At 62.4% G+C, this 218,935-nt stretch carries 225 protein-coding genes, 5 tRNA genes, 1 other RNA gene and 2 pseudogenes (1 of these 233 cut by a window edge); 126 read left to right on the top strand and 107 right to left on the bottom strand.

Annotated elements, in window-relative coordinates; genetic code table 11:
• The 12 genes and pseudogenes from ACGYLA_RS02760 to ACGYLA_RS02705 form a co-directional block, all read left to right on the top strand.
• A pseudogene (locus ACGYLA_RS02760) lies at positions 1–199 on the top strand (phage tail length tape measure family protein) (its annotated part extends 509 nt beyond the left edge of the window); the annotation flags it as partial.
• A 1,422-nt stretch (positions 200–1,621) separates the two neighbouring features.
• Positions 1,622–1,816 (top strand): annotated as a pseudogene (locus ACGYLA_RS02755) (phage tail tape measure protein); the annotation flags it as partial.
• 167 nt (positions 1,817–1,983) lie between these two features.
• Positions 1,984–2,646 carry a hypothetical protein gene (locus ACGYLA_RS02750; RefSeq protein ID WP_394430096.1) on the top strand — a complete coding sequence of 221 codons (663 nt, stop codon included), beginning with the start codon at positions 1,984–1,986 and terminating at the stop codon, positions 2,644–2,646.
• Positions 2,647–3,231, top strand: a complete 585-nt coding sequence (locus ACGYLA_RS02745; RefSeq protein ID WP_394430094.1) for a hypothetical protein — start codon at positions 2,647–2,649, stop codon at positions 3,229–3,231.
• A gap of 110 nt (positions 3,232–3,341) precedes the next feature.
• The gene (locus tag ACGYLA_RS02740) at positions 3,342–3,632 is read left to right on the top strand and encodes a hypothetical protein (RefSeq protein WP_394430092.1); all 291 of its coding nucleotides are present in this window, start codon (positions 3,342–3,344) and stop codon (positions 3,630–3,632) included.
• Positions 3,632–5,707 (top strand): hypothetical protein, encoded by a 2,076-nt coding sequence (locus tag ACGYLA_RS02735; RefSeq protein ID WP_394430090.1) that lies wholly within the window; start codon positions 3,632–3,634, stop codon positions 5,705–5,707. Before ACGYLA_RS02740 ends, ACGYLA_RS02735 begins: the two co-directional genes overlap by 1 nt.
• Before the next feature lie 61 nt (positions 5,708–5,768).
• Positions 5,769–8,183, top strand: a complete 2,415-nt coding sequence (locus ACGYLA_RS02730; protein ID WP_394430088.1) for a hypothetical protein — start codon at positions 5,769–5,771, stop codon at positions 8,181–8,183.
• A gap of 13 nt (positions 8,184–8,196) precedes the next feature.
• On the top strand, positions 8,197–8,337 hold the full coding sequence (locus ACGYLA_RS02725) for a hypothetical protein (RefSeq protein WP_394430086.1): 141 nt from the start codon (positions 8,197–8,199) through the stop codon (positions 8,335–8,337).
• A gap of 216 nt (positions 8,338–8,553) precedes the next feature.
• Positions 8,554–9,009: a hypothetical protein gene (locus ACGYLA_RS02720; RefSeq protein WP_394430084.1), complete on the top strand. Its 456-nt coding sequence runs from the start codon at positions 8,554–8,556 to the stop codon at positions 9,007–9,009.
• The gene (locus ACGYLA_RS02715) at positions 8,969–9,292 is read left to right on the top strand and encodes a hypothetical protein (RefSeq protein WP_394430081.1); all 324 of its coding nucleotides are present in this window, start codon (positions 8,969–8,971) and stop codon (positions 9,290–9,292) included. The genes ACGYLA_RS02720 and ACGYLA_RS02715 overlap by 41 nt, the downstream gene beginning before the upstream one ends.
• Positions 9,293–9,354: 62 nt before the next feature.
• Positions 9,355–10,203, top strand: a complete 849-nt coding sequence (locus tag ACGYLA_RS02710; RefSeq protein ID WP_394430078.1) for a lysozyme — start codon at positions 9,355–9,357, stop codon at positions 10,201–10,203.
• A complete protein-coding gene (locus ACGYLA_RS02705; RefSeq protein ID WP_394430076.1) occupies positions 10,191–10,508 on the top strand; it encodes a hypothetical protein in 318 nt (105 codons plus the stop codon). The genes ACGYLA_RS02710 and ACGYLA_RS02705 overlap by 13 nt, the downstream gene beginning before the upstream one ends.
• A 135-nt stretch (positions 10,509–10,643) precedes the next feature.
• On the opposite strand, the gene ACGYLA_RS02700 is transcribed toward ACGYLA_RS02705, so the two are convergent.
• A complete protein-coding gene (locus tag ACGYLA_RS02700; RefSeq protein ID WP_394430073.1) occupies positions 10,644–10,829 on the bottom strand; it encodes a hypothetical protein in 186 nt (61 codons plus the stop codon).
• A gap of 379 nt (positions 10,830–11,208) precedes the next feature.
• Between ACGYLA_RS02700 and ACGYLA_RS02695 the strand changes: the two genes are divergently transcribed.
• From ACGYLA_RS02695 to ACGYLA_RS02675, 5 genes are all read left to right on the top strand, one after another.
• Positions 11,209–11,724, top strand: a complete 516-nt coding sequence (locus ACGYLA_RS02695; protein WP_394430071.1) for a hypothetical protein — start codon at positions 11,209–11,211, stop codon at positions 11,722–11,724.
• Positions 11,725–11,814: 90 nt separating this feature from the next.
• The gene (locus ACGYLA_RS02690) at positions 11,815–11,958 is read left to right on the top strand and encodes a hypothetical protein (RefSeq protein ID WP_394430069.1); all 144 of its coding nucleotides are present in this window, start codon (positions 11,815–11,817) and stop codon (positions 11,956–11,958) included.
• Between the two features lie 237 nt (positions 11,959–12,195).
• Positions 12,196–12,274, top strand: a tRNA-Ser gene (locus tag ACGYLA_RS02685).
• A gap of 195 nt (positions 12,275–12,469) precedes the next feature.
• Positions 12,470–13,465 carry a zinc-binding alcohol dehydrogenase family protein gene (locus ACGYLA_RS02680; RefSeq protein ID WP_394430067.1) on the top strand — a complete coding sequence of 332 codons (996 nt, stop codon included), beginning with the start codon at positions 12,470–12,472 and terminating at the stop codon, positions 13,463–13,465.
• Between the two features lie 52 nt (positions 13,466–13,517).
• Positions 13,518–14,312 (top strand): SDR family NAD(P)-dependent oxidoreductase, encoded by a 795-nt coding sequence (locus ACGYLA_RS02675; RefSeq protein ID WP_394430065.1) that lies wholly within the window; start codon positions 13,518–13,520, stop codon positions 14,310–14,312.
• A 99-nt stretch (positions 14,313–14,411) separates the two neighbouring features.
• Here the strand turns inward: ACGYLA_RS02675 and ACGYLA_RS02670 are convergent, their stop codons facing one another.
• From ACGYLA_RS02670 to ACGYLA_RS02660, 3 genes are read right to left on the bottom strand one after another with little or no spacing between them, the layout of a single operon-like run.
• Positions 14,412–15,491: a methyltetrahydrofolate cobalamin methyltransferase gene (locus tag ACGYLA_RS02670; protein WP_271693733.1), complete on the bottom strand. Its 1,080-nt coding sequence runs from the start codon at positions 15,489–15,491 to the stop codon at positions 14,412–14,414.
• A 10-nt stretch (positions 15,492–15,501) separates the two neighbouring features.
• Positions 15,502–16,431: a methylenetetrahydrofolate reductase gene (locus tag ACGYLA_RS02665; protein ID WP_394430063.1), complete on the bottom strand. Its 930-nt coding sequence runs from the start codon at positions 16,429–16,431 to the stop codon at positions 15,502–15,504.
• Between the two features lie 30 nt (positions 16,432–16,461).
• Complete coding sequence (locus ACGYLA_RS02660) at positions 16,462–16,758, bottom strand: virulence factor (RefSeq protein WP_394430061.1); 297 nt, start codon at positions 16,756–16,758, stop codon at positions 16,462–16,464.
• A 292-nt stretch (positions 16,759–17,050) separates the two neighbouring features.
• Between ACGYLA_RS02660 and ACGYLA_RS02655 the strand changes: the two genes are divergently transcribed.
• From ACGYLA_RS02655 to ACGYLA_RS02640, 4 genes are all read left to right on the top strand, one after another.
• A complete protein-coding gene (locus tag ACGYLA_RS02655) occupies positions 17,051–18,169 on the top strand; it encodes a Ppx/GppA phosphatase family protein (RefSeq protein WP_067266266.1) in 1,119 nt (372 codons plus the stop codon).
• A complete protein-coding gene (locus ACGYLA_RS02650) occupies positions 18,169–18,894 on the top strand; it encodes an RlmE family RNA methyltransferase (RefSeq protein WP_168613015.1) in 726 nt (241 codons plus the stop codon). Before ACGYLA_RS02655 ends, ACGYLA_RS02650 begins: the two co-directional genes overlap by 1 nt.
• Positions 18,895–18,987: 93 nt before the next feature.
• A complete protein-coding gene (locus ACGYLA_RS02645; RefSeq protein ID WP_394430059.1) occupies positions 18,988–19,545 on the top strand; it encodes a hypothetical protein in 558 nt (185 codons plus the stop codon).
• A 163-nt stretch (positions 19,546–19,708) separates the two neighbouring features.
• Positions 19,709–20,530 carry a bifunctional allantoicase/(S)-ureidoglycine aminohydrolase gene (locus tag ACGYLA_RS02640; protein WP_394430057.1) on the top strand — a complete coding sequence of 274 codons (822 nt, stop codon included), beginning with the start codon at positions 19,709–19,711 and terminating at the stop codon, positions 20,528–20,530.
• 273 nt (positions 20,531–20,803) lie between these two features.
• Here the strand turns inward: ACGYLA_RS02640 and ACGYLA_RS02635 are convergent, their stop codons facing one another.
• From ACGYLA_RS02635 to puuE, 3 genes are read right to left on the bottom strand one after another with little or no spacing between them, the layout of a single operon-like run.
• Complete coding sequence (locus tag ACGYLA_RS02635; protein WP_394430056.1) at positions 20,804–22,240, bottom strand: nucleobase:cation symporter-2 family protein; 1,437 nt, start codon at positions 22,238–22,240, stop codon at positions 20,804–20,806.
• A 54-nt stretch (positions 22,241–22,294) separates the two neighbouring features.
• A complete protein-coding gene (locus ACGYLA_RS02630; RefSeq protein WP_394430054.1) occupies positions 22,295–22,789 on the bottom strand; it encodes an ureidoglycolate lyase in 495 nt (164 codons plus the stop codon).
• A complete protein-coding gene (gene puuE / locus ACGYLA_RS02625; protein WP_394430052.1) occupies positions 22,786–24,195 on the bottom strand; it encodes an allantoinase PuuE in 1,410 nt (469 codons plus the stop codon). Before puuE ends, ACGYLA_RS02630 begins: the two co-directional genes overlap by 4 nt.
• A gap of 139 nt (positions 24,196–24,334) precedes the next feature.
• Between puuE and uraH the strand changes: the two genes are divergently transcribed.
• Positions 24,335–24,688 carry a hydroxyisourate hydrolase gene (uraH, locus tag ACGYLA_RS02620; protein WP_394430050.1) on the top strand — a complete coding sequence of 118 codons (354 nt, stop codon included), beginning with the start codon at positions 24,335–24,337 and terminating at the stop codon, positions 24,686–24,688.
• Here uraH and ACGYLA_RS02615 read toward each other — a convergent pair.
• Complete coding sequence (locus ACGYLA_RS02615; protein WP_394417501.1) at positions 24,685–25,590, bottom strand: LysR family transcriptional regulator; 906 nt, start codon at positions 25,588–25,590, stop codon at positions 24,685–24,687. The genes uraH and ACGYLA_RS02615 overlap by 4 nt on opposite strands.
• A 96-nt stretch (positions 25,591–25,686) precedes the next feature.
• Here ACGYLA_RS02615 and ACGYLA_RS02610 point away from each other — a divergent pair, with 96 nt between their 5' ends.
• A complete protein-coding gene (locus ACGYLA_RS02610) occupies positions 25,687–26,946 on the top strand; it encodes a urate hydroxylase PuuD (RefSeq protein WP_394430048.1) in 1,260 nt (419 codons plus the stop codon).
• 8 nt (positions 26,947–26,954) lie between these two features.
• Here the strand turns inward: ACGYLA_RS02610 and ACGYLA_RS02605 are convergent, their stop codons facing one another.
• Positions 26,955–27,902 (bottom strand): MBL fold metallo-hydrolase, encoded by a 948-nt coding sequence (locus ACGYLA_RS02605; RefSeq protein WP_394430046.1) that lies wholly within the window; start codon positions 27,900–27,902, stop codon positions 26,955–26,957.
• Positions 27,899–28,816 carry an MBL fold metallo-hydrolase gene (locus ACGYLA_RS02600; RefSeq protein ID WP_394430044.1) on the bottom strand — a complete coding sequence of 306 codons (918 nt, stop codon included), beginning with the start codon at positions 28,814–28,816 and terminating at the stop codon, positions 27,899–27,901. Before ACGYLA_RS02600 ends, ACGYLA_RS02605 begins: the two co-directional genes overlap by 4 nt.
• 193 nt (positions 28,817–29,009) lie before the next feature.
• Here ACGYLA_RS02600 and ACGYLA_RS02595 point away from each other — a divergent pair, with 193 nt between their 5' ends.
• The 17 genes from ACGYLA_RS02595 to ccoS all read left to right on the top strand — a co-directional run bounded on the left by ACGYLA_RS02595 (position 29,010) and on the right by ccoS (position 48,934).
• On the top strand, positions 29,010–30,071 hold the full coding sequence (locus ACGYLA_RS02595; protein WP_394430042.1) for a methionine ABC transporter ATP-binding protein: 1,062 nt from the start codon (positions 29,010–29,012) through the stop codon (positions 30,069–30,071).
• Positions 30,061–30,735 carry a methionine ABC transporter permease gene (locus ACGYLA_RS02590; protein ID WP_394430040.1) on the top strand — a complete coding sequence of 225 codons (675 nt, stop codon included), beginning with the start codon at positions 30,061–30,063 and terminating at the stop codon, positions 30,733–30,735. The genes ACGYLA_RS02595 and ACGYLA_RS02590 overlap by 11 nt, the downstream gene beginning before the upstream one ends.
• Positions 30,736–30,775: 40 nt before the next feature.
• On the top strand, positions 30,776–31,552 hold the full coding sequence (locus tag ACGYLA_RS02585; protein ID WP_394430038.1) for a MetQ/NlpA family ABC transporter substrate-binding protein: 777 nt from the start codon (positions 30,776–30,778) through the stop codon (positions 31,550–31,552).
• 412 nt (positions 31,553–31,964) lie between these two features.
• Complete coding sequence (locus tag ACGYLA_RS02580; protein ID WP_394430036.1) at positions 31,965–32,957, top strand: ABC transporter substrate-binding protein; 993 nt, start codon at positions 31,965–31,967, stop codon at positions 32,955–32,957.
• 102 nt (positions 32,958–33,059) lie between these two features.
• On the top strand, positions 33,060–33,863 hold the full coding sequence (locus ACGYLA_RS02575; RefSeq protein ID WP_067266249.1) for a taurine ABC transporter ATP-binding protein: 804 nt from the start codon (positions 33,060–33,062) through the stop codon (positions 33,861–33,863).
• Positions 33,863–35,128 (top strand): ABC transporter permease, encoded by a 1,266-nt coding sequence (locus ACGYLA_RS02570; RefSeq protein WP_394430251.1) that lies wholly within the window; start codon positions 33,863–33,865, stop codon positions 35,126–35,128. Before ACGYLA_RS02575 ends, ACGYLA_RS02570 begins: the two co-directional genes overlap by 1 nt.
• Before the next feature lie 90 nt (positions 35,129–35,218).
• Positions 35,219–35,806 (top strand): helix-turn-helix domain-containing protein, encoded by a 588-nt coding sequence (locus ACGYLA_RS02565; RefSeq protein WP_394430034.1) that lies wholly within the window; start codon positions 35,219–35,221, stop codon positions 35,804–35,806.
• 89 nt (positions 35,807–35,895) lie between these two features.
• Entirely contained in the window at positions 35,896–38,358 is a 2,463-nt protein-coding gene (locus ACGYLA_RS02560; protein ID WP_394430032.1) for an FAD-dependent oxidoreductase, read from the top strand.
• Position 38,359: 1 nt separating this feature from the next.
• On the top strand, positions 38,360–40,807 hold the full coding sequence (locus ACGYLA_RS02555; RefSeq protein WP_394430030.1) for an FAD-dependent oxidoreductase: 2,448 nt from the start codon (positions 38,360–38,362) through the stop codon (positions 40,805–40,807).
• Between the two features lie 118 nt (positions 40,808–40,925).
• A complete protein-coding gene (gene ccoN / locus ACGYLA_RS02550; RefSeq protein ID WP_394430028.1) occupies positions 40,926–42,536 on the top strand; it encodes a cytochrome-c oxidase, cbb3-type subunit I in 1,611 nt (536 codons plus the stop codon).
• Between the two features lie 5 nt (positions 42,537–42,541).
• Positions 42,542–43,378: a cytochrome-c oxidase, cbb3-type subunit II gene (gene ccoO / locus ACGYLA_RS02545; RefSeq protein ID WP_394430026.1), complete on the top strand. Its 837-nt coding sequence runs from the start codon at positions 42,542–42,544 to the stop codon at positions 43,376–43,378.
• Positions 43,379–43,388: 10 nt separating this feature from the next.
• Positions 43,389–43,577 (top strand): cbb3-type cytochrome c oxidase subunit 3, encoded by a 189-nt coding sequence (locus ACGYLA_RS02540; protein ID WP_136720504.1) that lies wholly within the window; start codon positions 43,389–43,391, stop codon positions 43,575–43,577.
• Positions 43,574–44,476 (top strand): cytochrome-c oxidase, cbb3-type subunit III, encoded by a 903-nt coding sequence (gene ccoP / locus ACGYLA_RS02535; protein WP_394430024.1) that lies wholly within the window; start codon positions 43,574–43,576, stop codon positions 44,474–44,476. The genes ACGYLA_RS02540 and ccoP overlap by 4 nt, the downstream gene beginning before the upstream one ends.
• A gap of 96 nt (positions 44,477–44,572) precedes the next feature.
• On the top strand, positions 44,573–46,162 hold the full coding sequence (gene ccoG, locus ACGYLA_RS02530; protein ID WP_394430022.1) for a cytochrome c oxidase accessory protein CcoG: 1,590 nt from the start codon (positions 44,573–44,575) through the stop codon (positions 46,160–46,162).
• On the top strand, positions 46,159–46,632 hold the full coding sequence (locus tag ACGYLA_RS02525; protein WP_394430021.1) for a FixH family protein: 474 nt from the start codon (positions 46,159–46,161) through the stop codon (positions 46,630–46,632). Before ccoG ends, ACGYLA_RS02525 begins: the two co-directional genes overlap by 4 nt.
• Complete coding sequence (locus tag ACGYLA_RS02520; protein ID WP_394430019.1) at positions 46,629–48,749, top strand: heavy metal translocating P-type ATPase; 2,121 nt, start codon at positions 46,629–46,631, stop codon at positions 48,747–48,749. Before ACGYLA_RS02525 ends, ACGYLA_RS02520 begins: the two co-directional genes overlap by 4 nt.
• Positions 48,746–48,934: a cbb3-type cytochrome oxidase assembly protein CcoS gene (ccoS, locus tag ACGYLA_RS02515; RefSeq protein WP_394430017.1), complete on the top strand. Its 189-nt coding sequence runs from the start codon at positions 48,746–48,748 to the stop codon at positions 48,932–48,934. Before ACGYLA_RS02520 ends, ccoS begins: the two co-directional genes overlap by 4 nt.
• A gap of 54 nt (positions 48,935–48,988) precedes the next feature.
• On the opposite strand, the gene ACGYLA_RS02510 is transcribed toward ccoS, so the two are convergent.
• On the bottom strand, positions 48,989–49,672 hold the full coding sequence (locus ACGYLA_RS02510) for a helix-turn-helix domain-containing protein (RefSeq protein WP_394430015.1): 684 nt from the start codon (positions 49,670–49,672) through the stop codon (positions 48,989–48,991).
• 155 nt (positions 49,673–49,827) lie between these two features.
• On the opposite strand from ACGYLA_RS02510, the gene ACGYLA_RS02505 reads away from it, so the two are divergent.
• Positions 49,828–50,562, top strand: coding sequence for a response regulator (locus tag ACGYLA_RS02505; protein WP_394430249.1), 735 nt, complete (start codon positions 49,828–49,830; stop codon positions 50,560–50,562).
• Here the strand turns inward: ACGYLA_RS02505 and ACGYLA_RS02500 are convergent.
• The 5 genes from ACGYLA_RS02500 to ACGYLA_RS02480 form a co-directional block, all read right to left on the bottom strand.
• Complete coding sequence (locus ACGYLA_RS02500) at positions 50,559–52,088, bottom strand: PAS domain S-box protein (protein ID WP_394430013.1); 1,530 nt, start codon at positions 52,086–52,088, stop codon at positions 50,559–50,561. The two genes, ACGYLA_RS02505 and ACGYLA_RS02500, sit on opposite strands and share 4 nt — an antisense overlap.
• Positions 52,089–52,211: 123 nt before the next feature.
• A complete protein-coding gene (locus ACGYLA_RS02495) occupies positions 52,212–52,625 on the bottom strand; it encodes a cytochrome c (protein WP_271687293.1) in 414 nt (137 codons plus the stop codon).
• Between the two features lie 21 nt (positions 52,626–52,646).
• Positions 52,647–53,501 carry a universal stress protein gene (locus ACGYLA_RS02490; protein ID WP_394430011.1) on the bottom strand — a complete coding sequence of 285 codons (855 nt, stop codon included), beginning with the start codon at positions 53,499–53,501 and terminating at the stop codon, positions 52,647–52,649.
• 157 nt (positions 53,502–53,658) lie between these two features.
• A complete protein-coding gene (locus ACGYLA_RS02485; protein WP_394430009.1) occupies positions 53,659–55,599 on the bottom strand; it encodes a TonB-dependent receptor domain-containing protein in 1,941 nt (646 codons plus the stop codon).
• A 265-nt stretch (positions 55,600–55,864) separates the two neighbouring features.
• Positions 55,865–55,954: transfer RNA gene (locus tag ACGYLA_RS02480), tRNA-Ser, on the bottom strand.
• A 145-nt stretch (positions 55,955–56,099) separates the two neighbouring features.
• On the opposite strand from ACGYLA_RS02480, the gene ACGYLA_RS02475 reads away from it, so the two are divergent.
• The 9 genes from ACGYLA_RS02475 to ACGYLA_RS02435 all read left to right on the top strand — a co-directional run bounded on the left by ACGYLA_RS02475 (position 56,100) and on the right by ACGYLA_RS02435 (position 63,213).
• Positions 56,100–56,942 (top strand): DUF2059 domain-containing protein, encoded by an 843-nt coding sequence (locus tag ACGYLA_RS02475; RefSeq protein WP_394430007.1) that lies wholly within the window; start codon positions 56,100–56,102, stop codon positions 56,940–56,942.
• Positions 56,942–57,751 (top strand): DUF2059 domain-containing protein, encoded by an 810-nt coding sequence (locus ACGYLA_RS02470; protein ID WP_394430005.1) that lies wholly within the window; start codon positions 56,942–56,944, stop codon positions 57,749–57,751. The genes ACGYLA_RS02475 and ACGYLA_RS02470 overlap by 1 nt, the downstream gene beginning before the upstream one ends.
• Before the next feature lie 207 nt (positions 57,752–57,958).
• Positions 57,959–58,645, top strand: coding sequence for a 50S ribosomal protein L21 (locus ACGYLA_RS02465; RefSeq protein ID WP_067262097.1), 687 nt, complete (start codon positions 57,959–57,961; stop codon positions 58,643–58,645).
• Positions 58,646–58,657: 12 nt separating this feature from the next.
• On the top strand, positions 58,658–58,927 hold the full coding sequence (gene rpmA, locus ACGYLA_RS02460) for a 50S ribosomal protein L27 (protein ID WP_067262095.1): 270 nt from the start codon (positions 58,658–58,660) through the stop codon (positions 58,925–58,927).
• A 78-nt stretch (positions 58,928–59,005) separates the two neighbouring features.
• Positions 59,006–59,221 (top strand): hypothetical protein, encoded by a 216-nt coding sequence (locus tag ACGYLA_RS02455; RefSeq protein WP_394430003.1) that lies wholly within the window; start codon positions 59,006–59,008, stop codon positions 59,219–59,221.
• A gap of 2 nt (positions 59,222–59,223) precedes the next feature.
• Positions 59,224–59,760 (top strand): GNAT family N-acetyltransferase, encoded by a 537-nt coding sequence (locus ACGYLA_RS02450; protein ID WP_394430247.1) that lies wholly within the window; start codon positions 59,224–59,226, stop codon positions 59,758–59,760.
• Between the two features lie 30 nt (positions 59,761–59,790).
• Positions 59,791–60,825 (top strand): GTPase ObgE, encoded by a 1,035-nt coding sequence (gene obgE, locus ACGYLA_RS02445; protein WP_394407730.1) that lies wholly within the window; start codon positions 59,791–59,793, stop codon positions 60,823–60,825.
• Positions 60,813–61,919: a glutamate 5-kinase gene (proB, locus tag ACGYLA_RS02440; RefSeq protein ID WP_394430001.1), complete on the top strand. Its 1,107-nt coding sequence runs from the start codon at positions 60,813–60,815 to the stop codon at positions 61,917–61,919. Before obgE ends, proB begins: the two co-directional genes overlap by 13 nt.
• Positions 61,920–61,947: 28 nt before the next feature.
• Positions 61,948–63,213: a glutamate-5-semialdehyde dehydrogenase gene (locus ACGYLA_RS02435; RefSeq protein ID WP_394429999.1), complete on the top strand. Its 1,266-nt coding sequence runs from the start codon at positions 61,948–61,950 to the stop codon at positions 63,211–63,213.
• A gap of 3 nt (positions 63,214–63,216) precedes the next feature.
• On the opposite strand, the gene ACGYLA_RS02430 is transcribed toward ACGYLA_RS02435, so the two are convergent.
• Positions 63,217–63,819, bottom strand: coding sequence for a histidine phosphotransferase family protein (locus ACGYLA_RS02430; protein ID WP_394429997.1), 603 nt, complete (start codon positions 63,817–63,819; stop codon positions 63,217–63,219).
• A 29-nt stretch (positions 63,820–63,848) separates the two neighbouring features.
• On the opposite strand from ACGYLA_RS02430, the gene ACGYLA_RS02425 reads away from it, so the two are divergent.
• The 5 genes from ACGYLA_RS02425 (at position 63,849) to tsf (ending at position 67,791) form a co-directional block, all read left to right on the top strand.
• Positions 63,849–64,034, top strand: a complete 186-nt coding sequence (locus tag ACGYLA_RS02425) for a DUF3553 domain-containing protein (RefSeq protein ID WP_067262087.1) — start codon at positions 63,849–63,851, stop codon at positions 64,032–64,034.
• Between the two features lie 148 nt (positions 64,035–64,182).
• Positions 64,183–64,941, top strand: a complete 759-nt coding sequence (locus ACGYLA_RS02420; RefSeq protein WP_394429995.1) for a GNAT family N-acetyltransferase — start codon at positions 64,183–64,185, stop codon at positions 64,939–64,941.
• Positions 64,938–65,786 (top strand): lysophospholipid acyltransferase family protein, encoded by an 849-nt coding sequence (locus ACGYLA_RS02415; RefSeq protein WP_394429993.1) that lies wholly within the window; start codon positions 64,938–64,940, stop codon positions 65,784–65,786. The genes ACGYLA_RS02420 and ACGYLA_RS02415 overlap by 4 nt, the downstream gene beginning before the upstream one ends.
• Before the next feature lie 155 nt (positions 65,787–65,941).
• The gene (gene rpsB / locus ACGYLA_RS02410; protein ID WP_067262080.1) at positions 65,942–66,817 is read left to right on the top strand and encodes a 30S ribosomal protein S2; all 876 of its coding nucleotides are present in this window, start codon (positions 65,942–65,944) and stop codon (positions 66,815–66,817) included.
• Between the two features lie 98 nt (positions 66,818–66,915).
• On the top strand, positions 66,916–67,791 hold the full coding sequence (tsf, locus tag ACGYLA_RS02405; protein ID WP_394429991.1) for a translation elongation factor Ts: 876 nt from the start codon (positions 66,916–66,918) through the stop codon (positions 67,789–67,791).
• Positions 67,792–68,099: 308 nt separating this feature from the next.
• Here the strand turns inward: tsf and ACGYLA_RS02400 are convergent, their stop codons facing one another.
• The 12 genes from ACGYLA_RS02400 to ACGYLA_RS02345 all read right to left on the bottom strand — a co-directional run bounded on the left by ACGYLA_RS02400 (position 68,100) and on the right by ACGYLA_RS02345 (position 78,906).
• Positions 68,100–68,855 carry a LuxR family transcriptional regulator gene (locus tag ACGYLA_RS02400; RefSeq protein WP_394429989.1) on the bottom strand — a complete coding sequence of 252 codons (756 nt, stop codon included), beginning with the start codon at positions 68,853–68,855 and terminating at the stop codon, positions 68,100–68,102.
• Entirely contained in the window at positions 68,855–69,292 is a 438-nt protein-coding gene (gene aroQ / locus ACGYLA_RS02395; protein ID WP_394429987.1) for a type II 3-dehydroquinate dehydratase, read from the bottom strand. The genes ACGYLA_RS02400 and aroQ overlap by 1 nt, the downstream gene beginning before the upstream one ends.
• Positions 69,293–69,475: 183 nt before the next feature.
• A complete protein-coding gene (gene phoB / locus ACGYLA_RS02390) occupies positions 69,476–70,165 on the bottom strand; it encodes a phosphate regulon transcriptional regulator PhoB (protein ID WP_067266767.1) in 690 nt (229 codons plus the stop codon).
• Between the two features lie 4 nt (positions 70,166–70,169).
• A complete protein-coding gene (phoU, locus tag ACGYLA_RS02385) occupies positions 70,170–70,877 on the bottom strand; it encodes a phosphate signaling complex protein PhoU (protein ID WP_209217798.1) in 708 nt (235 codons plus the stop codon).
• Between the two features lie 4 nt (positions 70,878–70,881).
• Entirely contained in the window at positions 70,882–71,679 is a 798-nt protein-coding gene (gene pstB / locus ACGYLA_RS02380) for a phosphate ABC transporter ATP-binding protein PstB (protein ID WP_067266771.1), read from the bottom strand.
• A gap of 15 nt (positions 71,680–71,694) precedes the next feature.
• Positions 71,695–73,050 carry a phosphate ABC transporter permease PstA gene (gene pstA, locus ACGYLA_RS02375; protein WP_394429985.1) on the bottom strand — a complete coding sequence of 452 codons (1,356 nt, stop codon included), beginning with the start codon at positions 73,048–73,050 and terminating at the stop codon, positions 71,695–71,697.
• Positions 73,047–74,543 carry a phosphate ABC transporter permease subunit PstC gene (gene pstC, locus ACGYLA_RS02370; RefSeq protein ID WP_394429983.1) on the bottom strand — a complete coding sequence of 499 codons (1,497 nt, stop codon included), beginning with the start codon at positions 74,541–74,543 and terminating at the stop codon, positions 73,047–73,049. The genes pstA and pstC overlap by 4 nt, the downstream gene beginning before the upstream one ends.
• A gap of 70 nt (positions 74,544–74,613) precedes the next feature.
• Complete coding sequence (locus ACGYLA_RS02365; protein ID WP_394429981.1) at positions 74,614–75,654, bottom strand: substrate-binding domain-containing protein; 1,041 nt, start codon at positions 75,652–75,654, stop codon at positions 74,614–74,616.
• A 138-nt stretch (positions 75,655–75,792) separates the two neighbouring features.
• On the bottom strand, positions 75,793–76,845 hold the full coding sequence (locus tag ACGYLA_RS02360) for an ATP-binding protein (RefSeq protein WP_394430243.1): 1,053 nt from the start codon (positions 76,843–76,845) through the stop codon (positions 75,793–75,795).
• A gap of 1 nt (position 76,846) precedes the next feature.
• On the bottom strand, positions 76,847–77,368 hold the full coding sequence (locus tag ACGYLA_RS02355) for a gamma carbonic anhydrase family protein (protein ID WP_209217795.1): 522 nt from the start codon (positions 77,366–77,368) through the stop codon (positions 76,847–76,849).
• Entirely contained in the window at positions 77,365–78,012 is a 648-nt protein-coding gene (gene gmk, locus ACGYLA_RS02350) for a guanylate kinase (RefSeq protein WP_394401072.1), read from the bottom strand. Before gmk ends, ACGYLA_RS02355 begins: the two co-directional genes overlap by 4 nt.
• Before the next feature lie 3 nt (positions 78,013–78,015).
• Positions 78,016–78,906, bottom strand: coding sequence for a YicC/YloC family endoribonuclease (locus tag ACGYLA_RS02345; protein ID WP_394429978.1), 891 nt, complete (start codon positions 78,904–78,906; stop codon positions 78,016–78,018).
• Between the two features lie 281 nt (positions 78,907–79,187).
• Here ACGYLA_RS02345 and ACGYLA_RS02340 point away from each other — a divergent pair, with 281 nt between their 5' ends.
• Positions 79,188–79,847 (top strand): PAS domain-containing protein, encoded by a 660-nt coding sequence (locus ACGYLA_RS02340; RefSeq protein ID WP_394429976.1) that lies wholly within the window; start codon positions 79,188–79,190, stop codon positions 79,845–79,847.
• Positions 79,848–79,935: 88 nt separating this feature from the next.
• On the opposite strand, the gene ACGYLA_RS02335 is transcribed toward ACGYLA_RS02340, so the two are convergent.
• Positions 79,936–81,306: a class II 3-deoxy-7-phosphoheptulonate synthase gene (locus tag ACGYLA_RS02335; protein WP_394429974.1), complete on the bottom strand. Its 1,371-nt coding sequence runs from the start codon at positions 81,304–81,306 to the stop codon at positions 79,936–79,938.
• Between the two features lie 191 nt (positions 81,307–81,497).
• Between ACGYLA_RS02335 and ACGYLA_RS02330 the strand changes: the two genes are divergently transcribed.
• Positions 81,498–82,502, top strand: a complete 1,005-nt coding sequence (locus ACGYLA_RS02330; RefSeq protein WP_394403467.1) for a GlxA family transcriptional regulator — start codon at positions 81,498–81,500, stop codon at positions 82,500–82,502.
• 3 nt (positions 82,503–82,505) lie between these two features.
• Here the strand turns inward: ACGYLA_RS02330 and ACGYLA_RS02325 are convergent, their stop codons facing one another.
• A complete protein-coding gene (locus tag ACGYLA_RS02325; RefSeq protein WP_394429972.1) occupies positions 82,506–83,603 on the bottom strand; it encodes a PQQ-dependent sugar dehydrogenase in 1,098 nt (365 codons plus the stop codon).
• Between the two features lie 186 nt (positions 83,604–83,789).
• Between ACGYLA_RS02325 and ACGYLA_RS02320 the strand changes: the two genes are divergently transcribed.
• From ACGYLA_RS02320 to ACGYLA_RS02295, 6 genes are all read left to right on the top strand, one after another.
• Positions 83,790–84,974: an ABC transporter substrate-binding protein gene (locus ACGYLA_RS02320; protein ID WP_067266789.1), complete on the top strand. Its 1,185-nt coding sequence runs from the start codon at positions 83,790–83,792 to the stop codon at positions 84,972–84,974.
• A 147-nt stretch (positions 84,975–85,121) separates the two neighbouring features.
• Entirely contained in the window at positions 85,122–85,283 is a 162-nt protein-coding gene (locus ACGYLA_RS02315) for a hypothetical protein (RefSeq protein WP_156505744.1), read from the top strand.
• 88 nt (positions 85,284–85,371) lie between these two features.
• Positions 85,372–86,154, top strand: a complete 783-nt coding sequence (locus tag ACGYLA_RS02310) for an ABC transporter ATP-binding protein (RefSeq protein WP_394429970.1) — start codon at positions 85,372–85,374, stop codon at positions 86,152–86,154.
• Positions 86,151–86,972, top strand: coding sequence for an ABC transporter ATP-binding protein (locus ACGYLA_RS02305; RefSeq protein WP_271687269.1), 822 nt, complete (start codon positions 86,151–86,153; stop codon positions 86,970–86,972). Before ACGYLA_RS02310 ends, ACGYLA_RS02305 begins: the two co-directional genes overlap by 4 nt.
• Before the next feature lie 2 nt (positions 86,973–86,974).
• Positions 86,975–87,985, top strand: coding sequence for a branched-chain amino acid ABC transporter permease (locus ACGYLA_RS02300; protein ID WP_067261483.1), 1,011 nt, complete (start codon positions 86,975–86,977; stop codon positions 87,983–87,985).
• Positions 87,982–89,286, top strand: coding sequence for a branched-chain amino acid ABC transporter permease (locus tag ACGYLA_RS02295; RefSeq protein ID WP_394429968.1), 1,305 nt, complete (start codon positions 87,982–87,984; stop codon positions 89,284–89,286). The genes ACGYLA_RS02300 and ACGYLA_RS02295 overlap by 4 nt, the downstream gene beginning before the upstream one ends.
• 74 nt (positions 89,287–89,360) lie before the next feature.
• Here the strand turns inward: ACGYLA_RS02295 and ACGYLA_RS02290 are convergent, their stop codons facing one another.
• Positions 89,361–90,899 carry a helicase HerA-like domain-containing protein gene (locus tag ACGYLA_RS02290; protein ID WP_394429966.1) on the bottom strand — a complete coding sequence of 513 codons (1,539 nt, stop codon included), beginning with the start codon at positions 90,897–90,899 and terminating at the stop codon, positions 89,361–89,363.
• Between the two features lie 467 nt (positions 90,900–91,366).
• Between ACGYLA_RS02290 and ACGYLA_RS02285 the strand changes: the two genes are divergently transcribed.
• Positions 91,367–92,017, top strand: a complete 651-nt coding sequence (locus tag ACGYLA_RS02285) for an invasion associated locus B family protein (RefSeq protein WP_394429964.1) — start codon at positions 91,367–91,369, stop codon at positions 92,015–92,017.
• 69 nt (positions 92,018–92,086) lie between these two features.
• Here the strand turns inward: ACGYLA_RS02285 and ACGYLA_RS02280 are convergent, their stop codons facing one another.
• From ACGYLA_RS02280 to ACGYLA_RS02265, 4 genes are read right to left on the bottom strand one after another with little or no spacing between them, the layout of a single operon-like run.
• Positions 92,087–93,295, bottom strand: a complete 1,209-nt coding sequence (locus tag ACGYLA_RS02280) for a beta-ketoacyl-[acyl-carrier-protein] synthase family protein (protein WP_394429962.1) — start codon at positions 93,293–93,295, stop codon at positions 92,087–92,089.
• Positions 93,296–93,298: 3 nt separating this feature from the next.
• The gene (locus ACGYLA_RS02275) at positions 93,299–93,556 is read right to left on the bottom strand and encodes an acyl carrier protein (protein ID WP_209217782.1); all 258 of its coding nucleotides are present in this window, start codon (positions 93,554–93,556) and stop codon (positions 93,299–93,301) included.
• Between the two features lie 31 nt (positions 93,557–93,587).
• The gene (gene lpxD / locus ACGYLA_RS02270; RefSeq protein WP_394429960.1) at positions 93,588–94,679 is read right to left on the bottom strand and encodes a UDP-3-O-(3-hydroxymyristoyl)glucosamine N-acyltransferase; all 1,092 of its coding nucleotides are present in this window, start codon (positions 94,677–94,679) and stop codon (positions 93,588–93,590) included.
• 34 nt (positions 94,680–94,713) lie between these two features.
• Positions 94,714–96,330, bottom strand: a complete 1,617-nt coding sequence (locus ACGYLA_RS02265) for a murein L,D-transpeptidase (RefSeq protein ID WP_394429958.1) — start codon at positions 96,328–96,330, stop codon at positions 94,714–94,716.
• 331 nt (positions 96,331–96,661) lie between these two features.
• Here ACGYLA_RS02265 and ACGYLA_RS02260 point away from each other — a divergent pair, with 331 nt between their 5' ends.
• The 4 genes from ACGYLA_RS02260 (at position 96,662) to ACGYLA_RS02245 (ending at position 100,441) form a co-directional block, all read left to right on the top strand.
• Positions 96,662–97,231 carry a DUF882 domain-containing protein gene (locus ACGYLA_RS02260; RefSeq protein WP_067267369.1) on the top strand — a complete coding sequence of 190 codons (570 nt, stop codon included), beginning with the start codon at positions 96,662–96,664 and terminating at the stop codon, positions 97,229–97,231.
• A gap of 47 nt (positions 97,232–97,278) precedes the next feature.
• Positions 97,279–99,006, top strand: a complete 1,728-nt coding sequence (locus ACGYLA_RS02255) for an FAD/NAD(P)-binding protein (protein WP_394429956.1) — start codon at positions 97,279–97,281, stop codon at positions 99,004–99,006.
• A 111-nt stretch (positions 99,007–99,117) separates the two neighbouring features.
• Entirely contained in the window at positions 99,118–99,714 is a 597-nt protein-coding gene (locus ACGYLA_RS02250) for a L,D-transpeptidase (protein ID WP_394407775.1), read from the top strand.
• A 436-nt stretch (positions 99,715–100,150) separates the two neighbouring features.
• Positions 100,151–100,441 carry a hypothetical protein gene (locus ACGYLA_RS02245; RefSeq protein WP_394429954.1) on the top strand — a complete coding sequence of 97 codons (291 nt, stop codon included), beginning with the start codon at positions 100,151–100,153 and terminating at the stop codon, positions 100,439–100,441.
• 110 nt (positions 100,442–100,551) lie between these two features.
• Here ACGYLA_RS02245 and ACGYLA_RS02240 read toward each other — a convergent pair.
• From ACGYLA_RS02240 to ACGYLA_RS02165, 16 genes are all read right to left on the bottom strand, one after another.
• Positions 100,552–100,641: transfer RNA gene (locus ACGYLA_RS02240), tRNA-Ser, on the bottom strand.
• Positions 100,642–100,713: 72 nt separating this feature from the next.
• Positions 100,714–101,436: an alanyl-tRNA editing protein gene (locus ACGYLA_RS02235; RefSeq protein WP_394429952.1), complete on the bottom strand. Its 723-nt coding sequence runs from the start codon at positions 101,434–101,436 to the stop codon at positions 100,714–100,716.
• Entirely contained in the window at positions 101,433–103,796 is a 2,364-nt protein-coding gene (locus ACGYLA_RS02230) for a DUF3772 domain-containing protein (protein WP_394429950.1), read from the bottom strand. The genes ACGYLA_RS02235 and ACGYLA_RS02230 overlap by 4 nt, the downstream gene beginning before the upstream one ends.
• Complete coding sequence (locus tag ACGYLA_RS02225; RefSeq protein WP_394429948.1) at positions 103,793–104,827, bottom strand: cysteine synthase A; 1,035 nt, start codon at positions 104,825–104,827, stop codon at positions 103,793–103,795. Before ACGYLA_RS02225 ends, ACGYLA_RS02230 begins: the two co-directional genes overlap by 4 nt.
• Before the next feature lie 13 nt (positions 104,828–104,840).
• On the bottom strand, positions 104,841–105,974 hold the full coding sequence (locus ACGYLA_RS02220) for an NUDIX domain-containing protein (protein WP_394429946.1): 1,134 nt from the start codon (positions 105,972–105,974) through the stop codon (positions 104,841–104,843).
• A 5-nt stretch (positions 105,975–105,979) separates the two neighbouring features.
• Complete coding sequence (locus tag ACGYLA_RS02215; protein ID WP_271687254.1) at positions 105,980–106,420, bottom strand: TrgA family protein; 441 nt, start codon at positions 106,418–106,420, stop codon at positions 105,980–105,982.
• Between the two features lie 36 nt (positions 106,421–106,456).
• The gene (locus tag ACGYLA_RS02210) at positions 106,457–107,668 is read right to left on the bottom strand and encodes a cyclopropane-fatty-acyl-phospholipid synthase family protein (protein ID WP_271687253.1); all 1,212 of its coding nucleotides are present in this window, start codon (positions 107,666–107,668) and stop codon (positions 106,457–106,459) included.
• Positions 107,669–107,727: 59 nt separating this feature from the next.
• Positions 107,728–109,149, bottom strand: coding sequence for a cryptochrome/photolyase family protein (locus ACGYLA_RS02205; RefSeq protein WP_394429944.1), 1,422 nt, complete (start codon positions 109,147–109,149; stop codon positions 107,728–107,730).
• Positions 109,150–109,210: 61 nt separating this feature from the next.
• A complete protein-coding gene (locus ACGYLA_RS02200; protein WP_394429942.1) occupies positions 109,211–110,434 on the bottom strand; it encodes an aminotransferase class V-fold PLP-dependent enzyme in 1,224 nt (407 codons plus the stop codon).
• 98 nt (positions 110,435–110,532) lie between these two features.
• Complete coding sequence (locus ACGYLA_RS02195; protein WP_394429941.1) at positions 110,533–112,170, bottom strand: BCCT family transporter; 1,638 nt, start codon at positions 112,168–112,170, stop codon at positions 110,533–110,535.
• Positions 112,171–112,347: 177 nt separating this feature from the next.
• Positions 112,348–112,773 carry an HIT family protein gene (locus tag ACGYLA_RS02190; protein WP_394429940.1) on the bottom strand — a complete coding sequence of 142 codons (426 nt, stop codon included), beginning with the start codon at positions 112,771–112,773 and terminating at the stop codon, positions 112,348–112,350.
• A 67-nt stretch (positions 112,774–112,840) separates the two neighbouring features.
• The gene (gene acuI / locus ACGYLA_RS02185; RefSeq protein WP_394429938.1) at positions 112,841–113,827 is read right to left on the bottom strand and encodes an acryloyl-CoA reductase; all 987 of its coding nucleotides are present in this window, start codon (positions 113,825–113,827) and stop codon (positions 112,841–112,843) included.
• Positions 113,828–113,863: 36 nt separating this feature from the next.
• The gene (locus tag ACGYLA_RS02180; protein WP_394429936.1) at positions 113,864–114,967 is read right to left on the bottom strand and encodes a dimethylsulfoniopropionate demethylase; all 1,104 of its coding nucleotides are present in this window, start codon (positions 114,965–114,967) and stop codon (positions 113,864–113,866) included.
• Complete coding sequence (locus ACGYLA_RS02175; RefSeq protein ID WP_394429934.1) at positions 114,967–115,467, bottom strand: DinB family protein; 501 nt, start codon at positions 115,465–115,467, stop codon at positions 114,967–114,969. The genes ACGYLA_RS02180 and ACGYLA_RS02175 overlap by 1 nt, the downstream gene beginning before the upstream one ends.
• Entirely contained in the window at positions 115,464–116,096 is a 633-nt protein-coding gene (locus ACGYLA_RS02170) for a DUF1326 domain-containing protein (RefSeq protein WP_394429932.1), read from the bottom strand. Before ACGYLA_RS02170 ends, ACGYLA_RS02175 begins: the two co-directional genes overlap by 4 nt.
• Before the next feature lies 1 nt (position 116,097).
• Positions 116,098–116,886: a DUF2182 domain-containing protein gene (locus ACGYLA_RS02165; RefSeq protein ID WP_394429930.1), complete on the bottom strand. Its 789-nt coding sequence runs from the start codon at positions 116,884–116,886 to the stop codon at positions 116,098–116,100.
• Positions 116,887–116,963: 77 nt separating this feature from the next.
• Here ACGYLA_RS02165 and ACGYLA_RS02160 point away from each other — a divergent pair, with 77 nt between their 5' ends.
• The 8 genes from ACGYLA_RS02160 to ACGYLA_RS02125 all read left to right on the top strand — a co-directional run bounded on the left by ACGYLA_RS02160 (position 116,964) and on the right by ACGYLA_RS02125 (position 122,172).
• The gene (locus tag ACGYLA_RS02160; protein WP_394429928.1) at positions 116,964–117,716 is read left to right on the top strand and encodes a FadR/GntR family transcriptional regulator; all 753 of its coding nucleotides are present in this window, start codon (positions 116,964–116,966) and stop codon (positions 117,714–117,716) included.
• Between the two features lie 62 nt (positions 117,717–117,778).
• Positions 117,779–118,127: a transfer-messenger RNA gene (gene ssrA, locus ACGYLA_RS02155) on the top strand.
• Between the two features lie 120 nt (positions 118,128–118,247).
• Positions 118,248–119,492 carry a chromate efflux transporter gene (gene chrA, locus ACGYLA_RS02150; RefSeq protein ID WP_394429926.1) on the top strand — a complete coding sequence of 415 codons (1,245 nt, stop codon included), beginning with the start codon at positions 118,248–118,250 and terminating at the stop codon, positions 119,490–119,492.
• Positions 119,493–119,565: 73 nt separating this feature from the next.
• Positions 119,566–120,045: an SspB family protein gene (locus ACGYLA_RS02145; protein ID WP_394407803.1), complete on the top strand. Its 480-nt coding sequence runs from the start codon at positions 119,566–119,568 to the stop codon at positions 120,043–120,045.
• A 95-nt stretch (positions 120,046–120,140) separates the two neighbouring features.
• Positions 120,141–121,532, top strand: coding sequence for a class II fumarate hydratase (gene fumC / locus ACGYLA_RS02140; protein ID WP_394429924.1), 1,392 nt, complete (start codon positions 120,141–120,143; stop codon positions 121,530–121,532).
• On the top strand, positions 121,529–121,705 hold the full coding sequence (locus ACGYLA_RS02135) for a DUF4169 family protein (protein ID WP_067266677.1): 177 nt from the start codon (positions 121,529–121,531) through the stop codon (positions 121,703–121,705). Before fumC ends, ACGYLA_RS02135 begins: the two co-directional genes overlap by 4 nt.
• Positions 121,702–121,935 (top strand): ribbon-helix-helix domain-containing protein, encoded by a 234-nt coding sequence (locus ACGYLA_RS02130; RefSeq protein ID WP_394429922.1) that lies wholly within the window; start codon positions 121,702–121,704, stop codon positions 121,933–121,935. Before ACGYLA_RS02135 ends, ACGYLA_RS02130 begins: the two co-directional genes overlap by 4 nt.
• Positions 121,936–121,944: 9 nt before the next feature.
• On the top strand, positions 121,945–122,172 hold the full coding sequence (locus ACGYLA_RS02125; protein WP_394429920.1) for an N-(5'-phosphoribosyl)anthranilate isomerase: 228 nt from the start codon (positions 121,945–121,947) through the stop codon (positions 122,170–122,172).
• 48 nt (positions 122,173–122,220) lie between these two features.
• On the opposite strand, the gene ACGYLA_RS02120 is transcribed toward ACGYLA_RS02125, so the two are convergent.
• The 4 genes from ACGYLA_RS02120 to ACGYLA_RS02105 all read right to left on the bottom strand — a co-directional run bounded on the left by ACGYLA_RS02120 (position 122,221) and on the right by ACGYLA_RS02105 (position 126,567).
• The gene (locus ACGYLA_RS02120) at positions 122,221–123,114 is read right to left on the bottom strand and encodes a fructose bisphosphate aldolase (protein ID WP_394429918.1); all 894 of its coding nucleotides are present in this window, start codon (positions 123,112–123,114) and stop codon (positions 122,221–122,223) included.
• A gap of 68 nt (positions 123,115–123,182) precedes the next feature.
• Entirely contained in the window at positions 123,183–124,535 is a 1,353-nt protein-coding gene (locus tag ACGYLA_RS02115) for a cytochrome P450 (RefSeq protein ID WP_394429915.1), read from the bottom strand.
• Entirely contained in the window at positions 124,532–125,761 is a 1,230-nt protein-coding gene (locus tag ACGYLA_RS02110; protein WP_394429913.1) for a hypothetical protein, read from the bottom strand. The genes ACGYLA_RS02115 and ACGYLA_RS02110 overlap by 4 nt, the downstream gene beginning before the upstream one ends.
• Positions 125,762–125,814: 53 nt before the next feature.
• Positions 125,815–126,567, bottom strand: a complete 753-nt coding sequence (locus tag ACGYLA_RS02105) for a cytochrome c biogenesis CcdA family protein (protein WP_271687236.1) — start codon at positions 126,565–126,567, stop codon at positions 125,815–125,817.
• A 91-nt stretch (positions 126,568–126,658) separates the two neighbouring features.
• Between ACGYLA_RS02105 and ACGYLA_RS02100 the strand changes: the two genes are divergently transcribed.
• Positions 126,659–126,886 (top strand): sulfurtransferase TusA family protein, encoded by a 228-nt coding sequence (locus ACGYLA_RS02100; RefSeq protein ID WP_394429910.1) that lies wholly within the window; start codon positions 126,659–126,661, stop codon positions 126,884–126,886.
• 93 nt (positions 126,887–126,979) lie between these two features.
• Here the strand turns inward: ACGYLA_RS02100 and ACGYLA_RS02095 are convergent, their stop codons facing one another.
• Positions 126,980–129,883 carry an Rne/Rng family ribonuclease gene (locus ACGYLA_RS02095; RefSeq protein ID WP_394429908.1) on the bottom strand — a complete coding sequence of 968 codons (2,904 nt, stop codon included), beginning with the start codon at positions 129,881–129,883 and terminating at the stop codon, positions 126,980–126,982.
• A 548-nt stretch (positions 129,884–130,431) separates the two neighbouring features.
• On the opposite strand from ACGYLA_RS02095, the gene ACGYLA_RS02090 reads away from it, so the two are divergent.
• A complete protein-coding gene (locus tag ACGYLA_RS02090; RefSeq protein ID WP_394429906.1) occupies positions 130,432–130,722 on the top strand; it encodes a hypothetical protein in 291 nt (96 codons plus the stop codon).
• A 23-nt stretch (positions 130,723–130,745) separates the two neighbouring features.
• Here the strand turns inward: ACGYLA_RS02090 and ACGYLA_RS02085 are convergent, their stop codons facing one another.
• From ACGYLA_RS02085 to purC, 5 genes are read right to left on the bottom strand one after another with little or no spacing between them, the layout of a single operon-like run.
• Entirely contained in the window at positions 130,746–132,080 is a 1,335-nt protein-coding gene (locus tag ACGYLA_RS02085) for a sigma-54 dependent transcriptional regulator (RefSeq protein WP_067266663.1), read from the bottom strand.
• A 4-nt stretch (positions 132,081–132,084) separates the two neighbouring features.
• Positions 132,085–133,845 carry an ATP-binding protein gene (locus ACGYLA_RS02080; protein ID WP_067266661.1) on the bottom strand — a complete coding sequence of 587 codons (1,761 nt, stop codon included), beginning with the start codon at positions 133,843–133,845 and terminating at the stop codon, positions 132,085–132,087.
• A gap of 36 nt (positions 133,846–133,881) precedes the next feature.
• Positions 133,882–134,550, bottom strand: coding sequence for a phosphoribosylformylglycinamidine synthase subunit PurQ (gene purQ / locus ACGYLA_RS02075; RefSeq protein WP_394429904.1), 669 nt, complete (start codon positions 134,548–134,550; stop codon positions 133,882–133,884).
• Complete coding sequence (gene purS, locus ACGYLA_RS02070) at positions 134,550–134,780, bottom strand: phosphoribosylformylglycinamidine synthase subunit PurS (protein WP_067266658.1); 231 nt, start codon at positions 134,778–134,780, stop codon at positions 134,550–134,552. The genes purQ and purS overlap by 1 nt, the downstream gene beginning before the upstream one ends.
• Before the next feature lie 48 nt (positions 134,781–134,828).
• Complete coding sequence (gene purC, locus ACGYLA_RS02065; protein WP_067266657.1) at positions 134,829–135,590, bottom strand: phosphoribosylaminoimidazolesuccinocarboxamide synthase; 762 nt, start codon at positions 135,588–135,590, stop codon at positions 134,829–134,831.
• 167 nt (positions 135,591–135,757) lie between these two features.
• Here purC and ACGYLA_RS02060 point away from each other — a divergent pair, with 167 nt between their 5' ends.
• Positions 135,758–136,075 carry a DUF1476 domain-containing protein gene (locus tag ACGYLA_RS02060; protein ID WP_394429902.1) on the top strand — a complete coding sequence of 106 codons (318 nt, stop codon included), beginning with the start codon at positions 135,758–135,760 and terminating at the stop codon, positions 136,073–136,075.
• Between the two features lie 134 nt (positions 136,076–136,209).
• Positions 136,210–137,223: a betaine--homocysteine S-methyltransferase gene (bmt, locus tag ACGYLA_RS02055; RefSeq protein WP_067266654.1), complete on the top strand. Its 1,014-nt coding sequence runs from the start codon at positions 136,210–136,212 to the stop codon at positions 137,221–137,223.
• 3 nt (positions 137,224–137,226) lie between these two features.
• Here the strand turns inward: bmt and ACGYLA_RS02050 are convergent, their stop codons facing one another.
• Entirely contained in the window at positions 137,227–138,303 is a 1,077-nt protein-coding gene (locus ACGYLA_RS02050) for a PA0069 family radical SAM protein (protein WP_394429899.1), read from the bottom strand.
• A 201-nt stretch (positions 138,304–138,504) separates the two neighbouring features.
• On the opposite strand from ACGYLA_RS02050, the gene ACGYLA_RS02045 reads away from it, so the two are divergent.
• Positions 138,505–139,203 (top strand): corrinoid protein, encoded by a 699-nt coding sequence (locus ACGYLA_RS02045; RefSeq protein WP_394429897.1) that lies wholly within the window; start codon positions 138,505–138,507, stop codon positions 139,201–139,203.
• Positions 139,204–139,256: 53 nt separating this feature from the next.
• A complete protein-coding gene (locus tag ACGYLA_RS02040) occupies positions 139,257–139,901 on the top strand; it encodes a DUF1638 domain-containing protein (RefSeq protein WP_394429895.1) in 645 nt (214 codons plus the stop codon).
• Positions 139,902–139,904: 3 nt separating this feature from the next.
• Here the strand turns inward: ACGYLA_RS02040 and ACGYLA_RS02035 are convergent, their stop codons facing one another.
• Positions 139,905–140,315, bottom strand: coding sequence for a SufE family protein (locus ACGYLA_RS02035; RefSeq protein ID WP_067266648.1), 411 nt, complete (start codon positions 140,313–140,315; stop codon positions 139,905–139,907).
• 126 nt (positions 140,316–140,441) lie between these two features.
• Between ACGYLA_RS02035 and ACGYLA_RS02030 the strand changes: the two genes are divergently transcribed.
• The gene (locus ACGYLA_RS02030; RefSeq protein ID WP_394429893.1) at positions 140,442–140,960 is read left to right on the top strand and encodes a hypothetical protein; all 519 of its coding nucleotides are present in this window, start codon (positions 140,442–140,444) and stop codon (positions 140,958–140,960) included.
• 58 nt (positions 140,961–141,018) lie between these two features.
• Here ACGYLA_RS02030 and rnd read toward each other — a convergent pair whose 3' ends face one another.
• From rnd to purM, 3 genes are all read right to left on the bottom strand, one after another.
• Entirely contained in the window at positions 141,019–142,176 is a 1,158-nt protein-coding gene (gene rnd, locus ACGYLA_RS02025; RefSeq protein ID WP_394429891.1) for a ribonuclease D, read from the bottom strand.
• A gap of 79 nt (positions 142,177–142,255) precedes the next feature.
• Positions 142,256–142,852 (bottom strand): phosphoribosylglycinamide formyltransferase, encoded by a 597-nt coding sequence (gene purN, locus ACGYLA_RS02020; protein ID WP_394429889.1) that lies wholly within the window; start codon positions 142,850–142,852, stop codon positions 142,256–142,258.
• The gene (purM, locus tag ACGYLA_RS02015; protein ID WP_394429887.1) at positions 142,849–143,895 is read right to left on the bottom strand and encodes a phosphoribosylformylglycinamidine cyclo-ligase; all 1,047 of its coding nucleotides are present in this window, start codon (positions 143,893–143,895) and stop codon (positions 142,849–142,851) included. Before purM ends, purN begins: the two co-directional genes overlap by 4 nt.
• 128 nt (positions 143,896–144,023) lie before the next feature.
• On the opposite strand from purM, the gene ACGYLA_RS02010 reads away from it, so the two are divergent.
• A tRNA-Ile gene (locus ACGYLA_RS02010) sits at positions 144,024–144,100 on the top strand.
• 28 nt (positions 144,101–144,128) lie between these two features.
• Here the strand turns inward: ACGYLA_RS02010 and ACGYLA_RS02005 are convergent.
• Complete coding sequence (locus ACGYLA_RS02005; protein WP_394429885.1) at positions 144,129–144,578, bottom strand: DUF4442 domain-containing protein; 450 nt, start codon at positions 144,576–144,578, stop codon at positions 144,129–144,131.
• A 69-nt stretch (positions 144,579–144,647) separates the two neighbouring features.
• Positions 144,648–145,970 (bottom strand): ATP-binding protein, encoded by a 1,323-nt coding sequence (locus ACGYLA_RS02000; RefSeq protein WP_394407838.1) that lies wholly within the window; start codon positions 145,968–145,970, stop codon positions 144,648–144,650.
• A gap of 44 nt (positions 145,971–146,014) precedes the next feature.
• Between ACGYLA_RS02000 and ACGYLA_RS01995 the strand changes: the two genes are divergently transcribed.
• The 3 genes from ACGYLA_RS01995 to ACGYLA_RS01985 all read left to right on the top strand — a co-directional run bounded on the left by ACGYLA_RS01995 (position 146,015) and on the right by ACGYLA_RS01985 (position 147,716).
• Positions 146,015–146,929, top strand: coding sequence for an MBL fold metallo-hydrolase (locus ACGYLA_RS01995; protein WP_394429883.1), 915 nt, complete (start codon positions 146,015–146,017; stop codon positions 146,927–146,929).
• A gap of 145 nt (positions 146,930–147,074) precedes the next feature.
• Positions 147,075–147,197 (top strand): hypothetical protein, encoded by a 123-nt coding sequence (locus ACGYLA_RS01990; protein ID WP_269451603.1) that lies wholly within the window; start codon positions 147,075–147,077, stop codon positions 147,195–147,197.
• Between the two features lie 96 nt (positions 147,198–147,293).
• Positions 147,294–147,716, top strand: coding sequence for a DUF4112 domain-containing protein (locus ACGYLA_RS01985; protein WP_271687216.1), 423 nt, complete (start codon positions 147,294–147,296; stop codon positions 147,714–147,716).
• Between the two features lie 60 nt (positions 147,717–147,776).
• Here the strand turns inward: ACGYLA_RS01985 and ndk are convergent, their stop codons facing one another.
• The gene (gene ndk, locus ACGYLA_RS01980; protein ID WP_067266630.1) at positions 147,777–148,199 is read right to left on the bottom strand and encodes a nucleoside-diphosphate kinase; all 423 of its coding nucleotides are present in this window, start codon (positions 148,197–148,199) and stop codon (positions 147,777–147,779) included.
• 106 nt (positions 148,200–148,305) lie between these two features.
• Between ndk and ACGYLA_RS01975 the strand changes: the two genes are divergently transcribed.
• The 4 genes from ACGYLA_RS01975 to ACGYLA_RS01960 all read left to right on the top strand — a co-directional run bounded on the left by ACGYLA_RS01975 (position 148,306) and on the right by ACGYLA_RS01960 (position 152,164).
• Positions 148,306–150,168, top strand: a complete 1,863-nt coding sequence (locus ACGYLA_RS01975) for an ABC-F family ATP-binding cassette domain-containing protein (protein ID WP_394429881.1) — start codon at positions 148,306–148,308, stop codon at positions 150,166–150,168.
• Positions 150,169–150,259: 91 nt separating this feature from the next.
• Positions 150,260–150,898: a MarC family protein gene (locus tag ACGYLA_RS01970; RefSeq protein WP_067266625.1), complete on the top strand. Its 639-nt coding sequence runs from the start codon at positions 150,260–150,262 to the stop codon at positions 150,896–150,898.
• Between the two features lie 45 nt (positions 150,899–150,943).
• Complete coding sequence (locus ACGYLA_RS01965) at positions 150,944–151,525, top strand: TIGR02281 family clan AA aspartic protease (protein ID WP_394429879.1); 582 nt, start codon at positions 150,944–150,946, stop codon at positions 151,523–151,525.
• 153 nt (positions 151,526–151,678) lie between these two features.
• Complete coding sequence (locus ACGYLA_RS01960) at positions 151,679–152,164, top strand: hypothetical protein (RefSeq protein WP_394429877.1); 486 nt, start codon at positions 151,679–151,681, stop codon at positions 152,162–152,164.
• 52 nt (positions 152,165–152,216) lie between these two features.
• On the opposite strand, the gene ACGYLA_RS01955 is transcribed toward ACGYLA_RS01960, so the two are convergent.
• Positions 152,217–152,675, bottom strand: a complete 459-nt coding sequence (locus ACGYLA_RS01955) for a DNA polymerase III subunit chi (protein WP_394429875.1) — start codon at positions 152,673–152,675, stop codon at positions 152,217–152,219.
• Positions 152,676–152,682: 7 nt separating this feature from the next.
• Positions 152,683–154,155: a leucyl aminopeptidase gene (locus ACGYLA_RS01950; RefSeq protein WP_394429873.1), complete on the bottom strand. Its 1,473-nt coding sequence runs from the start codon at positions 154,153–154,155 to the stop codon at positions 152,683–152,685.
• A gap of 131 nt (positions 154,156–154,286) precedes the next feature.
• Between ACGYLA_RS01950 and lptF the strand changes: the two genes are divergently transcribed.
• Genes lptF through ACGYLA_RS01915 form a run of 7 tightly spaced genes read left to right on the top strand, consistent with a single transcriptional unit; the run spans position 154,287 to position 162,283 of the window.
• Positions 154,287–155,420, top strand: a complete 1,134-nt coding sequence (gene lptF / locus ACGYLA_RS01945; RefSeq protein ID WP_067265972.1) for an LPS export ABC transporter permease LptF — start codon at positions 154,287–154,289, stop codon at positions 155,418–155,420.
• On the top strand, positions 155,417–156,514 hold the full coding sequence (gene lptG / locus ACGYLA_RS01940) for an LPS export ABC transporter permease LptG (RefSeq protein ID WP_394429871.1): 1,098 nt from the start codon (positions 155,417–155,419) through the stop codon (positions 156,512–156,514). The genes lptF and lptG overlap by 4 nt, the downstream gene beginning before the upstream one ends.
• A gap of 1 nt (position 156,515) precedes the next feature.
• Positions 156,516–158,666 (top strand): LPS-assembly protein LptD, encoded by a 2,151-nt coding sequence (locus ACGYLA_RS01935; protein WP_394429869.1) that lies wholly within the window; start codon positions 156,516–156,518, stop codon positions 158,664–158,666.
• Positions 158,654–159,892, top strand: coding sequence for a peptidylprolyl isomerase (locus ACGYLA_RS01930; protein ID WP_394429867.1), 1,239 nt, complete (start codon positions 158,654–158,656; stop codon positions 159,890–159,892). The genes ACGYLA_RS01935 and ACGYLA_RS01930 overlap by 13 nt, the downstream gene beginning before the upstream one ends.
• Positions 159,889–160,863 carry a 4-hydroxythreonine-4-phosphate dehydrogenase PdxA gene (gene pdxA / locus ACGYLA_RS01925; RefSeq protein WP_394429865.1) on the top strand — a complete coding sequence of 325 codons (975 nt, stop codon included), beginning with the start codon at positions 159,889–159,891 and terminating at the stop codon, positions 160,861–160,863. The genes ACGYLA_RS01930 and pdxA overlap by 4 nt, the downstream gene beginning before the upstream one ends.
• Positions 160,860–161,702 (top strand): 16S rRNA (adenine(1518)-N(6)/adenine(1519)-N(6))-dimethyltransferase RsmA, encoded by an 843-nt coding sequence (gene rsmA, locus ACGYLA_RS01920; RefSeq protein WP_209217732.1) that lies wholly within the window; start codon positions 160,860–160,862, stop codon positions 161,700–161,702. The genes pdxA and rsmA overlap by 4 nt, the downstream gene beginning before the upstream one ends.
• 2 nt (positions 161,703–161,704) lie before the next feature.
• On the top strand, positions 161,705–162,283 hold the full coding sequence (locus ACGYLA_RS01915; protein WP_394429863.1) for a hypothetical protein: 579 nt from the start codon (positions 161,705–161,707) through the stop codon (positions 162,281–162,283).
• Positions 162,284–162,346: 63 nt separating this feature from the next.
• On the opposite strand, the gene ACGYLA_RS01910 is transcribed toward ACGYLA_RS01915, so the two are convergent.
• The 3 genes from ACGYLA_RS01910 to prfA all read right to left on the bottom strand — a co-directional run bounded on the left by ACGYLA_RS01910 (position 162,347) and on the right by prfA (position 165,046).
• On the bottom strand, positions 162,347–162,943 hold the full coding sequence (locus ACGYLA_RS01910) for a DUF4167 domain-containing protein (RefSeq protein ID WP_394429861.1): 597 nt from the start codon (positions 162,941–162,943) through the stop codon (positions 162,347–162,349).
• 208 nt (positions 162,944–163,151) lie between these two features.
• Positions 163,152–163,994: a peptide chain release factor N(5)-glutamine methyltransferase gene (gene prmC, locus ACGYLA_RS01905; RefSeq protein ID WP_394429859.1), complete on the bottom strand. Its 843-nt coding sequence runs from the start codon at positions 163,992–163,994 to the stop codon at positions 163,152–163,154.
• Positions 163,991–165,046 carry a peptide chain release factor 1 gene (gene prfA / locus ACGYLA_RS01900; RefSeq protein ID WP_394429857.1) on the bottom strand — a complete coding sequence of 352 codons (1,056 nt, stop codon included), beginning with the start codon at positions 165,044–165,046 and terminating at the stop codon, positions 163,991–163,993. Before prfA ends, prmC begins: the two co-directional genes overlap by 4 nt.
• 60 nt (positions 165,047–165,106) lie before the next feature.
• On the opposite strand from prfA, the gene ACGYLA_RS01895 reads away from it, so the two are divergent.
• Positions 165,107–165,406: a hypothetical protein gene (locus ACGYLA_RS01895; protein ID WP_271687199.1), complete on the top strand. Its 300-nt coding sequence runs from the start codon at positions 165,107–165,109 to the stop codon at positions 165,404–165,406.
• Here the strand turns inward: ACGYLA_RS01895 and ACGYLA_RS01890 are convergent.
• The 3 genes from ACGYLA_RS01890 to ACGYLA_RS01880 form a co-directional block, all read right to left on the bottom strand.
• A complete protein-coding gene (locus tag ACGYLA_RS01890; RefSeq protein WP_394429855.1) occupies positions 165,344–165,769 on the bottom strand; it encodes a DUF1499 domain-containing protein in 426 nt (141 codons plus the stop codon). The two genes, ACGYLA_RS01895 and ACGYLA_RS01890, sit on opposite strands and share 63 nt — an antisense overlap.
• Before the next feature lie 102 nt (positions 165,770–165,871).
• Positions 165,872–166,837: an agmatinase gene (gene speB / locus ACGYLA_RS01885; RefSeq protein WP_394429853.1), complete on the bottom strand. Its 966-nt coding sequence runs from the start codon at positions 166,835–166,837 to the stop codon at positions 165,872–165,874.
• The gene (locus tag ACGYLA_RS01880) at positions 166,837–168,006 is read right to left on the bottom strand and encodes a M20 aminoacylase family protein (RefSeq protein ID WP_394429851.1); all 1,170 of its coding nucleotides are present in this window, start codon (positions 168,004–168,006) and stop codon (positions 166,837–166,839) included. The genes speB and ACGYLA_RS01880 overlap by 1 nt, the downstream gene beginning before the upstream one ends.
• A gap of 64 nt (positions 168,007–168,070) precedes the next feature.
• Here ACGYLA_RS01880 and mazG point away from each other — a divergent pair, with 64 nt between their 5' ends.
• The 4 genes from mazG to ACGYLA_RS01860 all read left to right on the top strand — a co-directional run bounded on the left by mazG (position 168,071) and on the right by ACGYLA_RS01860 (position 171,769).
• Entirely contained in the window at positions 168,071–168,895 is an 825-nt protein-coding gene (gene mazG / locus ACGYLA_RS01875) for a nucleoside triphosphate pyrophosphohydrolase (RefSeq protein WP_394429849.1), read from the top strand.
• 77 nt (positions 168,896–168,972) lie between these two features.
• A complete protein-coding gene (locus ACGYLA_RS01870) occupies positions 168,973–169,914 on the top strand; it encodes a nucleoside hydrolase (RefSeq protein ID WP_394429847.1) in 942 nt (313 codons plus the stop codon).
• Positions 169,911–170,360, top strand: coding sequence for an N-acetyltransferase (locus ACGYLA_RS01865; protein ID WP_067265911.1), 450 nt, complete (start codon positions 169,911–169,913; stop codon positions 170,358–170,360). Before ACGYLA_RS01870 ends, ACGYLA_RS01865 begins: the two co-directional genes overlap by 4 nt.
• Positions 170,360–171,769 (top strand): YdiU family protein, encoded by a 1,410-nt coding sequence (locus tag ACGYLA_RS01860; RefSeq protein ID WP_394429845.1) that lies wholly within the window; start codon positions 170,360–170,362, stop codon positions 171,767–171,769. The genes ACGYLA_RS01865 and ACGYLA_RS01860 overlap by 1 nt, the downstream gene beginning before the upstream one ends.
• Positions 171,770–171,771: 2 nt before the next feature.
• Here the strand turns inward: ACGYLA_RS01860 and ACGYLA_RS01855 are convergent, their stop codons facing one another.
• Entirely contained in the window at positions 171,772–172,659 is an 888-nt protein-coding gene (locus ACGYLA_RS01855; RefSeq protein WP_394429843.1) for a DMT family transporter, read from the bottom strand.
• A gap of 92 nt (positions 172,660–172,751) precedes the next feature.
• A complete protein-coding gene (locus ACGYLA_RS01850) occupies positions 172,752–174,062 on the bottom strand; it encodes a DEAD/DEAH box helicase (RefSeq protein WP_394429841.1) in 1,311 nt (436 codons plus the stop codon).
• A gap of 348 nt (positions 174,063–174,410) precedes the next feature.
• On the opposite strand from ACGYLA_RS01850, the gene ACGYLA_RS01845 reads away from it, so the two are divergent.
• Together ACGYLA_RS01845 and ACGYLA_RS01840 are read left to right on the top strand one after the other, a co-directional pair.
• On the top strand, positions 174,411–174,830 hold the full coding sequence (locus ACGYLA_RS01845; RefSeq protein ID WP_067265902.1) for a Fur family transcriptional regulator: 420 nt from the start codon (positions 174,411–174,413) through the stop codon (positions 174,828–174,830).
• Positions 174,827–175,525 (top strand): NYN domain-containing protein, encoded by a 699-nt coding sequence (locus tag ACGYLA_RS01840; RefSeq protein WP_209217720.1) that lies wholly within the window; start codon positions 174,827–174,829, stop codon positions 175,523–175,525. The genes ACGYLA_RS01845 and ACGYLA_RS01840 overlap by 4 nt, the downstream gene beginning before the upstream one ends.
• Before the next feature lie 7 nt (positions 175,526–175,532).
• Here ACGYLA_RS01840 and ACGYLA_RS01835 read toward each other — a convergent pair whose 3' ends face one another.
• Entirely contained in the window at positions 175,533–176,594 is a 1,062-nt protein-coding gene (locus ACGYLA_RS01835; RefSeq protein WP_394429839.1) for an AbrB family transcriptional regulator, read from the bottom strand.
• Positions 176,595–176,724: 130 nt separating this feature from the next.
• Here ACGYLA_RS01835 and ACGYLA_RS01830 point away from each other — a divergent pair, with 130 nt between their 5' ends.
• The 3 genes from ACGYLA_RS01830 to ACGYLA_RS01820 are packed head-to-tail and all read left to right on the top strand — an operon-like array spanning position 176,725 to position 179,474.
• Entirely contained in the window at positions 176,725–177,627 is a 903-nt protein-coding gene (locus ACGYLA_RS01830) for a DMT family transporter (protein WP_394429837.1), read from the top strand.
• A gap of 33 nt (positions 177,628–177,660) precedes the next feature.
• On the top strand, positions 177,661–178,938 hold the full coding sequence (eno, locus tag ACGYLA_RS01825) for a phosphopyruvate hydratase (protein WP_209217717.1): 1,278 nt from the start codon (positions 177,661–177,663) through the stop codon (positions 178,936–178,938).
• Positions 178,938–179,474 (top strand): GNAT family N-acetyltransferase, encoded by a 537-nt coding sequence (locus tag ACGYLA_RS01820; protein ID WP_394429835.1) that lies wholly within the window; start codon positions 178,938–178,940, stop codon positions 179,472–179,474. The genes eno and ACGYLA_RS01820 overlap by 1 nt, the downstream gene beginning before the upstream one ends.
• A 49-nt stretch (positions 179,475–179,523) precedes the next feature.
• Here ACGYLA_RS01820 and ACGYLA_RS01815 read toward each other — a convergent pair whose 3' ends face one another.
• Both ACGYLA_RS01815 and ACGYLA_RS01810 read right to left on the bottom strand, forming a co-directional pair.
• Positions 179,524–180,153 carry a hypothetical protein gene (locus ACGYLA_RS01815; protein WP_394429833.1) on the bottom strand — a complete coding sequence of 210 codons (630 nt, stop codon included), beginning with the start codon at positions 180,151–180,153 and terminating at the stop codon, positions 179,524–179,526.
• A 233-nt stretch (positions 180,154–180,386) separates the two neighbouring features.
• Complete coding sequence (locus ACGYLA_RS01810; RefSeq protein WP_394429831.1) at positions 180,387–181,514, bottom strand: anhydro-N-acetylmuramic acid kinase; 1,128 nt, start codon at positions 181,512–181,514, stop codon at positions 180,387–180,389.
• 66 nt (positions 181,515–181,580) lie between these two features.
• Here ACGYLA_RS01810 and tyrS point away from each other — a divergent pair, with 66 nt between their 5' ends.
• From tyrS to ACGYLA_RS01795, 3 genes are all read left to right on the top strand, one after another.
• On the top strand, positions 181,581–182,831 hold the full coding sequence (tyrS, locus tag ACGYLA_RS01805) for a tyrosine--tRNA ligase (RefSeq protein WP_394429829.1): 1,251 nt from the start codon (positions 181,581–181,583) through the stop codon (positions 182,829–182,831).
• A gap of 134 nt (positions 182,832–182,965) precedes the next feature.
• The gene (locus tag ACGYLA_RS01800) at positions 182,966–183,721 is read left to right on the top strand and encodes a 3-hydroxyacyl-CoA dehydrogenase (protein ID WP_394429827.1); all 756 of its coding nucleotides are present in this window, start codon (positions 182,966–182,968) and stop codon (positions 183,719–183,721) included.
• The gene (locus tag ACGYLA_RS01795; RefSeq protein ID WP_394429825.1) at positions 183,721–184,332 is read left to right on the top strand and encodes a hypothetical protein; all 612 of its coding nucleotides are present in this window, start codon (positions 183,721–183,723) and stop codon (positions 184,330–184,332) included. The genes ACGYLA_RS01800 and ACGYLA_RS01795 overlap by 1 nt, the downstream gene beginning before the upstream one ends.
• Here the strand turns inward: ACGYLA_RS01795 and ACGYLA_RS01790 are convergent.
• The 3 genes from ACGYLA_RS01790 to ACGYLA_RS01780 all read right to left on the bottom strand — a co-directional run bounded on the left by ACGYLA_RS01790 (position 184,329) and on the right by ACGYLA_RS01780 (position 187,442).
• Entirely contained in the window at positions 184,329–186,140 is a 1,812-nt protein-coding gene (locus ACGYLA_RS01790) for an ABC-F family ATP-binding cassette domain-containing protein (RefSeq protein WP_394429823.1), read from the bottom strand. The two genes, ACGYLA_RS01795 and ACGYLA_RS01790, sit on opposite strands and share 4 nt — an antisense overlap.
• 55 nt (positions 186,141–186,195) lie before the next feature.
• On the bottom strand, positions 186,196–186,915 hold the full coding sequence (locus ACGYLA_RS01785; RefSeq protein ID WP_394429821.1) for a GNAT family N-acetyltransferase: 720 nt from the start codon (positions 186,913–186,915) through the stop codon (positions 186,196–186,198).
• Positions 186,916–186,977: 62 nt separating this feature from the next.
• A complete protein-coding gene (locus ACGYLA_RS01780) occupies positions 186,978–187,442 on the bottom strand; it encodes an outer membrane protein assembly factor BamE (RefSeq protein ID WP_394429819.1) in 465 nt (154 codons plus the stop codon).
• A gap of 90 nt (positions 187,443–187,532) precedes the next feature.
• Here ACGYLA_RS01780 and ACGYLA_RS01775 point away from each other — a divergent pair, with 90 nt between their 5' ends.
• The 8 genes from ACGYLA_RS01775 to ACGYLA_RS01740 all read left to right on the top strand — a co-directional run bounded on the left by ACGYLA_RS01775 (position 187,533) and on the right by ACGYLA_RS01740 (position 193,219).
• Positions 187,533–188,084 (top strand): YceD family protein, encoded by a 552-nt coding sequence (locus ACGYLA_RS01775; protein WP_394430241.1) that lies wholly within the window; start codon positions 187,533–187,535, stop codon positions 188,082–188,084.
• Between the two features lie 200 nt (positions 188,085–188,284).
• Positions 188,285–188,491, top strand: coding sequence for a 50S ribosomal protein L32 (rpmF, locus tag ACGYLA_RS01770; protein WP_067265873.1), 207 nt, complete (start codon positions 188,285–188,287; stop codon positions 188,489–188,491).
• Positions 188,492–188,541: 50 nt separating this feature from the next.
• Positions 188,542–189,618 carry a phosphate acyltransferase PlsX gene (plsX, locus tag ACGYLA_RS01765; protein ID WP_394429817.1) on the top strand — a complete coding sequence of 359 codons (1,077 nt, stop codon included), beginning with the start codon at positions 188,542–188,544 and terminating at the stop codon, positions 189,616–189,618.
• Positions 189,615–190,586, top strand: coding sequence for a beta-ketoacyl-ACP synthase III (locus ACGYLA_RS01760; RefSeq protein ID WP_394429815.1), 972 nt, complete (start codon positions 189,615–189,617; stop codon positions 190,584–190,586). The genes plsX and ACGYLA_RS01760 overlap by 4 nt, the downstream gene beginning before the upstream one ends.
• Positions 190,587–190,695: 109 nt before the next feature.
• Positions 190,696–190,998: an integration host factor subunit alpha gene (gene ihfA / locus ACGYLA_RS01755; RefSeq protein WP_067265868.1), complete on the top strand. Its 303-nt coding sequence runs from the start codon at positions 190,696–190,698 to the stop codon at positions 190,996–190,998.
• Between the two features lie 3 nt (positions 190,999–191,001).
• Complete coding sequence (locus ACGYLA_RS01750; RefSeq protein WP_394429813.1) at positions 191,002–191,919, top strand: MerR family transcriptional regulator; 918 nt, start codon at positions 191,002–191,004, stop codon at positions 191,917–191,919.
• A gap of 67 nt (positions 191,920–191,986) precedes the next feature.
• Positions 191,987–192,063 (top strand) — tRNA-Pro (locus ACGYLA_RS01745).
• Between the two features lie 79 nt (positions 192,064–192,142).
• On the top strand, positions 192,143–193,219 hold the full coding sequence (locus ACGYLA_RS01740; RefSeq protein ID WP_394430239.1) for a 2'-deoxycytidine 5'-triphosphate deaminase: 1,077 nt from the start codon (positions 192,143–192,145) through the stop codon (positions 193,217–193,219).
• A 14-nt stretch (positions 193,220–193,233) separates the two neighbouring features.
• On the opposite strand, the gene scpB is transcribed toward ACGYLA_RS01740, so the two are convergent.
• From scpB to ACGYLA_RS01705, 7 genes are all read right to left on the bottom strand, one after another.
• Positions 193,234–193,890 carry an SMC-Scp complex subunit ScpB gene (gene scpB, locus ACGYLA_RS01735; protein ID WP_394429811.1) on the bottom strand — a complete coding sequence of 219 codons (657 nt, stop codon included), beginning with the start codon at positions 193,888–193,890 and terminating at the stop codon, positions 193,234–193,236.
• A gap of 3 nt (positions 193,891–193,893) precedes the next feature.
• Positions 193,894–194,688 (bottom strand): segregation and condensation protein A, encoded by a 795-nt coding sequence (locus ACGYLA_RS01730; protein WP_394429809.1) that lies wholly within the window; start codon positions 194,686–194,688, stop codon positions 193,894–193,896.
• A complete protein-coding gene (locus tag ACGYLA_RS01725; protein ID WP_394429807.1) occupies positions 194,681–195,688 on the bottom strand; it encodes a glycoside hydrolase family 3 N-terminal domain-containing protein in 1,008 nt (335 codons plus the stop codon). The genes ACGYLA_RS01730 and ACGYLA_RS01725 overlap by 8 nt, the downstream gene beginning before the upstream one ends.
• Positions 195,688–196,698, bottom strand: a complete 1,011-nt coding sequence (locus ACGYLA_RS01720) for an SPOR domain-containing protein (RefSeq protein ID WP_394429805.1) — start codon at positions 196,696–196,698, stop codon at positions 195,688–195,690. The genes ACGYLA_RS01725 and ACGYLA_RS01720 overlap by 1 nt, the downstream gene beginning before the upstream one ends.
• Positions 196,699–196,777: 79 nt before the next feature.
• Positions 196,778–198,523 (bottom strand): arginine--tRNA ligase, encoded by a 1,746-nt coding sequence (gene argS / locus ACGYLA_RS01715; protein WP_394429803.1) that lies wholly within the window; start codon positions 198,521–198,523, stop codon positions 196,778–196,780.
• A gap of 106 nt (positions 198,524–198,629) precedes the next feature.
• Complete coding sequence (locus tag ACGYLA_RS01710) at positions 198,630–199,250, bottom strand: hypothetical protein (protein ID WP_394429801.1); 621 nt, start codon at positions 199,248–199,250, stop codon at positions 198,630–198,632.
• 48 nt (positions 199,251–199,298) lie between these two features.
• A complete protein-coding gene (locus ACGYLA_RS01705) occupies positions 199,299–200,456 on the bottom strand; it encodes a deoxyguanosinetriphosphate triphosphohydrolase (RefSeq protein WP_394429799.1) in 1,158 nt (385 codons plus the stop codon).
• A 96-nt stretch (positions 200,457–200,552) separates the two neighbouring features.
• Between ACGYLA_RS01705 and ACGYLA_RS01700 the strand changes: the two genes are divergently transcribed.
• Positions 200,553–200,876 (top strand): iron-sulfur cluster assembly accessory protein, encoded by a 324-nt coding sequence (locus tag ACGYLA_RS01700; protein ID WP_209217699.1) that lies wholly within the window; start codon positions 200,553–200,555, stop codon positions 200,874–200,876.
• 15 nt (positions 200,877–200,891) lie between these two features.
• Here the strand turns inward: ACGYLA_RS01700 and ACGYLA_RS01695 are convergent, their stop codons facing one another.
• Positions 200,892–201,950, bottom strand: coding sequence for a DUF6902 family protein (locus ACGYLA_RS01695; RefSeq protein WP_394429797.1), 1,059 nt, complete (start codon positions 201,948–201,950; stop codon positions 200,892–200,894).
• Between the two features lie 57 nt (positions 201,951–202,007).
• On the bottom strand, positions 202,008–202,265 hold the full coding sequence (locus ACGYLA_RS01690) for a DUF6749 family protein (protein WP_271687162.1): 258 nt from the start codon (positions 202,263–202,265) through the stop codon (positions 202,008–202,010).
• 347 nt (positions 202,266–202,612) lie between these two features.
• Here ACGYLA_RS01690 and xth point away from each other — a divergent pair, with 347 nt between their 5' ends.
• Positions 202,613–203,395, top strand: coding sequence for an exodeoxyribonuclease III (gene xth / locus ACGYLA_RS01685; protein ID WP_394429795.1), 783 nt, complete (start codon positions 202,613–202,615; stop codon positions 203,393–203,395).
• 2 nt (positions 203,396–203,397) lie between these two features.
• On the opposite strand, the gene ACGYLA_RS01680 is transcribed toward xth, so the two are convergent.
• The gene (locus ACGYLA_RS01680; protein WP_067265843.1) at positions 203,398–203,982 is read right to left on the bottom strand and encodes an HNH endonuclease; all 585 of its coding nucleotides are present in this window, start codon (positions 203,980–203,982) and stop codon (positions 203,398–203,400) included.
• Between the two features lie 160 nt (positions 203,983–204,142).
• Between ACGYLA_RS01680 and ACGYLA_RS01675 the strand changes: the two genes are divergently transcribed.
• A complete protein-coding gene (locus tag ACGYLA_RS01675) occupies positions 204,143–204,571 on the top strand; it encodes a VOC family protein (RefSeq protein ID WP_394430237.1) in 429 nt (142 codons plus the stop codon).
• Here ACGYLA_RS01675 and ACGYLA_RS01670 read toward each other — a convergent pair.
• From ACGYLA_RS01670 to ACGYLA_RS01660, 3 genes are read right to left on the bottom strand one after another with little or no spacing between them, the layout of a single operon-like run.
• Positions 204,568–205,233 (bottom strand): alpha/beta hydrolase, encoded by a 666-nt coding sequence (locus tag ACGYLA_RS01670; protein WP_067267442.1) that lies wholly within the window; start codon positions 205,231–205,233, stop codon positions 204,568–204,570. The genes ACGYLA_RS01675 and ACGYLA_RS01670 overlap by 4 nt on opposite strands.
• Entirely contained in the window at positions 205,230–205,862 is a 633-nt protein-coding gene (locus tag ACGYLA_RS01665; protein WP_394429793.1) for a DNA-3-methyladenine glycosylase family protein, read from the bottom strand. The genes ACGYLA_RS01670 and ACGYLA_RS01665 overlap by 4 nt, the downstream gene beginning before the upstream one ends.
• Positions 205,859–206,605 (bottom strand): precorrin-6A/cobalt-precorrin-6A reductase, encoded by a 747-nt coding sequence (locus tag ACGYLA_RS01660; protein ID WP_394429791.1) that lies wholly within the window; start codon positions 206,603–206,605, stop codon positions 205,859–205,861. The genes ACGYLA_RS01665 and ACGYLA_RS01660 overlap by 4 nt, the downstream gene beginning before the upstream one ends.
• A 123-nt stretch (positions 206,606–206,728) precedes the next feature.
• On the opposite strand from ACGYLA_RS01660, the gene ACGYLA_RS01655 reads away from it, so the two are divergent.
• Positions 206,729–207,940 (top strand): MFS transporter, encoded by a 1,212-nt coding sequence (locus ACGYLA_RS01655; RefSeq protein ID WP_394409470.1) that lies wholly within the window; start codon positions 206,729–206,731, stop codon positions 207,938–207,940.
• A gap of 4 nt (positions 207,941–207,944) precedes the next feature.
• Here ACGYLA_RS01655 and ACGYLA_RS01650 read toward each other — a convergent pair whose 3' ends face one another.
• The 4 genes from ACGYLA_RS01650 to cysS form a co-directional block, all read right to left on the bottom strand.
• On the bottom strand, positions 207,945–208,709 hold the full coding sequence (locus ACGYLA_RS01650) for a squalene/phytoene synthase family protein (RefSeq protein WP_394429789.1): 765 nt from the start codon (positions 208,707–208,709) through the stop codon (positions 207,945–207,947).
• Positions 208,706–209,425 carry a class I SAM-dependent methyltransferase gene (locus ACGYLA_RS01645; RefSeq protein WP_394429787.1) on the bottom strand — a complete coding sequence of 240 codons (720 nt, stop codon included), beginning with the start codon at positions 209,423–209,425 and terminating at the stop codon, positions 208,706–208,708. Before ACGYLA_RS01645 ends, ACGYLA_RS01650 begins: the two co-directional genes overlap by 4 nt.
• On the bottom strand, positions 209,422–211,038 hold the full coding sequence (gene cimA / locus ACGYLA_RS01640; RefSeq protein WP_394429785.1) for a citramalate synthase: 1,617 nt from the start codon (positions 211,036–211,038) through the stop codon (positions 209,422–209,424). The genes ACGYLA_RS01645 and cimA overlap by 4 nt, the downstream gene beginning before the upstream one ends.
• A 196-nt stretch (positions 211,039–211,234) precedes the next feature.
• Positions 211,235–212,605: a cysteine--tRNA ligase gene (cysS, locus tag ACGYLA_RS01635; protein ID WP_394429783.1), complete on the bottom strand. Its 1,371-nt coding sequence runs from the start codon at positions 212,603–212,605 to the stop codon at positions 211,235–211,237.
• A gap of 272 nt (positions 212,606–212,877) precedes the next feature.
• On the opposite strand from cysS, the gene ACGYLA_RS01630 reads away from it, so the two are divergent.
• Positions 212,878–214,059 carry a pyridoxal phosphate-dependent aminotransferase gene (locus ACGYLA_RS01630; RefSeq protein ID WP_394429781.1) on the top strand — a complete coding sequence of 394 codons (1,182 nt, stop codon included), beginning with the start codon at positions 212,878–212,880 and terminating at the stop codon, positions 214,057–214,059.
• 67 nt (positions 214,060–214,126) lie between these two features.
• Here ACGYLA_RS01630 and ACGYLA_RS01625 read toward each other — a convergent pair whose 3' ends face one another.
• Positions 214,127–214,726: an outer membrane protein gene (locus ACGYLA_RS01625; protein WP_271687147.1), complete on the bottom strand. Its 600-nt coding sequence runs from the start codon at positions 214,724–214,726 to the stop codon at positions 214,127–214,129.
• 450 nt (positions 214,727–215,176) lie between these two features.
• On the opposite strand from ACGYLA_RS01625, the gene ACGYLA_RS01620 reads away from it, so the two are divergent.
• Positions 215,177–216,547 (top strand): phospholipase D-like domain-containing protein, encoded by a 1,371-nt coding sequence (locus tag ACGYLA_RS01620; RefSeq protein WP_394429779.1) that lies wholly within the window; start codon positions 215,177–215,179, stop codon positions 216,545–216,547.
• The gene (locus ACGYLA_RS01615) at positions 216,544–217,254 is read left to right on the top strand and encodes an endonuclease/exonuclease/phosphatase family protein (protein ID WP_271687145.1); all 711 of its coding nucleotides are present in this window, start codon (positions 216,544–216,546) and stop codon (positions 217,252–217,254) included. Before ACGYLA_RS01620 ends, ACGYLA_RS01615 begins: the two co-directional genes overlap by 4 nt.
• Positions 217,255–217,260: 6 nt before the next feature.
• Here ACGYLA_RS01615 and ACGYLA_RS01610 read toward each other — a convergent pair whose 3' ends face one another.
• From ACGYLA_RS01610 to ACGYLA_RS01600, 3 genes are all read right to left on the bottom strand, one after another.
• Complete coding sequence (locus ACGYLA_RS01610; protein WP_067261600.1) at positions 217,261–217,599, bottom strand: hypothetical protein; 339 nt, start codon at positions 217,597–217,599, stop codon at positions 217,261–217,263.
• 117 nt (positions 217,600–217,716) lie between these two features.
• Positions 217,717–218,136, bottom strand: coding sequence for a hypothetical protein (locus ACGYLA_RS01605; RefSeq protein ID WP_394429777.1), 420 nt, complete (start codon positions 218,134–218,136; stop codon positions 217,717–217,719).
• Between the two features lie 200 nt (positions 218,137–218,336).
• Positions 218,337–218,935 (bottom strand): hypothetical protein (locus ACGYLA_RS01600; RefSeq protein ID WP_394429775.1); only part of this gene is annotated, 599 nt, incomplete at its 5' end.

The raw sequence follows: 218,935 nt of genomic DNA, 5'->3' as shown, positions 1-218,935 counted from the left end.
CATCACGGTGGGCTCCATCGCAGCCGGTGCGGCCATGTTCAACTGGCTCACGTCCAGCACTGATGGCGCTGAGGATCTTGATGACGCGCTTGCCAACGCTGGCGACCAACTTTCGGAATACATCGACCTGCTTTCACAAGCAGACGCACTGGGCGGTGAGCGTTTTGAGCAGACCCGCGAGCAAATCCGCATGACATCGCAGGCATATGCGGACCTGATAGCCATTGCGAAAATCGAGGCGTTTCAAAGTATTGACGCGCTCAACGATTCCTTGGTCGCGGCGGCAATGAGTGCAAGCTGGCTCAAGACAGCAACGGCAGATGTTGGTCGTCTGCTGGATATTGAGACAACGCTGCAAGGCAACATCACAGTATGGAAGGAGAACCGCGCTCAGGTCGAAGCATTTAAGGATGATCTTGAAGGCCTTCGGGACGCGGCGACCCTAGATGAGCAATACGAGGCGGCGCTTCGGCTTCGGGATGCGTTCAAATCCACCGTCGATGTGAACGGGGAGATGACCGCCGAGCAGCTGGCGTTCTTCAAGACGCTATCTCAGTCAATTCAGCAAATGGAGATCATGGGCGCGGCCATCAAGGCTCAGGCATCGGCTATGACCGAGGTCGAGCAGGCGGCAGCCAATGCTGCGCAGAGCTACGCGCAATCTCGGATTGAGGGCGAAAAGGCTCTCATGTCTGCCAATAGCTTGCTGACGACTTTGCAGCAAGAGGCGCAAATTCAGGCGCTGATCGCCCAATATGGCGCGGATAGCGTGCAGGTAGCTGAGGCAAGGCTTGTCGCTGAGCGCGATATCTTCGTGGAGCAGACCAATTCGCGCGATGTTGCGGACAGCTTGAAGGCTGAGTTGATCGCCGCATGGGACGCGGCCAACGGCATCGCTGCGGCGGGCATGGCTGGTAATATCGGTGCCGCTACTGCTGAGGCAGTTGCGCTTTCTCAGCAATTAGGGATCAGCCTTGGCATTGCGCAGCGGTTGGCTGCCATGGGTCCGCAGGGGCAGGCTGACACAAGCACCCTTGACGAAAATGGTCTGCAATATGGTGGCCGGGGCGGTGATCCGCGCTCGCAAGGCGGTCGCGCGATTGATATCCAAACCGCAGACGCTCAAGACTTCCTTGCGAACTGGAAGCCCCCTAAGGCCTCCAGAAGCGGTAGGTCGGGAAGGAGTGCGGCGAGTAGAGCGGCGGATGCCGCAGCCAAAGAAATCGACCGCACAAAAGACGCCTACGACAACCTCATGGCCTCACTGGACCCTGTGGTCGCAGCCACGCAGAATTTCCAAGACGCGCAGGAGAAGATAAACGCCGCACTCAAGATCGGCCATGCCACATCAACGGAGGCCGCAGAGGCCTACAGGCTCGCCCGTGAGCGCTTCGATGAGGCAATCAAGTCGGCGGACAAGGGCGCGAGCGTTTGGGATAACTTCAAGGAAACCGGGGCCAGCGCGATCGACAAGCTGATCGAAGGCACCATGAGCCTGAAGGATGCGGTGACTAGCCTGATTAAAGAGATGGTCATCGCGATTGCGAAGAAAGCCTTGCTAGGCAATGGGGCTGGAGGTTCGGCAACCGACAGCCTCGGCAGCATCATCATGAGCAGCTTTGGCTTTGCGGACGGTGCTGCGTTTTCCGGCGGGCGCGTGACTGCCTTTGCGACTGGCGGCGTGGTCAACGGGCCAACGATATTTCCCATGCGCGGCGGCACTGGCCTCATGGGCGAGGCGGGCCCGGAGGCTATCATGCCCCTCACGCGCACCAGCAGCGGTAAGCTGGGGGTGCAGGCGTCGGGCTCAGGCGGCAACAGCGGCGGGCAAGTGGACGTGCGGGTCTATGTGGATCAAGACGGCAACTGGCAGTCCAAGGTTGAGCAGATCAGCGGGAACGTGTCGGCAAAAGTGGTCGATGCAAAGACGGGCGCCAACCGCCGTGCGCAGGCCGATAAGAAATACTTGAGCGGGGGCCGCTGATGCAGGTTTCTTTCCCATACCCGGTCTGCGTTCAGACATCCTCTATGGATCTCGACGGGCTGCGGTTCTCGCCGTTCACCAACATCGACAATGAGAGCTTCGGCAAGCCTGCACTCAACGGGTTTTGGCGGGTTGATATGTCCCTCATTGGGTTGAGCCAGCAGGCGCAGTTGGCGCTTTCTGCGTTCCACACCCAGATGAAGGCCGCGAACGCCCGCTGTGTCATTCCGGTGATCTCACAGTGGCGACCCAACGACGACAGCGGGCGGATGTTGACGCATAACTACCCCGCGCCGGAGTGGACCTTCGATCATGTGGGCTTCGCCGCTGAACCTTTCGACGGATTCACGCTGCGGTCAGCAGCATCGCACCGGGATAGCTACATCGACGTGAACAAGCCCACGCTGTCTCAGCTTTGGCCGGGGCATTACATCACTTTGGGCAATCGCTTGCATCAAGTGGTGAACGTGAGCGCAATCGGTGAAAGCGACACGGCAATCCGGGTTTCTGTCATGCCAAATATTCGCGGCAACCACAACGCGGGCGAGATCGTCGTTGTGGATCAACTGGCACTAGAGGTCACTTGCGTTGAGTCTGACCCAATCACCAACGAAGGGGCGCGAATGAACCCCGTTGGCTTTTCTTTTGTCGAGGCGTTCTAAATGAGCATCCACGACATTCCCGACGAAGACCTGCGGCGCGGCGATGTGGCCTGCACGATCCTCTGCCAGATGGACTTCGCGACGAACCCGCAGAACTGGTGGCTGGGCTATGGGCCGCTCACGGCAGGCGGGGTCGAGTATCAAGGCACGGGCGACGTGATCAAGATCGGGGCCATGTCTATCACCTACGGCATGAGCGCGGGCATGGTGCGCTTTGAAATCCCCGCCGCATCGCCTGAGATGGTGGCGCGGTGTGACAATCAGGCGACTGAGGTGAACAATCGGCGCTGCCAGTTGTTCTACCAGCTTTTCAGCACGGTTGAGCGGGACGGGGAGCATCAAGGTCGGCTCATTGGCGATCCTATCAGCATGTTTCAGGGCAAGATGCGGGATATGCGCAGCACGTCCTCCGCAGATAGCCGGGTGATCGAACTGGAAGCCTACGGACGGCTATCCCGGCAGGGCAAGCCACCGTACGGGCGCTGGACGGATGCGGACCAGCGGGCGCGGTTCCCCGATGATACGGGCATGGCGTTCATTGCAAGCCTCAAGGACAAAGCTGTGGCGTGGGTGCCGGGCAGTTGATCCGGCAGGCGACCGAGGCGGACATCCCCCGGCTTATAGATATGACGGAGGCGCTAGCAGCGTCTGTGCGCGGCCCTCAGCAGGTTTGCAGGCTGCGGACGGGCGAGACGTTGGCAAGCCTTCTGCGCAACCCGCAGGGCGTTGTTTTCGTATCCGGTGGCGGGTTCATCGCCGGGCAGATTATGCAGACGGTTATCAGCCCTGAGCCAGTGGCGTTTGAGCTCGGATGGCTGGCGACCGACCGCAGCGGATTACGGCTCTTGCGGGCTTTCGAGGCGTGGGCGACAGAGCAGGGCGCGACCCTCATTAAGATGAGCGCTAACGGCGGCGCGGCACAGCGCATCCTTGAACGGCGCGGCTACGCGGTGGCCGAAGTGCAGATGGTTAAAAAGGTAGGCTGATGGCGGTTTTCTCACTAATCGGGGCGGCTATCTCCAGCATTGCCTACGCGGGCGGATACCTTGCGGCAGCGGCTGGCTTTTCCGTTGCGACAGCCACGTCCATCGGGGTCGCAGTGGCCAATGCGGCGGTGTCTCTGGCACTCAGCGCCATTTCCCGCGCGCTGGCCCCAAGCGTCAGCGTGCCCGTCAATGAAATTCAGGCGGTTATCAGCCAAGCATCGGCCCCGCGCCGCATCTATGTCGGCGAAAACCTAGCTGGCGGGGTTCGTGCGTTCTTCGACGTGAAAGACGGTGTGCTGTACCAGCTTGTCATGGTGGCACATGGCGAGATTACCAGCTTCGAGGAATGCTGGGTTGATAGCGTTGCGGTCACGCTAGACGCAAACGGCGATGTGACCGAAGGCAAGATGCTGGATTACGTCAACGTCCAGACCCGCGACGGCTCAGAACTTGGCGGGGATTATGCGGACCTGATCGCGGATTTCGTTTCGTGGGATACCGACCGCAGGCTTGAAGGGCAAGCCACGTTCCTCGCGCAGATGAAAGCGCCGAGCGGCAACGACTTCTCCAAGGTTTTCCCCAAGTCCTACAACACGACGCTGCAATGGGTGATCCACGGTCAGGCGGTCTATGACCCGCGCACGGATAGCACTACCTACAGCGATAACGCGGCTTTGGTCATTGCGCACTTTCTCACGCATGAAGACGGGTTCAAGATCGACCCGGCCGATATCAACTGGGATAGCGTCTCGGCAATGGCTGACGTGGCTGATGAGGCCGTGCCACAGCTTGAGGGCGGCACCGCGCCCCGCCTGCGCCTGTGGGGCTACTGGACGCTTGATGAACCGCCGTCTGACGTGCTGGACCGGATGCATGCAAGCAGCGGCATCCGCGCCTATGAAATGCAGGACGGGCGCATCGGGTTGATCGGAGGCAGCTTCGGCACCCCAGCCTGCACGATCACGGCGAAGGACATCAGGGAAATCCAGACCAGCGAGGCGATCAGCGAACGTGAGGGCTACAACCTCCTGCGGGTGCTGCACATGGATGCTTCGCAGAAATACACAGTCACGGAAGTTGACTCATGGAGGGATGCAGAGCGGCTGGCTGTCGAAGGCGAAATTCCCAAGGAGTATGAACTCGGCATGTGTCCGAACCGGGCGCAGGCGCGGCGATTGGCGAAAGAGCAGTTTCACGACGACAACCGCGCCAAGGTATCCATCATCACCAACCTTGTCGGGCTAAAGGCACGTTTCCCGCGCGAACATGCGCAGCGCCACACGATCCTGCTGGACTATCAACCGGAGGACGGTTCGGGCCGCGTGATCCAAGGTGAATACGAGGTGCTAGACCACGAGTTTGACCCGATTGAGTTGCAGTGCCGGATTGATCTTGCGGCGGTGGATCGGGCATCGGGTGAGTGGACGCCAGCAGAGGCCGGAGACGCCCCCACGCCATTGCCAGATGATCCGCAGAACCTAGCGCCGGATATCTCAGCGGTATTCACGCAGCGCATTGTGCAAGCCTCCGCAAGCAGCCGCATTGCTACCCTTGAGGTGGACGCGGTGCCAATCGTGGGGCGCAACGATATCGCCGTGCAAGCGCAGTACCGCAAGACCGGCGCAAGCGCATGGCTGGACATGGCTGCAACTGATTACACGGCGCAGTCTGGCCCGGTTGAGGATGGTGAGACATACGAAGGGCAAGCCCGCTTCGATGGCGTTTTCTATGAGCCGGATGAATGGGAATATCTCGGAACGATCACGGTGCAGATCGACGCGACGGCACCGGGCGAACCTTCTGAACTGTTCGCCTCCAACGGGACCGGGCGCGTAAATCTCAACTGGCGCAACCCGGCAGGCGAGTTCTACGAAATCCGTATCTATCGCAGCACAACCGCTGTATTCGGTGACGCCTCTCTAGTCGGCACAACAGGCGGCGTATCGGGGCAAATCTCCGAGTTCTCCGACGATACGATCACGGCAGGGACTGAATACAACTACTGGGTCGCAGCGGCCAACGTGTCTGGCGTCGAAGGCTCTCCGGCTGGGCCTGCTAACATCACCACAGCCTAACATTCCGAACCCTTGAAATCACAATACCCGCCCCGGCGGGCCTCTTGCGCTGGAGAATTACATGCCTGAGACACAAACCGAAAGAATGAACCGCATTCTGCGCGACCATGTCGGCTATACTGGCGACGGGCAGGGCGGCGATGGCGCGCTTCCGATTGGCGATAGGTCAACGGCTCGTAAGCCAATTGATAAGCGCGATCTTAGGGAAGCTTTTATTCCGCTCGCAGAGTCGGCTGACGGCCTTAAATCTGCGGTTGGGGATGCGGATGAAAGCGCAGCTATTGCTATTGCAAAGGCCGCTGACGCTACGCTTGCCGCGAAGGCTGCGGGCGCACCGCTTTTCGCCACGCTCGCGGATGGTGAGGCCGCAACCACTGATGGCGACGTTTTTATGGTTCAGGCTGAACCCGGAACGGCGGTTTATGAGCGGCAGGCCGGTAGCGGGGTGTTGCTTGGCTGGCTGGGTGAAATCCTGTTTGAAGACTTCGACGCGCTTGATAGCTTTGACGGCGATCTCGGCGCAGGCACCACGATGCGGACACGTAAAGAGGGGTATTCGGTCACAGTTACGGCGGGGGCTAATTATCAGCAGTTGACCTCGGGCGGTCTAAAGGTGAACCCAAACCGCGCGGCTAGTGTGACCCCCGCGCCGATCAAGGCTGCTACGTTTGAGGCTTTCACCTCTAGCGCGGCTTCGCCTGTGCCGGTTTCATCATTCGATGGTTCCCTATGGGGTTATTCCGGCGGGCGTATTTACCGTCAGGATGCCAAAGGCGGAGCTTGGACTGATATAGGCGCAACACCGGGCGGCGCATCTGTCATTAGGCTGCATAAGACCGATGACGGGGAGGTGGTTCTCGTAACACCTCAATCAATCTACAAGTCGAGCGGTTGGCCGAATGCTCCGACTTGGGCCTTAAAGGTCACCAACACTGGCGGCACTGCTGCGTTCTACAACTTTAGCGGCGGCGGTAATGGACGCAAATTCATCTTTGGCGAATATGCCACGGGCGCGGCTGATGCCGGGTGGCAGAATAGCCAGAAGGCGTGGGCTAGTGTCGATTCCGGCGACACATGGAGCGTGATCTATGACGCCACGACATTGCACCCAACTGATGACTATACCGACAGCCACATTCACGGCTGCGCCTACGATGAAGTGCATGACATTTTCCTTGTGATTGAGGGGCATAAGTCAGAAGGCATCTATTGGTCTACAGACGGCACCACATGGACGAAGGTGAATAAAGGCCACGTTCCTAACGGCGCGTATCCAACCGTCATCGTGCCAACAACGCATGGCATCGTCTTGGGGTCTGACAGCAGCGAAAACGGCATGTTTGTTCTTGATCGCGGGGAAACTCCTGCTGACATGAGCCTGCGTTGGGTCTGGGAAATGTCCGTCGATGTGCCGCAGATTGCGGGCTTCGGCAGATCGTACTGGCGCGACGACCAGACAGGGATCGTCTATATCGGCTGGTGGTGTGATGGTTCCGCTACTGTGGGCGCTCCGGTCCCGCTGCTTATCACGGCATCGGATGGCGTTGGTGCTTGGGCTGTTTGGACGGGTGATGATTCCACCGGGGCTACAACGATCAGCGAAATTCCGAACGTAGTTGTCGCGCCTTGGCGGGAACTATTGGCAGTCACCTCTGGCGGGGCGGGTTCCAACATCATTAAAGGGGATGTGCCTGCACCGGGTGGCGTAGATAAACACGCGCTTGATCCGGGCGGCGTTCTTGGGGCGAAGCGGACAGACGTTAGGCGTTCCCTTGCCGCAGGGCGCGGGGCGCGGGCAGGTTTCCGGGCAACGGCTCTTGGCGCGGGCGCAAGTGCGCCAAATGAGGCGGGCACCGCGATTGGCAGTGCGGCGAAGGCAGGGAATAACGGTGTTTCGATTGGCGCGGGTGTCGGAGACACGTCCAAGCCGCAGAGTGTTATTATCGGGTCGGGGGCTACTTCCGACAGCCTATCTGTGGCCGTTGGTCAAATTGCGAGTGCTGGCCTTAACTCTGTCGCGGTCGGGCAGGCTGCAACTGCGTTTAGTGACGCTGTCGCGGTCGGCAAGTCGGCCAATGCGGGGAACCTCACGTCAACTGCTGTTGGTCGCTCTGCATCCGCCACCGGAACAGGCGGCACAGCCATCGGTCGGCAAGCGTCTGCGGTCGGATCAAGTTCAGTCGCCGTGGGTTATCTTGCGAGTGCGGGCGGCGATATCTCAACGGCGGTGGGTAAGAGCGCGAGCGCTTCTGCATTCGGTTCGTCTGCATTCGGGAATGGCGCGACTGCTACGCACAGTTACAGCATGGCGCTAGGTCAGGGGGTATCCACTACCGGCTTCAATCAGGTCGCAATCGGCAACCGCGATCTTGAGGTTCAAGACAGTACGAGGGGTGTCATTCTTCAGTCGCCAAACGGAACGCGGCATCGGGTGACGGTGGCGGACAATGCGTCACTCACAGTTACTGCCCTGTAAGGAGGAAACCCCCATGAAGCCAGAACCCGAAGACTTCTATGCGGTCCTTGTGGATCAACGCAATGCGGCGCTGGATCAACTCGCCAATGCGCTTGCTGAAAATGCGGCGCTTAGGCGTGAGATTGATCGGCTTGTCGCAGCAGAGGGTGAGTAATGCTCCCCCTCTGCGAAGCCGTTAGCCGCCGTCTCTGCCGCGGGCTGACGGGCTGGGACATGACGCTGTGTGCGTTTGCGTGGTGGCGTCGTGACAAGCACCGCAGGCTTTACCGCGTCATTGATCGGGCGACGTCGTGGATAGAGCCATTTCACACGATGCGTAGCTATGAGCGGCGCTTTCCAATGGATAACCGTATGAACCAAGGGGGATGCCGTGCTGACATTTAAGGCGAATGTTCTGGAAGAGGGTAGGGCCGCCGAGTGGCAGTCTGCCGCCCTTCTTTTGACGTTTGCACTCATCTTAGCGGTGCCGGGGGAAACCACGACATCAACCGCAGGCTTCCGTACCTTCGTTCGGCTGGGGCTCGACGATGCAGCGCTATCCGCGCCTGTGGCGTTGGTGGCGCTGTCAAGAATGACGGCTCTCTATGTCAACGGCGCGTGGCGAAGATCCCCGATTGTGCGCATGGTCGGGTCCATCGTCGGAGCGAGCATCTTTGCCATGATTGGCATGGCGTTTGTCTGGCCTGCTCTCGAAAACGGCCTCAGTGTTTCTGCCCTATCAACGGGAGGAATCTATTTCACACTGGCGTTCTTCGACGCTTTGTCAGCCTATAGGAGCGGTGCCGATGTACGAATGGTTCAGCAGCTTTCTTGCCGAACTCGATAAGGAATCGGCGACCATTCTCGGCACAGGGGTGGCTGCAGTGGTTGTGGGTATCGCAACCGGATTGCGAGGGTTCAAAAAGGGAAAGCCAATTCCTCACGAAACAGCGCAAGCCATCGCGAAGATTAGCTGCGGTGCGCCGGAGTTGAAAACAGAGATTGTGACAATGCGGCACAAGCACCATGAGCTTATGTTCAGTATTTCCAATCTGCAGAGAGACATCGATCGAATGTCCGAACTGCTGACGCGGGTCGAGGACCGGACAAGACGGACCTCGGCTGAATAACCACCCCCCCCATCATCAACCACATGCCCCGCCAGCGGGGTTTCCAGCATTGGAGAATGCCCATGAACCGATACCTCATTGAAAACTGGCGAGTGGTCTTGCGCTCGTATTCATTCGTCAGCATGGTGCTCGGCCTGCTGGCACTTGTCGCGCCGAATGCGATATATGGCCTCTTCGCGATCGAGGCCGACCCATACCCACTCGGGACGGCGGCGCTGGTGTTCTTCGCATTTGGCATCCTCGGCCGGTTTGTCCGACAGGTGCCTGAGACGCGGATCGGCCGCCGGCTGATTTTCTGGACGGCTTTCCTCTTCGGCGTGTTCATGCTGGTGAAGTCCATCGGCGGTGCGTTGGTCGAGGATGCTGTTCTGCCGGAGCCGGAAATACAGGCGAGCATCGAGGCGCAGATCGTTCCGGCTATGGCATCGAAGCCGCGGCCTCCGTTGATCCCGCCGCCGCCGGTGGCCGAAGATCCTTTCGATGAGATCGCCTTCCAGCTTATTGCTAAGTGGGAGGGCAAGCGAAACCAGAGCTATCGGGACATCGTGGGCGTATGGACGATCTGCTACGGCCACACGCGCACCGCTGCGCCCGGGCAGTACAAGACTGACGCCCAGTGCAAGGCGCTGCTGATTGCAGAGATCGCAGAGTACCGCGACAAATGGCTGGCCTATGTCAATGAGAAGGCGCAGACCTACTGGCTGCCGCCAACCCGCAAGGCCGCATACACGAGCCTCGCGTTCAATGTGGGCTGGCATGGGGCAGGCACCAGCACCGCGACCCGGCGCCTCAACGTTGGCGACATCAAGGGTGGCTGTGAGGCGATCAGCTGGTGGAATAAGGCGGGAGGCAAGGTCGTCCGCGGTCTGGTGCGTCGCCGCACCGAAGAGGTCGCGCTATGTTTGGTCTGAGCCATCTTCATGCGCAGCTGATCGCCAGCGGGGTAGGCGTGGCGGTCCTGATCGGCGTGGTGGTCTGGTTGAGAGCAGATGCCGCCGACGATCGTGAGCGCGAACTGCGCGCCAACCAAAATACCAACCGCCTCCAGCAAATTGAGAACTCGAAGGGAACGCAGAATGAAGTTGAAAGCCTTACTGACGACGATCTGGATTCCGCTCTCTGCCGGGTCTTGTCTACCCCCGAGCAATGTGAGCAGCGACGCGCTGTTCAAGGACGTGAGCCAGCGGCCACCCAAGGCGCAACCCGCGACGATTGAGGCGATTGCGCGGGATCGGCCTGTCGCTGAGTGGGTCGTCTATCAGGCGCGGCAGTGTGATGTGCACGGCTGCTTGTGAAATAAGGCCCGTCTCTATTGATGCAGGGGCGGGCTTTTTACGTTTTAGGAGAGAGATCATTCGCGAACCGTGATAAGCGCCCTCGGATCGATGCAGACCATGTAGCGATCGGCGCTGACCACAAACATACCCCCATCAACGCGGCAATTGTCTCGACGTTCTGTCGTGACGATGGCAACTATGGATCTGTATGCGAAGTTCATAGCGAGAGCCACGACGGCGGCGATTAGGGCGGTTTTCATGGGCAGTCCTTTCAGCGGCGCTGCAAGTGCAGCTATAGAAGTATTTGGGGTAGGACGCAGATCGTGGGCGATCAACTGTTTCGAGCAGGGACAACACACATCGAGGTGACATGCTGGGCTTGCGGTCACAGCGTCACGCTCATGCCGGATGGTGTGCCGGTGGGTATCACGGACCATGAGTTTGAGAAGCGGGCCACCTGTCGCTGCGGGACAGGCTGGCCCTATGTCGTCAAGTTCCCGAAGAAGAAGCCCATGACTATGTGATCTTGTCATAACTGATGGGACCGAAGACCGGCGACTAGGTGGAAGTGTTGGGCTTGCGCGTAGCTGCTACCAAGGGTTAGGTGTAGCTCTTATTTCAGGTCATTGGGAGGAAGTAGTGAGTTCAATCAGAGTATCTTATCAGAACCAAGAATGGCACCGCTTGGTTCGCGAGTGGTCAGCCGAATGTGATGAATTTGAAGAGAATTTCGGGGAGTATGCGACTGCATCTTTACCTGTTCTAGACGAACTGGCGAGTTCGGCCCAAACCCCGGCAGCTGGTGTTTTCGGGTACGAGGAAGAAGGTTCGTTCAAAGCGGTCTACCAAGCCAACTCCTCCTTTCTTCCGGGGTATGTAGGTAAGGTTTTGCGTATCCGTCACATAGTTCTTGCTCCAAAGTTTGATTTTTCAGATGAGTTCGACATTGACGATTACATCAACGTGATGATCGGAGTGTTTGCTGGCGCGATTTTGTTGGCAGATGGAGAGCTCATGGCGCAGCATGTTAAATTTCACCTTAAAAGCCCCGCAGAGCGCGAGTTCGGACAAAAGTTCATACAGGCGGCAGGTAAGCAGCCAGTTTTTGCCAAAGCTGAGATGCGCGGTTCTTGGATTTACCTTTCAAAAGCCTAGATCTGTTGTAATGATGCGAATCAGTGGAAAAGCAACAGAACCACTTAAATTAGAAAAGAAGCTCAGTAGAGAGATTTCGGGAGACTGATCATGTTTTCGCGTGAAGAGCAGTTTTTGGCTGTTTCTAAGTCAGTGAGGGCCGCCATGTTGGAACTTGGGCTTAGCGGGATACGCAGCGGCGAGTTCTTTGGTATGAAACAACAAAGCCAAGTGCAGCTAAAAGAAGCTGCCTGAGATATAAGCCAATACAAGCGACACCAGTTAAATGAAGAGAGCCTCCATTGTGAGGCTCTTTTTTTGTTACAGCGCCCACAACCTACGAACCTAAAGTGGCTCTGCGGTCCGAACGGGGCGCGCTCCATTGGGGCTGTCATCGCCTAGGGTGTTTTTGAACCCATTCGTTTTTGTTCAGCTTAACCGTTTCAACCGTTTCAGCCTGCCTCGAACGTGAACGAAACCGGGTATAAATAGGGGTTTAAGCGTGAACAAAGCGCCCGTGCCTGCCCTCCGAAGGCAGAGGCCAGAGGTTCGAATCCTCTAGGGTCCGCCATTATTTTCCATATCAATGTCGTTTGTCGCGTTGGGGGCTGTGCCTTCGCCTGCGGGGGGCGTTGCCGTAGGCTCGCCAATCGTTTAGATTATACTCTGTATCTGAAAACTCTATCCGCACTTGTCTCGGTTTATATAGCCCAGCAAGCTGATACCTTCTGCGCAACACTGAAATTTCTGCAGAAGGACAGACGAAATGAAAGCCATCGGCTATAACACCACCGGCCCGGCAGAGGTTTTGGAGATGCTCGAAATTGAGCGTCCCACACCCGGACCACATGATCTTTTGGTGAAGGTGAAGGGCATCTCGGTCAATCCGGTGGATGTGAAGCTGCGCGCGCTTTCGGGGCCTGAGGATGGTCCGGAGGTCTTGGGCTTTGACGCCGCGGGCGTGGTCGTGGAACTGGGCGCAGGGGTTACCGATTTTGCGGTGGGGGATGAGGTGTTCTATGCCGGGGACGTGACCCGCGCGGGGACCAATGCCGCCTTCCACAAAGTCGATTCCCGCATCGTCGGGCGAAAGCCGGAAACCCTTGATTTTGTTGGGGCCGCCGGTCTGCCGCTGACCGCGATCACGGCTTGGGAGATGCTGTTCGATTCCTTCCGGCTGGCCGAGAGCGCTGGCGAAGGGGAGGCGATATTGGTCATCGGCGGGGCCGGGGGCGTGGGGTCGATCCTTATTCAACTGGCGAAGGCCCTGACCGGTCTGACCGTGATCGCGACCGCCTCGCGGTCAGAGACCCAAGATTGGGTGCGCAAGATGGGGGCGGATCATGTGGTGGACCACCGGGGCGATCTGGTGGCGCAGCTTGCCGCGCTCGATCTCAAGCCCAGCTATGTCGCCGCGCTGACGGCCACCGATACGCATTGGCCCGCCATCATCGAAGCCATCGCGCCGCGCGGGCAGATCGCGCTGATCGACGATCCTGAGACGCTGGATATGAAAGCGGCGAAACCGAAAGCCCTAAGCGTGCATTGGGAGTTCATGTTCACACGCTCGATGTTCCAGACCGCGGACATGACTGCGCAGCGCGACCTGTTGAACCGGGTGTCGCAGATGATCGACGCAGGCATTTTGCGCTCTACCGTGACGGAACATGCGGGCGTGATAAATGTGGAAAACCTTCGCGCGGCCCACGAGCGTCAGGAAAGCGGGCGGGTGATCGGCAAGCAGGTTCTGGGCGGGTGGTGATCGCGCAGAGCCGCCTCCCATCCCCGCGCAGAGACCCAGTAAGGAGAGACAGATGACCAAGACGATCCTCATCACCGGCGCGACCGACGGTATCGGTCTGTTGACCGCCAAAAAGCTCAGCGCGCAGGGGCATAGCGTTTTGCTGCACGGGCGCAGTGCGGAGAAACTCAGCGCTGCTGCGACGGAGGTGGGGGGCAATTCCCAGACCTACCGCGCGGACCTGTCGCGGCTGGAAGAGGTCGTGACGCTGGCAGAGGCGCTGCGCATTGATCACAGCCAGATCGACGTGGTGATCAACAATGCCGGTGTCCTGAAACTGCCCGAGCCGCGCACCGAGGCAGGGTTGGACGCGCGTTTCGTGGTCAACACGCTGGCGCCCTATCTGCTGGTTCAACTGTTGCTGCCGGTGCTTCCCAAAGCGGGCAGGGTGGTGAACCTCTCCTCCGCCGCGCAGGCGCCGGTGGAGGTAGCCGCGCTTAGGGGCGAGGTGACGCTTGACGATATGGCAGCCTATGCGCAGAGCAAATTGGCGATCACGATCTGGACCCAAGAGATGGCCCGCGCCCATCAGGACGGGCCGCTCTTCATCGCGGTGAACCCCGGCTCTCTCTTGGCGTCGAAGATGGTGAAGGAAGGCTTTGGCGTCGCCGGGAACGACCTGAGCATCGGGGCCGACATCCTTGCCCGAGCAGCCCTTTCGGATGAGTTTGCAGGGGCCTCCGGTGCCTATTTCGACAATGACATGGGCGGGTTCAATGAGCCGCATAGCGCGGCAAAAGACCCCGATCATGTGGCCGCCGTCATGGCCGCGATCCAAGAATTGGTGAGCGGGAACCGGGCGGAGTAGCGCCGGAAAGCGTCATCTCGGACTTCCGCCCGCCCGCATGGAAAAGAAAAAGCCCCGCCGAGCGATGCTGGCGGGGCTTTTAGATCTTATCAGGCAGCATCAGCGGCGGCGGCGCCCACCTGAGCGGCCCGCGCGACCGCGGCCTTCTTGACCCGCTTTGGGCGCGCTTTTGTTGAACTCGATCCAAGCGCTGCCGTGAGGGTCACGGTCAAAGAGGAAGTTGGCGGCGCGGATGGCCTCCATCTCCTTGCCCGGGCGGGGTTTGGTCGAGCCGAGGTTAAAGAGCGTCGCAAAAGTCTCGTCATCCATGTCTTCGGGCAGGATGATCCCCGCGGCAGCAATCTCGGCCCGCTTTTCGGCGATTTTGGTGGCGTTCAGTGGCACGGCCACCGGGTTCATGATCGCACTCGTCATGCCCGCACCCATCGCCATAGGGAGAAAGGCATTGTTGATGCCGTGGCGGTTGGGCAGCCCGAAGGAGATGTTGGAGGCGCCGCAGGTGGTGTTCACGCCCAATTCCTCGCGCAAACGGCGGACAAGGGTAAAGACCTGATGGCCCGCCGTCGCCATGGCACCAATCGGCATGACCAGCGGGTCGACGACGATGTCATGGGCGGGAATGCCGAAATCGGCGGCGCGTTCGACGATCTTTTTCGCCACGGCAAAGCGCACATCCGGGTCCTCGGAGATCCCTGTGTCGTCATTGGAGATCGCCACGACAGGCACGTTGTATTTCTTGACCAGTGGCAGCACGACCTCCAGCCGCTCTTCCTCTCCGGTGACGGAGTTCAGCAGCGGGCGGCCTTCGCAGGCCTCAAGCCCCGCCTCAAGCGCGCCGGGGACCGAACTGTCGATGCAGATCGGCACATCGACGGCGTTTTGCACGACCTTGATCAGCTCCGGCATCAGCATCGGCTCAACAAAGTTGTTGTCGGCATAGCGCGGGTCTTCGGCCATTTTGTTGGAGAAGACCGCGCCCGAGTTCACGTCGAGCACCGTGGCACCGGCGGCGACCTGCGCGATGGCATCCGCCTCGACCCGCGAAAAATCGCCTTGCTCCAGCTCTTGGCTGAGGATCTTGCGGCCCGTGGGGTTAATCCGCTCTCCGATCACGCAAAACGGCTCGTCAAAGCCGATGACGGCGGTCTTGGTCTTGGATTCGATGACGGTTCTGGTCATGTAACTTCCTTTAGGCTGCGTCGGCGGGCACCCCAGAGGCGCCGCCATTCTCTTGGACCCATGTGGCGCTGGTCTTGATCCCGCCCAGCGGGAAAAGATGCACATGGGTGATGTTGAAATCCGGGTGGGCCGCTTTGTGGGCGGCTAGTTCGCTGATCACATCTGTCGGCTCATAGGGCAACAGCAGCTTGGTGACATCCATCGCGCGCTTTTGCAGCACCTTGAGCGAGGGGCCGACACCGCAGGCGATGGCGAATTTGATCAGCGTTTGCAGTTTGGCGGGGCCCGCGATGCCGATGTGGATCGGCAGGGTGATACCAGCGGCCTTGAGACTGTCGGCCCATTCGATGATCGGCTGCGCGTCAAAGGCGAATTGCGTGGCGATGGCCATTTCGGCATCGGTGCGGGTTTGGAAATCATTCTTCCATTTCAGCGCCGCATCGACGTTGAGGCGGCCCCCGTCAGCGTCGATATCGCGGTTGCCCTCGGGGTGGCCGGCGACATGCAGGCGGGTAAAGCCTGCCTTGTCGAACAGCCCCGTTTCCATCAACTGCATCGAGTCGCTGAAATCCCCCGCCGTGGTGGTGACACCGCCCGCCAGCAGCAGCGCTTGGCGGGCATCGGCCTCGCCCTGATAACGGGCGATCCAGTCGGCCAGTGTGGCGCGGTCCTTGATGATGCGGGCCGGGAAATGCGGCATGACCTTAAAGCCGTCCGCATTCAACCGTGCGGCGGTGGCGACCATATCTTCGATCGGGGTGCCGTCGATATGGGCGATATAGACACGGGTGCCCTCTGGCAGCAGGGCGCGGAAATCCTCGACCTTTTCGGCGGTGCGGGGCATCACCTCGATAGAATAATCTTTCAACAGCGCCTCGACTTCGGCCACCGGCGCCTGTGGGGCCGGTGTTTCCTTTTTGCGGAAGTTCAAAAGTGCCATGAGCGTGTCCTTGATCATAGGGCTGGCAGGCTATGCCCAGCCGTCGTTGTCAATCAGTTGCTTAATCCGGTCGCGGTCGTATTCCGCGTCGATGCGGGCGGCTTCGGCATCGGCGATGCTGTCGGGATCACCCTCAACCTCAAAAGGCGCTGCCTTGCGCCATTCCGCGAGATAGGCGTCGGTATCGGCGGCCCCCACCTTCATCGCCGCGCGGTCGATCGCCTGTTCAAAGCGTTCGGGCAGGGGGCGTTTTGACCCGCGACGGCCCTTGCCGACGATCACCTGAGCAGGGATATCGCGCCAGTAAACGATGGTGACTGCGGGCATGGGACGATTCCTCCGGTTTAAACCTGTCTAACGAGCGTCGCGGTCAGGACAGGGCCGTTTTTCGACAAAACACGACCCATCCGCGACTTGGGTGAGGTGATAGCGCATTGGCCCTGCCATCACGAGGGGGCGGCGCCCCCATTATTCTCAAGATGATTGTGAGGCGGCCCGGATGGCGGAGCGCGCACGCCCCGCGGACGCCGCGGAAATTGGCCCAAGGCACCGCGACCACTTGCACCGGCTGGGCGCAGGGAATACCTTGGGGGCAACTCGATATGAAAGGCGCGTAACCATGGCGCCACAGCGTCCCAAAGGTGCGGGTGCGCTCGACAAAGACATTCCGGCTCTGAGCCCCGCGCCAGTTCCGCCCAGATCTAATGAGCTATATGCGGCCCTAGATCTGGGTACAAATAGCTGCCGCATGTTGATCGCCCAGCCTCGGGGCAGCGGTTTCCATGTGGTGGACAGTTTTTCAAAATCGGTGCAATTGGGTGCCGGTTTGGAAAAGACCGGGCGGTTGTCGCGCGGATCGATGGCGCGCACCATTCAGGCATTGCGCATCTGTCAGCAAAAGTTGCGGCGCAACAAGGTGCAGAACATGCGGCTTGTCGCGACCGAAGCCTGCCGCCGTGCGCAGAACGGGGCGGAGTTCATGCGCCGTATCCAGCGCGAGACCGGTCTCAAGCTCGACATTATTCGCCCTGAGGAAGAAGCCCAGCTTGCCGTGATCTCCTGCGCGCCGCTGGTCAGCCGCAAGACGGAAAACCTGCTGGTCGTGGACATCGGCGGCGGCTCGACCGAACTGGTCTGGATCGACATTTCCAAAGTGCCGCGCGCCGACCGCGCACGCTCGATCATGCGGCTTCAGGGCGGGTTCTATCAGGCGAAATCCGATGTCCCCGCCGCCCGGGTGGTGGATTGGATCAGCGTGCCTTTGGGGGTGGCCACCCTGCGCGATCAATTTTCTGACGTTGAAGACGATGCCGCGCGCTTTGCGCTGATGAGTTGGTTTTTCGAAGAGAACCTCACCGATTTCACGCCCTATCAGACGATCCAGTCGCAAAAGCGGTTCCAGATCGTCGGCACCTCGGGCACCGTGACCACCGTCGCGGCGAGCCACCTGAACCTGAAACGCTATGACCGGACAAAGGTCGATGGCCTCAGCATGACCAGCGCCCAGATCGACAAGGTGATCCACTCCTATATCGCCATGGGGCCGGGTGGGCGACGCGCGGATCCGCGCATTGGCCAAGACCGCGCCGCACTGATCATGTCGGGCGCTGCGATCCTGCAAGCCCTGATGCGCTGCTGGCCGACCGACAGGCTGTCAGTTGCGGATCGCGGTCTGCGCGAAGGCCTGCTATATGCACAGATGAGCGCCGATGGCGTATTAGAAGAAGGGGTCTTTTGATGGCCAAGACACCGGACGGAAAGAACACCTCGGGGCGCGGTCAGCGTGACCTCAAGGTCAAGGTGAAATCCGCACGCGGGCGCAAGCTCAGTTCCACCCGTTGGTTGCAGCGGCAGTTGAACGATCCTTATGTCAAACGCGCGCAGGCCGAAGGCTATCGCGGGCGGGCGGCTTATAAGATCATGGAGTTGGACGATAAATATCGGTTCCTCGTCCCCGGCGCGCGGGTGGTGGACCTTGGCGCCGCGCCGGGCGGTTGGTGTCAGGTCGCCGTCAAACGCTGCAACGTGCTGGGCGAAAAGAAGGGCAAGGCGCAGGGCACCATTCTGGGCGTTGACCTACAAGAGATGGAGCCGATTGCGGGCTGCGAGTTGCACCAGCTCGACTTCATGGAGGATGACGCCGACCTCAAGGTCAAGGAATGGCTCGGCGGGAAGGCGGATGTGGTGATGTCGGACATGGCCGCGGCCTCATCCGGGCATAAACAGACCGACCACCTGCGCATCATCGCGCTTTGCGAGGCGGCGGCCTATTTCGCTTTCGATGTGCTGGAAGAGGGCGGCACATTCGTGGCCAAGGTGCTGGCAGGCGGCGCGGAAGGTGAGTTGCAAAAGCTGCTCAAGCGCCGTTTTGCCAAGGTCGCCAATATCAAACCACCTGCCAGCCGCCCCGATTCATCGGAGAAATTCGTGGTGGCGACAGGGTTTAAGGGCGAAGAGGGTTAAGCCGCCATCGCCGTTCATGGGGCGTAAACCAGTCAAGGATTAGGGTGTAGCTCTCCCGCGGTATTGTGCCGCCTACCTCATGAGGGCTCCCCGATGCTACGACACCTGCCACTTGTATCGCTCATCTTCATCCTGTGTTCCGGGCTCAAGGTTTCCGCCTCCGAAGTGCCTTGGGCGGTGACCGATTACATCGACCGCGAATTGCTGTCTTGGGTCAATGATGCCCGCATCGTCGATGCGATCGCACAGCAGAACGCGCGGCACCGCGAAATGAATGCGCTGGCGGTCACGCCGGCGGCAGTCACCGGGCCGGGCGCCGGGGTGCCCCAGCTGAAAGCCCCGATTGCCGCGGCCTTTCTCCAAACGCAGATCGCCCGCGCCGAGGGTCAGATCGCTGGGGTGACTTTGCTGGATGCCTATGGGCTGACCGTGGTCTCCAGCGGCAGCGACTCGGTCTATTTCACGGGCGGCAAGCCCAAGAACAGCATTCGTTTTTCGCCGCCGTCGGGGATTTTCGTGATTGATCAGGTGGCCGTTGACGAAAGGTCGAAGGCCCATCAAAGCCGCGTCTCGATGCCGATCACGGAGCCGTCGAACGGCGCAATCATCGGGGTGATCACAGTTGAGTTGGAAGCGGCGGCTTTCTTCTGAGGCTGCCCTCGCAGACTGGCGCCGGCAGCCGGGGCCGGTTTGTTTCTCAGCCCTAAGCGGGGTCGGGACTATCAAATATCCCCGAACAATCCTTCAGCGATAAAACCCTTGGCCTCGGCCTGGGAAGCGGCAATTCTGCAGTCCATCCCGACGGAGAGAGTTGATGACCCCCCCAAGCTATTTCGCACCCACCGGCGGCCACCCGGATCAAAAAACGCTTTTGTCAGATCGCGCCGTATTTACTGAGGCCTATGCCGTTCTCCCGCGCGGTACGATGCGCGATATCGTGACCTCATTCCTGCCGTTCTGGGAAGGCACGCGGCTTTGGGTCATCGCCCGCCCGATGACCGGCTTTGCGGAGACATTCTCCCAATATATCATGGAAGTGCAGCCCGGTGGCGGCTCGGACCGGCCTGAGCTTGATGCGCAGGCGCAGGGAGTGCTTTTCGTGGTCGAGGGTGGCTTCACCCTGACCGTTGAGGGCCAGCAGCACGCGATGCGCGAGGGCAGCTATGCCTATATCCCCGCGGGGGCCGATTGGACGCTGAAAAACGACAGCGGCGCCGTGACGCGCTTTCACTGGATCCGCAAAGCCTATGAAGCGGTGGAGGGGTTGGACCGCCCCGACCCGCTCGTGCTGAACGAGCAGGACATCGAGCCGAATGTGATGCCCGATACCGATGGGGTCTGGGCGACGACGCGGTTCGTGGATCCCAACGATCTGCGCCATGACATGCATGTGACCATCGTCACGCTACAGCCCGGTGGGGTGATCCCCTTTTGCGAGACCCATGTGATGGAACACGGGCTCTATGTGTTGGAGGGCAAGGCGGTCTACCGGCTCAATCAGGATTGGGTCGAGGTCGAAGCGGGTGATTTCATGTGGCTGCGCGCTTTCTGCCCGCAGGCCTGCTACGCAGGTGGTCCGGGGCCGTTCCGGTATCTGCTTTATAAGGACGTGAACCGGCATATGAAGCTCCGGTGAAGCGTTGAGGGCCAGCGCCTGCCCGCGGGTGGGCGAACATACCTTGGTTCGTGCCACTTTATGGTTCAGTCATGATGTGTGCTCGCTAGGTTACGCCCAGCCTCACCAAATCGCCTACCCGTCCGGGCGGGCAGGCGATGGCCCGGCGCCCGCGGCTTGATTCCGGGCCAAGGTGGTGGTCTTAAGCTACATGCGCTAGCCGGTTGGTTGTCGCATTGTATCTAGCCGAGTTGGTCACAACAAAGGGGCGCCGCATGGGGCGCCCCTGCTTTATCAAACCCGCTTCTCCAACGACCCCGAACCATGCCCCGAAAGCCCGCCGGAGACCTCCTCGGTCGCCTCATCCGACAATTGCTCGGGCAACACCAAGTTCAGCACAATCGCGATCAGCGCGGCAGGCAGCAGCCCGCTGGTCATCAGCACCCGCAGCGTGTCGGGCAGGTATTGCACTGCCTTGGGGTCGAGTTGCAGCCCCAGCCCGATCGAAAGCGAGATCGCGAAGATCACCATGTTGCGGCGGTTCCAGTTCACGTCCGACAGCATCGAGATGCCCGCCGCGACCACCATGCCGAACATCACGATCACCCCGCCGCCCAGCACTTCGATGGGAATTGTGCGGATCACCGCGCCGACCTTGGGCACCAGTCCGCAAAGGATCAGGAACAGCGCGCCCACGGTCACCACGTGGCGGCTCATCACGCCGGTCATGGCGATGAGGCCGACGTTCTGGCTGAAAGAGGTGTTGGGAAAACCTCCAAAGATCCCGGCCACCGCGCTGCCCAAACCGTCGGCATAGGTGGCACCCGTGATCTCGGCATCCGTCGCCTCACGCCCCGCGCCGCCTTTGGTGATGCCCGAGACATCGCCGACGGTCTCAACCGCCGAGACGAAGGCCATCAGGCAGAAACCGACGATGGCGGCGAAGCTGAACTCGAACCCGTAAGCAAAGGGCACAGGCAGCGCCACGGCGGCGGCGCGGTTCCAACTGGTGGCGATGCCCTCGAAGGTGACCATCCCCATCGCCAGCGCATAGAGATAGCCCACGCCAATGCCGATCACCACGGCGGAGACCGATAGCATGCCCCGGGCGAAGAACTTCAGCCCCAGCGTTGCCACGATCACCACCAGCGCTGCCGACCAGTTCAACAGGCTGCCGTATTCGGGGCTATTGATCGCGGGCACACCCCCGGCGGCATATTGGATGCCCACCTTGACCAGCGCGAGGCCGATCATCGTCACCACCAGCCCGGTCACCAGTGGCGGCAGGGCAAAGCGGATGCGTCCGATGAAAGTCCCCAACAGCACATGAAACAGCCCGCCGACCAGCACGCCGCCAAAGAGCGCGGGCAGCGCCTCGACCCCTTTGCCCGCGACCAGCGGGATCATGATGGGCAGGAAGGCGAAACTCGTACCCTGCACAATAGGCAGCCGCGCCCCCACCGGACCCATGCCAATGGTCTGAAACAGCGTGGCGATGCCCGCAAAGAGCATCGACATCTGGATCAGATAGGTCATGTCCGGAAACCCCTGCGCCCCGGCGTCCGAGCCAAAGCCAAAGCCCGCAGCCCCTGCCACGATGATCGCGGGGGTCACGTTGGAGACGAACATCGCCAAGACATGCTGAATGCCCAAGGGCGCGGCCTTGGATAGCGCGGGGGTATAATTCGGGTCGCGCAGTTGCGCCGGCGTGCCCAGTGAAGCGTCAGTCATGTCATTCTCCCTATTGACCGATCCCGTCTGCCGCTTCTGATGAGGACATGACGGTTATTCCTTAGCTGCGACCACCTCCCACGGCTGATCGAACCAATGTTCTTCCAAATTGTCGCCTTCGCCGATCCGGTCGACCACGGCGAAAAGACCGGGGGCGCTCAGCGGGCAGCAAACCGCGTGCCATGTATTGCGGCGGTAGTTCACGCCTTGACCGGGGCCTGCGAGAAACGCCTGCAGGGGGCCGGGCCGGCCCGCGTCATCGGGGGCGACGACCACGAGATAGGGGTTTTGATGCATCGGCAGAAAGGCCTGCGCGCCAAGCGGATGCCGCTCGACCATCTCAAGGCTGAAGGGCAGGGCGCGCGGCTCTGCGTTAAAGACGCTGATGCCCGCACGACCCCCGCCAAAGTCGAGATCGGCCAGATCGTGATGCCGCCCGCAAAGCCCTTGGTTGATGATTTTGTCAGGCGCCCCGCGCACTTCCAGCACCTCGCCGAAGGGGGCGAAAGCCTCGGCGGTGAGGGGCTGAAGCAGGATCTGCCTGCTCATGGCAGCAAGTCTTTCAGGCGCAGCTGCGCGATCCGTTCGACTTGGCGGCAGGCCTCGGCAAACTCGGTGTCGCGGTCATTGTCGATGCGGCGTTTGAAAGCGGCGAGGATGCCCGCCTTGTCGTGGTCGCGCACGGCGATGATGAAGGGGAAGCCGTGTTTCTCGACATAGCGGTCGTTTAACTGGGTAAAGGTTTCCCGCTCCTCATCCGTCAGCGCATCCAGCCCCGCAGCGGCCTGTTCCGAGGTGCTCTCAGCCGTCAGCCGCTTGGCCTGCGCCAGTTTGCCCGCCAGATCGGGGTGGGCTTGCAGCACGCCGAGGCGCTGCGCATCTGAGGCGGAGCGGAAGACCCGTGCCAGAGCATTGTGCAGGCCGACGGCGGTGTCATGACCCGCGCCCAGTTCCAGCGCATGGGCGCCTTCGGCGATCCATGGGGAGTGCTCAAAGATGCTGCCGTATTTCGCAACGAAAGTCTCGCGGTCCATCTGGCTGGGACGCGCGCGGCGCTGGTGCGGATGGGTGGCGGCCCAGTGATCCGCAATCTGCTCACGGGTGGCGAACCAAACGCCCTCATGGCTTTGGGCGTATTCGATGAACTGGCGCAGCGCCTCGACCCGACCGGGGCGGCCAATCAGGCGGCAATGCAACCCGACCGAGAGCATTTTCGGCGCGCCCTCGACCCCTTCGCGGTAAAGCGCGTCGAAACTGGCTTTGAGGTAGTCAAAGAACTGCGCGCCCGCATTGAACCCCTGCGGCGTGGCGAAACGCATGTCGTTGGCGTCGAGCGTATAGGGCACGATCAACTGGTCGCGATCACCGACCTCCATCCAATAGGGCAGATCATCGGCATAGGCGTCGGCCACATAGGCGAACTGCCCGGTCTCTGCCGCAAGGCGCAGCGTGTTCTCGGACGAGCGCCCACAGTAAAAGCCGCGCGGCGCTTGGCCGGTCACTTCGGTATGCAGGCGGATCGCCTCGGCGATGGCTGCGCGCTCTGCGTCTTCTGCCATGTCCTTGTGTTCGATCCATTTCAGACCGTGGGTCGCCATTTCCCAGCCTGCGTCGACCATCGCGGCGACTTGTACGGGCGAGCGGGCCAGCGCCGTGGCGACACCGTAAACCGTGACGGGCAGGTCTTTCATCAAGCGATGAAGCCGCCAGAATCCGGCGCGGGCGCCGTATTCGTAGATCGATTCCATATTGGCATGACGCTGCCCCGGCCATTGGGCGGCGCCCACGATCTCGGACAGAAACGCTTCTGATGCCGCATCCCCGTGCAGGATGTTGTTCTCACCGCCTTCTTCGTAGTTCAGCACCAGCTGCACGGCGATCTTCGCGCCACCGGGCCATTGTGCATCTGGGGGGGTGGGGCCGTAACCCTGCATGTCGCGGGGGTAGCGAGTCATGTCGTTCTCCTTCTGTCGTTCTCTGTCTAGACCGGAAGGTCTTGGATTGCTTTCAATTAATTCCTGAAAGACTATCGTGAAAAGGGCACTTTCGCTCGGGCGCGGCGCGGGCGATCAAGGGTTAGGCACGGAGGGTATGATGACAGGCTATCTGACAACACATGTATTGGACACAGCGCGCGGCTGCCCGGCGGCGGGGCTGAAGATCGACCTCTACCGTCTGGAAGGTGAGACGCGCACCCATTTGCGCAGCCTCACCACCAATGCCGATGGCCGCACCGATGAGCAGATCCTGCCCGCGGCGGAGTTCGAAACCGGCACCTATGAGCTGCTGTTCCACTGCGGCGATTACCTCGGCGCGCAGGGCGTCCCGGCAGAGGAACCGCCCTTTCTGGATGTCGTCCCGCTGCGTTTCGGCATGTCTGAGGCCGCGCATTACCACGTGCCGCTGCTGCTCTCGCCCTTCGGCTATTCCACCTACCGGGGCAGCTAGACCTTTAGCGCGTCCTCCATCCGCGCGATCATGAAGTCCATGAAGAGCCGTGTTTTCGGGTCTTGATGGCGGCGATGGGTGTAGAGGCAGGCCATTTGAACGGGCAGGGGCGGCGTGTCTTCCACGACCCGCACCAAAGCGCCGCTTTGCAAATGTTCGGCGATCTCAAAGATCGGCTTCATGGCGATGCCCGCGCCGGCCAGCGCCCAATCGGTCAGCACGTCGCCATCGTCACTCTCAAACCGCCCGCGCACATCGTATTTCACCGCGCCTTCAGGGCCTTGTAGCTGCCATTGAAACTCGGTCGCGCCGGGAAAACGCAGGTTGAGGCAATTGTGCTGGCCGCGGTCGATCTCGGCCCCCGAGCGGGGATGCCCATGCGCCGCGACATAGGCCGGGCTGGCGCAGAGCACGCGCTCGCAATCGGCCACCTTGCGGATCCGTAGTGTGGAATCCTGCGGACGGCCCAGAAAAAAGGCCACGTCCAGCCCTTCGGCGGTGAGGTCGAGCTTACGGTCGCTGAGGCGCAGCCGCAGATCGACGAGCGGATAGGCTTCTGCAAAGGCAGGCACATGCGGCGCGATCAGCCGCCGCCCGACCCCCAAGGGGGCCGCCACATGCAGCGTGCCGCGCGGATTGTCAGTGACGTCTTCGATACCCGCCTCGGCCTCGGCCACGGAGGCGAGGATCTTGCAGGCCCCATCGTAGAATATCCGCCCCTGTTCGGTGGCCGACAGGCTGCGCGTGGTGCGCTGGAACAATCGCACGCCCAGATGCCCCTCAAGCTGCGTGATCCGCGCCGAGGCCACGGCAGGCGAAACCCGCTGGTCGCGCGCCGCCGCCGACATGCTGCCAAGCTCGTAGACGCGCACGAAGGTGCGAATGTTGTCGAAATAGGACATTTATCGGGAACTTTTGATAGAGTTTAGGGAATGCCAAATCTAGCGGTAAAATCCGCGATTGAATAGTCTGCCCGGTGAATCATCCGGAGAGACCTCATGCACGACTTAGCCATCATCTGGGATTGGATCGGCTTTGCCATCCGCTGGGTGCATGTCATCACCGCCATGGCATGGATCGGCGCGTCCTTTTACTTCATCGCGCTCGACCTCGGCCTGCGCAAGGTGCCGCATCTGCCCGCGGGCGCATTTGGCGAGGAATGGCAGGTCCATGGCGGCGGGTTTTACCACATTCAGAAGTACCTCGTGGCACCCGAAAACATGCCCGAGCACCTGATCTGGCACAAATGGCAGAGCTATTCGACGTGGCTGTCGGGGGCGGCACTCTTGATGGTCGTCTATTGGGCGGGGGCGGAGCTTTACCTCATAGACCCGGCCAAGGCGGACCTCTCGGTTTTTCAAGGCATCCTAATCTCGGCGGGGTCGCTGACGCTGGGTTGGCTGATCTACGACTTCCTGTGCAAATCGCAGCTCGGCAACCGGCCCACGGTGCTGATGCTGCTTCTCTTCGTGCTGCTGGTGGCGATGGCTTGGGGCTACAACCAGGTCTTCACGGGCCGCGCGGCACTGCTGCATCTGGGGGCATTTACAGCGACGATCATGACGGCGAACGTGTTTTTCATCATTATGCCGAACCAGCGTATCGTGGTGAAGGACCTCCAAGAAGGGCGCACGCCGGACGCGAAATACGGCAAGATCGCCAAGCTGCGCTCGACCCACAACAACTACCTGACGCTGCCGGTCATCTTCCTGATGCTTAGCAACCACTACCCGCTGGCTTTCGCGACCGAGTACAACTGGCTAATCGCCGCGCTGGTCTTCTTGATGGGGGTAACGATCCGGCATTACTTCAACACGATGCACGCGACCGGAAAGGGCCCGCATTGGACATGGGTCGTGACCGCGCTTTTGTTCGTGGCGATCATGTGGCTCTCGACCGCGCCCCTGATGCAAGACGATATTGAAGCGGCAGAGACCCGCGCGCTGACTGAGACAGAACAGCTTTTCGCCAGTGCCGAGGGGTTTGATGAGGTGGCCAATATCGTGCCGGGGCGTTGCGCCATGTGCCATGCGCGCGAGCCGTTCTACGACGGTATCCACCGCGCGCCTAAGGGGTTGCTCCTTGAAACGCCCGCCGACATTGCCCGGGCCGCGCGGCAGATCTATCTGCAAGCGGGGGTGACCAATGCCATGCCCCCCGCCAATGTGTCCTTCATGGAGGAAGAAGAGCGCCGCAAGATCATGCGTTGGTATCGTGACGGGGCCGCATCACAGCCCTTCAGCCTCGCGGGGAAGTAGCGGGGGCGCTACTCGAACTCCATTTGCTCGAACACGCGGCCCGCGTTTTTCGTCGCCAATTCCTCGAAAGTATCAAGCCCGGCATAGGGCGATTGATCTACATAGTAAGCCTCGGCCAGACCGCCGCCCGCCTCCAGATGGGCGGCGATCTGCGCGCGGAGGTAGAGCAGATAATCCCGCGTGAAGCGACGGACCTGCGCCATATTGGTCGGATGCCCGTGACCGGGGATCACATAACGGGCCTTCAGCGGCTCAAACGCGGTTTCCCAAGTCTCGATCCATTCGGCGGTCATCGTGTCGGGAAAAATCGGCAGCATGCGCTCGTGAAAGGCCATGTCGCCCGAGATCACGAGGCTCTGCTTCGGCAGCCAGATCACGATATCGCCGGGGCTATGGGCCGGGCCGAGGTGGCGGGCCTCGATGCGGAAATCGCCCATCTCGACGATATATTCATCCTCGAAGGTCTCGGTTGGCAGCTGCACCTCCGTCCCCTCGGCCCGGTCGCGGTTGTAGCGCTGCATGGCCTCCAGAATGCTGCCGCCAAAGCGCTCCACTTCATGCGCGGCGTCTGCATGCGCGACGATCGGCACGCCTTGCTCAGCCCAGTAACCGTTGCCCAGAACCGCGTGGCCCTGACCGTTCTCGTTAAAGACCAGTTTGACCGGCTCATCGGTCACGGCCTTAATCTCTTCATGCAGTGCCGCGGCCAGCCCGTAGGCCGCGCCGCCGTTAATTACGACAACGCCTTGGCCGGTCACGATGAAGCTTAGGTTATTGTTATGGCCCGCGTTTTCGTAAGTGGGCGGGGCCGTCGCTCCGATGGCCGAAAAGACGCCGGGAATGACTTCATAGGGTTTGTCGTAGAGCAGGGAGCCGGGGTATTTATCGGCGATATCCTCGCTGGCCATGGCGTTTGAGCCGAGCAGAAGGGCGGCGGCGTAAATCAGGTGCTTCATTGCGCGGCCCCCAGAAAACGATACCCTTCGCCACTCCGTTCGACGCGGCCCAATCCGCCCTGCGGCAAGTGGAAGCCCATCAGCCAGATTTTCTCCTGCACCAGCCGATCGAGCAAACGCTGCCGGGTGCTCGCGCCTTGCTCGGGGTCTTGGTCCGATCCGCTGGCCCAGCCCGGGCGGGCAAAGGCAAGGTGGTGGTTGCCAATGGCATCGCCGCCGATCAGCAGCGCATCACCGCCCGTGCCCAGAAGGAAGGACATATGCCCGGGCGTATGGCCGAAACTCGCCTGCGCCGTGATGCCGGGCAGCACTTCGCCCCCGTCGGCAAAATGGCGCACCCGATCCTCAATCGCTTCCAGCCGCCGCGCGGCCCCCACGGCAAAGGCGGCGCGGGCCGGGCCAATCCGGTCCACCGTCGCCGGATCGCGCCAATAGTCCCATTCAACTTGGCCCATATGGTAGCGCGCATTGGGAAAGACCAGATCGTCGAAATCGTCCAGCACGCCCCAAAGGTGGTCGGGATGGCCATGGGTAAAGACCACATCGGTCACCGCCTCCGGCGCGACGCCTGCGGCATCAAGGCTGTCGAGCAGCGCCCCAGCGGAGGGCATGAAGGCAGGGCCCGCGCCCGCGTCAAAGAGGATCACACGCTCGTCATTGCGCAAAAGCGTCAGGTTGCAAGGCGGCTCCAACTGGTCTTGGGGCAGGTCGAAGGGCGCCAAAGCCTCCGCCAGTGCGTCTTGCGGCAAACCTTCGAAGAAAAAGCTGCGCGGCAGCACCAGATTGCCGTCGCTCACGCTGATGAACTCATATCCGCCGATCTGGGCCGAGGTCATCGCGAAAGCGCGCAGCGGCGTTTGGGCGAGGGCGGCCGCCCCCATTCCGGCCAGCACCATCCGTCTGTTAATCTTCATCTGATCCCCTCCCATCATTCATTCCGATTCGTGAATATAATCATCCCCATCGGTTTGCGGCACAAGGGGCGAATGCGGCTGCGAGAGATAGGCCCGAGAAACAATGCAGCTATGCATGATCATGCCTTGCATCGCCTGCAGGGGTTCTATCTACGGGGGCACCACTCGAAACCCACCCCGATCCGGACGGAAAATGACTGATATCACTACAGAAGGCGCCTCGATCGCCTTTGACAAGGTCGGCAAGGCCTTTACCAAAGCGGGCGGTGCGACCGTGAATGCGCTCGAAGGGATTTCCCTCGACGTGGCACCCGGCTCCATCACGGGGATCATCGGGCGGTCGGGGGCGGGCAAGTCGACCCTGCTGCGTATGGTCAACGGGTTGGAGCGTCCGACGACCGGCAAAGTGCTGGTCGGGGGTGAGGATGTCGGCAGCGCCAAGGGCGGCAAGCTGCGCGCGATCCGCCGTGACGTTGGCATGATTTTTCAACACTTTAACCTGCTGTCTTCACGCACCGTGTCGGGCAATATCGCGCTGCCGCTCGAAGTGGCGGGAATGCCGAGCGCGCAGATCAAGCCGCGCGTGGCGGACCTGATCGACCGTGTCGGTCTGAGCGCGCAGGCGGGGCGCTATCCGGCTGAGCTTTCCGGCGGGCAGAAACAGCGTATCGGCATCGCGCGGGCCTTGGCCACCGGGCCGAAGGTGCTGCTTTCGGATGAGGCGACATCGGCGCTCGACCCCGAAACCACGCAAACGGTTCTGGCGCTTTTGAAGGACATTAACCGCGATCTGGGGCTGACGATCCTGCTGATCACCCATGAGATGGCCGTGGTGCGCGACATCGCGAGCCATGTGGCGGTGATCGACGCGGGCCGCATCGTGGAGCATGGGGAGACCTATGACATCTTCACCGCGCCGCAACATGCGACGACGCGGTCTTTCCTGTCGGGCGTGACGGGCGTCACCCTGCCTGCCTTCGTCAAAGACCGCCTGACCCAAACCCCGCCCGCGGCAGGGGGCGAAGAGGTCATCCGCGTCACCTTTGCGGGCACCCATGCCACCGATCCGATGCTGGCGCGATTGACGCAAGAGATGGGCATTCCGGTCAATATCCTTGCCGGTGCGGTGGAAGAAATCGGCACGCGGCCCTTCGGCAACCTGCTGGTGTCGATGCCCGTGGCGCAGGCCGCCCAAGCGCGCGCCTTTCTGGAACAACACGGACTGCTGACGGAGGTGCTGGGCTATGTCGGCTAACCTGATTAACCTATTGGTCGAGGCCACGGGGCAAACGCTCTACATGGTCGCAATCTCGGCCATCCTCGGCACCGTTTTCGGCCTGCCGCTTGGGCTGTTTCTGGCCACCTCGCAGCGCGGCGAACTGCTGTCCGCCCCATGGGTGAACAAGGTGCTGGGACTGGTGGTGAACGCCACGCGTTCCGTGCCGTTCATCATTCTGGTCGTGGCCATCATTCCCTTCACCCGCATGATCGCAGGCACTTCCATCGGCACCACGGCGGCGATCGTGCCGCTGACGATTGCGACCGTGCCTTTCATCGCCCGTCTGGTGGAAAACGCGATCCGCGAAGTCGATTCCGGCTTAATCGAAGCCGCCCGCGCCATGGGGGCGACGCCGCTGCAAATCATCCGCAAGGTGCTGCTGCCCGAGGCGCTGCCGAGCATCACACTGGGCCTCACCCTCGCCATCGTCAGCCTGATCGGCTATTCTGCCATGGTCGGCGCCGTGGGCGGCGAGGGGCTGGGTGATCTGGGTATCCGTTATGGATATCAACGGTTTATGCCCGACGTCATGGCGATTGTCGTGATCATTCTTATCGTCTTGGTGCAGCTTGTGCAGTCCATTGGTGAGCGTATTGCCAGCGCCGTGGACAAACGGGCCACCAAAAGCGGCGGTCAATAGGCCGCGCCTTACTTCCGTTCTCTCAATCTAAGGAGATACTATGCTTCGTCTTACAACACTCACCTCCGTTCTGGCGTTGATGGCCACAGGCCTTGCCGCTGAAGAAATTAAGGTCGGTGTGTCCCCTGGCGAACACGCCGAGATTATGGAAGAGGTGGCCCGCATCGCGGAGCCTATGGGCCTCGAAATCGACGTGGTCGAATTCTCTGACTATGTGGTGCCGAACCAAGCACTCGCCGATGGCGACATTCAGGCGAACTCTTTCCAGCACGTGCCCTATCTCGAAGCGCAGATGAAAGACCGCGGCTTTGAACTGAGCGTGGTCGGCAACACGATCACCACCCCGATGGGCGTCTATTCCGACAAGATCACCGATCTTGCTGATCTCGAAGAAGGCGCGACATTCGGCATTCCGAACGATCCCACGAACGGTGGCCGCGCGCTGTTGGTTCTGCAAGAACTCGGGTTGATCAAAGTCGATGAGGCCGCCGGTCTGGTGCCGACCGTGCTCGACATCACCGAAAACCCCAAAGACCTGTCCTTCAAGGAACTTGATGCCGCCCAACTGCCGCGTTCGCTGGCCGATCTGGATGCCGCTTTGATCAACACAAACTACGCGATTGCCTCGGGTCTCAGCCCCAAGGAAGATTCCATCGCGATGGAAAGCGCCGAGAACCCCTATGTGAATGTCATCGCCGTCCGCAAGGGCGACGAGGAAGCGGCATGGGTTGATACATTGCTCAAGGCCTATCACTCCGATGAGATCAAAACCTTTATCGATGAAAGCTATCAGGGCACGGTCATCACCTCCTGGTAAGCGCTTGTTATAGAAGCGTATTGATAGACTTGACCCGCGCCCGCGCGGGTCAAGAGCGCCCCGGCCCGGGCCGGGGCATTCCGACTGGTCAAGACTCTCCTAATCACTGGGTTGAGGCCGACGGTCCGCTAAAACCATTAAATTTCTGTTTAGAAATTCCGCGTAGTTCTCGCAGACAACGCGCGTTCTGGCACATTTCTACGCATACTTTTTAACATTGAAATTATGTTGCGCTGCGGCGTGAGAAAATTGTTGAAAAGTTCAATTCCGCCCGTATCGTGAAATCGTGAGGGATTTTTTCACATGACCCGGGGCTTGCCCTTCCTGATGTCTGACAGGGCCGATGGTCGCGATCCATGTGAACGGGAGTTCGACTGCAAGACGCGACCATAACAAACCAAGGGAGACTATCATGAAGACCGTGAAACTGATGGGCACCGCCGCCAGCCTGCTTGTGCTGGGGGTCAGCCAATCCGCCGCGCAGGATCTGACCGTTGGGTATTTCCTCGAATGGCCGATGCCGTTCCAATACGCCAAGGCGGAGGGGATGTATGATGAAGCGCTCGGCACGACGGTGAATTGGGTGAGCTTCGATTCCGGCACCGCCATGTCGGCGGCGATGGCCTCGGGGGATGTGCAGTTGTCGCTCAGCCAAGGCGTGCCGCCCTTCGTGGTCGCCACTTCGGCGGGGCAAGACCTGCAAATTCTCGATGTCGCGGTCAGCTATTCCGAGAATGACAATTGCGTTGTGCGCGAGGCGCTGGAGATCGACAAATCCTCTGCCGAGGAACTGACGGACAAGAAGGTCGCGGTGCCGCTTGGCACGGCTGCGCACTACGGTTTTCTTAAACAAATGAACCACTTCGGCGTCGATGTAGGATCGCTCGACGTGGTGGATATGGCGCCGCCAGATGGGGCCGCGGCCATCGCACAGGGATCGGTCGATATGGCCTGCGGCTGGGGTGGGTCGCTGCGCCGGATGATGGAACATGGCAATATCCTGTTGACCGGCGCGGAGAAGGAAGAGCTGGGCATTCTTGTCTTCGACGTGACCTCCGGCCCGGCCTCTTGGGTGGCCGAAAACTCCGACACGGTTGCCGCCTTTCTCAGCGTGACGGCTGAGGCAAACGCGATGTGGGCGGATGAGGCCAACCGCGGCAAGATGCTGCCTGTCATCGCCAAGGACGCCGGTATGGACGAAGACGCCACGATGGAAACCATCGCGACATTCTCTTTCCCGTCGGTCGATGAGCAGATGGGTGAGAAATGGCTCGGCGGGGGCGCGCAGGAGTTCATGAAAGGCGTGGCCGATGTCTTTGTCGAAGCAGGCGCGATCGACGGAGCGCTCGACAGCTATGAAGACGCGGTGAATACCGGCCCGCTGCAAGCCGCGAGCGATATGTAAGCCAAGCGGCGCAAAAATAGGCCGCCCCGTTGCAGCCCGGTGCCTGATTGCGAGGGACCGGGCAGATGGGGCGCGCCGATAAACGAAAAGCAGCGGGGCGGCATGTCGGGATTGAAAATCGAAAACCTGTCGATGCGGTTTGATCTGCCCAATGGCAGTCATGTGCAGGCGCTTGAGGATGTATCGCTTGACCTTGCCGAGGGGGAATTGATGTCGGTCCTTGGCCCCTCGGGCTGTGGCAAGACGACGTTGCTTAATATCGTGGCGGGTTTCCTTGCCCCGAGTTCGGGCGAGATCGTGATGAACGGCCATAGCGTCACCGGGCCGGATGCCGAGCGTGGCATGGTCTTTCAACAGGGCGCGCTCTTTGAGTGGATGTCAGTGCGTGAAAACGTGAGCTTTGGTCCGCGCATGAAAGGGCAGGGCGAAAAGCAGTACGGGGCCGAGGTTGACCATCTGCTTGATATCGTCGGGCTGGGCGATTTCAAGGAAAAGGCGATCTATGAGCTCTCGGGCGGGATGCAGCAGCGGGTGGCGCTGGCGCGCTGTCTGGCGAATGACCCCGATGTGATCTTGATGGACGAACCCTTGGGCGCGCTGGATGCGCTGACCCGCGAAAAGATGCAAAGCCTCGTGCTGAAACTGTGGAAAGAGACAGGCAAGACCATCATCTTGATCACCCATTCGGTCGAAGAGGCGCTGCTGCTTGGCGAGCGGCTTTTGGTCATGGCGCCGCGCCCGGGGCGCATTCACCGCGAATACCGTCTGCCCTTTGCCGATCTGGGCGTGGGGCAAGACCTGCGTGAGGTCAAGAAACACCCGGAATTCGCCGAAAGGCGCGAGGAGATCCTCGGCATGATCTGGGACATGGAGGAAGAGATCATGGGCCGGACGGAGGAGGCATGATGTTGATCCTGCTTATTTATATCGTCATCTTCGCGCTTTCCTTTTTGCTTGTCCGTCTGGTTGTCGATCAGACCGCCAGCGGTTTCGCGGCGCGTAAAACGGTAACCTTTGGCGACGAAAGCGCGGTGACGTCGAACCGCACTGCCAGCGTGATCTCGATCCTGACGATCTTCTTGCTGTGGGGCGCTTTCACCGGTTCGTCCTTGCTGCCCCGGTTCTTACATGCGCCCGGCCCGTTCGAGGGGATGGCCGAGCTGACCTATACCGCCGAGGCCGATGACGGCTCCCGCGATGATGGCACGATCACGGTGCTGGTGCACCCGGTGGGCGAAGACGCCGAGACGCCGCAGGTCGATCCCGGCGAAGGCTGGGCCAAGAATGACGCTTTCACCATCGGCGCTTGGCGCTCGGGGCTGTTGCGTGTTGATAAGAATGACGAGAAGGGCCGCGATCTCGGGCACCGGGTTGTTGCCGTGAACGGGCAGGAGATCGCGCCCGGTGGCGAGGTGCAGACCGAGTTTGGCCGTGTGGGCATGTCGCCCAAGGGCACGCTGAATTTCGAGCCCGCCAAGGGTTGGCAGATGGAGCCGATCTGGCTGCCGCCCCCCGAAGCCGTGGTCTCCCGCCTTGCTGAAATCTCAAGCCAAGGCTACCGCGACAGCACCCTGTGGGAGCATCTGGGCTATTCGCTGTTCCGCGTGGTGGTGGGGTTCGCTCTTGGGGCGCTGGTGGGCATTCCGTTGGGCTATGCCATGGGGCTGTCGGGCTGGTTTCGGGGCTGGTTCGATCCGATTGTCGAATTCATGCGCCCGGTGCCGCCGCTCGCGCTGATCCCGCTGGTGATCATCTGGGCGGGGATCGGGGAGGTGGGCAAGATCATCCTGCTGTTCCTCGCGGCGCTGTGGATCATGGCCATCGCGGCGCGTTCGGGCGTGTCGGGGGTGAATATCACCAAGGTCCATGCGGCTTATTCGCTGGGCGCCTCCAAGGCGCAGATCATGCGCCATGTCATCGTGCCAAACTCGCTGCCCGAGATTTTCACCGGTGCGCGGGTGGCGATGGGGGTCTGCTGGGGCACGGTGGTCGCCGCCGAACTGGTCGCGGCAGAGAAGGGGGCGGGGATGATGATCATGGTCGCCTCCAAATTCCAGCTGACCGACATCGTGCTTATGGGGATCATCCTGATCGGCATCATCGGTTTCGGCATCGACATGCTGATGCGCAAGGCTGAGCGGTTGCTGGTCCCTTGGAAAGGGCGGTCTTAACCCCGCCCGCAATCCCCTTCTGTATGAAAGGAGCCCCCTTGCCAGACGCCGAATTCCGCGCCACAGTGAAAAAATGGAGGAAAATTTCACATGACCCGAGCAAAAAGGCCCGGGGCGGAGGCCGTGGGGCCGCGCTCTCTGGGGGCCGACCTACGGGCGATCCGCAAGGGGCGCAAACTGACTCTCACGGACCTGGCCGAGGCTTTGGGCCGGTCGGTCGGCTGGGTCAGCCAGATCGAACGCGACATCTCGACCCCCTCCATCGCCGACCTGCGCCGCATCGCCGAGATCTTGGAAGTGCCAATCTCGCTGCTTTTTGGCGAAGCGGCGGTAAGCTCCGAAGAACGCGGCTATGTCGTGCGGGCCGGGGCGCGGCGGGCCATGGGCAGTGCCGCCAACGGGCTGACGGAAGAACTGCTTTCGCCCGATCTGACCGACAGTTTCGAAGTGATCCATTCGACCTTTGCGGCCTATTCGGGGCTGGAAGCGCCGGTGAAGCGGGAGACGCAAGAGGTCGGCTTCGTCATCTCGGGCCGGTTGAACCTCACGATTGCCGACCGCCGCTTTACCGTTGGCCCCGGCGACAGCTTTCGCATTCGCGGCGAATATTACACTTGGGACAACCCGCACGACACGCCCGCCGTGGTGGTCTGGGTGATCTCTCCGCCGGTTTACTGAACCGGGTTTTCATCAATTTAAAAGAACTGCAACTGACCGGGGGCGCCTCTGGCAGGCCCTTTGGGAGTGCATGGCGATAGGAGGTGCGTGTGGCTGATTTTCCGACAACGGCACGGGTTGTGATCATCGGGGGCGGGGTGGTTGGGGTCTCGACCCTCTATCACCTCGCCCGCGCGGGGTGGACCGATTGCGTTCTGCTGGAAAAGAACGAACTCACCGCAGGCTCTACTTGGCACGCGGCGGGCAATTGCCCGAATTTCTCGAACTCTTGGGCCGTGATGAACATGCAGCGCTACGGGCTTGAGATGTACCGCGGTTTGGGTGAGGCGGTCGGCTATCCGATCAATTACCATGTCACCGGGGCGCTGCGGCTCGCGCATAGCCGCGAGCGGATGCAGGAGTTTGAACATGTCGCCTCCATGGCCCGCGCGCAGGGGCTGGGGATGGAGATGTGCACCCCCGCCGAATTGAAGGAACACAACCCTTTCATAGAGCTGCACGATCTGGCGGGCGGGCTGTGGGACCCCTTGGATGGGGACATCGACCCGGCGCAGCTGACCCAAGCCCTTGCCAACGGCGCGCGAGAGGCGGGCGCGGCGATCCACCGTTTCACCCCCGCGACAGGGATTGACCGCGAAGGGGATGAATGGATCGTGCATACCGACAAGGGCGCGATCCGCTGCGAGAAGGTGGTCAATGCTGCTGGCTACTACGCGCAACGGGTGGGCGAATGGTTCCGCCCCCATGGGGGCCGCCGGGTGCCCGCGGTGGTGATGAGCCATCAGTATTTCTTGACCGAAGAAATCCCCGAACTTGCCGCTTGGACCGCCGAGAAGGGCCATAAGATGCCGATGGTCCGCGATGTGGACAGCTCCTATTACCTGCGGCAGGACAAGAACGGTCTGAACCTTGGCCCCTATGAGCGCAACTGCAAAGCGCATTGGATCACCCCCGAGGATCCGATGCCCGAAGATTTCAGCTTTCAGCTCTACCCCGACGATCTGGACCGGTTGGAATGGTATATCGAAGACGCCATGGCGCGGATGCCGCTGTTGGGCCAGAGCGGTGTGGGGCGGGTGATCAATGGGCCGATCCCCTATGCGCCCGATGGGCTGCCGATGCTGGGCCCGATGCCCGGCGTGCCAAACGCTTTCGAGGCGCATAGCTTTACCTTTGGCATCGCGCAGGGCGGCGGCGCGGGCAAGGTCATGGCCGAATGGATCACGCAAGGCGAAACGGAATGGGACATGTGGGATGTCGACCCGCGCCGCTACACGGCCCATGCCGATCACGACTACACTCTCGCCAAGGCGCTTGAGACCTATGGCCATGAATATGCGATGCATTTCCCGCATCACGCATGGCCGGCCGGGCGCGACAAGAAGCTGTCGCCGCTGCACGACCGGCTGTGCGACGCGGGCGGTCAGATGGGGGCCTACAACGGGTGGGAGCGGGCGAATTGGTTTGCCAAACCCGGTGATGACACCGCCGAGGCCGCGACCCAGACATGGGACCGGGATGGCCCGTGGGCGGCGCGGGTTCGTGAGGAGGTCGTGGCGGTGCGCGACGATGTGGGCGTGCTCGATCTGCCGGGGTTCTCGCGTTTCGCGCTTGCGGGGCCGGGGGCGGCGGAATGGCTGCGGGGGCGGATCGCAGGTGCGCTTCCCAAGGTCGGGCGGATGACGCTGGGCTATTTCCCCGACAGCCGGGGCCGGGTGCTGACCGAGATGTCGATCCTGCGCCATGCTGAGGATGACTTCACCCTGATCACCGCCGCTCCCGCGCAATGGCATGACTATGAATTGCTGCGCGATGCGCTGCCCCAAGACGGTTCGATCAGCCTGACGGATCGAACCGATGCAGTCTCGACCCTGATCCTATGCGGCCCGAAATCCCGCGCCCTGCTGGCATCGCTGGCGCCAGAGGCCGATCTGGCGCTGCCGTGGCTCAGCCATCAAGAGGCGTCGGTAAAGGGCAAGCCAGCGCTGCTCGCCCGGGTCTGTTTCGCGGGCGAGTTGGGCTGGGAAATCCACGCGGCCCCCGAAGACATCCCGGCGATCTATGATGCGGTCATCGCGGGCGGGGCCACGCCCTTTGGGATGTTCGCGCTCAATTCCATGCGGCTGGAAAAAGGCTACCGGACGTGGAAGGGCGATCTGTCGCAGGAGTATACGTTGCTGGAGGCTGGGTTGGACCGTTTCATGCGGCTCGACAAGTCAGAGGCGTTCCCGGGCAAGGACGCGCTGATCGCCGAACGCGAGACAGGCCCGCAGCGCCGCTTCGTGACGCTGGTGGTCGAAGGCAATCCGCAAGACGCGCCGCCGATGGTTACGCTGCGCCTGAACGGAGATGCCGTGGGCGAGGTGACCAGCGGCGGATATGGCTACCGGGTGGGTGCCTCCATCGCGCTCGGCGTCGTGCGGGCCGAGGCCGCCCAGCCGGGCACCGAGCTGATGGTGGAAATCTATGGGCAAAGCTACCGCGCTACGGTGCAGCCCGACGCCCCTCTCTGGGACAGCGAAAATGCGCGTATCCGCGCGCAGGAGGTCTGAGATGGGACACCTGCCTTCGAAGGCCCGCGCGGTGATCATCGGCGGTGGCGTGATCGGCTGTTCGGTCGCCTATCATCTGACGAAACTGGGCTGGACCGATGTGGTACTGCTGGAGCGCAAACAACTGACCTCGGGCACCACATGGCATGCGGCGGGGCTGATCGCGCAGCTGCGCGCGACGCAGAACATGACGCGGCTGGCGAAATACTCCCAAGAACTCTACGGCGCGCTGGAGGGGGAAACCGGGGTCGCCACCGGGTTCAAGCGCGTGGGCTCGATCACCGCCGCCCTGACGCCTGCGCGGCGTGAGGAGATCTTGCGGCAGGCCGCCATGGCCCGCGCCTTTGGCGTCGAGGTCGAAGAGATCACGCCTGAAGAGGTGCGCGCGAAATACCCCCATGTGGAGACCAAAGGCATGACCGGCGCGGTCTATCTGCCGAAAGACGGGCAGGGCGATCCGGCCAATATCGCGCTGGCCTTGGCCAAGGGCGCCCGGGCGCGTGGCGCGGTGGTGGCCGAGCGGGTCAAGGCGACGGGGGTCACCCGCGCGGGGCGTCGGATCACGGCGGTGGACTGGGCCGGGGAGGATGGTAGCACGGGCCGGATCGAGGCCGAACATGTCATCAATTGCGCGGGCATGTGGGGGCGCGAGCTGGGCCGGATGCTGGGCAGCAACGTGCCGCTGCAAGCCTGTGAGCATTTCTATATCGTCACCGAGGCCGTGCCGGGCTTGCACCAGTTGCCGGTGCTGCGCATCCCTGATGAATACGCCTATTACAAAGAGGATGCGGGGAAGATCCTGCTTGGCGCCTTCGAACCCGTGGCCAAACCATGGGCGCTGGACGGCATCCCCGAGAGTTTCGAGTTCGATCAACTGCCCGAGGATTTCGACCATTTCGAGCCGATCCTCGGAATGGCGGTCAAACGGCTGCCGCTGCTGGCGGAGGCGGGAATTCATACCTTTTTCAACGGCCCCGAAAGTTTCACCCCCGACGATGCCTATCACCTCGGCCAAGCGCCCGAGATGGACAATGTCTGGGTCGCCGCCGGGTTCAACTCCATCGGCATCCAATCGGCGGGCGGCGCGGGGATGGCGCTGGCGCAGTGGATGGAGGACGGGCAGAAACCCTTCGATCTGGGCGATGTGGACATTGCGCGGATGCAGCCCTTTCAGGGCAACAAGACCTATCTGGCGGAACGGTCGACCGAAACGCTGGGGCTGCTCTATGCCGATCACTTCCCCTACCGCCAAAAGGCCACCGCGCGGGGCATTAGGCGCAGCCCGCTCCATGCGCATCTGCTGGAGCATGGCGCGGTCATGGGCGAATTCGCAGGCTGGGAACGGGCCAATTGGTTCGCTGATCCCGGGCAGCCGCGCGAATATCGCTATGCTTGGGGCCGGCAGAATTGGTTCGACAATCAAGCCGCCGAACATGCCGCCATCCGCGCGGGCGTGGGGCTTTACGATGTGTCGTCTTTCGGCAAAATTCGCGTCGAGGGGCCAGAGGCCGAAGCTTTCATGAACCACGTCTGCGGCGCGCAGATGGCGGTGCCGGTGGGCAAGATCGTCTATACGCAATTCCTCAACCCCCGCGGGGGGATCGAGGCGGATGTCACCGTAACGCGGCTGAGCGAGACCGCCTATCTTGTCGTCACTCCGGCAGCGACGCGGCTGGCGGATGAGACATGGCTGCGCCGCCATGCTGGCGACCGGATGGTGGTGATCACCGATGTGACAGCGGGTGAGGCGGTGATCGCCCTCATGGGGCCGAAGGCGCGGGAGGTCTTGCAGGCGGTCTCTCCCGATGACTTCTCGAATGACAGCCATCCCTTCGGCATGGCGCGCGAGATCGAGGTCGGCATGGGCCTCGCCCGGGCGCATCGGGTGTCCTATGTGGGCGAACTGGGCTGGGAGCTTTACGTCAGCGCCGAGATGGCAGGCCATGTCTTTGAGACACTGATGGAAGCGGGCGCGGCCTTTGGCCTGAGACTTTGCGGTCTGCATGCAATGGACAGTTGCCGTATCGAAAAGGGCTTTCGCCACTTCGGCCATGATATCACCTGCGAGGATCATGTGCTGGAGGCGGGCTTGGGCTTTGCGGTGAAGACCGACAAGCCCGACTTCATCGGCCGCGACGCGGTGCTGCGCAAAAAGGAAGAGGGGTTGAAACTGCGGATGCTGCAATTCCGCCTGACGGACCCCGAGCCATTGCTCTACCACGCTGAACCGATCCTGCGAGAGGGGGCGATCGTGGGCTATCTCACCTCGGGCAACTATGGCCATCACCTAGGCGGAGCGATCGGGCTGGGCTATGTGCCCTGCGCGGGCGAAAGCCCCGCCGATCTGCTGGCCTCGACCTATGAGATCGACGTGGCGGGCCGCCGGATCAAGGCCGAGGCCAGTTTGAAACCGATGTATGACCCCAGCGGGGCGCGGTCCAAAAGCTAGGCCGTCGCCTCACGAAAAACGCGCTCTTTGCAGGCTTATCCGCCGAGTTTTGACATAGATCAAAGCGGCGGCTTGGGGCCCATGCGATCCGTTTCCCAAAGATGAAGGGATTCGGAATATGTTCGATACGCTCAAGTTGATCGTGCTTGCGCTTATAGTGTTCTTTGCAGCACTCGGGGCGGATTGGGCGCGCGATCCGGCTTACATGGTTCACGCCCTGCTGGTCATGGTGGTGGCCGCAGGGTTGTTTTTTTGGCAGTTGCGCCGGATGCCTGTCGAGGACGCGGCGCCGGTCGCGCCTGCGCCGCCGCAGGGCTATATGGATGGCCCCATTCGCTATGGCGTCATCGCCACCGCCTTTTGGGGTGTGGTTGGGTTTCTGGTGGGCACCTTCATCGCCTTCCAACTGGCCTTTCCTGCGCTGAACATCGACTGGGCGCAGCCCTATGCCAACTTTGGCCGGTTGCGCCCGCTGCACACCAGCGCGGTGATCTTCGCCTTTGGCGGCAACGCCCTGATCGCCACGTCTTTCTACATCGTGCAGCGCACCTCTTCGGCGCGGCTCTGGGGTGGCAACGCGGCTTGGTTCGTCTTTTGGGGCTATCAGTTCTTCATCGTTCTGGCGGCCACGGGCTATCTGCTCGGCGCGACCCAGTCCAAGGAATATGCTGAGCCGGAATGGTACGTCGACATCTGGCTCACCATCGTCTGGCTGGTCTACCTCGCCGTATTCTTCGGCACGATCCTGAAGCGGCGTGAGCGGCATATCTATGTCGCCAACTGGTTCTTTCTGGCCTTCATCATCACCGTGGCGATGCTGCATGTGGTCAATAACCTTGCTATCCCGGTATCGATCTGGGGCTCCAAATCGGTGCAGGTCTTTGCCGGTGTGCAGGATGCGATGACGCAGTGGTGGTACGGCCATAACGCCGTGGGCTTCTTCCTGACCGCGGGTTTCCTCGGCATGATGTATTACTTCGTGCCGAAACAGGCGGGGCGTCCGGTCTATAGCTACAAGCTGTCGATCATCCACTTCTGGGCACTGATCTTTCTGTATATCTGGGCCGGTCCGCACCACTTGCATTACACCGCCTTGCCCGATTGGGCCGCGACGCTGGGGATGGTGTTCTCGATCATCCTGTGGATGCCCTCATGGGGTGGCATGATCAACGGGCTGATGACGCTCGAAGGCGCGTGGGACAAGATCCGCACCGATCCGATCATCCGCATGTTTGTCGCCTCGCTCGCGTTCTACGGCATGTCCACCTTCGAGGGGCCGATGATGTCGATCCGCGCGGTGAACAGCCTCAGCCACTACACCGACTGGACCATCGGCCATGTGCATTCCGGCGCGCTTGGTTGGAACGGGCTCATCACCTTTGGCGCGCTCTACTTCCTCACCCCGCGGCTCTGGGGCCGGGCGCAGATGCACTCCATGGCGGCGATCAACCTGCACTTCTGGCTCGCGACCCTCGGGATCGTGCTCTACGCCGCGTCGATGTGGGTCTCGGGCATTATGGAGGGGCTGATGTGGCGTGAGGTCGATGCCAATGGCTTCCTCGTCAACAGCTTCGCCGACACCGTCGAAGCGAAATTCCTGATGTATGTGGTCCGTGGTCTGGGCGGGGTGCTCTACCTCGCGGGGGGTGCTGTGATGGTCTGGAACATGTGGATGACCATCCGCGCCCCGCAAGCCCGCCCCGTCACCGTCGCCCTGCCAGCGGAGTAAGATCAATGGCCAAGAACCCCCACAGCCCCAATTATGACCCCGCTGACGACCCCAAAGTCGTGACCGCCAGCGAAAGCTTGAAGAAGGGCAAGATTCCCAACGAACTGCCGCCAGAGACGGAGGCGATCACCTTTCACCAGCGGTTCGAGCGCAACGCGACACTGCTGCTGATTGCCTCGCTCGGGGTGGTGAGCATCGGCGGGATCGTCGAAATCGCGCCGCTCTTTTGGTTGGAGAACACCATTGAGGAGGTCGAGGGCATGCGCCCCTATTCGCCTCTGGAACTGGCGGGGCGTGAGATCTATGTGCGCGAGGGCTGCTATGTCTGCCACAGCCAGATGATCCGCCCGATGCGCGACGAGACGGAGCGTTATGGCCACTACAGCCTCGCCGCCGAATCCATGTACGACCACCCGTTTCAATGGGGCTCCAAACGCACCGGTCCCGATCTGGCGCGGGTCGGCGGGCGCTATTCGGATGAGTGGCATGTCGATCACCTGATGGACCCGCAATCGGTGGTGCCGGAAAGCGTCATGCCGAAATACGCCTTTTTGATGGACGCCAAGCTTGAGCCTGAGGATGTGACCGATCTGGTCGCCACCCACCGCACGGTCGGCGTGCCCTATAGCGATGAGATGATCGCGAATGTCCGTGGCGACTTCCGGGTGCAGGTCGACCCTTTCGGCGATTACGACGGGCTGCTGGAACGCTACCCCGGCGCGCAGGTGCGCAACTTCGACGGCCAGCCGGGCGTGAGCGAGATGGATGCCCTGATCGCCTATCTACAAATGCTCGGAACGCTGGTCGATTTCTCGACCTTCGTGCCCGACGCCAGCCGCTGAGGAGGCCGCAATGGACACCTATTCTTTCCTGCGTGAACTGGCTGATAGCTGGGCGCTCTTGATCCTGACGCTGATCTTTCTGGGCGTCATTGCTTGGGCCTTTCGCCCCGGCTCCCGCGCCCTGCACGACGATGCCGCCGCCGTCCCGTTTCGCAACGACGACCCCGATCAAGCCCGCAATGACGGAGCCCGCACATGACCGATAAACGCAAGTTCGACCCCGCCACCGGGACCGAGACCACAGGCCACAGTTGGGACGGGATCGAAGAGCTGAACACGCCGCTGCCGCGCTGGTGGCTCTGGACCTTCTACGCCACCGTCGTCTGGGGCGTGATCTATACCATCCTTTATCCCGCCTGGCCGATGGTCTCAGGCGCGACAGCGGGGCTGCTCGGCTATTCCACCCGTGGCGAGGTCGCTGCCGAGATTGCGCGTGTGGACCTGTCGAATGCTGACCTGACCGAAAGTCTCGTCAACGTCGATCTGGCGGTGCTGAAGGACAACGAAGAGCTTCACCGTTTCGCGACACAGGCCGGGCGCTCGGTCTTTGCGGCCAATTGCTCGCAATGCCACGGCGCGGGGGCAGGGGGTGTGGTGGCCTCGGGCTATCCGAACCTTTTGGACGATGACTGGCTCTGGGGCGGCACGATGGAGGAGATCGCCTATACCGTGCGCCACGGCATCCGCAACGAGGATGACCCCGACGCGCGTTTCTCGGAGATGCCGCCGTTTGATTGGATGGAGGAGGCCGAGCTCGACGCCACCGTGCATTTCGTGCGCAGCCTTTCGGGGCTTGAGCATGACGCGGGCGCGGCGCAGACGGGGGCAGAGGTCTATGCCGACAACTGTAGTGCCTGCCATGGGGAGCGCGGCCTTGGCGACCGTGAGATGGGCGCGCCGAACCTTGCCGATGCGATCTGGCTGCGCGGCGGCAGTCATGAGGCGATCCTGCGGCAGCTCAAAGCGCCGCGTATGGGGGTGATGCCGCCGTGGCAGGCCCGTCTGGGCAAGGCCGAAGTGCGTGCCGTGACCGCCTATGTCCACGGACTGGGCGGCGGCGAGGCTGCAGTCGATGCCGAGGGCGCTGCCGCCGACTAAACCGGTACGACAAATAATCTGCGGATTGATGCAGATCAAAGCGGCCTGCGCCCTCCGGGTGTAGGCCGCAAGACGTAACACCGGAGCCTACTGCCCATGTCCAACGCCGCCCCCCCGCTTTTCGCCGCCCGCGAGCCGATCTTTCCCCGCCGGGTCAGCGGATTCTTTCGTCGGTTGAAATGGGTGATCCTGATCCTCACGCTGGGGGTCTATTACATCACCCCGTGGATCCGCTGGGACCGGGGGCCGAACCTGCCGGACCAAGCGGTTCTGGTCGATCTCGCAAACCGGCGCTTCCATTTCTTCTGGATCGAGATTTGGCCGCATGAATTCTACTTCGTGGCCGGGCTGCTGATCATGGCGGGGCTGGGGCTGTTCCTGTTTACCTCTGCTCTGGGGCGGGTCTGGTGTGGCTATGCCTGCCCGCAGACCGTCTGGTCCGATCTCTTCATGACTGTAGAGCGTTGGATCGAAGGCGACCGCAACGCGCGTATCCGTCTGCACAACGCACCCTGGAGCCTGCGCAAGGCGCGGCTGCGGGGGGCGAAATGGGTGGTCTGGCTGCTGATCGCGGTGGCGACGGGCGGGGCTTGGGTCTTTTACTTTGCCGATGCGCCCAGTCTTGCGCGCGACCTCGTGACCCTGCAAGCCGCCCCCGTGGCCTATGCCACCATCGCCGTGCTGACGGCGACGACCTTCATCTTTGGCGGTTTCATGCGCGAACAGGTCTGCATCTACATGTGCCCTTGGCCCCGTATCCAAGGCGCGATGATGGACCCCGGCACGCTGACCGTCGGCTACCGCAAATGGCGGGGCGAGCCGCGCGGCAAGGGCGGGGTGAAGCGCCAGAAAGCGGCGGCAGAGGCGATCGGCAGCGGCGATGCGGTGGCGCGCTATGGTGCGGCGCTCGACAAAAACACCGCGGGCGACCGCCAGTCGCGGGACGGCGAGGTTTTGGGCGATTGCATTGATTGCAACGCCTGTGTGGCGGTCTGCCCGATGGGGATCGACATCCGCGAAGGCCAGCAGATGGAATGTATCACCTGCGCGCTCTGCATCGATGCCTGCGACGATGTGATGGCCAAGATTGGCCGACCGCGCGGGCTGATCGACTACCTCGCGCTGGATGATGAGCCGCCCACCGCGCCCAAGGAAAGCGCCGCTGTGGCGGGCCTTGCCGAGGCGCCCGCGGGCGATGTCGCCGGGGCCACTGCGCCGCCCTGGCAGCCCAAGCCGCTTTGGCAGCATGTCTTCCGCCCGCGCACCCTGATCTACACCGCTGCTTGGGCCGCCATCGGTGTGGCGCTTGTCGTGGCGCTCTTTATCCGGCCCGAGATCGACATGACCGTGGCGCCGGTGCGCAATCCGACCTTCGTCACCCTCTCGGACGGGTCGATCCGCAACGCCTATGACATCCGCCTGCGCAACAAACATGGGGAGGCACGGGATTTCCGGCTGTCTCTCGCCGGAGACCGTGGCTTGGACCTCAGCGTCGAGGGAACTGCGGATCCGGTGGTCTCCGTCCCCGCCGACACCACCCGCCTGCAACGGGTCTATGTCATCGCCCCGCCGCAGAGTGACGCCGCCACCGCGCCGCGCAGCGATCTGCGGTTCTGGGTCGAAGACGTCCGCTCGGGCGAGCGGGCCTTTGGAGACACGATTTTCAATGGAAAGGACAGCCAATGACCGCAGCGCAACTGCAACGGGAGCGCCCCCTGACAGGCTGGCATGTGCTGGCGATCTTCGTGGGCGGGTTTTCGATCATCATCGCGGTGAACCTCGCGCTCGCTTTCAACGCGGTGCGCACCTTCCCGGGCAAGGAAACCGAATCGAGCTACGTTGCCTCGCAGAATTTCGACAGCGACCGCGCGGCGCAGGAAGCGCTCGGCTGGGCGGTACAGACCGAGTTGACGGGGGAGACGCTCCGCTTGGCGGTGCAGGATGCCAATGGCGTGGTGCAGCCCGAGATCATCGCGGCGACATTGGGCCGGGCGACCACCGTGGCGGATGACATGACGCCCGACTTCGCCTGGGATGGCCGCGCGTGGACCGCGCCGGTCACCGCAGGCCGCGGCAACTGGAACCTGCGGATCGAGATGCGCGCCGCCGATGGCACGCTCTTTCGCCGCCGCATTCCCTTGCAGGTGACACGATGACCGTCGCCGCCTGTCCGGGCTGTGTCGCAGGCACCCCCTCAGCCGAGGCTGCGGCGCAGCGCATCGCGGAGAATGACAAGGCCATCCACCTCGCCCTACCGCAGATCCGCTGCGCGGCCTGTATTGCGGGGGTCGAGGGGGTCTTGGCCCGCTTGCCCTCGGTCAAAGCCGCGCGGGTAAACCTTGGGGCCAAACGGGTGCGGATCGTGCTGAGCCCCGGCTATGACGCCAGCGCCGCGCTTCAGGCGTTGAACGACGGGGGCTTTGAGGCACATGAGCTGGATGCGACCGCCCTGCGGCCTGCGGGGGATGACACGGGCCGCCGTCTGCTGGCCCGCGCCGCCGTAGCGGGCTTTGCCATGATGAATGTGATGGCGGTCTCCGTCGCGGTCTGGTCCGGGGCGGGCGATATCACGCGCGAGATGTTTCACTGGGTCTCTGCCGCCATCGCGCTGCCCGCCTTGGCTTTTTCGGCGGTGCCCTTCTTCGCCTCGGCATCGGTCGGCCTGCGGGCTGGGCGGATGAATATGGATGTGCCGATTGCGCTGGCGATCCTGCTGGCGGCGGCGACCTCGCTTTATGAAACTTTCGCCGCCACCGGGGCGCATACTTGGTTCGATGCGGCGCTCTCGCTGACCTTTTTCCTGCTGGTGGGCCGCTATCTTGAGCATCGCGCGCGGGCCACGGCACGTTCCGCCGCGGCGGAGTTGACGGCGCTGGAACTGCCCCGTGCGACCCGTCTGACGGCGGACGGGCGTGAGACGGTGGACGTAAGCACGCTCATGCCCGACGACCGCATCGCCCTTGCCGCCGGGGCCCGCGCGCCGGTGGACGGCATTGCGCTAGGGGCCGCGATGGTGGACCGTTCCGCCCTGACCGGAGAGGCCGACCCCGTCGCCGTGGCAGCGGGCGCGCCGATCTGCGCGGGCGAGGTAATCCTTGGCACGCCGCTGACCCTAGGGGTCACCCGCCGGGCCGAGGACAGCACCCTGCGCCGCCTCGCAGCTTTGGTCGAGCTCGCCGAGACCGGCAAACACCGTTACAGCGGGATCGCGGACCGCGCCGCGCGGCTTTATGCACCGGTGGTGCATGGGCTGGCGGCGCTGGCTTTTGTGGTCTGGTGGGCGCTGACAGGAGACCTTTATCACGCGATTGCCGTGGCCACGGCGACGCTGATCATCACATGCCCCTGCGCGCTGGCGCTGGCCATTCCGGCGGTGACGGCGGCGATGACCGGGCGTTTGTTCCGTGCGGGCGTGCTGCTGAAATCCCCCACGGCGTTGGAGCGTTTGGCCGAGATCGACACGGTTCTCTTCGACAAGACCGGCACGTTGACCGAAGGCGTCGCGCGGCTGGCCGCGCTTGATGCAGAGGTGGCATCGGTCGCGCTTGCCCTCGCGCAGGCGTCTGACCACCCAGCCTCGCGCGCCTTGGCGGCAGCGTTACAGGGGCAGATGCCCGCCGATCTGCGCGACCTGCAAGAGGTGCCGGGCGAGGGCGTTTGCGGCCTTTGGCACGGGGCACGGGTCTCGTTGCGCCGTGGGCTGGAGGGACCGGAACTGCATCTGGCGGACCGCTCTATTCCCTTGCCTCTGTCCGAGACCCCCCGCGCCGGGGCGGCGGAAGTCGTCAGCGCCCTGCGCGGGCGCGGGATGGAGGTGGCGATGGTCACCGGCGATACCGCGCAGCGTGCAGAAGTGCTGGCCGAAACCCTCGGGATCGCCACGGTTCATGCTGCCGTTCGGCCTGAGGATAAGGCCGGTCTGGTCCGCGATATGGCCGCGCGGGGCAAGCGGGTGCTCATGGTGGGCGACGGGCTGAATGACACGGCGGCGCTTGCCGGGGCGCATGCCTCTCTCGCGCCCGCCACAGCGCTGGATGCCGCGCGGGTCGCCTCAGACGGGGTGATGCTGGGCGGTGATCTTTCTGCGGTCGCCGATACCCTGCGGCTGGCCCGCCGGGCGCGCAGCCGTATTCGCCAGAACCTCGGGCTGGCCGCCGCCTATAACGCGGTCGCGATCCCGGTGGCGGTCATGGGCTTCGCCACCCCGCTAATGGCGGCGGCGGTGATGTCTTCTTCCTCTATCCTCGTGGTTTTGAATGCGGTGCGCCGATGAATATCCTGATCGTTCTCATCCCCGTCTCCGTCTGTCTTGGCGCGGCAGGGCTTGCGGCCTGTCTTTGGACGCTGCGCAGCGGCCAATACGATGATCTGGAAGGTGACGCCGCGCGGATTTTGTTGGAGAATGGGGAGACGCCCGACGGCAAGGACCGCGAGAGGAATGCTGAGAAGACCGCCTAAAACGCGAAACGCAGGCCGGAGCCTGCGTTTTCTGGGTTCATTGGGAGCTGGCGTTCAGTCAGTCGCCTGAGAGGCCGAGATCAGCGCGTCCATATCCTTGATCAGCACGGTCTGGGAAGTCTCAAGCGCAATGATATCTTGCTTGCGCAGGCGGGTCAGGGTGCGGCTCACCGTCTCAATCGTCAGGCCGAGGAAATCCGCGATGTCGCTGCGGGTCATCGGCAGGGCGCAGGTGGTGTAATTGCCGATCGGCCTGCCGGTGCGCTCCGCCAGCGTGATGAGGAAGGAGGCAACCTTTTCCAGCGCGGATTTGCGGGCCAGCATCATAAAGTGATCCTGCATCGCCGAAATCTCACGCAGGGCGGCGTTCAACAGCCGCTTATGCGTCTCGTGATCCCCCTCGAAATCGTCGAGCGCATGGCGGCGGTGGGCGATCACCTCTGCCGTCTGGATCGCCTCGCAATCGCTGTGATGGAGCGCGCCATTGGGAAAGCCGATGATGTCGCCGGGCAGGCCAAAGGCGATGACCTGCCGCCGCCCGTTGTCGAGCACGCGCGTCAGGCGAAAAACGCCCGAGGTGATCTCATAGATATGGTTGGCGATATCGCCCTCGCGAAACAGATGGCTGCCGACCGCCTGCCGCTTGCGCGGCGATTGCGCGGCGTGGGTGCGCGGGCAAAGCTGCGCCTCGGGCACTTTGGTTGCGGGGGTGAACTCATTGGATAGCGTCACGTACATGCGATCGTCCTTTCTGCGGCGCGGTCACATTCTCAGGCGCATGTCGCAGAACGACCTGTGGTCTCGTATCCATTTGTAACGCTTTGTCGCAGGGAATGGCGTGGCGGGTGGTGCTCGCTTGGGTTGCGGACTATACAAACGCAACTTTTGGGGTGATGGGCGTGGCCGCGAAGAAGATCCTTGTTGTTGATGACGATGCCAAGATCCGGACGCTTCTGAGGCGCTGCCTTGAAAGCGACGGCTACCATGTGACCGAGGCGCATGACGCGCAGAGCGTGAGCGCGGCCTTCGCGGCGGAGGCTTTCGATCTGGTGACCTTGGATCTGAACCTCGGCGCGGAGGACGGGCTGGACATCGCGCGCGAGCTTCGCCGCGATCATGACGTGCCGATCTTCATGGTGACGGGCAAGGACGATGTGATCGACCGTGTTGTCGGGTTGGAACTGGGTGCGGATGACTATCTGACCAAACCCTTCCATGTACGAGAGGTCTTGGCTCGCGTGAAATCCGTCCTGCGGCGGAGCGGCAAGCGCGAGGCGGAGGCGCCCGCACCGCAAAGCGCGGAGCCTTGGCTTGCGCTCGACGGGTTGAAGATCAACCTCGACCGGATGCTGCTGGTGGGCCGGAACGGGCAGGAGGGGGAACTGACCACGGCTGATTTCAAACTCTTGGCCGCCTTTGTGAACCACGCGAAAAAGCCCTTATCGCGGGACCGGTTGATGGATCTGATCGACGGGCAGAGTTGGGCACCCTTGGACCGCACCATCGACAACCAAGTGGCGCGGCTGCGCAAGAAGGTCGAACGTGATCCGGCGCGTCCGCTATTGATCAAAACGGTGCGCGGGGTGGGCTATGTGCTGACCGAAAGCCCCACCGCCACCTCGGGTTAGTCTTGTAACAAGGCGCGAAACGCTTCGGCCAGATCCGCTTGCCTATAGGGTTTGCGCAAGAGGGCGAAGGCATGGCTCTCTTCCTCGCCGCGCAGGACGTTTTCGGAGAATCCCGAGGTGATCAATATCCGCAGATCGGGCATTTCCGCCGCGACCCGTTTGGCCAGCGCATGGCCCGACAACTCCCCCGGCATCACCAGATCGGTAAAGACCACATCGATGTCGTCGCGGTCTTGCAGGATGTCCCATGCCGCATCGCCGGTGGTCGCCGTGACGCAGTCGAACCCCAGCGACTCCAGCCGCCGCTCCGACAGGCGTAGGACCATCGGGTCATCCTCGACCAGCAGCACGCGCAGGCCGGTGCCGATCCCGGCGTGCTGCTCTGGCGCGTCGCTGGAGGCCGCTCGCGCGCCGGTGCTGTCCACAAGGGCGGGGAAATAGAGGCTGATCGTCGTGCCCTTGCCCAATTCGCTGTAGATCGCGATATGCCCGCCGGATTGTTTGATGAAGCCGTAAACCATCGACAGGCCCAGCCCCGTGCCTTGGCCGACCGGTTTGGTCGAAAAGAACGGCTCCATCGCGCGGGTGCGGGTCTCAGCAGACATGCCTTCGCCCGTGTCCGCGATCGACAGGCGGATGTAGTTGCCCATGTCGATGCCGATTTCCTGTGCGACATAGGTGTCGTCAAGCTGCATGTTGCGCGTTTCCAGCGTGATTTTCCCGCCCGAAGGCATGGCGTCTTGGGCATTGAGCGCGATGTTCAAAACGGCGGTCTGAAGCTGGGTGGCATCCACCTTGGCCTGCCAAAGGTCCTCGGCAAAACCCGTCTCGACCGCGATATGCGCGCCGATGGTGCGTTTGAGCATCGCCACAGCTTTTGAGACTTCGGCGTTGAGGTCAATCTCCGCCGCGTTCAACGTGGTCTTGCGGGCAAAGACCATCAGCCGTGAGGTGAGGTCCGCGCCGATCTCTGCCGCCTCCAGCGCGTCCGAGATCAGCGCGCCGCTTTTGGCCGAGGTTTCCGACATCTCCAGCAGTTCCAGATTGCCGATTACGACCGTCAGAAGGTTGTTGAAATCATGCGCGATGCCGCCGGTCATCTGGCCGATGGCATCCATCCGTTGCGAGCGGGCGGTGGCCTCCTCGGCGGCTTTTCGGCGCGACAGGTCGTGCATGATGCCGACAAAGGCGACCTCGCCCGAGATATCGGCGCGGCCGACGGACAGGTGCAGGGGGAACACGCTGCCGTCGGCGCGCAGCCCTTCCACGTCCCGGCCCACACCGATGATGCGTTTTTCACCGGTCTCAAGATGGTGGCGCAGGAAGCCGTCATGTTGAACGGCCATATCCCCCGGCATCAGCATGCGCACGTTCTGCCCCACCAAATCCTCAACCGGATGGCCGAAAAGCGTGGCCGCCGCTTTGTTCACCCGCAGGATATTGCCCGCATGATCCGCCACCACCATGGCGTCGACAGCGGCGTCCAGAAGGGCGAGCAGAACGGGGCTTTCGTCGTTGATCTTCATGCGAGGGTTCCGTCTGTAGGGGCTGCGGGGCAGGGCATCCGATAACGTGAGAGGGGGCGGGGGCGCAATGCGGGGCGGGGGCGCCTCAAGTGCCCGAGGGCTGCCTCCCGAACCACGCCGGCCCTACCACTGGATCGCTTCCAGATAGTCGAGCAGATTGGCGAAATCGGTTTCCAGCACCTCCCCATCCGCGCCACCATTGGGGTAGACATGGCGCAGGCCGACGGCGGAAAAGTCAGGCATGGGTGAGGCGGGGTCGTCTTTCGCAAGCTGGCCCATAACAAAGCGGCTGACAAACTCGCGGGGGAAGTAGCCGTCATTGCGCTGTTTCAGCCCGGCCAAATCCGGTGGCACCACATCCAGATGCAAGGACATCGGACCGCCCCCTTCGCCCTGCGCCCCGTGGCAGGCGGCGCATTCCTTGGCATAGACCCGCTGCCCCGCGCGCACCCGGTCGGTGTCGTCAGAAGACCCCTCCGAACAGGCGGAGAGGAGGGCGCAGGAAAGCCCGGCGAGGGCAGCGAGGTGAGGGCGCATAGGGGGTCCTTTCGATGGGCGTTAGTGCGACAGAAGCACAGGAAAGCCGCTTTGTTCAATCAGGCTGCGGGTCGTGCCACCAAAAACCATCTCGCGCAGGCGGGAGTGGTCATAGGCGCCCATAACGATCAGATCGGCCCCGGTTTCTTTGGCGCGTTTCAGGATGGCGGTGCCAATGTCCGCGCCTCCGCTGGCATATTGCTGCACCGCGACGTTGCAGCCTTGGTGGGTCAGCCAAGCGGCGACATCCGTGCCCGGGTTCTCACCGTCATAGGCCGAGATCGAGACCGGATCGAAAAGCGCCACCGTTACCTCCCGCGCATTGCGCAGGATTGGCAGAGCGGCGCGGATCGCCCGCGTGGCGGGAATGCCCGCTTTCCATGCGACGAAGACCGATTGCGGGGTCAAAGCCAGTTTGGCCTGCGTGGTGTTGAGCAAAACGGGCGCGGCGGACTCGAAGAGGGCGGCATGGACGATGTCCTCAAACAGGCGGCTGTCCTCGCGCAGGTCCGTGCCGATAAGCACCGCGTCACAGGTCAGCCCCGCCCGCGCCACCGTGTTGCGCAAGGCGGAGGCGTCGCCACAGACCGCGCGCACATCCGCGCTGGCGCCTTGATCGGTGAGATACTGCGAAAATTCCGCACGCTGTTTTTCGACCGCCTCGCGGGCCGCGTCCACATCCGCCTGCCAGCCTGCCTGGAGGGAATAGGTGCTGAGTTCGCCCACCCCCATCGAATAGACCGGGACGGCAGGGGTTTCGCTGAGCAGAAGAACGATCAGATGCGTGCCCCGGGTCTGCGCCTCGCGGGCGAGGGCCTCAAGCTGATTGGGCCGGGCATCGACCCCCAGAACGGCTGTGATGGTGGCATTTTGCATGGCGACGCTCCTCATGTGACCACGGCCATTATGGGGCGGGCCGGAGCGGCTGCATTGATCTGGATCAAGCGGGAGGAGGACTGCGGAAAGAACCGTAGGCGGCAAGCGCCGGAAAAGGGTATCGCCCCCGCCCAAAGGGGGGCGATACCTGCGTCAGTTAAAAGCTGATCGACGCGGTCAGGCTGACAGTGCGGCCCGGTTCGGTCAGGGGCACCACATTGGCAAGCCCTAGCCCATCGGAACTGCGGCTTGCATAGGTCGCGTCGAACAGGTTCTGCACGTCCATGCGCACGTTCAGGTTCTCCATCCGCCGCGGTTTGTATTCCGCGTAGAGATTGACCACCTCATAGCCGTCGAGCGACACATCGGTATCGTCGTTCTCCAAGGCGATCTGCGCGGTCGCCCCAATGCGCCATTCCTCGGTCACGTCATAGCCCGCTTCGAAGCCAAAGATATGGCCGACCGGACGGCCAAGGTAATAGGCGGTCGTGGCGGTTGTCGCGTCGTTGGTCTGCACATCGGCATAGGTGTAGTTCAAGGTCGCGAAGCCGCGCGCGCCAGTATAGGTGACCGACCCGTCGAAGCCGCGCGATGTCAGATCGTCCACGGCACCGCGTGCACCGCTTGAGGGCAGAACGGCGTTGATGTCTTCGATCTCAGTGTCGAAGAGCGCGCCTTTGACCGCCCAAGGGCCACTGTCGTAACGCAGGCCCAAACGCACCGCATTGGCGCGCGAGGTTGTGAAGCCGTCATAATTCCACGGGGTGCGGAAGTTGACCAATGCGGCCTCGCCCAACTCATAACCGCCCCAGCTGGACGCGGCCCCTGCGTTGAGGGTCCATTGGTCGTTCAAGAGGTAATCGACCGAGCCGTTGACGCTGGCGCCGCTGGCGTCGAAATCGCTCCCATCGGCGCCTTCGAAGGACGCCCAGTCGTAGCGCCCGCCGTAGGATACGGAGATGCGGTCCGACAGATCCTGCCGCGCTTGGGCGAAGATACCGATGTTGCTAAGCTCTTCGCGGCCGCTCGAACTGCGCGGGCTGACCGTGTTGTCATAGCCTTCGGCGCTTTCGTCAAAGAAATCGACACCGACATTGACGCTGCCGTTGCGCAGGGTGAATTCGTTGCTCAGCACACCGCTGAAGCTTTTGTTCACCCCGTAGAGCGAGCCCACATCCATCGCCTGCTCGTTATAGCTGAGCTGTGCATAGGGCGCCCAGATGCCTGATGGGTTCTCGTCCTCATAGGTCAGGGTATAGGATGTGCGCTGCGACAGCGCTTCGTAGAGCACCGTGTCGCGCCCGATCACATCGGCAAAGTCGGGGCGGATGAAGCCACCCTGAGACGCGCGCAGGCCGTTGTCAGTGGTCTCAGAAGCAGAGAAGCTCAGACGTTTGCCGCTTTGCGAGGTATAGGCGAATTTCGCGATATAGTCGGTCAGGTCCGCCGCCGTGCCGGTGATGGTGCTGCCCGAGCCGTCATCATAGTCATCGCCCGTCGCGCGTGTGCCGCTCAGCAGGTATTCAAAACCGTCGTTCTGCCCGAAGAGGGTCAGGGTATTGCGGAACCCTTGGCCATTGCTGCCATAAGATAGCGTGTAGCGACCTCCAAAGGGATCGTCCCCGTCCAATAGGTCACGGGCGTCTTTGGTGGTATAGGCGATAGAGCCCGCCAGCGCGTTTGGCCCCTGATCCGCCGGGGCAAGCCCCGCGCTGACCTCAACGGATTTCAGCAAGGCCGGATCCAGCAGAACGTTGCCGGTATGGTGGAAGGCCGATTTGTTCTGACGCGCGCCATCGATGGTGACGGAAAGCAGGCTTTCCTCGATCCCGTTCACATAGACCTTCTGCGCAATCGGCGCGCCGCCGCTGGCGGTGATCGCGGATTCGCCGGCAAAGACATCGGCCACGGTGGCCGGGTTGCGCTGTTCGATTTCGGTTTCGGTGATCTCGTCATTGCCCAAAACAGCCTGCGCGGCTGAGGTCTGAATGCGCAGCACACCGAGATCGAAGGCGGTGTCGTCTTGCGCGTAAGCGAGAGTGGCGGTCGAGCACATCAGCCAAGAGAGCGCGACGCGCTTGGCGGTATTGGTTTTCATTTTATTGTCCCTTGTAGAAATCCTTGGCTGGCTGGGACTCATGAAACCGCTTGCTTGCTCTGCGCGGATAGTTGCGACAATCCGCCGAAATGTTCAAGGCGCGGATTTGGTTAATGCGGGAGGGGGGCGGCTGCGGCGTTGGATTTCTACGCGGGTGCCTGGTCTTTAAGCAGACCGGTTTGGAGGACGGCGACGTCGCCCCTTGCGCGGCGACTAACCTGCGTCTTCGTATCGGGGGAAATAAGCACCACGCCCAAGGCGTTAGTGGCGGAGAGACAGGGATTCGAACCCTGGGACCCCGTGAAGGGTCAACGGTTTTCGAGACCGCCCCGTTCGACCACTCCGGCACCTCTCCGCGGGGGTCTGGGGGGTCCGTTTAGTCGCCTTTTCCAGCAGTGGCAAGAGGGGTTTTGCGCATCAATTGAAAGTTTGGGGATTTTCATTGCGCCGAGGCTGCTAGAGCCTAAGTTTAAAGGCAGAATTCTGCGAAAGGACCGCCCATGTTTCGCCAAAAACGAATGATTGCAGCCCCCTTTGTCATGGCGTTGATGCTGCTCGTCGCGCTTGCCCTGCCGCTGCGGGCGGCGGATCGCGGCGCGTTGGAGCGGTTTTTGGAAGTGACAGGCTTTGACGTGGCGTTGGAGAGTATTCGCCTGTCTGCCGATTCTGCGCCTGAAATGTTGGGGCTGCAAAGCGAGGATTTCGGCTCGGAGTGGTCGCGGCTGGTGCGCGATGTCTTTGACACCGAGTTGATGCACGACATGGCGATGGATATCCTTGCCGAGACGCTCAGCGATGACCTGTTGGATCATGCCGCCGGGTTCTATGCCTCCGATCTAGGCCAGCGTTTGGTGGCGGTCGAAAATAAGGCGCATATGGCTGAGGATGACGGGCTGAAGGCCGAAAGCGGTGCCGCCATCATCGCGGGGCTTGAGCGGATCGGCTCCCCCCGGTTGGAGACCCTGCGGCGCTTGAACGCGGCCAGCGATGTCGAAGAAATCTCGGTCCGGGCCATTCAAGAGGTGCAGATTCGTTTCCTTCTGGCCGCCGCGGGCGCCGGGGTGATCGAATTGCAGATGGAAGAGCCGGACCTGCGCGAGGCGATGCGGGCGCAGGCGGATGAGCTGGGCGCGCAGATCGCCGCCAACGCATTGGCCAACGCCGCCTATACCTACCAATCCTTCTCGGACGAAGACCTTGCCGCCTATGCCGAGGCGTTGGAGCATCCCAAGATGCAGCAGGTCTATACGCTGATGAACGCCGTTCAATATGAGATCATGGCCAACCGGTTTGAGGCCGTGGCCGCGCGGCTTGCGGCCATGCAGCCCAGTCAGGACATCTGATGCGGGCTTGGGTTTTCGCGCCGCTTTTGTGGCTTCTGGCGCTGCCCGCTTGGGCCGATGCGCGGATGACCGTGCTGGTCGATCTGTTGGAACTTCGCCAAGCGGCGGTGATCCTCAGCGACGAAGGGCAGGCCCATGCGGAGGTGCTGAACCAAGACATGCTGGGCGGGCAGGGCGGCCCAGCCTGGCAGATGCAGGTCGAAAGCATCCACGATCCCGAGCGTATGGTCGAAATGGTCCGCCGCGCCTTGGAAGAGACGATGACGGCGGAGGAGGTCGAAAAGACGATCGCCTTCTATTCCACCGAACTGGGGCGCCGGATCGTCGGGTTGGAGAATGCCGCCCGCGCCGCCATCGCCGAGCCTGAAGTCGAGCAGATTGCGCGGGCAAACTATGGGGTGCTGGCGGGAGACGGTGATCCCCGGGTGACTTTGATCCGCCGGTTGATCGACGCTTCCGATATGATCGACCGCAATGTTGGCACGGCACTCAACAGCAATTTCCAATTCCTCCGCGGCATGCGCGATGGCGGCGCGCTGGAGGACAGTGACGAAGACCTCTTGGCCGATGTTGGCGCCGATCTGGATGCGGTGACCGAAGACACCTCCGTCTGGCTGCACGCCTATATGCTGCTGGCCTATCACCCCTTGAGCAACGCCGAAATCGCGCAATATGCGGCCTTTGCCGAGACACCGGCGGGCCGGGCGCTCAATCGCGGGCTTTTCGACGGATTCGGTCGGGCCTATGAGGATATCTCTTACGGGCTGGGGCGCGCATTGGCGCTGAATATGGTGGCCGAAAGCCTCTGACAGGCCCACGGGGGCAGGGCCAAGAAAACCTACTTGACTTGCCCCGCCATTCCGAAGATAAGCCCGCATCCCGGCGGGTAATCCGTTTTCGGGATTGTTTTTTAATGACGCCCCATGGGCGCGCTGTTCGAGGCGGATCGGCCGGAAAGCCATCCACAAACTCCCAAGCGGGGGCCACAGAACGCGGATGACAGAAAAGGAAGACGCATGTTTGCGGTCATCAAGACAGGCGGCAAGCAATACAAGGTTCAAGCGGGCGATATGCTGCGCGTTGAACGTATTGCAGCCAATGCTGGCGAAACAGTCCAGTTTAACGAAGTTCTGATGCTGGGCGGCGACAGCCCCGTGCTCGGCGCGCCCACGGTCAAAGACGCAGGCGTTCAGGCCGAAGTCGTTGATCAGATCAAAGGCGAAAAGGTCATCAACTTCGTCAAGCGCCGCCGGAAGCACTCTTCCAAGCGCACCAAGGGTCACCGTCAGAAGCTGACGCTGGTCAAGATCACCGACATTCTCGCCTCCGGCGCAGAGAAGTCGGGCGTATCCGAAGCTGTCGGCACAGGCTCCGTAAGCGCCGCCGCCGTGGCTGCCATCACCGGCAAGACCGATGAGGCTGCGCAGATCAAGAAGGCCAAGAAGGCGAAAGCCACCAAGGCCGCTCCGAAAGCCGAGAAAGCCGACCAGATGTCGGAAGCCGGCGCGGACGACCTGAAGGCGCTGAGCGGCGTTGGCCCCGCGCTTGAGAAAAAGCTGCACGAAGCGGGCATCACCTCCTTCGCTCAAATCGCAGCATGGACCGAAGCGGATATCGCTGAAGTTGACGAGAAACTGTCTTTCAAAGGCCGTATCCAGCGTGAAGGCTGGGTCGAACAGGCCAAAGAAAAGACCAAAGGCTAAGGAGAGACCGAGATGGCACATAAAAAAGCAGGCGGTTCATCCCGTAACGGGCGCGACTCAGCTGGTCGTCGCCTTGGCGTGAAAAAATACGGCGGCGAAGCCGTCATCCCCGGCAACATCATCGTGCGTCAGCGCGGCACCAAGTTTTGGCCTGCCGAAGGCGTTGGCATGGGCAAGGATCACACGATCTTTGCAACCGTCGACGGCGCTGTGACCTTCCACAAGGGTCTGAAAAACCGCACGTTCATTTCGGTTCTGCCACGCGCGGAGGCCGCTGAATAAGCCGTACCCCAAAGGGTTTGAAAAAATCAGGGATCGGCGATACCGCCGGTCCCTTTTTCTTTTCGGGAAGACCCCCCAATGTTTTTGTTTTCCAGTTCAGGGCCCATTGGCCTGCCGGGCCGTTTTTCCGCTCTTTGCGGGGTGCGGCTGAAATTTGATAAAGTCGTTACATTCGGCAGGGAGGAATATGTCGAATGTGTCAACGCCTCGGCGCGCGGCTTGCGCGTGATCGGGGCAGGGGCGGCCCGTTTGGCCAAAGGCCCCCAATCCAGTCTGTTCGGAGGAGGAACATGACGATGCAGTTGGAAGCGATTGTGAACCAACCCCTTATTGAGACAGAGCGGTTTGATCTGCGCCCGGTGCGCCGGTCCGACATGGGCATGATCGAGATGTATGCCAGCGACCCGCGGGTCGCCAATGCAACATCCTCGATCCCGCATCCGCTGCCGCCCGGCAGTGTCGAAGCCTATGTGAGCCGTGCGATGTCCGATGACCGTGAAGAAGACGTCTGGGTCATGGACGGTACCCGCGCGGATAGCTCCGAGGTGATGGGCGTGATCTCCCTCACCCGGCTTGACCGCAACCAATCCGAAATCGGCTATTGGGTGGCTCCGGCGTTCTGGAACACCCATCTGGCCTCGGACGCGGTGCAGGCTTTGGTGAATGCCAACCCTTTGGGCAATGATGCGCTTTTTGCCTCTGTTTTCCATGACAACCCGGCTTCGGCCAAGGTGCTGACCAATGCTGGCTTTGTCTATCTCGGCGACGCGGAAACCTATTGCTTGGCCCGCGATGCTGCCGTACCCACATGGACCTATAGCCGCAAGCTGTAGCTCCGTTTCCCGTGCCTGAAAGGCAAGACCATGAAGTTTCTCGACCTGTGCAAAGTCTACATCCGATCCGGTGCCGGGGGCGGCGGCTGTGTGTCGTTCCGGCGTGAGAAATATATCGAATATGGTGGCCCGGATGGCGGCGATGGCGGCACCGGCGGCTCGGTCTGGGCCGAGGCGGTCGATGGGCTGAACACGCTGATCGACTTTCGCTATCAGCAACACTTCTTTGCCAAGAACGGCCAGCCCGGCATGGGCAAACAGCGCACCGGTAAGGACGGCGAGGATATCATCCTGCGGGTGCCCGTGGGCACGGAGATCCTCGACGAGGATCAGGAAACCGTCATCGCCGATCTGACCGAGCTTGGCCAGCGCGTGCAGCTTGCGCGCGGCGGCAATGGCGGCTGGGGCAACCTGCATTTCAAATCCGCGACCAACCAAGCCCCCCGCCGCTCGAACCCCGGGCAAGAAGGGGTGGAACGGACGCTTTGGCTGCGGCTCAAGCTGATCGCCGACGTTGGCCTGCTGGGCCTGCCCAATGCGGGCAAGTCGACCTTCCTTGCAAGCACGTCGAACGCGCGGCCCAAGATTGCCGATTACCCATTCACTACGTTGCACCCCAACCTTGGCGTGGTCGGTGTCGATAACACTGAATTCGTGGTGGCGGATATTCCCGGCCTCATCGAAGGCGCCTCCGAAGGGCGGGGTCTGGGCGATCTTTTCCTTGGCCACGTCGAGCGTTGCGCGGTGTTGTTGCACCTTATCGATGGCACCTCCGAAACCGTGGCGGAGGATTACCACACCATCATCGGAGAGCTGGAAGCCTATGGTGGCGATCTGGCAGAAAAGCCGCGTGTCACTGTGTTGAATAAAGTTGATGCATTGGATGAGGAAGAGCGCGCAAGCCGTTTGAAAGAATTGGAAAAAGCTTCCGGCGGAAACGTGATGATGATGTCCAGTGTGGCTGGCGAAGGCGTGACGGAAGTATTGCGCACCCTGCGCCAGAATATCGACGAAGACCGCCTGCGTTTCCGCAGCACCGAGGAAGAGACGCCTTGGCAACCCTAAGCACCGCCCGCCGTGTCGTGATCAAGATCGGCTCCGCCCTTCTGGTGGACCGCGATAGCGGCAATCTGCGCCGGGACTGGCTGACTGGATTGGCGCAAGATGTCTTGTGGCTCAAGGGCTTAGGCTGCGATGTTGTGCTGGTATCCTCGGGCTCCATCGCGCTTGGCCGGGGTGTTCTGGGCCTTCCGCCGACCGTCTTGGCGCTGGAACAGGCGCAGGCCGCCGCGGCGGTGGGGCAAATCCGCCTTGCCCGGGCCTATGAAGAGGTGCTGGCCCCCCATGGCATCACCACGGCGCAGGTGCTGGTAACGTTGGAAGACAGCGCCAACCGCCGGCGCTACCTCAACAGCCGCGCGACCTTGGAGCAGCTGCTCTCGCTCGGCGTCGTGCCCATTGTGAATGAGAATGACACGATCGCGACCGACGAAATCCGCTTTGGCGACAACGACCGTCTCGCTGCGCAGATCGCGGTGACGGTGGGGGCGGATCAGTTGATTTTGCTCTCCGATGTGGATGGTTTCTACAGTGCCAACCCTTCGCAGGACCCTACCGCGAAACGTTACGATGTGATCGAGAGCATCACGCCCGAGATTGAGGCGATGGCCGGTGATGCCGGGTCGGGCCTTTCCAAAGGTGGCATGAAAACCAAGCTGATGGCCGCGCGGACGGCGACAACGGCGGGCTGTGCGATGGCGATCACCGATGGGTTCGTCATGCGCCCGCTCACCGCGCTCGAAGGTGGGGCAAATGCCACTTGGTTCAGCGCGCAAAGTGACCCACAAGCCGCGCGTAAGCGCTGGATTGCCGCGATGAAGCCGCGCGGGGCGGTGACCTTGGACGCCGGAGCCGTGGCGGCATTGGCGCGGGGCACATCCCTCTTGCCGGCCGGGGTGACCGCCGTTGAGGGGCGTTTTGAACGGGGCGATAGCATCGCCATGTATGACCCCGCCGGTCATGCGGTGGGTCATGGTCTCAGCCGCTATTCGGCGGGGGAGATCGGGCAGATCAAGGGCCACAAGAGCGCAGAGATCGAGGCGCTGTTGGGCTACCCGGGGCGTGCGGCTTTGATCCATCGCGACGATATGGCGCTCTAAGACAAGATGAAGACAGGGGCATAAGGCTATGAACGACATCGAGAATATCTCTGAGCTGATGGCCGATATTGGCGCCCGCGCCCGTGCAGCGGCAGCGCAACTGGCGACCGCCACAGCCGAGCGGAAACACGCCGCCCTGATCAGCGCTGCCGATGCGGTCTGGAAAAACCGGGCTGAGATCATCGCCGCCAATGAGCAAGACCTCACCTTTGGCCGCGACAAGGGGCTGTCGGACGCCATGATGGACCGGCTGATGCTGAACGAAGAGCGCATTCGCGGCATGGTCGACGGGCTGCGGTCGGTCGCGGAACAGGTCGATCCGGTGGGCGAGGTGATCGCTGAATGGGACCAGCCCTCCGGCCTTAACATCCAGCGCGTGCGCACGCCGCTTGGCGTGATCGGCGTGATCTATGAATCGCGCCCCAATGTGACGGCGGATGCGGGCGCGCTTTGTCTCAAAGCGGGCAATGCGGTGATCCTGCGCGGCGGGTCGGAAAGCTTTCATTCATCGCGCGCCATTCACGCCTGCCTGCAACAAGGGCTGCGAGATGCGGGCATGCCGGAAGACGCGGTGCAATTGGTCCCGACGCGCGACCGGGCGGCGGTGCGTGAGATGCTGACGATGACCGATACCATCGACGTGATCGTACCGCGCGGCGGCAAGGGGCTTGTCGGCTTGGTCCAGCGTGAGGCCCGGGTGCCGGTCTTTGCCCATCTGGAAGGCATCGTGCACATCTATATCGACGCCGAGGCGGATCCCGAAAAAGCGTTGAAGGTCGTGCTGAACGCCAAGACACGACGGACGGGCATTTGCGGCGCGGCGGAATGTCTTTTGATCCATGAGGATGTCGCCAAGACCATTGGCAATGGCGTGATCCGAGCGTTGATTGACGCAGGCGTCGAAGTGCGCGCCGATGCGGCCTTGCAGAATGTCCCCGGCACGGTCCCGGCCAGCGATGCGGATTGGGGGCAAGAATACCTCGATATGATCGTCGCGGCGCGGGTCGTCCCCGATCTGGACGCTGCGATGTCGCATATTCGGGAGTATGGTTCGGGTCACACCGATTGCATCCTGACCGAGAATACCGAGACCGCCGCGGCCTTCTTCAGCGGGCTGGATTCCGCGATCCTGATGCATAACGCCTCGACCCAATTCGCAGATGGGGGAGAGTTCGGCATGGGCGCAGAGATCGGCATCGCCACGGGAAAGCTTCATGCCCGCGGCCCTGTTGGTGCGGCGCAATTGACGAGCTTTAAATACCTAGTGCGTGGCGAGGGGACGGTGCGCGGCTGACCTTTAGAACGAGAGGGTCAGTGCCGTTTCGCCGCTGTCGAGCGTGATTTCTCTCCCCTGTGCTTCGGCCAGAATCGGCAAAAGTGCGAATTGAACCTGCGCGGGCTGTAGCCGCCTGTCCGCGCCGGTCTGCGTCAGCAGCGCCCAAAGTTCAGGGTCTATCGCGATCTTGTCAGCCTCGGCCCTTAGGGACCAGCGGCCCGCCTCTTCACCGATGGTGATCCGCCCGCCGTGGTGCAGGGCCGTCTCGATGCAGAGCAGCGCGAGGAAGGCCATCCGCACGCCATTGCGTGATTGCGGGCTTGTAACCTGCCAGTCGATCTCAACCCGTGAGTCGGCATAGAGATCGCGCAGGATCGATGTCACCTCGTTCTGGCCCATGGTCTGATCGCCCGCAGCCCCAAAGGCGATGCGGAAAAAGCGGATCCGGGCCGAAGCGCTTTCGACGCTTTGACCAATCAAGGCAAGCTCAGGCCCCGGTGCGGCGCCGGTTCCGGCCATTTGAAGCAGCTCTAGCCCGTTGTTGATGGCACCGATTGGCGATATCAAGTCGTGGCAAATGCGGCTGCCGATCAGGGCGGGCAGGTCGATGTTAAGCTGGCCCATGGTGGTCCCTTGGAATGATTGGAAAAGGTATGGATGATCTGAACGCGCTGCTGACGCCGGGCATGCTGGTCATGCATCCGCAACATCCTGAATGGGGCACGGGGCAGGTGCAAAGCAACATTGGCGGCAAAGTGACGGTCAACTTTCGTGACCAAGGCAAGGTGGTCATAGACAGCTTTCGTTTGGAATTAATGCCGGTCTTTGATGAGGGATGACCCTTTCCAAATCCTTAATGGTGGAAGAAAATTTTCTTAAAGCAACCATAGGGAGAGTAACCGATTTCCGCTTTCCCCGCAACTGTTGCGCCCGCGCAGCCGATTGCCTATCAGGCGGAGACTTTCATTTCGGGCATAGGATTGGCCGATGCCACGGGGCGTAGCAGCAGATTTTCAGGTCAGATTGGCGCAGACGGAGGCCGATGTGCAGGCGGCACAGCGGCTGCGGTACGACGTTTTCGTGCGGGAGTTGGGCGGCGGTGGGCCGATGGTCGATCATGCCGCCGGCTTGGAGCGGGACCGGTTCGATCCCTACTTTGACCATCTGCTTTTGACCGACCGGCGCAGCGGTAAATTGGCGGGCGTCTACCGGGTGATGCGGGGCGATATGGCCGCGCGGGCAGGCGGCTTCTATTCGGCGGCGGAGTACGATCTGGCGCCGCTTGTCCAGTCGGGGCGTAAGCTGTTGGAATTGGGGCGCTCTTGCCTTGACCCCGCCTATCGCGGCGGCACGGCGATGCACCACCTCTGGGCGGCGCTTGCAGGCTATGTCGCCGAACATGAGATCGAGGTTCTTTTCGGCGTGGCGAGCTTTCACGGCACCGACACCGCGGGTTTGGCAGAGCCGCTTTCGCTTCTGCATCACCGGCATTTGGCGCCGCCCGAACTGCGGGTCCGCGCGCGCGAATACGCGCCCATGAACCTGATCCCCGAGGCCGAGTTGGACCGGCGCAAGGCCATGTTGGCGGTGCCGAGTCTGATCAAAGCCTACCTTCGGTTGGGGGGCACCGTGGGCGAGGGGGCCTATATCGACCGCGCCTTCAACACCACGGATGTTTGCCTGATCCTTGATACGAAACAGATGAGCGCGCGGCAGATGCGGTTCTATAACGGGAGCGCTGCATGAGCACGACTTGGGACAGCGACCAGCCGCCGCCAAAGCGGCGTTTGACGCTTGCAGGGATGCTGCGGGTCATGCTGCGCGGCGCGGTCTTGGCGTTTTTGGTCTTTGGCGGGTTACTGGTCTTGCTGCTGCTGCGCTTGATCGAGCGGCCAATTTTTGGCCTGCATCGGCCCATCACCCCCCATATCACGCAGATGGTATGCCGCGCGGCGTTCTGGGTGCTGGGCATGCGCTTCATCCGCCGCGGCACCCCGATGGAACGGCGCGGCGCGGTGGTGGCCAACCATACCTCATGGCTCGATATTTTCGCGCTGAACGCGGCCAAACGGATCTACTTCGTCTCTAAATCCGAGGTGGCGGGCTGGCCCGGCATCGGCTGGCTGGCACGGGCGACGGGTACCGTCTTTATCCGCCGCGACCGGGCCGAGGCGCGCACCCAGACAGAGGTGTTCCGGACGCGGCTCTTGGCCGGGCATAAGCTGCTGTTTTTCCCCGAGGGCACCAGCACCGACGGGCTACAAGTGCTCCCCTTCAAGACCACGCTGTTCGAGGCCTTCTTTGACCCCGCCTTGCGGGATGAGATCGCGGTGCAACCCGTCAGCGTCATCTACCACGCGCCGCAGGGTGAAGATCCGCGGTTTTATGGCTGGTGGGGGGATATGTCCTTTGGCGCGCATCTGCTGACGACGCTGGCCGCGGCCCGGCAAGGCGCGGTTGAGGTGGTCTATCACCCGCCGCTGCCGGTGGCGGAATTCACTGGGCGCAAGGCGCTGGCGCAACGCTGCGAGGCGATCGTGCGCGCGGGGCATGCTCAGGCAGATGCTGATGGCGGGCCGCGCCTGCAATAAGCCCCTTGCGCTGCGCCGCGCGCTGGCCTATATGCGCCCCACTTGAACCCGCAGTCGGGGTTGGGCCTTTTGGGGAGAAATCCCAGATCGTCCGCCGGTTGGCAGCATGAGGCTGTCATACCCCCGATGAGGCTAAACCGGAAAGGTATAAAGACATGGCTCTTCCTGAGTTCTCCATGCGCCAACTGCTTGAAGCAGGCGTACACTTTGGTCACCAGACACAGCGCTGGAACCCCCGCATGGGCCCGTATATCTACGGCGCGCGCAACGGCATCCACATCATGGACCTCACACAGACCGTCCCCATGCTGGACGAAGCGCTGAAAGTGATCCGTGACACCGTCGCCAAAGGCGGCAGCGTTCTCTTCGTCGGCACCAAGCGTCAGGCCGCTCAGCCGATCGCCGACGCCGCAGAGAAATGCGCACAGTACTACATGAACCACCGTTGGCTCGGCGGTACGCTGACCAACTGGCAGACCGTTTCGCAGTCGATCAACCGCCTGAAAAACATCGACGAGCAGTCCGAGCGCGGCTTCGAAGGCCTGACCAAGAAAGAGCGTCTTGGCATGGAACGCGACCAAGCGAAGCTGGAAGCGTCGCTGGGTGGTATCCGCGAAATGGGCGGCCGTCCTGACCTGCTCTTCGTCATCGACGTGAAGAAAGAGTCGCTGGCCATTGCAGAAGCCAACAAGCTGGGCATCCCGGTTGTGGCCGTGGTTGATACCAACTGCTCGCCCGACGGTGTTGATTACATCATCCCCGGCAACGACGACGCGGCCCGCGCCATCGCGCTCTACTGCGATCTGGCATCGCGCGCTGCTCTCGACGGCATGTCGGCTCAGTTGGGTGCGGCAGGCGTTGATCTGGGCGCCATGGAAGAAGCCCCCGAAGAAGAAGCCGTGAGCGAAGAGAGCACCGGCGTCGAAATCGGCAACGCGTCCGAAGAGACTCTGCACGACGATGCCATGGGCAAAGATGCACCGCTGGACATCGAATCCAAGAAAGAGACCGTCGCCAAAGCCGAAGGCTAAGCGTCACGGACCTGAAACACGGGGCAGGGTAACCTGCCCCGATTTCCACCAGAGGCGGGCCTTGAGCCTGCACCCGATTTCCAAAGGAGAACCAAGAGATGGCAATCACAGCATCCATGGTCAAGGAACTGCGCGACAGCACCGGCGCAGGCATGATGGACGCCAAGAAGGCACTGACAGAAAACGACGGCGACATGGAAGCCGCTGTCGACTGGCTGCGCACCAAAGGTCTGGCCAAAGCGGCGAAGAAATCCGGCCGTACCGCTGCCGAAGGTCTCGTGGCTGTTAAGGTCGAAGGCGGTCGCGGTGTCGCCGTTGAGGTGAACTCCGAAACCGACTTCGTCGGCAAGAACGCCGAATTCCAATCCATGGTCAGCAACATCGCCGATGCCGCGCTGAAAGTGGACGATGTCGAAGCGCTGAAAGCGGCTGAGATCGACGGTAAATCCGTTGAAACCACCCTGACAGACGCCATCGCCAAAATCGGCGAGAACATGTCTCTGCGCCGCATGCAGAGCATCGAAGGCGAGACTGTCGTCTCTTACGTCCACAACGCCGCCGCACCCGGCATGGGTAAAATTGGCGTTCTGGTCGCCATGACCGGTGGCAACGAGGAACTGGGCAAGCAGATCGCGATGCACATCGCCGCTGTGAACCCCGCGTCGCTCTCCGAAGCTGATCTGGACCCGGCCGTGGTCGAGAAAGAAAAGCAGGTTCAGATGGACATTGCCCGCGAAAGCGGCAAGCCCGAAGCCGTGATCGAGAAGATGATCACTGGCCGCATGCAGAAGTACATGTCCGAAGTGACACTGGTGAACCAGTCCTTCGTCGTGAACCCTGACCTGACCGTCGGCAAGGCCGCTGAAGAAGCGGGTGCGACCATCACCGGTTTCGTGCGTCTGGAAGTTGGCGAAGGCATCGAAGTCGTCAAAGAAGACTTCGCAGCAGAAGTGGCGAAAGCCGCGAAAGGCTAAGCCTTCTCGACATGATGAATATGGGGCGGTGCATTCCGATGCGCCGCCCTTTTTCGTGGCCAACCACCGATAGGGACGCCGATAAAAACGACGGCTCGAAGTATCAGGGCAGGTTCTGGATGGGGCAGGGGAAGGATCCGGTCAGCCAGGCGAAAAATAAACCTGACTGAGACCGGCGAGCCAAAAAGCGCCTTGGTATTACAAGGATTTAGGGCCCGTCGTACCGCGGGTGCGAACACCCGCGATACTGGCGGACCATGGCCATCTACTACCTGAGGTGCCAGTAAGGTATTCCATACCCTAATATATTACGGATCCATCACAAACATCTGGTTGGCAAAGGCCGCTTTCAGCACCGCCTGGGCCGTCGTTTCGACCGACAAAGCCTCCCGCGCGAGGCGCAGGTGTTTCTCGACCGTAGGCGCCGTCAGGCCCATCAGCAGGGCGATATCCTGCGCGGTCTTGCCATCTCCGACCCATTGCAGCACCTCCAGTTGACGCCGCGTGAGGCTGCGGTTGGGGCTGCTATAGGGCAGGGAGAGGATTTTCAGATGCGCAATTTCATTCATCAGCTGAATGTCCGCGCCATGCGTGGCCCAAATCGCATCCACCTCATCCTGAGACAGGCCTCGGCGCGCCGTTAGCGCAATCGCCCCCTTGGACCGGGCCGAGATCGAGCGGAAGCTGATCGTATAGCCCGCCGTCACATCCATGCTGGCGTTGAAGTCGATCACCCGTTTTTCGGTCTCCGACAGGCCATCGCGCTGCGTGATCTCCGCCAAGGTGCCCCAGCTACAAGCGCCTTCGTTGTTGAGTGCCCAACGGAGCATCGGCGCATTGAAGTAGAGCCCGCTGTGCAGGTAGCCGTTGAGGTATTCCGCGCTTTGATTGCTCAAAATCACGAAATCCGCCGGGTCGCCCAAAGAGGTCGGTGTGCGGTAGCGCGTAAAGCCGTAGATCAGCCGGTCGAACCCATAGTCTGCCATCTGTCGCGTATGGGCATCCCAGAGTGCTTCGATTGTCGGGCTATGCGCGATCTGATGCAGATAGTCGCGCAAAATCATCAGCTTACGATATGACGTTGAAGGGCTTGGATTGCCAGAACATAGCCATGAACGCCAAAGCCGCAGATCTGTCCAAGGCCCACAGGCGCGATATAAGACGTGTGGCGGAAACTCTCGCGCGCGTGAATATTGCTCAGATGCACTTCAACCACCGGCAGTTCGACAGAGGCGATGGCGTCCATCAGCGCGATGGAGGTATGGGTATAGGCGCCGGCATTCAGAATGATACCAGCATGTTGGCCGCGGGCCGCGTGGATCAGATCGATCAGGCTGCCTTCGTGGTTCGACTGCGCAAACTCCATCTCCAGACCCAGCCGTGCGGTTTCGTCGGCACAGAGTGCCTCAACATCCGCCAAGGTGGTCTTGCCATAGACCTCAGGCTGCCGCGTGCCCAAAAGGTTCAGGTTCGGGCCGTTCAAGATAAGTACAGACGCCATAATCACTCGCATTAAATCATCTAGATAGTGTTAACGGAGCAAAACTGGCGCTGTCCAGCGTCAGGTGGCATTGCGGTGCTACTGTGGCGAGAAAATCGCAACAACAGGGCTGGCATGGTGATATATGAAACTGATAATCAGTATTATGTAAATAAAGCGGTTCCTGAGAGGAGATGAAACAGTTTAACCCAAGGCATAACCCGCGCCGCGCACGGTTCGGATCGGGTCTCCGCCACCTTCGCGCGTCAATGCTTTGCGCAAACGCGCGATATGAACGTCCACCGTGCGCGTATCGACATAGATGTCGCGGCCCCAAACGTGGTCGAGCAGTTGATCGCGGCTGAACACGCGCCCGGGTTTCTCCAGCAGCGTCGTCAGCAGCCGATACTCCGTCGGCCCCAGTTTCAGCTCGTTGCCCGCGCGGCTCACGCGGTGACGCTCTGGGTCGAGCTGAATGTCGTCAAAGCTCAGCAGCGCGCCTGCGGCTGCGGGACGTGTGCGGCGCAACTGCGTGCGCACACGGGCCATGAGTTCGCGGAGGTTGTACGGCTTGATCACATAGTCGTCCGCGCCGGTTTCCAGCCCCCGCACGGTATCCACTTCCTCAGAGCGCGCAGAGAGCATGATGACCGGAATGTGCCGCGTCGCCTCGCGCGATTTAAGCTGACGGCAAACTTCGATGCCGCTCATCAAGGGCATCATCCAATCGAGGATCACCAAATCCGGCGCGGCCTCTGAGACCAGAAGCATGGCTTCTTCGCCGTCTTCGGCCCGGCGCACCTCAAAGCCTTCGGCTTCGAGGTTATAGGCCAGTACCTCACGTTGCGCGGGTTCATCTTCTACCAGCAGAACTTGCGGTCGTGTGACGTCCATCGTCTCAGTCCTTCGTGGTGATCGAAGTGCGGTCGGCCTTGGGCCGGTCGTCCTCGGGCGTCTCACCGGTCACCAGATAGACAACCTGTTCGGCGATGGCCGTCACATGGTCACCCATGCGTTCGACGTTTTTGGCGATGAAATGCAGATGCATACAGGCGGTGATGCTGCGCGGGTCTTCCATCATGAAGGTAAGGAATTCGCGGAAGAGCGCATTATACATCTGGTCGACATCTTCGTCGCGGGTGATCACATCGCGCGCGAGATCCGCGTCGCGCTGAATATAGGCGTCGAGCGCGTCTTTCAGCATCGCCTCAACCGCGCCAGCCATGCGGCGGATTGCGCCCGTGCTATCGCTCACCGGCTCCATCTGGTTCAAGACGCTGGTGCGCTTGGCCATGTTTTTTGCATAGTCGCCAATACGTTCAAGGTTGGCGCTAATCTTGATGACGCTCAGCGTCAGACGCAGGTCGATCGCCGTGGGCGCCCGCAGCGCAATGACACGGGCGGCGCTTTCGTTGATCTGCTCTTCCAGCCCGTCGATGGCCTTGTCCCCTGCCCGCACCTCATTGGCGAGCTCTTCGTCGCGGGTTTCCAGCGATTGCGCGCCACGGCGAATGGCGTCTTCGACCAGTCCGCCCATTTTGAGGATCTGTGCCTGAACGGCTTCCAGATCGCGGTCGAATGCTGATGCAATGTGTTGATCTGACATGATATTATCCAATACGGCCGGTGATGTAGCTTTCAGTGCGCGGATCTTGGGGCCGCGTGAAGATGTCGTCGGTGTCGCCAAATTCCACGAGGTTGCCGAGGTGGAAAAAGGCGGTTTTCTGGCTCACCCGCGCGGCCTGTTGCATGGAGTGTGTGACAATCACGACGGAGTAGTTCTGCCGCAATTCATCAATCAATTCTTCGACTTGCGCGGTGGCAATGGGGTCGAGAGCCGAGCATGGTTCGTCCATCAAGAGCACTTCGGGCTCTGTTGCCACGGCGCGGGCGATGCACAGACGCTGCTGTTGGCCGCCCGAGAGGCCGGTGCCCGGTGCGTGCAGACGGTCCTTCACCTCGTTCCAGATCGCGCCCCGGCGCAGGGCCTGTTCGACGATATCGTCGAGGTCGGCCTTATTGCGGGCCAGCCCGTGGATGCGTGGGCCGTAGGCCACGTTGTCGTAGATCGACTTTGGGAAGGGGTTTGGCTTTTGAAAAACCATACCCACTTTGGCGCGCAGCTGCACCGGGTCGACCCGTTTGTCATAGATGTCTTCGCCGTCGATGCGGATGTCGCCGGTCACCCGGGCCACATCAATTGTGTCGTTCATCCTGTTGATACAGCGCAGGAAAGTAGATTTACCGCAGCCCGATGGGCCGATAAAGGCGGTTACTGTCTTGTCGTTGATGTCGATGTCCACGTCGCGAATGGCGTGGCTGTCACCGTAGTAGACCTGCACGTTGCGGGCCGCGATCTTGACGGGTTGGGTTGTCACGTCACTCTCCGAATATCTGTTGTCTTTCATGGTCCCGTCCTTGGTTTACCAGCGACGCTCAAAGCGGCGGCGCAGCAGCACGGCAATGGCATTCATCGTGATCAGGAACACCAGCAAGATGATGATACCGCCCCACGCGCGTTCGTAGAAGGCCGGGTCGGCGCGTTTGGCCCATTCATAGATCTGCGCCGGCATGGCGGAGTTCGGGGCCATCAGCCCTTCGGCAATGCTGTCGGGCGGGTTGGAGGCGATGAAGCCCACCATGCCGATCAGCAGCAAAGGTGCCGTTTCGCCAAGGGCTTGGGCAAGCCCGATGATCGTCCCCGTCAGGATACCCGGTGCGGCGAGGGGCAGCACATGGTGGAAGACCGACTGCATTTTCGAGGCCCCTACCCCGAGCGCCGCGTCGCGGATCGAGGGCGGCACCGATTTGAGCGAGGCGCGGGTCGAGATGATGATCGTCGGCAGGGCCATCAGCGTCAGCACCAGACCGCCCACCAGCGGAGCCGAGTTCGGCAGGTGCATGTAGTTTATGAAGACCGCGAGGCCAAGGATACCAAAGACGATCGAGGGCACCGCGGCGAGGTTCGATATGTTCACTTCGATGATGTCGGTGATCCAGTTCTTCGGCGCGAATTCTTCGAGGTAGATCGACGCGGCGACCCCGATGGGCAGCGCCAGCACCAGCACCACCAGCATCATCGCGAAAGAGCCGATCATCGACACCCCCATGCCTGCCGCTTCGGGCCGCGCGTCAGAGGCGTCGGCACCAGTGATGAAGTCGAGGTTGAACCGCTTTTCGATGCTGCCGTCGGCGATCAACGCATCGACCAGATCAAGCTGCTCGGCGCTGATGTTCTTGTCATTGGCGATGCTTTCGCGGGTCACGCGGCCCTTGAGGTAGCCATCGACACGGCTGTTGGTCAGGAACTCGAATTCGGCATTCGTGCCGATCAGCTCCGGGTTGGCCAAGACGTAGTTGCGCAATTGAGCGGCGGCGTCTTTCGACAGGATATCTGCCATCGCCTTGGGCTTGAGATCGGTCTCAACCTCGCCCGCTTCGACCTTGTTTTCAAAGGCAGCTTTTAGCAGCGGCGAATATCCGAAGGTCGAGACCTTCTTGATGTCTTCCAAATCGCGGTTGCCGTTTTTGTCGAGCTTGTCTTCCAGCAGCGGCACGGAAAGCGTCACATAGGTCTGCTGAAACGCGCCGGTCCCGCGGGAGATGATGGTGAAGAGCAGCGTCAGCAGCATCAAGAGGCCGATGACGATGGCAATGATGCCATAGAGCTTGAAACGGCCCTCGGAAGCGTTGCGGCGTTTGGTGCGCCCGTCTTGGACCAGCAGCGAAGCTCCGCGCGGGTCTGCGATGGGGGCTGCGGGGTTGGGGATATCGCTCATTCGTACTGCTCCCGGTATTTGCGCACGATGTAGAGGGCCAGCACGTTCAGGCCCAAGGTCAGGACGAAGAGGGTCAGGCCAAGGGCGAAGGCCACCAGCGTCTCGGGGCTGGCGAAATCGCTGTCCCCGGTCAACTGGCTGACGATGCGGGTGGTGATGGTGGTCATGGCTTCCAGCGGGTTGGCCGAGATGCGGGCGATGGCCCCTGCCCCCAGCACCACGATCATGGTCTCACCGATGGCGCGGCTCGCGGCCAGCAGCACGGCGCCCACGATGCCCGGCAGCGCCGCAGGAAGCACCACTTGGCGGATCGTCTCGGATTGGGTCGCACCCAGCCCGAAGGAGCCATCGCGCAGCGATTGCGGCACCGCGTTGATGATGTCGTCCGAGAGGGAGGAAACGAAGGGGATCAACATGATGCCCATGACCAGCCCGGCGGTCAGGACCGAGGTCGCCCCCGACATCCAGTCGACACCCAAAAGCCCTTCTTCCCCGCGTCCGAAGACTTGCACGAGGAACGGCCCCACGGTCAGCAGCGCAAAAAGGCCGTAAACGATTGTCGGGATCCCTGCGAGGATTTCCAGCAGCGGCTTGGCCGTGGCGCGCACCTTGGGGCCTGCATATTCACTCAGATAGATCGCGGCGAAAAGTCCGATGGGCACAGCCACTAGTAGCGCGATCAGCGAGATATATAGCGTCCCCCAAAGCAGCGGCAGGATCGACAGGTCACTGTCGCCGCGGAAGTTCGGTGCCCAGGAAGAGCCGAAGAAGAAGTCAGTCCAGGGATGCAGGTTGAAGAAATTGATCGTCTCGAAGAGCATCGACAACACGATGCCCACCGTGGTCAGGATCGCGAGCGACGCCGCGAGGATCAGCAGCGCCTTCACGCCCCCTTCGACCCGGTTGCGAGCGCGGAAGGTGGCATCGGTTTCGCGGTAGACCATGGCCAGCCCGGCCAAGGCGATCAGCGCCACGATGATGTTGCGCCAGAAATTGCCCGTCGCCGTCATCTCGCGGTAAGCCTGCGCAGCTTGTAGCACCTCGGGGCTAATCTCGGCCCCCAAGGCAACGCCCTGTTCGCCCAGCCATGCGCGCAGGTCATCGGCGGCGGAAAGATCGGTCGCATCGGCCGCGCTGAGCGCGCCGGAAGAGACGGCCGCGTCCAGCCCATCGGCCAGACGACGCACATCGCTCATGATTAGATTGACGGAGGAGCCTTCGGGCACAGCCTCGGCGGGGATCATATCAACCACCGAAGATTGCACCAGCATCGGCTGAACCAGCAGCCAGATGCCCAAAACCAAAAGCGCGGGCACCGCCACGCTCATCACCGCATTGTAGCCGTAGTAGCTTGGCAGCGAATGCAGCTTGCGGCTGTCACCTTGGGCAGAGGCCAAAGCCCGACGCCGCGCAAGGAAATACCCGCCCAGTGCCAGTGCCGCGATCAGGATGACCAGCGGCAGCACCGCGCCTGTTGTCAGTATTTGTCCCACATGTCCCCCGGTGGATCAAAAAGCGAAAAACCGGGGGCAGTCACCCGCCCCCGGCGATAAGGGTAAAGGCTTAGGAGCCGCTGCCCATCACGGTCTCATCGGCAACCACGGACTGGGTGTCGGCCAGTTCAGGGTCGGAGACCAGACCGTATTCGGCCAGCGGGCCGTCGGGGCCGGCAACTTCGTCGGCGACGAAGAATTCAGCGTATTCCTTCAGGCCGGGGATCACGCCGATGTGGGCTTTCTTGACGTAGAAGAACAGTGGGCGCGACACAGGGTAGTCACCCGAGGCGATGCTCTCGGTGGTTGGCTCGACGCCGCCCATGGTGGCAACTTGCAGCTTGTCGGTGTTGTTCTCGTAGAAGGCCAGACCGAAGACGCCGATGCCGTCTTGGTTGCTTTCAATGCGCGCCAGCGTCTCGGTGTAGTCGCCGTCGATGTCCACGGATTTACCGTCGGTGCGCAGGCTGATGCACTCTTTCTCAGCGGCTTTCTTGTCGCCGTCCGCCGCTTCGAGGAAGGCTTCAAAGTCGCCGGTTTCTTCGCAACCCGCGAGGATCACCTTGTCTTCGAAGACTTCGCGCGTGCCGTGCTTGGTGCCGGGGATGAAGGCTTGGATCGGCTGGGCGGGGAAGTCGGGGTTGACCTGATCCCATGTGGTATAGGGGTTCTCGGTCGCTTCGCCGTCGACGACAACTTTGGCGGAGAGGGCTTTGTACCAATCGACCGGCGTGAACTCGAAGGTCTCGCCATTGATGTCGGAGGCGAAGACGATGCCGTCATAGCCGATGCGCACTTCGATGATGTCGGTCACGCCGTTCTCGGCACAGGCCGCTACTTCGGCGTCTTTGATCTGGCGCGAGGCATTGGCCACGTCGATGGTGTTCTCGCCCACGCCTTCGCAGAAACGCTTGAGGCCAGCCGAGGAGCCGCCCGATTCCACGACCGGTGTCGGGAAATCAAAGTTTTCGCCAAAGGCTTCGGCGACGATGGAGGCATAGGGCAGCACGGTCGAGGAACCGGCAACCTGTACTTGGTCACGCGCGGCAGCAGCGGTTGCAGATACGGCGGCAATCGCCAGGGCGGAAGTGGTGAGTTTTGCGAGTGACATGATATCTCCTGTCAGATGCGAATTGGTGACCACCCCATGGTGATCTGCGCCCCGTCTATGAAGGCGGTGCTGTGCTTTTGTGACAGCAACGTTACAGTTTCATGACAGTCGGCCTGAATCACCAAATTTCTGCAAAGATCAGTCAGAACCCGGTTTCATCGGCAGAATCACGCGGAATTCGGCCCCTTCGCCGGGGGTGCTGGTGATCTTGAGACGCCCGCGGTGACGATTCATGATGTGTTTGACGATGGCCAATCCCAGCCCCGTCCCACCAAGAGCGCGGCTGCGGTGGCTGTCGACCCGGTAGAACCGTTCGGTCAGCCGTGGCAGGTGAATCGCATCGATCCCGGGACCATGGTCGCGCACGCTGACATAGACCGCGGGGCCGCGCATCGCCGGGTCATGGGCCGTGCGTTTGACCGAAATCTTAACCCGGTTGTCGCGCCCGCCATATTTGATCGCGTTCTCGATGAGGTTCGTGAAGACCTGCACCAACTGATCCGCATCACCCAGCACAAGGGCCGGTGCATCGCCCAGTTTGGGCGCCAGTGTCACATTGCTATCGACCGCCAGCGGCGCGAGGTTGCGCAGGGTGCCGCGCAGTACATCACGCACATCAACCGGTGCCTCGGGGCGCACGCGTTCTTCGGCCTCGACCCGGCTGAGTGACAAAAGCTCCCCCACCAGCCGGTTCATTCGTTCGGCTTCTTGCGCCATGATCCCCAGAAACCGCTCGCGCGCCGCCGTGTCGTCGCGTGCCGGGCCTTGTAGCGTCTCAATGAAGCCGATGAGCGCGGTGAGCGGGGTGCGCAACTCATGGCTCACATTGGCCACGAAATCGCGGCGCATCTGGCCTGCCTGCGCCATCTCCGTCACATCGTTGAAACTGAGCAGGACAATCCCATGGTCGCCGACCGGGCGCAGGCTTACGTCATAGGTGGTGCCATGTTCGCCGCCGATGCTGGTAAACCGTGCTTGGCACGGGCCCGCCCCCGAAAGACATCGCTCGACCGCTTCGACCAGTCCCGGCTGGCGCAGCGCGGTGACAAAGTGGCGGCCCAGCAGCCCCTTGCCCAGCAAATCCTCGGCAGGCGCGTTTAGAACGGTAATCCGCTCCTCGGCGTTGATGGCCACGCTCGGCAGCGGCAGCGCCGCCACCACATCGGCCAATGTAACGGCGGTGTTGCCCATGTCAGAGCGGTTCAAGATCGCGGCGGAAGCGCGCGGCGTTCTCGGCATAGTGTTTGGCGCTTGCGGTCAACTGTTGGATCGCCTGCGCGTCAAGCTCACGGACCACTTTGCCCGGCACGCCCATGACGAGCGACCCATCGGGGATCACCTTGTTTTCGGTGATCAGCGCCCCTGCCCCGATCAGGCAGTTCTTACCGATCTTGGCACCATTCAGCACCGTGGCCCCCATGCCGATCAGAGAGTTGTCGCCGATGGTGCAGCCGTGCAGCATGACCTTATGGCCGATGGTGCAATCTTCGCCCACGGACAGCGGATAGCCCATATCGGTGTGAAAGACGCAGTTCTCCTGCACATTGCTGCCGCGGCCCACGGTGATCATCTCATTGTCGCCGCGCAGGGTGCTGCCGAACCAGACAGAGGCTTCAGGGCCGAGCGTCACCTTGCCGATGACATTGGCGTCAGGGGCGACCCATGCATCGGGGGAGACTTCGGGGCGGGCGTCGGCAAGGGCGTAAAGGGTCATTTCAATTCCTCGAATTCGGATTGCAGGCGGCGGACGTGATCCTTGATGGCGGGCTGTTGGCTCAGCCGCAGACGGGCGGCGGTGATGATGGATTTCAGCCGCGCCTCGGTCTGGTCGAGATCGTCGTTGACGAGCACGAAGTCATAGCCGTCCCAATGGCTGATCTCATCCCAGCTTTTGCCCATGCGCTTGGCGATGGTTTCGGCATCGTCCTGCCCCCGGCTTTCCAAACGGCGCTTCAACTCGGTGATCGAGGGCGGCAGCAGGAAGATCGACAGCGTGTGTGTGTTCAGGTCGGAGTTGCGGATCTGCTGTGCGCCCTGCCAGTCGATGTCGAAAAGGATGTCCTGCCCCTCGTCAATCGCTGCCTGCACGGGGGCCTTGGGGGATCCGTAGAAGTTGCCGAAAACATGGGCGTGTTCCAGCATCTCGCCCTCGGCCACGGCCTGCCGGAACTCCTCTTCGCCGACAAAGCGGTAATCCTTGCCATCCTCCTCGCCCGGGCGGGGGGCGCGGGTGGTGGCGGAGACCGAGAAGTTGATCGTCGGATCCCATGCACGCAGGGCGCGGGCCATGGTCGATTTGCCCGCCCCGGAGGGGGAACTGAGGATGATCAGAAGGCCGCGTCGGCTTGGGTTTGTCACGTCTTACTCCACATTTTGCACTTGTTCGCGCATTTGGTCGATCACCGCCTTCAGGGCCAGACCGACAGTCGTCAATTCGGTGCTCTGCGCCTTGGAGCAGAGCGTGTTGGCTTCGCGGTTGAACTCCTGCATCAGGAAATCCAGCTTGCGCCCCACCGGCCCGCCCTGACCGATCAGCGCCCGTGCAGCGGCGACATGGGCGGCGAGGCGGTCAATCTCTTCGGTGACATCGGCTTTGACCGCGATCATGGCCAGCTCCTGCGCCACCCGGTCCGCATCCGCGCCCTCACTGTTGTCGAGCACGCGCGCAAGGTTGCGGCGCAACTGGGCAGCGGTCTCTTCCTTACGGGCATCGGCCAAAGCGGCGGCTTCGGCGGCGCGGTTTTCGACCTCGGTCAACTGCTCTTGCATTACACCGGCCAGCGCCGCGCCTTCCTGCGCGCGCATCCCGTTGAAATCACGCAGCAGGGTCGGCACTTCCGCCAGCAATGCGGCGCGCAGCGCGTCGATGTCCTGGGCCTGATCGGCCTGTTCCAGCACGCCGCGCATGGAAAGGATATCGCTCGCCCGCGAGGGCGCCAGCGATACACCGGCATCCATCGCACGGGCCTCGATCTCATGCAGGGCGGTCAGCAGCGTGTCGACATGCGCCTCGTTGATCTGCAAGCTGCCGTCACTCTCAGCCGAGGAGATGCGCAGGTTGCAGGTGATATTGCCCCGCGCCACCACCGCCGAAATTTGCTTGCGCAAGGCGGCCTCAAGCCCCTCGACCCAATCGGGCACGCGCAGCCGCAGGTCGAGCCCTTTGCCATTGACCGCGCGCAGCTCCCAAGACCAGCTCCAACCCTCCAAAGCGCCGGAGGCAGAGGCGAAACCTGTCATGGACCTGATCATCGGCGCGTTCCTTGCAAGGGCGGTCATGTCCTGCCTTACGGCGAAACCCCCGCGAGGGGCAAGCCCCCGCCCCCTCGGCCCGGCGGATCCCTTGGCGCACGCGTTAACCACTTCAGCGAAAGCATGACGAATTCCTTAACCGCCTGCGGTATTAATGATTTGGTAATGTTTACGGCCGCATTGTGCCGCTGTCGTTTCAAAAACGGCTGCTGTATTGGCCAAGTCCTTATGGGTGAGTTTCAATGGGCAATACAGGCCACACCGCGCAGAATGTTGTCGCCATGTCAGATCATCGGACGCATGTTGGCTATGGCCCGCTCGCGCAGGTCGAAGCCTATTGGGAGGCCCTGCGCGGCAACAGGTTGATGCCGCGGCGGTCGGATATCGACCCGCGCGGGATCGAGCAGGCATTGGAATATGCCTTTATCCTCGAACGTGTCGCCGTGGGTGTCGGACGGTTGCGGATCGCGGGCGGCCATCTACGCGATCTCATGGGGATGGAGGTGCGCGGCATGCCGATCACCGCCTTTTTCGGGACGCAATCGCGCCCCCATGTCAGCGAAGCGCTGGAAGAAGTGTTTCAGATGCCCGGCCAGATCACGCTGCACATGGGCGCGGCGGCGAGCTATGGGCGGCCTGCCTTGACGGGGCGGATGCTGCTCTTGCCGCTGAAAAGCGATCTGGGCGATGTCAGTCGGGTGCTGGGCTGTCTCGTCGTGCTGGGGGAGATCGGACAAACCCCGCGGCGCTTCGATCTGGCGCAGGCCACGCGGCACAGCGCTTTTGGTGGGGTGGCCAAACCTCTGCGCCATGCCGATCCCCTGCAGCAGCCGCTTTTGCCACGCGAAACCGGATTCGCAGAGCCGAAAGCAAGCTTTACCGCCGCCCCGACGGGTGACATTCCGCCCTATCTGCGTTTGGTGAAGTCAGAGCAGGAATAGCCCGTCCGCCGCCCTCGGAACGCGAAAACGCCGCCCCGGAAAACGGGACGGCGTTTCTATCGTCACAATCAAGTGCAGGCCGGGGCTGTTACCCTGCCGCCCGCGCCGTCTGTGCCACGCGGCGGTTCGACAGTTCCTCGGCCACGAGGAAGGCCAGTTCCAGCGATTGGCTGGCGTTGAGCCGTGGGTCGCAGGCGGTGTGGTAGCGATCGGACAGGTCCTCGTCGCTGACCGCCCGCACACCGCCGGTGCATTCGGTCACGTCTTGGCCGGTCATCTCGAAATGGACACCGCCGGGGACGGAACCTTCGGCGTTATGCACGGCAAAGAATTCATGCACTTCGCGCAGCACGGAATCGAAGGGCCGGGTCTTGTAGCCCGTGGAGGATTTGATCGTGTTGCCGTGCATCGCGTCACAGGTCCAGACAACATTAGCGCCCTCTTCCTGCACGGTCTTGATCAGACGCGGGAGGTGATCGCTCACCTGCCCCGCACCAAAGCGCGAGATCAGCGTGAGACGGCCCTCTTCGTTCTCGGGGTTCAGTTTGGCCATCAATTGCTTAAGGTCATCGCTGGTCATCGAGGGACCACACTTCAGGCCAATCGGGTTTTGCACGCCGCTGGCAAATTCCACATGCGCCCCGTCGGGCTGCCGCGTGCGGTCACCGATCCAGATCATGTGACCGGAGCCCGCAAGCCACTTGCCGGTCTGGCTGTCACGGCGGCAAAGCGCCTCTTCATACTCCAGCAGCAGCGCCTCGTGGCTGGTGTAGAATTCCACCGATTGCAGCGTATGCGCGGTTTCGGCGGTCACCCCTGCGGCGGCCATGAAATCAAGCGTGTCGGAGATGCGGTTGGCGATCTCACGGTATTTCTCGGCCTTTTCGTCATCGGTGAAGCCCAGTGTCCAGCCGTGGACCTGATGCACATCCGCATAGCCCCCGGTCGAGAAGGCGCGCAGCAGGTTCAGCGTGGCGGCGGCCTGCGTATAGGCGCGCAGCATCTTTTGCGGGTCGGGGATACGCGCCGCTTCGTTGAAGGCCAGATCGTTGATGATGTCGCCGCGGTAGCTGGGCAGTTCCACGCCATCCACCATTTCGGTCGGGGCCGAGCGCGGCTTGGCGAATTGACCGGCCATGCGGCCCAGTTTGATCACCGGCACCTTGGCCCCATGGGTCAGCACGATGGCCATCTGCAACATCACCTTAAAGGTGTCGCGAATGGCGTCCGAGCTGAACTGTTCAAAGCTTTCGGCGCAATCACCGCCCTGCAAAAGGAAGGCTTCGCCACGGCCCGCGGCGGCCAGATGTTTCTTCAACCGGCGTGCTTCGCCCGCAAAAACGAGGACCGGATAGCGTGCCAGCTGTGCCTCAACCGCTTCCAATGCGGCTTGGTCAGGGTAATCGGGCATCTGGACGCGCGGTTTGCTGCGCCAGCTCGAGGTGCTCCAGTCTGTCATCTTTCTACTCCGCTCCACAGCGCCGAGTGTCGGCACTTCGTGATCTTTCTCTATACAAAGGCGCGGGGAAAGTGACCAGAACCGAAATGCGCCCTATTGACGTGGCGTGAGGCCCGTGGGCAATGTTTCCGGCAAGTTCTGGCGGCCATGGCACATGTCGGCAGAGACGACCTGAATAGAAAGACGCCGTGATGTCCCAACCGCGCCCGGCCACCCGCATGCCCCCCCAGACCGACAAGCCGCGGCGCTTCGTCTTTGTGTTGTTGGAGAATTTCACACTTCTGAGCTTTGCCTCGGCGGTGGAATGCCTGCGGATCACCAACCGTATGCTCGAACGCGAGGTCTATGAATGGCGGGTCGTGGGCGAAAGCGGTGAGACCTGTGCAAGCTCCTCCGGTGCGGTTTTCGCGCTGGACGGCGGGCTTGAGGAGTTGGGCCGCGACGATACCATCATGATCTGCGGCGGCATCGGCGTGCAGGCCGCGACCACCAAAAAGCTGCTGGCATGGCTGCGCCGCGAGGCGCGCAAGGGACTGGTTGTCGGCGGGCTGTGCACCGCGGCGCATACGCTGGCCAAGGCGGGTCTGCTCGACGGCAAACGCGCCACGATCCATTGGGAGAATCAGGACAGTTTCGGCGAGGAATTCGAAGAGGTCATTTTGACGAAATCGGTCTTCGTGGTCGACGGCAACCGGCTGACCACGGCGGGCGGCACGTCTTCTTTGGACATGATGCTAAAACTCATCGCCGATGATCACGGTGAGGAGACGGCCAACGCCGTGGCGGATCAGCTTATTTATTCCTCGATCCGCACCGACCAAGACACGCAGCGCCTGTCGGTGCCCACGCGAATCGGCGTGCGCCATCCGAAGCTTTCCCAAGTAATTCAGCAGATGGAGCGCAACATCGAAGAGCCGATCAGCCCCTCCATCCTCGCCCGTGACGTGGGCATGTCGACCCGCCAGCTAGAGCGTCTGTTTCGGCGCTACCTGAACCGCAGCCCAAAACGTTACTATATGGAATTGCGGCTGCAAAAGGCGCGCAACCTGTTGATGCAGACGGATATGAGCGTGATCAACGTGGCGCTGGCCTGCGGCTTTGCCTCGCCCTCGCATTTCTCGAAATGCTACCGGGCGCATTACCAGACCACGCCTTATCGTGAGCGCGGCAGCCAATCCACCCGGCAGCCCGCCTGAGCGTCAAGGCGTGATCCGGTAGACGGTGCCGTTGACCTCTGAGATGAACCAGATCCCACCCTCGGGCCCTTCGACGACATCGCGCACGCGGGCGGTCTCGGCGGTCTTGATCTGCGCCACTTCTTCCAGCGGCGTGCCGCTTAGCCCGGCGATATAGTCGAACTTGAGCGAGCCGACGAAGATGTCACCCTCCCATTTAGGAAAAAGCGCGCCGGAATAGACCATCAGCCCCGCAGGCGCGATGGAGGGATCCCAGTAGAATTCGGGCTGCGCCATGCCCTCTTTCGTCCTGCCCTCACCGATCTTCGCGCCCGAATAGTGTTCCCCGTAGGAAATCACGGGCCAGCCGTAATTCGTGCCCTTGGTGATGCGGTTCACCTCATCCCCGCCCTTGGCACCGTGTTCCGACACCCAAAGCCGTCCCTCCAGATCCAGCCCCGCCCCTTGCGGGTTGCGATGGCCGTAGGACCAGATTTCGGGCAGCACGTCGGGCGTGTCGACAAAGGGATTGTCATCGGGGACCGAGCCGTCGCGGTTCACGCGGATGATGCTGCCGTTATGGGTGCTGCGGTCCTGCGCCGCCGGACGATCACCGCGTTCGCCGATGGTCACCAGCAGCGTACCATCCGGCGCTTCGACCACGCGCGAGCCGAAGTGCTGGCCGCCGCTGCTGCCCGGCTTCATGGCGAAAAGCTCGGTCAGGTTTTCCAGACTGCGGGTATCCTCTGACAGACGCGCGCTTGCCAAAGCCGTCCCCGCGCCGCCGCCCTCTTGGGGTTTGGCATAGGTCAGGAATAGCAGGCGGCTTTGCGCGAAATCCCCGGACAAGGTGATGTCCAACAGACCGCCCTGCCCGACCACGGCGACCTCCGGTAGGCCCGAGACTTCGTGCCGTGTGTCGTCCTTTTGATAGATCAAACGTCCGGCCTTTTCGGTCACCAACAGACCGCCACCGGGCAAGGGAGCAACGCCCCAAGGGGCATCGAGATCCTCGGCCATGGGGGTGATCGTGAGACCGCTCTGCGCTGTGGCGGCGCCCGCGGCGCAGAGGCTGCCGAGGCTGATGAAGGCGGCGGTGGCGAGGTGTTTTGCGCGGGTCATAGACAGGCTCCTTTGGGCATGGGGGCTTGGTTCAAGACATAGCCAGCGCACCGCCCATTTCCACCATCGTTCCCGGTCCACGCGAAAACCCGCCCGCGAAAAACACTTTATAAATCGCCTTTTCTTTTTCGAAACCACGACCTAACGTTCGATCAGAACGAGAGTTCAACTAAGGGAGAGTACCAAATGAAAAAAATTCTGATGGCCACAACGGCCGTTGCCCTGCTCGCCACTGGCGCGCATGCGGAAGACACTAAAATCGGCATTCTGCTGGGCTTCACCGGCCCGCTGGAATCGTTGGCCAATGACATGGCCGCCGGTGCCGAACTGGCGATTTCCGAGGTTAACGAGAGCGGCATGTTCCTCGACGGGGCCACCGTTTCGTCCGAGCGTGGCGACACCGGCTGTATCGACGCGGGCCTTGCCGTGGCATCGGCTGAGCGTCTGATCACCTCCGACCGCGTGAGCGGCATCGTGGGCGGCATGTGCTCGGGTGAAACCACCGCCTCGCTGCAAAACGTCGCCATCCCGAACGGCATCGTGATGATCTCGCCCTCTGCGACATCCCCGGCCCTGTCGACGGTCGAAGACAACGGTCTGTTCTTCCGCACATCGCCGTCGGACGCACGTCAGGGTCAGGTGATGGCCGACATCCTGAACGACCGTGGCATCAAGGAAGTCGCCGTCACCTATACCAACAACGACTATGGTAAAGGTTTGGCCGACAGCTTTGAGACCGCCTACAAAGAATCCGGCGGCACCGTGACCATCAACACCTCGCATGAAGACGGCAAAGCGGACTACTCCGCCGAAGTCGGCGCGCTGGCCTCTGCCGGTGGTGAGGTTCTGGTCGTGGCAGGCTATGTCGACCAAGGTGGCGCGGGCATCGTGAACGGTGCGCTGGACGCCGGTGCATTCGACGTCTTCATGTTCCCCGACGGCATGGTCTCCGACACGCTGGAAGAGAAATTCGCCGAGATCGCGGATGGCTCCTTTGGTCAGAACCCGAGTGCTGCTGGCGAAGGCCCGGACAACTACAAGAAGATGGGCAAGGAAGCCGGTTTCGAGCCGACCAACGCCTTCTCGCCTGAATCCTATGACGCGGCAGCGCTGATGCTGCTGGCGATGCAGGCCGCAGGCTCCAACGATCCGGCGGAGTACAAGGAAAAGGTGATGGAAGTCGCCAACGCACCGGGTGAAAAAATCCTGCCGGGTGAACTGGGCAAGGCGCTTCAGATCATCAAAGACGGCGGCGACGTGGACTATGTCGGTGCCTCGGCGGTCGAGCTGATCGGACCGGGCGAGAGCGCGGGCAACTACCGCGAGATCGAGATGAAGGACGGCAAGATGGTCACGGTCGGCTACCGCTGATCCACGCCACCATCTAACCGCTAAGAGAGGCCCGGTCGCAGTGCGATCGGGCCTTTTGCTTAGGAAATCGACTTTTCTTCCGGGGATGCAGCCAGTACAAATCCCCTATTGAGGACGTGGAAAACACGTCCCGTCTGGGAGGACAGGATGAAAAAGCAACGTATGGCCGTCTCGGTCAGGGCTTTGGGCATGTATTTTGCTGAACGTGATTTCGGCAATACGGCGCAATCTGCCTCTGACAAGGCAGCGCAGGGCTTTCTTCAGATCAGGACCGCAGCGGTCCCTTCCAAGAATCTCAGCACATTGTAAACAGGTATGGCGGCGCGCATCTGCCTGCGCGGCCCATATGACGACCAATAAAAACCAGCCACAAGGTGGCGGACACGGGGATGGACATATGATCGTCGTAGACGACGTACACAAACACTTCGGCGGGTTTCACGCCGTCGACGGGGCGAGCCTGTCGATCAAGAAAGGATCGATCACTGGTTTGATCGGCCCAAATGGCGCGGGGAAAACCACGCTGTTCAACGTAATTGCCGGCGAGCTTCAGCCCACATCGGGCCGCGTCACCATGGATGGGGAGGACATCACCGGCCTGCCCCCGCATGAGCTTTTCCACAAGGGGCTGCTACGCACCTTCCAGATCGCGCATGAGTTTTCTTCGATGTCCTGCCGCGAGAACCTGATGATGGTGCCGGGCAACCAGTCTGGCGAGACGCTGTGGAACACATGGTTCGGCACCAAGCGCATCGCCAATGAGGAACGCGCGCTCAAGGCCAAGGCCGATGAGGTGCTGGAGTTTCTGACCATCGAACATCTGGCCGAACAGAAGGCGGGCCAGATCTCGGGCGGGCAGAAAAAGCTGCTGGAGCTTGGCCGCACCATGATGGTCGACGCCAAGATCGTTTTTCTGGACGAGGTCGGCGCGGGTGTGAACCGGACGCTGCTGAACACCATCGGCGATGCCATCATCCGCCTTAACCAAGAGCGCAATTACACTTTCGTCGTGATCGAGCATGACATGGATTTCATCGGCCGCCTTTGCGACCCGGTGATCTGCATGGCCGAGGGCCACGTGCTGGCCGAAGGCACGCTGGATGAGATCAAGGCGAACGAACAGGTGATCGAGGCCTATCTCGGCACCGGGCTGAAGAACAAGGACAAGGTAGGCGCATGAGCAATGATCCCTACGGCGACCGCGGCAACAAAGATTGGTCGGTCGGCAACGCGAAGGGCCAAGGCAGCATCATGCCCAAGGCCAGCGGCAAAACCCACCCCGCCCCCGGCGGCCCCTTCCTGATTGGTGACGGCATGACGGCGGGCTACGGCAACGGCCCCGACATCCTGCATGACTGCACCATCGCCGTGGACCGCGGCGAGATCGCGGTGATCGTCGGCCCCAACGGGGCGGGCAAATCCACCGGCATGAAGGCGGTCTTCGGCATGCTCGATATGCGCAAGGGCCATGTGCGGCTGGATGGTGAAGACATCACCGAACTCAGCCCGCAGGACCGTGTGGCCAAGGGCATGGGCTTCGTGCCCCAAACCTCGAACATTTTCACCTCAATGTCGGTCGAAGAGAACCTTGAGATGGGCGCTTTCATCCGCCGCGATGACTTTCGCGATACGATGGCACAGGTCTATGACCTTTTCCCGATCCTTAAGGAAAAGCGCCATCAGGCGGCGGGTGAACTGTCGGGCGGGCAACGCCAGCAGGTGGCCGTGGGCCGCGCGCTGATGACCCAGCCCAAGGTGCTGATGCTGGATGAGCCGACGGCGGGTGTCTCGCCCATCGTCATGGACGAGCTTTTCGACCGGATCATTGAGGTTGCCCGCACCGGCATCCCGATCCTGATGGTCGAACAGAACGCCCGTCAAGCGCTTGAAATCGCGGACAAAGGCTATGTGCTTGTGCAGGGGGCGAATGCCTTTACCGGCACCGGCAAAGAGCTTTTGGCCGATCCTGAAGTCCGCAAATCGTTTCTGGGGGGCTGAACATGGATCTGCTCAACGCTTTCATTGCACTTTCGAACTATGTGCTCATTCCGGGCATCGCCTATGGCTCGCAGCTGGCGCTTGGCGCGCTTGGCGTGACGCTGGTCTACGGCATCTTGCGGTTTTCCAACTTCGCCCATGGCGACACAATGGCCATGGGCACCATGGCGACGATCCTGATGACATGGCTGTTCCAGTCCATGGGCCTCAGCCTCGGCGTGCTGCCGACGGCGCTTCTGGCCCTGCCCTTCGGCATCGCCTTTACCATGCTGCTGGTGCTCGGCACCGACAAGGTGGTCTACAAGTTCTACCGTGAACAGAAGGCCAAGCCGGTGATCCTCGTGATTGTCTCTCTCGGCGTGACCTTCATCTACAACGGGATCACCCGCTTCATCATCGGCGCGGATGACCAGAACTTCCTTGACGGCCAGCGCTTCATCATGTCGGCGCGGGATTTCAAAGAGATGACTGGCCTGCGCGAAGGTCTTGCCTTTAAGACCACCCAAGGCATCACCATCGTTACCGCGATCATCGTCGTGGCGCTGCTGTTTTGGTTCCTTAACAAGACGCGGGCGGGCAAATCCATGCGCGCCTATTCCGATAACGAGGATCTGGCGCTCTTGTCGGGCATCAACCCCGAGCGTGTGGTGATGATCACATGGATGATCGTGGCCGCCTTGGCGACGATTGCGGGCACGCTTTATGGTCTTGATAAGTCGTTCAAACCCTTCACCTATTTCCAACTTCTGCTGCCGATCTTCGCAGCGGCCATCGTCGGCGGGCTCGGCTCTCCGGTCGGGGCGATCGCGGGCGGTTTCGTGATCGCATTCAGCGAGGTCACGATCACCTACGCGTGGAAAAAGGTGCTGGGCTATGTGATGCCCGAAGGGTTGCAGCCGGACGGCTTGGTGCAGCTCATGAGCACGGATTACAAATTTGCGGTCAGCTTCGTCATTCTTCTGATCGTTCTGCTGATCAAGCCCACCGGCCTGTTCAAGGGGAAATCGGTATGACCCAGACTGTGAAAAACACGATCCTTTTCGCGATCATCGCCTTGATGATCATCTACACCGGCTTTGCGCAAAGCTGGAACTCGGCTCTGCTGATCATCGCCATGGGTCTGATCTCTTCGATCATGGCGCTTGGGGTGAACCTGCAATGGGGCTTTGCGGGCCTGTTCAACGTGGGCGTCATGGGGTTTGTGGCGCTTGGCGGTCTGGCGGCTGTGCTGGTTTCCATGCCCCCGACCGAGGGCGCTTGGTCCACCGGTGGTTTCGCCATTCTGGGGGCGCTGGCGCTTGGGGCGGCCACCGTGGTGGCGGCGGTCATGCTGATGAAACGGATGGCCCCGGGCACGCTGCGCACGCTTTCGGTGATCGCGGTCTTGGTCATCGGTTTCTTCATCTTCCGCGCCCTGCTCGACCCCGCCGTTCAGGCGGTCGAGGCGATTAACCCCGCGCAGACCGGCTATCTCGGGGGTCTTGGCCTGCCGGTGCTGATCTCTTGGCCCGTGGGCGGTCTCTTTGCCGCTGGCGCGGCGTGGCTGATCGGCAAGACGGCCCTTGGCCTGCGGTCGGACTATCTGGCGATTGCGACGCTGGGGATCGCCGAGATCATCATCGCGGTCCTAAAGAACGAAGACTGGATGAGCCGCGGCGTGAAGAACGTGATCGGCCTGCCCCGCCCCGTGCCTTACGAGATCGACCTGCAAAACAACCCCGCCTTCGTGGAACGTGCGGCGGGCCTTGGCTTTGATCCCGTGGATGCCTCGACGCTCTGGGTCAAACTGCTCTATATCGCGCTCTTCGCGGCGGTGCTGATCGTCCTGTTGTGGATGAGCCAGCGTGCGCTGCACTCCCCTTGGGGCCGGATGCTGCGTGCGATCCGTGACAACGAAGTCGCGGCAGAGGCCATGGGCAAGGACGTGACCGCGCGGCATTTGCAGGTCTTCATCCTCGGCTCCGCGATCTGCGGCATCGCGGGGGCGATGATGACGACGATGGACAGCCAGTTGACGCCCGGCACCTACCAGCCGCTGCGCTTTACCTTCCTCATTTGGGTGATGGTGATCGTCGGCGGCTCGGGCAACAACTTCGGCGCGATCCTCGGCGGCTTCCTGATCTGGTTCCTCTGGGTGCAGGTCGAGCCGATGGGCCTGTGGCTGATGAACCTGATCACCGCGGGCATGTCCGAAGGGTCGGCTCTGAAGGCCCATCTGATCGAGAGCGCGGCGCATATGCGGCTTTTGACCATGGGCATCGTGCTGCTTCTTGTCCTGCGCTTCAGCCCGCGCGGGTTGATCCCCGAGCGGTAAATCCCGCTGAGATTCACGATATAAAAAGGGGCGCGGTCGCAATACCGCGCCCCTTTTTCATTTCTCAGGCCGCTTCAGCGCCCCTTGAACAATCCGCCCAAGATGCCGCGCACGATACGGCGCCCGGTGGTGCCTTTCAGCTCTTTGATCACCGCGCTCGCGATGGCATCTCCGAAACCGTCTGTCGCCTTGCGGCTTGACCGGCTGCCGCCGCTGCGCGCCCCGCCATAGCGGCGGGCCTTCTGGAATTCTCGCGCGACCGCGTCCTCGGCCTCTGCCGCGGCTTCGATCTTTTCCGCCTCTTTGGCCGCCGCCTCCGCGCGGGCCTTCAGCATTTCATAGGCTGACTCGCGGTCCTGCACGGTCTCGTATTTCCCTGCCAGATCGGAGTCCGCCAGCACCGCCGCACGCTCCGCCACGGTGATCGGGCCGAGCCGCGAAGACGGCGGTCGGATCAAGGTACGCTCCACCACGCCCGGCACGCCCTTGCGTTGCAGCATGGAGGTCACGGCCTCCCCAACACCGACCTCGCGGATCGCCCCTTCGGTGTCGAAGCGCGGGTTCTCGCGGTAGGTCTCGGCGGCTTGGCGCAGTTCCTTACGGTCCCGCGCGGTAAAGGCGCGTAGCGCGTGTTGGAAGCGGTTGCCAAGCTGGCCGAGGATATCGTCGGGCACATCGGCGGGGTTCTGGGTCACGAAATAAACCCCGACGCCTTTGGAGCGGATGAGCCGCGCCACCTGTTCCACTTTGTCGACCAGCGCCTTGGGCGCATCGTCGAACAGCAGATGCGCCTCGTCGAAGAAGAACACGAGCTTGGGTTTGTCGGGGTCGCCCACCTCGGGCAGTTCCTCGAACAGTTCGGACATGAGCCACAGCAGGAAAGTCGCATAGAGTTTGGGCGAGGCCATGAGCTTGTCAGCGGCGAGGATGTTGATCCGCCCGCGCCCTTCGGCGTCGCAGCGCATGAGGTCCGAGAGCGCCAGCGCCGGCTCGCCAAACAACTGCGCGCCGCCTTGGTTCTCCAGCACCAGCAGCCGCCGTTGAATGGTGCCGACGGAGGCGGTCGAGACATTGCCATAGCGCAGCGCCAAGTCCTTTGCATTCTCGCCCACCCAGACCAGCAGGGATTGCAGGTCTTTCAGGTCCAAAAGCGGCATCCATTCCTCATCGGCCACGCGGAAGGCGATGTTCAGGATGCCCTCCTGCGCCTCAGACAGGCTGAGCAACTGCGCGATGAGCAGCGGTCCCATCTCGGATACCGTGGTGCGGACGGGATGGCCCTGCTCACCAAAGAGATCCCAAAAGGTGACCGGGAAGGATTGATAGCTATAGTCATCAAAGCCGATCTTGGCCGCGCGTTCGGTGAAAGCGCCGTGCAGTTTGGCGGCCTCGCTCCCCGCGACGGCAAGGCCGGACAGATCGCCCTTCACATCCGACAAGAACACCGGCACCCCGGCATTGGCAAAACCCTCAGCAAGGATTTGCAGCGTCACCGTTTTGCCCGTGCCCGTCGCCCCCGCGATCAGCCCGTGACGGTTGGCATAGCCGAGATCGAGGAATTGCTTTGTCGCATGGTCGGGACCGCCGCCGCCGATAAAGATGTCACTGCTCACGCTGGGGCCTTTCTGTCAATTTTAGCCATTCGTCCGTTCCACTAGAGCATACAAACTTAACCTTTGCGCGCCATAGTGAAGGCATCCCGCTCGCATGTCCTTTTATCGGGCGGGTGTACTTCCTCCCTGTTAGACTTGGCCGCGCCTTCGGGTGCGGCCCTTTTTCTGACTGGGGCCGTGCTAAAACCCTGACAGATTGTCGCATTTTTCCTGTTGACCGGCATCACGCGCTTGCCTAACGTGGCATTAATAAGTCGGCCCAGTCCGACGGGGAGAAAGTACACGGAAAGGGGGCGCGCTGCGTCCCCTTTTGCATTTCTGGCGTTTAAGCCTCTGACATCGCGGGAAAACCGCGATTGCGGGGTCGGCATGAAATTGCCCGAACCTTGATCGAAATGCGGCCCTTGGCACTGACAATCCCGGGGCGGCGTGGTAAGGGGCGGTAACGCAACAAATGTGGATATGACATGAGCAAGTTTATGACCGCCCTGCCGCTTTGTGCAGCGCTTGCACTGACGGCCCCAATGACGGCTTTCGCCCAGACCGCCACGGAAGAAGACACCGCCCAGACCGAAGATCAGCAGCCCCAGCCCGGCACCAGCGGCAATGCTTCGCAGATCGAAGAGCAGCTGAGCCTCGGTGAAGATGCGGACAAAGACCCCGATCTGGGCAAGCCCTACACCAAGAAAGAGATCGGTGCTTGGGAGATGCGCTGCATCAAGACCGAAGAAGAAGTCGACCCCTGCCAGATGTACCAGCTCCTCGCCGATGGCGAAGGTGCGCCGGTTGCCGAAGTCTCGCTCTTCCGGCTGCCCGATGGGGGGCAGGCCAAGGCCGGTGCCACGGTTGTCGTCCCGCTTGAGACCGCCCTGCCCGCGCAGCTGACCCTGTCGGTCGACGGTGGCAAGGCCCGCCGCTATCCCTATGCCTTCTGCAACCCCGTGGGCTGCTATGTGCGCATGGGCCTGACCGATGCCGATATCGGTGCTTTCAAACGCGGCAAGGAAGCGGTGCTGACCATCGTGCCCGCTCTCGCACCGGATCAGGAAGTGAAACTGACACTCTCGCTCGACGGCTTCACTGCCAGCTACGACGAAGTTTCGGTCATCGAACAGTAAGACCGGATTTTACCGATTTGAATGCCGCTCCCGACCTCGGGGGCGGCATTTTTTATGGTCGTGCGTGGATCAGGCGCTCCGCAGCGCCAGAACGGCATTCATCCCGCCAAAGGCGAAGGCATTGCTAAGCGCCACATCGATCTGCGCCTCGCGCGCCTCATTGGGCACCACGTCGAGCGCGCATTCCGGGTCGGGTTCCTCATAGCCAATGGTCGGCGCGATCACCCCGTCGCGCAGCGCCATGATACAGGCCAAAAGCTCGACCGCGCCGGTGCCACCGATGATATGTCCATGCATCGATTTGGTGGAAGAGATCATCAACTGGTCCGCATGGGTGCCGAAAACATCCGCCACGGCGGCGCATTCGGTCTTGTCATTCGCCGCGGTCCCGGTGCCATGGGCGTTGATATAGCCGACCTCTTCGCGGTTGATCCCCGCATCGGCCAGCGCCCCTTCCATCGCCCGCGCGGCTCCCGCCTTGGAGGGCATGACGATATCGCTGGCATCCGAGGTCATGGCGAACCCCGCGACTTCGCAGAGGATCTCGGCTCCCCTCGCGCGCGCGTGTTCATAGTCTTCAAAGACAAAGACCCCCGCCCCCTCGCCCTGCACCATTCCGTTGCGATTGGCCGAGAAAGGGCGGCAGGCATCGCGGCTCATCACGCGCAGCCCTTCCCAAGCCTTCACCCCGCCGAAGCAGAGCATGGATTCCGATCCACCCGTTACCATCACCGGGCTCATGCCGGAGCGAACCATCGCTAAAGCCTGTGCCATGGCGTGGTTCGACGAGGCACAGGCGGTGGAGACGGTGAAAGACGGCCCGCGCAGGTTCCATTCCATGCTGACATGGCTGGCGGCGGCGTTGTTCATCAGCTTGGGCACCACGAAGGGATGCACCCGGTTTTTGCCCTCTTCGTAGACCGCGCGGTAATTGTCGTCCCATGTCGAAACACCGCCCCCCGCCGTGCCAAGCACAACCCCTGCGCGGGCGGCCAACTCATCGGTGAAGGTCAGGCCCGATTGTTCGATCGCCTCGCGGGCGGCGGTGAGGGTGAATTGCGTGAACCGATCGTAAAGCGCGATTTGCTGGCGGTTGTAGCGGCCCTCGGCCTCGAACCCGCGCACCTGACCGCCGATGCGGATGGCCAGCCGCTCCACATCCCGGAACTCAAGCGGACCGATGCCGCATTTGCCCTCGCGCATGGCCGCCAGCGTTTCGGGCACCGACAGGCCCAGAGCGTTGATCGTGCCCGCGCCGGTGATGACAACGCGCCGCATCGCTCAGCTCTGTTCGGCTTGCAGCCGTTCCACCCCGGCGACGATGCTGCGCACGGTCGAGATGTCGAAATCGCTTTCGCTGGGGCTGTTGGCGTTGAAAGGCACGTTGATGTCGAATGTCTCTTCAATGGCAAAGATGCATTCCACGACCCCCATGCTGTCGATCCCGAGGTCTTCAAGCGTGCTGTCGAGCGTGACATCCTCCGGCTCGATCATGGCCTGTTCGGCGAGGATGGTAATGACCTGATCCTGAGTGCTCATGCGCGTCCCCCAACATATGTCCGCGGCAGGTTTAGTCAGCCTTGTCGGCTTTGGAAACCACCTTTTGCAGGGCCGCGACATCACGCAGCAGCTTGGGCAAACGGCGCAGCGCTTTGTAGATCTCGGTCTGCTTGCTCATTTGGGTGGCGGGGTAGCCCAACATGGTGCGCCCCTCGGGCACGTTGGAGAGCACAATGGTCCCCCCGCCCGCGATCACCCGGTCGCCAATGGTGATGTTGTCGGCCAGACCGACCTGCCCGCCGAGCACCACATTGTCGCCCACGCGGGTCGAGCCGCCAACGCCCGCCTGCCCGCAGAGCAGGCAGTTTTTGCCGATCACCGCGTTGTGGCCGATATGCACGAGGTTGTCGATTTTCGTGCCGTCGCCGACCTGCGTGTCGCGAATGGTGCCGTTGTCGATGGTGGAACCCATGCCCATTTCGACATCCGCGCCGATGGTCACAGCGCCAAGCGAATGGATACGGGTCCAAGGCTGCGGGGCGGCATCTCCCTGATCGCCGAGCGTTTGCCGCGCGCTTTCCACGGTGGACAGCTCAGCCGTGACGAAAGAGAAACCGTCGCCGCCCAAGCGCACGCCCGATTGGGCAATGAAACCCGATCCGATGGTGACCCGCGCGCCAATGCTGACATGTTCGCGCAGAAAACAGCCATCGCCCAATGTCGCATCCACGCCGACAAAACACAGCGGCCCGATGACGCTGCCCGCGCCGATCCGCGCCCCGGCAGAGATCACCGCCAACGGACCGACCGAGACGCCCTCGCCTAGCACGGCCTCGGGGTCGATCACGGCTGTAGGATGGATGCCCGGCTTGAACCCCTGCCCCTTGTCGAGCATCCGCGTCACGCCAGAAAGCGCATATCGTGGGCGGTTGGGCAGGATCGCGGCCTTCAGGCCCAAAGCGCGCCAATCGGCACCTTCCCAAAGCATCGCCACTTCGGCGGCACCATCGGTGAGGCTGCTGGCATAGCGCGGGTCCATCGCCAGCGCCATTTCGCCATGTTTCGCGCTGGCCGGTTCGGCCACGCCGCTGACCATGAGTTCGATGTCGCCCTCGGCGCTGGCGCCGACGGCTTTGGCGATTTGCTGAACACTATAGGTCATTCCGGGCGGCCCTTACTTGTTGCGCGCCCGAGAGTTACCCCTGAACGCCGCGCAAGGCCACCCCCGCCTTGGAGAGCGCGTTCCAGATCAGCGCATCCCGGCCATATACGTCATCGCGGTATTCGGTATGGCCACGGGCGTTGGTCACGGCGGTGCGGTAGATCAGATGCACCGGCACCTGCTCTTCAAGAACAACCCGTGTCTCACGGCCACTGCGCAGAATGGCTTGAAACTCACCTTCGGGATCCGCCGATTGCGGGGCCAGCAGCGCATAGGCGAACTCAAACGGTTCGGCCAGACGCACGCAGCCATGGCTAAAGGCACGCACATCGCGGGCAAACAGGCTCTTGGCCGGGGTGTCATGCAGGTAGATGTTGTATTTGTTGGGGAACATGAACTTCACCAGACCCAAGGCATTTGTCTTGCTGGGTGGTTGGCGCATGGAGAAGGGGAAGGTCCGCGCGGTGTAGCGGTTGAAGTTCACCGCGCCGCGGTTCACCTTGCGGCCCCGGCTGTCGGTAATCTCGATATGGTTGACCGCATAGGGGTTGCGCTTGAGCTGCGGCAGGTATTCCCCAGTGACGATCGACCGCGGTACATACCAGCTGGGATTGACCACCATATGCTCCATCACGTCAGAAAATTCGGGCGTCGGGCGGTCCTCGCGCGCGGCCCCCACGACCGAGCGGGTCTGGAAGGTGATCTTGCCATCGTCGATGATCTTGGCCGAGAAGTCGGGGATGTTCACAAGGATATGGCGTTTGCCGCGGTCGGTGTTGAACCAACGCTCACGCTCGAGTGCGACCATAACCGACTGCAACCGCTGCTCGACGCCGATGTTGATCTGCTTCATCGTGGCCGGACCCGCGACGCCGTCGGTGTTCAGCCCATGGGCCTGTTGGAACTGGCGCACGGCTTCGGTCAGGCTGGCGTCATAGCCCATGGCGTTGGACCGCTTCAGAAAGCCCATGGCGATCAGACGGTTGCGCAGGGCAATCACGTCATTTCCGGTATCGCCCGGCTCGAGTTTACCCGCAGGCACCGAGGGGCCCCAGCCGCCCTGCGAGAGCAGCTTTTCCATCGCGATCTTCTCTTTCAGCAGCGCATTATACTCAAGGCTGCGCGGCGGCAGGGCGCGGAAATAAGCGGAAGGCGTGGATTTGGGCAGGTCTTGCAGATAGGTCTTGCGGTCACGGTATGGAATTTCGCGCACGATCTGGCTGATGATCCGTTTGGGGATCAGCACACCGGTCTGCACGTCGCGGGCATAGCGCAGGAACACGCGGCTCAACTCCACCTCGGCGAATCCCCGATCACGCGGGGTCTTGGCCGTGCGCAGCATCTCCAAGACGGCATCGGGGTTGTAGCGGGTGACCGGCAGGCCATGATCATCCGCCGTGGTGATCGCCCGCATCAGTTCCGACCGGCGCGCACGGTGCTCTTCGGCGGCCCCGGTCCAGATGGCGGTATAATCGTTCTCGCGGTAGAAGGCCGCGATGTCATCGTCTTGGGCAGCAGCTTCGGCGACGGCTTGTTTGAAGGCGGTGACCTGCGCCGTGGCAGGCGCGGCAAGCACCAGTGTCGAAATCAACAGGGCAAACCCTGCGATGAATTTGGACAGTTGCCGTGAAAAAGTCGCGCTGAAACCCATGTCGTACCCCGTGAATATACCATTGCCGCCGCGCGACCCTATTGCCTGCCCGGTTTGCCAATAATACTACGCGCAAGTCCATTCAAATTTCCGTTCGCAGGAAAAACGCGTGATGGCCTGTGCGGATTGCGCATCGGTCGCCCCTGCAAATATTGGGTTTTTTAACCGCATTGCGCAAAAACTTGCCTAAATTTGAACCACTCGGGAACCATTCCGATTCAGCCCTTGGTCAGGTTTTCCCGCTATGCAATAACAATGTTGCATCTGGGGATGAGATGAATGGCCCATGTAACATCTTGGGTAACTTAGGCAGACGACGGGACAGAGACACATGACAGGCAAAAGCTCCTCGGGGATGACCCGGCGCGCCCTTCTCGGCGCATTCGCAGCAACCACCGTTGCAGCAGCTCCTACCTTCTCGAACGCAGCAGGCTTTCTGCGGGGCGCAGGCGACATTCGCCGCATCCGCATGTATTCGGGCCGCACCGGTGAGCGGTTGGACATGATCTATTGGATCGAAGGCCACTATATCAAAGACGCCTTTGCCGAAATCAATCATTTCATGCGCGACTGGCGGACCGACGATGTCATCAACATGGACCTGCGCACCATCGATATCATGGCCGCGTCGCACAATCTGCTGGATGTGAATGAGCCCTATATGCTCCTCTCCGGCTACCGCAGCCCGAAAACCAATGCGATGCTGCGCTCCCGTTCCAGCGGTGTGGCCAAGAATTCGCTGCACCTCAAAGGTCAGGCCGCTGACCTGCGCCTCGCCTCGCGCTCGGTGCATCAGGTGGCCCGCGCGGCGATGGCTTGTCGCGGTGGCGGCGTCGGGCGCTACTCCGGCTCCAACTTCACCCATATGGACTGCGGCACAGTGCGCAGCTGGGGCGGCTGATCGCAGCCTCTCCATCGGGATGAGTGAATTGTTAAGGGCGCCTTCGGGTGCCTTTTTTGTTGCCCGATTTTGTCGCCGGTGGGCTTTCGCTGGTCGTGGTACGGCTCTACGGTCGCGCCAAACACATGCCGGGGAGAGAGATGCAGATAGAAGCGGCGCGCATTGCGGTGATCGGTTTCGGGCCGCGCGGCCTTGGCGCGTTGGAGGCTCTGTCGCAACGGCTTACGGGGACCGAAGGGCGGATACAGATCGACATCTATGAACCCGGGCCCCATCCCGGCGCGGGTCCTAATTTCGCCCCCTCCGAGCCCGCCTATTGTCTGCTTAACATCCCTAACCGCGCCATCGCAATCCGCCCGCCAAAGGGGGCGCGGGTCGGGCATTTCGCGGAGTGGCAAGACCGCGCCGTAGATCCCGACAGTTTCCCCTCCCGCGCCGAAATGGGCCGCTACCTCATGGCGCGGCGGGACGATCTTTTTGCCCGGGGTTTTACGAAAACCGGCGTGACTTGCAGGGTGATCCCCGCCGCTGTGGCCCGCATCTCGCCCGAGGGGGCGGGTTGGTGCGTGCAATCGGAAAGCGGGGCGGAGGCGCCATATGACGAAGTCCTCCTCACCCTCGGGCAGCCCCCTGTCGAGCCGGACGCGCAATGGGCCGATTGGCAAGAGCACGCGGCGCGGAGCGAGGCGGAAGCCGCGCAGGCCTATCCAGCGGCGGAGCTGCGCGCGCGGGCGGCGGCATGGCGGGACAAGCACGTCGCGATCCGGGGCTTGGGGCTGTCGACCTATGATGTGTTGCGTGGTCTGACCATGGCACAGGGCGGGCGCTTCGACGCGGCGGGCTATCATGCCTCGGGCCGGGAGCCCTGCCGCATTCTGCCCTTCTCGCTCAACGGGCACCCCCCCTTCCCCAAGCCACAGGCTGCCGCTTTCGACGCGCTTTTCAATCCCACATCGGAAGAGACCGCAGGTTTCTCAAAAGCCGCCACGGCTGCGGTCAGTGCGGCATCTGAGGAGGCCCCTTCGTTGATCTCTGACGCCCTCCTGCCCGTGGTCGCGCGCATCCTCGCGCCTCACAATGTGCGGGCGGCGGAAATCGCGAACTGGCTCAAGGTGGAATGGTCAGACCCCGGCGCGCAGGACCAGTTGCCCCCAATGAAGGCGCTGCGCCATGGGATAGACTTGGCCACCGGAGAGGTCGCGCCGAGCATTGGCTACACGCTCGGGCAGGTTTGGCGCAAATGGCAGGACGCATGGCGCGCGGCCTTCAACCCGGGCAACGCGTCGCCCCAGACAGCCAAGCGGCTGATAGACTTCGATGAGGGGCTGAAACGATATTCCTACGGCCCGCCCCTGGCCTCTGCACGGGAGCTTTTGGCGCTGATCGACGCGGGGCTGGTCGACCTGTCCTTCGCCACTAATCCAGAGATCACGAATAGCGCGCAAGGCTGGACATTGCAGGTGAAGGGGCGCGCGGCGGAGGTGTCGGTCATCATCGATGCGGTGCTGCCTGTGCCGAACCTCTCGAGCATCGCAGCACCGCCCCTGCCTGATCTCATCTCCCAAGGTTTGCTCGCCCCGCTGTCATCCGATCTGGCCGCAGCGACCGTGCCTGACGGGACGCTGCGCGCCCGTGACGGACGCCCCGTGCCCGGCCTTTGCCTGCTGGGACGGCTGGCGCTCGGCAGTGTGACGGCGGTGGATTCCCTGCACGATTGCTTTGGCCTATCCGCCGACCGTTGGGCGCAGGGCGTGATCGACAGGCTGTCGGTTTGACGCGCTGCCGCTTGGCTACAACAGTTTGTGATCCGGCCCGCACGATGGAACGGCAAGGCGCTGAAACGGTTTCCCTTTCAACACGAGATTGAGGAATAGGGGAACGACGCAATGAAGAGACGACATTTCATCACCGGTGTAGCCGCCAGCGGTGCCGCATTCGGCGGTGTTCTTGCCACGCCTGCACTGGCGCATCCGCCCAAGGAAATGCCGAGCTATGACGTGCCGCCAGAGATGATGCCGCGCAAAGTGCCAATCGCGGCAGGCGCGCCGCCCTATGAAATCCACGTCGATCCCGACAATTTCGCGCTCTACTGGACTCTGCCCGACAATATGGCGTGGCGCTATACCGTGGGCGTGGGCCGCCCTGGTCTTTATGAATCCGGTGAGTTCTACGTCGGTGCCAAAAAGGAATGGCCGAGCTGGACCCCAACCCCGGGTATGATCGACCGCGAGCCGGAGAAATACAAGAAATACGCCGATGGTATGGAAGGCGGTTTGGACAATCCGCTGGGGTCGCGTGCCCTCTATCTCTTTACCGAGGAGCGCGGCGATACCTTCTTGCGCATCCATGGCACCAATGACCCCAGCACATTGGGCAAACGCGTCTCGAACGGCTGTGCCCGTCTGGTGAATGATCAGATGGCCGAGCTTTATGACCGCGTGCCGATGAACACCCGCGTGGTGCTTTACGAACCCATCGGCTGAGTTTTCTTTCGGCCACATCAAGCAGCCCGGAGCGGAGAATATCCGCTTCGGGCTTTTTTGTGCCTCTCGGTCGACCAGTAGGATTGAAACATTTCACACGGGCCAAAGAGGTTTGCCTGCGGTGGCGGCACACACGTTTCTGCGACGACTGTGTAACAGGTCTTGAACGCTCTTCGCGGGGCCGACTAGCGTCATGGGCCCCGGCCCAGGACGCAGGTATAACCTATTAATAACAGTATCTTATGCGGCTATGGCAATTTGTTACGATCTGATCGCGCTCGGTCTCGCTCTAACACTGGGCCGTGATCCGAGTTGCTTTGTAACCGCCCCTCGCCGCGCCTTAATATCATTGTATCGAACGGGCCTCCCGACCTCCCCGCCTCTCCCCAGAGCGAGAAAGCCGACGCCCTTTCCCAAACCTAAAAGGACTAGAACAATGAAACTCTTTATCGCAACCGCCGCCGCCACTCTGATCGCCACCGCGAGCTTCGCAGGCCAGTCGACACGCTACGAAGACCTGCGCTTGGACACGTCCCTAACGGCTGATGTCGTCCATGCCGCGGATGCCGGTGAAACCCGCCCTAATGAGCGCGCCGCTGACCTGCGGTTGGAAACATTCTCGGACGAGAGTGCGCCGGTCGCCACCTTCTCGACCAGCGGCCCCGTGAGCAGCTCGGGCGAAGGTTTCGCCTATGGTGGTTATGGCGCGGGCAACGACTCTCGCTAAGCTTTGACAGACAGAACTGAGAGAGCCCGGCCCGAAAGGTGCCGGGCTTTTCTACATGTGAAGCCGCATGGCCCGATGGGCAACAGCTTCTTTCTGCAAAAAAGGGAAAATGGCGGAGCGACAGGGATTCGAACCCTGGAGACGGTCTCCCGCCTACACACTTTCCAGGCGTGCGCCTTCGACCACTCGGCCACCGCTCCGTTGATGCGGGGTTTAGCTTGGGGGGACAGTGAGTTGCAAGAGCGAATTCCCCCCAGAGAGGATAAATTTATCTAACCGCCCAGATGAACATAGACACGGCGGTTCAAACGGCCCTTTTTCTCAATCTTTCCAAGGCGAAGCCCGCCGATCTCGCCGGTGCGGGCGACATGGGTGCCGCCGCAGGGTTGCAGATCGATGGGGTCCGGCGCCTCTCCGATGCGGATCAGGCGAATGTCCCCCCGTCCGCGCGGCGGGGCGACGGACATGGTTTTGATGAGTTCAGGCGCGGCATCCAATTCGGCTTCGGTGATCCAGTCCTCGCTCACCCGCGCATCGAGGGAGACGAAGTGGTTCAGCGCCTCCTCCAGTTCCTCGCGGTCCTGCGGCGCGTCGGGCATGTTGAAATCAAGCCGCCCGTGGGTGGCCGAAATCTGCCCCCCCGTCACGGGATGCGGGATCACGACCGACAGAAGGTGCAGCGCCGTATGAACCCGCATGTGCTTGTGGCGGCGGTCCCAATCGAGTTCCTGTTTCACGAATGCGCCCACCGGCGGCAAGGGACGCGGCTCTGCCGGGACCAGCGCGATGCCGCCGCTGTCTCGGTCGCGCACCGTGGTCGCGATGGTAAGCTCTTGCTTGTCCCAGGTCAGCCACCCGCTGTCGCCCGGCTGGCCGCCGCCCGTGGGGTAGAACAGGGAATTGTCCAAGATCACCCCACCTTCGGGCGTATGGGCCGCCACGCGGGCCGGGGCGTCGCGCAGGTAGGTCTCGGTCCGGTACAGCTCGCCCGTCATGCCTGCGGCTCCGGTTTTGTGTCATCTTCTATTTTCGGTGCTGCTTCGGCCTTCAGAGTCTCAGGGTTGCGCAGCCATAGGTCGCGTTGGGCAAAGGGAATTTCGATTCCTTCTTCTTTGAAACGCGCGGCGATGGCGTGGTTGATGTCATTCTTGACCTTCATCATCCAGTTCACGTCCCGCAGATAGCAACGCACCTCGAACTCCAACGCATCGGCCCCGAAGTTCAAGAACAGAACCGCGGGCGGCGGGTTGGTCAGCACGATGGGCTGCGCCTCGGCGATCTCTTGCAGGATGCCTTCGATCCGTTTGGTATCGGTGCCGTAAGCCACGCCCACGGGTACGATGAGGCGGCCCACGGTATTGCCGCGGGTGTAGTTGGTGACCGTGCCGCTGATCAGATCGGCGTTGGGCACGATCACATCGGTGCGGTCGAAGGTCTCGATCCTTGTGGAACGCACCGAGATGTCGCGCACATAGCCCATCTGGCCACCCACCTCGATCCAATCCCCTTCGGAGATCGGGCGTTCGATCAGCAGGATGATTCCGGAGACGAAGTTCGACACCACGTTTTGCAGGCCGAAACCGATACCGACGGAGAGTGCCCCGGCAACATAGGCCAGCGCAGAAAGGTCGATCCCCGCCCCGGTGATGGCGAGCAGCGCGGCGAGGAAAATCCCCACATAGCCGATCCCCGATACGATGGCGTTCTGCCCCCCGATGTCCATCCGCGTCTTGGGCAGGACGTTGCTGCGCAGCGCCCCTTGGATCAGTCGGGTGACGGCATAGCCGATCACGAAGATCACCGCGAAGGAGAGGAAATCCGTGGGACGGATCCGCGTCTCGCCAAAGGCGAAGCCGCGGCTGAACAGCGCCCAAAGCTCAGTCAGGTCGGTGACCCGCGCGCCCCATGCCAGCGCCATCACAGGCAGCGACAGCAGCAGCAGGATCAGGCCAAAGAAGACGGGCATCAGCGCGTCGCGCGCCTGCACCCCCTGCCCGGTCATGGCACCGTAAACATCGGCCAAGAAGCGTTGCAGCGTCATCACCAGCCCCAGAAGCACCAGCGTGGTGACATAGGGCGGCAGCAGCGAAACGGCGGCGTTGTAATAGCCGCTGATCAGCAAGAGGGGCGCGACCACGGCCACGATCATCGCGCCCAAGCCCAGCCCGCGCACGACGCGGTTCAGGGTCGAGGTCCGCGGCTCTTCGGCGGCGGAGACATCTTCTGTCACCGGATCGCTATAACCGCGCAGGATTTTCCCGATGCGGAACAGGGCAAAAGCGCTCAGCAGCATCACCGGCAGGCGCAGCACGGCCTCGGTGGTTTCCGCCGTTTGCTGGCCGTCGAAAATGGCGGTGATGATGGCGCCAATGATGACGGTGACGGTGATGATGCTGACGTAGAAACGAACCGCTTTGCGCTCAGCTGGGGGCAGCAGGATCAGCGCCTCGTCCTCATCGCGAGAGAACACCCGTTCGGCGACCCAGCGAACACCCAGCATCGCGCCGCCGATCACCGGGATCAGCTGCACAAGGGTCGAGCCGCGCGGGCCGAGCCAATCGGTTGCCAAGACGGCCATGGCCAGCAAAACCAGACCGACCGTGGGCAGGATGATCCGCAAAAGAGACACGACAAAGCGCCAGATGCCAAAGCCGCGCGCGCCGAATTGCTGAAGCCGCCCCACGATCGCGGTCGACCAATGGTGCCCGCGGAAAATCAGCACCAAACCCAGAATGGTGAAAGCCAGAACGGCAGGCAGAGAAGAGCGCAGGCTACGCCGCGCCGTATCGGCATCATCTGGGGCTTCGGCGGCAATTTCGCCAGCGGCGGTGGCCAGATCGTCCATCGCGGTGCGCCAATGCACCGGGTTAAGCGGCGTCGGCACCACCTCCATCAACTGCTCGGTCTGGCGTTCGCGCAAAGCAACGTCGATCTGCCCGATCAGCGCATCGGCGCGCAGATACGCCGCTTCGGCGCGTTGGACCGGTGTCAGCAGGGTGTTGAGCTGCCGGCTTAACTCTTCACGGTTGGCGGCGACTTCGGGCGATTCCGGCTCGGCCCCCTCGCCCTCCGGCGGGGTACCAAGCGCGGCCAATTGTTCGCGCAGCGCGCTGATCCGCGCCGCGTTCAGGTTGCGCGCCGCATCGAATTCGGCGCGGTAATCCACCAGCCGGGCGCGCTGCACCTCCAGCATGGTTTCGGTGGTCTCGGGCGCGTCAATCGCCTCTTCAGCCGAAGAGGCGACGGTTTCCCATTGGTCGAAATCCGGCAGAGCCGGTTCCTGTGCGACAGCAGCGCCGGTCAGCCAGACCAGCAACGCGGTAAGGCCGAGGGCGAAGCGGAGCATTTGAGTCATGTATCCTCGAAAACACCTGGGATGGATTGCGGTGCGGCATCAAGCCAACCGGGCGTCGGCAGCCCCTTTTCGCGCAGGAACTCGGGATTAAAGAGCTTGGATTGATAGCGCGTGCCGAAGTCGCAAAGCACGGTCACGATGGTATGGCCCGGCCCCATCTCTTTCGCCAGACGCATGGCCCCGGCGACGTTGACGCCCGAGGATGCACCAAGGCAGAGCCCCTCGTTCTCCAGTAGATCAAAGACGACCGGCAGGGCTTCTTCGTCCGAGATATTGTAGGAATAGTCGGGCTTGAACCCTTCCAGGTTCGCAGTGATCCGCCCCTGCCCGATGCCTTCGGCGATGGAACTGCCTTCGGACTTCAACTCGCCCTCAGTATAGTAGCTGTGCAGCGCGGCCCCATCGGGATCGGCAAGCGCGATTTTGACGCCCTTGGGTTGCAGCGCCATGGCCACGCCAACGAGCGTCCCGCCCGAGCCGACAGCGCAGCAGAAACCATCTACTTTACCGCCGGTCTGTTCCCAGATCTCGGGGCCGGTGGTTTCGATATGCGCCTGACGGTTCGCGGTATTGTCGAATTGGTTGGCCCAGATCACCCCCTCGGGCGTGGTCTTGGCCAGTTCCTTGGCCAAACGCTCGGAATAGCGGACAAAGTTGTTGGGGTTTTTGTAAGGAGCCGCAGGCACCTGCACTAGTTCGGCACCGGCCAGCCGCAACATGTCTTTCTTTTCCTGAGATTGCGTCTCAGGGATGACGATGACGGTCTTGAAACCCATCGAGGCACCCACCAGCGCGAGCCCGATGCCGGTGTTGCCGGCAGTACCTTCGACGATGGTGCCGCCGGGCTTCAGCTCCCCCCGGGCGATGGCGTCGCGGATGATGAACAGCGCCGCGCGGTCCTTGACCGATTGGCCGGGGTTCATGAACTCCGCCTTGCCCAAGATTTCGCAGCCGGTCTCTTCGCTCGCGCCGCGCAGCCGGATCAGCGGTGTGTTTCCAATGGCCTCGGCCAGATTTTTAGCAACCTGCATGTTTGCCCCCAGTTCATGTTCCGTCCGATTTAGCTGTCGCGCCTTCGGACCTCAAGCGTTCGCGGTGGCGGGCCAGCCAATAGGCGCTTGCCACCAATGGCGCATTGGCCAGCGCCTGTGCATCGGCCAAGGCCATCAGATCATCGAATGACATCAGATGCGACCGGATATCCTCGCCCTCCGCAGCCAAACCGCCGGTGCCAATGATATGATCCGGCAAATCTGCCAATCCCACGAAAATGTGAAAGAACTCCGTCGCATTCCCGGGTGAGGCATAGACGTTTCCGACCGGCTCCAAGGCGCCCAAGGTGATCCCCGCCTCTTCCTGCGCTTCGCGCCGCGCGGCGGCCTGCGGGGTTTCACCGGGGTCCATATGGCCCGCGATGGGTTCCAACTGCCAGGGGGTAAGATCGCCGCGCGCCAGCGGGCCCATGCGGATTTGCTCAACCAGCAGCACGCGGTCGCGCAGCGGGTCATAGGGCAGCACCAAAGCTGCATCCGCGCTGACAAAAACCGCGCGGTCGATCTGCGCCGACATGCTGCCGTCAAAGGTCTCATGCCGCAGCGAGATTTCATCAAGGGCGAAGAAGTTCGCGTAGACGCGGCGGCGGTCGGTCACTTCGACCTTGCCGTCGAGCGCCAGCGGATCATGCATGCCCTGTGCCGCCAGCACCTGCTGATGGGCCCGGCGGCGGATCATCGGGAACATCGCATCGACTTCGGCCCGCGGGCGCTTGCCCATATAGCTCATCACTTCACGCGCGGCGTGGCAGGAAAGCGCGGCCCAATCCCTCTCCCATTCAGGCAAGGACCATGGCCCCTGCGCGGTCCAGCGCCCGGGCTGGGGCAGATAGACCTCGGCCCCCTGCCCGTCTACCAGTGTCACCGGCACAAGGTCATAGTCGAACGCGCCTTCGTAAAAGTCGAGCCGCGCGAAATCATCCGCGCTCAGCCCCCGCACCAGCAAGCCCTCGGCCTGCGCGCCATCGCGCGTCTCAATCGTGGGAAACGGGCCTTCGGCGGCGGCAGAGACTTGGTAGCCGGACAGATTGGCGGGGCTGAGATCAATCGCCTCGGCGGAGCGGCCAAGCACGATTTCCAACAGCGGCAGATGCCGCAGAGTGCCGTAGATAAAGAGATGTCGCATGGGGATCAGGGCCAACGATTATAAGCAAATTCGGTCAAAAGCCCTGCGATCACGCCGCCGACGACAAGTGCCACGCCGATGGGCACGGTGGCGATCATCAGGCCGAATTCCGCGCCGATCTGGAACACGGCGACGATGGCCTCGAAGGGATCGTCATAGCGGTTGCGCAACGCCAGCCGGACCATTTCATTCGCCGCCTGCAAGAAGATCGCCCAGAGCATCAGCACGAAGACACCGGCAAAACCGTTGTTGATCGCAGCCACGATGCCCCGGCCCGCGCGCCGGCCCATAACGCGCCAGCCCACGATGAGGCCAAGCACCACGTTAAGCGGCAGGAAATACCCGAAATCCGTGCTTTCCGGCATCAGTGGCACCACCATGCCCGACAGGACAAAGGCCAGCACGGCGAGTGAGATCGCCGCCATAAGTCGTGCACCAGTCGGCATTTTTCGGCTCCTCGCGGGGGCGGACCGCAGGGGCGGTCACACAGGTCGCCGTACCGTAATCTGCGTCACGTCGCAATTGCCACTGTCAAATGTCGCGGCACAGGAAGTGAGGTAAAAATTCCACATCCGGCGAAAGCGTTCGTCAAAGCCAAGCGCGGTGATCTGATCCCATTTCTCGTTAAAGGTCTCATGCCAACGGCGCAGGGTGATGTCATAGCTTTTGCCAAATTCGATCGACCGGTCGACCACCAGCCCTGCCCGCTCTACCTGCTCCCGCAGGATCGTGGGGCTGGGCAACATGCCGCCGGGGAAGATGTATTTTTGGATGAAATCCACCCCGCGTTTGTAGACCTCCCAACGGCGGTCGGCGACGGTGATGATCTGCAAGGTCGCGGCGCGGCCCGGTTTCAGACGTTGGTGCAGCGTGTCGAAATAGACCGGCCAGTATTTCTCGCCCACCGCCTCGAACATCTCGATGCTGGCGATGCCGTCATAGCTCTCGGTCTCGTCGCGGTAATCTTGCAGTTTGAAGGTCACGCGGTCCGAGAGGCCCGCCTTGGCAATGCGTTCTTGCGCGTAGTTGAACTGCTCTTGGCTGATGGTCAGCGCGGTCACTTTCAGCCCGCGTTCGGCGGCGGCATATTCCGCAAAACCGCCCCAGCCGCAGCCTATTTCCAAGACATGATCGCCGGGCTGCACGCCCATCTGATCGACCATGGATTTGTATTTCGCCCGCTGCGCGGCTTCCAGCGACTGCTGGGCGTCGCCCTCGAAAATGGCCGAGGAATAGGTCATCGTATCGTCCAGCCAGAGGCTGTAGAACGCATTGCCCAGATCGTAGTGATAGCTGATATTGCGCTTGGCCTGTTTGCGGTTGTTGCGCTGAAGCCAGAAGCGGAACTTCTCGAACTGACGCAGCAGCCCTTGGCCGGGGAAACCGTCATAGACCGTCTCATTCCCCGCATGAACCAAATCCATGAAGGCTTGCAGGTCCGGCGTTGACCACCACTCGTCCAGATAGGCGTCGCAAAAGCCCAGATCGCCCTCGCGGATCAACCGTGCGAAAAGGTCATCGTTATGGATGTGCAGTTCCGCCACCGGGCCGGGCTTGGCCCCTTCGGCACGGAACACGCGGCCATCGGGCAAGACGAAGTCCACCCGCCCGTGCTGCATCTCCTGCGCCATGGCGAAGACCTGCGGGAAATAGCGCGGCAGACCTTTCTGCCCCTCGGTGGTCGTAAGCTTCATACCTCGGTTCCGTTCTTGTTCTGGCCTACTGTAACCGCAGGCTGCTGTTTCGCAAAAAGTTAAAAGTCGCGGTTGCGATAGGCGTCGAGCGCCCGTTCCCGCCCCTCTGACAGATCGACGATCGGATCGGGGTAATCATCCTCTGGGCTTAGGCCCCAGCGGCGTGGGACCGCGTCGAAATAGGCCAGCGCCTCGTCACTCGGTTTCGCGCGGCCCTCGGCGATCCAACGGCGGGTGTAGTCGCGCCCCTTGTCGAACCGATCAAGCTGGGTCTCGGGGTTGAAAATGCGAAAGAACGGCGTCGCATCGGGGCCAGAGCCTGCGGCCCATTGCCAGCCCATCGCATTATTGGCCGGATCCCAGTCGATCAGGTGTTCTTCGAACCACTTTTGCCCGATCCGCCAGTGGCACATCAAATGTTTCGTCAGATAGCTCGCCACGATCATGCGGCCCCGGTTGTGCATGCGCCCCGTGACCTGCAACTCGCGCATGGCCGCATCGACGAATGGCACCCCGGTGCGCCCCTGTTTCCACGCCAGCACCTCGGCGCGGCGCTCGTCCTCATTCCACGGGAAAGCCTGCCATTCCTCGCGCCAGTTTTGGTCAAGGATGCGCGGCGTGTGATACATCAGGTGATAGGCAAACTCGCGCCAGGCGAGTTCCTTGAGGAAGGTCTCAGCCCCGCGCTTGCCCTCCTGCATCGCCCGCTGGCCCGCGTGCCAGCACTGGGCCGGGCTGATCTCACCCAATGACAGGTTTTCCGACAAGGCCGAGGTGCCATCCTCGCCCGGCATGTCGCGGCTTTCGTCGTAGCCTTCGACGATATGGGCCATGAATGAGCCAAGCCGGGCCTGACCCGCGGCCTCGCCCAGACGCACATAGGGGCGCACTACGTCGCGCCCGCGCTGCATCTCGGCGTCCATTTGCCAATCGTCGAGCGCGGCGCTCTGGGGCCAGCTTTGTGGGGCTGGGATGTCGCTTGGAGTGGCCGAAGGGGAGGCCACATCGCGGCCCCGGACCGCCTTCCAATAGGGGGTGAAGACTTTGTAAAAGCCGCCGGTCTTGGTCTCAACCGTCCAAGGCTCGAACATCAGATGCCCGGCAAAGCTACAGGCCTCGACGCCATCGTCCTTCAGCGCCTCTTTGACTTTGGCGTCGCGGTCGATCGCGGCGGGATCGTAAAGGCGGCTCCAATAGACCGCCCCCGCGCCGGTTGTTTCGATCACCTCGCGCAGCACCTCAAGCGCATCGCCGCGACGCAGGATCAGGCGACTGCCCTTCTCGGCCAAAGTCTCCCCAAGGCAGCCCAAGGCCAGCCCGAGGCGGAATTTCGGCGCCGCGCCCAAAGCCTCTGATTGTGCGTCGCAGATGAACAGCGGGATGACCGGGCGGCCCGACTGGCAGGCCGCCGTCAGGGCGGGATGGTCGCTGAGCCGCAGATCGCGGCGGAACCACATGATAATCGGGGAATTGTCGCTCACGTTGGGGGTCTTGCTCCTGCACTTGTCCCGAAACATAGCGCCCCTGCGCCGGGGTCAAGGATCAGAGCAGATCATCCAGCGCGTTCAACAGTTTGTCCATTTCATCCTGCGTCGTGTAATGGGTGAAGCTGAGACGGAGCACGCCTTTGGCCTCATCCACCCCCATCGCGCCGAGCGCCCGGCCTGCGTAGAAAGTGCCACCCCCAGCCATGATGCCGCGCGCGGCCAATGCCTGCGCCATCTCGACCCCCGGGCGATCAAGCGCCAATGCGACCGTGGGCGCGCGGGTTGCCGCATCGGTGGGGCCGATGACCCGCACAGAGTTGCGCGCCGCCATGGCATCCAGCAGCGGTTGCAACAAAGCCGTCTCATGGGCGCGCATCGCGTCATGCACAGCAACACCGCGCGCCGTGGCCCCGGCAGTGCCGCCGATATGGTGGGCGTGGAAAGCATCGATATAATCCGCCATGCCCGCGCTGGCTGCGATCTGCGCGTGATCCGGCCCGGCGGGGGTGAAACGTTTGTAAAGCACGTCCCCGTTGAAGTGATGCGCTTGGTTCGGCAGCAGTTCGGCGAGCGCCCGGCGGATGACCATGACACCCTGGTGGGGCCCGAAGGTCTTGTAAGCCGAGAAGAGGTAGATATCCGGCCCCAGCACCCCGACATCGGCAAAGCCATGCGGCGCATAGGAGACGCCATCGACGCAGACGAAAGCACCGGCGGCATGGGCCAGCGCCGTGATCTCGGTCACCGGGTTGATCTCGCCCACCACATTTGAGCAATGCGGGAAGCAGACCAGCCGGACATTCTCGTCCAAGAGAACTTCGAGCTTTGCCGGATCGAGATGCCCGGTGTCAGGGTCGATTTGCCATTCGCGGATCTCGATCCCCCGCTCGGCCAGCCTGCGCCACGGGCCGGTATTGGCCTCATGGTCCTGATTGGTCACGACGATCGCCTCACCGGGCTGCATCATCTGGCCAAAAGCCTGCGCCAGCACATAGGTGTTTTGCGTGGTCGAGGGGCCAAAGCTCAGCTCCTCCGGCGTCACGCCTAGGATCGCGGCCATGCGGGTGCGGGCCTCGTCCATCTCTTCCCCACCAAGACGGCTGGCCTCATAGGCGCCGTAGGGCTGCACCTTTCGCTGGGTGTAGAAGCGATGCAGCCGGTCAATCACTTGGCGGCAGGTGTAAGACCCACCGGCGTTCTCAAAGAAAGCCTGCCCCTGAAGGCTCGGCTCGGCGAAAGCGGGAAATTGGGCGCGGACCCATTCGGAATCAATATGCATGGCGGGAAGGTCCACCGCGGCGCGGCCAAGGTCAAGCGCCCAAAGAAAACGGCGGCCCCGAGAGGCCGCCGTCATCCGTGTCGCAAAGGCTGTGCAGGTTAGCGGATTTTACGCTCGTCCTGCAGACCGCGGAAGATGCAGAAGCACATGAAGAGCAGCAGCAGCGTGAACAGCAAACCGGTGGAGATCACCATGGATTGCAGCGCTGCCAAGCCGCCGCCGATCAACAGCGCGATGGCCACGGCACCCTCAAAGATGCACCAGAACACTCGCTGCGGCACCGGCGCGTCGACCTTGCCGCCCGCCGTGATCGTGTCGATCACCAGCGAACCAGAGTCGGAGGAGGTGACGAAGAACACCACCACCAGCACGATGCCGATGAAGGAGGTGATCGAGGCCAAGGGCAGCGCGTCGAGCATTTTGAACAGCTGCAACGGCAGACCCGCATCTTGAGCCGCGGTGTAGCCGTCATTCAGCACCTGATGGATCGCGGTGCCGCCAAAGATCGACATCCACAGCACACAGACAAGCGATGGGATCAACAGCACGCAAACGATGAATTCGCGCACGGTACGGCCCCGGCTGACGCGGGCGATGAACATGCCGACGAAGGGTGACCAGCTGATCCACCAAGCCCAGTAGAACGCCGTCCAGCCTTGGGAGAAGTTCACGTCTTCGCGGCCAAACGGGTTCGCGAGTGCAGGCAGATACTCAATGTAAGCGACCAGCGAGTCCCAGAAGAAGGACAGCAGGAAAACAGTTGGCCCGACGATCAAGGTGAACAGTGCCAGCAGTGCTGCCAGACCCATGTTAACCTCACTGAGGACTTTGACACCGCCATCAAGACCGCGCAGCACCGAAACCAGCGCCACGGCGGTGATCAGCGAAATCAGAACGATCTCAGATGTGGTGCCAACGGGAATCCCGAACAGCTCGTTCAGACCGGCGTTGGCCTGCGTGGCACCCAGACCCAGCGACGTGGCCAGACCAAAGAGCGTGGCGAAAACAGCGATAGTGTCGATGATATGCCCGGGCCAGCCCCAAACACGTTCGCCCAGAACCGGGTAAAAGGCCGAGCGGATCGTCAGCGGAAGACCTTTGTTATAGGTGAACAGCGCCAGCGCCAGCGCGACGATGGCATAGATCGCCCAAGGGTGCAGACCCCAGTGATAAATCGTCGCCGCCATGCCAAGGCGCAGCGAACCGGCCTCGTCACCCGTGGCGGCACCCAAGGGGGCCCAGTCGGTGCGCAACCCGTTCTCTGTCGTGATCTCGCCCATGGAGGTCGAGAAATGGGTCAAAGGCTCGGCCACGCCGTAGAACATCAAGCCAATGCCCATGCCCGCCGCGAAAAGCATCGCGAACCAGCCCAGATAGGTATAATCCGCGACCGCTTCATTGCCGCCAAGGCGGACACTGCCAAAGGGCGTGACGATCAGCAAAAGTGCAAAAATCACCACCAAGTCGGCAGAGCCGATCAGGAACCAGTCGAAGTTCTTGGTGGTAAAGTTGAACATGGCCGAGAAGATCGCGGCGGCCTGTTCCGGCAATGCGATGGTGTAGAACACGAAGACCACGACCGCGATCCCCGAGATTAGAAAGACCGGGTTGTGAATATCCAGCCCGAACGGCCCGATCTGCCGTTCGATATTGTCCTGACCGATCTCATAATCGGTATCGATCACATCCGCCTTGCCCTCAGGCTCGGGGATGCCGTGCGAATTGGTATCGCTCATAATCTGTTCCCTCTTTGATGACAGATTACCGCGCAAAACGCGGCCTTCTGTTTTTCTCATCCGTGCGCAACAGGATAGAGGCCTGCGACCATTGGGCAAGCCATTGCGGCCAAGCCCCCTTGGAAACTTGGCTAAAACGACCGTTTCGGTATCTGCTGCGACGTAAGTTTGGGGGGACTACCCTGTCCCGAGCGCGGCTGCAATCGCATCGGCCTGTTCGCGAATCCGGTCCATGTCCCCTTGGACACCGGGCGGACGCAGCTTGTCGCCCTCATGCCGCGGCAGGATGTGGTAGTGGAGGTGAAAGACCTCTTGCCCGCCCGCAGCCTCGTTAAACTGCTGCACGGTGATGCCATCGGCGCCAAAGGCGCGCAGGCAGGCGTTGGCGACTTTCTGAACCGTCGCCAGACAATCCGCCAATTGTGTAGGGCTCGCGTCGAGCATGTTGCGGCAGGGAGACTTGGGGATCACCAGACAATGCCCTTCGGCGCGGGGCATGATGTCCATAAAGCAATAGGTCTTGTCGTCCTCATAGACCTTAAAGCTTGGGATCTCTTTGCGCAGAATCTTGGCAAAGATATTGTCGTCGTCGTAGCTGGCCATCATGCTCTCCTTCTGGCGGTCGGGGCGGCGCGGACCATTAACCACACCGCCCCGCGCCGAGGCAATATCAAGCGTTTACGTCGACGACCACCCGGCCTTTGACCTGCCCTTTCAGGATGTCCGCCCCCAGTTGCGGCAGGTCGCTGAGCCCAGCGGGTTGGACCATCGCCTCAAGCTTGTCCATTGGCAGGTCTTTGGCCACCCGCTTCCAAGCGCGCAGACGGTTGTCATAGGGCTGCATGACGCTGTCGATGCCCAAGAGGTTCACGCCGCGCAGCAGGAAGGGGATCACCGTGGCAGGCAGGGCGGCACCGCCCGCAAGGCCCACGGCCGCCACGCTCGCCCCGTACTCCATCTGGCCCAACACGCGGGCCAGCATCGCGCCGCCCACGGCATCGACGCATCCGCCCCATGTCTCGCCCTCAAGGGGGCGTTTGACAGTCTCGTTGATCTCTTCCCGCGCGACGATCCGGGCCGCCCCAAGGCTTTTGAGGTAATCCTCGGTCTCGGGCCGACCGGTGACCGCCGCCACTTCATAGCCGAGGTTGGCAAGGATCGCCGTGGCGACGGAGCCGACGCCCCCCGCAGCACCCGTGAGCAGAACCGGGCCTTTCTTGATGCCGTGATCCTCCAGCGCCATGACGGCCAGCATCGCGGTGAAACCTGCCGTGCCAACGGCCATGGCTTGCCGCGTGTCCAGCCCTTCGGGCAGCGGCACCAGCCAATCGGCCTTGACCCGCGCCTTTTGCGCATAGCCGCCCCAATGCGCTTCGCCCACGCGCCAACCGGTCAACACGACCTTGTCGCCGGGCTTGTAGCGTTCGTCATTCGAGGTCTCGACCGTGCCGGCGAAATCAATGCCCGGCACATGCGGATAGTTGCGGACCAAGCCACCACCCGGCCCGATGCACAATCCGTCTTTGTAGTTCACGGTGGAATATTCGACCGCGACCGTCACCTCGGCCTCGGGCAGTTGGTCTTCGGTGATCTGGGTGACCTCGGCCTGGGTCTGGCCTTGGTCATCCTTGTTTACAATCAGCGCATTAAAGCTCATCTCTCATCTCCTTTTCAGGTTTCAATCGACCGGACCTCAGGCCCAGAAACTGTCCCGTACGGTCACGTCACGCGCGCCATCGGGGGTGCGCGCCTGCAACCGCGTGCCCGGGTCCCAATGGGTCATCCGCACCATCCCGATGGCGACATTCACGCCAAAGTCGGGGGACCAAACCGCCGAGGTCACCTGCCCCACGCGTTCGTCGCCCGCCATCAAGGGCCAGACACGATCACAAAGCGGCACCGGATCGCCAGCGATCTCTAGGGGACGTATCTGTTGCACCGGCCCCTCTTTCGCCACCCGCAGCAGCGCATCTCTGCCGATACAGCCCATCGCCGCCTGCGTGTCGCAGAGCTTGCCAAGACCGCATTCGTGGGGCGTGTTGTCGTCGGTCATGTCATTGCCATAGCTCAATAATCCGCCCTCGATCCGCTCAATCAGGTTCGGACAGCCCGCCCGCACATCCAGATCGCGCCCCGCCTTGAAAAGCGCCTCCCAAAGCGGCATCGCGATGTCGGCCCCTTCGGTATAAATCTCAAAGCCGCCCTGTTTGGAGTAGCCGGAGCGCGCGACATTCATGGCGCGGCCTTGAAACTGGAACTCCCCGAAGCGGAAGAACTTCACCTCCCGCACCGCCGCGCCAAAGACGCGTTCCACTAGATCTTCGGCCTTCGGCCCCTGCACCGCCAGCAGGTTCACATCCGGCTCATCGACCAAAACATCAAGATGATAACCGTTGCATATCCCCTTGGCCCAAAACAACAAATCGCTATCGGCTATGGAAATCCACCAACGATCCTCAGCCAGTTTCACCGCCACCGGATCATTGAGCATCCCACCCGTCTCATCCACGATCGGCACATAGACACAGCGGCCCGGCGCCACATCGCGCAGATCGCGGGGTGTCAGCATTTGCATCAGTCGGGAAGCATCGGGCCCGCGCAGTTCAACCTGTCTTTCGCAAGCGACGTCCCAGACTTGCACCGCTTTCCTCAAGTGGTGATAATCGGCCTCGGTGCTCTCAAAGACGGTGGGCAGCAGCATCCGGTTGTAGACCGTATAGGCTTTCACCCCCGCCGCCTCGACCCCGGCAGAGAATGGCGTGCGCCTGATCCGGCGGGAGGGAGAGAGTTCGGCCATCAGCCCTCCTCCGGCATGAAAATGAAATCACTCACCGGCGCGTCACTTCCGGCGCTTGTAAGCATGGCGTGCACTTGGCCGCGGTGGTGGGTTTGGTGGTTGAAGAAATGCACCACACATCCCGCCATCGGCTTGGAAACATCGCGCTGTAAGATACCGGAATGCCACGTTAAATCCCCATCCAGCGTTGACTGATCCAGCCCCGACGCCCATTGAGAAATAGCAAGGTCGCATTGCCCTCGCGCCAAAACCCAAGCGTCACCGGAGGGGCAAAGCTCGGTGTCTTTGCCTTCCGGTTTTGGCGCTGCAGGATTGAACCGCGACAGCCAGAGTTGATCGCACCACAGAAGATGGTTCAACGTGCCGAGCATGGAGCCGAAGAACGCCCCGTGATCCTGCGTTAACGATGCTTCATCCAAAGTCTGAACGACATTCGACAACTGTCTGTTTTGCCACGCATTATAGCGTGTCATTTTCTTGGCGTAGGTGGGGGTGATCACCGCGCCCCCTGCCAATCGATCGCGCAGACCTCAGCCGATTTACCGCCGAAATCCCAGACCCGGCCATAGTCGCGGACCTTGGATTTTACGCCACGCGCAGCCACGATATTCGGGCCCATCCAGTATTTCGAATTGGTGATCGTCACAGGCTCTCCCGGTTCGGCCCCGGCCAGCATCTCGATCTCGCCGTTGATCTTTCGGCCAATGTTGATGACCCGGCGGTTGCCGTCGCGAATAATCTCAACCGGGGCGCGTTCGGCGCCGATGATCTCGCTCACCAACATGGTGAACAGCCCCGTGGTGCCACCCGCAGCGCCCGAGAAGATTTGCAGCAACCCGTCATATGCCGCCTCGCTCGCGCGGTCGTCCACATAGGCGGCGACCTTCCAATTTCCCTCGCCCATGCGGCCCGGGATGTCGACCAGCAGCCCGACGTTCAGACCGGCCAAATCCTCCCCCTTGAAATGGCCCTCGTCGATCACGATGCCCATCCATGCATGGCAGTGGCCTTCGGTCGGCAGATGCGCGCCAAGGCTGACCACGCAGGGGCAGAAGACATCGCAAGAGCAGTTTAGGAAAAGCTCGCCCTTGATCGCCCAATCGGCGGGTGTCATCTCTCTGTTTGGCATATCATCCTCCTGTGATCATGGGCCAACCCGCCACGACACCTGCGCCGAGGATCAGGGCGAAACCCATTGGTTTTGTTACGTAATGCCCGATCTGGGGCAGTTTTTCGATGACCATGAAAAGCGTGGCGAGCCCCATCCACGCAAGGTTCATGACCCCGCCGGCAAAGCCTAGAAGCATAAAGCCCCAGCAGCAGCCCGCGCAAAAGGCACCGAGGCCCAGCCCCATGCGAAAGCCGCCCGCGGCACCGGGGCGCCAGTGGCCCATGAAATACATCATCGGAGAGTGGCAGACCCCGTGGCAAATCTCCTTGGCGCGGGTGAATTGGAAGAGACCCACAGCCAAAAGCAGCGCCGCCGCCGTCCAGCGCGATCTGGCGATGCCGAGCATGTCGATGACGCCGCCGTGCACCAGCAACAGTTGCAAACCCGCGATCCCCGCCGCGAAGATCAGCCAGACCGCGAGGTAGCCTGCAAGCACCGACAGCCAGCCCGCGCGCGTGCCATTGGCGGAGGTCATGAGGTCTTCGTAGGCGCGTAGCGTTGGCACCATGGTCGGGACCATCATCGCCGCCATCATCGCGCCCCACATCACGAACAGTGGAAAGAAACGCGCCATGGGCATATACATATCCATGCCCGGATCCATCTGCCGCATGCGTTCGCCCATGGCCCCGGGGCGGCCCAGCAGATCGAGATCCATCTGCATCGCCATGCTGTACATCATCCACCAAGCGGAGAGAATCAGGGCGAAAAACCCCAGCCATAGTGTTGATCGTACCATCCCGGTCATCGCCGCCCTCCCCTGCGTGCTCTTGTAGATTTAATGTCAGACAATTAAAGTCCTCGCAAACACTAATTGTAAGACATATGAAAATTGACCCAAGCAACCCCGCCGATCTATCGGCCCAGATCGCCACGGCCATTCGCGACGCCATCATCGGCGGGCATCTGATCGTCGACCAGCGCCTGCCCTCCGAGGCGGAGCTGGCCGAGCAGTTCGAGGTTTCACGCCCCACGGTGCGCGAGGCGCTCAAGCGGCTGGCCGCGCAATCGCTGATCCGCACGCAGCGCGGGGCCACGGGGGGTGCTTTCGTCAACCGGCTGAGCTTCCCGGATGCCTATGCGCAGCAGATCACCACCTCGACCCTGCTGCTGTCGATGAATGCGGTGAGTTTTGAGACCGCTTGCGAGGCACGCTTCGCCTTGGAGCGCGCCTGCGCCCCGCTATCGGCAGAACGGCGGACGGCGGACCACCTTGCCACCATGCGCGCGGAGATTCATCGGCAGGCGCAGCCGGGACTGACGGATGAGGCCTTTTGCGCCTCCGACGTGGCATTTCACCGGGCGCTGGTCGATGGTGCGGGCAATCCGGTCCTGAGTTATCAACTTGCAGGCGCGGTTGAGGCGATGCAGCCCCTGATGAATATGATCACCTTCACCGCGCGGGATCGCGCACGGATCGTAGCTCTGCATCAAGAGATCGCGGATGCGGCAGAGGCCCATGACGGCAGGGCGGTGACGGCAGGGCTGACCGCGCTTGAGGCCGAGACGCAACAGCTTGCCCAAAGCGTTTTCGCCGCGCGTGCGGCGCGGAATGCCGAAGTTGCGGGCAGACGCTAGGTTGGGCCATATAAACAACGCGATACGCGCTTATCTTGACGTGAAAAATTCACCGCATCGCACCCCTTGCAATTCACCCATGGCAGCCCTACTTTAATCTTGTCCTTCGGGACTATGGACATAAACGCGCTCGTAATAAGCGGTTCGGACCCGGGGGCGGTACCCGGCGGCTCCACCAAACATCCTTCATTTGGGGATCATGGGGCCGAAATAGGATCGACGAACGTCTAAAGGGGTTGCTTTGTCTCGGTGAGATACCACCGTTATCGGTTCAAACTGTACAATTGCAAATGACAATCGTGCTCCAGTTGCGATGGCCGCGTAAGCGGTTTCAGCGACTGAAATCTTAAGTCCTTAGGCCTTGCAGCTTAAGGCGGGGTTCGCAGGTACCTGGCAACAGAAACCTGCACTTTTCCCTTCCGTTTCATACCCGTTAGACGGCGCTCTTGCCTTAACTTGACCGCGCTTTCCTCTGGGCCTATCCGTGACGCAGCGAAGCCGTGGTGGCTTTGATGACGTAGGATGGCCCCGATGACCCCGCCCAGTTGGCCCGATATGTTTCGCGTGTTTGGCCGGATCGGGTTGATGTCCTTCGGCGGCCCCGCAGCCCAAATCGCCGTGATGCACCGCGAGTTGGTCGAGCATCGCCCGTGGTTGAGCGAGCAGACCTACCTGCGGGCCCTGTCGCTCTGTATGCTGTTGCCCGGACCGGAGGCGATGCAGCTGGCGACCTATGCAGGCTGGCGCCTGCGCGGCGTCGCGGGCGGGCTGCTCGGCGGGTTGCTTTTCGTTGTGCCGGGGGCGGTATTCATCGCTGCTCTTGCGCTGTTATACGCATGGTACGGGCAAATGCCCTTGGTCCAAACGGCCTTTCTGGGCATCAAGGCCGCTGTCATTATCGTGGTATTCCAAGCGCTTCTGAAGGTTTTTTCAAAGGCGCTGCACGGGCGGCTCGGCTGGGCGTTGGCTTTCGGGTCTTTCATCGCCCTCTTCGTGCTGGGCCTGCCGTTTCCGCTGATCATTCTGGCGGCCGGGGCCATTGGGATGCTGACCCGAAGCCCGACGCCTGAGACCGAAGCCGCCGACCTGCCGCCGGCGCATAGCCTGCGCACCCTGCTCATCTGGGGTGGTCTCTGGGCCGCGCCGCTTCTGTTCCTTGCCCTCATCGGCGACGACTTTCTGCTGCAACTGGGGCTTTTCTTTTCCAAGCTGGCCGTGGTGACCTTCGGCGGGGCCTATGCGGTGCTGGCCTATATGACCCAGACCGTGGTGCAGGATTTCGGCTGGATCGAGACCGATCAGATGATCGACGCGCTTGGCCTGGCTGAGACGACGCCCGGCCCGCTGATCCTTGTGACGCAATTCGTCGGGATGCTGGCGGGATTTGCGCAAAGCGGCCCCGCGGGGGCGATGGCTGCCGGGTTGGTGGCGCTTTGGGTTACTTTCACGCCCTGTTTCCTGTGGATTTTCCTTGCGGGCCCGTATCTTGAGGCGCTCTCTGAACAGCCGCGCATCGCAGGCGCGCTGCGGGCGATCACGTCGGCTGTGGTGGGGGTCATCGCCAATCTCTCGGTTTGGTTTGCGCTGCATGTGCTGTTTGACCGGGTGGGCGCTGATGGCCCGCTCGCCCTGCCCCTGCCCGTTTGGGACAGTTTCAACCCCATGGCCGCCGCGCTCACCCTCTTGGCGGCCGTGCTGATGCTGGCCCTCAAGCGTGGTTTTGTCCTCACGATGGTTCTGCTCGCCACGCTGGCGCTGATCCTTCACACGATTTAGCGCGGGACCCCCTTTCACTCGCTCCTGAATGGGGTATGCTTACCCCTGCCCATCGCCCGGACCGGAGAGAAGAATGAGCCGCAGCATTGATTACGGCAACCTGATGCACGAAGCCATGCGGGGCCTGATCCGCAGGGTCTTGCAAGACGTATCGGACAAGGGACTGCCGGGGAATCACCACTTCTTCATCACCTTCGACACCTCGCATCCGGATGCGGAATTGGCCGATTGGCTGTCGGACCGCTATCCCGATGAGATGACCGTGGTGATGCAGCACTGGTACGACGGCCTCGATGTGGGTGAAGACGGTTTCGCCATCACGTTGAACTTCGGCGATGCGCCAGAGCCGCTTTATATTCCTTACGACGCGATCCGCACCTTCGTGGACCCTTCGGTTGAGTTCGGCCTGCGGTTCGAACAGCAAGAGACCGAAGAGCAAGACGTGGCGGAAGACGAGGCCACGCTCGACCAGACGGATGAGGCAGAGTTGGAAGTCGCGGAAGAGCCGGTCAAAGATGCTGAGATCGTCTCGCTCGATTCCTTTCGGAAGTAGCGCCGGAATGGCCGTTAGCGCCATCCCCGCATTGCGCAGCGCGTAAGGCGCAGGTACACCGCTGGACAACGATAAGTCACAGCAGGAGCCGCAGAATGGCCGATACCCGCACCGAAACCGACAGCTTTGGTCCGCTTGAAGTCCCCGCCGATAAATACTGGGGCGCGCAGACGCAGCGTTCGATCATGAACTTCCCGATTGGCTGGGAAAAGCAGCCCATCGCCATCGTGCGCGCGCTCGGCGTGATCAAAAAAGCCTGCGCGCAGGCGAATGTGGCGCAGGGCGCGCTGGACGAGGAACGCGGTCGCGCGATCATTCAAGCCGCTGGCGAAGTGTTCGAGGGTAAGTTCGACGACAACTTCCCGCTGGTGGTCTGGCAGACCGGTTCCGGCACCCAGTCGAACATGAACGCCAATGAGGTCATCGCCAACCGCGCAATTGAACTCATGGGCGGCACCATCGGCTCCAAGGACCCGGTGCACCCCAACGATCACTGCAACATGGGCCAGTCCTCGAACGATACTTTCCCCACCGCCATGCATATCGCCACCGCGATGACGGCGCGTGACGTGCTGCTGCCGGGGCTGGAGAAGCTGCACGGCGCGTTGCAGAAGAAGGTCGAGGAATTCGAAGGCATCATCAAGATTGGCCGCACCCATACGCAGGACGCGACACCGCTGACGCTGTCTCAGGAATTCTCGGGCTATACCCATCAGGTCGCAATGGGCATCGCCCGCGTGCGCGACGCGCTTGGCCGTATCTATGAGCTGGCACAGGGTGGCACCGCCGTGGGCACCGGGCTGAACACCAAGCAAGGCTGGGCGGAAACCGTGGCGCATAACATGGCCGAGATCACCGGCCTGCCCTTTGTCACCGCGCCCAACAAGTTCGAAGCGCTGGCCGCCCATGACGCGATGGTCGAGATTTCCGGCGCGCTGAAGACCGTGTCGGCGTCGCTGTTCAAAATTGCCAATGACATCCGCCTTTTGGGCTCCGGCCCGCGCTGCGGTCTGGGCGAATTGATCCTGCCCGAGAACGAGCCCGGCTCATCGATCATGCCGGGCAAGGTGAACCCAACGCAATGCGAGGCGCTGACGCAGGTCTGTGCCCATGTCATGGGCAATGATGCCGCCGTCGGTTTCGCCGGGTCGCAGGGCCATTTTGAGCTGAACGTCTACAAACCAATGATGGCCTATAACGTGCTGCAATCTATGCAGCTTTTGGGTGATGCAGCCTCGGCCTTCACCGACAATCTGGTGGATGGCCTTAAGGCCGACGCGGACCGGATCGAGAAGCTGATGCGCGAGTCGCTGATGCTGGTCACCGCGCTGGCCCCCGAGATCGGTTATGACAACGCCACCAAGGTCGCCAAGACCGCGCATAAGAACGGCACCACCTTGAAGGAAGAGGCGATTGCTTTGGGCTTCGTCGATGCCGAGACATTCGAGCGTGTGGTGCGCCCCGAGAACATGATCGGCCCGAAATGAGCCAGCCCATCAACCTGAACAAGGCGAGAAAGGCACGCGATCTTGCGGCCCGCCGCGCTCAGGCGGATGAGAATGCGCTGCGCTTTGGCCGCAGCAAAGCCGAGAAAGAGGCGGCGCGCAAAAGCGCCGCCCAAGCCAAGGCGACGCTCGACGCGCATAAGCGCGAGACATGAGCACCCGGCCCCGCAAACATTCGGTGACCCTAAGGGGCCACCGGACATCAATCTCCCTCGAAGACGAATTTTGGGAAGAGTTCCGCGCCATCGCCGCCGCGCGGGGCGTGCCGATCAACGCATTGGTGGCCGAGATCGACGCCGCCCGTGGGCTGGACATCGGGCTGGCCGGGGCGATCCGGCTGTTTGTGCTGCGGTCGTTAAAGGAACGTTTACCAAAAGCGGATTAGCGTCCGGTCATGACTTTGGCCTCTCCCCTTTCGCCACAGGCGTGGCTCCACAGCCTCTTTGCCTCGCGCGCCGCGATCAGCGGTCAGGTGATCCGGCGCAAAGCGCGGGATATCGAGAAATTCGTCGGACGCCGGGCATTCGAAGCGGAATTGAAGCGCCGTGGGTATCAAGCGGTGGAAAACGCCGGACAGGTCATCATATTTTGCAATCGTGAATCCATCCGGCGGATCGTGTAGCCGTTTTCTTTAAAAGAAAACGGCCCCGGAATTTTCAAAAAATTCCGTTTAACAGATCGACGCTTGGTAGATTTTCTCGATGTTCTGCCCGAGCGCCTCATTGAACTCCGCGTCCGTCATCTTGACGTTCAGCCCTTCCGTCAAAGCGCGGGAGAAGCTAGCGATCATGGTCCGGTTCTTGCCCAGCCGTTCACAGGCTTCCGCTGTGGAATAGCCACCCGACAGCGCCACGACGCGCAGAACATTGGCATGTTCGGCCAGATCGTCATAGAGACCGGCCTTTTCGGGGATCGTCAGCTTCAGCATCACCATCTCACCTTCGGGCAGCGCCTTCAGGTGTTTCGCGATCTCGCCGTGCAGGATCTCTTCGGCCTCGGCCTTGCTCTCGGAGTTGATGTTCACCTCGGGCTCGATGATCGGCACGAGACCGGCGGCACAGACCTGTTTGGCCAGTTCGAACTGCTGCGCCACCACGGCGGCGATGCCGTTTTCGTTGGCCTCATGAATGACAGAGCGTTCCTTGGTGCCGAAGATGCCGTGTTTCACGGCACGGGCCAGAAGATCGTCGATCTCCATGATCGGCTTCATCATCTGCACGCCGTTATTGGTCTCTTCCAGACCCTTGTCGATCTTCAGGAAAGGCACCACGCCGCGGTCTTCCCAAAGCAGCTGTGCAACAGGTTTGTCATTGATCGTGTCATCCATCGTGCGCTCGAAAAGGATCGCGCCAATCACTTTTTCAGAGGTGAAATCATCGGCCAAGATGATCCGCGCGCGCATGTCATGGACGGCTTTGAACATCTCTTCGTCGCCGTTGTAATCCGACGGTTCCACGCCATAGAGGCTCAGCGCCTTGGGGGTGGAGCCACCCGATTGATCAAGCGCCGCGATGAAGCCCTTGCCGCTGTCCATTTGCTCAAGTTGCGCCTTGTCGTAGCCCATGTCACCCAGGTCCTATTTTGATTCCGTTCGCTGCGTTTCTAATTGAAACGCAAAGCCGATGATAGCAGCTAGCGTCTTGATAGCGCTAACCAAATGCCCTGATCTGAACGGACGGTCAAATGTGCGACAGGCACTGGCACGCGGTCCGGTTGGGCGGTCACGCGGAAGTCGCGCAGGATGCGCGACAGGATCAGCGGCCCCTCGACCATGGCAAAGCCCGCCCCGGTGCAGACCCGCGGCCCGGCGGAGAATGGGATGAAAGCGTCGCGCTGGCACTGTTTGCCATTCTCGGTATGCCAACGGGTCGGGTCAAAGCCGTCGGGGTTGTCCCAAAGCCGTTCGTGGCGGTGCAGATGCCACGGGCTGAGCACCAGTTGCGCGCCCTGTTTCACCTGTCGGTCACGGAAGCGTTCGGGGCAGCGGTTCTCGCGCACCATCATCGGCACGGGCGGGTAGAGGCGCAGTGTCTCGCGAAAAACATCGCGGCTGAGCTTGAGTTTCGACATCACCGCGAAATCGCAGGTCTCAAGCGCCTGCGCCTCTTCCGCCAGTCGCTCTTGCCACGCGGGATGGGTGGCCATCAGGTACAGCGCCCAAGCAAGGGCCGAGGCGCTGGTCTCATGCCCCGCAAGAAAGAAGATCGCGACCTGATCGACCATCTCTTGGGTGCCGAAGCGCTCTCCGGTTTCGGGATCGGCTTGGGTCATGATCTTGGTGGCAAGATCGTCGGGCGCGGTGCCCGCCTCGATCTGCGCCATGCGCGCGCGAGTCAGATCGGTGATCAGTGTCCTGATCCGCGCCGCGCTGGCCCGTGTGTCGCGGCGAAACAGGCGCGGCATCCAGCGCGGCAGCGGCAAAAGCGCCCCGAGGTTCAGGATCGGCTGGCTGCGCTGGTAATTGCGAAACTCGTCAAAAACCGCGCGGGCGACCTCATGTTCGATCGGCAGGGAAAACAGCGTGCGAAAGATCACATCGGCGGCGGCGTGGCTTGTCTCAGCCTCGATCTCGACCACCTGGCCCGCCTTGGGCTCCAGCCGTGCCGCAGTCGCCTCTGCCGCGTCCCACATGGCTGGGAAAGTCTCACGCAGGCGCCCGCCCTCGAAGGCTGGGTCGATGATGCGGCGCTGGCGTTTCCATGTCTCGCCATTGGTCAGAAAGACGGAGTTGCCCAAAAGGGGCCGCAGCCCCTCGCCGATACGGTCGGACTTGGGAAAATCCTCGGGCCGGTCCTTCAACACGGTTTTCACCAGTTCGGGCTGGTTCATCAGGTAGCTGCGAAAGAACGGCGTTTTGAACTCGGCCATCCATGCCCGATAGAGCCGCGCGGGCTGGGCCGAGAGGATGTCGGCGCGAAACAGTTTGGCATAGCGCCAGAGCGACACCCGGTCGGGGCGCGCAGGGGGTTTGGGCGGATGGCTCATGCGGCGACAGAGGTGTATTTGCTGACCGCCTGGTCGATCCGCGATTTCGACGCAGGCCGCCCGTCATAGCGCGCGGCGAGTGTCTGGGGCCCGGCGGTAATCTGGAAGTAATCGTAGTCACGTGGACGGTCGAAGGCACAAAGATACTGGAAATGCAGCCGGAAGAAGCGCCAGCGCAGCGCCTTCCAACGCGCGGGGCTGAGGGTTTGCGTGAAGGCGGCGGAGAAGACCAGCGGCCAGTGTTTCCCTTCGGGCGCGACGCCGGACACCGACACCGGATCGCAAAGCGCAAAGGCGCAGCCATCGCCCGGGGCGGTGACATCGACCCAAGCCAATTCATCACGCGCCGAGAGAAAGCGCAGATCGCTGCGCAACCGCTCGGCCCGGGGCAGGAACGACACCATTGGCACCACCTGCCCCAGCGTGAGGAAACCCAGAGCAGGCCCGCCTTCGGCCACCCTGCCCGACCGGATCAGATCGGCAAGCACCGAAACCCCCAGATGCGCGCCCGAGGAATGGCCGATGACCAAGACCTCGTCGACATCATCGGTCAGCGCGGCGGCAATGGCATCGGCAAAGGTCGCCATCCGGGCCTCAAGCTGCGGTGGATTCGCGCCCTTGGTGGCGGCGGAATAGGCGTAGTCATGCATCAGGTAATAGGCGAAAAACTTGCCGTCCTTCTTTTTGAACCAGCGCAGCAGGGCAATGCCCAACCCCATGCCCAGTGCCGCGAAGGCGAGCCGCGCGGCCCAATGATCGCTGAGCATGCCGAGAAGGCCATAGGTCAACAGGCTAAGCGCCACCGCCAGCAGCGCCTGCGCGATCAACATGCCAACGGGGTAAAGTGCGGCGATCACCGGCCCCTTGCGCAGCCGCATGAGCCGCCAAAGCGCACCCGATCCGATGTAGACCCAAGCGGTGCGCAGCAATTGCAAATAGGTCGCGGGGATCGAACTGCTCATGCTTTCGCGCACGATGTCGGACCAGACCAGAACCTCGACCTGCGCGCTCACCCGCTGCCCGTCGATCTCAGCATCCACCTGCCAGCCGTAATTGCCGCGGCCCGCCTTCGGCTTCAGCCCGATCTCATAACCCGAGATCGCCGCCTGCGCCGCGCTTTCTTTGCGGTACAGCTCGCGGTAGCGGCGCGGGTGAATCGGGTCGTAGCCGGGGATGTAGAACACCCGGCGCGTTTTCACCGTCTTTCCCTGCGCTTTGCTTACCATGCCCGCCCTCTTCTTCGGCATAGTCTAGCCGTAATTCGGGGCGAGAATAAGGCTTAACCCACGGTTGCGAGGATCGGGAAGGTTTCGAGCAGCCAGAAGGAGAAGGCGGTGAAGGCACCGGTCAGCAAGGCCAGCCCGACGAGCACGAGAAGCCCCCCCATGATCCGCTCAATCAGCTTCATATGCGGTTTGATACGGTTCATCAGCGTCATTGCGCGGGTGATGAACATCGCGGCCAGCAGGAACGGGATCCCCAGCCCTGCCGCATAGACGCCCAGCAAAAGCGTACCGCGAGAGACGGAAGCCTCGCTCGCCGCGAGCGACAGGATCGCGCCAAGCTGCGGGCCGATGCAGGGCGTCCAACCAAAGGCGAAGGCCAGCCCTAGAACATAGGCGCCAAAGCTGGAACCGCCCTTATCGCCCGCGTCCAACCGCGCCTCTTGGTCCAGAAAGGGAATGCGGAAAAGGCCGATGAAATGCAGGCCAAAGACGATGATCACCACGCCGGAGATCTTGGCGAAAAGCGCCTGATTCTGGAGAAAGAACATCCCAAAGGCTGAGGCCGTGAAGCCCAAGAGCACGAAGACGGTGCTCAGCCCCAGCACGAAGAACAGCGCCGCCACCACCGCCCGCCGCCGCGCGCTGGATTGGCTCGACATGTCATTGATCGACACGCCCCCCATATAGGCCAGATAGGGCGGCACGATGGGCAGCACGCAGGGCGACAGGAAACTGAAAATCCCGGCGACAAGGGCGATGGTCATGGCCGGCAGGATCCCGGCGTCGAGGAGGCTTATTTCAAACATGACCGACTCCTAGACCGACATGGCCCCGGCGTCACCTGTCATATTGTCACAAGATCGTGGACCTCGGGACCGGCTTGGCTTAACTGATCTTATGAAGATCGAAAAACTGGATGCCACGGGGCTTCTCTGCCCCCTGCCCGTGCTGAAAGCACGCAAACGACTGGCCGCGCTGGCGCCGGGCGATCAGCTTCACATGACGGCGGATGACCCCGCCGCCGTGATCGACGTGCCGCATTTCTGTACCGAGGCGGGCCATCAGCTGACCGAAACCCGGACCGAGGGCGCGGCAGAGCTTTATATCATCACCAAGGGCGGCTGAGCGGGCGCGGTCGCGCCGTCTTTCTTACCCTATCGCCAAACTGAAAACGGCGGGCCTGAGAGAGAGCCCGCCGTTTTCTTTATCTAGAGCACTTTAGCTGCCCAGCGACCACCAGCCGCGCCGTTTGGGCTTGGGCTTTTCGGCGGGCTGCTCTTCGACCTTTTCGGCCACCGGCTCAGGAGCGGTTTCGGCAGCGGGTGCCTCGGCCTCGACCGGCTGCGGCGCGGGGTCGGGCTGCGGCTCAGGCTGAGGCGCTTCCGCGACGGGCGTCGCCGTCTCCGGTGACGGGGCCGCGATGGGCGCTTCACTCGGCAGGGCTTCGGCCATCGCATCGGGCGTGGCTTCGGCGACCGGCTCGACCGGCTTGGCCTTGGCCCGGCTGCGGCGCTTGGGCTTCGGCGCGGGTGCGGCCTCTTCCTCACTTGCCACGGCGTCTGCGCTCACGGTCTCTTCCGCCGCTTCGGCTGCGGGTTTCTTGGTCCGACGGCTACGCTTGGCCTTGGGCTTGGGCGTCTCCTCCCCTTCGGCCTCGGCGCTGACCTTCGGCGCTTCGCCTTCTGCGGCGGCAAGAGCTTCGGGCGCGGGTTCCGCTTCGGGAGCGATTTCGGCCTTAGGCTTGCGCGAGCGGCTGCGGGATTTCGGCTTGGGCTTCTCCTCGGCAGGCGCGGCATCCGCTTCGGCCTGCGGGGCTTCCGCCTCTACCGGTGCGGTTTTCTCGCCCTCGTCCGATTTCGCCTCGTCCTGCTGCTGAGCACCGTTTTGATCCTCTGCACCGTTCTGCTGATCGCCATTGCCGTTGCGGCCACGGCCACCCCGGCTGCGGCGACGGCGGCGGCGGCGCTTGGATTTGCCCTCTCCCTCTTCACCATTGCCATTGCCGTTCCCGTTGTCTGAGGGGCTGGCGTCCTGTGCGGCGGGGGGCTCTTCGGCCTCGGCGGCGCTCTCATCCTCATCGATCTGATCCATTAGGGAAGTATCGACCGAGACGACGTGATCCGAGACGGGCGGCACAGTGCGCGTTGCCGTCTTGAACTTCTCGATGTGGAAGTCAGGGCTCACCAACGACGGATCGCCTTCGATCCGCACGGACATGCCGTAGCGCATTTCGATATGGGCGATATGCTCGCGCTTTTGGTTCATCAGGAAGTTGGCGATGCCCACGGGCGCCCGCACCAATACCTCGCGGGAGCGGCGGCGGGTGCCTTCTTCTTCGATCTGGCGGATGATCGACAGGGCGAGGTTATCGTCCGAGCGCACGAGGCCGGTGCCGTGGCAGGCGTGGCAAGGCTGGGTCGTCGCCTCGATCATACCGGGACGCAGGCGCTGGCGCGACATTTCCATCAGGCCAAAGCCCGAGATGCGGCCCACCTGAATGCGCGCGCGGTCGGTCTTGAGCCGGTCCTTCATGCGCTTTTCGACGGCGGCGTTGTTCTTGCGCTCGTCCATGTCGATGAAGTCGATCACGATAAGCCCGGCAAGGTCACGCAGACGCAGCTGGCGTGCGACCTCATCGGCGGCTTCGAGGTTGGTCTTGAGCGCGGTCTGTTCGATCGAGCCTTCCTTGGTGGCCCGGCCCGAGTTCACGTCGATCGCCACCAGTGCTTCGGTCACGCCGATCACGATATAGCCGCCCGAGGGCAGTTGCACCGTGGGGTTGAACATGCCCGAGAGATAGCTTTCCACCTGATAGCGCGCGAAGAGCGGCAGGCTCTCGTTGTAGAGCTTCACGTTCTTCGCGTGGGACGGCATGATCATTTTCATGAAGTCCTTGGCGATGCGGTAACCGCGCTCGCCCTCGACATGAATCTCGTCGATCTCGCGGTTGTAGAGGTCGCGGATCGAGCGTTTGATCAGGTCGCCTTCCTCATAGATTTTCGCGGGCGCGATGGACTTCAGGGTCAGCTCGCGGATCTGCTCCCAGAGGCGCTGGAGGTATTCGTAATCGCGCTTGATCTCGGCCTTGGTGCGTTTCGCGCCAGCGGTGCGCACGATCAGGCCCGCACCTTTCGGCACTTCAATCTCGGTCGCGATTTCCTTGAGCTTCTTGCGGTCAGCGGCATTGGTGATTTTGCGGCTGATGCCGCCACCACGGGCGGTGTTGGGCATCAGAACGCAGTAACGACCGGCGAGGCTGAGATAGGTGGTCAGCGCCGCACCCTTGTTGCCGCGCTCTTCCTTGACGACCTGCACCAGCAGGATCTGGCGGACCTTGATGACTTCTTGAATCTTGTAGCGGCGCGGGCGCGGTTTGCGCACGGGGCGGATGTCTTCGCTGTCGTCCTCATCGGCGACGGATTCGATGGAATCGTCCTTCGCCGTGGCATCGCTGCCTTTGTCCTCGCCATCGGCGTCTTCACCGTCGGCCTGCGCGTCATCCTGGGCGTCGGCATCCTCGGCCTTTGCCGCGTCATCCGCCTTGGCCGGGGCCGCGTCCTCGGCCTTGGCGATATCACCCTCCGCCGCATCATTCTCGGGCTCTTCAACCGGCGTCTCCGCGACCCGCTCCATGGGCGAGCTGCCCTCTTCGCTGTCGAGATCGACGGTTTCCATGCCCGCGATCTGATCGCTGTTTTCCTCGGCGACCTCGGCGGTGGCTACGGCATCATCGCTGTTGGTCTCGGCCGCTTGGCTTTTCGACCGGCTACGCGACCGCGAGCGGGTCCGCTTGGGTTTTTCTTCTTCGTCATCCTTGGCGGCCTGCGCTTCGGCATAGGCGCGCTCTTCTTCCAGCAGCGCCTGACGGTCGGCCACGGGAATCTGGTAATAATCGGGGTGGATTTCCGAGAAAGCGAGGAAACCGTGACGGTTGCCGCCATAGTCGACAAAGGCCGCCTGAAGCGACGGTTCGACCCGTGTAACCTTGGCTAGATAGATATTGCCAGCAAGCTGGCGTTTGTTTTCCGATTCAAAATCGAATTCTTCGACCTTGTTTCCGTCCACGACCACGACCCGAGTTTCCTCGGCGTGGGTGGCATCGATAAGCATTTTCTTAGACATAGATCCATTATGCACAGCACCCGCGCACAAAATGCCCCTGGCGGGGCTTCGGGCTGGGAGGTGTGACTTGTCAGGGCGATGGAGGACGCGGCAACAGCAGGGCCACGAATGGCCCCCAACTGACTGCTCTGAGCATCTGCGCGCGTCATCGCGGTTCTTCTCCGATGCGAGGGCTCTGCGGCCTTTCCCATCCATTAATTAGCTGTGCTTCGGTCGGGCTAACCCTCGCGAATATCAGCGGTTCTTCGGCCGTTTCCGGCCCAATCGGTCTGCTGGCCCCCCGGTGTCGGGCGGGCACGGCAGCGAAACTGTCAAAAGTCACCCCACGCCGGTCGGGCGTTACGGGACTTATCCGGCTAGTTAAGGGCTTTACGGGGTGAAACACAATGGTCAATCGAATGAGCAACAGTCAAATGCGCTTTATCCCCGGTCGGTTGACAAGGCGCATGGGCTTGGAAACATTCAGACTGTCGCAGCGGCTGTCGCCGGTCGACGCTATTGAATTGCCTTGCCGCCGATGCGGCCCAGAGTTTCAAAGGACCGCTTTTATGCCTAAATTTCTGCGCCCCGCGCTTTGCCTGACCCTTCTGGGCCTCGCCGCCTGCGATGAGATCGCCGTGGCCGACGACCCCGCAGCGCTGGCGGAATTACGCGGGCAGAAAAGCTGTGTCTCTGCGGTGGCCCAGCAAACCGGAGCGGCGGGGGTTGCGATCAATACCACCCGTCCGGTGGTTGAGCTTTACCGCCATATCGTCGATGTGCCCGGCGCGGCGAGATGGTCTTGCATCACCGATCCGAATAGCAAAGCGGTCGAGATCGCAGAGCAGCGCAACGGTTGAGCCGCGCTGCTTGTGGGACGCGGTCAGAGGTAATCTGACCGCTGCAACCCGTATTTCGCCATCTTCTCATTCAACGTCCGTCGCGGCAGGCAAAGCTCGTCCATAACGCTGGCGATCGAGCCTTTGTGGCGGCGCATGGTGTTGTCGATCAACATACGCTCAAAGGCTTCGACATATTCCTTCAGCGGCTTGCCCTCGGTGGTCATCACCGGCTGCATCTCATCATGGTCACTCATCAACAGCGAGGCAATGGTGCCCGAGCCGCGGCGCGATTGCAGTACGGCGCGTTCGGCGACGTTGATGAGTTGACGCACGTTGCCGGGCCAAGGCGCCTGCAACAGCTGTGCCGCCTCTTGCGCGCTAACCTGAGGCGCCTCGCAACCGTATTCATCCGCGAATTGATCGCTCAACCGAGTAAAGAGCGTCAGAATATCCTCGCCCCGTTGGCGCAGCGGGGGCACGGTGATGCGCAGCGCCGCCAGACGGTAAAACAGGTCCGAGCGCAGCGCGTCTTCCGAGGTGCGCCCCGCCTCTTGCAGGTTCGAGATGGCGACGATCCGCGTCTCCGCCGGGGTGCCCTGCTCGTTGATCGCGCTCAGCAGCCGGGCTTGGAGTTGCTCAGACAGCGCTTCGATATCCTCCAAGACCAAAGTGCCGCCACGGGCTTCTTCGATAGCAGGCAGTTGCGCGTCTTCGGGCTGCATCGGGCCGAAAAGCCGTTTGGCCAGCGCTTCTTCCTCCAAGGCGCCGCAGGAGACGAGCACGAATTTCTTGCCCGCACGCGAGCCTACGGCGTGCAGCGCATGGGCGACCAAAGTCTTGCCCGTCCCGGTCTCCCCGTCGATCAGCACATGCCCATCGGCCTGCCCCAGATCGAGAATATCTTCGCGCAGGCGCTCCATCACCGGGGATTGGCCGATCAGCTTTTTCATCAACTGGCCACCGTCCGACAGTTCACGCCGCAGCGCGCGGTTGTCCATCACCAGCCGCCGCGCGTTGGTGGCTTTCTTGGCCAACTCGCTCATCCGGTCGGGGTTGAAGGGCTTTTCGAGGAAATCGAACGCGCCCACCCGCATCGCCTCAACCGCCATCGGCACATCGCCATGGCCGGTGATCATAATGACCGGCAGGGCCGAGTCGCTGCCCATGAGTTTTTTCAAAAACTGCATCCCGTCCATGCCCGGCATCTTGATGTCGGAAATGACGATGCCCGGATAATCGGGCCCCAATGTCTTGAGCGCGTCCTCGGCGCTGCCGAAAGTTTCCGTGTCATAGCCTGAGAGGGCCAGCCACTGGCTGATCGACTGCCGCATGTCCTGTTCGTCATCTACAATCGCGATTTTCATTGCCTGAGCCATGCGTTCACTCCGCCGCTTCTATCTTCGTTTCATCTGCCAATATGGGCAGTTGCATTTCAAAAACAGCGCCACCGTTCTGTCCGTTGCGCGCCGTCAGCCTTCCACCGAGGTCGTTCACGATCCCCGATGAAATGGCAAGACCCAGCCCAACGCCATCGCCGGGCTGTTTGGTCGTGTAGAAAGGTTCGAACAGCGCGTCCAAGTCTTCGATCCCCGGGCCATTGTCGCGCACGGTCAATGTCGCCGTCTCCCCCGCTGATAGTATAATGTCCACCTGAGGGTTTCGTTCCGATTTTGTTGCGTCCAATGCGTTTCTTAACAGGTTTACCATAACTTGCTCGATCCGCATACGGTCTCCCATCACCATGACGGGATTATCGGGCAGAATCCGGCTGATCTGGACCTGTCGTTGGCGCAATTGTGGCTCCATCATCGACAAGGATGAGGCCAAGGCCGCGCCCATGTCGACCGGAGAGAAGGCTTCCTGCCCCTTGCGGGCATAGGATTTCAGCTGCCGGGTGATTGCACCCATCCGTTCGATCAGATCGTCGATCCGCCCAAAGGACGACAGCGCCTCATCCTGCCGGTTGCGATTGAGCAACAACCGCGCGCCCGCCAGATAGGTCTTCATCGCGGCAAGCGGTTGGTTCAACTCGTGGCTTACGGCGGCGGACATCTCGCCCAAGGCGGCGAGTTTCGATGACTGTTCAAGCGTTTGTTCGGCCACGGCGAGGGTCTGTTGCACGCGCTTTCGTTCGGCAATCTCACGTTGCAGGGCAAGGTTCAGCGCCCTGAGTTTTGCCGATTCCCGTTGGAAGATCGCCAGCCTTCCGGCCGTGCGACGGCTAAGGAAGTAGAACGCCAAGGCCAGCAGGATCGCAAAACCCATCACCTCAAGCGCCAGCACGCCGTTCACCTTCTCGCGGACCGAGGCATAGGTGGTGTAGCTACTCATCCGCCAGCCGCGGAACGGGATCCGGTTCTCCAGCCGCATCACCGCTTCGCCTTGCAAGTAGGCATCGGGCGGCAGCGCGGTCCAATCGGTGGTGGCTTGGATGGCGCGCTCAATCGCGCTTTGCGGCGTGTGGTTGGCCAAGGCTTCGGGTTCGGTCAGGCCGCGCCAGCGCGGCTCAGTGGCGAGGATGATCTGCCCGGTGCTGTCCATGACGATCACCGCATCGGAAATCCCGGCCCATGCGCGCTCGAACTTCTGCAAGTCGACCTCGACCGCGATCACCCCCAGCGTCGTGCCGCCCGACTGCATCCGCCGCGAATAGAGGAAACGATAGCCGCCCTGCTCCCGCTCAATCGTCGAAAAGATTGTGGCGTTGGAGCGAATGGCGTCGACGAAATAAGGCTCGGATTTATGCGCAGAGCCCAAACGGTTGCGGTCGGTCGCCGCCACCGTGCGCCCGTCGATGTCATAAAGCATCAAAGAGGCCGCGCCGATCTCCTCCACGAAGGAGATAAGCCGTTGCGTCGACAGGGAATAATCCGCCGTTTGCAGCGCCCCGATCAAGGTGGGGTCGCGCGCCAAAAGCTGTGGGACGATGGCATTCTGGCGCAGTTCCGCCAGCAGGTTCCCGCTATAAAGCGCGATGCGCAGTTCGGCGCGGTTGCGAGTGCTCTCGGTAAAACGGTCGGTCAGCAGTTTGTTGGTGATCGAAATGGTCACCACGGCAAGGATCATCAGCGCCGCGATGGCGAACCGCACCCGCCAGGATACGGCCATGCTATTGCCTTCGGAACCGGATGTATCACTCATCGCGGCAACCTACGCGCTCCGCGCGCCGCACTCAAGTCAGGCGGTTTGCAAAGCACCGGTCAATGCGCGGAAGAGCGCCGCCCCATCCGTATTGCCATGCGCCGCTTCCGCCGCCCGCTCAGGATGCGGCATCATGCCCAGCACACGGCGGTTTTCCGACAGGATGCCCGCGATGTCATCGCGCGCGCCATTCGGGTTCTCGGCATAGCTAAAGGCCACGCGATCTTCGCCGCGCAGTTTCGCAATCGTCTCGTCATCCGCGAAATAGTTGCCATCGTGGTGGGCGATCGGAATGTTGATGACTTGACCGGCGCTGTAGCCGTTGGTGTAATCGCTCGCTGTAGTCTCGACCTTCAGACCAACGGTCTTGCAGATGTACTTTAGCCCTGCGTTCCGCAGCAACGCGCCCGGCAGCAGGCCGGTTTCGGTCAGCACCTGAAATCCGTTGCAGATGCCCAGCACATAGCCGCCCCGCTCCGCATGGGCGGCCACTGTACGGCAGATCGGCGAATTCGCGGCGATGGCCCCGCAGCGCAGGTAATCGCCATAGGAGAACCCGCCGGGGATCCCCACGATATCTACGCCTTGCGGCAGTTCGCTGTCCTTGTGCCAGACCATGGAGACCTTGGCACCCGCGGCTTTAAAAGCCACGGCAAGGTCGCGGTCGCAATTGGACCCGGGAAAGACAACCACCGCTGCGTGCATCAGGCCAGCTCCACCGAATAGGATTCGATCACCGTATTGGCCAAGAGCTTTTCGCACATGGCGTTCACATCGGCCTCAGAGGTGCCTTCGGCGAGGTCAAGCTCGATCACCTTGCCCTGACGCACACCGTTCACCCCGTCAAAGCCCAAGGCTCCGAGCGCGTGGCGAACCGCTTCGCCCTGAGGGTCGAGCACCCCGTTCTTCAGCATCACATGCACCCGTGCTTTCATGGCGCGACACCCCTTTGTAACATCTGCAAATTGAACGGCGAAGCCGCGTTAGTTGATCAGCGTCGGCTTGGTCACCGGCGCGTTGTTCTTGGGCATGACGCCAAGGCGTTTGGCCACTTCGGTATAGGCATCGGTGAGCGAGCCGAGATCGCGGCGGAACACGTCTTTATCGAGCTTCTGACCCGTTTCGATGTCCCACAGGCGACAGCTGTCGGGGCTTATCTCATCGGCGACGATCAGACGCTGGAAATCACCGTCGTAAACGCGGCCAATCTCGATCTTGAAGTCCACCAGCTTGATGCCCACGGCCATCATCACGCCCGACATGAAGTCATTAACCCGCAGCGCAAGGCTCAGGATATCGTCCATGTCTTGCTGGCTGGCCCAGCCGAATGCGGCGATATGCTCTTCGGTGACCAGCGGATCGCCGAGCGAGTCGTCCTTGTAGCAATATTCGACAATCGGGCGCGGCAATTGCGTGCCCTCTTCGATGCCAAGGCGCTTGGACATGGAACCGGCGGCATAGTTGCGCACGATCACTTCCAGCGGAATGATCTCAACCTGCCGCACGAGCTGTTCGCGCATGTTCAGGCGTTTGATGAAATGCGTCGGCACGCCAATGCTGTTCAGGCCAGTCATAAAGAACTCGGACAGGCGGTTGTTCAACACGCCCTTGCCTTCGATCGTGGCTTTCTTCTCGGCGTTAAAGGCCGTGGCATCGTCTTTGAAATATTGAACGATCGTACCGGGCTCGGGACCTTCATAGAGGATCTTTGCCTTGCCTTCGTAGATCTTGTTGCGCCGGGCCATGGGCATCCTTTCCAACAGGGGGCCGGGAACATCCCCGCCGCTTGCGCTTCTCTTAGTGCAAGCACCCCGCTGCTGCAAGCATGGCCCGTCACCTTTGCCGCGCCACTTGCGCGAACGGGGGCGCGTTCGCATATCAAAGGGGTAACCGCAGCAATCGGAGACCCGATATGAGCAACTTTGACGACCGTGCAAATGCCTTTGAAAGCAAGTTCGCCCACGATGCGGATATGCAATTCCGTGCCGAGGCGCGGCGCAACAAGCTTCTGGGTCTCTGGGCTGCTGAACTTTTAGGCAAATCCGGCAGCGATGCCGAGGACTATGCCAAAGAGGTCGTGAAATCCGATTTCGAAGAGGCGGGCGACGAGGATGTCTACCGCAAAGTCTCGGGCGATCTGGGCGACCGCGCGGAGGAAGCAACGATCCGCGCCAAGATGCAAAGCCTGATGGCCGAGGCCAAGGCGCAACTGCTGAGCGAGACAAGCTGACCCCCTGCGCTCCGGTCTTGGCACCGGGGCGCAGCCTTCCCGCCTGCCCTCATAATGAAGATGAATATTATGAGATTGCCCCCAGGTAGCCACCATGACATCAGGCGAAATTCTCAGACCTAACAGGAGCCCCCATGAGCAACGCATTCACCGATCTTCTCGCTGAAAAGGGCACATTGCTCGCCGATGGGGCCACGGGCACCAATCTGTTCAACATGGGGCTGATGTCGGGCGACGCGCCCGAATTGTGGAACACCGATGAGCCCGCCAAGATCACCAAGCTCTACCGTTTCGCGGTGGATTCGGGCAGCGATCTGTTCCTGACCAATTCCTTCGGCGCCAATGCCGCCCGTCTCAAGCTGCACGACGCGCAGAACCGCGTGCATGAGCTGAGCCGCGTCTCCGCCGAACTCGCGCGCGAGGTGGCCGATACTGCCGAGCGTAAGGTGATCGTTGCAGGCTCTGTCGGCCCCACGGGTGAGATCATGGAGCCTGTGGGCACCCTGTCGCATTCCCTCGCCGTTGAGATGTTCCACGAGACCGCCGATGGGCTCAAGGCAGGCGGTGCCGATATCGGCTGGCTAGAGACAATCAGCGCCCCCGAAGAATACCGCGCCGCCGCCGAAGGCTTCCAGCTCGCCGGTCTGCCGTGGTGTGGCACGATGAGCTTTGACACCGCGGGCCGCACGATGATGGGGCTGACTTCCGAAGGGATGGTCGACTTGGTGCATGGGCTCGACAACATGCCGCTGGCCTATGGTGCCAACTGCGGCACCGGCGCCTCTGACCTGCTGCGCACCGTGCTTGGCTTTGCCGCGAAGAACGGCACGCTGCCGATCATCTCGAAAGGCAATGCAGGCATCCCGAAATACGTGGAAGGCCACATCCACTATGACGGCACGCCCGAGTTGATGGCACGCTACGCGGTGATGGCCCGCAACGCAGGCGCAAGCATCATCGGCGGCTGCTGCGGCACCCTGCCCGAGCATCTGGTCGCCATGCGCGAGGCGCTCGACAGCACCGAAAAAGGCCCGGCCCCGACGTTGGAGCAGATCCGCGAAGAGATTGGCGATTTCTCTTCCGAAAGCGATGGCACCGACGGCCAAGGCCCCACCCGCGCGCCGCGCCGCGGACGTCGCCGGGGCTGAGGCTCAGAACAAGCTCAATTGATCGCCCTTTTCGGAGGGCGGTCGAAACAGATCACAGCGCAGCGGCACGCCGGAACGGGCCAGCCCCAAACGTTTCACCGCCAGATCAAAGCGTTGCGCCACCATCTGCGCATATGGCCCCTCGCCCCGCATCCGTTTGTGCCAGCCCGCGTCATATTCCTTGCCCCCATGCATATCGCGCAAGCGCGCCATGATCCGCTCGGCCCGGTCGGGGTAATGGGTGGCGAGCCAGTCCTGCACCAGCGGCGACACCTCTCGCGGCAGGCGCAGCATGATCCAGCTTGCATGCCGCGCGCCGGCATCGCGCCCTGCGGTCAGGATCGCCTCCAACTCCGGGTCGGTCAGCGCCGGAACCATTGGGGACGCCATGATCCGCACCGGGATGCCAGCCTCCGACAGCTTCCGGATCACCTGCAATCGCCGCTGCGGCGCGGGCGCGCGCGGTTCCATCAAGCGGCTCAGCTTCGGGTCCAGCGTGGTCACCGAAATGCCGACCGCCGCCAATCCGCGCCCTGCCATGTCGCCCAAGATGTCGATGTCGCGTTCGATCAGGCTGCCCTTTGTGACGATCGCCACCGGGTGATTGAACGCCGATAACACCTCAAGACATTCTCGCATGATGCCATGGGTCTTTTCGATCGGCTGATAGGGGTCGGTGTTGGTGCCGATGGCGATGGGCGCGACCTGATAGCGCTTTGACCGCAGTTCCCGCGCCAGAACGTCCGGCGCTTCGGGGCGGGCGATCAACTGCGTCTCAAAATCTAACCCCGGCGACAGGCCGAGGAAGGCATGGCTGGGCCGCGCGAAACAGTAAACGCAGCCGTGTTCGCAGCCGCGATAGGGGTTGATCGAGCGGTCAAAAGGCAGATCCGGCGAGCGGTTATAGGTGATCACCCGGCGCGGCACCTCGATACTGGTCTGGGTGCGCAGCACCGGAAGCACCTCGTCGCGCGCCCAACCGTCATCTTCGGCGACGCGGGTATGACGCTCAAACCGGCCCGCATCATTGCTGCCTGCCGCGCGGCCAAGCACGCGGAATCGCTGGTCTTCCCTATCCATGAAAGAAGATTAGAACATTGCGCGAACATCGGCAAGTAACCTCGTGCAAACCCTTGTCCTTACACCGCAAAAAGCAGTAGTTTGCCCCCAAGGCGTCGCGCAAGGCGCGGCCGATGTCGCAAACCGCGACCCCGGCGCTAACATTCCGTGGGACAAGGGCTCAAGTGTCATGCACCTGCACGCCCAGCAGAAGGAAACACCATGTCGGAAGAAGACGATATCATCCTGGCCGAGTTGGACGACGAAGAACTGGTCCAACAGATGTTCGATGACCTCTATGACGGTCTTAAGGAAGAGATCGAAGAAGGGGTGCAAATCCTGCTTGAACGCGGTTGGGAGCCCTATGAGATCCTGACCAAGGCGCTTGTCGGCGGGATGACCATCGTCGGCGCCGATTTCCGCGACGGGATCCTCTTCGTGCCCGAAGTGCTGCTGGCCGCCAATGCGATGAAGGGCGGCATGGCCATCCTCAAGCCGCTGCTTGCAGAAACCGGCGCGCCGCGCGTGGGCAAGATGGTGATCGGCACTGTCAAAGGCGACATTCATGACATCGGCAAGAACCTCGTCGGCATGATGATGGAAGGCGCGGGTTTCGAGGTCGTCGATCTGGGCATCAACAACGCGGTCGAAGCCTATCTCGAAGCGCTCGAAGCGGAAAAGGCCGATATCCTTGGCATGTCCGCCCTGCTGACCACGACCATGCCCTATATGAAAGTGGTGATCGACACGCTGGTCGAACAGGGCAAGCGCGACGACTATATCGTGTTGGTCGGTGGCGCGCCCCTGAACGAGGAATTCGGCAAGGCCATCGGTGCCGATGCCTATTGCCGCGACGCTGCCGTGGCGGTGGAGACGGCGAAAGACTGGATGGGCCGTCGACATAATTCGGCCAACGCCTGAGCCTCGCCTCTGCCCGCTTGGCTTGGGGCGCGATGGCATGCGATGGTATCGGCATGAACGACACTCTGCTGCCAGATGACCGGACCCTGACCCAAGACGGGCTCGCACCCACCCGCGCGGGCCGTATCTTGCTGATTGCCTGCGGGGCGCTGGCGCGTGAGATTTTGGACCTGAAAGCCGCCAATGGTTGGACCCATCTGGATCTGACCTGTCTGCCCGCGAAATATCACCTCTACCCGGAGAAGATTACGCAGGCGGTGCGTGATACGGTCGCCAAGCACCGCGCAGACTATGACGATTTCTTTGTCGTCTACGCCGATTGCGGCACGGGCGGCGGGCTGGAACGCGCCTGCGCAGAACTCGGCGTGCAAATGGTCGCCGGGCCGCATTGCTACAGCTTTTTCCAAGGCAACGAGAGCTTCGCCAAAACCGCCGAAGATGAGATCACCACCTTCTACCTCACCGATTTTCTGGTCCGGCAGTTCGACGCTTTCATCATCAAACCCATGGGCCTCGACCGGCATCCCGAGCTGCGCGACATGTATTTCGGAAATTACGAAAAACTGGTCTATCAGGCGCAGACGGATGACCCGGCGCTGACCGAAAAGGCCCAAGACTGCGCCGCGCGGCTCGGCCTTGCGTTCGAGCGGCGCTTTACGGGTTACGGGGATTTGGAGAGCGCGTTGCGCGCCCTCTGAGGGTTACGCTTCCTGCGCTGCCGTTTCACGCACCCGCTCGATCATCGCGCGCAATCCGTTCGAGCGCTGCGCCGAGAGGTGGTCGTTCAACCCCAGCCGCGCCAGTTCCGCCTTGGCGTCGACGCCGCCCACCTCGCTAGGTGTCAAGCCGTTGTAAAGCTTGCGCAAAACCGCGATCAGCCCTGAGACGATCATCGCATCGCTGGCGCCGTCGAAATGCAGTTTCCCGCCCTCGAACTGTGCATGCAGCCAGACCTGAGAGGCGCAGCCATCGACCTTGGTCGCAGGGACGCGCAGCGGCTCGGGCAGCGGCTCCATCGCTTTGCCAAGGTCGATCACATGGCGATAACGGTCTTCCCAATCGTCCAGAAACTCGAAATCCTCGACCAGTTCTTCAAAGGCGGGCGTGGCCATCTGTGCACTCTCTTCGGGTGAATTCCATTGCCTGACAGGTAGGATGCCCATGGGCAAAGGTCCACCCCCTTCCCAAGGCTGGCGGGATGGGGTAGCACAAGGCAAGTAAACTTAACGGCGGTTCCCATGCGCAAGACAATCCTCGCTCTTTTGGCTTCGACCCTTTTGGTATCCGCCTGCGGCACGGTCCGTGACAGTCGCATCAATCCATTGAATTGGTTTGGCCCCGCCCGTTCGATTGAGACCGCCCCGGCGGAGAGCACGAACCCCCTGATCCCGCAGCGCAGTGGGCTGTTCGCGCGGCGCGCGGTTGAGGTCGACACCTATGAGGGGCGCCCCTTTGAGCAGATCACCGATCTGACCATCGAGCCGGTGCCGGGCGGTGCGATTCTGCGCGCCACCGGGCTGGCGGCACGCCAAGGCATCTACAAAGTGCGCCTGACCCCCGCGACGCCGGATGAGATGCCCGTCGACGGTGTTCTGACCTATCGTTTGGAAGGGGTCCGGCCCGACAAGGCCACCCCGCAAGGCAGCCGCCCCACCCGCGAAGTGATTGCCGGGCGTCGCCTGACCGATCAGATGCTGGCCGGGGTGCGCGAGATTCGCGTCGAAGGGCAGCTGAACGCGCTGGTCTCTCGCCGCTAAGACGCCGCCTGCCCTCTATTGAGAAAGAGCCGCCCCTGATCGGGCGGCTCTTTTCGTTTCAGACTTTGACGGCCTTCACGTCATTTCCGTCAGCGGCCAAGGCGATCTTGCCCTCGCAGAGCAGTAGCGCATCGGCACCGAAGACCTCATGCCGCCAGCCGCGCAGCGCCTGCACGTCACGCTCCCCCGCCGAGAGCATGTCGAGATCGCTGGCCGAGGCGATGAGCTTGGCCGCAACGCCCGCGCTTTCGGTCTTGGCCTTGAGCAGCACGCGCAGAAGATCGGCCAAGGCCGGGTTCACTTGCAGCTTGTCGCGCTTGCGGTCGGGCTGGGGCATGTCGGCAGGCTTGCAGGCCACGCCTGCGGCCACAGCCTTCAGGATGCCCTCGGCGATTTCGCCCTTGCGGGCCTCGCGCAGCAGCAGCCGGGCGCGGTTCAACTCTTCGCCATTCGAGGGCTTGAGGCTCGCCAATTCGACCAGTGCGTCGTCCTTGAACACACGGTTGCGCGGGATGTTGCGGGTGCGGGCATAATCCTCACGGAAGGCCGCCAGCTCGCGCACGATTGCCAGAAACTTGGGCGAGTTGGTCCGGGTCTTGACCCGTTTCCAAGCGTCCTGCGGTTGGGTCACATAGGTGTCGGGGCTGAGCAGCGTCTCAAGCTCTTCGGCCACCCAACGTGCACGGCCCGTCTGTTCAAGCTTGCGGGCCAGAAATTCGTAGATTTGGCGCAGATGGGTCACGTCGGCCAGCGCATAGGTCTTCTGCGCCTCGGTCAGCGGGCGGCGCGACCAATCGGTAAAACGCGAGGTTTTGTCGAGCGACTGATGCGCGATCTTGCGCACCAAAGTCTCATAACCCACCTGTTCCCCAAAGCCGCAGACCATCGCAGCGACCTGCGTGTCGAACAGCGGCTTGGGAAAGACCTTGGCATCGACATAGAAGATCTCAAGATCCTGCCGTGCGGCGTGGAAGACCTTGACTACCGATGTATCGCGGAACAGATCGTATAGCGGCTCAAGCGAGATGCCATCGGCCAAGGGGTCGACCAACACGGCGTTGCTGTCATCGGTGCCGGGCATGGCAAGCTGAACAAGGCAGAGTTTGGAGTAATAAGTCCGCTCACGCAGGAATTCCGTGTCGACGGTCACGTAATCATGGCGCGCAGCCTCTTCACAGAATTGCGCGAGGTCGGCGGTCGTGGTGATGGTTTTCATATATGCTCTTTGACATGTTGCACGCCCGGTCATCGGGCTTTGCCAAAGAGGTACATCACGCGAGAGGGTTTGACCAGCGTCAGCCCGTGAGAAGGACCGGCTCTCGCCCACCAGCGGCGAAACGGCGCAGCACGGCGGGGTAGAGGCGGTGTTCCTGCACCAGCACCCGCTCGGCCAAACTTTCGGCCGTGTCGCCGGGTAGGACAGGGATGCGCGCCTGACCAAGGATCGGACCGTCATCAAGTGCGGCGGTCACCTCATGCACGGTGCAGCCATGTTCGGTATCGCCAGCGTCCAGCGCGCGGGCATGGGTGTGCAGCCCGCGGTATTTCGGCAATAGCGAAGGGTGGATGTTGATCATCCGCCCGGCCCAGGCATCGGTAAACCCTTCGGTCAGTTTGCGCATGAAACCAGCAAGGCAGATGATGTCAGGCGCATGGGCCTTAAGCGCGGCGCTGAGCGCCGCCTCAAAGGCCGGGCGGTCCTTGCCGAAGGGGCGGTGATCGACCACTTCGGTCGCGATCCCCTGCCCCTGCGCCCAAGCGATCCCCCCCGCATCCGCGTTGTTCGACAGCACCAGACAGGGGCGGCCTGCATGGTCACCGGTCATATCCTCGACCAGCGCCCGCATGTTAGAGCCGCCGCCCGAGACGAAAATCGCAACCCGCTTGGTCAAAGCAGCGCGCCGGAATAGGTGACGCCATTGCCGGTGGTGATGCGGCCAATCTCAATGGCGACATGGCCGTCCTCGGCAAAGGCGGCTTTGGCGGCCTCGACCTTATCGGCGGAGACCACGGCGACCATGCCAATCCCGGCGTTGAAGGTCTTGAGTAACTCCGCCTCGGCCATGCCGCCTTGGGCAGCCAGCCATTTGAAGACCGGCGGCAACTCCCATCCGTTGAGGTCGATCTCAGCGGCGAGCCCCACGGGCAGCACGCGCGGCATGTTCTCGGTCAGGCCACCGCCGGTGATATGCGCCAGAGCCGAGACGGCATCCGCGCGCAGAGCCGCCACAGCGCCTTTGACGTAGAGTTTCGTGGGTGTGAGCAGCGCATTGCCGAGATCACCTTCGCCCCATGGGCAATCGTCACCCCAGCCCAGACCGCTCCGTTCAACGATCTTCCGCACAAGGCTGTAGCCGTTGGAATGCACCCCGTCGCTCGGCAGACCCAAGAGGACGTCGCCCTCTTTTACGTCGCGCGGCAGCTCGGTTCCGCGTTCCATCGCGCCGACCGAGAAACCAGCGAGATCGAAGTCGCCCGCGTGATACATGCCCGGCATTTCAGCCGTCTCGCCCCCGATCAAGGCACAACCGGAATCGGCGCAGCCCTTGGCGATGCCTTCGATGATCCGCGCGGCGCTGTCGAGCTCCAGTTTGCCGGTGGCGAAATAGTCGAGGAAGAAGAGCGGCTCGGCCCCTTGGCAAACCAGATCGTTGACGCACATGGCGACCAGATCAATGCCGATGCTGTCAACATTGCCCGTATCAATCGCGATGCGCAGCTTGGTGCCCACGCCATCGGTCGCGGCGACCAGCACCGGATCGGTGAAGCCTGCGCCCTTAAGATCGAATAGCGCGCCAAAGCCGCCGAGGCCGGACATGACACCGGGCCGCGCGGTGGATTTCGCCGCCGGTTTGATCCGCTCTACAAGCGCATTGCCTGCGTCAATATCCACGCCTGCTTCGGCATAGGTGATTCCGTTGTCGGATTTCGTCATGGTCATGGCCCCCGGCGCGCATTTTCCCTTGCGCGCGGAGTTAGAGTATTGCGCGGCCCACTGCAATCATTTGGTGCAGCTAATGTCTTGACGCTCGGCCTGCGGCGTCATACCCAAACGCCCATGGCGGGCCTGTAGCTCAATTGGTTAGAGCAGAGCGCTCATAACGCTTTGGTTGCGGGTTCAAGTCCTGCCGGGCCTACCATACTTCCGCCCCCCGCCTTTCGTGGCCGTCACCGTTTGGCGCTGACGTGCCAGTTCACTTGCATCTCGACCACCGTTTCACCCGCTTCGTTCTGGATGTCGACCGCCACGTCAAAGGTGACTTTTCCGTCTTCTTGCAGAGCGCTCAGCAGCTCGGCCCCGGGGCGCGAGGTTTGGGCATGGGCGGTCAGCGTGCCTTCGGCGATCTTCTTGAAGGTGATCTGCCCCATGGCCGCCACGGGGCGCATGTCCATGATCACCGGCGCAATAGCCCCCGCCATGGCAGCCCCCGAGGCGGCTTCGCCCAGCGTGAACATCGCGCCCGCGTGCTGCGTGCCGATGTGGTTCGAGGTCTCATGCCGCTGCACCAATTCGGCGCTGGCGGTGCCGTCTCCGATCTCAAGCAGTTTCACCCCGACATGGGCGGCAAAGGGCACGGCCGTGTCGAGATGGGCTTTGATCATGTCATAGGGGGTCATCGCTGCGCTCCGTATTAGGGTCGCCTCACTGTGGCAAAGCCAGGCGCGTCGCACAATCATGCCGCCGGGTCACCGCGCGATGACGATATCTGCCCGCAGCCCCCCAAGGCGGTCCGATTCCCCAAGCCGCAGCACCCCGCCGTGGGCGCGGGCGATGTCGGAGGCGATGGCAAGGCCAAGCCCCACGCCGCCGCCCTTGTCTTGGTTGCGCGCAGGATCGAGCCGCGAGAAAGGCCGCGTCGCCTCGTCCCGCCGCGCTTCTGGGATGCCGGGGCCATCGTCTTCGACCCGGATGCGCAGGGTGCGATCGCTCAGCATGACCGAGACTTCGGCCTGCGTGCCATAGCGCACGGCGTTGGAGATCAGGTTGTCCACCGCCCGGCGCATCGCGACCCTGCGCAGCTTCACGATCCCCTCGCCTGCGCCCTCGGGCGGCAGCAGCGTGACCCTGCGTCCGGCCCGCTGCGCGTCTTCCACGATGGCGCTGACGAACCCATGCGGGGCCACCTCTTCGGGCTCACCCTCGGCGGCGCCTTTAGCGAAGTTCAGGAATTCGTCCAGCATCCGCTGCATATCATCGACATCGGCCAGCAGCGGGGCTGCGTCCTCTTCGTCGATCATCGACAGGCCGAGGCGCATCCGGGTCAGCGGCGTGCGTAGGTCGTGGCTCACCCCCGAGAGCATCAGCGTGCGCTGCTCGATCTGCCGCTCGATCCGGGCGCGCATGTCGACAAAGGCATTGCCCGCCGCGCGGACTTCGATGGCGCCGGTGGGGGTGTAGGGCTCATGCCGCCCCCGGCCAAAGGCTTCCGCCGCGCGGGCCAGACGTTTGATCGGGCGCAGCTGATTGCGCAGATAGATCGTTGCGATATAACTCAAAAGCACGCCGAAAAACACGGTGTAGACGAAAAGCTGATGCGGGTTCGAGGCCGAGATGCGCCGCCGCTCGAACTGGATTCGCAACGGCCCGTGCACGCTTTCGATATAGAGCACGACGAAATCGTCATCGCTGAGGTCGACCGCTTCGATCCCGTCCATCTTGCTGCGCAGCCGGGGAATCAGCACGCGGCCCGAATAATCGTACCACAGCATGCTGTCTTCTTCGGGCAGCGGACGGTTGGCGGGCGTCACCACGAAATCAAGCGGACCCGCCCGCGCCTCAACCGCCGTGGGCACGGATTGCGCATCGGGGGCCGTGCCGACCGCCAGCATGACCAGTTCCAGTTCCCGCAGGACCGTATCGGTCATCTGGCCGGTGACACCTTCGAAATGCCTCTGCGCAAAGATCACCACGACGACCAACTGCAAAAACACCACTGGTAACAGCAGGATCAACGCGGCACGTCCGTAGATGCCGCGCGGCACATATCGTTTGAGCCAGGCAAAATTCATGGCTAGACCTTAGCCAGCCCCCTGCCCCAGCGAAAGGTGAAACCATGCTGCCGCCCGACAACTTCGACCCCGAGATTGGCCTTGCCGAAACCTTGGAACCCGGGCTGCGGCGGATCGTGGCGCCCAACCCCTCACCGATGACCTATCGCGGCACCAATACCTATCTCTTGGGCGAGACCGATGTGGCGGTGATCGACCCCGGCCCCGACAGCCCCGCGCATCTTGAGGCGATCCTCGCCGCGATCCAGCCCGGGCAGCGGATCAGCCATATCATCGTGACCCATACGCATCTGGATCACGCGCCCCTTGCCCGCCCGCTGGCCGCGCGTACGGGGGCCGAGGTATGGGCCTTCGGTGAGGCCACGGAGGGCCGTTCGACGGTGATGCAGGGGCTTGCTGAGGCGGGGTTGATGGGCGGCGGCGAAGGTGTGGACCACGGGTTTCGCCCTGATCACACTTTGGCCGATGGGGATGTACTGAAGGGGGACGGCTGGACGCTGGAGGTGCTGCACACGCCAGGCCATATAGGCAATCACGTTAGCCTGGCTTGGGGCGATGCCTGTCTGACAGCGGATCACGTCATGGGCTGGGCAACTTCGCTCGTCTCGCCCCCTGATGGGGACCTGACCGATTTCATGGCCTCTTGCGAGAAGCTGGGCGCGCGGCAATGGCGCGTGTTCTATCCCGGTCACGGCGCCCCGGTGAGCGATCCCAACGCGCGGCTCGACTGGTTGGTGGCGCATCGTCGCGCGCGGGAGGTGTCGATCCTCGACGCATTGGCTGCCGGACCCGCGACGGCGGAGGACCTCGCTCGCGCCATCTATACCGAAACACCTTCCGCGCTCTTAGGCGCGGCCACCCGAAACGTGCTGGCGCATCTGGTCGATCTGACAGGCCGGGGGCGCGTAGCCCCAGAGGGCACCTTGCAGGCAGAGGCGCGTTTCACTCTCAACTCATAGGAGAATGCGGGCCTTTCCGTCGCAAAATCGCAACAAATGCCCCATTCTGGGCGCAATCTGGCCCCTTTATGGACCCGAACCGCGCCCAAGCTGGTTGCGGGGGTGAGAGACATCAAACCCCAGCGAGCAGCAAAGGAGCTACCCGATGGCCCGACTAGACAGAACGCCGCAACCACAGAAACCAAAGCCCGCGCCGAAGCCGAACGGCACCTCGGCCCAACCACCGCAGCGCCCCACGCCGCTGATCACCGACTACGCCAGTCTTTGAACGGCGCTCCCCGCGCACCGGATGGGGCCGGTGGATGGGGGGAACTTTGGGGCCGGACCATGCGTTTGCCGCCTAGAGCAACACGCAAGGACAGATATGAAACCCCATACCCCCTCTCACGAAGCTGACCTCGCCCGTCTGCGCCGTTTGGCCGTCAGCATGGACAGCGCCTATAAGCTGCCGATCGTCGGCGTTCGGATGGGATGGGATTCGATTCTGGGCCTCGTGCCGGTGGTGGGCGATACGCTCGCCCTTCTGCCCGCGGCCTACATCCTGAAAGAATCGCACCGCATGGGCGCGCCGAAAAGCGTACTGGCAAAAATGCTGGTGAACACCGGGGTCGACTATGTGATCGGCTCCGTCCCGCTGGTCGGTGACCTTTTCGATATCGGTTGGAAGTCGAAACTGCGCAACGTCGACTTGCTGGAGCGTCACCTAAAAGACCAGGCGGCTAAAGCCCCGCCGCTGGGCAATGTCGAAGGGCGCATGTCCTCGCACCACCCGACGCTCAACAACTGATCACCAAAGAAAAAGGGCCGCCCGAAGGCGACCCTTTCAGTCTTTCCGAAGAACGGTGGCTTAGCCGACCAGTTCCAGGCCGGAGAAGAAGTAAGCGATCTCAACCGCTGCGGTTTCCGGTGCATCGGAACCGTGGACGGAGTTTTCGCCAACGCTTTCAGCGAATTCTGCGCGGATGGTGCCCTCTGCCGCATCGGCAGGGTTGGTCGCGCCCATGACTTCGCGGTTTTTCGCGATGGCGTTTTCACCTTCGAGAACCTGAGCCACGATCGGCGCGGAAGCCATGAACTCGCACAGTTCGTCGTAGAAGGGACGCTCGGCGTGCACTTTGTAGAACTCGCCCGCCTGCGCCTTGGTCAGGTGGATGCGCTTTTGTGCGACAACGCGCAGGCCCGCGTCTTCGAATTTCTTGACGATGGCGCCAGTCAGGTTGCGGCGGGTTGCGTCGGGCTTGATGATCGAGAAGGTGCGTTCGAGGGCCATTGGCTGTACTCCATAGCGGGTGTTGATTTGCGCGCTCCCTAGCATGGGGTCTGGCCCATGAAAAGCCGTGATTGACCTTCGGCCCCGCTTGCTCCAAACGGCTTTCATGTTACGCATTTCAGAAATCAACTACTCCGTCGAAGGCCGCCCCCTGTTCGAGGAAGCCTCCGCCGTGATCCCCGAGGGGCATAAGGTCGGCATCGTCGGGCGCAACGGCGCGGGCAAGACGACGCTGTTCAAAATCATCCGTGGTGAGCTGTCACTCGACAGCGGCGATATCTCTTTGCCCTCTCGCGCTAAGATCGGCGGCGTCGCGCAAGAGGTGCCCTCGTCCGAGACCTCGCTCATCGACACGGTGCTGGAAGCCGACATTGAACGCGCCCGGTTGATGAAAGAGAGCGAGACTGCCGAGGATCCCGCCCGCATCGCTGACATCCAGACCCGTCTGGCCGATATCGACGCTTGGTCCGCCGAAGGCCGCGCAGCGTCGATCCTCAAGGGGCTTGGTTTCGACGACGAAGAGCAGCAGATGCCCTGCTCCGCCTTCTCCGGCGGCTGGCGGATGCGCGTGGCGCTCGCCGCCGTGCTCTTTGCCCAGCCCGACCTGCTGCTTTTGGACGAGCCGACCAACTACCTCGACCTTGAAGGCGCGCTCTGGCTGGAAAGCTATCTGGCGAAATATCCCCATACGGTGCTGATCATCAGCCACGACCGCGGCCTGCTGAACCGCGCCGTGGGCGGCATCCTGCATCTCGAAGACCGCAAGCTGACCTATTACCAAGGCCCCTACGACCAATTCGCCCGCCAGCGCGCCGAGAAACGCGCGTTGCAGGCGGCGATGGCCAAGAAGCAACAGGCCCGGCGCGATCACATGCAGGCCTTTGTCGACCGTTTCAAGGCCAAGGCCAGCAAGGCCAAGCAGGCGCAATCGCGTCTGAAAATGATCGAGAAGATGGACATGATCACCGCGCCCGAGGACGTGGCGCGCAAGGTCTTCACATTCCCCGAGCCCGAGGAACTTTCGCCCCCGATCATCAATATCGAGAACGGCGCAGTCGGTTATAGCGACGACAACCCGGTGCTTACGCGGCTGAACCTGCGCATCGACCAAGACGACCGGATCGCCCTTCTGGGCAAGAACGGTCAGGGCAAGTCGACGCTGGCGAAACTTCTGTCGGACCGCCTGCCCCTGATGGCTGGGCGGCAGATCAACTCCTCCAAGCTGCGCGTGGGTTTCTTCGCCCAGCATCAGGTGGATGAGCTGATCGTCGAGGAAACCCCGCTGCAGCACATGATCGCCGCGCGCCCCGGCGTGCTGCAATCGAAACTGCGCGCGCAGCTTGCGGGCTTCGGCCTTGGCCCGGAACAGGCCGAGACCGAGGTTGGGCGGCTTTCGGGCGGGCAGAAGGCGCGGCTGTCGCTGCTTCTGGCCACGCTGCACGCGCCGCATCTGCTGATCCTCGATGAGCCGACCAACCACCTTGATATCGAAAGCCGTGAGGCGCTGGTGGAGGCGCTGACGCGCTACTCGGGCGCGGTGATCCTCGTCAGCCACGACATGCACCTGCTGTCGCTGGTGGCCGACCGGCTGTGGCTGGTGTCGAAAGGCACGGTCAAACCCTATGAGGAAGACCTCGAAGCCTATCGCAAGATGCTGCTGACGCCGGAAAAGCCGGTCAGCAAGAACCCCGCCAAGCCGAAAGAAGCGCCCAAGCCCAAACGCGCCAGCCGCGATGAGGTGTTGGCCCTGCGCAGCGAGGTCCGCAAGGCCGAAGCGCGGATGGAAAAGATCAACGAGATGCGCGACAAGCTCGCCAAGAAACTCGCCGATCCCGCGCTTTATGAGGACGCCAAAACCGGTGAGCTTGAGGTCTGGAACAAGAAATACGCCGAGGTGATGGAGGCGCTGGACCGCGCGGAATCGCTTTGGATGGGCGCACAGGAAAAGCTGGAGAAGGCCACGGCCTGACCCGTAAGCGTTCACTTTATCACATCGCAGGGGTCGCCTAAGGGGCGGCCCTCGTGCATTCTGACAAGAAGCCCCGCGCCAAGGAAGACCCATGACCCTCGACACCGCCTATATGATCACTGCCCTCGTCACGATGTTCGTGGTGATCGACCCCATCGCCATCGCGCCGGTCTTCCTCGCGCTTACCCGCGGGATGAGCAACGCAGAGCGGCGCAAGATCGCATGGCGCGCGGTGGGCGTGGCCGGGTTGGTGCTGCTGATCTTCGCCGCTTTCGGTGAAGCGGTGCTGGGCTTCATCGGCATCTCCATGCCCGCTTTCCGCGTCGCGGGCGGCATCTTGTTGTTCATCACCGCGCTCGACATGCTCTTCGACCGCCGCACCAAACGGCGCGAAGACCGCGCGGATGAGGATGACCATGACGACCCTTCCGTTTTCCCCATGGCCATCCCGCTCATCGCCGGGCCCGGGTCCATCGCCTCGGTCATCCTGCTGACGGGGGAAAAACCGGGGGGCGAAGGTCTGTTGACCATTATCGTGATCACCGCGCTGACACTGGTGGTCATGGCGCTGACCATGCAGGTCAGCGGCGCGCTTGAGCGGGCGATGGGCAAGACGGGCATTAACATCGTGACCCGTCTGCTTGGCATGTTGCTGGCGGCGCTTTCGGTTCAATTCGTGCTCGACGGCTTGGCGGCCTTTGGCTTTGGCCCCGGCCCCACGTCCGGCTGACATTTCCGCGCGGCCTTCCTATATGAGATCTAAGGGGGCGCGTTCATGGCCGAAATCGACACAGCACATCTGATTTATCTCATCGTTCTTCTGGCCATGGTGGCGGGCTGGTTTTTCATGCACAGCCGCCCGAATATGAACAAGACCCTGCAACAGGCGGCGGTCTGGGGGCTGATCTTTACCGGCGCCGCGGCGGGCGTCGGCCTGTGGCAAGACATCACCCGCGACAGCGCCCGCCAACATCTCACCATCAGCGAAGAGGGTGACATCGTCCTGCCCCGCGGGCGCGATGGGCATTACTACCTGACGGCCCAGATCAACGGCGCGCCGGTGCGCTTTGTCGTCGATACGGGCGCATCCGATATCGTGCTGACCAAATCCGACGCGGCGCGCATCGGCATCGACCCCGAGGGGCTGGATTACCTTGGCCGCGCGGGCACCGCCAATGGCGAAACGCGCACCGCTTTCGTGCGTCTCGACGAGGTGGTGGTAGGCCATGCGGTCGATCACGACGTTCCCGCGGTAGTGAATGACGGGATCATGTCGCAATCACTGCTCGGCATGGGCTACCTGCAACGCTGGGGTCGGATTGAGATCAGCGGCGGAGAGCTACGCCTAGGCCGATGAGTGATTGAGGCAAGACCTTGCCGGAAATGCGCTGAAAAACGTCAAACTCGCCGCGAAATAACGCCGCATTCGCCGCGAATTGAACAGGTTTCCGCCCCTTTGGCCGGATATCTGCAAGGCACAACTGTACCCAATTCTGGAGAAAGTGCTGCTATGCTGACGAACATTTTTGGTGGGTCATCTTCCTACCAACAAAGCAACAAACCCGCCAAGGCGGAGAAGGCTGAAAAGCCGGAGAAGGCCGAGAAGACCAAGGACAACAACGCGCAGGCGCAGGCGAAACCCGCCGGCGACGGGCAGACCACACAAAACAGCGCGGCGGCGCAAGAGGCGTCGAAACCTCAATCCGTGCAAGCCCCTGCCAAGACCGAAGCGGTGCAAGCCGTAGCGCAGGCAAAGTCGACCGAGGAGGCCCCGAAGGCCAGCACTGCGGAGGACGAGGCCTTTGCCCGCGCCGCAGCACAGCGCAGCGTCGACAGCCAGCGCACCCGCGCCTTGCTGGATACGATCTCTCCAGTGAACAACAGCGCCGTCGAAGCCGCGAAGTCCTACGTCAGCAAGGTAGAACCCAAAGCGGCAGAGGCCGAAGCTGGCTCAGCCACCGCTGCCGCGAAACCCGCGCTCGACAAAGCGGCCTAAGCCGCGTTCAGGGGCGGCGGGCTTTCGGCCCCTGCCCCTGCACTGCCGCCCTTCAGGTCTCGGCCTTCTTTTCCCAGCGGCCGCTTTCCTCGGACCAATATTGGGCCGAGGCACCGTCGGATTTCAGCCGCTTCCACAGCCCGCGCGCCTGATCCAGCGCCACGGGATCATGGCCGTCGAACAAGACGCAGACCCGTTGGTGCGCTGCCACTTCCGCAGCGGTGACATCGGCCCCATGCACCGTCATCAGACAATCGGCCCGATTGGGGGCGCCATCCTCCAACGTCAGCAGCACCGGCTGATCCGCGTCCTGCGGGCCGCCCGCCATGCCATGGGGCAGAAAACTGTCATCCGCATAGGTCCAAAGCGCCCGGTCCAGCGCCTGTAGCGCCGCCCGGTCCGTCCCGCGCAGGGCCACGCGCCAGCCATTGGCGAGCGACTTTTCCAGCAGCATCGTCAGCGTCTCGACCAGAGGTCGCTGGGTCAGGTGATAGAAGTAAGCCGCCCCCATCAGTCGTTCAGCCTTTCTCGAAACGATCGGCGACGAGACGGTTCAGCGCCGCCACGCCCCAGCCCGTCGCGCCCGCAGGCGCCAGCGTGCTTTCGGATTTCAGCGAGGCAACACCGGCAATATCGAGGTGAATCCAAGGTGTCTCATCCTTGACGAACCGCTTAAGGAATTGCGCCGCGGTGATCGACCCCGCCGGACGCCCGCCGATGTTCTTCATGTCGGCCACGCGGCTTTTCAGCAGGTCATCATAGCCCTGCCCCAGCGGCATCCGCCACGCGCCCTCGCCTTCGCTCTCGGCGGCTTTTAGGAAATCGTTGCACAGCCCGTCGTCATTCGAAAAGACCCCGGCGTTCTCATGGCCCAGCCCGATGATGATCGCCCCGGTCAGCGTCGCCAAATCAATCATCGCCGCGGGTTTGAAACGATCTTGCGCGTACCACATGACATCGCAGAGCACCAAACGCCCCTCGGCGTCGGTGTTGATCACCTCCACCGTGTCTCCCTTCATCGTGGTGATCACATCGCCCGGGCGGGTGGCATTGCCCGAGGGCATGTTCTCAACGATGCCCACAAGCCCCACGACATTCGCCTTGGCCTTGCGCAGCGCCAGTGTACGCATCACGCCCGAGACGACGCCCGCGCCGCCCATGTCCATGGTCATGTCTTCCATGCCAGCCCCGGGTTTAAGGCTGATGCCGCCGGTGTCAAAGACCACGCCCTTGCCGACCAGCGCCAGAGGGGCTGCGTCATCCGCGCCGCCTTCCCACCGCATCACGACCACTTTCGATGGGCTGTCCGAGCCTTGCCCCACAGACAAAAGCGTGCGCATTCCAAGCGTTGCAAGCTCTTCCTCATCCAGAACTTCAACCTTCAGGCCCAAGCTCTCCAGCTCGGCCAGTCGTTCGGCAAAATTGGTGGTGGTCAGGATATTGGCGGGCGCATTGGTCAGATCGCGGGTCATGAAGGCCCCCTCGGCCACGGCCATGAGCGGTGCGGCAGCCTCACGCGCGTCATTGGGTTTGGAACACATGACCTCGACCGTGCCTTTACGCGCCTTGGGCGCGGATTTGTGATCTTCGAACCCGTAGTCCCGCATTGCCAGACCAAAAGCCATATCGGCCACCCGGCGTGTCGCGGCGGCGAGCATCAGCAGATCGCTGTCACCCCGGCGCTTGGCCAGCGCCGCCCCAGCCTTGCGCGCGGTCATCACCTCGGCCCGGCGCGGCATATGAACCACGTCGACCGCCTCTGCCGCCATGCCCGCAGGATAGCCCATGCTGAGCACGTCGCCGGGTTTCAGCGCCGCGAAACGCTCACTCTCTACCAGCCGCTGTAAAGTGCCTTTGGTCAGACGGTTCACCCGGCGCGCCCCGGCATCCAAACGGCCCTCAGGCTCCAGAAACACCGCGATCCGCCCGGAATGCCCCGCGATACGGTCGATGTCGGTCTCGGCGAAGGTGATGGGGGTCAGATCGGTCATGGCATGCCTCATGGTTGATTTTGCCCCAGACCTAGCGCGCCGCGCGGCGCATTGCCAGATAGCAGTTTTCCCGCCCCGCGAATTGCTTTAAGATCCGCGCAAAGGCCGTCAGAGCATCTCGGGGGATCAGAGTGGCAAGAATTGACCGCTACATGCTGTCGCAACTTCTGGTTATGTTCGGCTTTTTCGCTTTGGTGCTGGTGGCGCTTTTCTGGATCAACCGCGCGGTTGTCCTGTTCGACCGTTTGATCGGCGATGGCCAGTCCGCCTTGGTGTTTTTGGAATTTACGGCCCTCGGTCTGCCGAAACTCATCGTCACCGTCCTGCCCATCGCGACCTTTGCCGCCTCGGTCTATGTGACCAACCGCATGTCGGGCGAATCCGAGTTGACGGTGCTTCAGGCCGCAGGCTCCGGCCCGTGGCGGCTGGCGCGGCCTGTCTTCGTTTTCGGGCTTTGCGTGGCGGCGATGATGACGGTGCTGAGCCATTTTCTGGTCCCCATGGCGCAGGGGCAGTTGAAGCAGCGCGAGGCCGAAATCTCGCGCAACCTCACCGCAAGGCTGCTGACGGAGGGGACTTTTCTGCATCCCTCCGACGATGTCACCTTTTATACCCGCGCCATCGACAGTGACGGGGTGCTGCGCGATGTTTTTCTGTCGGATCGGCGCAAGGCCGACGAAGGTGTGATCTACACCGCTGCCGAAGCCTACCTCGCCCGCAACGGCGACGACACGACGCTGATCATGCTCAACGGCATGGCCCAACGGCTGGACACCGAGAGCAACCGTTTGGCGACGGCCAAATTCCGCGACTTTTCGTTCGATATTTCCCCGCTGGTCAGCAGCGGAGACGCGATCGACCTGTCGGTGAGTGCCATGGTCACGCCTGATCTGCTTTGGGATTGGGACGGGGTCGCAGCGGCGACCGACACCTCGCCGGGCGTGGTGGCCGAAGAGCTGCATGGCCGCTTCGCGCAGCCGCTGTTCTGCCTCGTCGCCGCGATGATCGGCTTTGCGACTTTGATCCTCGGCGGTTTCTCCCGCTTTGGCGTCTGGCGCGAGGCGGTGATCGCTTTTGGACTGCTCATCGCCATCGACGGGCTGCGGGGCACGATGGTGGTGCAGATACGCGAGGCGGCAGCGCTCTGGCCGTTGGCCTATCTGCCCTCGCTCATCGGGGCCGTGTTGACGCTGGCGATGCTTTGGCAAGCCGCACATCCGCGCTGGATAAGGCGGCGTCTGCGTGGCAAGAGGGCCGCCACATGATCCTGCATTTCTATTTCGCCCGCCGCTTTTTCATGAGTTTTCTCGTCATCACCGGGGTGCTGGCCGCGCTGGTGATGCTGGTCGATGGTGTGGATCAAGCCCGGCGTTTCGCCGATGACGATGTGGGCTGGGATCAGGTGCTGGGCATGACGATGCTGCATATGCCTCAGACTATCAACATGATCCTGCCGCTGATCATGATCCTCGCCACGGTGGCGCTTTTCATCGGCCTTGCGCGGTCTTCCGAACTGGTGGTGACCCGGGCCGCGGGTCGCTCGGCCCTGCGTGCGCTGGTGGCCCCGGTGGTGGTGGCGTTGATTATCGGCACGCTGGCCGTGGCCATGCTCAACCCCATCGTCGCGGCGACAAGTGAGCGGGCCGAGCAATTGACCCAAGAATACCGGTCCAATGGCCGCGCGGCGCTCTCGGTCAGTGACGAGGGGCTGTGGCTGCGGCAAGGCACGGAGGAAGGCCAATCGGTTATTCGCGCATGGCGCACCAACGCCGACGCCTCCGTCCTCTATAACGTCACGATCATCAGCTATGATGCCGAGAAGGGTCCGATCCGGCGCATTGAAGCCGAAAGCGCACAACTTAGCAGCGGCGATTGGGAGCTGACCGGGGCAAAGATTTGGCCGCTGGCGGCCGGGGTGAACGCCGAAGGCGCGGCGGAGGTGCATGACAGTCTGACAATCCCCTCCTCCCTCACGGTCGAGCGTATTCGTGAGAGCATTGGCCGGGTGGCCGCCGTGTCGATCTATGAGTTGCCCGAGTTCATTCGCCAATTGGAACAGGCCGGTTTCAGCACCCGCCAGCATGAGGTCTGGCTTCAGGCCGAGCTTGCGCGGCCCTTCTTTCTAGTGGCCATGGTTCTGGTTGCGAGCGCATTCACCATGCGCCATACCCGCTTTGGGGGGACCGGCGTCGCTGTGCTGGCCTCGATTTTGCTGGGGTTCGGTTTGTATTTCATTCGCAGTTTCGCACAGATCCTTGGCGAGAATGGCCAGATCCCCGTGATCCTTGCCGCTTGGGCGCCGCCCGTGGCGGCGATCTTTCTGGCGCTAGGCCTGCTACTGCATGCGGAGGACGGCTGACATGCGCGCGGCTCTTGTTGGACTTGCCCTTTCATTCGCGCCTCTGAGCCTTGCCGCCCAGACCGCGCCTGCGAGCGACCGCCCCGCCGTTCTGGTGGCCGATCAGGTCTTCATTACGCGCGATAAGGTATTGGTCGCGCAGGGAAATGTCGAAGCCTTCCAGGGGGAGACGCGGCTGCGCGCCACGGCGATCCGCTATGATCAGGCCACCGGCGCGCTTAGTATCGAAGGGCCGATTGTGCTGTCTGAGGGTGAGAATACCACGATCCTCGCCGATGCGGCCTCACTTGATGCGGGCTTGCAGTCCGGCCTTTTGCGCGGCGCGCGGATGATCCTTGAGGAGCAGTTGCAGCTTGCCGCCGTGCAGATCAACCGGGTCGAAGGGCGCTATAGCCAACTTTACAAAGCCGCCGTAACCTCTTGCAAAGTCTGCGAAGATGGCGAAACGCCGCTTTGGCAAATCCGCGCGAAACGGGTGGTGCATGATCAATTGGCGCAGCAGCTTTACTTTGACGAGGCGCAGTTCCGGATCAAGAACGTGCCCATTGCCTATCTGCCCCGCCTGCGGCTGCCCGACCCCACGTTGGACCGCGCGACAGGCTTTCTGGCGCCCACGGTCCGCTCGACTTCGCAACTGGGCGTGGGGCTGAAACTGCCCTATTTCATCAAGATCGGCGATCACCGCGATCTGACGCTGACGCCCTATCTATCCGCCGAAACCCGCACGCTTGAGTTCCGCTACCGTCAGGCTTTCGTTTCGGGTCGGATCGAGTTCGAAGGGGCGATCACCGATGATGAGTTGGACCCCGGCAAAACCCGTGGCTACCTCTTTGGCACCGGCAGTTTCGATCTGCGGCGCGACTACAAACTGTATTTCGATATCGAAACCACGAGCGACAGTTCCTATCTCAGCGACTATGGCTATTCGGGCAAGGACCGTCTGACCAGCGAATTGACCGTCAGCCGCGCACGGCGCGATGAATATATGCGGGCAACCCTGCTGAACTACCAATCGCTCCGCGATGGTGAAGACAATGATCTGCTGCCCAATCTGGTCTTGGATGGCGAATTCGAGCGGCGTTATTTCCCGACTTCCGTGGGCGGCGAGTTCCGCCTGACGCTTGAGGCCCATAGCCACCGCCGGTCGTCGGACCTCAGCACCGATGGCAACGGAGATGGCGAGGCCGACGGGCGCGACGTGTCGCGGCTCAACGGGGAGGCCGCTTGGCTGCGGCGCTTCACCTTCGGCAATGGACTGGTGACCGACGTCGAGGCGGGGGCGAGCTTTGGTCTGTTCAACATCGCGCAAGATGCGGTCTATGACGGGCGCTACTCCGACCTTGTGCCCCATGCCGCCGTCACCATGCGCTACCCCATGCAGCGCCGCGAGGCGGCGGGCGTGGTGCAACAGCTTGAACCGCTGGTGCAATTGGGCTGGACTGGCGGTGATCGGCTCGACATTCCGAATGAGGAAAGCACGCTGGTGGAATATGACGAGGGCAACCTTTTGGCGCTCAGCCGTTTCCCCCGGCCCGACCGGCGCGAACGGGGTGCTGTGGCGGCCATCGGGGTGAATTGGGCGCGGATTGATCCCAACGGCATGGATGCCAGCCTGTCTTTCGGTCAGGTGATCCGCGCCGATGCGGATGATGCCTTTAGCTTTAGCTCAGGCCTGCAGGGCACCCATTCCGATTTCCTGCTGGCCGGGCAATTGCGCAGCGACAATGGTCTTGCGCTCATCGGGCGCGGGCTGGTCGATGATGACTTCGAGGTCGCCAAGGCCGAGTTGCGCGGGGTCTGGGATTTCAAACGCGGGCAGATTTCGGGCAGCTATGTCTGGCTGCATGAAGACGCCGCCGAGGACCGCAACGAAGACGTGTCTGAGATCACCTTCGACGGCAGCTATTCGATCAACAGCCAGTGGCAGGCGTCCGCCGAATGGCGGTTCGACCTTGCTGACGAACGCGCAGCGACGGCGGGTCTTGGCCTGAGCTACAACAATGAATGCGTGCAGGTCGACCTTTCGGTGAACCGCAGCTATTCATCCTCAACAAGTGTTGAGCCCTCAACGGATATCGGTTTTAACATCGGCCTCAGGGGCTTTGCCGCAAACACCGGAACAGAAAGATACGTACGCTCATGTGGGAAGTAACGAAACAGACCGTCCGCGCCGGGATCCGTGGGACTGCGGCACTCGCCCTTGCTCTGGTCATCGGCCAATCCGCAGCGGCGCAGAACCTCTTTGCGCCCGTGGCCCGTGTCAATGACGAGGTGATCACCGGCTACGAAGTGCAGCAGCGCCAGCGTTTCATGCAGCTGATCGGCGCCCCCGGGGCCGATACCGACAGCGTGCTCGACAGTCTGATCGACGACCGCCTGCGCGGGCAGATCCTTGATCAAGCCGGGCTCGAAGTTACGCCCGAGGGCATTCAATCGGGCATGGCGGAATTTGCCAGCCGCGCGGATCTGACGACCGAAGAATTCCTGAAAGTGCTGGGCCAAGCCCAGATTTCCGAAGAAACCTTTCGCGACTTTATTGTGATCAGCGCCGCTTGGCGTGACCTTATTCGCGCGCGCTATAATGGCCGCGTTAACATCACCGACGAAGAGGTCGACCGCGCGCTTGGCAGCAGCCGGGGCAATAACGGTCTGCGCGTGCTGTTGTCTGAGATCATCATTCCCGCCCCGCCGCAGAATGCCGATCAGGTGAACGCGCTGGCCGAACGCATTTCGGAAAGCCGCTCGGAAGCCGAATTCTCGTCCTATGCCAGAAAGCATTCCGCCACCGCCTCGCGCGGGCGCGGGGGCCGGATGCCTTGGACACCGCTTGAAAAACTGCCCGCCAGCCTGCGGCCCATCCTCTTGGCCCTCGCCCCGGGTGAGGTGACAGCGCCGCTGCCGATCCCCAATGCCGTGGCCCTTTTCCAACTGCGCGGCATCGAAGAGACCGGCAAGCCGAGCGTCGAGTATTCCGAAATCGATTATGCCGCTTATTACATCCCCGGTGGCCGGTCCGAGGCTGCCCTGTCGCGCGCGGCACAGCTGCGCGGTCAGGTGGATCAATGTGACGATCTCTATGGCGTGGCCAAGGGCCAGCCCGCCAATGTGCTGGACCGTGGCACCAAGGCCCCGCCGGAGATACCGCAGGACGTGGCCATTGAACTGGCGAAACTCGACCCCGGCGAAGTCTCCACCGCGCTGACCCGTGCCAATGGGGAGACTTTGGTCTTCCTGATGCTCTGCAACCGCACCACGGCGGCCAATGCCGATGTGAACCGCGAGGCGGTGGTCAGTTCGATCCGGCAGCGCAAACTTGAGGGCTATGCCACTCAGCTGCTGGAACAGGCCCGCGCCGAAGCCCGTATCACCCGCCAATGAGCCGCCCGTCCCGGCCGGTGGCCATCACCTGCGGTGAACCCGCCGGGATCGGCCCCGAGATCGCCGCCCGCGCTTGGGCGGCGCTCTCGAAGGACATCCCAATGGTCTGGATCGGCGACCCGCGTCATCTGCCCAAGGATGTGCCGCACCGCGTGATCGACAGCCCGGATGAGGTGAGCGCGCCCAGTGCCGATGCGCTGCCCGTGCTCCCCCATCCCTTCGACAGCGCTGCCCTGCCCGGCGTGCCGCAGCCCGGCCATGCGCAGGGGGTGATCGATGTGATCGCCCGGGCGGTCGATCTGGTGCAGACGGGCGTGGTCTCCGGCATCTGCACCGCGCCGATCCACAAGAAGGCGCTGCAAGACGGGGCCGGGTTCGCCTATCCGGGCCATACCGAATACCTCGCAGCGCTGGCAGGCGTCGACGACGTGGTGATGATGCTCGCCTCTGATCAATTGCGCGTCGTGCCTGCCACGATCCATATCGCGCTCGATCAGGTGCCGCAGGCGCTGACCCCTTCGGGCCTGCGCCGCACGATTGAGATCACCGCGCAGGAATTGGAAAACCGCTTTGGCATCGCCCGTCCCCGCATTGCCGTCGCCGGGCTGAACCCGCACGCGGGCGAAGGCGGCAGCATGGGCCGGCAAGAGAATGACTGGATCGCACCTCTGATCCTTAAGATGCAAGGCGAAGGCTTTGCGCTGACCGGGCCGCTGCCTGCCGATACGATGTTCCATGCCCGCGCCCGCGAAGGCTATGACGCGGCAGTGGCGATGTATCACGACCAAGCGCTGATCCCGATCAAGACCTTGGATTTCGACCGGGGCGTGAATGTGACGCTGGGGCTGCCCTTCGTGCGCACCTCGCCCGATCACGGCACGGCCTTTGACATCGCGGGCCAAGGGCGCGCCAACCCGACCAGCATGATCGAAGCGATCAAATTGGCATGGCAGATGGGCCAAAAGACATGAGTGCAATCGACAATCTCCCGCCGCTGCGCGAGGTGATCAACACCCACGAATTGGCCGCGCGGAAGTCGCTCGGCCAGAACTTCCTGCTGGATCTGAACCTCACGGCCAAGATCGCGCGGCAAGCGGGGGATATGGCCGATTGCGACGTGTTGGAGATCGGCCCCGGCCCCGGTGGCCTGACCCGTGGTCTGCTGGCCGAAGGCGCGCGTCATGTTCTGGCGATCGAAAAGGACCGCCGCTGCCTGCCCGCGCTGGCCGAGGTGGCGGAACATTACCCCGGACGCCTGACGGTGATCGAAGGCGACGCGCTTGAGATCGACCCGCTGAGCCATCTGACCCCGCCCATCCGTGTGGCCGCCAACCTGCCCTATAACGTCGGGACCGAACTGCTGGTCCGTTGGCTCACCCCGCCCGAGTGGCCACCCTTCTGGCAAAGCCTCACGTTGATGTTCCAGCGCGAGGTGGCGGAGCGGATCGTGGCGCAGCCGGGGTCGAAAGCCTATGGGCGGCTGGCCGTGCTGGCGCAGTGGCGCAGCGATGCGCGGATCGTGATGCAGTTGCCGCCGGGCGCCTTCACCCCGCCGCCCAAGGTCTCATCGAGCGTGGTGCATCTGACCGCGCTGCCCGAGCCGCGCTTCCCTGCTGATCCGAAGGTGCTGAGCCATGTGGTCGCGATGGCCTTCAATCAGCGGCGCAAGATGCTGCGCTCGGCGCTGAAAGGCGCCGCGCCGGATATTGAGGACCGTCTGACCGCCGCGGGGCTGAAACCCACCGACCGCGCCGAACAGGTGCCGCTTGAGGGGTTCTGCGCCCTCGCCCGCGAGATTGCCAAGGGGTAACCATGTTCTACCGACTATTGCTCGTCTTTGCCCTGTTGCTGGGGCTTTCCGCCTGCGCCCTGCCGCGCAACGGCCCACCACCTCTGGGCACCGAGGCCGAGATCGCGGAACTCGCCCGCGCTATCGAAAACCTCTCCCCGCAGGTAAATCCCGAAGAGGCCGCCCGTGCCGCGCGGATCGCTTACCGGCATACCCATGAACTGGCGATCGCCTATCAAATCACCGACCCACCGCTGATCCATAACGTGAAGGTCAACAATGGCAGCAAGCCGCGCGGCCTGTGTTGGCATTGGGCTGAGGATTTGGAGAAACGGCTGAAGGCCGAGGGGTTCGCCACGCTCGACCTTCACCGCGCCATCGCCAATGGCGACTCGCGGATCCTGCTGGACCATTCCACCGCCATCATCTCGGCCGCCGGGGCACCGATGCAGGCGGGGCTTGTCCTTGACCCTTGGCGGCGCGGGGGGGAACTGTTTTGGTCGCCGGTCACCAGCGACCCGCGGTATGACTGGGCGCCCCGCGAAGAGGTGCTGCGGCGTAACGGGCGGATCAGATATGTGCAGGCGGGGATGGAAGGGTAAATCTGCCCCGGCCAGCTAACCATCACCACCCACGAAAAAGCCCCGCAAATTGCGGGGCTTTTCTTATTCTGCGGCTTTGGCGGTGTCGTTGTTGCCGTCGCTGCCATTGTCCTGCGGCTGCGCCTCTGCCGCTTTCGGCTTGGGCTTGCGGCGCGGGGCGCGTTTTGGCTTTGGCTTGCTCTCGGGCGTGTCGACCAGCGTGCTTTCTTCGCTGTTCGTCTCGGCCTCGGCCTGCTGCTGCGCGGGCTCTTGCTGCTCGGGCTGTTTGTCGGCTTTCGGCTGCTCGCCCTGCGACTGGCCGCCCTGCTGTGCCTCGCGCTCCTGACGCTCGGCCCGCTCGCGATCCCGCTCGGCCTGACGCTCACGGTTCTGGCGCTCTTGCTCCTCGCGGCGCTGGTCCACTTCGCGCTGTGCCTCGCTCAGCAGGCGCAGGTAGTGTTCGGCGTGCTGTTGAAAGTTCTCGGCGGCCACACGGTCATTGCTCAACTGGGCATCGCGGGCCAGTTGGTTGTATTTCTCGATAACCTGCTGCGGCGTGCCGCGCACCTTGCCCTCGGGGCCGGAGCTGTCGAAAACACGGTTGACGACATTGCCGCCGCCACCTTGCGACGAGCGTTTGCGGTTATTCTTCGACCGGGAGCGTGATCTGGGAGAATTCATGGAATGATGTCAGCCTTGTGTGCTGTGTGTCGTTCACCGGGGGTGCAAAGCACGTCTTGAACCCGGCCTAAGCGATATGTTGGGCATAGTGCCGCGCGGGACCGCCTGTGGCATCCACCGCTGCAACACCCCTGACTAACCATGCCAGAAAGGCTTGGGCAAGAAGAAACTGCCACTTAGCCCGCCAAATGGCGGTTTTTTCGCGATTTCACGCCGGTTTATCGGCTGAAACGACCCTTGGCCGCCCATCGAGATCATGCGCCAGCGTGACCCGGCCCCAGCCCGCCGCGGTAAAGATTTCCTGCACCGCTTCGCCCTGTTGCCAGCCGATTTCGACCATGACGCGGCCTTGAGCCGTGAGGTAGCCCTGCGCCTCGGCGGCGATGATGCGGTAGATGCTCAGCCCGTCTTGGCCGTCGGTCAGCGCCATTTCCGGCTCATGCTGGCGCAATTCTGGGGAGACATCGGCCATTTCCTCGGCGGCCAAATAAGGCGGGTTCGACAGGATCAGATCAAATCGCCCCTCAACGGCGCTGAACCAGTCGGACTGCCGGATATCGGCGCGGTCGGCCACCCCGTGCTGCACCGCATTGGCGCTGGCTTGAAGACAGGCAGCTTCCGAGAGGTCCACCCCCAACCCCGTCGCCGCCGCCCGTTCGGCCAGCAGGGTGACGAGGATACAGCCCGAGCCGGTGCCGAGGTCCATAATGCGGGTGAAATCCTCGCCGAGCGCGAGGTCAATCAGGGTCTCCGTCTCGGGCCGCGGGTCAAGCACATCGCGGCTGATCGCGAAATCGCGGCCATAAAAGGCCCGCCGGCCAATGAGTTGCGAGACAGGCACGCGCACGGCGCGCAGGGCGATGAGCTGGTCAAAGCGTTCGGCGACCTCGGGGGCGATTTCCTCGGGCGCGATGAGGGTCACGCGGGCGGCATCGACAGAGGCGGCATGGGCGAGCAACAGCCGCGCATCCCGCGCCGGATCGGGCACACCGGCGGCACGCAGCCGTCCGGCGGCGGCGGCCATGGCTTGGGCGGCGGTTTGAGGGCTCACCCCTCCATCTCCGCCAATTGCCGGGCTTGGGCGTCGGCAGTCAGCGCATCGACGATCTCATCCAGATCGCCCTGCATCACCGCTTCGAGCCGGTAAAGCGTCAGGTTGATCCGATGGTCGGTCATACGCCCTTGGGGGAAATTATAGGTCCGGATCCGCTCGGACCGGTCACCGGATCCCACCTGCGCCGCCCGGTCGGCAGAGCGCTCGCTGTCCATCCGGCTGCGCTCCATATCATAGAGCCGCGCTTTGAGCACCTGCATCGCCTTGTCGCGGTTGCGGTGCTGGGACTTCTCTGACGAGGTGACGACGATCCCGGTCGGGATATGGGTGATCCGCACGGCGGAATCGGTGGTGTTGACGTGCTGCCCCCCCGCACCCGAGGAGCGCATCGTGTCGATCCGCAGGTCATTTGCGTTGATCTCGATATCCACGTCTTCGGCTTCGGGCAGCACCGCCACGGTCGCCGCCGAAGTATGGATGCGCCCGCCGCTTTCGGTGGTGGGCACGCGCTGCACGCGGTGCACGCCGCTTTCGAACTTAAGCCGGGCAAAGACGTTCTGACCGGTGATATGGGCCACGACCTCTTTCACGCCGCCGAGTTCGGTCATCTGGCTTTCGATCAGGTCAAACCCCCAGCCCTGTGCCTCAGCATAGCGTTGGTACATGCGCAGCAGATCACCGGCAAAAAGTGCCGCCTCATCGCCGCCCGTGCCGGGGCGGATCTCCAGCATGGCGGGTTTCGCGTCTGCCGCGTCGCGCGGCAGAAGTGCCAGTTGCAACCCCTGCTCGACCTCCGGCAGGCGGGCGCGCAGACGGGGCAGTTCATCCCGCGCAAGCTCAGCCATCTCGGGGTCTTTCAGCATCTCTTCGGCGTCTTCGAGGTCGCGCTGAAGCTGCTGGTAAAGGTCGATCTGATCGACCACGGGCTTGAGATCGCTGTATTCTTTCGCGAGGGCTGCAAAATCGGCCCCATCGGAACCCGCAGACATGCTGGCCTCCAGAAACTGGAAGCGTTGCGAGATTTGCGCGAGGCGGTGCATCGGGATCATGGGGTTCCTGTCGCTTATGCAAATGCTTTGGTCAAGAGGCGGCTTGTGCTATCATGGGCTATGACACGTCTTATGCCGCTCATCTGCCTTATGGGCCTGACGGCCCTGCACCCTGCCCTTGCGGATGTCAAAGCACCGGGCGGCAAGACGATTGATTGCTATTGCACCAACAGCAGCGGCGCCCGGGTGGAACTGGGTGAGACCATTTGTCTACAAGTGGATGGGCGCATGTTCATGGCGCAATGCCAGATGTCGCTCAACGTGCCGATGTGGCGCGAGGTGCAGCAAGGCTGCCTGTCATCGCGCCTCGATCTGATCAAGCCATCCGTTGACCCGCTTGGCGTTGACCCCCAGATCTGATCGGCCAAAGCGCGAGCGGCCATAGACTTCGACATAGCGCGGGTTGTCACCGTAGATGCCGATGGTGGTGAAATCGGGATAGCCCATCAATTTGGTGCGGGTGACATAGGTGACCTGCCCCTCGGCGAGCGATCCGGCGGCGACTTCGGTGCGCGGGGTTTGCAGGATCACCCGGTCAAGCTGGGCCAAGGTCTCGGCCCCGTCGCCCTCGACGGGCACGCGCCAGATATAGCTGTTGGTGCCTTGGGTCTTGCCCATCTTCTGCCCGTCGGCCTGCACGTGCCAACGCGCGGTGTCGATGGGCGCAAGGCGGACATAGGCCACCAAGGCGACGAGGGCGATCACGATGATCCAGAACAGCATTTTAAGCACCTTTCAAAGCTCGGCGGTCAGGGGCGACGGAGGTCGCAGTAAGCAAGCCGGCCCGCCTTTCAGCGGACTGGCGCGTGATGTCGTGGCTCTCGCTCACGCGGTTCTCATGCGGTGACCCAGCAGCGACAGGATCTCGGTCGCGACATGGGCACCTGCAACCGCCGTGGCGCCTGTGGTGTCGAAGGGGGGCGAGACTTCGACAACGTCACCCCCCATGATGTTGATCCCCGCAAGATCGCGCAGCATGATCGACGCCTGCGCCGAGGTCAGCCCGCCCCACACCGGCGTGCCGGTCCCGGGGGCAAAGGCCGGGTCCAGCGCGTCGATGTCAAAGGTCAGATAACAGGGGCGATCGCCGAGGATCTCCTTGATCTTGACAACGGTGGCCTGCGGCCCTTTCTCATGCACCTCACGCGCGTCGATGATATTGACGCCCATCGTGTCCTCATTGGTGGTGCGAATGCCGACCTGCACGCTGGTCGCGGGATCGACGATGCCGGACTTCACGGCCTTGTAAAACATCGTCCCGTGGTCGATCCGGTCCATGTCGTCGTCTTGCCAAGTATCCGTATGCGCATCGAACTGTAACAGACTGATGGGCCCGTATTTTTCCGCATAGGCCTTGAGGATCGGGAATGAGATATAGTGATCCCCGCCCAGCACGACAGAAGCCGCACCGGCATCCAGAATGGTCTTGATATGGGCCGTCAGGGCGGCGGGAAACTGGCTGACATGACCATAGTCGAAGGCCAGATCGCCGTAATCCGCGATGGCGAATTCGCTGAGCACGTCGAAATCCCAGCCATAGGGCGCGTCGGGGGCCTGCAGCGCGCTGGCTTCGCGGATGGCGCGGGGGCCAAGGCGCGTGCCGGGGCGGTTGGTCACCGCTTGGTCGAAGGGCACGCCGGTCACCGCGATGTCGACGCCGGTCAGATCCTTGGTGTATTTCCGTCGCAGGAAGGAGGTCGCCCCGCCAAAGGTCAACTCATAGCTCGGCCCTTTGAGATCCTCGCGGGTAAAGGCCATATCCATCTGCTTGGCCGCGTCTTCCAATGCCATTACTTGCCTCCTGCTGGCTGTGCCCGCTCAACGATACGGGCGAAAAAGGATGCGCCAAGCGGCGCGATCTCGTCGTTGAAGTCGTATTCCGGATGGTGCAGCCCCGCGCCTTCCCCGGCTCCGAGGAAGAGATAGGCGCCGGGGCGTTTTTCAAGCATGAAGCTGAAATCCTCCGCACCCATCTCGCGGCCATAATCGCCGTGCACTTGGGCCGCGCCCACTACCTCGGTCGCTACCGCGATGGCGGCCTCGGCCTTGGCCGGGTCATTGACCGTGGCGGGATAGCCGACCTCATAGTCCAACTCGGCGGTGACGTCATAGCTCGCCGCCTGCCCGTCCACGATCTGCTGCATCCGGCGCATGACCATGGCTTGCACCTCACGGTCAAAGGTGCGCACGGTGCCGTTGATATAGGCCGTCTCAGGGATGATGTTATCGGCGGTGCCGGTGTGAATCTGCGTGACTGAGACGACCAAATCCTGCGCCGCGACATGGTTGCGGCTGACGATGGTCTGGATCGCAGTGGCGATGCCGCAGGCCGCCACAACGGGGTCGCGGCTCTCATGGGGCATCGCGCCATGACCGCCCTTGCCCTTGATATGAATGTGGAATTCATCCACCGCCGCCATGATCGGCCCCGGCGTCGTGTAGAATGCGCCTTCGTCAAAGCCGGGCGCGTTGTGGATGCCGTAAACCTGCGCGATCTCGAACCGCTCCATGATGCCCTCTTCGACCATCACGCCCGCGCCGCCGCCCGCCTCTTCGGCGGGTTGAAAGATCAGCGCCACCCGGCCTGCGAAATTGCGTGTCTCGGCCAGATATCGCGCCGCCCCGAGAAGCATGGTGGTGTGCCCGTCATGGCCGCAGGCGTGCATCTTGCCCTCTCGCCTGCTGGCATATTCCTTGCCCGTTGCCTCTTGGATCGGCAGCGCATCCATATCGGCGCGCAGGCCGATGGTCGGGCCTTCGCCCTGCCCCTCGATGATCGCCACGATGCCGGTTGTCGCGATGCCCTCGTGCAGCTCATCCACACCAAATTCGCGCAGCCGCTCGGCCACGAAAGCTGCCGTCTCATGGCAGTCGAACGCCAGTTCGGGAATCCCGTGCAAATGGCGCCGCCATGCTGTCATATCCTCCGCAAAGGCATTGATGCGGTTCACCACGGGCATGGGCTGGACTCCTTGGGGTTGGTTTGGTCAGGGTGCATCTGACACCAGACATACGGGGCCTGCAATGCCGGACAACACAAAAGCCGATCTCATTCACGATTCAGATGCCGGGATCGAACGGTTGCTCGAAATCATGCGCCGCCTGCGCGACCCTGAGACGGGCTGCCCCTGGGATATCGAACAGGATTTCGACAGCATCGCGCCCTATACCATTGAAGAGGCTTATGAAGTCGCCGATGCCATCGCCCGGCGTGATTGGGGCGAGCTTGAGGGGGAATTGGGCGATCTGCTGCTGCAATCGGTCTATCACACGGCGATGGGTGAAGAAGCGGGGCATTTCACCTTTCAATCCGTGGTGCGCAACATCAGCGACAAGATGGTGGCGCGGCACCCGCATGTCTTTGGCGACGAATCCCGCGACAAGAGCGCCGAACAGCAGACCGCCGATTGGGAAAAGATCAAAGCCGCCGAACGCGCGGGCAAGGCACAGGGGGGCACCTTGGACGGGGTGGCGATCGGCCTGCCGGCGCTGTTGCGGGCGATGAAGCTTCAAAAACGCGCGGCGCGTGTTGGGTTCGACTGGCCCGAGACGACGCAGGTGCTCGACAAGATCACCGAAGAGGCCGCCGAACTGGTCGAGGCGAAGGACCAGCTGAGCCAAGCGGAGGTCGAGGAGGAATACGGCGATCTGCTTTTCGTCATGGCCAATCTCGGGCGGCATCTGGGGCTGGACCCGGAGGCTGCTTTGCGCGCCGCCAATGCTAAATTCACCCGCCGGTTCGAAGGGGTCGAGGCCCGGCTCGCCACCATGGGCAAAACCCCGCAAGACAGTGATCTGGCCGAGATGGACGCGCTGTGGGAGGCGGTGAAACTGGCGGAACGCGGCTAATCCCCCGGGCAGCGGCTGGACAAAGACCCGCCCCTCCGGCAAGGCTCTGCCCCAAGCAATTTGACGAAAGTAAGCCCATGACCCCGCGCAAAATCATCATCGACACCGACCCCGGACAGGACGACGCCGTGGCGATCCTCCTTGCCCTCGCCAGTCCGCAAGAGATCGAGGTTCTGGGCATCACCTGTGTGGCGGGCAATGTGCCGCTGGATCTGACCTCGAAGAACGCGCGGATCGTTTGCGAGTTGGCGGGGCGCAGTGATGTGAAGGTTTTCGCCGGTTGCGACCGCCCGCTGGGGCGTGAACTGGTGACCGCGGAACATGTGCATGGCAAGACCGGCCTCGACGGCCCTGACCTGCCCGACCCGCAGATGCCACTGGCCGAAGGGCATGGGGTGGATTTTATCATCGAACAGGTCCGCGCCCATTCCGCAGGCAGCGTGACCCTCTGCCCCTTGGGGCCGCTGACCAATATCGCGACCGCCCTGCAAAAAGCGCCCGACATCGCCGAAAAGGTGCAAGAGATCGTGCTGATGGGCGGTGGCTATTTCGAAGGGGGCAACATCACGCCCACGGCGGAATTCAACATTTACGTCGACCCCCATGCCGCTGATATCGTTTTCAAATCTGGCATTCCGATCGTCGTGATGCCGCTCGATGTGACCCATAAGGCGCTGGTCACCAAACCGCGCAACGATGCCTTCCGCGCGCTTGGCACCAAGGTCGGCGTCGCCGTGGCCGAGATGACCGATTTTTTCGAGCGGTTCGACAAAGAGAAATACGGCTCCGATGGCGCGCCCCTGCATGACCCTTGCGTCACCGCCTATTTGATCAACCCCGATCTTTTCCAAGGCCGTCATATCAATGTCGAGATCGAAACCCAGTCGGAACTGACCATGGGCATGACCGTCGCCGACTGGTGGCGCGTGACCGACCGCGCGCCCAATGCGCTCTTCGTAGGCGACCTTGATGCCGATGGGTTCTTTGCCCTGCTCACCGAAAGGCTGGCCCGCCTATGAGCGCACATCTCACCCTCGGCGCGCCTGAGCATCTCGACAAGCTGGTCGCGCTGGTGGCGGCATTTCACGCCGAAGCGGGGATCGAGATGAGCGATGAACAGCGTCGCCGCGGGTTGGCCCCGCTGTTGGATGGCATCCCCCATGGCGCCGCCTATCTGATCGGCCCGCCCCGCGCGCCCATCGGCTATGTGGTGATCTGTTTCGGCTGGTCGGTTGAATTCGGCGGCTTGGACGCCATCATTGATGAAATCTACGTCCGTCCCGGCGTGCGGGGCCGCGGCATCGCCTCGGAGGCACTGATCGCGCTGCCCCGGGCGCTGGCGGCGGGCGGGCTGCGGGCCGTCCATCTTGAGGTGGATCGCAACAATGCCGCGGCGATGAAACTCTATACCCGGGCGGGCTTTCGCCCGCGCGAGGATTACATGCTTATGTCCCGGACCCTGTGATGCGTATTCTTTTCGATAACAGCTATGCCGCCCTGCCAGAGGGGTTCTTTACCCGGCTGGCTCCCACGCCTGTCAAAGCGCCCCAGCTTTTGGCATGGAACGCCGAATTGGCGGCGGAACTGGGTATCGAAGGGGCGGAGCCCGCGCAAATCACGCAGGTCTTCGCCGGAAACGATGTGCCTGCGGGGGCCGATCCCCTGGCGCAGCTTTACGCCGGGCATCAGTTTGGCAACTTCAACCCGCAGCTTGGCGATGGCCGGGCGATTTTGTTGGGCGAAGTCGTCGATCAGAGCGGCCAGCGCCGCGACATCCAATTGAAAGGCTCAGGCCCCACGCCCTATTCGCGGATGGGCGATGGCCGCGCATGGGTTGGGCCGGTGCTGCGCGAATATCTGGTGAGCGAGGCGATGCATGCCCTTGGCGTGCCCACCACCCGCGCCTTGGCCGCCGTCGCCACCGGTGAGCCGATCCTGCGCGAAAGCGGCCCCCTGCCCGGCGCCATCGTGACCCGCGTCGCCGCCAGCCACCTGCGCGTTGGCACCTTTCAGGTCTTCGCCCATCGCGGGGAGACCGAAGCGCTCAAAACCCTCACCGACTATGCCATCGCGCGCCATTATCCCGAGGCCGATGGCCCGCTTGACCTTTTGCGCGCGGTCTGTGCCGCGCAGGCGGAACTGGTGGCGCAATGGATGTCGGTGGGCTTTATCCACGGCGTGATGAACACCGACAATTGCAGCATCTCGGGCGAAACGATCGACTATGGCCCCTGCGCCTTTATGGATGCCTTCCATCAGGGTCGTGTCTTTAGCTCCATCGACCGGCAGGGGCGCTATGCCTATGGGAACCAGCCGCAGATCGTGGTCTGGAACATGGCGCAGCTTGCCACCTCGCTTTTACAGCAGATGGATGACAAGGAGAGCGCCGTCGAAGAGGCCACCGAGATCGTCCACGACATGCCCGACTTGATCGAAGCCGCATGGCTGCGCCGTTTCGCGGCGAAGATCGGCATCTCGACACCGCGGGCCGAAGATGTCGACTTGATCAACGAATTGCTGGGGCTGATGCAAAAGGATGGTGCGGACTTCACCAATGCCTTCCGCGCGCTTCCCACAGATCAAGCCCGCGATCAGTTCACCGACCGAGACGCTTTTGACAGATGGGCCGAAGGATGGCGCGCGCGGATCGAAGGCGAACCCGATCCGCAAGCCGTGATGAATGCGGCGAACCCCGCCGTGATCCCCCGCAACCACCGGATCGAAGAGATGATCGAGGCCGCCGTCGCGGGCGACATGGCCCCTTTCGAGCGGCTGATGAGGGCGCTGGCCACCCCCTTTGACGAGACGGACCCCGAGCTTCAGCGCCCGCCGACCGAGGACGAGATCGTGCCCGCCACATTCTGCGGCACCTGAGCCTAGTGGCCGCGGGGTTTACGGTTAATCAGGTAAATCCCCGCCGCCACCAGCAGCAATGCGGCCCAAATGCTCAGCCCCACCTCTTCCGAGAGGATCAGCCAGCCCAGAAGCACGGCAAAAACCGGCGACAGGAAGCTGAACGAGGCGACGGAGGCTGCGGGATAGATGGTCAGCAGCCAGAACCACGCCAAAAAGCCGAAGCTCGCCACCGCGATGATCTGATAGGCAAGCCCCGCCAGATGCACCGGGGCCACCTCGCGCAGCAGCGGGCCAAAAAGTGGCGCAAGCAGCAGAAGGATCGGGGCGGAGATCACCAGTTGCATCATCAGTTGCTGCGCGGGCGGCACTTTGGCCAGCGGCGTGACACGGACGCAAAGCGCGATGCCCGCCCAGCAGAGTGCTGCGAAAAGCGCCAGAAAATCGCCCAGCCAATGCGCCCCTTCGGTTCCGCCATCGCTCAGCGCCAGCACCACGCCGCCCATGGCCAGCCCCATGCCGATGAGCCGCGCCCCGCTTAGCCGCTCTCCCGGTAGCCACAGATGCGCGGCGATGCCAAGCCAGACCGGCATGGAATAAAGCAGGATCGAGGCGCGGCTGACCGTGGTCAGGTCGAGCGCGAGGAACAGGCAGACAAACTCTAGCGTAAAGAAAAGCCCCGCCGCCACACCGCCCCATAGCGCAGCACGTGGGATCGACAGGCTGACGCCCCGCCGCCGCATCCAGATCAGCAGCAAAAACACCGCCCCGAGAGAGCGCAGCCCGGCCAGAAAGACCGGGTTGAAGCCGCCGGTGCTGACCTTGATGACGACTTGGTTAAAGCCGAGGTTCAGCGCGAAGAGCACCAGCGCCACGGCGCCAAATGTGTCGATATGTGATTTGCGTTCCATCCCGACAGAAGCGCTGCCCGGATCGGATAAGTCAATGGCGCGCCGCGGTTTTCCGGGCGCGCCATTTCGCTGTCTCAGTGATGTGCCTCGGTTCAGGCCGCCTGCTGGCCGCCCGACTTGCCGCCGCCGCCACGCCTGCGACGGCGCCCGCCGCTCGGCTTGCCCGCGCCTTCACCACCGCCGCCGCCGCCACCGGGACGACCGCCACCACCACCGGGGCGGCCACCGCGTCTGCGGCCCCGGCCCTTGGGTTTCGCAGGCTCATCGATCACTTCCCAAGGACGGCCCGAGGCCACGGGGATCGAAATACCCATCGTCTTTTGGATCGCCTTCAGTTCGCCCATTTCATCGGGGGCGCAGAAGGCCACGGCGGCCCCATCTTTGCCCGCCCGCGCGGTCCGGCCAATGCGGTGGACATAGTTGTCCGGCACATTCGGCAGGTCGAAGTTATAGACGTGTTTCACATCCGGAATGTCCAAGCCCCGCGCCGCCACATCGGTGGCCACCAACACGGTGATGTCGCCATTCTTGAACCCCGCAATCGCGCGATCCCGCTGACCTTGGCTTTTGTTGCCATGGATCGAAGCGGCATCGAAGCCGGCCTTCACCAGCGTCTTCATCAGCTTTTCCGAGCCGTGTTTCGTGCGGCCAAAGACCAACGCGCGTTCGCCCTTGTGTTTCGCCAGAAGTTCTTTCAGCAGTTCGGTCTTCTCAGCCTTGGCGATGAAATGCACCTCTTGCGTGACCTTGTCTGCCGCCTTGCCCGGAGGCGAGACTTCGATGCGGATCGGGCTGTTGAGATAGCTGTTGGCGATCTCGTTCATCAGCTTGGGCATGGTCGCCGAGAAGAGCATCGTCTGCCGCTCTTTCGGGATCATGTTCGAGATCTTGCGCAGGTCATGGATGAAGCCCATGTCGAGCATCTGGTCGGCCTCATCCAGCACGAGAAAGGTCGTTGCGTCGAGCTTGACCGCGCGGCGGTCGAGCAAGTCCAGCAGACGGCCCGGTGTGGCAATCAGCAGATCGACACCCCGTTCCAGACGTTTGATCTGGGTGTTGATCGACTGACCGCCCACGACCATCGCCACTTTGATCGGCGTGCCTTCGGCATAGCCGCGCAGGTTCACGGCGATCTGCTGCGCCAGCTCGCGCGTAGGCGCAAGCACCAGCCCGCGCACGGAACGCGCTGCGGGGCGGCCCTCGAGCTCCATCATCTGGGCCAGCAGCGGAACGCCAAAGGCGGCGGTCTTGCCGGTGCCGGTCTGGGCAAGGCCCATCACGTCGCGCCCGTTCAGCGCATGGGGGATCGCCTGTTTCTGGATCGGGGTCGGCTCGTTCAGCCCCATCTCTTTCAGTCGGGCCACCAGTTTGGCAGGCAGGCCCATCATGTCAAAATCGCTCATTCGTTCACTTTCCGGCCCGCGAAGACGCGCGCCATGTTCTTTCGCCGCGCCACTCAACAGGCGCCACGGGGTCGCGCAAGCCAGATCGCGGGCGCAGGCCACATGCCTCACACCCGTCTGTCGCGCTTGGCCCCACGCGTGATTTTGGGAACATCGGCGGGCCTTGTCGTCAGCGTCCCAGAGGCCCCTCATGGGGCTTGGCGCTGATACTGCTCACGCGGCAGAAGGCTTCGCTTGATCCCCACATGGGCGGTGCGGGCGCAAAAGTCAACCGGCGCGGTCAATTCCGGTGGCGTCCGGCGGTGCTAAAATGCTAGGACCGTAGTCCGACGGACGAAGGGCGAGACGATGCGCAACCCGATCATCAAACGCTGCGAGGCGATGGGCCTGCGCATGACAGGTCAACGCCGGGTCATCGCACAGGTGATTCACGACAGCGAAGACCACCCAGATGCCGAAGAGATCCTGACCCGCGCCAGCGTCATCGACAGCGGCATCTCCATCGCCACGGTCTACCGCACGGTGAAGCTGTTTGAGGAAGCGGGCATCCTCGACAAGTTGGAGTTCGGCGATGGCCGGGCGCGCTATGAAGACGCGCAGCGGGCGCATCACGACCACCTCATCGATGTGAACTCAGGCGAGGTCATCGAATTCGTCGATGCGGAAATCGAAGAGCTTCAGGAACGCATCGCGCGCAAGCTGGGTTACAAATTACAGGGCCACCGGATGGAACTCTACGGTGTGCCGATCAAGAAGGATGACCCATGACAGAACGTGACCGCCCTTTGCTGGCCGTGTTGATCGACGCCGATAACGTGCCTGCAAAACATGCCGCAGCCATCATGCGGGAGGTCACGACGATTGGGGAGCCTGCCCTGCGCCGGGTCTATGGCGATTGGTCGAACGACCACCTCAAGGGCTGGAAAGCACCGATCCGCGAGTTGGGTCTGGTGGCGCATCAAGAGACCGCGAACACCAAGGGCAAGAACGCCAGCGACATCGGGCTGGTCATTCAGGCGATGGACATCCTGCACAGCCGCCGCTTCGACATCATCGTGATCGTTTCCTCCGACAGTGACTTCACCGCGCTGGTGAACCGCCTACGCGAAGATGGGGTGACCGTTATCGGCATTGGCGAGAAGAAGACCCACGATTCGCTGCGCAACGTCTATAACCGCTTCATCCTGATCGAAAACCTTGATGAGGTAGAGCCCGACACCCCCTCGCGGGCCAAGGCCAAGGTGGGCGATGCCCTGCCCCTGTTCAAAGCCGCGATGGACAAGATCGACACCGAAGACGATTGGTACAACCTCGGCCAGATCGGCCAGACCATTCAGGCAGCGCATCCCGACTTCGACAGCCGCACCTATGGTCATGGCAAGCTGAGCGCCTTGGCCGCCGACCTCAAAGCCTTGGAAACGCGCAAGGACGGCAACCGTTTGATGGTTCGCCTGAAAAGCTAACGCCGGATCACTCGGCGGCGCGCTGCTCTTGCCGCGCCACACGGGCGAGCATGGCGGGCAACAGCAGGCTCAGCACCACCAGACGCATGATGTGGCAGGCGGCCACGAAGCCCGGCACCACCGCCAGCACGGCGCCGAGGGCGATCATCGTCTCCAGCCCGCCGGGTGCGAAGGCCACCAGCACATGCCCCAGCGGCATGCCGAGCGCCCAGGCCACCGGCACCGCGCCAAGTCCCGCCAGCCCCACCGCCACGCCGGTAATCGCCAGCCCCGCGCCAAGCCCGCTTGCTAGACGCGCAGGCGTGATGCCGGAAAACCGCGTACCGATGAGGCTGCCGAGCACGAGATAGGCGACAAGGGTCAGCCAGCCCGGCAGAACGCCAGTCTCTAGCCCCGTCAGATGCGCGATGGCCGAGACCACCATCGCCCCCATCAAAAGCGGCGCGGGCACGGAAAGACGGGCAAAGATTATCCCCACGACGACGGAGACGCCGATCATCACGAGGATCGACAGCAGGCTCATCCCCGCCCCCGCGGGGGCGATATTGCCGGTCATGTCGACGCCCATCAGAAGGGCGGCGAAAGGCACGACGATGGTCAGCGCCAAAAGCCGGACCGACTGCGTGATCGAGATGCGCGGCACGTCCGACCCGCTGTCGCTGGCAATCGCCATCACGAAACTCAGATGCCCGGGGGCCGAGGCCAGAAGCGCGGAGCGCGCGTCAAAGCCAAAATACCGCGCGAGCATCCAACGGCAAAGCGCCATGATCCCCCAAATCACCCCGGTCATAAAGACAAAGGCCAGTGGCCAGCGCAGCATGGCGTTCACCGCATCTTGGTTGAACCCTGCCCCCACGGCGATGCCCAGCACGACGAAACAGGCATCCCGCAGTCGCGGATCGACCGCCGTGCGCGCCCCCATCAGGCCTAAGACACTCACCGCGATCACCGGGCCAAGCAGCATATAGACCGGCGCATTCAGCCACCAGAACAGCAGCGCACCAAAGGCCCCGACCGCAAGGGTCAGCACTGTGTCGCGCGGGGCGAGCGAGGGGATCGGCCATCTCATGCGGTAGGGCTAGCACTCCGGTAGAGCCTGCGCCAGTGCCACACGCATGACGCGCATCGCGCGCCCTTGCCCTTTCGTCGCAAAAGGTTCATGGGCGACTGGCAATACCACGGGATGAAGGGGCGTGATCATGGACAATCTGCGCGGCGCGATGTTGATGGTGCTGGCCATGGCCGGTTTCGCGGTCGAGGACATGTTCGTCAAACTGACGAGCGATGCGCTCCCCGTCGGTCAAATCATCGCGCTTTTGGGCGCGGGCGGCGGGGCGATCTTTGCGGTGATCCTGCGCATTCAGGGAAAGCGCCTGTTCTCTGCCGATATGCTGACGCAGCCGATCTTGCTGCGCGCCGTGGGCGAAGTGCTTGGCACGCTTTGTTTCGTCACGGCCATCGTGCTGACGCCGCTCTCTTCGGCCTCGGCTATTTTGCAGGCGACCCCGTTGGCCGTCACCCTCGGTGCGGCGCTGTTCCTTGGCGAGCCGGTCGGCTGGCGCCGCTGGAGCGCGATTGTCGTGGGCTTCCTCGGCGTGCTTTTGATCGTGCGCCCGGGGCTGGAGGGGTTCAATGCGCTGTCGCTCTTTGCCGTGGCCGGTGTCATCGGCCTCGCTTTGCGCGACTTGGCGACACGCAAAGTTCCCAAAAGCATCAGCTCCATGCAGCTCAGCTTTCTGGCCTTTATCGTCTTGGTCCCCGCAGGGCTGATCCTGATGCTGGCCGCAGGCACGCCAGCCGCCATGCCCGGCGGGGCCGAGGTGCTCTATCTCGCCGGAGCGATGGTGATCGGGGTGCTGGCCTATTACGCCATCGTCGCCGCCATGCGTGTGGGCGAGGTGAGCTTTGTCACCCCCTTTCGCTATACCCGCATGCTCTTTGCGCTGGTGGCGGGGATCGTGGTTTTCGACGAATCCCCCGACAGGCTGACGCTGGTCGGGGCCGCGATCATCATCGCCTCGGGGGTCTATACCCTGCTGCGCGAACGCAAAATTACCCCCCGGCCCCGCCGCGGTCTTTCCAAGCCGGGCCTGCCGGGGTAAACCGCACCAAACCCGAACATGAGGAAAATGCCCATGAGCACGATCATCGACATCCACGCCCGCGAAATCCTCGACAGCCGGGGCAACCCGACGGTTGAAGTCGACGTTATCCTCGAAGACGGCACCATGGGCCGCGCCGCTGTCCCCTCCGGTGCCTCGACCGGCGCCTATGAGGCGAACGAGCGGCGCGACGGCGACAAGTCGCGCTATCTGGGCAAAGGCGTGCTCGAAGCCTGCGCCGCCGTTAATGGCGAGATTGCCGAGGCGCTCGTGGGGGTCGAGGCGACGGAACAGGTCGAGATCGACGAGATGATGATCGAACTCGACGGGACCGAGAACAAATCCCGCCTCGGCGCCAATGCGATCTTGGGCGTGTCGATGGCCGCGGCCAAGGCGGCGGCGGACTACTGCGCGCAGCCGCTCTACCGCTACATCGGCGGCACCACCGCACGCGTTCTGCCAGTGCCGATGATGAACATCATCAACGGCGGCGAACATGCCGACAACCCGATCGACATTCAGGAATTCATGATCATGCCGGTCGCCGCGGAGAACATCCGCGAAGCCGTGCGCATGGGGGCCGAGGTGTTCCACACGCTGAAGAAAGAGCTTTCCGCCGCGGGCCTGTCGACCGGGATCGGCGACGAAGGCGGCTTTGCCCCCAACATCAACTCCTCGCGCGATGCGCTTGATTTCATTCTGAAGTCCATCGAAAAAGCGGGCTACAAACCGGGCGAAGACATGTATCTCGCCCTCGATTGCGCGGCCACGGAATACTACAAAGACGGCAAATATGTCCTCTCCGGCGAAGGCAAAACCCTGTCCAGCGCAGAGAACGCCGACTACCTCGCGGCGCTCGTGAACGACTACCCGATCATCTCCATCGAAGACGGCATGGCCGAAGACGATTGGGACGGTTGGAAAGCACTGACCGACCTCTTGGGCGGCAAGGTCCAACTGGTGGGCGATGACCTTTTCGTCACCAACCCTGCCCGTCTGAGCGATGGCATCCAGCGCGGCGCGGCGAACTCCATGCTGGTCAAGGTCAACCAGATCGGCACCCTGACCGAGACCCTCAAAGCGGTGGATATCGCGCATCGCGCGGGCTACACCAACGTCATGTCGCACCGCTCGGGCGAGACCGAAGACGCCACGATTGCCGACCTTGCAGTCGCCACCAACTGCGGCCAGATCAAGACCGGCTCGCTGGCGCGTTCCGACAGGCTGGCGAAGTACAACCAGTTGATCCGTATCGAAGAAATGCTGGGCGAGACCGCTCAATACGCGGGCCGCTCGATCCTGCGCGGCTGATGTCGGACCTCACCATCCGCCCTGTCACCACCGCTGCGGACCTCGCGGCGGTGGTGGACCTTTGCTGGGCCTATCGCGACTTCCTCTACCACTTCGGCCCGACCGAACAGCGGATCGTCGAGACTTTCTACCCCCAAGACAAATATAGCGCCCTGATGGCGCGCCTGCCCGAGGAACACGCCCGTCCGCGCGGCATCATTCTATTGGCCGAGCGGGGTGGCATCCCCCTGGGCTGCGGCATGTCCCATGCGCTGACCGAGACGGAGAGCGAGATCAAACGCGTCTTCGTCACCGATGCGGCCCGTGGCACGGGAGCGGGTCGGGCGATCTGTCAGCGCCTTGTCGATCAAGCGCGGGAGGACGGGTTCGCAAAGGTCTATCTCGACACCTCCGTGGGCTTCGCCCCTGCCCGCGCGCTTTATCGCTCGCTTGGGTTTGTTGAGCGCGGGCCCTATCAACCGATGCCGGATTTCACGCGGGATGCGATCTGTTTCTTTGAGATGCCGCTCAGGGACGTGGCTGCGCCAGCCGAATAACGCAAACGGGGCGGCCAGGTTGCCGCCCCGTTTTTCATTGTTGCGCGGTTTACCCGGCGAAGAGCTGTAGGAACTTCTGCTTCGAATACCCCAGCTTCAGCGCCCCACGCTCCGACAAGCGCGGCGCGATGCGCATGCGGATGATGTCCCGGTCGGTATCAAGGGCCGCGTTGAGGCGCAGCACCGCGTCGACCTTGCCGTTTGGCCCCGGGGCGACCTCTTCGATCATGCCTACCAAGACACTGTCTTTGCTCCAGACCGGCGCGCCGATGAGGGTCGCGATGTTGATCGGCCTTGGGGTGGTGGCACTGTTGTCGCCGCCGGTGATCGCCCGGCCTGCGGTCGCCGTGGGGGTGTTATCGGGGTCATCCGTCCCGCTGCCCCCGCCGACCGAGACGCCAGCCCCGGCCCCCAGACCGTCACCGCCGCCCACCGAAGCGCCGACGCCTGCGTTCACACCGTCGCCCCCGCCGACCGAAGCGCCAACTCCGGCCCCGATGCCATCACTGCCGCCAACCGAAGCACCGACACCGACATCCGCGCCGCCATGGTCGCCATGGCCCCCGACGCTGACCCCAACCCCGAGGCCGATTTCGGCCTGCGCTGTGGGTGCGAGCATGAGCGTCACTGCCGTAACGGCGAGGCTGTTTTTGAAAGCACCTGTGTGAAAGATTGTCATAGCGAATCTCCTTCTCTAAGCCGGTCGAATGCCTTCGACCCTTGGCCCCCACAGGGAGCCTACGCGGGAAGTCGCAACGATGTTTCAAGAAAATTGCGCTATAGGTGTATTTTTCGCAACTTTGTTAGCAAGGTGGCGTTCTTGCCGATATGACGGCATAGCGGCTGCACGTTGGGGCCTTAGAATCCTTCGCCGGCACCTTTCCGTCAAAGTTAGGCAACGCCCCGCTCACCTCACTCCCGGCTGACGGTGCCCCCGCCAACGGCGGCGCGGACGCCTGTCGTGCCGGGGCACGAGGTGGGCAGCCCGCGCGCCACGCGTACTGCCAGATAGGCAAAGGCCTGCGCCTCCAGCATGTCGCCATCAAGGCCGATCTCTTCCACCGGGGCGACGGGGCAATCGAGGCTGACATCCAGCATCCGCATCAGCACCGGGTTATGCCTGCCGCCGCCCGTCACATAGACGCGTTCGGGCGGGGCTGGGCAATGCTGCATCGCCTCGGCCACGCCAGCCGCGCACATGGCAGTGAGGGTCGCGCAGGCATCGGCATCGGAGAGCTCACCCACAAGGGCCACCATCTCGGCAAAATCATTCCGGTCGAGGGATTTGGGCGGCATGCGCGCGAAATAGGGCTCGGCCAGAAACAGCTCCAAGGCGCCCTGCTCGACCCTGCCCCGCGCGGCCAGCTTGCCGCCTTCGTCGTAGTCTTGGCCAAGGCGGGTCTGCATCAAATCATTGATCGGCGCATTGGCGGGGCCGGTGTCAAAGGCCAGCAACGCGCCGTCCTCCTCCGGGCGGGCCACGCGCGGGTCGACCCATGTGAGGTTGCCCACGCCGCCAAGGTTCAGGAAAGCCACCGGCCCTTTTTGCCCGGCGTAGCGCGCGCAGGCGTGGTGAAAGAAGGGGGCGAGCGGTGCGCCCTCGCCGCCCAGTTCAACATCGGCGCTGCGGAAATCCCAGACCACGGGCAGGCCAATCTCTCGCGCCAGCAGCGCCCCGTTGCCGACTTGCAGCGTGCCCTGCATGCGTGGGGCATGGGCGAGTGTTTGGCCGTGAAAACCGATGAGGTCGACCTCGGGCGCTTCTTTCAGCAGGTCGGCCAGAAGCGCCAGATGCGCGGCCTCCACCGCCTTGGCGGCCTCCTCAACCTCGGCCCCGTGCCACTTGCCGAAGCCCGCGGCGATCACGCGCCGCTCTTCGGCGGAATAGCTGCGATAGGCGCTGCGGCCAAAGCTGGCGATGCCCTGCCCATCGGTGCGCAAAATAGCGGCGTCCACCCCATCCAGAGAGGTGCCCGACATCATTCCCAAAGCCGTCACCACTTCGGTTCCGGCATCTTGCCTGTGCTTGGCCCTATTCATGGCCTTTTCCTTTGCCGCTCGCGCGCATATAGATTGCCCCGCAATACAGTTTTGAGGCAAGTCACCATGACATACCATCCCAAATCGGAGTTCATCCACACGATGATGCAGCGCGGCTTTCTGGCCGATTGCACCGATTATCAGGGGTTGGACGAAGCCCTGCTGAAAGGCGCGGCCCCGGCCTATGTGGGCTATGACGCCACGGCCAAATCGCTGCACGTGGGGCATCTGGTCAATATCATGATGCTGCGCTGGCTGCAGAAATGTGGCGGCAAGCCGATCACCCTGATGGGTGGCGGCACGACCAAGGTGGGCGATCCGTCCTTCCGCTCGGACGAGCGCCCGCTGCTGACGCCCGAGGCGATCGACGACAATATCGAAGGCATCCGTCAGGTCTTTGCCCAATACCTCGATTACGGCGAGGGCGAGAATGGCGCCTTGATGCTGAACAACGCGGAATGGCTCGATGGGTTGAACTACCTCGACTTCCTGCGCGACATCGGGCGGCATTTCTCGATTAACCGGATGCTGAGCTTTGAGAGCGTGAAGTCCCGTTTGGACCGCGAGCAGTCGCTGTCTTTCCTTGAGTTCAACTACATGATTCTCCAAGCCTATGACTTCATGGAGCTGCACCGCCGCTATGGCTGCATTCTCCAGATGGGCGGGTCGGATCAATGGGGCAATATCGTCAACGGCATCGACCTGACCCGCCGGGTGATCGACGGGGAGGTTTACGGCCTGACGTCACCGCTCTTGACCACCAGCGACGGCAAGAAGATGGGCAAATCGGCGGGCGGTGCGGTCTGGCTCAATGGCGATATGCTGAGCCCTTATGAGTTCTGGCAGTTCTGGCGCAATTGCACCGATGCCGATGTGGGCCGTTTCCTCAAGCTCTACACCGAGCTGCCGGTCAATGAATGCGACCGTCTGGGCGCGCTGGCGGGGTCCGAGATCAACGAGGCGAAGGTGCGTCTGGCCAATGAGGTCACCGGTCTCCTCCACGGGGAAGAGGCCGCCCGCAACGCCGAAGCCACCGCGCGTGAAGTCTTTGAAAAAGGCGGTGTGGGCGATGACCTGCCCACCCTGACCCTGTCGGCGGCGGATGTGGGCGATGGGGTTTCCATCGTGCAATTGCTGGTGAAATCGGGCCTTGCCGGCTCTGGCAAAGAAGCCAAGCGCCTGATCGCCGAGAACGGCGCACGGATCGACGACAAACCGCTGACCGATGCGGGCATGATGCTGGATGCGGGCGCGCTGTCCTCCCCGGTCAAACTCAGCGCGGGCAAGAAGCGCCACGCGCTGGTGCAGGTCGGCTAATCTCTCACGGGGCGGGCTTCGGTCTGCCCCGTATTCCCTGCTCCCACAGCCCTCCTCCCGCCGCAACGGCATCCCTTGCATGGGGTGAGACTTCGTGCTGAACTGAACAAGTGTTCATATCGGGGGGAGCCATCATGAAACTAGACAGTACAGCCGCCATCATCACCGGGGGCGCCTCGGGGCTTGGCGAAGCCACGGCGCGCTATTTTGCGTCGCAGGGCGCGCAGGTCACCCTGTTGGACCGTGACGCCACCCGGGGCGAAGCCATCGCGAAAGAGATCGGCGGCCACTATGTCTTGACCGATGTAACGGATGAGACCTCGGTGCAGGAAGCGGTGGACTATGCCCAAGAAAAGATGGGCTGGATCACCGCGGCGGTGAATTGCGCGGGCATCGCACTTGGGATCAAAACCACGGGCCGCGATGGGCCGCATCCGCTCGACGCCTTTCAACGCACCATCGACATCAACCTCGTCGGCAGCTTTAACGTGGCGCGGCTGGCGGCGGTGGCTATGGCCAAGAACACCCCCGAAGACGACGGCGCGCGCGGGGTGATCATTAACACCGCTTCCATCGCTGCCTTCGACGGGCAAAAGGGCCAAGCCGCCTATGCCGCCTCCAAGGGTGGGATTGCGGGCATGACCCTGCCGATGGCGCGGGATCTGGCCAAGGAAGGGATTCGCGTGATGACCATCGCGCCGGGCATCTTCAAAACGCCGATGCTGGCCGGGCTGCCGGAAGAGGTGCAGGCCGAATTGGCCAAGGATGTGCCCAACCCGCCGCGCCTTGGCGATCCGTCTGAATACGGGCGGCTGGCCGGGTTCATCGTCGAAATGGGCTATCTTAATGGTGAGGTCATCCGCCTCGACGGCGCGCTCAGGATGCGCTGATGCCGCTGCAAAATCGCGTTCAACCGGATGGGGAGATCATCGCCCACCCGGCGCGGGGCAGCTTCATGGGCAACCGTGGCATCCTGCATGACGAATACGGCCTGCACCCCAAACGCCGTTGGGCGCATCAGAATTGGGTTTGTTGTCGGCTCAGCTTCAAGGGACGCCGCCGCAAGCTGATGGCGCCCCGCCATTATACCGAGCTGTTCTTTCTTGATGAGGCCGTGGCCTCTGCCGCCGGTCACCGCCCTTGCGCGGAATGCCGAGCCGCGGATTATCGACGGTTTCGCGCGTGTTGCGACCTCCCCGGTCCCGCCGCGGATCTGGACCGTCAGTTGCACGCCGAACGCGCAGTGCCGCGCGTTTTTCGTCAGCGCCGCCATGGGGATGTAGAAGCGCAGGACCTGCCCGACGGCAGTTTCGTCTTGGATCACGACGGACAGAGCGGCGTGCTTCTCGGCGATGCCCTTCACCCCTATGCGCCGGAGGGCTACGGGGCCGCGCAGCGACGCCCGCAGGGCCGCGTTACCCTGCTCACCCCGCCAAGCATCGTCGCGGCATTCCGCAACGGCTACGGCCCGCAGATCGCCTTGGCAGAAGCGCGGGGTTAACCCTGCGCCTTTTCCTCCAGCGCCATCCACTCTTCTTCGGCGTTCGAGAGTTTTTCATGCCGCTGCACCAGCGCATCGGTGGCTTTCTGAAACTTCACCGGCTCACGGGTGAAAAGCTCCGCATCGCTGAGCAGTTCCTCAAGCTTGCCGATCTCGGCCTCCAACCGCTCGATTTCAGCGGGCAAAGCTTCGAGCCGGTGTTTTTCGGTAAAGCTGAGACCGCTGGCAGATTGCTTTTTCTCCGCTTTCGGCTCGGGTTTGCTCGACTTGGGCTTTACCACGCTTTGGGCGAAATCATCCTGCCCGCGCTGTGCCAGATAATCGGACCAGCCGCCCGCATAGACCGTGGCGCGGCCATCGCCTTCCATCGCGATGGTGGTCGCCGCCACCCGATCGAGGAAGTCACGGTCGTGGCTGACCAGCAGCACCGTGCCGTCATAGGTGCCCAAGAGTTCCTGCATGAGGTCGAGCGTCTCAACGTCGAGATCGTTCGTCGGCTCGTCGAGCACCAAAAGGTTCGAGGAGCGCGCCATGATCTTGGCCAAGAGCAGCCGCGCCTTTTCGCCGCCCGAAAGCGAGCGGACCGGCGCGCGGGCCTGTGCCTCGTCAAAAAGGAATTCCTTGAGGTAGCCGACCACATGTTTCGGCTGACCCCGTACCAGCACCTGATCGGCCTTGCCTGAGACGCGCATTTCAGGATCGCCGGTCAGGCTGTCCCAAAGGGTCATGTCGCCGTCAAGCTGTGCGCGCGCCTGATCGAACAGCGCGAGTTCCAGATTGGTGCCCAGTTTGATCTCGCCCGCGTCGGGCTCTTCTTTGCCGATCAGCATGTTCAACAACGTGGTCTTGCCCACGCCGTTTGGCCCCACCAGCGCAATCCGGTCGCCGCGCTGCACGGTGATCGAAAAGTCGCGCAGGATCTGTTTGTCACCGAACTTCTTGGCGATGCCGCTCGCTTCGATCACCTTGCGGCCCGACTTCGGCCCAGCCTCCAGCGCCATGGCCGCCGTGCCTTGCCGTTTGATCTGCGCCGAGCGTTCGGCGCGCAACTCTTGAAGCGCGCGCACCCGGCCCTGATTGCGTTTGCGCCGGGCCGAGATCCCCTCGACCGCCCAACGCGCCTCAGCCTTGATCTTGCGGTTCAGCTTGTGGCGCTGCATGTCCTCTTCTTCCCAGACCTGATCGCGCCATGCCTCGAACCCTTCAAAGCCGATGTCCTGACGGCGCACGGTGCCGCGATCGACCCAGAGGGTCGCGCGGGTCAGCTCGCGCAGGAAGGCGCGGTCGTGGCTGATGATGACAAAGGCAGTGCGGGTGCCCTTTAGCTCGGATTCGAGCCATGCGATGGCTTCGATGTCGAGGTGGTTGGTCGGCTCGTCCAGTAGCATCAGTTCCGGCTCTTCGGCCATCAGCCGCGCCAGTGCCGCGCGGCGACGCTCCCCGCCCGAAGCGGTGGCCACAGGGCGCGCCGGGTCAAACTTCAGCCCCTCGCCTGCCCGTTCCACCTTATACATCTCACCCGGATCGAGCCCATGGGCGGCAAAGTCGCCAAGCGTCTCGAAGCCCGAGAGGTCAGGCTCCTGCTCCATATAGCCGACCGAGACGCCGGGCCCGGCCACAACCGCCCCGCTGTCGGGCTCTACCAGCCCGGCCATGACCTTCATCAGCGTCGATTTGCCCGAGCCGTTGCGGCCCACCAGGGCCAACCGATCGCCGGTCTGCACCACGAGGGAGAGGTCTTCGAAAACAGGATCGCCGCCAAAGGTCAGCGAAATGTCGGTGAGTTGTAAAAGGGGTGCGCGTGCCATGCCTGCCAGCTATCTTTCGGCGCGGGCAAGGTCAATGTCCAAAGGCGGCGGGGGCTCAGGCCAACGCCCGCAAAAGCCGCGCGCGGTTGGGCGGGATCGCGGCGATCTCCAGCCCGGTGAAGACATGCAGCGTGCCCATTTGCCGGTCGATCACGGCGTGGTCGCTCACCCAGCCGCCCATCGCCAGATAGCTGCGCAACAGCGGCGGGATTTGCTGGCGCGCACGCCGGGGATCGGGGCTGTGGCGGTCGCGGGCATAGGGGTGGACCTCAGCCGCCCTGATGCGAGGGCGCCACTCCGCGGGGGCAAGATGCTGCTGTTTCAACAGGGCAAAGGCGTCGCGGTAGCGGGTCGGATCGATGCCCGTGAAAGAGGAACAGCCAAACAAAAGCGCCGCCCTACTGTCATCGACTTCCCGGGCCAATTGCCCCCAAGCGAGGCGCTGAATGTCGGGGTCTTGCCATTCTGGGTGGATGCAAAAGCGGCCCAGTTCCAGCATGGCGCCTTTCATGCGCTCCAGACGGATCAGATCGTAAAACTGTGCGGCATAGCTCTGGGCCAGTTCCGCGCCCTGAAACCGGGTCAGGCGAAAGCAGCAGACCAATGTGCCGCTGTCGCGATCCTCGATCAGAAAATGCCGTGCTGCCGCGTCGAATGCATCACGGTCGGCGGTCCCGGTCTGAAAACACTGCGCCCGCAGCGCCTGCGCCCGGGTGATGTCCCCGGGCGTGAGGGCTTCGCGCGTCAGATATTGGCCCGGGGGCGCTTGGGTCATCTGCGAGGTCGCCTTCGCTTATCCGCGGCCCTGCCCCGCTGCCGGGGCATGGCAAGGGGAACTTAGCTGCCGAAGGCCGACGGGCTGAAGCGGCCGAGGTTGCCCAGAAGCTGGCGCAGGAAGGTGTTGTCGGCCACAGGCGATGTCGTCACGCGGCGCGACAGCGGCACAACCTGCCCGCGTTCAAGCCCGAAGCGTTCGACATTCGACACCACGCCAGCCTCGTTGAAGCTGACGGTCACCACCTCACGCTCGATCTCTTTCGGGGCCATGAAGCCAAGAGCGCGTTTGCGCATCTTAACGTAATAGTAACTATCATCGCTCAAAACACCCGAAACCGTGGGCACACCGATCTTCTGCGCGACGCTTTCTTTGGTATCGCTGCCCACAACGACCTGCTGAAGCTGGTCTTGCGGCGGCACATAGCCGTGGTTTTCATACTGTGGGCTACAGGCGGTCAGAAGCAGTGCAAGGCCCATACCCGCGATCCGGAGGTGCGTCTTGCCGGTCTGTTTGGTTTTGCGCATTTGGTCTGCCCTCTTGCCCTGACGGATTATGGCTTTTATTTCGCATACACCAAGGCACCCCAAGTGTACAAGAAACGAAAGTCGGATCTCATGTCGCGCAAATCACCTACGCCAACCGCTCTTCGGGTCGCGGACCTGTCCCAGACGGAGCCAAACGCGTTCGCGCTGCGCCCTGAGGCGGAAGCGCTCAAGCAGATCGCCGAGGAACTCGATCTCTCGGCCCTGCGCAAACTTAGCTTTTCGGGCAGCATCAAACCGCTCGGCAAACAGGACTGGCAGCTGGACGGGAAACTGGGCGCGACCGTGGTGCAGCCCTGCGTCGTCACGCTTGAGCCAGTGACCACGCGGATCGACGCCGATATTACCCGCCGCTTCATCCATGATTTCGAACTCCCCGAAGAAGAGGAGGTCGAAATGCCTGAGGACGATACGGCAGAGCCTTTGGGTCAATGGATCGACCCCGCGCAGGTCATGATCGAGGCGCTGGCGCTGGAAGTGCCGGAATATCCCCGCAAGGGCGATGCGGAACTGGGCCAGATGGTCCATGCCGAACCGGGAAAAAAGCCGATGACCGACGAAGACGCGCGGCCCTTCGCGGGCTTGGGCGCGCTGCGCGATGCGCTGAAGAAAGACGAAACCTAAGGAAACAAGCGGAAAACCGCGGAAATTCGCGCTTGCATCGCGCCGGTTTCGCGTTATTTTGCCGCCCTCACCCGAATTAAGGTTGGACATTGCGCGGCTGCGGCCCTAAAGCGTCGTCACGCCCGAAACGGGGTCCGAATTGAAACACGGTTGCGGCCTGCTTTGCCAAGTCAGCAACCCCGAAGGCAAAGGCACCAGACATGGCTGTCCAACAGAATAAAGTATCCAAATCCCGCCGCAACAACCGCCGCGCCCACGATTCGCTCTCTGCGGCGAACCCGAACGAATGTTCGAACTGCGGTGAGCTGAAGCGCCCCCACCACATCTGCGCGGCTTGCGGTCACTATGACGACGCCGAAGTTGTCGCCCTGACCGAAGAAGTGGACCTGGAAGACGACGCAGCATAAGCTGCGCTAGTTTTTAAGGTTTTCTCTTAGGCAGTGAGGCATTCGCACTGATGACGGCCCAGCCCGATCACCCCAACGCGAAAGCCGGACACACCCTGATCTCGGTCGACGCGATGGGGGGTGACGAAGGCCCGGCAGCAGTTGTTGCCGGGTGTGCGCTTTCTGCGAAAGCAAATCCCGATATCGGTTTTATCCTGCATGGTCCCCGTGATCAGTTGGAGCCTTTGATCGCCAAACGTGGTGAGTTGTCGGGCCGTTGCGAGATACGTCACGCCACGGATGTCGTCACGATGGACGACAAGCCCAGCCAAGTCGTGCGCACCGGCAAAGACAGTTCCATGTGGTCTGCCATCGAATCCGTGCGCAGCGGAGAGGCGGCTGTGGCTGTCTCTTGCGGCAATACCGGCGCGCTGATGGCGATGTCGATGATACGGCTGCGCAAATTGCCGGGCGTGAACCGCCCTGCGATTGCCGTGCTCTACCCCTCTTCCAACCCGCAAGGGTTCAACGTGATGCTCGACGTGGGCGCCGATGTGCGCGCCGACGCCGATGATCTGTTGCGTTTCGCGCTGATGGGCACCTCCTACGCCCGCAACGGTATGGATTTGCAGCGCCCCCGCGTGGGGCTGCTGAATGTCGGCACCGAAGAGCATAAGGGCCGCACCGAACTCAAAGAAGCCTATGATTTGATTCGCGCCCAAGGCGATGCCACCGGGTTTGAATTCGTCGGTTTCGTTGAGGGCGGCGATATCTCGGGCAACCGCGCCGATGTCATCGTGACCGATGGGTTCACCGGCAATGTCGCGATCAAGACCGGCGAAGGCACGGCCAGCATGATCGGCGACCGGCTGCGCGAAGCGTTCAAATACTCACCCCTGTCGCGGCTCGCCTCGCTGCTGGCCTATACCTCGCTGCGCCGTCTCAGCAAAAAGATCGATCCGCGCCGCGTGAACGGCGGCGTCTTTCTGGGCCTGAACGGCACGGTGGTGAAATCGCACGGCTCCGCCGATGCGACCGGCATCTCCGCTGCGATCAAACTCGCCGCGCAGTTGTCGCAGAATAAATTCAATGACAAGCTAGCCGCTCGCGTCGCCGCGACGCTGCCAGCTGAGGAGTCCGTCAAATGAGCCTGCGCGCCGTTGTCACTGGTTGTGGCCACTACCTGCCCGCCCGTGTCGTGGAAAATGCCGAATTTGAAGCGACCCTCGACACGAATGACGAATGGATCCGCTCGCGCTCGGGCATCGAACGCCGCCACTTCGCCGCTGAAGGTGAAACGACCTCTTCCATGGCCAGCGCCGCCGCGCGCAAGGCGCTCGAAGACGCAGGGCGCGATGTCTCCGATGTCGACGCGATCGTCGTGGCCACCTCCACCCCCGACCTGACCTTCCCGTCGGCCGCGACCATGGTGCAGGCCGAATTGGGCATGACCAATGGTTTTGCCTTTGACGTGCAGGCGGTTTGCGCGGGTTTTGTCTATGCGCTGGCGAACGCCAATGCGCTTATCGTTTCCGGTCAGGCGCGCAATGTGCTAGTGATCGGGGCCGAGACTTTCAGCCGCATCATGGACTGGACCGACCGGTCGACCTGTGTGCTTTTCGGCGACGGCGCGGGCGCGCTGCTGCTCGAGGCGCAAGAAGGGCAAGGCACGCCCGAGGATCGTGGGATCCTCGCGACCGACCTGAATTCCGACGGGCGCTACCGCGAGTTGCTCTACGTCGATGGTGGCGTCAGCACCGGCACGACAGGCTATCTGCGTATGCAGGGCAATCAGGTGTTCCGCCACGCGGTCGAAAAGCTGGCCGCCACGGCCAATACCGCCATGGAGCGTGCCGGCGTCAGCGCCGAAGACGTCGATTGGATCGTGCCGCATCAGGCCAATATCCGCATCATCCAAGGCACCGCGAAGAAATTGAACCTGCCGATGGAGCGCGTTGTCGTGACCGTGCAGGACCACGGCAACACCTCTGCCGCCTCGATCCCGCTGGCGCTGTCGGTGGGCCGTGAGCGCGGCCAGATCAACAAGGGCGATCTGATCGTCACCGAAGCCATTGGCGGCGGTCTGGCTTGGGGCTCTGTTGTCCTGCGCTGGTAAGTCCCTGAGCTAACGCGGAAAATTTCTGCCGAATCGTGCTCGATCCGGGCATTGATGTTGACTCTAAAAATCTGAGCAGCATATGCTATTGGAAAGCATGGGGGATATAATGCCGAACAAGACATTGACGCGCATGGATTTAAGCGAAGCTGTATTTCGTGAGGTCGGTCTTTCTCGCAATGAGAGTGCTCAGCTGGTCGAAGCCGTGCTTGAGCATATGTCCGACGCTCTGGTCGACGGGGAACAGGTCAAGATTTCCTCTTTCGGCACTTTTTCGGTACGCGACAAGACCGCGCGTGTGGGCCGCAATCCGAAAACCGGCGAAGAGGTTCCGATCAACCCGCGCCGGGTGCTGACCTTCCGCCCCTCGCATTTGATGAAAGACCGGGTTGCCGAAGGCAACAAGTCCTGACCCATGGTCAAATCGCCGGACGCTTTTCGCACCATCTCCGAAGTCGCTGACTGGCTCGGTATCCAAGCCCATGTTCTGCGGTTTTGGGAGAGTAAGTTTACCCAAGTGAAACCCATCAAACGGGCGGGCGGGCGGCGCTATTACCGTCCCGCCGATATGCTGCTGCTTGGCGGAATCAAGAAGTTGCTGCATGACGATGGGCTGACCATCAAAGGCGTTCAGAAGATCTTGCGTGAGGAAGGGATGACCCATGTCTCCTCCCTCTCCGCCCCGCTTGATGAGTTGGATTTCGTGGAACCGCGCCCTGCACCGAAGCCGGACATTATCCGCCCAGAGACCGGTGTGGTTCTGAACTTCGGCGCAAAGACGGAAGCGTGCGGGGATGAGGTGAGCGCTGAGACGGTAGACACGCGGCAGGAGAACACGGCGGAGGTAGAAGAGCCTGCCCCTGCCGTAGCACAACGCCCCTCGCCCATGCCGCCCGCCGACGATCATCCACGCGCCACGCCCGATCCGCTGGCCCCCTCTGACAGCAGCACGCCCGATGCGCCGCAACTCCCTGCGTCCGAATTGGAGCCCGAAGAGGAACCCGCGCCGGAACCTACACCAGAGACCGGCCTGCCCGAGTTCCTCAAGCGCCCGCTGGCGGCTGAGCCGGAGGAGACCGTTGAGGTTTCGCCAGCCCCCGCCGAAGCCGAGGCGGAAGACCCCGCAGACGACACGCCAAAACCCGCGATCATTGACCTGCCCGATTTCACTCCGGAAGCCGATTTCCCGGCCCGTCCGGGGCTGCTCAGCGTGGGGGCGCGTGTCCATCGCCTGCCCCGTGACGTGCAACCGCAAGTCGCCGGTCTGTTGTTGGATTTGGCTGAATTGCGCGCGCGCATGGCCGCAGAAGCCGGCGCGGAAACAAATTTCTAATCCCGATGAAAAGATTGGCAATTCCCTCTTGCACCCCCTGCGAGATCGGTTATGAAGCCCACGTAGTCGGGCTATGGCGCAGCCTGGTAGCGCGTCCGTCTGGGGGACGGAAGGTCGCAGGTTCGAGTCCTGCTAGCCCGACCAACCGACTACAACAAAACGCCCGCGCCGGTAACGCGCGGGCGTTTGTCATTTAAGAAGGCCGCGCCCGATGCCCAATGCGATGAACGGGGTGCTCCCCAACCAGCAGATTGCAGCGATGATCGAAAGCGGCGCCATTGCCGCCGATCCCGCGGTCACCTCTGCCCAGATCCAGCCCGCCAGTCTTGACCTCCGCCTCGGCAGCGTCGCCTATCGCGTCCGCGCGTCTTTCCTTGCCGGGCATGAGGCCAAGGTCTCGGATCGTTTGGCGGAGTTCGAGATGCACCGCGTCGACCTCAGCGAAGGGGCCGTGCTGGAAAAGGGTTGCGTCTATGTGGTGCCGCTGATGGAGCAGTTGGCGCTGCCCGAGGGTGTCTCTGCCGTGGCGAATGCCAAAAGCTCCACCGGGCGGCTGGACCTGCTGACCCGCACCATCACCGATGGTGGCACCGAATTCGACCGCATTGCGCCGGGCTACACTGGCCCGCTCTACGCCGAGATCTGCCCGCGCTCTTTCTCGGTGCTGGTGCGGCCCGGGATGCGGCTCAATCAGATTCGTTTCGGCAGCGGGGATGCGACCCTCGACGACGACGCGCTGCGCGCGCTGCACGATAAGACACCGCTCGTTGACGGGACCGCCGTGATCGATGAGGGCTTGGGCTTCTCCGTCGATCTACGGCTGCCCGGCACCAGCCTCGTCGGTTACCGCGCGAAGCCGCATGCCGGGGTGATCGACCTCGACAAGATTGGCCATTACGATCCCGCCGCCTATTGGGAAGAGGTGCATAGCACTAACGGTCAAATCATCCTCGACCCCGGCGCCTTCTATATCCTCGTCAGCCGCGAAGCGGTGACGATCCCGCCTGCCTATGCCGCTGAAATGGCACCCTATTTGGCGATGGTCGGAGAGTTCCGCGTGCATTACGCGGGCTTCTTCGATCCGGGCTTTGGCCATGCCGAGGCAGGCGGCGCAGGCTCACGCGGGGTGCTGGAGGTGCGCTGTCACGAGGCGCCCTTCGTGCTGGAGCATGGGCAAGTCGTGGGCCGTTTGGTCTATGAGCATATGGCGCAGATCCCCAGCCAGCTTTACGGCGCCGACATCGCGTCGAACTACCAAGGTCAGGGACTGAAACTGTCGAAGCATTTCCGCTCCGCGTAAAGACGCGGCGCCGGTCAATCCTCGAACAGCTCGCTCTGCCCTTCGGTCGCTTCCGGCTCGTCCTCGCCATCGCTGACGGTGGGCAGCAGACCGGCGGGCGGACGATTCTCCAACAACCCGGCAGAGCGCAGCTCTTTCAGCCCCGGCAGGTCCCGCGCGCTTTCCAAACCGAAGTGATCCAGAAACTCCTGCGTGACGACAAAGGTCACCGGACGGCCCGGAGTCATCTTGCGGCGGCCAAAGCGGATCCACTCCATCTCAAGCAACTGGTCCACCGTGCCGCGCGACACGGATACGCCGCGAATCTCTTCGATCTCGGCGCGGGTGACGGGCTGGTGATAAGCGATGATCGCCAAAGTCTCGATGGCGGCGCGGCTGAGCTTGCGGGTCTCGACCGTCTCCTTATGCATCAGGAAACCAAGGTCCGGCGCGGTGCGAAAGGCGTAGGCATCGCCCACTTTCATCACCTGCACGCCGCGCCCCTGATACCGGTGCCGCAGGAAGGCCATCGCCTCGCCCACGTCTGAGCCGCGCGGCAAACGCTCTTCGAGTTCGCGCAGGGTGATCGGCTCGGAACTGGCGAAAAGCACGGCTTCGATCATACGCTCCTGCTCGGCGAGCGAGGGCGCGTCGAACAGTTTCTTTTCTTTGGTTTCAATCTCTTCCGACACGCATCAATCCTTCTTGCGCAGTTGGATGGGGGCGAAAATCTCTTTCTGCCGGATCTCCATATGCCCCTCTTTGACCAGTTGCAAAGAAGCGGCAAAGGTCGCCGCCGTGGCCGAGCGGCGGCGTTCTGGGTCGCTTTCCCAGCCCTCGGGCAGGTAGCTGTTCAGATCGCTCCAATCGCCCGCGTAGCCGATCAGACCGCGCATGCGGTCCAGGGCCTCTTCCATGGTGAAGACCTTGTCGCGGTCCATCACGAAGGGGCGGAAATCTTCACGCGTGCGGGTGCGGGCATAGCCTTGCATGAGGTCCAGAAGGGTCGCCGTATAGGTGACCTTCTTGACCTGCGTGACCTCCTGGGTCTGGCCGCGGGCAAAGAAGTCGCGCCCCAGTTGGTCGCGCGCCATCAGCCGCGCCGCTACGTCGCGCATGGCCTGAAGGCGTTCCAGCTGAAAGGCCAGATGCGCGGCCATTTCCTCGCCCGAGGGGCCTTCTTCGCTGGGGTCCGGCGGCAGCAGCAGACGCGACTTCAGGAAAGCCAACCACGCCGCCATGACGAGGTAATCCGCCGCCAGTTCCAGCCGCAACTCCTTGGCCCGTTCGACAAAGGCCAGATACTGCCGCGCCAGTTGCAGCACCGAGATCTTGCGTAGATCGACCTTTTGCGTGCGGCTCAGCGACAGCAGCAGATCAAGCGGCCCTTCATACCCTTCGACATCAATGATGAAGGTTTCGGCGGCCAGCCGGTCGGCCACGGTGCTGCCAGCCCTGCCCCGGTCTTCCTGAAATGTCGTCTCAGCCATGCAATGTCCCGCCCAGAAGCGTCTCAAGCTGGGCGCTGAGGGCGTCGATGTCAACGTCATCGGGGGTTTGCCGCGCATCCATCGCGCGCAGGGCGCGGGTCTGGGCGGCGGGGGTCATCTCACCCGCGGCTTCGGCCACGGCGCGGCGGTCTTCGAGCGGGCCATTGCAGAAAAGTGCCACGTCACAGCCCGCCGCGATGGCGGCGCGGGTGCTTTCCGCCGGGGTCATTTGCAGCGCTTTCATCGAAATGTCGTCGGTCATCACGAGGTTGTCGAAGCCGATCTCTTCGCGGATCAGCCGCATCACCTCGGGCGACAGGGTCGCCGGGGCATTGTCCAGCGCGTCATAGACCAGATGTGCGGTCATCCCCATCGGCAGGTCGCGCAGGCTGCGGAAGGTGGCGAAATCGACCGCCTCCAGATCGATCCGGCGGGCCGCAACCCGGGGCAGATCGTGGTGGCTGTCAAGCGTCGCGCGGCCATGGCCGGGCATGTGCTTCATCACCGGCAAGACCCCTCCGGCCAGCAGCGCATCCGCCACGGCGCGGCCAATCTCGGCCACCTGCCCCGGCGTTTCCCCGTAACAGCGGTTGCGCAGAAAACGGTGGGTGTCCGGCCCGGCCACATCGATCAGTGGGGCGCAGTTACTGTCGATCCCGACACTGTGCAGCTCATGGGCAATGATCCGGTACATCAAGTAGAAGGCTTGGCGCCCTTGATCGCCGGCGCGGGCGGCGAGGTCCATCGGCGGCATCCAATCGCGCCAGTGGGGCGCGCGCATGCGCTGCACGCGGCCGCCCTCTTGGTCGATGGTGATGACGGCCTCATGCCCCGCCGCCTCGCGCATCTCTTCGCAGAGCGCGCGCAGCTGGTCGGGGCTGTCGATGTTGCGGGCGAAGAGGATAAAGCCAAAGGGCCGCACGTCCCGAAAGAACGCCTTTTCCTCGACGCTGAGCCGATGGCCCGTCGCGTCGAGGATCGTGGCCCCGAAGGGGCGCATCAGCGCATCACCACCGGGATGCAATCCGCGTTTTCGGCCACGAGGGCTGAGCAGAAGCGGCGCGCATCGGCGATGTCGTTAAAACCCATGGCACGCAGGCGGTAGAAGACCCGTCCGCCGCTGGTGGCCTTTTGCACGACGCGGCTCTTGCCTTCGAGATAGGCACCGAAACGGCCCTGCAAACGGTCCCATTGTTCGCGCGCGACCTCGGGGCTGTCAAAGGCGCCAAGCTGGGCCATGCGGGTGCCGGCGGGCAGCGAAGCGGGATCGACTTCTTGGGTGGCCGCGGCCACTGGATTAGGTTGCACGGCGGCGGGTGTCACAACGGCACCGCCCGCCGGACGGCGGCGCGGACGCAGGGAGTTGCGCACGCCCGGCGCGTTCAGCACGGCCTTGACCACCTTGGGCTGCACGGAGGTATCGGCCAGCGCCATCGCCACCGCGGCATCGACAGGATCGCCAGCGGCGGCCTCCTCACCGGTGAGCGGTGCCACGCCATTGGTCAGCTGCGCCACGAGGTCTTGCACATTGCCCGAGCGGATCGCTTCGGAGGCGTCGATCAGATCACCGTCATTCTCACGCGCCACGGCTGGCGTCCCGTTACCTTGTGTCAAAGCGGCAACCATTGCCGCTTTGACGGGCTGGTCTTCGTCTTGCAATTCGATCTGGCGCGGCGCGAGGCGCAGCTCATCCGCCGGGCGCCCGGCGCTGCCTTCGGCGGCGACGACATTGACCGAAAGCCCCTGATGACGGGCCAATTCGCCGCCCGGCTCTTCGGGGCGCACGCGCATCTCACCTTCGATCGCGCGGACCACCGGGATGCCGGTCACGTCACGCACAAGCAGTTTGTATCCCCATACACCGATGCCCGCCACCAGCGCCAAGGACACCACGGCGCCCGCGATATTGGTGAGCGTTGTCAGGGTCTTGGGCGCGCTGCCCACTGCGTAGCTATGCGCGGAATCGGGCGCATAGCCCGCCGTCGTCGGGGAAGACGTGAAATCTGCCATCTCTGCCTCTTTGCCCGGCGTGATACATCGCCACGCGGGTCTGGTCATGGGGTTGCCTGTTTTCGGCGCGCTGGTGCGGTTACCGCATCTCTTGCGCCGGTGTGACCCCGAGAATACCAAGACCCGCCGCAATTACAATCGCAACGGCACGCGACAGCGCGATTTTTGCCTGCGACGTGGCCGCGTCCCCTTCTTGCAACGCACGCAAGCCGTCTTCGGACCGGCCCAAGTGGTAGAGGCTGTGGAAGTCGGAGGCCAATTCATAGAGGTAGAAGGCCACCCGGTGCGGCTCATTGCTGCGCGCGGCGGTCTCGACCAAACGGGGCCATTCGGCAAGCTTGCGCAGCAGGCCGATCTCGGCCTCGTGGTCGAGCTTAGACAAATCCGCGTCCAGCAGCGTGGCATCCGCCACCTCGATCCCCGCCTCTTCGGCTTTGCGCAGGATCGACGCGACCCGCGCATGGGCGTATTGCACGTAAAAGACCGGGTTCTCGCGGCTTTGCTCCAACACCTTGTCGAAATCGAAGTCGAGCATCGCGTCGTTCTTGCGCGTCAGCATGACAAAGCGCGTCACGTCGGGGCCGACCTGATCCACAACATCGCGCAGGGTCACGAATGTCCCTGCCCGTTTGGACATTTTGAACGGCTCGCCGTTTTTGAAAAGCTTCACCAGCTGCGTCAGCTTGATGTCGAGCGGCACATGCCCGTCGCTCAGCGCCGAAACCGCCGCTTTCATCCGTTTGACGTAGCCGCCATGATCCGCGCCAAAGACATCGATCAGCATGTCGAAATCACGGCTGACCTTGTCATAGTGATAGGCGATATCGGGGGCGAAATAGGTCCAAGACCCGTCGGACTTCTTGACCGGGCGGTCCACATCGTCGCCATGTTCGGTGGATTTGAACAGGGTCTGTTCACGCGGTTCCCAATCGTCGGGCTTCTTGCCCTTCGGCGGCTCCAACACGCCTTCGTAGATCAACCCTTTGGCTTCGAGCGAGGCGATGGCCGCTTCGATCTGACCGGTGCCATAGAGCGATTTTTCGCTATAGAACACGTCCATCTCGACACCCAGTGCCGCCAGATCGTCGCGAATGAGGTTCATCATCGCATCGGTGGCGAATTCGCGGATATCGTCCAGCCATTCGCTTTCCGGCTGATCGACCAGTTTGTCGCCGTACATCTTGGCCAGCGCTTCGCCCAACGGGATCAGGTAGTCGCCCGGGTAGGTCCCATCGGGGAAGGCCACCTCTTTGCCATTGGCTTCGAGGTAGCGCAGATAGACCGACCGGGCGAGCACATCGACCTGCGCACCGCCGTCGTTGATGTAGTATTCCCGGGTCACGTCATAGCCCGCGAAGTCAAGCAGGCTTGCCAGTGCATCGCCAAAGACCGCGCCCCGGGTGTGGCCCACATGCAGCGGCCCCGTCGGGTTGGCCGAGACATATTCAACGTTCACCCGCTGACCGGCACCAAGGATCGCGCGGCCAAAGTCGGTGCCTTGGCTCAGCACCTGACGGGCCACGTTCTGCCAGACCGAAGGCGCAAGACGCAGGTTGATGAACCCCGGTCCCGCCACTTCGGCGGAGGTGATGCGCGGATCGCTTTGCAATTGCGCGGCCAGTGCTTCGGCAATGTCGCGCGGCTTCATGCCCGCAGGTTTGGCCAGCACCATCGCGGCATTGGTGGCCATGTCGCCATGGGCCGCGTCACGCGGCGGCTCAGCGGTGATCGGGTCAAAGTTCAGGGTCGCAGGCAGAGCTTCCTGCGCGACCATCTGTTCCAGCGTCGCAATGATGAGATGGCGAATTTCGGCAAATAGGTTCATGTCGGGTATCCTTGTTCCCCGCCCGTTTATCATGTGCGGGGGTGCAGTCAATCAAGCGTCGGGCCGTCGCGGCCCAAGTTGGGGAGTGGCGTTTGAAACGGCGCGTTCAGTCGAGGTCCAAACGCCCAGATCGGAGCCGTCGACCCGCCTCGGAGCCGAGGAACAGCGCGCTTTCCGCTGCAAGCTCTGCCTGCCCCTCGGGCACGGTGATGAGATGGAAGCGCAGCCCCCGCGGCCCGAACACCTTGTCGAGCGCGGCATTGGCCGCTTCAAACGCACCGATCATGGCATGCCCGGCCAGCGCCAATGGCTGGCTTGGCCGCGGCAGGACGGTCACCACTGCCCCCTGCCCGGCCACCAGACCCCGGCCCAAGGCACGCATCATGGCCGAAAGCCCGCGGATCTGCGCATCCGTGCCTTTGCAGTGATCATCGGGGTCGAGCGGCATCAGGTTCAGCACCATATGCAGCGGCGTGCCGCCCCAATTGCGGTGCAACGGCTCAAACCGCGCGACAAGATCGCCCGCCAGCGCCAGCGCTTCGACACGTTCTGCCGATTGGCTCATCAACCGCGCCAGCACCGTAGGATCGCGGTCCATCGCCACGACTTCCGCCCCCAGATCCGCCGCGCGTTTGGCCACCGCAGGCCCCGGCGCTTGGCCCGCCGAGAGGATCGCGAATGTCGCGTCACCGGCCAGACTTTCCGGCAGAACGGGGGTTTGTATCATGTCATCTCACCTATGGATCATCAAAAGAAGACTACCATGCCGCGAAGACTAGCGGAAGCTGCGCAGGTCGCTGTCGAAGAGACGCGCGTGTTCTTGCAAGGCGAAACGGTCGGTCATGCCCGCAATGTAATCAGACACCATCCGCGCCAGCGCGGTTTCATCCTCTGCCGCCTCGATCGCCGCCGCCCAATGGCGCGGCAAGAGGTTGGGCTGGGACAGGAACAGCGGGAACAGGTCCTCGACCACCTTGGTCACCTTCTCGCGATTCTCCATCACCGAGGGGGCGCGATACATGCGGGTGAAAAGAAACTTGCGGATCTCGCGCAGGTCTTGCCAGACCGGGTCTGAGAAACGGATCACCGGGCGGCCCAGATGGCGGATGTCGTCAGGGGATTTCGCCCCCGAGTCTTTCAGCAGTTTGGCCGAGGTTTCGATCACATCGCCGACCATCACCCCAAAAACCCGCCGCAGCGCCTCGTGACGGCGGCGATAGCTGTCGGTCTCGGGGTAGAGCCGGTCAACCTCGGCATAGGCGGGGCCGACCATGGGCAGTTCGGCGATCTCACTTTCGGTGAACAGCCCTGCGCGCAGACCGTCGTGCAGATCGTGGTTGTTATAGGCGATATCATCGGAGAGCGCGGCGACCTGCGCCTCGGCGCTGGCATGGGTGTGCAGTTCAAGATCGTGCCGCGCGTTGTAATCGGCCAGCGCATGGGGCACCTCGCCCGTCACCGGCCCGTTGTGTTTCGCGATGCCTTCCAGCGTGTCCCACGTCAGGTTTAGCCCATCGAATTCGGCATAGTGCCGCTCCAGCGTGGTGACGATCTTGATCGCCTGCGCGTTGTGATCGAAGCCGCCGTAGGGTTCCATCAGCTTGTGCAGCGCATCTTCGCCGGTGTGGCCAAAGGGCGTGTGGCCCAGATCATGGGCCAGCGCCACCGCCTCGGTCAGCTCGCCATTCAGACGCAGCGCGCCTGCGATGGTCCGCGCGACCTGCGCCACTTCGATGGAATGGGTCAGACGGGTGCGGAAATAGTCGCCCTCATGCTCCACAAAGACCTGCGTCTTATGTTTGAGCCGCCGAAAGGCAGAGGCATGAATGATCCGGTCCCGATCCCGCTGATAACAGGAGCGAAAAGTGCTTTCCTCTTCCGGCACCAACCGTCCCTTGGCGGTGTCCGGATCAGAGGCGAATTCTGCGCGCATCGCGGCTGGTCCTCTCTCGCGGTCCTTGTGACCTGTCCTTGTACTTTCTATATGTTAGAGGAACGCGAAAGAAAACCGATGCATCGGAGCCCGCAGATGAACCTGCCCCCCAAAGTCACCCCCCGCGCCTTTGAACGCCTCGCCGAGATCGGGGCCGCAGACGAAGGCAAGGCCCTGCGCATCGCTGTCGAAGGCGGCGGCTGCTCGGGCTTTCAATACGACATCGCGCTGGACGAGCCCGCCGAAGATGACCTCATTCTCGAAGGCAGCGGTCAGAAGGTGGTGGTCGATAGCGTCTCCCTGCCGTTTCTGGCCGACGCCGTGATCGATTTCACCGAAGAGTTGATCGGCGCGCGCTTCACCATCGAGAACCCCAATGCGACGGCGGCCTGCGGCTGCGGCACGTCCTTTTCGATGTAGGTCTGTCGGGCGCGTTTAACCGCGCGCCCGGGCGAACCCCTCGAAGAACTCTTCGAAATAAGGCCCGGCGCGTTCGGCGCGCAGCAGGGTCGCGTGGCTCTCCGGGCAAAGATACGACAGCACATGCGGGCGCATCTGCCCCCAGTCGGCCCGGCGGTTTGCGCCCATGTCGTTGAGACAGGCCGCCAGCGGGCGCAGGGCCCCTGCCCCCTTTCGGCCTTTGTGAAAACGCAAGGCGCCTTTTGGGATATCGGTAGATCGCATCGGGCGGCCCGCAATCTGCATGGCCCAGCCGGTGACAAGCCATTCGTGGTATTCGTCCTGCAAAGGCGCGCCTTCGTCGGCGTAGACCCGCATGCCACGATGGCTGGCGGCAATGGCATCCTCCCACAGGGGGATGGGGGCCTGCCCGGCAAAACGCAGCGCGGCGCATACCTCGCCCAGCAGGTCCATATCCTGATCGAGAAAAGCCAGCAGCCCCGTGAAATGCAGGCTTTTCAGCGCGGCCTCCGGCAGGACGGGGGGCCGGCGGCCATAGTCCGACAGGTAGAAAACGATATGGGTCAACTCATACGCCGCCTTGCGATTGGGCATGGCAAAAGTGGCACTGCGGGCGATGAAATCGCGCAACCGTTGACCGAGCGCCCCGTCCTCAACCCGTGGCCCGACACGCCGACGGCGCAGCAGACGGCGTGCCTCGGCCCGTTGTAGATCCGACAGTTCCGCCCCCTCCAGCCCTGCCCGCGCAACCTTAGCACAAAGCGTCGCGCCGTAGTGCCGAGGCAAACCGAGGTCTTCGAGATCGAGGCAGATCGACAGGATGAAACGGTAATACTGAGGAAAATCGCGCAGCAGGTCCCGGCAGCCCCGATGGAAGGCCGCGAGCGGCTGAAGCGCCGCAGTGTTAAGCGTGGCCCCCGTGCTCGCCAGCACCCCGAGCAGTTCGGCGTTTTCCTTCAGCCAAAAGACATCCCCCTGCGCGCGACGCCTCTCGGCGAAGGCTTGGATCAGCCGGGCTGTTTGCGCGGCCGGGTCTTGGTTTTCGTCAGGTCTGAGCAGAACAGCATTGGTCATCGCATGGCCTCCGACAGGGGGAACGGCGGGCGACAAAGCCGCCCGCTTGCACAGGCTTCAGCCGCTGAAGGGCAGCACCTCAGCCGGGGCGAGGCCAGTGGTGAACAGGCCGACCCCGCCGCCTTGCGTGATGCTGCTGCCGTCCTGCTGTAACCCAGTGGTGAAGATCTCGACCCCTTCGCCCAACAGCATGTCACCGCCCCCACGGGTGAGGCCGGTGGTGAAAAGGCCAACACCGGCGCCGAGCGCCATGGGATTGTCCTCTGTCTGAGGGGCTGATACAGGGGCAAAGTCGCGTGCAAAAATAGCGGTCATCGTGAGGTCCTTTCAAAGGGCTTTGCAATTTAAAGATGTAGTTCTTCGACTGACGCACGTTAAGCGTGTTGATCCAAGCATTTTTCGGCTAACGCATTGTACTGAACCACTTATCCACATTAAGGTCGCGCCACAGTTTCGCCTTACTCCTCAAATTATCTTGCGCCCTGTGGAGAAAAAGAAATGCCGCCCACAGGGCAGGATCGAGACAATACGGGCAACCGCCTCGCGGACTTTCTATAATAGCGAGAAATCTGACCCGAGAATCACCTTAAGCGCGCAAGCCTTCCCCTTGCTCTGCGACGCCAATTGCGCGATAGCAGTCGGACGTCGAAAGAGGGCCGGATATGAAGATCGCGAGTTTCAACATCAACGGTATCAAGGCCCGCGCGGCGGCCCTTCCCGATTGGCTAGACGAGGCGCAGCCGGACGTTGTCGTGCTGCAAGAGATTAAGTCAGTGGATGAAGCCTTCCCCCGCGAAATGCTCGAAGAGCGCGACTATAACGTCGAAACCCACGGGCAGAAGTCTTTTAACGGCGTGGCGATCCTGTCGAAACTCCCGCTTGAGGATGTGACCCGCGGCCTGCCGGGCGATGATGCCGATGATCAGGCCCGCTGGATCGAAGCAACGGTGGTGGGCAACGATATGGCGCTGCGGGTCTGCGGGCTCTACCTGCCCAATGGCAACCCGGCGCCGGGGCCGAAATATGACTATAAACTCGCATGGATGGCGCGGCTGCAAGCCCGTGCCGAAGCGCTTCTGGCCGAGGAAACGCCCTTCCTCATGGCGGGGGATTACAACATCATCCCGCAGGCCGAGGATGCTGCCAAACCCGACAGCTGGCGCGAAGATGCCCTCTTCCGCCCCGAGTCCCGCGCCGCATGGCGGCGGCTGGTGAACCTTGGCCTTACGGATGCCTTCCGCGCACGAACTCAAGGGCCGGGACATTACTCGTTCTGGGATTATCAGGCCGGTGCGTGGAACCGCAACAACGGCATCCGCATTGACCATTTCCTGCTATCGCCCACGGTGGCGGACCGCTTGCGCGACTGCCAGATTGACCGCGACGTGCGCGGGCGCGACAAACCGTCGGATCACGTGCCGATCTGGGTAGAGTTGGATATCTGAGGTCAGGCCTCCAGCTCGGCATCCCAATAGAGGAAATCCATCCAGCTCTCGTGCAGATGGCCGGGCGGGAATTTGCGCCCCATGTTGCGCAGCTCTTCGGCGGCAGGTTGGCGTGGCGGTTTGCGCAGCGCAAGCCCCGTGCGGTGCAGCGGCCGCGAGCCTTTGCGCAGGTTGCAAGGGCTACAGGCGGCGACCACGTTTTGCCAGCTTGTCACCCCACCCGCAGCACGGGGCACCACATGGTCAAAGGTCAGATCGCCCTTCGCGCCGCAGTATTGGCAGCGGAATTCATCCCTCAGAAATAAATTAAAGCGCGTGAAGGCCACGCGCTTTTGAGGTTTGACATAGTCTTTAAGAACGACAACCGAGGGGATCCTGATCACCGTAGAGGGGCTGCGCACCACCTCGTCATATTCGGCGACGATCTCGACCCGGTCGAGCCATTTGGCCTTTACCGCCTCCTGCCATGGCCAGAGCGACAGCGGGTAATAGGATAAAGGTCGGTAATCCGCGTTGAGCACCAGCGCGGGGTGGTGTTTGAGCGCCGCCGGGTGGCGGGTAAATTCGGTCCTGAAATCGCCGTCCATCTGGTCGCGTCCTCTGCCCGTTTTAGTCACTATATCTCGCGGTTTCTCTCTGGCAAGACAAAGGTGAACCACTAGATGTCGCCGGTTTTGCCCAAAGATTACGACAGAGGCGTGACAGATGGGCAGAGTTTGTTAACCTTGTGGCATGTGAAAAAGCCCCCTGCCCGATGCGCCCGCCCCGCAATCCCTGCTCAAAGCCGCCGTCTATGTCGATGATCTGGACGCGGCGCGGGGGTTTTACCGCGACATTCTGGGGCTGAAACTGTTTCAGGAGGTGCCGGGGCGGCATATGTTCTTTGCGCTCGGCCCTTCGGTCTTGCTGGTCTTCAACCCCACCGCCACGGCACAGCCGCCCGGCAATCCGAAAATGCCCGTGCCGCCCCACGGCGCGCGCGGCCCGGGGCATGTCTGCTTGGCGATGAAGCGCGATGAGATCGCCGCGATGGAGACGCGGCTGCGGGCCGCCGGGGTCGAGATCGACACCAGTTTTGATTGGCCCAACGGGGCGCGCTCGCTCTATGTGCGCGACCCCGCTGGCAATTCGGTTGAGTTCGCCGAACCCTGGCTCTGGGACGAGATGAAGGGTTAAAGCCCCAATTTGTCGCGCATGAAGGCGAGCGCCACGCTCAGCCCATCGGGCGCGATGCCATGGCCGGTGCCCTTCATCACATGGGCGTAAACGTCTTGCCACCCCGCCTCTTGCAGCGCTTCGGCGGCCTGCGGCAGGGATTGCGGCGGCACCACGTCATCGGCATCGCCATGGACCAGCAGCACCGGCGGTTTGACCTGCGCCTCTTCGGCCAGCGCTTCGGGGTTGAGCAGACGGCCCGAGAAGGCCACGATCCCCGCCACCGCATCTTCGCGGCGCGGGGCCACATGCAGCGACATCATCGTGCCTTGGGAAAAGCCGAAGAGCACGACCTGTTCGGGCAGCACGTCTTCATCGACCATCAGCGCGTCGAGGAAGGCGTCAAGGTCTTCGACCGCGCTCATCATGCCGCGCATCGATTCCTCTTCGGACGATCCGTCGATCCAAGGGATCGGGAACCACTGATAGCCCATCGGCGCACCGGCGCAGGCCTCGGGCGCGTCAGGTGCGACGAAAAGCGTGTCGGGCAAATGCTCGCTCAGCGGATCGGCAAGGCCCAGCAGATCGGCGCCATTCGCGCCATAGCCATGCAGGAACACCACCACCGACCGTGTGGTGCCAGAGACCGGCGCGCGGCGCTCAGCGTTCAAAACCCGTGTCATGACAATCCTTCCTTTTGTTTCAACACCCGGTAGTAGGCAAAGAGCAGCCGCGCCGCAACCGACCGCCAAGGTGACCATGCGGCGGCCATGGCGGAGAGGTCTTTTGGGCTGGGACGGGCAGGCAGATCGAAGAGCCCCCGCGCCGCCTCTTGCAGCGCAAGGTCGCCGCTGGGAAAGATATCGCGGCGACCAAGACAGAACATTACATAGATCTGCGCCGTCCATGGCCCGATCCCCGGCATGTCGACCAGCGCGGCGATGGCCGCGTCATCAGGCAACCCGTCCAGCGCGTCGAAGTCGAAATCGCGTTCCGCCAAAGCCAATACATAGCGCGCCTTTGGGCGGCTCAACCCCGCAGCACGCAGGCCGTCGTCTCCGGCGCGCAGGACATTTTCGGGCCGATCCAATCCCGCCGCGACAAGCCGCGTATAGATCGCCCGCGCCGAGGCCACGCTCACCTGCTGCCCCACAATGATGTCGAGCAGCCCCGCGAAACCGGGTGGGCGCAGGCGCAGGGGCAGCAGGCCAGTCTGGGCCAGCGCCATAGCGAAACGCGGCTCCCCTTCGGCCAACCATGCCGCGCCTTCGGCCACATCGGCGTCGCAGGTGATCGGGCGCGCGAGGCTCACAGTCGTGCCACCCAATCCAGCATCGCGTCGAGATCGGTCAGACAAGGTGCGCTCTTTGGCAGTGGCGGTCTGTCGATCAGGATCACCGGCAGGCCGAGCGACAGGGCAGCGTCGACTTTCGGGCGGCTGGCCTGCCCACCGAGGTTGCGGCAAATCACCAGGTCGACGCCGAGGTCGCGGAACAATGCCGTTTCGCTCTCCACGGTGAATGGCGGATCGCCAAAGATCAGATCGACAAAGCCATAGGGCGCGGCGCGGTCATGGCGGCTCGTCTGTCGCAGCATGAGGCGCGCGCCCTTGAACGGTTGGAACGCTGGCAGGCTGGCCCAACCGGTCGCGGCAAAGACGCGGGCGGCGAGCGGCACGGCGCGGGCGGCGGCCGCGACATCCGGCACCGATTGCAGCAACGGATTGTCCAAGGGCCAGCGCGGCCGCGAAAAGCTGACGAAGGGTTTGCCCAGAGACGTGGCGGCAGCAAAGCCCGCGTGGCTCAGCCCCGCATCGAACCCGTGACTAAGATCGAGCACCGCATCGAAGCCCGTCATATCGCGCCGCAGGGCCGCAGCATTCCCGGCATCGCGCAACTCATAGGTCATCGGCATCGGATTGCTGCCGCGCGGCGGCTCCGTCAGCCAAGCGGTGACGCGGTGCCCGGCCTGCGCTAAGGCGCGTGCCAGCTGACGCGCTTCGGCGGTGCCAGCGAGCAGCAGGACGTTCAGCGAAGGGCGGTCAAGTGCGGTCATCGGCGCGATCATCGGCGAGCTTGCCGCCGGGCGCAAGCGGGATCGGCGGCGCAAAAACCGCTGCCGGGCTTGCCCTTACCCAAGGGCAGGGCTACCCCTTGGCGGGAAGTGAGGAATTCAGACATGATCGACGACAGACGCGCGCGGCGCAACGTAGCGGTGCTGGTGGCAGCACAGGCCTTTCTCGGGGCGCAGATGCCGATGATTTTCCTTGTCGGAGGTCTTGCCGGGCAGTCGCTTGCGACGAACGTCTGTCTTGCCACTTTGCCGATATCGATGATCGTTTTGGGCTCCATGCTCTCGGCCACGCCAGTCTCGGCCATCATGCAGCGCTATGGCCGCCGCGCGGGGTTCTTTTTGGGTGCGGCGGGCGGTGCCTTGGGCGGCGCGGTCGCGGCCTACGGGCTTTATCTGGCGTCCTTTCCTGTTTTCCTGCTGGGGTCGCTTCTGACGGGCATCTACATGTCGGCGCAGGGGTTTTATCGCTTCGCCGCCGCCGATACCGCGTCGGATGACTTCCGGCCCAAGGCGATTTCCTATGTCATGGCGGGCGGCCTTGTCTCGGCCATCATCGGGCCGCAGCTTGCCACGGCCACGTCGATGAGCCTCGTCGTTCCCTTCCTCGGCACCTATATGGCCGTGGTGGCGGTGAACTTGATCGGGGCGCTGCTGTTTCTCTTCATCGATATTCCGAAACCGCCGATCCCGGCCCATGACGCGCCCAAGGGCCGCAGCCGTTGGGAGCTTTTGACCACGCCGCGCATCGCCGTCGCGGTGATCTGCGCCATGGTCTCCTATGCGTTGATGAACCTCGTGATGACCTCGACCCCTCTGGCGGTCGTCGGCTGCGGCTATAGCCAAGACAGCGCGGGCTATGTGGTTACCGGCCATGTGCTGGCGATGTTCGCGCCGTCCTTCTTCACCGGCCATCTTATCAACCGTTTCGGGGTTGAGCGGATCATGGGCCTTGGCATCGCGATCCTTGCCGCTGCCGGGGTGGTGGCGCTTCAGGGGGTGGAACTGGGCAACTTCTTTGTCGCGCTGATCCTTTTGGGGCTGGGGTGGAACTTTGGCTTCATCGGGGCCACCACGATGCTTGCGGGCGCGCATGAGCCGCATGAGCGCGGGCGGATGCAGGGCCTGAACGACTTGCTGGTGTTCGGCGGCGTGACGGTGGCCTCGCTGGCCTCGGGCGGGCTCATGAACTGTTCGGGGGGCACGGCGCAGGAAGGCTGGGCGGCGGTGAACCTTGCCATGGTGCCCTTCTTGGTGCTGGCCGGTGGGTCGCTGATCTGGCTGGTACTGCGCAGCCGCAAAGAGGCGCAGCTGAGCTAAGCGCCTACCAGCGCGACGCCATGGCCCGCAGCGCGAAATGGCGGCGCGGGTCAGGCAGCGCGGCTTGCGAGACCTTTTCCGGCGCATCCACCGCGGCCCGCAACACCGGCCCCGCGTGGGCGGCAGGCAGCAGCGCCGCGCGCGCCGCCTTGGGGATCTTCCCCCGATTGGCCCGCGCCGATTTCAGCCGATCGAGCGCGCCCTTGGCAAGGGCCGAGACCCCCTCCGCCGTACCATCCAGCAGCGGCACGCGGCCCGCCTCTTCCAAATTCGGAATGGCGCAGAGCCACGCGGCGATGCCGGTAGCATAGGCCGCATCGCGCACCAACGCTTCATCCGTCGCCCCAAGGCGGCGGGCGGCGACCCACATCAGATGGCCTGCGGTTTGGTCGATGTAGCGCTCGAAATGCGCGGCATCCTCGAAAGGGTCTTTGTAGATGTCCCACCGCCGCGCGGCGACGAGTTCATCGAGCAGTGCGGCATCCTCTGGCGCAATCGCACGGGCCAGCGGCGCGGTCACCTCATGCCGCCTGACGGGGCCGCCCTTGGCGATCTCCTCCAGCGCGTCGCGCCACCATTGCAGGCGCATCTCGGCGATCATCGTCTCTTGCGTGACCCATGGGGCGCGGGCAACTTCGACGTTGAAGGCGTAGAGCGGGAAGAGCAGCTTGCGCGTCTCGACGGGGGCGGCCATGGCGGCGCGAAAGCGCCAAGGGTCGGCGCGCTCTACCATGGCGGCGCAGGCGTTCAGATCGGCGTCAAAGGTCATGCGGGGCGCGCCACCGTCAGAAGATAGCCGAACTCATCCCGATGCGCGCGCCAGCAGGCGATCTCCGCCTCGGCGGCATCGAGCACTTGAGCCAAATCATCATCCGCAGCGGGGCGCAGCTTTTCGATCCGCGCCTGCAAGGGGGTGTAGTAATTCTCCCAAGCTTCATCCGAAAGGACACGGCTCGCCACGACCTCATAGCCCGCCGCGCGGACCCGCTCGGCAATGCCGTCTGCGTCGCTCATCGCGGGGTAATCCGCCCATTGCGCGCGGGCCTCTTCCGACGGGCTATCCGTCAGCCAGCAGGGTTCGGAGAATGCCACCACCCCGCCCGCGCGCAGCGATTTGCGCCAGCGGGTCAGCGCCTCGGTCACGCCAAGGAAATAGACCGCACCGGCGCACCAAATGAGATCATATTCATTGGCGATGGCGGCCATATCGGCGCGCAGCAGGGTGACATTGCCATCGGCCACGAAACGGCCCCGCGCGGTGTCGACGAAATGCGCAGTTTGATCGAGGGCCGTCACATGGCCCTGCGGGATCGCCGCGCGCAGGGCGCCGATGTCGCTGCCGGGGCCACAGGCCACATCGGCAATTTCGGCCCGCGCGGGCAGATCGACCTGTTCCACGGCCCAGATCACATCCGCAGGCTCCCCCGGCCCTTCGCGCGGCAGATCGCGATGGAGAGTGAAAAAGGCGGTCATATCATCTGTCATTGGGCGCGGTCCCGGATCAATTTCCAACGTATCGCATCAAGCAGCGCTTCGAATGAGGCGTCGAGTATGTTGGCGCTGACGCCCACGGTGGACCAGCGCCGTCCCTGCCCGTCTTCGCTGTCGATGATGACGCGGGTGGTGGCTTCGGTGCCGCCTTGGGTGATGCGCACCTTGAAGTCAACCAGACGCATGTCCTCCAGAAGGCTGCTGTATTTGCCCAAATCCTTGGCCAGCGCCTTGGACAGCGCGTTAACCGGGCCACGGTCCGCGCCATCCTCGTCCAGCGATTCCGAGACCGAGAGCCGTTTTTCCCCGTCCACATCAATGACCACGACCGCTTCGGAGAGGCTGACCATCCGGCCTTCGGCATTGCGGCGGCGTTCGACGGTGACGCGGTAGCGCTCGACCTCGAACAGATGCGGCAGTTGGCCCATCACGTCGCGGGCCAGCAACTCAAAGCTCGCCTGCGCGGTGTCATAGGCATAGCCCTGCGCCTCGCGGTCCTTGACCACCTCCAAGATCCGGCCAAGCGCCGGGTCGCCCTTGGCGACTGAGAGGCCCGCATCGCTCAGCCGTTTGCGCAGGTTGGATTGCCCGGCTTGGTTCGACATCGGAATGACGCGCGTATTGCCGACCAGCGCGGGGTCGATATGCTCATAGGTGCTGGGGTCTTTGGCGATGGCACTGGCATGCAGCCCCGCCTTATGCGCAAAGGCCGAAGACCCGACGAAACCCGCCTGTTTCATCGGCACGCGGTTTAGGATTTCATCCAGCATCCGACTAGTGCGGGTCAGACCGCGCAGCGCGTCATGGGTGACGCCGATCTCGTAACCGCTGGCATAGGGCTCTTTCAGCAGCAGGATCGGGATCAGGGTGGTGAGGTTGGCGTTGCCACAACGCTCCCCCAGCCCGTTGAGCGTGCCTTGGATCTGTCGCGCGCCCGCGTCGACGGCAGCTAGCGTGCAGGCCACGGCGTTTTCGGTGTCGTCGTGGGTATGAATACCCAGATGATCCCCCGGGATGCCCGCCGCGATCACCGCACGGGTGATACGACCGATCTCATCGGGCAGCGTGCCGCCATTGGTGTCGCAAAGCACGATCCAGCGCGCGCCCGCGTCATAGGCCGCGCGGATCGCTTCCAGCGCGTAGTCTGGATTGGCCTTGTAACCGTCAAAGAAATGCTCGGCGTCGAAGAGCGCCTCGCGCCCTTGGGCGACAAGATGGGCGACGGATTTGGCGATGTTGTCGGTGTTCTCGGCCAGCGTAATGCCGAGGGCGGTTTTGACGTGGAAGTCATGGGTCTTGCCGACGATGCAGACGGATTTGGTGCCCGCGTTGAGCACGGCGGCCAGCACGTCGTCATTCTCAGCCGACATGCCCGCGCGTTTGGTCATGCCAAAGGCGGTGAGCCTTGCCTGCGTCGGCGGCGCGGCGTCGAAAAAAGCGCTGTCGGTCGGGTTGGCGCCGGGCCAGCCGCCTTCGATGTAATCCACGCCAAGCGCGTCGAGCGCGCTGGCGATCTGGCGTTTCTCATCGGTGGAGAACTGCACGCCTTGGGTTTGCTGCCCGTCACGCAGGGTGGTGTCGTAGAGGGTGAGGCGCGCGCGGGTCATGAGGTAGCCCTCCTGCCACGAACCTCAGCAGAGGTGCGCAGGCGCCATGCCCGACCTCGGGAGGGCCGTGCCGAATAGAACAACTGGCGCTTTGACACTCTCTGATCACAGCGCGCGCGGCAGATGTTGTGATATGCCCTCCCGGGGGGGAGGTCGGGCATGGCGCATGCGCGCCGGGGGGCGGTTGGGGCTATGGTCACAACAACCCCTCCAACTGGCCCCGGTCAAAGCCCGGCGGCGGCGTCAGCTTTACCCCATCCTTGCTCATCTGCACCTCGATCCCGACCGAAGTCAGCGCTTTCTTGATCCGGTCCACCTCGGCGAAATCCTTCGTCTCCATCGCGGTCGCACGGGCATCACTCAGAAAGGCTTCGATATCGGTCAGATCCAGCGCCTGAACCGCGGCCCATTCGGGGATCAGACCGTCCAGCAGCCCCAAGAGCGACAGCGCCCCGCGCAAGCCTGCCGTATCGCCCGCGTTGGACAGCCGGTGGCATTCGGTCAAAGCACCGTGGGTGTTAAGATCATCGGCCAAAAGCGCCACCAGTTCAGGCCCGGGCGTCGCGGCCTCGGCCTCCGCCGCCTGAAGATACCATTTGCGCAGGGTCTTCTCGGCCTCCTCGCGCTTCTTCTCGGTCCAGTCCATCGGCTTGCGGTAATGGGTCGAGAGCATCACGAAACGGATGACCTCGCCCGGCACGCCTTGGTCCAGCAAGTCACGGACGGTAAAGAAGTTGCCCAAGGACTTGGACATCTTCTTGCCCTCGACCTGCAACATCTCATTGTGCAGCCAGTAGTTGGCGAACCCGTGGCCCGCGCATTTCGACTGGGCGATCTCATTCTCATGATGCGGGAATTGCAGGTCGATGCCGCCGCCGTGGATGTCGAACCGCTCCCCCAACAGGTCATGCGCCATGGCGGAGCATTCGATATGCCAGCCCGGACGCCCCTCACCCCATGGGGAATCCCAGCCGGGGGTGTCTTCGTCCGAAGGCTTCCACAGCACGAAATCCATCGGGTCTTCTTTATAGGGCGCCACCTCGACCCTTGCACCAGCAATCATATCGTCGACCGACCGGCCCGAAAGCGCGCCATATTCGGCATATTTGCGCACCCGGAACAGCACATGGCCCTCGGCCTCATAGGCGTAACCCTCATCCACCAGCCCGCGGATCATCGCGACCATCTGGGGGATATACTGCGTGGCACGCGGCATGTGATCGGGCTCCAAGGCGCCCACGGCGGCCGTGTCATCCAGATACCACTGCGTCGTCTCGGCGGTGATCTCTCCAATGCTGCGCCCGCTCTCAGCGGCGCGGGCGTTGATCTTGTCATCCACATCGGTGAAATTGCGCACGTAAGTCACATGCTGCGGCCCATAGACATGGCGCAGCAAGCGATAAAGGACATCGAACACGATCACGGGCCGTGCGTTGCCCAGATGCGCCCGGTCATAGACGGTGGGGCCGCAGACATACATCCGCACATTCTGCGCATCGATCGGGGTGAAATCCTCTTTTTTCCGGGTGGCGGTGTTGTGCAGCTTGATCGTCAGGTCACGGGTCATGGGCAGGCGTCCTTGCGCGGGTGTGACGCGGGCTTGGCATAGTTTTGTCAGAATGGGAATGACGTGAACAGCGGCCCGCGAGGATGTCTCAGCGGGTAATGCAGCAAATAATGAGCGTTGCGGTGTTCATGACCGGGTTGTAGCAAGCGCGCCGCCCTGCGCCAAGCCCCTTGTCCGGTTAAGTTTTATGCAACCCTGCCCTCCGCCTTGCCTGCGCGGATTGACAAAGCCCCAAGGCTCTGCCCCCTTGTGCGGAAAATTTCGGAGGCATCATGGATAGATCATCGCGCATCAAAGGGGTTCTGGCCGGAGGGTCCGACGGCTGGGAAGTGTTTCACAAATCGCGCGCGATGATCGCGGCGGGGATGCCGGTGACCGAGCTTACCATCGGCGAGCATGACATCCGCACCGCCGCCCCGATCCTGCAAGAGATGCACCGCAGCGCCCTCGGTGGCCATACCGGCTATGCCGCCGTGCCGGGCACCGATGCCCTGCGCGACCGGATTGCGAAACGGGCCGAAGAGCGGACCGGCGTGCCGACGACGCGCGACAATGTGGTGGTCACCCCGGGCGGGCAAGCGGGGCTATTCGCGGCGTTCATGGCGGTCTGCGACCCCGGTGATGCGGCGCTGTACATCGACCCCTATTATGCCACCTACCCCGGCACCCTGCGTGCTGCCGGGGCACGGGCCGTGTCGGTCGAAGCGCGGGCCGATCACGGGTTCCTGCCCCGCAGGGCGGAACTGTCGGCAGCTGCCGAGGGCGCAAAGGCCCTGTTGATCAACACGCCCAACAACCCGACCGGCGTGATCTATGGCCGCGAAACCTTGGGAGAGATCGCACAGGTCTGCCAAGATCACGACCTCTGGCTCGTCTCGGATGAGGTCTATGACACGCAGATTTGGGAGGGCGCACATCTCAGCCCTCGCGCCCTGCCCGGCATGGCGGAGCGGACGCTGGTCATCGGCTCCATGTCGAAATCCCACGCGATGACCGGCAGCCGCTGTGGCTGGATTATCGGGCCCGAAGACATCATTGCCGACCTGATCGACCTTGCCACCCATACCAACTACGGCGTGCCGGGCTTCATTCAGGACGCGAGCGACCATGCCCTCTCCCAGGGTGCGGCTTTCGAAGAGGAAATCAGCGCCTCCTTCGCCCGCCGCCGCGCGCTGGCGCAGCGGGTCTTGAGCGCTCAAAACGTGGTGCGTTCGGTGCCCTCGCAAGGCGCGATGTATCTGATGCTGGATGTCCGCGCAACGGGCCTCAGCGGCAGCGAATTTGCCGATGCCCTGCTGGAAGATCAGCAGATCGCGGTGATGCCGGGCGAGAGTTTCGGCGCGGCGGCGGCGGGCCATGTGCGCGTGGCCATGACAATCGAAGACAGCGCGTTTGAGGCGGCCCTGCGCGACCTCTGCCGCTTTGCCGAAGGGCGCGCCAGCCGCGCCGCGTAAACAAAAAAGACCGGCCTCCTTTCGGAAGCCGGCCCTTCATCAAAGCGGGTCCTCCCGCCAAGTCAGATCAGAAGCGCATGGAACCGCGCAGGGAGATCGTGGTCGCGTCCAGATCTTCGCCTGTGCCGCCTACGTCATCGAATTTGTGCTGCAGCACTTCGCCACCGACGGTGTAGCGGTCGGTCACTTTGTAGGTAACGCCCAGACCGGCGAAGGGGCCAGTTTCATCGCCAACGCTTGTGTCGGCACGGGCCGCACCGGCTGTTGCATAAACCAGTGTCTTGCCGAAGTCGTAACCAGCCTTGACCTTAGCGCGTGCCACGGAGTCCACATCGCCTGCGCCGTTGCCCAGATCAATGTCGGTCTTGTCATAATCGAGTTCACCACCCAGAACGAATTTGCCGAAGTCATAGTCGTAACCGGCGTGGAAACCGTAGGACGTGTCGTCGCCGTCAAGGTTGCCGCTGTCGCTGTCGACGTCGGTCTGGCCGACCTGAAGACCGGTGTAGAAGCCTGTCCAGTCGCCATCAACGGCCACGGGTGTCGGCGCCGGTGTGAAAACCGGTGCTTCAACGGTGGTGTCTTCCAGCGAACCGGCTGCTGCTGCACCCGCGAAGGCGCTGGATGCGATCAGGGCGATGCTGGCGATTGTTGTCGTGCGTTTCATGTTCTGCTCCTTAAATACAGGTGACCCCGCGATCCTCGCCGCAGGGTCACTCACGCAACGCCCCATTTAGGGTTGGGTTTCAGTTTTTTCACATCACAGAATTGCGATGCGCTGATTGTCGCACATTTGCAACATACCCTCGGCTAGGGGCCGCTTAAGTTATGTATCATGTGTCGAATTAGGCGGCGCGCAGATGCATTTTACCTCGCTAAATCAAAGGGTTGATGCCGCAACACGAATTCCCGGCCATGTTTGCCCTCACCGCAGCGAAAGTTCCGGCAGAGAAACGACCCCGAGGCAACTGCGCAAAAGAGGCTCCCAGATCGAGAAGCACTAAAACGCCCCCGGCCCCGCGCCATTCCCTCACGCCAAACCCCGTCCGAGGCTTGCTGTCACCACTGAACGCGTTATCTGCTTGTATTGTCAGCAAGAAGGAGCAGGCCCCACCCCATGTCTTGGATCACCACCCATCTGGAAGTCGTCATTATTGTGATCCTGACGCTGCTGGCGGCGATCGTGATCTTGCAACAACGCCGCACGCCGCAATCGACTGCCGCTTGGCTGTTGTTCATCATCGTGCTGCCCTGGGTTGCGGTGCCGCTGTTTCTGGCGCTCGGCTTTCGCAAACAATCCTCGCGATACACGCCGGTGCATTTTCTGAAAGGCGATACCGGCGGCCCGCCGCCCCGCCCTGTGCATACGCTTGACGCGACGATGCAGTATTTCGGCCTGCCCGCCGCCGTCCATGGCCAAGACCTGCGGCTCTTGGGCGACCCGACGGCGGCCCATGAGGCGGTCATGGCGCTGATCCAAGGGGCCGAGAAACGGCTCGACGTGCTTTTTTACATCGTAGCCAATGATGACACCGGGCGCATTTTCGTCGACGCGCTGACCGAACGGGCCAAGGCGGGCGTGAAGGTTCGGCTGCTGATGGACCGTTTGGGCACCCTGCGTGGCCCGACAGCCGCCCTGCGCCGCCTGCGCGAGGCGGGCGGCGATGTGCGCTTCTACTCTCCGCTACTGCAACTGCCGGGATCGGGCCATCTGAACCTGCGCAACCACCGCAAAATGATCATCGCCGATGATGCGCGGGTCTTTTCCGGGGGCATGAACATCGGCGCACATTACCTCGGGCCTGCGGCCTTGGAGGATGGCTGGACCGATCTGGCCTTTCTGCTCGAAGGCCGCGCGGTGCAGAGTTTCGGCGATGTGTTCCGCTCAGACTGGGGCGTCGCCAGCGGGGAGGCTTTGGACCCGGCCCCCTCGGTCGCGGCCCATACGGGCGGGACGGCAACGGTGCAGCTCGTGCCCTCCGGCCCCGATATCGCCGAAGACCCGCTGCATGATGGTCTGATCCGCGCGATTCATCTGGCCGAGGCGCGGATTTGGCTGGTGACCCCCTATTTCGTGCCGACCGAGGCGCTCGGTTCGGCTTTGACCACCGCGGCCCGGCGGGGGGTGGATGTGCGGGTGCTGGTCCCCGAACGTTCGAACCAACGGATGGCCGATTTCGCGCGGGGTGCCTATCTGCGCGATCTGCATGAGGCGGGCGGCCATGTGCTTTATTACCAGCCCGGGATGATCCACGCCAAAGCCGGGATCATCGACGATCTGGGGCTGGTGGGCACGGCCAATTTCGACGTACGCAGCATGTTGCTGAATTTCGAGGTCACGCTTTTCGTCTATGACGCGGCCTCGGTCGCGAAGCTGCATGATTGGTTCGAACATCTCTCCGAGCATTGCGCTATGGAAAGACCGCCCAGCGGGATGTTCCGCAAGGTGGCCGAAGGGCTGTTTCGTCTGGGAGCGCCCATCCTATGATTCCCGCCGTCGCCCCGCAATCGCTGCGCATCGTGAGCTATAACATCCGCAAGGCCATGGGCACCGACCGGCGCCGCGATCCTGAGCGGATCATGCGGATCATCCGCAGTCTGCATGCCGATGTGGTGGTGCTGCAAGAGGCCGACCGCCGCCGTGCCCCCCGCCCTTCGGCCCTTCCGCTCGACCGGGTCGAAGAGGTGACGGGCCTGCGCCCTGTGCCCACACCGAGCGACGTGAGCATCGGCTGGCATGGCAATGCCGTTCTGGTCCGCCCCTCGGCCAAGATCGACAGGGTGGCGCATCTGACCCTGCCGGGGGTGGAGCCGCGCGGCGCCATGGTGGCCGACCTGCATCTCGGCGCGCGCCAGTTGCGCGTGATCGCCTCGCATCTGGGGCTGCTGCGTCCGTCGCGCAAGGAGCAACTGAGCGCCATGATCGCCCATCTCGACGCCTGCGCCGCCTGCCCGACGCTGATCGCGGGCGACCTGAACGAATGGTCGCAAAAGGTGGGTCTCGGGCGTTTGGCGAAACGGTTCACCATTCATGCGCCGGGCAAGAGCTATCACGCGCGGATGCCCGTGGCCTTCCTAGATCGCATCGCCTTGGACCAACATCTTACCGTGCGCCAAGGCGGTGTGATCGAGACAGCCCAGACCCGCCGCGCCTCGGACCATTTGCCGATCTGGCTCGACGTGGCGCATCGCTAGACGTCCTCACCCCGTGGCCCAAGCCAATTCGCCCACCATCATGTTGCAGGCCTGTTGCGGGGTCGAGAAAGCGACCTGCATATCAAAGGCCATGCGCACATCCGCCCGCGCCTTGGCGATGGTGGCATCCGTCGCCCCAAGCCGCCGCGCGGTGGCAATGTTCTGGTTCGCGTCATGCCGCAGCTTGCGCACGCTTTCATAGCCGCCCGCAAAACCCGCACATTGTTTCGCCGTCAACTCCGCCGCCGCCGCTTTGCGCGCCGCGGCCTCCATCGGTGAGGCCGGAGGCTCCACACAGCCCGCCAGCGATCCGGCGAGAAATCCCGATATAATAAGACGTTTCATCAAATTCTCCCTTTCACGACCTTGATAGGGAGAGACTGGTTTAATTTTGGTTAACGCGACCCGGCGGGTACCGTTAGACTTGGTCTTTTTCCCGCCGCTCGTCGGCAGAGCATCACACTACAATTCGCTCAATTGTGCTACCAACCTAGCCCAATCAACGAATTTTTGTTTTCGTAGCCATCTCCCTAATCTTGTATCCATTAGATATTGAGCCGCCAAAGGGTCGCTCTCCGACTGCTTTACTACTTCTGCTGCTTCTTGGATGAGGCTTCTAGTTTCAGGAGTCTCTTGCAGCTTTTGCAAGGTTTCGGAAGTTGTAACGTTCTGAATCGTTCCACCAATCAGATCGCGAATGTCAACTGCAACCCCCGGACCGACGTGGTCTAGGCCATCAATATCAATTTCTTGCGAGTTCTCAATAGCAATGGCAGTCCCTGGACCGCGATAGCTATTGTTCTTCAGTATTACGCCACGGCTTTCACGGACGACTATCCCGCCGCCTACCGGTGCATCGTCATCATCAGGCAATCCTACCATTCAATAATACTTGAAACGCCAACCCATTGAAGCCCATACCGCAAAAACGACCTATTGATATTATTGTATTTTTTTGAAGGAGAATTCAAAAACGGCGGTTAAGATTTCCATCTACAAGGTCATTGTCGCCCATAGCATTCTAGGTTTTGACACAAAAAAGCCGCCCAAAAGGGCGGCTCAGTTGCAATATTTTGGTCGTTCTAGAGGTCGGAAAGCCGGTAAAACTCTGCATTTACCATAGTTGGCTCCCACACTGGCAGGATATCCATTCGAGCTAACTTGGTACGAAGACGATCTGGGTCGCCCGCCCAGAACCCATCAATTAACGATAGCTTGAGATATCGCTGCTTGAACCGTGTTACGCTATCTTGGTCGACAAGGTCGCGCATAGCTCCCATATGCCGAACTTGACCACTAAGCTCTAACGCGCCCTGATCACCGTCCGAGCAGTTGAGCAGCAACTGGACGGTCTCGGAGGTTACACCGAGGGCTCTAGCAGTCGCAGAAACGGTCATTCCGAGCTTACCAGTCTTCGCTCCAACCTGTTGGGCCACTTCTGCTAGGTCGACCAAAACAGAACAGAATTTTAGTTCTTCGGAAAGCAACTCAACCTTCTCGAGCTCCCCTTTTAGAAGCAGTGACAAAATCTTCATTGATGATACGTTGAGTTTTTTCGCGGCCCCGCCAATGCTCATAAACCCTTTACTCGGCTTTTGAACGGGGATCATGCCCCATAGCGTGGTGTAACTCGCGGCTGGCCGGGCGCTTTCGACGGCCGAGCTGATCAGTCCGTCTGAGT

Source organism: Sulfitobacter sp. 1A13679, assembly GCF_043557115.1.
GTDB lineage: Bacteria > Pseudomonadota > Alphaproteobacteria > Rhodobacterales > Rhodobacteraceae > Sulfitobacter > Sulfitobacter faviae.
This window is presented reverse-complemented; position numbering and strand designations above follow the sequence as displayed.

Excerpts from the sequence above, each read along its gene's own strand:
- ACGYLA_RS02750 (WP_394430096.1), top strand. The coding sequence starts at position 1,984 with ATGCAGGTTTCTTTCCCATACCCGGTCTGCGTTCAGACATCCTCTATG.
- ACGYLA_RS02745 (WP_394430094.1), top strand. The coding sequence starts at position 2,647 with ATGAGCATCCACGACATTCCCGACGAAGACCTGCGGCGCGGCGATGTG.
- ACGYLA_RS02735 (WP_394430090.1), top strand. The coding sequence starts at position 3,632 with ATGGCGGTTTTCTCACTAATCGGGGCGGCTATCTCCAGCATTGCCTAC.
- ACGYLA_RS02730 (WP_394430088.1), top strand. The coding sequence starts at position 5,769 with ATGCCTGAGACACAAACCGAAAGAATGAACCGCATTCTGCGCGACCAT.
- ACGYLA_RS02725 (WP_394430086.1), top strand. The coding sequence starts at position 8,197 with ATGAAGCCAGAACCCGAAGACTTCTATGCGGTCCTTGTGGATCAACGC.
- ACGYLA_RS02715 (WP_394430081.1), top strand. The coding sequence starts at position 8,969 with ATGTACGAATGGTTCAGCAGCTTTCTTGCCGAACTCGATAAGGAATCG.
- ACGYLA_RS02710 (WP_394430078.1), top strand. The coding sequence starts at position 9,355 with ATGAACCGATACCTCATTGAAAACTGGCGAGTGGTCTTGCGCTCGTAT.
- ACGYLA_RS02705 (WP_394430076.1), top strand. The coding sequence starts at position 10,191 with ATGTTTGGTCTGAGCCATCTTCATGCGCAGCTGATCGCCAGCGGGGTA.
- ACGYLA_RS02700 (WP_394430073.1), bottom strand. The coding sequence starts at position 10,829 with ATGAAAACCGCCCTAATCGCCGCCGTCGTGGCTCTCGCTATGAACTTC.
- ACGYLA_RS02690 (WP_394430069.1), top strand. The coding sequence starts at position 11,815 with ATGTTTTCGCGTGAAGAGCAGTTTTTGGCTGTTTCTAAGTCAGTGAGG.
- ACGYLA_RS02680 (WP_394430067.1), top strand. The coding sequence starts at position 12,470 with ATGAAAGCCATCGGCTATAACACCACCGGCCCGGCAGAGGTTTTGGAG.
- ACGYLA_RS02675 (WP_394430065.1), top strand. The coding sequence starts at position 13,518 with ATGACCAAGACGATCCTCATCACCGGCGCGACCGACGGTATCGGTCTG.
- ACGYLA_RS02670 (WP_271693733.1), bottom strand. The coding sequence starts at position 15,491 with ATGACCAGAACCGTCATCGAATCCAAGACCAAGACCGCCGTCATCGGC.
- ACGYLA_RS02665 (WP_394430063.1), bottom strand. The coding sequence starts at position 16,431 with ATGGCACTTTTGAACTTCCGCAAAAAGGAAACACCGGCCCCACAGGCG.
- ACGYLA_RS02660 (WP_394430061.1), bottom strand. The coding sequence starts at position 16,758 with ATGCCCGCAGTCACCATCGTTTACTGGCGCGATATCCCTGCTCAGGTG.
- ACGYLA_RS02655 (WP_067266266.1), top strand. The coding sequence starts at position 17,051 with ATGGCGCCACAGCGTCCCAAAGGTGCGGGTGCGCTCGACAAAGACATT.
- ACGYLA_RS02650 (WP_168613015.1), top strand. The coding sequence starts at position 18,169 with ATGGCCAAGACACCGGACGGAAAGAACACCTCGGGGCGCGGTCAGCGT.
- ACGYLA_RS02645 (WP_394430059.1), top strand. The coding sequence starts at position 18,988 with ATGCTACGACACCTGCCACTTGTATCGCTCATCTTCATCCTGTGTTCC.
- ACGYLA_RS02640 (WP_394430057.1), top strand. The coding sequence starts at position 19,709 with ATGACCCCCCCAAGCTATTTCGCACCCACCGGCGGCCACCCGGATCAA.
- ACGYLA_RS02635 (WP_394430056.1), bottom strand. The coding sequence starts at position 22,240 with ATGACTGACGCTTCACTGGGCACGCCGGCGCAACTGCGCGACCCGAAT.
- ACGYLA_RS02630 (WP_394430054.1), bottom strand. The coding sequence starts at position 22,789 with ATGAGCAGGCAGATCCTGCTTCAGCCCCTCACCGCCGAGGCTTTCGCC.
- puuE (WP_394430052.1), bottom strand. The coding sequence starts at position 24,195 with ATGACTCGCTACCCCCGCGACATGCAGGGTTACGGCCCCACCCCCCCA.
- uraH (WP_394430050.1), top strand. The coding sequence starts at position 24,335 with ATGACAGGCTATCTGACAACACATGTATTGGACACAGCGCGCGGCTGC.
- ACGYLA_RS02615 (WP_394417501.1), bottom strand. The coding sequence starts at position 25,590 with ATGTCCTATTTCGACAACATTCGCACCTTCGTGCGCGTCTACGAGCTT.
- ACGYLA_RS02610 (WP_394430048.1), top strand. The coding sequence starts at position 25,687 with ATGCACGACTTAGCCATCATCTGGGATTGGATCGGCTTTGCCATCCGC.
- ACGYLA_RS02605 (WP_394430046.1), bottom strand. The coding sequence starts at position 27,902 with ATGAAGCACCTGATTTACGCCGCCGCCCTTCTGCTCGGCTCAAACGCC.
- ACGYLA_RS02600 (WP_394430044.1), bottom strand. The coding sequence starts at position 28,816 with ATGAAGATTAACAGACGGATGGTGCTGGCCGGAATGGGGGCGGCCGCC.
- ACGYLA_RS02595 (WP_394430042.1), top strand. The coding sequence starts at position 29,010 with ATGACTGATATCACTACAGAAGGCGCCTCGATCGCCTTTGACAAGGTC.
- ACGYLA_RS02590 (WP_394430040.1), top strand. The coding sequence starts at position 30,061 with ATGTCGGCTAACCTGATTAACCTATTGGTCGAGGCCACGGGGCAAACG.
- ACGYLA_RS02585 (WP_394430038.1), top strand. The coding sequence starts at position 30,776 with ATGCTTCGTCTTACAACACTCACCTCCGTTCTGGCGTTGATGGCCACA.
- ACGYLA_RS02580 (WP_394430036.1), top strand. The coding sequence starts at position 31,965 with ATGAAGACCGTGAAACTGATGGGCACCGCCGCCAGCCTGCTTGTGCTG.
- ACGYLA_RS02575 (WP_067266249.1), top strand. The coding sequence starts at position 33,060 with ATGTCGGGATTGAAAATCGAAAACCTGTCGATGCGGTTTGATCTGCCC.
- ACGYLA_RS02570 (WP_394430251.1), top strand. The coding sequence starts at position 33,863 with ATGTTGATCCTGCTTATTTATATCGTCATCTTCGCGCTTTCCTTTTTG.
- ACGYLA_RS02565 (WP_394430034.1), top strand. The coding sequence starts at position 35,219 with ATGACCCGAGCAAAAAGGCCCGGGGCGGAGGCCGTGGGGCCGCGCTCT.
- ACGYLA_RS02555 (WP_394430030.1), top strand. The coding sequence starts at position 38,360 with ATGGGACACCTGCCTTCGAAGGCCCGCGCGGTGATCATCGGCGGTGGC.
- ccoN (WP_394430028.1), top strand. The coding sequence starts at position 40,926 with ATGTTCGATACGCTCAAGTTGATCGTGCTTGCGCTTATAGTGTTCTTT.
- ccoO (WP_394430026.1), top strand. The coding sequence starts at position 42,542 with ATGGCCAAGAACCCCCACAGCCCCAATTATGACCCCGCTGACGACCCC.
- ACGYLA_RS02540 (WP_136720504.1), top strand. The coding sequence starts at position 43,389 with ATGGACACCTATTCTTTCCTGCGTGAACTGGCTGATAGCTGGGCGCTC.
- ccoP (WP_394430024.1), top strand. The coding sequence starts at position 43,574 with ATGACCGATAAACGCAAGTTCGACCCCGCCACCGGGACCGAGACCACA.
- ccoG (WP_394430022.1), top strand. The coding sequence starts at position 44,573 with ATGTCCAACGCCGCCCCCCCGCTTTTCGCCGCCCGCGAGCCGATCTTT.
- ACGYLA_RS02525 (WP_394430021.1), top strand. The coding sequence starts at position 46,159 with ATGACCGCAGCGCAACTGCAACGGGAGCGCCCCCTGACAGGCTGGCAT.
- ACGYLA_RS02520 (WP_394430019.1), top strand. The coding sequence starts at position 46,629 with ATGACCGTCGCCGCCTGTCCGGGCTGTGTCGCAGGCACCCCCTCAGCC.
- ccoS (WP_394430017.1), top strand. The coding sequence starts at position 48,746 with ATGAATATCCTGATCGTTCTCATCCCCGTCTCCGTCTGTCTTGGCGCG.
- ACGYLA_RS02510 (WP_394430015.1), bottom strand. The coding sequence starts at position 49,672 with ATGTACGTGACGCTATCCAATGAGTTCACCCCCGCAACCAAAGTGCCC.
- ACGYLA_RS02505 (WP_394430249.1), top strand. The coding sequence starts at position 49,828 with ATGGGCGTGGCCGCGAAGAAGATCCTTGTTGTTGATGACGATGCCAAG.
- ACGYLA_RS02500 (WP_394430013.1), bottom strand. The coding sequence starts at position 52,088 with ATGAAGATCAACGACGAAAGCCCCGTTCTGCTCGCCCTTCTGGACGCC.
- ACGYLA_RS02495 (WP_271687293.1), bottom strand. The coding sequence starts at position 52,625 with ATGCGCCCTCACCTCGCTGCCCTCGCCGGGCTTTCCTGCGCCCTCCTC.
- ACGYLA_RS02490 (WP_394430011.1), bottom strand. The coding sequence starts at position 53,501 with ATGCAAAATGCCACCATCACAGCCGTTCTGGGGGTCGATGCCCGGCCC.
- ACGYLA_RS02485 (WP_394430009.1), bottom strand. The coding sequence starts at position 55,599 with ATGAAAACCAATACCGCCAAGCGCGTCGCGCTCTCTTGGCTGATGTGC.
- ACGYLA_RS02475 (WP_394430007.1), top strand. The coding sequence starts at position 56,100 with ATGTTTCGCCAAAAACGAATGATTGCAGCCCCCTTTGTCATGGCGTTG.
- ACGYLA_RS02470 (WP_394430005.1), top strand. The coding sequence starts at position 56,942 with ATGCGGGCTTGGGTTTTCGCGCCGCTTTTGTGGCTTCTGGCGCTGCCC.
- ACGYLA_RS02465 (WP_067262097.1), top strand. The coding sequence starts at position 57,959 with ATGTTTGCGGTCATCAAGACAGGCGGCAAGCAATACAAGGTTCAAGCG.
- rpmA (WP_067262095.1), top strand. The coding sequence starts at position 58,658 with ATGGCACATAAAAAAGCAGGCGGTTCATCCCGTAACGGGCGCGACTCA.
- ACGYLA_RS02455 (WP_394430003.1), top strand. The coding sequence starts at position 59,006 with ATGTTTTTGTTTTCCAGTTCAGGGCCCATTGGCCTGCCGGGCCGTTTT.
- ACGYLA_RS02450 (WP_394430247.1), top strand. The coding sequence starts at position 59,224 with ATGCAGTTGGAAGCGATTGTGAACCAACCCCTTATTGAGACAGAGCGG.
- obgE (WP_394407730.1), top strand. The coding sequence starts at position 59,791 with ATGAAGTTTCTCGACCTGTGCAAAGTCTACATCCGATCCGGTGCCGGG.
- ACGYLA_RS02435 (WP_394429999.1), top strand. The coding sequence starts at position 61,948 with ATGAACGACATCGAGAATATCTCTGAGCTGATGGCCGATATTGGCGCC.
- ACGYLA_RS02430 (WP_394429997.1), bottom strand. The coding sequence starts at position 63,819 with ATGGGCCAGCTTAACATCGACCTGCCCGCCCTGATCGGCAGCCGCATT.
- ACGYLA_RS02425 (WP_067262087.1), top strand. The coding sequence starts at position 63,849 with ATGGATGATCTGAACGCGCTGCTGACGCCGGGCATGCTGGTCATGCAT.
- ACGYLA_RS02420 (WP_394429995.1), top strand. The coding sequence starts at position 64,183 with ATGCCACGGGGCGTAGCAGCAGATTTTCAGGTCAGATTGGCGCAGACG.
- ACGYLA_RS02415 (WP_394429993.1), top strand. The coding sequence starts at position 64,938 with ATGAGCACGACTTGGGACAGCGACCAGCCGCCGCCAAAGCGGCGTTTG.
- rpsB (WP_067262080.1), top strand. The coding sequence starts at position 65,942 with ATGGCTCTTCCTGAGTTCTCCATGCGCCAACTGCTTGAAGCAGGCGTA.
- tsf (WP_394429991.1), top strand. The coding sequence starts at position 66,916 with ATGGCAATCACAGCATCCATGGTCAAGGAACTGCGCGACAGCACCGGC.
- ACGYLA_RS02400 (WP_394429989.1), bottom strand. The coding sequence starts at position 68,855 with ATGATTTTGCGCGACTATCTGCATCAGATCGCGCATAGCCCGACAATC.
- aroQ (WP_394429987.1), bottom strand. The coding sequence starts at position 69,292 with ATGGCGTCTGTACTTATCTTGAACGGCCCGAACCTGAACCTTTTGGGC.
- phoB (WP_067266767.1), bottom strand. The coding sequence starts at position 70,165 with ATGGACGTCACACGACCGCAAGTTCTGCTGGTAGAAGATGAACCCGCG.
- phoU (WP_209217798.1), bottom strand. The coding sequence starts at position 70,877 with ATGTCAGATCAACACATTGCATCAGCATTCGACCGCGATCTGGAAGCC.
- pstB (WP_067266771.1), bottom strand. The coding sequence starts at position 71,679 with ATGAAAGACAACAGATATTCGGAGAGTGACGTGACAACCCAACCCGTC.
- pstA (WP_394429985.1), bottom strand. The coding sequence starts at position 73,050 with ATGAGCGATATCCCCAACCCCGCAGCCCCCATCGCAGACCCGCGCGGA.
- ACGYLA_RS02365 (WP_394429981.1), bottom strand. The coding sequence starts at position 75,654 with ATGTCACTCGCAAAACTCACCACTTCCGCCCTGGCGATTGCCGCCGTA.
- ACGYLA_RS02360 (WP_394430243.1), bottom strand. The coding sequence starts at position 76,845 with ATGGGCAACACCGCCGTTACATTGGCCGATGTGGTGGCGGCGCTGCCG.
- ACGYLA_RS02355 (WP_209217795.1), bottom strand. The coding sequence starts at position 77,368 with ATGACCCTTTACGCCCTTGCCGACGCCCGCCCCGAAGTCTCCCCCGAT.
- ACGYLA_RS02345 (WP_394429978.1), bottom strand. The coding sequence starts at position 78,906 with ATGATCAGGTCCATGACAGGTTTCGCCTCTGCCTCCGGCGCTTTGGAG.
- ACGYLA_RS02340 (WP_394429976.1), top strand. The coding sequence starts at position 79,188 with ATGTCAGATCATCGGACGCATGTTGGCTATGGCCCGCTCGCGCAGGTC.
- ACGYLA_RS02335 (WP_394429974.1), bottom strand. The coding sequence starts at position 81,306 with ATGACAGACTGGAGCACCTCGAGCTGGCGCAGCAAACCGCGCGTCCAG.
- ACGYLA_RS02330 (WP_394403467.1), top strand. The coding sequence starts at position 81,498 with ATGTCCCAACCGCGCCCGGCCACCCGCATGCCCCCCCAGACCGACAAG.
- ACGYLA_RS02325 (WP_394429972.1), bottom strand. The coding sequence starts at position 83,603 with ATGACCCGCGCAAAACACCTCGCCACCGCCGCCTTCATCAGCCTCGGC.
- ACGYLA_RS02320 (WP_067266789.1), top strand. The coding sequence starts at position 83,790 with ATGAAAAAAATTCTGATGGCCACAACGGCCGTTGCCCTGCTCGCCACT.
- ACGYLA_RS02315 (WP_156505744.1), top strand. The coding sequence starts at position 85,122 with ATGAAAAAGCAACGTATGGCCGTCTCGGTCAGGGCTTTGGGCATGTAT.
- ACGYLA_RS02310 (WP_394429970.1), top strand. The coding sequence starts at position 85,372 with ATGATCGTCGTAGACGACGTACACAAACACTTCGGCGGGTTTCACGCC.
- ACGYLA_RS02305 (WP_271687269.1), top strand. The coding sequence starts at position 86,151 with ATGAGCAATGATCCCTACGGCGACCGCGGCAACAAAGATTGGTCGGTC.
- ACGYLA_RS02300 (WP_067261483.1), top strand. The coding sequence starts at position 86,975 with ATGGATCTGCTCAACGCTTTCATTGCACTTTCGAACTATGTGCTCATT.
- ACGYLA_RS02295 (WP_394429968.1), top strand. The coding sequence starts at position 87,982 with ATGACCCAGACTGTGAAAAACACGATCCTTTTCGCGATCATCGCCTTG.
- ACGYLA_RS02285 (WP_394429964.1), top strand. The coding sequence starts at position 91,367 with ATGAGCAAGTTTATGACCGCCCTGCCGCTTTGTGCAGCGCTTGCACTG.
- ACGYLA_RS02280 (WP_394429962.1), bottom strand. The coding sequence starts at position 93,295 with ATGCGGCGCGTTGTCATCACCGGCGCGGGCACGATCAACGCTCTGGGC.
- ACGYLA_RS02275 (WP_209217782.1), bottom strand. The coding sequence starts at position 93,556 with ATGAGCACTCAGGATCAGGTCATTACCATCCTCGCCGAACAGGCCATG.
- lpxD (WP_394429960.1), bottom strand. The coding sequence starts at position 94,679 with ATGACCTATAGTGTTCAGCAAATCGCCAAAGCCGTCGGCGCCAGCGCC.
- ACGYLA_RS02265 (WP_394429958.1), bottom strand. The coding sequence starts at position 96,330 with ATGGGTTTCAGCGCGACTTTTTCACGGCAACTGTCCAAATTCATCGCA.
- ACGYLA_RS02260 (WP_067267369.1), top strand. The coding sequence starts at position 96,662 with ATGACAGGCAAAAGCTCCTCGGGGATGACCCGGCGCGCCCTTCTCGGC.
- ACGYLA_RS02250 (WP_394407775.1), top strand. The coding sequence starts at position 99,118 with ATGAAGAGACGACATTTCATCACCGGTGTAGCCGCCAGCGGTGCCGCA.
- ACGYLA_RS02245 (WP_394429954.1), top strand. The coding sequence starts at position 100,151 with ATGAAACTCTTTATCGCAACCGCCGCCGCCACTCTGATCGCCACCGCG.
- ACGYLA_RS02235 (WP_394429952.1), bottom strand. The coding sequence starts at position 101,436 with ATGACGGGCGAGCTGTACCGGACCGAGACCTACCTGCGCGACGCCCCG.
- ACGYLA_RS02230 (WP_394429950.1), bottom strand. The coding sequence starts at position 103,796 with ATGACTCAAATGCTCCGCTTCGCCCTCGGCCTTACCGCGTTGCTGGTC.
- ACGYLA_RS02225 (WP_394429948.1), bottom strand. The coding sequence starts at position 104,827 with ATGCAGGTTGCTAAAAATCTGGCCGAGGCCATTGGAAACACACCGCTG.
- ACGYLA_RS02220 (WP_394429946.1), bottom strand. The coding sequence starts at position 105,974 with ATGCGACATCTCTTTATCTACGGCACTCTGCGGCATCTGCCGCTGTTG.
- ACGYLA_RS02215 (WP_271687254.1), bottom strand. The coding sequence starts at position 106,420 with ATGCCGACTGGTGCACGACTTATGGCGGCGATCTCACTCGCCGTGCTG.
- ACGYLA_RS02210 (WP_271687253.1), bottom strand. The coding sequence starts at position 107,668 with ATGAAGCTTACGACCACCGAGGGGCAGAAAGGTCTGCCGCGCTATTTC.
- ACGYLA_RS02200 (WP_394429942.1), bottom strand. The coding sequence starts at position 110,434 with ATGCATATTGATTCCGAATGGGTCCGCGCCCAATTTCCCGCTTTCGCC.
- ACGYLA_RS02195 (WP_394429941.1), bottom strand. The coding sequence starts at position 112,170 with ATGAGCGATACCAATTCGCACGGCATCCCCGAGCCTGAGGGCAAGGCG.
- ACGYLA_RS02190 (WP_394429940.1), bottom strand. The coding sequence starts at position 112,773 with ATGGCCAGCTACGACGACGACAATATCTTTGCCAAGATTCTGCGCAAA.
- acuI (WP_394429938.1), bottom strand. The coding sequence starts at position 113,827 with ATGAGCTTTAATGCGCTGATTGTAAACAAGGATGACCAAGGCCAGACC.
- ACGYLA_RS02180 (WP_394429936.1), bottom strand. The coding sequence starts at position 114,967 with ATGGCCGAACTCTCTCCCTCCCGCCGGATCAGGCGCACGCCATTCTCT.
- ACGYLA_RS02170 (WP_394429932.1), bottom strand. The coding sequence starts at position 116,096 with ATGCCAAACAGAGAGATGACACCCGCCGATTGGGCGATCAAGGGCGAG.
- ACGYLA_RS02165 (WP_394429930.1), bottom strand. The coding sequence starts at position 116,886 with ATGACCGGGATGGTACGATCAACACTATGGCTGGGGTTTTTCGCCCTG.
- ACGYLA_RS02160 (WP_394429928.1), top strand. The coding sequence starts at position 116,964 with ATGAAAATTGACCCAAGCAACCCCGCCGATCTATCGGCCCAGATCGCC.
- chrA (WP_394429926.1), top strand. The coding sequence starts at position 118,248 with ATGACCCCGCCCAGTTGGCCCGATATGTTTCGCGTGTTTGGCCGGATC.
- ACGYLA_RS02145 (WP_394407803.1), top strand. The coding sequence starts at position 119,566 with ATGAGCCGCAGCATTGATTACGGCAACCTGATGCACGAAGCCATGCGG.
- fumC (WP_394429924.1), top strand. The coding sequence starts at position 120,141 with ATGGCCGATACCCGCACCGAAACCGACAGCTTTGGTCCGCTTGAAGTC.
- ACGYLA_RS02135 (WP_067266677.1), top strand. The coding sequence starts at position 121,529 with ATGAGCCAGCCCATCAACCTGAACAAGGCGAGAAAGGCACGCGATCTT.
- ACGYLA_RS02130 (WP_394429922.1), top strand. The coding sequence starts at position 121,702 with ATGAGCACCCGGCCCCGCAAACATTCGGTGACCCTAAGGGGCCACCGG.
- ACGYLA_RS02125 (WP_394429920.1), top strand. The coding sequence starts at position 121,945 with ATGACTTTGGCCTCTCCCCTTTCGCCACAGGCGTGGCTCCACAGCCTC.
- ACGYLA_RS02120 (WP_394429918.1), bottom strand. The coding sequence starts at position 123,114 with ATGGGCTACGACAAGGCGCAACTTGAGCAAATGGACAGCGGCAAGGGC.
- ACGYLA_RS02115 (WP_394429915.1), bottom strand. The coding sequence starts at position 124,535 with ATGAGCCATCCGCCCAAACCCCCTGCGCGCCCCGACCGGGTGTCGCTC.
- ACGYLA_RS02110 (WP_394429913.1), bottom strand. The coding sequence starts at position 125,761 with ATGGTAAGCAAAGCGCAGGGAAAGACGGTGAAAACGCGCCGGGTGTTC.
- ACGYLA_RS02105 (WP_271687236.1), bottom strand. The coding sequence starts at position 126,567 with ATGTTTGAAATAAGCCTCCTCGACGCCGGGATCCTGCCGGCCATGACC.
- ACGYLA_RS02100 (WP_394429910.1), top strand. The coding sequence starts at position 126,659 with ATGAAGATCGAAAAACTGGATGCCACGGGGCTTCTCTGCCCCCTGCCC.
- ACGYLA_RS02095 (WP_394429908.1), bottom strand. The coding sequence starts at position 129,883 with ATGTCTAAGAAAATGCTTATCGATGCCACCCACGCCGAGGAAACTCGG.
- ACGYLA_RS02090 (WP_394429906.1), top strand. The coding sequence starts at position 130,432 with ATGCCTAAATTTCTGCGCCCCGCGCTTTGCCTGACCCTTCTGGGCCTC.
- ACGYLA_RS02085 (WP_067266663.1), bottom strand. The coding sequence starts at position 132,080 with ATGGCTCAGGCAATGAAAATCGCGATTGTAGATGACGAACAGGACATG.
- ACGYLA_RS02080 (WP_067266661.1), bottom strand. The coding sequence starts at position 133,845 with ATGAGTGATACATCCGGTTCCGAAGGCAATAGCATGGCCGTATCCTGG.
- purQ (WP_394429904.1), bottom strand. The coding sequence starts at position 134,550 with ATGCACGCAGCGGTGGTTGTCTTTCCCGGGTCCAATTGCGACCGCGAC.
- purS (WP_067266658.1), bottom strand. The coding sequence starts at position 134,780 with ATGAAAGCACGGGTGCATGTGATGCTGAAGAACGGGGTGCTCGACCCT.
- purC (WP_067266657.1), bottom strand. The coding sequence starts at position 135,590 with ATGGCCCGGCGCAACAAGATCTACGAAGGCAAGGCAAAGATCCTCTAT.
- ACGYLA_RS02060 (WP_394429902.1), top strand. The coding sequence starts at position 135,758 with ATGAGCAACTTTGACGACCGTGCAAATGCCTTTGAAAGCAAGTTCGCC.
- bmt (WP_067266654.1), top strand. The coding sequence starts at position 136,210 with ATGAGCAACGCATTCACCGATCTTCTCGCTGAAAAGGGCACATTGCTC.
- ACGYLA_RS02050 (WP_394429899.1), bottom strand. The coding sequence starts at position 138,303 with ATGGATAGGGAAGACCAGCGATTCCGCGTGCTTGGCCGCGCGGCAGGC.
- ACGYLA_RS02045 (WP_394429897.1), top strand. The coding sequence starts at position 138,505 with ATGTCGGAAGAAGACGATATCATCCTGGCCGAGTTGGACGACGAAGAA.
- ACGYLA_RS02040 (WP_394429895.1), top strand. The coding sequence starts at position 139,257 with ATGAACGACACTCTGCTGCCAGATGACCGGACCCTGACCCAAGACGGG.
- ACGYLA_RS02035 (WP_067266648.1), bottom strand. The coding sequence starts at position 140,315 with ATGGCCACGCCCGCCTTTGAAGAACTGGTCGAGGATTTCGAGTTTCTG.
- ACGYLA_RS02030 (WP_394429893.1), top strand. The coding sequence starts at position 140,442 with ATGCGCAAGACAATCCTCGCTCTTTTGGCTTCGACCCTTTTGGTATCC.
- rnd (WP_394429891.1), bottom strand. The coding sequence starts at position 142,176 with ATGAAAACCATCACCACGACCGCCGACCTCGCGCAATTCTGTGAAGAG.
- purM (WP_394429887.1), bottom strand. The coding sequence starts at position 143,895 with ATGACGAAATCCGACAACGGAATCACCTATGCCGAAGCAGGCGTGGAT.
- ACGYLA_RS02005 (WP_394429885.1), bottom strand. The coding sequence starts at position 144,578 with ATGACCCCCTATGACATGATCAAAGCCCATCTCGACACGGCCGTGCCC.
- ACGYLA_RS02000 (WP_394407838.1), bottom strand. The coding sequence starts at position 145,970 with ATGAATTTTGCCTGGCTCAAACGATATGTGCCGCGCGGCATCTACGGA.
- ACGYLA_RS01995 (WP_394429883.1), top strand. The coding sequence starts at position 146,015 with ATGCTGCCGCCCGACAACTTCGACCCCGAGATTGGCCTTGCCGAAACC.
- ACGYLA_RS01990 (WP_269451603.1), top strand. The coding sequence starts at position 147,075 with ATGGCCCGACTAGACAGAACGCCGCAACCACAGAAACCAAAGCCCGCG.
- ACGYLA_RS01985 (WP_271687216.1), top strand. The coding sequence starts at position 147,294 with ATGAAACCCCATACCCCCTCTCACGAAGCTGACCTCGCCCGTCTGCGC.
- ndk (WP_067266630.1), bottom strand. The coding sequence starts at position 148,199 with ATGGCCCTCGAACGCACCTTCTCGATCATCAAGCCCGACGCAACCCGC.
- ACGYLA_RS01975 (WP_394429881.1), top strand. The coding sequence starts at position 148,306 with ATGTTACGCATTTCAGAAATCAACTACTCCGTCGAAGGCCGCCCCCTG.
- ACGYLA_RS01970 (WP_067266625.1), top strand. The coding sequence starts at position 150,260 with ATGACCCTCGACACCGCCTATATGATCACTGCCCTCGTCACGATGTTC.
- ACGYLA_RS01965 (WP_394429879.1), top strand. The coding sequence starts at position 150,944 with ATGGCCGAAATCGACACAGCACATCTGATTTATCTCATCGTTCTTCTG.
- ACGYLA_RS01960 (WP_394429877.1), top strand. The coding sequence starts at position 151,679 with ATGCTGACGAACATTTTTGGTGGGTCATCTTCCTACCAACAAAGCAAC.
- ACGYLA_RS01955 (WP_394429875.1), bottom strand. The coding sequence starts at position 152,675 with ATGGGGGCGGCTTACTTCTATCACCTGACCCAGCGACCTCTGGTCGAG.
- ACGYLA_RS01950 (WP_394429873.1), bottom strand. The coding sequence starts at position 154,155 with ATGACCGATCTGACCCCCATCACCTTCGCCGAGACCGACATCGACCGT.
- lptG (WP_394429871.1), top strand. The coding sequence starts at position 155,417 with ATGATCCTGCATTTCTATTTCGCCCGCCGCTTTTTCATGAGTTTTCTC.
- ACGYLA_RS01935 (WP_394429869.1), top strand. The coding sequence starts at position 156,516 with ATGCGCGCGGCTCTTGTTGGACTTGCCCTTTCATTCGCGCCTCTGAGC.
- ACGYLA_RS01930 (WP_394429867.1), top strand. The coding sequence starts at position 158,654 with ATGTGGGAAGTAACGAAACAGACCGTCCGCGCCGGGATCCGTGGGACT.
- pdxA (WP_394429865.1), top strand. The coding sequence starts at position 159,889 with ATGAGCCGCCCGTCCCGGCCGGTGGCCATCACCTGCGGTGAACCCGCC.
- rsmA (WP_209217732.1), top strand. The coding sequence starts at position 160,860 with ATGAGTGCAATCGACAATCTCCCGCCGCTGCGCGAGGTGATCAACACC.
- ACGYLA_RS01915 (WP_394429863.1), top strand. The coding sequence starts at position 161,705 with ATGTTCTACCGACTATTGCTCGTCTTTGCCCTGTTGCTGGGGCTTTCC.
- ACGYLA_RS01910 (WP_394429861.1), bottom strand. The coding sequence starts at position 162,943 with ATGAATTCTCCCAGATCACGCTCCCGGTCGAAGAATAACCGCAAACGC.
- prfA (WP_394429857.1), bottom strand. The coding sequence starts at position 165,046 with ATGATCCCGATGCACCGCCTCGCGCAAATCTCGCAACGCTTCCAGTTT.
- ACGYLA_RS01895 (WP_271687199.1), top strand. The coding sequence starts at position 165,107 with ATGACACGTCTTATGCCGCTCATCTGCCTTATGGGCCTGACGGCCCTG.
- ACGYLA_RS01890 (WP_394429855.1), bottom strand. The coding sequence starts at position 165,769 with ATGCTGTTCTGGATCATCGTGATCGCCCTCGTCGCCTTGGTGGCCTAT.
- speB (WP_394429853.1), bottom strand. The coding sequence starts at position 166,837 with ATGGCATTGGAAGACGCGGCCAAGCAGATGGATATGGCCTTTACCCGC.
- ACGYLA_RS01880 (WP_394429851.1), bottom strand. The coding sequence starts at position 168,006 with ATGCCCGTGGTGAACCGCATCAATGCCTTTGCGGAGGATATGACAGCA.
- mazG (WP_394429849.1), top strand. The coding sequence starts at position 168,071 with ATGCCGGACAACACAAAAGCCGATCTCATTCACGATTCAGATGCCGGG.
- ACGYLA_RS01870 (WP_394429847.1), top strand. The coding sequence starts at position 168,973 with ATGACCCCGCGCAAAATCATCATCGACACCGACCCCGGACAGGACGAC.
- ACGYLA_RS01865 (WP_067265911.1), top strand. The coding sequence starts at position 169,911 with ATGAGCGCACATCTCACCCTCGGCGCGCCTGAGCATCTCGACAAGCTG.
- ACGYLA_RS01860 (WP_394429845.1), top strand. The coding sequence starts at position 170,360 with ATGCGTATTCTTTTCGATAACAGCTATGCCGCCCTGCCAGAGGGGTTC.
- ACGYLA_RS01855 (WP_394429843.1), bottom strand. The coding sequence starts at position 172,659 with ATGGAACGCAAATCACATATCGACACATTTGGCGCCGTGGCGCTGGTG.
- ACGYLA_RS01850 (WP_394429841.1), bottom strand. The coding sequence starts at position 174,062 with ATGAGCGATTTTGACATGATGGGCCTGCCTGCCAAACTGGTGGCCCGA.
- ACGYLA_RS01845 (WP_067265902.1), top strand. The coding sequence starts at position 174,411 with ATGCGCAACCCGATCATCAAACGCTGCGAGGCGATGGGCCTGCGCATG.
- ACGYLA_RS01840 (WP_209217720.1), top strand. The coding sequence starts at position 174,827 with ATGACAGAACGTGACCGCCCTTTGCTGGCCGTGTTGATCGACGCCGAT.
- ACGYLA_RS01835 (WP_394429839.1), bottom strand. The coding sequence starts at position 176,594 with ATGAGATGGCCGATCCCCTCGCTCGCCCCGCGCGACACAGTGCTGACC.
- ACGYLA_RS01830 (WP_394429837.1), top strand. The coding sequence starts at position 176,725 with ATGGACAATCTGCGCGGCGCGATGTTGATGGTGCTGGCCATGGCCGGT.
- eno (WP_209217717.1), top strand. The coding sequence starts at position 177,661 with ATGAGCACGATCATCGACATCCACGCCCGCGAAATCCTCGACAGCCGG.
- ACGYLA_RS01820 (WP_394429835.1), top strand. The coding sequence starts at position 178,938 with ATGTCGGACCTCACCATCCGCCCTGTCACCACCGCTGCGGACCTCGCG.
- ACGYLA_RS01815 (WP_394429833.1), bottom strand. The coding sequence starts at position 180,153 with ATGACAATCTTTCACACAGGTGCTTTCAAAAACAGCCTCGCCGTTACG.
- ACGYLA_RS01810 (WP_394429831.1), bottom strand. The coding sequence starts at position 181,514 with ATGAATAGGGCCAAGCACAGGCAAGATGCCGGAACCGAAGTGGTGACG.
- tyrS (WP_394429829.1), top strand. The coding sequence starts at position 181,581 with ATGACATACCATCCCAAATCGGAGTTCATCCACACGATGATGCAGCGC.
- ACGYLA_RS01800 (WP_394429827.1), top strand. The coding sequence starts at position 182,966 with ATGAAACTAGACAGTACAGCCGCCATCATCACCGGGGGCGCCTCGGGG.
- ACGYLA_RS01795 (WP_394429825.1), top strand. The coding sequence starts at position 183,721 with ATGCCGCTGCAAAATCGCGTTCAACCGGATGGGGAGATCATCGCCCAC.
- ACGYLA_RS01790 (WP_394429823.1), bottom strand. The coding sequence starts at position 186,140 with ATGGCACGCGCACCCCTTTTACAACTCACCGACATTTCGCTGACCTTT.
- ACGYLA_RS01785 (WP_394429821.1), bottom strand. The coding sequence starts at position 186,915 with ATGACCCAAGCGCCCCCGGGCCAATATCTGACGCGCGAAGCCCTCACG.
- ACGYLA_RS01780 (WP_394429819.1), bottom strand. The coding sequence starts at position 187,442 with ATGCGCAAAACCAAACAGACCGGCAAGACGCACCTCCGGATCGCGGGT.
- ACGYLA_RS01775 (WP_394430241.1), top strand. The coding sequence starts at position 187,533 with ATGTCGCGCAAATCACCTACGCCAACCGCTCTTCGGGTCGCGGACCTG.
- rpmF (WP_067265873.1), top strand. The coding sequence starts at position 188,285 with ATGGCTGTCCAACAGAATAAAGTATCCAAATCCCGCCGCAACAACCGC.
- plsX (WP_394429817.1), top strand. The coding sequence starts at position 188,542 with ATGACGGCCCAGCCCGATCACCCCAACGCGAAAGCCGGACACACCCTG.
- ACGYLA_RS01760 (WP_394429815.1), top strand. The coding sequence starts at position 189,615 with ATGAGCCTGCGCGCCGTTGTCACTGGTTGTGGCCACTACCTGCCCGCC.
- ihfA (WP_067265868.1), top strand. The coding sequence starts at position 190,696 with ATGCCGAACAAGACATTGACGCGCATGGATTTAAGCGAAGCTGTATTT.
- ACGYLA_RS01750 (WP_394429813.1), top strand. The coding sequence starts at position 191,002 with ATGGTCAAATCGCCGGACGCTTTTCGCACCATCTCCGAAGTCGCTGAC.
- ACGYLA_RS01740 (WP_394430239.1), top strand. The coding sequence starts at position 192,143 with ATGAACGGGGTGCTCCCCAACCAGCAGATTGCAGCGATGATCGAAAGC.
- ACGYLA_RS01730 (WP_394429809.1), bottom strand. The coding sequence starts at position 194,688 with ATGGCTGAGACGACATTTCAGGAAGACCGGGGCAGGGCTGGCAGCACC.
- ACGYLA_RS01725 (WP_394429807.1), bottom strand. The coding sequence starts at position 195,688 with ATGCGCCCCTTCGGGGCCACGATCCTCGACGCGACGGGCCATCGGCTC.
- ACGYLA_RS01720 (WP_394429805.1), bottom strand. The coding sequence starts at position 196,698 with ATGGCAGATTTCACGTCTTCCCCGACGACGGCGGGCTATGCGCCCGAT.
- argS (WP_394429803.1), bottom strand. The coding sequence starts at position 198,523 with ATGAACCTATTTGCCGAAATTCGCCATCTCATCATTGCGACGCTGGAA.
- ACGYLA_RS01710 (WP_394429801.1), bottom strand. The coding sequence starts at position 199,250 with ATGATACAAACCCCCGTTCTGCCGGAAAGTCTGGCCGGTGACGCGACA.
- ACGYLA_RS01705 (WP_394429799.1), bottom strand. The coding sequence starts at position 200,456 with ATGCGCGCAGAATTCGCCTCTGATCCGGACACCGCCAAGGGACGGTTG.
- ACGYLA_RS01700 (WP_209217699.1), top strand. The coding sequence starts at position 200,553 with ATGAACCTGCCCCCCAAAGTCACCCCCCGCGCCTTTGAACGCCTCGCC.
- ACGYLA_RS01695 (WP_394429797.1), bottom strand. The coding sequence starts at position 201,950 with ATGACCAATGCTGTTCTGCTCAGACCTGACGAAAACCAAGACCCGGCC.
- ACGYLA_RS01690 (WP_271687162.1), bottom strand. The coding sequence starts at position 202,265 with ATGACCGCTATTTTTGCACGCGACTTTGCCCCTGTATCAGCCCCTCAG.
- xth (WP_394429795.1), top strand. The coding sequence starts at position 202,613 with ATGAAGATCGCGAGTTTCAACATCAACGGTATCAAGGCCCGCGCGGCG.
- ACGYLA_RS01680 (WP_067265843.1), bottom strand. The coding sequence starts at position 203,982 with ATGGACGGCGATTTCAGGACCGAATTTACCCGCCACCCGGCGGCGCTC.
- ACGYLA_RS01670 (WP_067267442.1), bottom strand. The coding sequence starts at position 205,233 with ATGACACGGGTTTTGAACGCTGAGCGCCGCGCGCCGGTCTCTGGCACC.
- ACGYLA_RS01660 (WP_394429791.1), bottom strand. The coding sequence starts at position 206,605 with ATGACCGCACTTGACCGCCCTTCGCTGAACGTCCTGCTGCTCGCTGGC.
- ACGYLA_RS01655 (WP_394409470.1), top strand. The coding sequence starts at position 206,729 with ATGATCGACGACAGACGCGCGCGGCGCAACGTAGCGGTGCTGGTGGCA.
- ACGYLA_RS01650 (WP_394429789.1), bottom strand. The coding sequence starts at position 208,709 with ATGACCTTTGACGCCGATCTGAACGCCTGCGCCGCCATGGTAGAGCGC.
- ACGYLA_RS01645 (WP_394429787.1), bottom strand. The coding sequence starts at position 209,425 with ATGACAGATGATATGACCGCCTTTTTCACTCTCCATCGCGATCTGCCG.
- cimA (WP_394429785.1), bottom strand. The coding sequence starts at position 211,038 with ATGACCCGCGCGCGCCTCACCCTCTACGACACCACCCTGCGTGACGGG.
- cysS (WP_394429783.1), bottom strand. The coding sequence starts at position 212,605 with ATGACCCGTGACCTGACGATCAAGCTGCACAACACCGCCACCCGGAAA.
- ACGYLA_RS01630 (WP_394429781.1), top strand. The coding sequence starts at position 212,878 with ATGGATAGATCATCGCGCATCAAAGGGGTTCTGGCCGGAGGGTCCGAC.
- ACGYLA_RS01625 (WP_271687147.1), bottom strand. The coding sequence starts at position 214,726 with ATGAAACGCACGACAACAATCGCCAGCATCGCCCTGATCGCATCCAGC.
- ACGYLA_RS01620 (WP_394429779.1), top strand. The coding sequence starts at position 215,177 with ATGTCTTGGATCACCACCCATCTGGAAGTCGTCATTATTGTGATCCTG.
- ACGYLA_RS01615 (WP_271687145.1), top strand. The coding sequence starts at position 216,544 with ATGATTCCCGCCGTCGCCCCGCAATCGCTGCGCATCGTGAGCTATAAC.
- ACGYLA_RS01610 (WP_067261600.1), bottom strand. The coding sequence starts at position 217,599 with ATGAAACGTCTTATTATATCGGGATTTCTCGCCGGATCGCTGGCGGGC.
- ACGYLA_RS01605 (WP_394429777.1), bottom strand. The coding sequence starts at position 218,136 with ATGGTAGGATTGCCTGATGATGACGATGCACCGGTAGGCGGCGGGATA.